This is a genomic window from Micromonospora sp. NPDC007208 (assembly GCF_042869175.1).
GTDB classification, from domain to species: Bacteria; Actinomycetota; Actinomycetes; order Mycobacteriales; family Micromonosporaceae; genus Micromonospora; species Micromonospora foliorum.
In genome coordinates, this window is the sequence record NZ_JBIAFG010000001.1 from 497,309 (window position 1) to 722,159 (window position 224,851).

At 72.3% G+C, this 224,851-nt stretch carries 214 protein-coding genes, 3 pseudogenes and 1 riboswitch (1 of these 218 only partly in view); of the genes and pseudogenes, 104 read left to right on the top strand and 113 right to left on the bottom strand.

Annotated elements, in window-relative coordinates; translation table 11 throughout:
• Positions 1–77: 77 nt before the first annotated feature.
• The 3 genes from ACFYL6_RS02055 to ACFYL6_RS02065 form a co-directional block, all read right to left on the bottom strand.
• A complete protein-coding gene (locus ACFYL6_RS02055; protein WP_387166222.1) occupies positions 78–470 on the bottom strand; it encodes an SCO5389 family protein in 393 nt (130 codons plus the stop codon).
• Between the two features lie 349 nt (positions 471–819).
• Entirely contained in the window at positions 820–1,311 is a 492-nt protein-coding gene (gene smpB, locus ACFYL6_RS02060) for an SsrA-binding protein SmpB (protein ID WP_124856073.1), read from the bottom strand.
• A 147-nt stretch (positions 1,312–1,458) separates the two neighbouring features.
• Positions 1,459–3,687, bottom strand: coding sequence for a hypothetical protein (locus ACFYL6_RS02065; protein ID WP_387166224.1), 2,229 nt, complete (start codon positions 3,685–3,687; stop codon positions 1,459–1,461).
• A gap of 151 nt (positions 3,688–3,838) precedes the next feature.
• Between ACFYL6_RS02065 and ACFYL6_RS02070 the strand changes: the two genes are divergently transcribed.
• Together ACFYL6_RS02070 and ACFYL6_RS02075 are read left to right on the top strand one after the other, a co-directional pair.
• Positions 3,839–5,497, top strand: a complete 1,659-nt coding sequence (locus ACFYL6_RS02070; RefSeq protein WP_238661189.1) for an FAD-dependent oxidoreductase — start codon at positions 3,839–3,841, stop codon at positions 5,495–5,497.
• A gap of 28 nt (positions 5,498–5,525) precedes the next feature.
• The gene (locus tag ACFYL6_RS02075; RefSeq protein WP_387166226.1) at positions 5,526–6,959 is read left to right on the top strand and encodes an ATP-binding protein; all 1,434 of its coding nucleotides are present in this window, start codon (positions 5,526–5,528) and stop codon (positions 6,957–6,959) included.
• 107 nt (positions 6,960–7,066) lie between these two features.
• Here ACFYL6_RS02075 and ACFYL6_RS02080 read toward each other — a convergent pair whose 3' ends face one another.
• The 6 genes from ACFYL6_RS02080 to ACFYL6_RS02105 form a co-directional block, all read right to left on the bottom strand.
• Complete coding sequence (locus ACFYL6_RS02080) at positions 7,067–7,582, bottom strand: NUDIX domain-containing protein (RefSeq protein WP_387166228.1); 516 nt, start codon at positions 7,580–7,582, stop codon at positions 7,067–7,069.
• A 167-nt stretch (positions 7,583–7,749) separates the two neighbouring features.
• Positions 7,750–8,391 carry an SRPBCC family protein gene (locus ACFYL6_RS02085; RefSeq protein WP_387166230.1) on the bottom strand — a complete coding sequence of 214 codons (642 nt, stop codon included), beginning with the start codon at positions 8,389–8,391 and terminating at the stop codon, positions 7,750–7,752.
• A complete protein-coding gene (locus ACFYL6_RS02090) occupies positions 8,391–8,756 on the bottom strand; it encodes a helix-turn-helix transcriptional regulator (protein WP_091398629.1) in 366 nt (121 codons plus the stop codon). The genes ACFYL6_RS02085 and ACFYL6_RS02090 overlap by 1 nt, the downstream gene beginning before the upstream one ends.
• A gap of 28 nt (positions 8,757–8,784) precedes the next feature.
• Positions 8,785–10,875 (bottom strand): xanthine dehydrogenase family protein molybdopterin-binding subunit, encoded by a 2,091-nt coding sequence (locus tag ACFYL6_RS02095; protein ID WP_387166232.1) that lies wholly within the window; start codon positions 10,873–10,875, stop codon positions 8,785–8,787.
• Entirely contained in the window at positions 10,872–11,855 is a 984-nt protein-coding gene (locus ACFYL6_RS02100) for an FAD binding domain-containing protein (protein WP_387166234.1), read from the bottom strand. The genes ACFYL6_RS02095 and ACFYL6_RS02100 overlap by 4 nt, the downstream gene beginning before the upstream one ends.
• A complete protein-coding gene (locus tag ACFYL6_RS02105) occupies positions 11,852–12,349 on the bottom strand; it encodes a 2Fe-2S iron-sulfur cluster-binding protein (RefSeq protein ID WP_387166834.1) in 498 nt (165 codons plus the stop codon). The genes ACFYL6_RS02100 and ACFYL6_RS02105 overlap by 4 nt, the downstream gene beginning before the upstream one ends.
• Before the next feature lie 126 nt (positions 12,350–12,475).
• Here ACFYL6_RS02105 and ACFYL6_RS02110 point away from each other — a divergent pair, with 126 nt between their 5' ends.
• Positions 12,476–13,084, top strand: a complete 609-nt coding sequence (locus ACFYL6_RS02110; protein ID WP_387166236.1) for an NTP transferase domain-containing protein — start codon at positions 12,476–12,478, stop codon at positions 13,082–13,084.
• Here ACFYL6_RS02110 and ACFYL6_RS02115 read toward each other — a convergent pair.
• From ACFYL6_RS02115 to ACFYL6_RS02135, 5 genes are all read right to left on the bottom strand, one after another.
• The gene (locus ACFYL6_RS02115) at positions 13,044–13,712 is read right to left on the bottom strand and encodes a TMEM175 family protein (protein WP_387166238.1); all 669 of its coding nucleotides are present in this window, start codon (positions 13,710–13,712) and stop codon (positions 13,044–13,046) included. The genes ACFYL6_RS02110 and ACFYL6_RS02115 overlap by 41 nt on opposite strands.
• 111 nt (positions 13,713–13,823) lie before the next feature.
• Entirely contained in the window at positions 13,824–15,200 is a 1,377-nt protein-coding gene (locus ACFYL6_RS02120) for a GH1 family beta-glucosidase (RefSeq protein ID WP_387166240.1), read from the bottom strand.
• Between the two features lie 29 nt (positions 15,201–15,229).
• On the bottom strand, positions 15,230–16,069 hold the full coding sequence (locus ACFYL6_RS02125) for a carbohydrate ABC transporter permease (protein ID WP_130401223.1): 840 nt from the start codon (positions 16,067–16,069) through the stop codon (positions 15,230–15,232).
• Positions 16,062–17,054, bottom strand: a complete 993-nt coding sequence (locus tag ACFYL6_RS02130; protein WP_387166243.1) for a carbohydrate ABC transporter permease — start codon at positions 17,052–17,054, stop codon at positions 16,062–16,064. The genes ACFYL6_RS02125 and ACFYL6_RS02130 overlap by 8 nt, the downstream gene beginning before the upstream one ends.
• A gap of 70 nt (positions 17,055–17,124) precedes the next feature.
• Positions 17,125–18,423 carry an ABC transporter substrate-binding protein gene (locus tag ACFYL6_RS02135; protein WP_387166245.1) on the bottom strand — a complete coding sequence of 433 codons (1,299 nt, stop codon included), beginning with the start codon at positions 18,421–18,423 and terminating at the stop codon, positions 17,125–17,127.
• A gap of 238 nt (positions 18,424–18,661) precedes the next feature.
• On the opposite strand from ACFYL6_RS02135, the gene ACFYL6_RS02140 reads away from it, so the two are divergent.
• Positions 18,662–19,861 carry an ROK family protein gene (locus ACFYL6_RS02140; RefSeq protein ID WP_387166247.1) on the top strand — a complete coding sequence of 400 codons (1,200 nt, stop codon included), beginning with the start codon at positions 18,662–18,664 and terminating at the stop codon, positions 19,859–19,861.
• Positions 19,862–20,086: 225 nt separating this feature from the next.
• Positions 20,087–22,312 carry a discoidin domain-containing protein gene (locus ACFYL6_RS02145; protein ID WP_387166249.1) on the top strand — a complete coding sequence of 742 codons (2,226 nt, stop codon included), beginning with the start codon at positions 20,087–20,089 and terminating at the stop codon, positions 22,310–22,312.
• Between the two features lie 232 nt (positions 22,313–22,544).
• Here ACFYL6_RS02145 and ACFYL6_RS02150 read toward each other — a convergent pair whose 3' ends face one another.
• From ACFYL6_RS02150 to ACFYL6_RS02180, 7 genes are all read right to left on the bottom strand, one after another.
• Positions 22,545–23,150, bottom strand: coding sequence for a hypothetical protein (locus ACFYL6_RS02150; protein ID WP_387166251.1), 606 nt, complete (start codon positions 23,148–23,150; stop codon positions 22,545–22,547).
• A gap of 82 nt (positions 23,151–23,232) precedes the next feature.
• Positions 23,233–23,814, bottom strand: coding sequence for a histidine phosphatase family protein (locus tag ACFYL6_RS02155; protein WP_387166253.1), 582 nt, complete (start codon positions 23,812–23,814; stop codon positions 23,233–23,235).
• 54 nt (positions 23,815–23,868) lie between these two features.
• On the bottom strand, positions 23,869–24,414 hold the full coding sequence (gene dcd / locus ACFYL6_RS02160) for a dCTP deaminase (RefSeq protein ID WP_387166255.1): 546 nt from the start codon (positions 24,412–24,414) through the stop codon (positions 23,869–23,871).
• Positions 24,415–24,429: 15 nt separating this feature from the next.
• Positions 24,430–25,227 carry a radical SAM protein gene (locus ACFYL6_RS02165; protein ID WP_387166257.1) on the bottom strand — a complete coding sequence of 266 codons (798 nt, stop codon included), beginning with the start codon at positions 25,225–25,227 and terminating at the stop codon, positions 24,430–24,432.
• A gap of 15 nt (positions 25,228–25,242) precedes the next feature.
• Positions 25,243–26,121, bottom strand: coding sequence for a hypothetical protein (locus ACFYL6_RS02170; RefSeq protein ID WP_387166259.1), 879 nt, complete (start codon positions 26,119–26,121; stop codon positions 25,243–25,245).
• Positions 26,118–26,576, bottom strand: coding sequence for a hypothetical protein (locus ACFYL6_RS02175; protein WP_387166261.1), 459 nt, complete (start codon positions 26,574–26,576; stop codon positions 26,118–26,120). The genes ACFYL6_RS02170 and ACFYL6_RS02175 overlap by 4 nt, the downstream gene beginning before the upstream one ends.
• 140 nt (positions 26,577–26,716) lie before the next feature.
• Positions 26,717–27,475 (bottom strand): endonuclease/exonuclease/phosphatase family protein, encoded by a 759-nt coding sequence (locus tag ACFYL6_RS02180; protein ID WP_387166263.1) that lies wholly within the window; start codon positions 27,473–27,475, stop codon positions 26,717–26,719.
• Positions 27,476–27,952: 477 nt separating this feature from the next.
• On the opposite strand from ACFYL6_RS02180, the gene ACFYL6_RS02185 reads away from it, so the two are divergent.
• On the top strand, positions 27,953–29,086 hold the full coding sequence (locus ACFYL6_RS02185; RefSeq protein WP_387166265.1) for a glutamate--cysteine ligase: 1,134 nt from the start codon (positions 27,953–27,955) through the stop codon (positions 29,084–29,086).
• 22 nt (positions 29,087–29,108) lie between these two features.
• Here the strand turns inward: ACFYL6_RS02185 and ACFYL6_RS02190 are convergent, their stop codons facing one another.
• A complete protein-coding gene (locus ACFYL6_RS02190; RefSeq protein ID WP_387166267.1) occupies positions 29,109–30,893 on the bottom strand; it encodes an N-acetylglutaminylglutamine amidotransferase in 1,785 nt (594 codons plus the stop codon).
• Between the two features lie 98 nt (positions 30,894–30,991).
• Positions 30,992–31,423: a MarR family winged helix-turn-helix transcriptional regulator gene (locus ACFYL6_RS02195; protein ID WP_387166269.1), complete on the bottom strand. Its 432-nt coding sequence runs from the start codon at positions 31,421–31,423 to the stop codon at positions 30,992–30,994.
• Positions 31,424–31,505: 82 nt separating this feature from the next.
• On the opposite strand from ACFYL6_RS02195, the gene ACFYL6_RS02200 reads away from it, so the two are divergent.
• The gene (locus ACFYL6_RS02200; protein WP_387166271.1) at positions 31,506–33,299 is read left to right on the top strand and encodes an ABC transporter ATP-binding protein; all 1,794 of its coding nucleotides are present in this window, start codon (positions 31,506–31,508) and stop codon (positions 33,297–33,299) included.
• Between the two features lie 47 nt (positions 33,300–33,346).
• Here ACFYL6_RS02200 and ACFYL6_RS02205 read toward each other — a convergent pair whose 3' ends face one another.
• Entirely contained in the window at positions 33,347–34,246 is a 900-nt protein-coding gene (locus tag ACFYL6_RS02205; protein WP_387166273.1) for a TetR family transcriptional regulator, read from the bottom strand.
• A gap of 109 nt (positions 34,247–34,355) precedes the next feature.
• Between ACFYL6_RS02205 and ACFYL6_RS02210 the strand changes: the two genes are divergently transcribed.
• From ACFYL6_RS02210 to ACFYL6_RS02230, 5 genes are all read left to right on the top strand, one after another.
• A complete protein-coding gene (locus tag ACFYL6_RS02210) occupies positions 34,356–35,348 on the top strand; it encodes an ATP-binding cassette domain-containing protein (protein WP_387166275.1) in 993 nt (330 codons plus the stop codon).
• Positions 35,345–36,970, top strand: a complete 1,626-nt coding sequence (locus ACFYL6_RS02215; protein WP_387166277.1) for an ABC transporter permease — start codon at positions 35,345–35,347, stop codon at positions 36,968–36,970. The genes ACFYL6_RS02210 and ACFYL6_RS02215 overlap by 4 nt, the downstream gene beginning before the upstream one ends.
• A gap of 416 nt (positions 36,971–37,386) precedes the next feature.
• On the top strand, positions 37,387–37,926 hold the full coding sequence (locus ACFYL6_RS02220) for a restriction endonuclease (RefSeq protein ID WP_387166279.1): 540 nt from the start codon (positions 37,387–37,389) through the stop codon (positions 37,924–37,926).
• Positions 37,927–37,970: 44 nt separating this feature from the next.
• Positions 37,971–38,855, top strand: coding sequence for a S41 family peptidase (locus ACFYL6_RS02225; protein ID WP_387166281.1), 885 nt, complete (start codon positions 37,971–37,973; stop codon positions 38,853–38,855).
• A gap of 191 nt (positions 38,856–39,046) precedes the next feature.
• The gene (locus ACFYL6_RS02230; RefSeq protein ID WP_387166283.1) at positions 39,047–40,000 is read left to right on the top strand and encodes a DUF559 domain-containing protein; all 954 of its coding nucleotides are present in this window, start codon (positions 39,047–39,049) and stop codon (positions 39,998–40,000) included.
• 85 nt (positions 40,001–40,085) lie between these two features.
• On the opposite strand, the gene ACFYL6_RS02235 is transcribed toward ACFYL6_RS02230, so the two are convergent.
• The gene (locus ACFYL6_RS02235) at positions 40,086–40,910 is read right to left on the bottom strand and encodes a hypothetical protein (protein WP_387166285.1); all 825 of its coding nucleotides are present in this window, start codon (positions 40,908–40,910) and stop codon (positions 40,086–40,088) included.
• Positions 40,911–41,113: 203 nt separating this feature from the next.
• Between ACFYL6_RS02235 and mptB the strand changes: the two genes are divergently transcribed.
• The 4 genes from mptB to ACFYL6_RS02255 all read left to right on the top strand — a co-directional run bounded on the left by mptB (position 41,114) and on the right by ACFYL6_RS02255 (position 44,685).
• Complete coding sequence (gene mptB / locus ACFYL6_RS02240) at positions 41,114–42,517, top strand: polyprenol phosphomannose-dependent alpha 1,6 mannosyltransferase MptB (RefSeq protein WP_387166287.1); 1,404 nt, start codon at positions 41,114–41,116, stop codon at positions 42,515–42,517.
• The gene (locus ACFYL6_RS02245; protein ID WP_387166289.1) at positions 42,514–43,737 is read left to right on the top strand and encodes a glycosyltransferase 87 family protein; all 1,224 of its coding nucleotides are present in this window, start codon (positions 42,514–42,516) and stop codon (positions 43,735–43,737) included. Before mptB ends, ACFYL6_RS02245 begins: the two co-directional genes overlap by 4 nt.
• Before the next feature lie 59 nt (positions 43,738–43,796).
• Complete coding sequence (locus ACFYL6_RS02250; protein ID WP_244166133.1) at positions 43,797–44,246, top strand: ribonuclease domain-containing protein; 450 nt, start codon at positions 43,797–43,799, stop codon at positions 44,244–44,246.
• Positions 44,247–44,319: 73 nt separating this feature from the next.
• Positions 44,320–44,685, top strand: coding sequence for a barstar family protein (locus ACFYL6_RS02255; RefSeq protein WP_387166291.1), 366 nt, complete (start codon positions 44,320–44,322; stop codon positions 44,683–44,685).
• Positions 44,686–44,915: 230 nt separating this feature from the next.
• On the opposite strand, the gene ACFYL6_RS02260 is transcribed toward ACFYL6_RS02255, so the two are convergent.
• From ACFYL6_RS02260 to ACFYL6_RS02295, 8 genes are all read right to left on the bottom strand, one after another.
• Positions 44,916–46,409: an FAD-binding oxidoreductase gene (locus ACFYL6_RS02260; protein WP_387166293.1), complete on the bottom strand. Its 1,494-nt coding sequence runs from the start codon at positions 46,407–46,409 to the stop codon at positions 44,916–44,918.
• Positions 46,410–46,560: 151 nt separating this feature from the next.
• Positions 46,561–47,286, bottom strand: a complete 726-nt coding sequence (locus ACFYL6_RS02265) for an HD domain-containing protein (RefSeq protein ID WP_387166295.1) — start codon at positions 47,284–47,286, stop codon at positions 46,561–46,563.
• A gap of 81 nt (positions 47,287–47,367) precedes the next feature.
• Positions 47,368–48,723, bottom strand: coding sequence for a polysaccharide lyase family 1 protein (locus ACFYL6_RS02270; RefSeq protein ID WP_387166297.1), 1,356 nt, complete (start codon positions 48,721–48,723; stop codon positions 47,368–47,370).
• A gap of 52 nt (positions 48,724–48,775) precedes the next feature.
• Entirely contained in the window at positions 48,776–49,927 is a 1,152-nt protein-coding gene (locus ACFYL6_RS02275) for a Gfo/Idh/MocA family protein (protein ID WP_387166299.1), read from the bottom strand.
• Positions 49,928–49,976: 49 nt separating this feature from the next.
• Positions 49,977–51,467, bottom strand: coding sequence for a mannitol dehydrogenase family protein (locus tag ACFYL6_RS02280; protein WP_387166301.1), 1,491 nt, complete (start codon positions 51,465–51,467; stop codon positions 49,977–49,979).
• The gene (locus tag ACFYL6_RS02285) at positions 51,458–52,762 is read right to left on the bottom strand and encodes an enolase C-terminal domain-like protein (RefSeq protein ID WP_387166303.1); all 1,305 of its coding nucleotides are present in this window, start codon (positions 52,760–52,762) and stop codon (positions 51,458–51,460) included. The genes ACFYL6_RS02280 and ACFYL6_RS02285 overlap by 10 nt, the downstream gene beginning before the upstream one ends.
• Complete coding sequence (uxaC, locus tag ACFYL6_RS02290; protein WP_387166305.1) at positions 52,759–54,192, bottom strand: glucuronate isomerase; 1,434 nt, start codon at positions 54,190–54,192, stop codon at positions 52,759–52,761. The genes ACFYL6_RS02285 and uxaC overlap by 4 nt, the downstream gene beginning before the upstream one ends.
• Positions 54,193–54,217: 25 nt before the next feature.
• Complete coding sequence (locus ACFYL6_RS02295) at positions 54,218–55,546, bottom strand: Gfo/Idh/MocA family protein (RefSeq protein ID WP_387166307.1); 1,329 nt, start codon at positions 55,544–55,546, stop codon at positions 54,218–54,220.
• A gap of 236 nt (positions 55,547–55,782) precedes the next feature.
• Here ACFYL6_RS02295 and ACFYL6_RS02300 point away from each other — a divergent pair, with 236 nt between their 5' ends.
• From ACFYL6_RS02300 to ACFYL6_RS02325, 6 genes are read left to right on the top strand one after another with little or no spacing between them, the layout of a single operon-like run.
• The gene (locus ACFYL6_RS02300) at positions 55,783–56,913 is read left to right on the top strand and encodes a LacI family DNA-binding transcriptional regulator (protein ID WP_387166309.1); all 1,131 of its coding nucleotides are present in this window, start codon (positions 55,783–55,785) and stop codon (positions 56,911–56,913) included.
• A 19-nt stretch (positions 56,914–56,932) separates the two neighbouring features.
• Positions 56,933–58,282, top strand: coding sequence for an ABC transporter substrate-binding protein (locus tag ACFYL6_RS02305; protein ID WP_387166311.1), 1,350 nt, complete (start codon positions 56,933–56,935; stop codon positions 58,280–58,282).
• A gap of 31 nt (positions 58,283–58,313) precedes the next feature.
• Complete coding sequence (locus ACFYL6_RS02310; RefSeq protein WP_387166313.1) at positions 58,314–59,297, top strand: carbohydrate ABC transporter permease; 984 nt, start codon at positions 58,314–58,316, stop codon at positions 59,295–59,297.
• Complete coding sequence (locus ACFYL6_RS02315) at positions 59,297–60,196, top strand: carbohydrate ABC transporter permease (RefSeq protein ID WP_387166837.1); 900 nt, start codon at positions 59,297–59,299, stop codon at positions 60,194–60,196. The genes ACFYL6_RS02310 and ACFYL6_RS02315 overlap by 1 nt, the downstream gene beginning before the upstream one ends.
• Positions 60,180–60,860 carry a hypothetical protein gene (locus ACFYL6_RS02320; RefSeq protein WP_387166315.1) on the top strand — a complete coding sequence of 227 codons (681 nt, stop codon included), beginning with the start codon at positions 60,180–60,182 and terminating at the stop codon, positions 60,858–60,860. The genes ACFYL6_RS02315 and ACFYL6_RS02320 overlap by 17 nt, the downstream gene beginning before the upstream one ends.
• Positions 60,857–61,702: a PmoA family protein gene (locus ACFYL6_RS02325; RefSeq protein WP_387166317.1), complete on the top strand. Its 846-nt coding sequence runs from the start codon at positions 60,857–60,859 to the stop codon at positions 61,700–61,702. Before ACFYL6_RS02320 ends, ACFYL6_RS02325 begins: the two co-directional genes overlap by 4 nt.
• A 21-nt stretch (positions 61,703–61,723) precedes the next feature.
• On the opposite strand, the gene ACFYL6_RS02330 is transcribed toward ACFYL6_RS02325, so the two are convergent.
• The 17 genes and pseudogenes from ACFYL6_RS02330 to ACFYL6_RS02410 form a co-directional block, all read right to left on the bottom strand.
• Positions 61,724–63,943, bottom strand: coding sequence for a hypothetical protein (locus tag ACFYL6_RS02330; RefSeq protein WP_387166319.1), 2,220 nt, complete (start codon positions 63,941–63,943; stop codon positions 61,724–61,726).
• Between the two features lie 50 nt (positions 63,944–63,993).
• On the bottom strand, positions 63,994–64,749 hold the full coding sequence (locus ACFYL6_RS02335; protein ID WP_387166321.1) for a hypothetical protein: 756 nt from the start codon (positions 64,747–64,749) through the stop codon (positions 63,994–63,996).
• A gap of 30 nt (positions 64,750–64,779) precedes the next feature.
• Positions 64,780–65,241: a hypothetical protein gene (locus ACFYL6_RS02340; protein ID WP_387166323.1), complete on the bottom strand. Its 462-nt coding sequence runs from the start codon at positions 65,239–65,241 to the stop codon at positions 64,780–64,782.
• The gene (locus ACFYL6_RS02345) at positions 65,238–66,167 is read right to left on the bottom strand and encodes a hypothetical protein (protein ID WP_387166325.1); all 930 of its coding nucleotides are present in this window, start codon (positions 66,165–66,167) and stop codon (positions 65,238–65,240) included. The genes ACFYL6_RS02340 and ACFYL6_RS02345 overlap by 4 nt, the downstream gene beginning before the upstream one ends.
• On the bottom strand, positions 66,164–66,679 hold the full coding sequence (locus ACFYL6_RS02350; RefSeq protein WP_387166327.1) for a phage tail protein: 516 nt from the start codon (positions 66,677–66,679) through the stop codon (positions 66,164–66,166). The genes ACFYL6_RS02345 and ACFYL6_RS02350 overlap by 4 nt, the downstream gene beginning before the upstream one ends.
• Positions 66,660–69,329 carry a putative baseplate assembly protein gene (locus ACFYL6_RS02355; RefSeq protein WP_387166329.1) on the bottom strand — a complete coding sequence of 890 codons (2,670 nt, stop codon included), beginning with the start codon at positions 69,327–69,329 and terminating at the stop codon, positions 66,660–66,662. Before ACFYL6_RS02355 ends, ACFYL6_RS02350 begins: the two co-directional genes overlap by 20 nt.
• Complete coding sequence (locus ACFYL6_RS02360; protein WP_124823053.1) at positions 69,326–69,760, bottom strand: GPW/gp25 family protein; 435 nt, start codon at positions 69,758–69,760, stop codon at positions 69,326–69,328. Before ACFYL6_RS02360 ends, ACFYL6_RS02355 begins: the two co-directional genes overlap by 4 nt.
• Positions 69,757–70,095: a hypothetical protein gene (locus ACFYL6_RS02365; RefSeq protein WP_112623928.1), complete on the bottom strand. Its 339-nt coding sequence runs from the start codon at positions 70,093–70,095 to the stop codon at positions 69,757–69,759. The genes ACFYL6_RS02360 and ACFYL6_RS02365 overlap by 4 nt, the downstream gene beginning before the upstream one ends.
• Entirely contained in the window at positions 70,095–71,687 is a 1,593-nt protein-coding gene (locus tag ACFYL6_RS02370) for a contractile injection system protein, VgrG/Pvc8 family (protein ID WP_387166332.1), read from the bottom strand. Before ACFYL6_RS02370 ends, ACFYL6_RS02365 begins: the two co-directional genes overlap by 1 nt.
• On the bottom strand, positions 71,684–72,556 hold the full coding sequence (locus ACFYL6_RS02375) for a hypothetical protein (RefSeq protein ID WP_387166334.1): 873 nt from the start codon (positions 72,554–72,556) through the stop codon (positions 71,684–71,686). Before ACFYL6_RS02375 ends, ACFYL6_RS02370 begins: the two co-directional genes overlap by 4 nt.
• Positions 72,556–73,995 carry a hypothetical protein gene (locus ACFYL6_RS02380; RefSeq protein WP_387166336.1) on the bottom strand — a complete coding sequence of 480 codons (1,440 nt, stop codon included), beginning with the start codon at positions 73,993–73,995 and terminating at the stop codon, positions 72,556–72,558. The genes ACFYL6_RS02375 and ACFYL6_RS02380 overlap by 1 nt, the downstream gene beginning before the upstream one ends.
• Positions 73,970–74,451: pseudogene (locus ACFYL6_RS02385) on the bottom strand (phage tail protein). Before ACFYL6_RS02385 ends, ACFYL6_RS02380 begins: the two are co-directional and overlap by 26 nt.
• 1 nt (position 74,452) lies before the next feature.
• Positions 74,453–75,703 carry a phage tail sheath family protein gene (locus ACFYL6_RS02390; RefSeq protein ID WP_387166338.1) on the bottom strand — a complete coding sequence of 417 codons (1,251 nt, stop codon included), beginning with the start codon at positions 75,701–75,703 and terminating at the stop codon, positions 74,453–74,455.
• Between the two features lie 23 nt (positions 75,704–75,726).
• A complete protein-coding gene (locus tag ACFYL6_RS02395; RefSeq protein WP_387166340.1) occupies positions 75,727–76,425 on the bottom strand; it encodes a carboxypeptidase-like regulatory domain-containing protein in 699 nt (232 codons plus the stop codon).
• Entirely contained in the window at positions 76,422–77,030 is a 609-nt protein-coding gene (locus ACFYL6_RS02400; protein WP_387166342.1) for a glycine zipper family protein, read from the bottom strand. The genes ACFYL6_RS02395 and ACFYL6_RS02400 overlap by 4 nt, the downstream gene beginning before the upstream one ends.
• A gap of 11 nt (positions 77,031–77,041) precedes the next feature.
• Complete coding sequence (locus ACFYL6_RS02405; protein ID WP_196923244.1) at positions 77,042–77,386, bottom strand: hypothetical protein; 345 nt, start codon at positions 77,384–77,386, stop codon at positions 77,042–77,044.
• 144 nt (positions 77,387–77,530) lie between these two features.
• The gene (locus ACFYL6_RS02410; RefSeq protein ID WP_387166344.1) at positions 77,531–78,313 is read right to left on the bottom strand and encodes an LppM family (lipo)protein; all 783 of its coding nucleotides are present in this window, start codon (positions 78,311–78,313) and stop codon (positions 77,531–77,533) included.
• Between the two features lie 170 nt (positions 78,314–78,483).
• Here ACFYL6_RS02410 and ACFYL6_RS02415 point away from each other — a divergent pair, with 170 nt between their 5' ends.
• The gene (locus tag ACFYL6_RS02415) at positions 78,484–78,951 is read left to right on the top strand and encodes an NUDIX domain-containing protein (protein WP_387166346.1); all 468 of its coding nucleotides are present in this window, start codon (positions 78,484–78,486) and stop codon (positions 78,949–78,951) included.
• Here ACFYL6_RS02415 and ACFYL6_RS02420 read toward each other — a convergent pair.
• Complete coding sequence (locus ACFYL6_RS02420; protein WP_387166348.1) at positions 78,921–80,084, bottom strand: FAD-dependent oxidoreductase; 1,164 nt, start codon at positions 80,082–80,084, stop codon at positions 78,921–78,923. The genes ACFYL6_RS02415 and ACFYL6_RS02420 overlap by 31 nt on opposite strands.
• A gap of 67 nt (positions 80,085–80,151) precedes the next feature.
• On the opposite strand from ACFYL6_RS02420, the gene ACFYL6_RS02425 reads away from it, so the two are divergent.
• Together ACFYL6_RS02425 and ACFYL6_RS02430 are read left to right on the top strand one after the other, a co-directional pair.
• A complete protein-coding gene (locus ACFYL6_RS02425; RefSeq protein WP_387166350.1) occupies positions 80,152–80,775 on the top strand; it encodes a TetR/AcrR family transcriptional regulator in 624 nt (207 codons plus the stop codon).
• Positions 80,776–81,430: 655 nt separating this feature from the next.
• Positions 81,431–82,555 (top strand): aromatic acid exporter family protein, encoded by a 1,125-nt coding sequence (locus ACFYL6_RS02430; RefSeq protein ID WP_387166352.1) that lies wholly within the window; start codon positions 81,431–81,433, stop codon positions 82,553–82,555.
• Between the two features lie 207 nt (positions 82,556–82,762).
• Here the strand turns inward: ACFYL6_RS02430 and ACFYL6_RS02435 are convergent, their stop codons facing one another.
• Both ACFYL6_RS02435 and ACFYL6_RS02440 read right to left on the bottom strand, forming a co-directional pair.
• A complete protein-coding gene (locus ACFYL6_RS02435) occupies positions 82,763–83,464 on the bottom strand; it encodes an alpha/beta hydrolase (RefSeq protein ID WP_387166354.1) in 702 nt (233 codons plus the stop codon).
• Positions 83,465–83,555: 91 nt separating this feature from the next.
• Positions 83,556–84,545 carry a LacI family DNA-binding transcriptional regulator gene (locus ACFYL6_RS02440; protein WP_387166356.1) on the bottom strand — a complete coding sequence of 330 codons (990 nt, stop codon included), beginning with the start codon at positions 84,543–84,545 and terminating at the stop codon, positions 83,556–83,558.
• A 160-nt stretch (positions 84,546–84,705) separates the two neighbouring features.
• Between ACFYL6_RS02440 and ACFYL6_RS02445 the strand changes: the two genes are divergently transcribed.
• On the top strand, positions 84,706–85,968 hold the full coding sequence (locus ACFYL6_RS02445; protein WP_387166358.1) for an MFS transporter: 1,263 nt from the start codon (positions 84,706–84,708) through the stop codon (positions 85,966–85,968).
• Positions 85,969–86,041: 73 nt separating this feature from the next.
• On the top strand, positions 86,042–86,938 hold the full coding sequence (locus ACFYL6_RS02450; protein ID WP_387166360.1) for an aldo/keto reductase: 897 nt from the start codon (positions 86,042–86,044) through the stop codon (positions 86,936–86,938).
• Positions 86,939–87,053: 115 nt separating this feature from the next.
• Here ACFYL6_RS02450 and ACFYL6_RS02455 read toward each other — a convergent pair whose 3' ends face one another.
• Entirely contained in the window at positions 87,054–87,722 is a 669-nt protein-coding gene (locus ACFYL6_RS02455; protein ID WP_387166362.1) for a hypothetical protein, read from the bottom strand.
• A gap of 31 nt (positions 87,723–87,753) precedes the next feature.
• Positions 87,754–88,035 carry a hypothetical protein gene (locus ACFYL6_RS02460; protein WP_387166364.1) on the bottom strand — a complete coding sequence of 94 codons (282 nt, stop codon included), beginning with the start codon at positions 88,033–88,035 and terminating at the stop codon, positions 87,754–87,756.
• A 1-nt stretch (position 88,036) separates the two neighbouring features.
• On the opposite strand from ACFYL6_RS02460, the gene ACFYL6_RS02465 reads away from it, so the two are divergent.
• Complete coding sequence (locus tag ACFYL6_RS02465) at positions 88,037–88,456, top strand: hypothetical protein (protein WP_387166366.1); 420 nt, start codon at positions 88,037–88,039, stop codon at positions 88,454–88,456.
• Here the strand turns inward: ACFYL6_RS02465 and ACFYL6_RS02470 are convergent.
• Together ACFYL6_RS02470 and ACFYL6_RS02475 are read right to left on the bottom strand one after the other, a co-directional pair.
• The gene (locus tag ACFYL6_RS02470; RefSeq protein WP_387166368.1) at positions 88,393–89,103 is read right to left on the bottom strand and encodes a hypothetical protein; all 711 of its coding nucleotides are present in this window, start codon (positions 89,101–89,103) and stop codon (positions 88,393–88,395) included. The two genes, ACFYL6_RS02465 and ACFYL6_RS02470, sit on opposite strands and share 64 nt — an antisense overlap.
• On the bottom strand, positions 89,096–89,677 hold the full coding sequence (locus ACFYL6_RS02475; RefSeq protein WP_387166370.1) for an RNA polymerase sigma factor: 582 nt from the start codon (positions 89,675–89,677) through the stop codon (positions 89,096–89,098). Before ACFYL6_RS02475 ends, ACFYL6_RS02470 begins: the two co-directional genes overlap by 8 nt.
• 127 nt (positions 89,678–89,804) lie before the next feature.
• Between ACFYL6_RS02475 and ACFYL6_RS02480 the strand changes: the two genes are divergently transcribed.
• Positions 89,805–90,140: a hypothetical protein gene (locus ACFYL6_RS02480; RefSeq protein WP_387166372.1), complete on the top strand. Its 336-nt coding sequence runs from the start codon at positions 89,805–89,807 to the stop codon at positions 90,138–90,140.
• A 39-nt stretch (positions 90,141–90,179) separates the two neighbouring features.
• On the opposite strand, the gene ACFYL6_RS02485 is transcribed toward ACFYL6_RS02480, so the two are convergent.
• Together ACFYL6_RS02485 and ACFYL6_RS02490 are read right to left on the bottom strand one after the other, a co-directional pair.
• A complete protein-coding gene (locus ACFYL6_RS02485) occupies positions 90,180–90,989 on the bottom strand; it encodes an inositol monophosphatase family protein (protein ID WP_387166374.1) in 810 nt (269 codons plus the stop codon).
• Positions 90,986–91,819, bottom strand: a complete 834-nt coding sequence (locus tag ACFYL6_RS02490) for a DUF5919 domain-containing protein (protein ID WP_387166376.1) — start codon at positions 91,817–91,819, stop codon at positions 90,986–90,988. The genes ACFYL6_RS02485 and ACFYL6_RS02490 overlap by 4 nt, the downstream gene beginning before the upstream one ends.
• Before the next feature lie 211 nt (positions 91,820–92,030).
• On the opposite strand from ACFYL6_RS02490, the gene ACFYL6_RS02495 reads away from it, so the two are divergent.
• The 13 genes from ACFYL6_RS02495 to cobA all read left to right on the top strand — a co-directional run bounded on the left by ACFYL6_RS02495 (position 92,031) and on the right by cobA (position 109,231).
• A complete protein-coding gene (locus tag ACFYL6_RS02495; RefSeq protein ID WP_387166378.1) occupies positions 92,031–92,306 on the top strand; it encodes a hypothetical protein in 276 nt (91 codons plus the stop codon).
• 262 nt (positions 92,307–92,568) lie between these two features.
• A riboswitch (cobalamin riboswitch) is annotated at positions 92,569–92,698 on the top strand.
• 334 nt (positions 92,699–93,032) lie between these two features.
• On the top strand, positions 93,033–96,701 hold the full coding sequence (gene cobN, locus ACFYL6_RS02500; protein ID WP_387166380.1) for a cobaltochelatase subunit CobN: 3,669 nt from the start codon (positions 93,033–93,035) through the stop codon (positions 96,699–96,701).
• Positions 96,698–98,971 (top strand): VWA domain-containing protein, encoded by a 2,274-nt coding sequence (locus ACFYL6_RS02505; protein WP_387166382.1) that lies wholly within the window; start codon positions 96,698–96,700, stop codon positions 98,969–98,971. Before cobN ends, ACFYL6_RS02505 begins: the two co-directional genes overlap by 4 nt.
• An 87-nt stretch (positions 98,972–99,058) precedes the next feature.
• Complete coding sequence (gene cobO, locus ACFYL6_RS02510) at positions 99,059–99,670, top strand: cob(I)yrinic acid a,c-diamide adenosyltransferase (protein ID WP_112624358.1); 612 nt, start codon at positions 99,059–99,061, stop codon at positions 99,668–99,670.
• Positions 99,664–101,019 carry a cobyrinate a,c-diamide synthase gene (locus ACFYL6_RS02515; RefSeq protein ID WP_387166384.1) on the top strand — a complete coding sequence of 452 codons (1,356 nt, stop codon included), beginning with the start codon at positions 99,664–99,666 and terminating at the stop codon, positions 101,017–101,019. The genes cobO and ACFYL6_RS02515 overlap by 7 nt, the downstream gene beginning before the upstream one ends.
• On the top strand, positions 101,016–101,843 hold the full coding sequence (cobI, locus tag ACFYL6_RS02520; protein ID WP_387166386.1) for a precorrin-2 C(20)-methyltransferase: 828 nt from the start codon (positions 101,016–101,018) through the stop codon (positions 101,841–101,843). The genes ACFYL6_RS02515 and cobI overlap by 4 nt, the downstream gene beginning before the upstream one ends.
• Positions 101,840–102,673, top strand: coding sequence for a precorrin-4 C(11)-methyltransferase (gene cobM / locus ACFYL6_RS02525; protein WP_387166388.1), 834 nt, complete (start codon positions 101,840–101,842; stop codon positions 102,671–102,673). The genes cobI and cobM overlap by 4 nt, the downstream gene beginning before the upstream one ends.
• The gene (locus ACFYL6_RS02530) at positions 102,670–103,821 is read left to right on the top strand and encodes a cobalt-precorrin-5B (C(1))-methyltransferase (RefSeq protein WP_387166390.1); all 1,152 of its coding nucleotides are present in this window, start codon (positions 102,670–102,672) and stop codon (positions 103,819–103,821) included. Before cobM ends, ACFYL6_RS02530 begins: the two co-directional genes overlap by 4 nt.
• Complete coding sequence (cbiE, locus tag ACFYL6_RS02535) at positions 103,809–105,098, top strand: precorrin-6y C5,15-methyltransferase (decarboxylating) subunit CbiE (protein WP_387166392.1); 1,290 nt, start codon at positions 103,809–103,811, stop codon at positions 105,096–105,098. Before ACFYL6_RS02530 ends, cbiE begins: the two co-directional genes overlap by 13 nt.
• Complete coding sequence (cobJ, locus tag ACFYL6_RS02540) at positions 105,095–106,822, top strand: precorrin-3B C(17)-methyltransferase (RefSeq protein WP_387166394.1); 1,728 nt, start codon at positions 105,095–105,097, stop codon at positions 106,820–106,822. Before cbiE ends, cobJ begins: the two co-directional genes overlap by 4 nt.
• Positions 106,810–107,007, top strand: coding sequence for a DUF362 domain-containing protein (locus ACFYL6_RS02545; protein ID WP_387166396.1), 198 nt, complete (start codon positions 106,810–106,812; stop codon positions 107,005–107,007). Before cobJ ends, ACFYL6_RS02545 begins: the two co-directional genes overlap by 13 nt.
• Positions 107,004–107,600 carry a precorrin-8X methylmutase gene (locus ACFYL6_RS02550; protein WP_387166398.1) on the top strand — a complete coding sequence of 199 codons (597 nt, stop codon included), beginning with the start codon at positions 107,004–107,006 and terminating at the stop codon, positions 107,598–107,600. Before ACFYL6_RS02545 ends, ACFYL6_RS02550 begins: the two co-directional genes overlap by 4 nt.
• Positions 107,597–109,231, top strand: coding sequence for a uroporphyrinogen-III C-methyltransferase (cobA, locus tag ACFYL6_RS02555; RefSeq protein ID WP_387166400.1), 1,635 nt, complete (start codon positions 107,597–107,599; stop codon positions 109,229–109,231). Before ACFYL6_RS02550 ends, cobA begins: the two co-directional genes overlap by 4 nt.
• Positions 109,232–109,234: 3 nt before the next feature.
• Here the strand turns inward: cobA and ACFYL6_RS02560 are convergent, their stop codons facing one another.
• The 7 genes from ACFYL6_RS02560 to ACFYL6_RS02590 all read right to left on the bottom strand — a co-directional run bounded on the left by ACFYL6_RS02560 (position 109,235) and on the right by ACFYL6_RS02590 (position 115,690).
• Positions 109,235–111,388 carry an FtsX-like permease family protein gene (locus tag ACFYL6_RS02560; protein ID WP_387166402.1) on the bottom strand — a complete coding sequence of 718 codons (2,154 nt, stop codon included), beginning with the start codon at positions 111,386–111,388 and terminating at the stop codon, positions 109,235–109,237.
• On the bottom strand, positions 111,385–112,065 hold the full coding sequence (locus ACFYL6_RS02565; protein WP_238661700.1) for an ABC transporter ATP-binding protein: 681 nt from the start codon (positions 112,063–112,065) through the stop codon (positions 111,385–111,387). Before ACFYL6_RS02565 ends, ACFYL6_RS02560 begins: the two co-directional genes overlap by 4 nt.
• Positions 112,062–112,586: a PadR family transcriptional regulator gene (locus ACFYL6_RS02570; RefSeq protein WP_145781434.1), complete on the bottom strand. Its 525-nt coding sequence runs from the start codon at positions 112,584–112,586 to the stop codon at positions 112,062–112,064. Before ACFYL6_RS02570 ends, ACFYL6_RS02565 begins: the two co-directional genes overlap by 4 nt.
• Before the next feature lie 116 nt (positions 112,587–112,702).
• Positions 112,703–113,065 (bottom strand): fluoride efflux transporter CrcB, encoded by a 363-nt coding sequence (gene crcB, locus ACFYL6_RS02575; RefSeq protein ID WP_387166405.1) that lies wholly within the window; start codon positions 113,063–113,065, stop codon positions 112,703–112,705.
• The gene (locus ACFYL6_RS02580; protein ID WP_387166407.1) at positions 113,062–113,535 is read right to left on the bottom strand and encodes a fluoride efflux transporter FluC; all 474 of its coding nucleotides are present in this window, start codon (positions 113,533–113,535) and stop codon (positions 113,062–113,064) included. Before ACFYL6_RS02580 ends, crcB begins: the two co-directional genes overlap by 4 nt.
• Positions 113,536–113,567: 32 nt before the next feature.
• Entirely contained in the window at positions 113,568–114,326 is a 759-nt protein-coding gene (locus ACFYL6_RS02585) for a class I SAM-dependent methyltransferase (protein WP_387166409.1), read from the bottom strand.
• A 143-nt stretch (positions 114,327–114,469) separates the two neighbouring features.
• Positions 114,470–115,690, bottom strand: a complete 1,221-nt coding sequence (locus ACFYL6_RS02590) for an MFS transporter (RefSeq protein ID WP_387166411.1) — start codon at positions 115,688–115,690, stop codon at positions 114,470–114,472.
• A 135-nt stretch (positions 115,691–115,825) separates the two neighbouring features.
• Between ACFYL6_RS02590 and ACFYL6_RS02595 the strand changes: the two genes are divergently transcribed.
• The 4 genes from ACFYL6_RS02595 to ACFYL6_RS02610 all read left to right on the top strand — a co-directional run bounded on the left by ACFYL6_RS02595 (position 115,826) and on the right by ACFYL6_RS02610 (position 119,435).
• Positions 115,826–116,275 carry a MarR family winged helix-turn-helix transcriptional regulator gene (locus ACFYL6_RS02595; RefSeq protein WP_279515709.1) on the top strand — a complete coding sequence of 150 codons (450 nt, stop codon included), beginning with the start codon at positions 115,826–115,828 and terminating at the stop codon, positions 116,273–116,275.
• A gap of 77 nt (positions 116,276–116,352) precedes the next feature.
• Complete coding sequence (gene paaK, locus ACFYL6_RS02600; RefSeq protein ID WP_387166413.1) at positions 116,353–117,669, top strand: phenylacetate--CoA ligase PaaK; 1,317 nt, start codon at positions 116,353–116,355, stop codon at positions 117,667–117,669.
• A 37-nt stretch (positions 117,670–117,706) separates the two neighbouring features.
• Positions 117,707–118,813 carry a nucleotide disphospho-sugar-binding domain-containing protein gene (locus tag ACFYL6_RS02605; protein ID WP_387166415.1) on the top strand — a complete coding sequence of 369 codons (1,107 nt, stop codon included), beginning with the start codon at positions 117,707–117,709 and terminating at the stop codon, positions 118,811–118,813.
• A gap of 55 nt (positions 118,814–118,868) precedes the next feature.
• Positions 118,869–119,435, top strand: coding sequence for a dienelactone hydrolase family protein (locus ACFYL6_RS02610; protein WP_387166417.1), 567 nt, complete (start codon positions 118,869–118,871; stop codon positions 119,433–119,435).
• 92 nt (positions 119,436–119,527) lie between these two features.
• Here the strand turns inward: ACFYL6_RS02610 and ACFYL6_RS02615 are convergent, their stop codons facing one another.
• The gene (locus tag ACFYL6_RS02615; RefSeq protein ID WP_387166419.1) at positions 119,528–120,457 is read right to left on the bottom strand and encodes an NADP-dependent oxidoreductase; all 930 of its coding nucleotides are present in this window, start codon (positions 120,455–120,457) and stop codon (positions 119,528–119,530) included.
• A gap of 50 nt (positions 120,458–120,507) precedes the next feature.
• Between ACFYL6_RS02615 and ACFYL6_RS02620 the strand changes: the two genes are divergently transcribed.
• Positions 120,508–121,155 carry a TetR/AcrR family transcriptional regulator gene (locus ACFYL6_RS02620; protein WP_387166421.1) on the top strand — a complete coding sequence of 216 codons (648 nt, stop codon included), beginning with the start codon at positions 120,508–120,510 and terminating at the stop codon, positions 121,153–121,155.
• 135 nt (positions 121,156–121,290) lie between these two features.
• On the opposite strand, the gene ACFYL6_RS02625 is transcribed toward ACFYL6_RS02620, so the two are convergent.
• Both ACFYL6_RS02625 and ACFYL6_RS02630 read right to left on the bottom strand, forming a co-directional pair.
• Complete coding sequence (locus ACFYL6_RS02625; protein WP_387166423.1) at positions 121,291–121,983, bottom strand: hemerythrin domain-containing protein; 693 nt, start codon at positions 121,981–121,983, stop codon at positions 121,291–121,293.
• A gap of 90 nt (positions 121,984–122,073) precedes the next feature.
• Entirely contained in the window at positions 122,074–125,358 is a 3,285-nt protein-coding gene (locus ACFYL6_RS02630) for a BTAD domain-containing putative transcriptional regulator (RefSeq protein WP_387166425.1), read from the bottom strand.
• Between the two features lie 79 nt (positions 125,359–125,437).
• Here ACFYL6_RS02630 and ACFYL6_RS02635 point away from each other — a divergent pair, with 79 nt between their 5' ends.
• The gene (locus tag ACFYL6_RS02635) at positions 125,438–125,983 is read left to right on the top strand and encodes a YciI family protein (protein WP_387166427.1); all 546 of its coding nucleotides are present in this window, start codon (positions 125,438–125,440) and stop codon (positions 125,981–125,983) included.
• An 84-nt stretch (positions 125,984–126,067) separates the two neighbouring features.
• Here ACFYL6_RS02635 and ACFYL6_RS02640 read toward each other — a convergent pair whose 3' ends face one another.
• Positions 126,068–128,362, bottom strand: a complete 2,295-nt coding sequence (locus ACFYL6_RS02640; RefSeq protein ID WP_387166429.1) for an AAA family ATPase — start codon at positions 128,360–128,362, stop codon at positions 126,068–126,070.
• A 194-nt stretch (positions 128,363–128,556) separates the two neighbouring features.
• Between ACFYL6_RS02640 and ACFYL6_RS02645 the strand changes: the two genes are divergently transcribed.
• The 5 genes from ACFYL6_RS02645 (at position 128,557) to ACFYL6_RS02665 (ending at position 136,993) form a co-directional block, all read left to right on the top strand.
• On the top strand, positions 128,557–131,454 hold the full coding sequence (locus tag ACFYL6_RS02645; RefSeq protein ID WP_387166431.1) for an AAA family ATPase: 2,898 nt from the start codon (positions 128,557–128,559) through the stop codon (positions 131,452–131,454).
• Between the two features lie 139 nt (positions 131,455–131,593).
• A complete protein-coding gene (locus tag ACFYL6_RS02650) occupies positions 131,594–132,364 on the top strand; it encodes a DUF5995 family protein (RefSeq protein WP_210785763.1) in 771 nt (256 codons plus the stop codon).
• Positions 132,365–132,739: 375 nt separating this feature from the next.
• On the top strand, positions 132,740–133,141 hold the full coding sequence (locus tag ACFYL6_RS02655) for a hypothetical protein (RefSeq protein WP_387166433.1): 402 nt from the start codon (positions 132,740–132,742) through the stop codon (positions 133,139–133,141).
• Positions 133,142–133,228: 87 nt separating this feature from the next.
• Positions 133,229–135,325, top strand: coding sequence for an amino acid transporter (locus tag ACFYL6_RS02660; RefSeq protein ID WP_387166435.1), 2,097 nt, complete (start codon positions 133,229–133,231; stop codon positions 135,323–135,325).
• 174 nt (positions 135,326–135,499) lie between these two features.
• Entirely contained in the window at positions 135,500–136,993 is a 1,494-nt protein-coding gene (locus tag ACFYL6_RS02665) for a hypothetical protein (RefSeq protein ID WP_387166437.1), read from the top strand.
• Positions 136,994–137,205: 212 nt separating this feature from the next.
• On the opposite strand, the gene ACFYL6_RS02670 is transcribed toward ACFYL6_RS02665, so the two are convergent.
• Positions 137,206–138,165, bottom strand: coding sequence for a TIGR03557 family F420-dependent LLM class oxidoreductase (locus ACFYL6_RS02670; RefSeq protein WP_387166438.1), 960 nt, complete (start codon positions 138,163–138,165; stop codon positions 137,206–137,208).
• A gap of 386 nt (positions 138,166–138,551) precedes the next feature.
• Between ACFYL6_RS02670 and ACFYL6_RS02675 the strand changes: the two genes are divergently transcribed.
• Positions 138,552–139,007: a hypothetical protein gene (locus ACFYL6_RS02675; RefSeq protein ID WP_387166440.1), complete on the top strand. Its 456-nt coding sequence runs from the start codon at positions 138,552–138,554 to the stop codon at positions 139,005–139,007.
• Between the two features lie 66 nt (positions 139,008–139,073).
• On the opposite strand, the gene ACFYL6_RS02680 is transcribed toward ACFYL6_RS02675, so the two are convergent.
• On the bottom strand, positions 139,074–139,280 hold the full coding sequence (locus ACFYL6_RS02680; RefSeq protein ID WP_007460667.1) for a hypothetical protein: 207 nt from the start codon (positions 139,278–139,280) through the stop codon (positions 139,074–139,076).
• A 252-nt stretch (positions 139,281–139,532) separates the two neighbouring features.
• Here ACFYL6_RS02680 and ACFYL6_RS02685 point away from each other — a divergent pair, with 252 nt between their 5' ends.
• Positions 139,533–140,360, top strand: coding sequence for a hypothetical protein (locus tag ACFYL6_RS02685; RefSeq protein ID WP_387166442.1), 828 nt, complete (start codon positions 139,533–139,535; stop codon positions 140,358–140,360).
• Entirely contained in the window at positions 140,357–141,112 is a 756-nt protein-coding gene (locus ACFYL6_RS02690) for an Asp/Glu racemase (protein ID WP_387166444.1), read from the top strand. The genes ACFYL6_RS02685 and ACFYL6_RS02690 overlap by 4 nt, the downstream gene beginning before the upstream one ends.
• A gap of 15 nt (positions 141,113–141,127) precedes the next feature.
• Here ACFYL6_RS02690 and ACFYL6_RS02695 read toward each other — a convergent pair whose 3' ends face one another.
• Both ACFYL6_RS02695 and ACFYL6_RS02700 read right to left on the bottom strand, forming a co-directional pair.
• Complete coding sequence (locus ACFYL6_RS02695; RefSeq protein ID WP_387166447.1) at positions 141,128–142,336, bottom strand: low temperature requirement protein A; 1,209 nt, start codon at positions 142,334–142,336, stop codon at positions 141,128–141,130.
• Positions 142,337–142,464: 128 nt separating this feature from the next.
• Positions 142,465–143,421, bottom strand: a complete 957-nt coding sequence (locus ACFYL6_RS02700) for a 5'-3' exonuclease H3TH domain-containing protein (protein WP_387166450.1) — start codon at positions 143,419–143,421, stop codon at positions 142,465–142,467.
• A 231-nt stretch (positions 143,422–143,652) separates the two neighbouring features.
• Here ACFYL6_RS02700 and ACFYL6_RS02705 point away from each other — a divergent pair, with 231 nt between their 5' ends.
• Complete coding sequence (locus ACFYL6_RS02705; protein ID WP_387166453.1) at positions 143,653–144,540, top strand: winged helix-turn-helix transcriptional regulator; 888 nt, start codon at positions 143,653–143,655, stop codon at positions 144,538–144,540.
• A gap of 62 nt (positions 144,541–144,602) precedes the next feature.
• Here the strand turns inward: ACFYL6_RS02705 and ACFYL6_RS02710 are convergent, their stop codons facing one another.
• Positions 144,603–145,970 (bottom strand): glycosyl hydrolase family 18 protein, encoded by a 1,368-nt coding sequence (locus ACFYL6_RS02710; protein ID WP_387166456.1) that lies wholly within the window; start codon positions 145,968–145,970, stop codon positions 144,603–144,605.
• Between the two features lie 202 nt (positions 145,971–146,172).
• Here ACFYL6_RS02710 and ACFYL6_RS02715 point away from each other — a divergent pair, with 202 nt between their 5' ends.
• The 3 genes from ACFYL6_RS02715 (at position 146,173) to ACFYL6_RS02725 (ending at position 149,040) form a co-directional block, all read left to right on the top strand.
• Complete coding sequence (locus tag ACFYL6_RS02715; protein ID WP_387166459.1) at positions 146,173–147,288, top strand: M24 family metallopeptidase; 1,116 nt, start codon at positions 146,173–146,175, stop codon at positions 147,286–147,288.
• Positions 147,285–148,427, top strand: coding sequence for an acyl-CoA dehydrogenase family protein (locus ACFYL6_RS02720; protein ID WP_387166462.1), 1,143 nt, complete (start codon positions 147,285–147,287; stop codon positions 148,425–148,427). The genes ACFYL6_RS02715 and ACFYL6_RS02720 overlap by 4 nt, the downstream gene beginning before the upstream one ends.
• Before the next feature lie 106 nt (positions 148,428–148,533).
• Positions 148,534–149,040 carry an Lrp/AsnC family transcriptional regulator gene (locus ACFYL6_RS02725; RefSeq protein ID WP_354973887.1) on the top strand — a complete coding sequence of 169 codons (507 nt, stop codon included), beginning with the start codon at positions 148,534–148,536 and terminating at the stop codon, positions 149,038–149,040.
• Here ACFYL6_RS02725 and ACFYL6_RS02730 read toward each other — a convergent pair.
• Positions 148,970–149,581, bottom strand: a complete 612-nt coding sequence (locus ACFYL6_RS02730; protein WP_238660603.1) for a histidine phosphatase family protein — start codon at positions 149,579–149,581, stop codon at positions 148,970–148,972. The two genes, ACFYL6_RS02725 and ACFYL6_RS02730, sit on opposite strands and share 71 nt — an antisense overlap.
• 157 nt (positions 149,582–149,738) lie before the next feature.
• On the opposite strand from ACFYL6_RS02730, the gene ACFYL6_RS02735 reads away from it, so the two are divergent.
• Positions 149,739–149,933, top strand: coding sequence for a CsbD family protein (locus ACFYL6_RS02735; protein WP_387166466.1), 195 nt, complete (start codon positions 149,739–149,741; stop codon positions 149,931–149,933).
• A 476-nt stretch (positions 149,934–150,409) separates the two neighbouring features.
• Entirely contained in the window at positions 150,410–151,240 is an 831-nt protein-coding gene (locus ACFYL6_RS02740; RefSeq protein ID WP_387166469.1) for a polysaccharide deacetylase family protein, read from the top strand.
• A 3-nt stretch (positions 151,241–151,243) separates the two neighbouring features.
• On the opposite strand, the gene ACFYL6_RS02745 is transcribed toward ACFYL6_RS02740, so the two are convergent.
• Positions 151,244–152,188 (bottom strand): NADP-dependent oxidoreductase, encoded by a 945-nt coding sequence (locus ACFYL6_RS02745; RefSeq protein WP_387166472.1) that lies wholly within the window; start codon positions 152,186–152,188, stop codon positions 151,244–151,246.
• A 113-nt stretch (positions 152,189–152,301) separates the two neighbouring features.
• On the opposite strand from ACFYL6_RS02745, the gene ACFYL6_RS02750 reads away from it, so the two are divergent.
• The 3 genes from ACFYL6_RS02750 to ACFYL6_RS02760 are packed head-to-tail and all read left to right on the top strand — an operon-like array spanning position 152,302 to position 154,519.
• Entirely contained in the window at positions 152,302–152,850 is a 549-nt protein-coding gene (locus tag ACFYL6_RS02750; RefSeq protein WP_387166475.1) for a TetR/AcrR family transcriptional regulator, read from the top strand.
• A gap of 47 nt (positions 152,851–152,897) precedes the next feature.
• A complete protein-coding gene (locus ACFYL6_RS02755) occupies positions 152,898–153,461 on the top strand; it encodes an RNA polymerase sigma factor (protein WP_387166478.1) in 564 nt (187 codons plus the stop codon).
• A complete protein-coding gene (locus tag ACFYL6_RS02760) occupies positions 153,461–154,519 on the top strand; it encodes a hypothetical protein (protein ID WP_387166481.1) in 1,059 nt (352 codons plus the stop codon). Before ACFYL6_RS02755 ends, ACFYL6_RS02760 begins: the two co-directional genes overlap by 1 nt.
• A gap of 56 nt (positions 154,520–154,575) precedes the next feature.
• Here ACFYL6_RS02760 and ACFYL6_RS02765 read toward each other — a convergent pair whose 3' ends face one another.
• A complete protein-coding gene (locus ACFYL6_RS02765) occupies positions 154,576–155,967 on the bottom strand; it encodes a KamA family radical SAM protein (protein WP_387166483.1) in 1,392 nt (463 codons plus the stop codon).
• A gap of 153 nt (positions 155,968–156,120) precedes the next feature.
• On the opposite strand from ACFYL6_RS02765, the gene ACFYL6_RS02770 reads away from it, so the two are divergent.
• The 9 genes from ACFYL6_RS02770 to ACFYL6_RS02810 all read left to right on the top strand — a co-directional run bounded on the left by ACFYL6_RS02770 (position 156,121) and on the right by ACFYL6_RS02810 (position 166,528).
• On the top strand, positions 156,121–157,170 hold the full coding sequence (locus ACFYL6_RS02770; protein WP_387166840.1) for a zinc-binding alcohol dehydrogenase: 1,050 nt from the start codon (positions 156,121–156,123) through the stop codon (positions 157,168–157,170).
• A 4-nt stretch (positions 157,171–157,174) separates the two neighbouring features.
• The gene (locus tag ACFYL6_RS02775) at positions 157,175–158,740 is read left to right on the top strand and encodes an amidohydrolase (RefSeq protein ID WP_387166486.1); all 1,566 of its coding nucleotides are present in this window, start codon (positions 157,175–157,177) and stop codon (positions 158,738–158,740) included.
• Between the two features lie 34 nt (positions 158,741–158,774).
• Positions 158,775–160,334, top strand: a complete 1,560-nt coding sequence (locus ACFYL6_RS02780) for a lysine 5,6-aminomutase subunit alpha (RefSeq protein WP_387166489.1) — start codon at positions 158,775–158,777, stop codon at positions 160,332–160,334.
• Entirely contained in the window at positions 160,331–161,086 is a 756-nt protein-coding gene (locus ACFYL6_RS02785; RefSeq protein ID WP_387166491.1) for an OAM dimerization domain-containing protein, read from the top strand. The genes ACFYL6_RS02780 and ACFYL6_RS02785 overlap by 4 nt, the downstream gene beginning before the upstream one ends.
• The gene (locus ACFYL6_RS02790; RefSeq protein WP_387166494.1) at positions 161,083–161,490 is read left to right on the top strand and encodes a hotdog domain-containing protein; all 408 of its coding nucleotides are present in this window, start codon (positions 161,083–161,085) and stop codon (positions 161,488–161,490) included. Before ACFYL6_RS02785 ends, ACFYL6_RS02790 begins: the two co-directional genes overlap by 4 nt.
• Before the next feature lie 40 nt (positions 161,491–161,530).
• Positions 161,531–162,868: a glutamate mutase L gene (locus ACFYL6_RS02795; RefSeq protein ID WP_387166497.1), complete on the top strand. Its 1,338-nt coding sequence runs from the start codon at positions 161,531–161,533 to the stop codon at positions 162,866–162,868.
• Between the two features lie 479 nt (positions 162,869–163,347).
• A complete protein-coding gene (lnt, locus tag ACFYL6_RS02800; RefSeq protein ID WP_387166500.1) occupies positions 163,348–165,039 on the top strand; it encodes an apolipoprotein N-acyltransferase in 1,692 nt (563 codons plus the stop codon).
• A gap of 34 nt (positions 165,040–165,073) precedes the next feature.
• Positions 165,074–165,883 (top strand): polyprenol monophosphomannose synthase, encoded by an 810-nt coding sequence (locus ACFYL6_RS02805; RefSeq protein ID WP_387166503.1) that lies wholly within the window; start codon positions 165,074–165,076, stop codon positions 165,881–165,883.
• A 114-nt stretch (positions 165,884–165,997) separates the two neighbouring features.
• On the top strand, positions 165,998–166,528 hold the full coding sequence (locus tag ACFYL6_RS02810; RefSeq protein WP_238681388.1) for an FxsA family protein: 531 nt from the start codon (positions 165,998–166,000) through the stop codon (positions 166,526–166,528).
• A 79-nt stretch (positions 166,529–166,607) separates the two neighbouring features.
• Here ACFYL6_RS02810 and ACFYL6_RS02815 read toward each other — a convergent pair whose 3' ends face one another.
• The 3 genes from ACFYL6_RS02815 to ACFYL6_RS02825 all read right to left on the bottom strand — a co-directional run bounded on the left by ACFYL6_RS02815 (position 166,608) and on the right by ACFYL6_RS02825 (position 169,720).
• Entirely contained in the window at positions 166,608–166,949 is a 342-nt protein-coding gene (locus ACFYL6_RS02815; protein WP_030327608.1) for an RNA polymerase-binding protein RbpA, read from the bottom strand.
• 231 nt (positions 166,950–167,180) lie between these two features.
• Positions 167,181–168,335: a hypothetical protein gene (locus ACFYL6_RS02820; RefSeq protein WP_387166506.1), complete on the bottom strand. Its 1,155-nt coding sequence runs from the start codon at positions 168,333–168,335 to the stop codon at positions 167,181–167,183.
• A gap of 26 nt (positions 168,336–168,361) precedes the next feature.
• Positions 168,362–169,720 (bottom strand): MFS transporter, encoded by a 1,359-nt coding sequence (locus tag ACFYL6_RS02825; RefSeq protein ID WP_387166509.1) that lies wholly within the window; start codon positions 169,718–169,720, stop codon positions 168,362–168,364.
• 57 nt (positions 169,721–169,777) lie between these two features.
• Between ACFYL6_RS02825 and ACFYL6_RS02830 the strand changes: the two genes are divergently transcribed.
• Genes ACFYL6_RS02830 through ACFYL6_RS02840 form a run of 3 tightly spaced genes read left to right on the top strand, consistent with a single transcriptional unit; the run spans position 169,778 to position 172,643 of the window.
• On the top strand, positions 169,778–170,425 hold the full coding sequence (locus ACFYL6_RS02830) for a TetR/AcrR family transcriptional regulator (protein ID WP_387166512.1): 648 nt from the start codon (positions 169,778–169,780) through the stop codon (positions 170,423–170,425).
• Between the two features lie 56 nt (positions 170,426–170,481).
• The gene (locus tag ACFYL6_RS02835) at positions 170,482–171,822 is read left to right on the top strand and encodes a flavin-containing monooxygenase (RefSeq protein ID WP_387166516.1); all 1,341 of its coding nucleotides are present in this window, start codon (positions 170,482–170,484) and stop codon (positions 171,820–171,822) included.
• On the top strand, positions 171,819–172,643 hold the full coding sequence (locus tag ACFYL6_RS02840; RefSeq protein WP_387166518.1) for an SDR family NAD(P)-dependent oxidoreductase: 825 nt from the start codon (positions 171,819–171,821) through the stop codon (positions 172,641–172,643). The genes ACFYL6_RS02835 and ACFYL6_RS02840 overlap by 4 nt, the downstream gene beginning before the upstream one ends.
• A 9-nt stretch (positions 172,644–172,652) precedes the next feature.
• Here the strand turns inward: ACFYL6_RS02840 and ACFYL6_RS02845 are convergent, their stop codons facing one another.
• Positions 172,653–173,303: a LysE family translocator gene (locus ACFYL6_RS02845; RefSeq protein WP_387166521.1), complete on the bottom strand. Its 651-nt coding sequence runs from the start codon at positions 173,301–173,303 to the stop codon at positions 172,653–172,655.
• A gap of 229 nt (positions 173,304–173,532) precedes the next feature.
• Between ACFYL6_RS02845 and ACFYL6_RS02850 the strand changes: the two genes are divergently transcribed.
• The 3 genes from ACFYL6_RS02850 (at position 173,533) to ACFYL6_RS02860 (ending at position 176,032) form a co-directional block, all read left to right on the top strand.
• Positions 173,533–174,021 carry a DUF1992 domain-containing protein gene (locus tag ACFYL6_RS02850; protein ID WP_387166524.1) on the top strand — a complete coding sequence of 163 codons (489 nt, stop codon included), beginning with the start codon at positions 173,533–173,535 and terminating at the stop codon, positions 174,019–174,021.
• A gap of 32 nt (positions 174,022–174,053) precedes the next feature.
• The gene (locus ACFYL6_RS02855; RefSeq protein ID WP_387166527.1) at positions 174,054–174,596 is read left to right on the top strand and encodes a GNAT family N-acetyltransferase; all 543 of its coding nucleotides are present in this window, start codon (positions 174,054–174,056) and stop codon (positions 174,594–174,596) included.
• Positions 174,597–174,742: 146 nt separating this feature from the next.
• Positions 174,743–176,032 (top strand): MFS transporter, encoded by a 1,290-nt coding sequence (locus ACFYL6_RS02860; RefSeq protein ID WP_387166530.1) that lies wholly within the window; start codon positions 174,743–174,745, stop codon positions 176,030–176,032.
• Between the two features lie 154 nt (positions 176,033–176,186).
• Here the strand turns inward: ACFYL6_RS02860 and ACFYL6_RS02865 are convergent, their stop codons facing one another.
• A complete protein-coding gene (locus tag ACFYL6_RS02865) occupies positions 176,187–176,753 on the bottom strand; it encodes a maleylpyruvate isomerase N-terminal domain-containing protein (RefSeq protein ID WP_387166533.1) in 567 nt (188 codons plus the stop codon).
• Between the two features lie 112 nt (positions 176,754–176,865).
• Here ACFYL6_RS02865 and ACFYL6_RS02870 point away from each other — a divergent pair, with 112 nt between their 5' ends.
• Positions 176,866–177,849 carry a helix-turn-helix domain-containing protein gene (locus tag ACFYL6_RS02870; RefSeq protein ID WP_387166535.1) on the top strand — a complete coding sequence of 328 codons (984 nt, stop codon included), beginning with the start codon at positions 176,866–176,868 and terminating at the stop codon, positions 177,847–177,849.
• An 18-nt stretch (positions 177,850–177,867) separates the two neighbouring features.
• On the opposite strand, the gene ACFYL6_RS02875 is transcribed toward ACFYL6_RS02870, so the two are convergent.
• The 5 genes and pseudogenes from ACFYL6_RS02875 to ACFYL6_RS02895 all read right to left on the bottom strand — a co-directional run bounded on the left by ACFYL6_RS02875 (position 177,868) and on the right by ACFYL6_RS02895 (position 183,321).
• Positions 177,868–178,344 (bottom strand): hypothetical protein, encoded by a 477-nt coding sequence (locus ACFYL6_RS02875; protein WP_387166538.1) that lies wholly within the window; start codon positions 178,342–178,344, stop codon positions 177,868–177,870.
• Positions 178,345–178,394: 50 nt separating this feature from the next.
• A complete protein-coding gene (locus tag ACFYL6_RS02880) occupies positions 178,395–180,194 on the bottom strand; it encodes a serine hydrolase (protein ID WP_387166541.1) in 1,800 nt (599 codons plus the stop codon).
• A gap of 11 nt (positions 180,195–180,205) precedes the next feature.
• Positions 180,206–180,445 carry a hypothetical protein gene (locus ACFYL6_RS02885; protein WP_387166544.1) on the bottom strand — a complete coding sequence of 80 codons (240 nt, stop codon included), beginning with the start codon at positions 180,443–180,445 and terminating at the stop codon, positions 180,206–180,208.
• Positions 180,446–180,570: 125 nt separating this feature from the next.
• Positions 180,571–181,494 (bottom strand): annotated as a pseudogene (locus ACFYL6_RS02890) (exo-beta-N-acetylmuramidase NamZ domain-containing protein); the annotation flags it as partial.
• A gap of 9 nt (positions 181,495–181,503) precedes the next feature.
• Complete coding sequence (locus ACFYL6_RS02895) at positions 181,504–183,321, bottom strand: glycoside hydrolase family 3 protein (protein ID WP_387166546.1); 1,818 nt, start codon at positions 183,319–183,321, stop codon at positions 181,504–181,506.
• Positions 183,322–183,525: 204 nt separating this feature from the next.
• Between ACFYL6_RS02895 and ACFYL6_RS02900 the strand changes: the two genes are divergently transcribed.
• Genes ACFYL6_RS02900 through ACFYL6_RS02910 form a run of 3 tightly spaced genes read left to right on the top strand, consistent with a single transcriptional unit; the run spans position 183,526 to position 186,091 of the window.
• The gene (locus ACFYL6_RS02900) at positions 183,526–184,503 is read left to right on the top strand and encodes an ABC transporter ATP-binding protein (protein WP_387166549.1); all 978 of its coding nucleotides are present in this window, start codon (positions 183,526–183,528) and stop codon (positions 184,501–184,503) included.
• Between the two features lie 15 nt (positions 184,504–184,518).
• Positions 184,519–185,277 carry an ABC transporter permease gene (locus ACFYL6_RS02905; protein ID WP_387166552.1) on the top strand — a complete coding sequence of 253 codons (759 nt, stop codon included), beginning with the start codon at positions 184,519–184,521 and terminating at the stop codon, positions 185,275–185,277.
• A 31-nt stretch (positions 185,278–185,308) separates the two neighbouring features.
• Positions 185,309–186,091: an ABC transporter permease gene (locus ACFYL6_RS02910; RefSeq protein WP_387166555.1), complete on the top strand. Its 783-nt coding sequence runs from the start codon at positions 185,309–185,311 to the stop codon at positions 186,089–186,091.
• 16 nt (positions 186,092–186,107) lie between these two features.
• Here ACFYL6_RS02910 and ACFYL6_RS02915 read toward each other — a convergent pair whose 3' ends face one another.
• The gene (locus ACFYL6_RS02915) at positions 186,108–186,971 is read right to left on the bottom strand and encodes an NAD(P)H-binding protein (protein ID WP_387166557.1); all 864 of its coding nucleotides are present in this window, start codon (positions 186,969–186,971) and stop codon (positions 186,108–186,110) included.
• Positions 186,972–187,057: 86 nt separating this feature from the next.
• Here ACFYL6_RS02915 and ACFYL6_RS02920 point away from each other — a divergent pair, with 86 nt between their 5' ends.
• Both ACFYL6_RS02920 and ACFYL6_RS02925 read left to right on the top strand, forming a co-directional pair.
• Positions 187,058–187,777: a TetR/AcrR family transcriptional regulator gene (locus ACFYL6_RS02920; protein WP_387166560.1), complete on the top strand. Its 720-nt coding sequence runs from the start codon at positions 187,058–187,060 to the stop codon at positions 187,775–187,777.
• 338 nt (positions 187,778–188,115) lie between these two features.
• Positions 188,116–189,498: an FAD-dependent monooxygenase gene (locus tag ACFYL6_RS02925; RefSeq protein ID WP_387166843.1), complete on the top strand. Its 1,383-nt coding sequence runs from the start codon at positions 188,116–188,118 to the stop codon at positions 189,496–189,498.
• A gap of 138 nt (positions 189,499–189,636) precedes the next feature.
• Here the strand turns inward: ACFYL6_RS02925 and ACFYL6_RS02930 are convergent, their stop codons facing one another.
• Positions 189,637–190,032 carry a phosphotransferase gene (locus ACFYL6_RS02930; protein WP_387166564.1) on the bottom strand — a complete coding sequence of 132 codons (396 nt, stop codon included), beginning with the start codon at positions 190,030–190,032 and terminating at the stop codon, positions 189,637–189,639.
• Between the two features lie 236 nt (positions 190,033–190,268).
• A complete protein-coding gene (locus ACFYL6_RS02935; protein ID WP_387166567.1) occupies positions 190,269–191,387 on the bottom strand; it encodes an FAD-dependent oxidoreductase in 1,119 nt (372 codons plus the stop codon).
• Between the two features lie 54 nt (positions 191,388–191,441).
• Here ACFYL6_RS02935 and ACFYL6_RS02940 point away from each other — a divergent pair, with 54 nt between their 5' ends.
• The gene (locus ACFYL6_RS02940; RefSeq protein ID WP_387166846.1) at positions 191,442–192,134 is read left to right on the top strand and encodes a TetR/AcrR family transcriptional regulator; all 693 of its coding nucleotides are present in this window, start codon (positions 191,442–191,444) and stop codon (positions 192,132–192,134) included.
• Between the two features lie 8 nt (positions 192,135–192,142).
• Here the strand turns inward: ACFYL6_RS02940 and ACFYL6_RS02945 are convergent.
• The 7 genes and pseudogenes from ACFYL6_RS02945 to ACFYL6_RS02975 form a co-directional block, all read right to left on the bottom strand.
• Positions 192,143–192,337, bottom strand: a pseudogene (locus ACFYL6_RS02945) (S9 family peptidase); the annotation flags it as partial.
• A 74-nt stretch (positions 192,338–192,411) separates the two neighbouring features.
• Positions 192,412–193,188: a maleylpyruvate isomerase family mycothiol-dependent enzyme gene (locus ACFYL6_RS02950; protein ID WP_387166570.1), complete on the bottom strand. Its 777-nt coding sequence runs from the start codon at positions 193,186–193,188 to the stop codon at positions 192,412–192,414.
• A 274-nt stretch (positions 193,189–193,462) separates the two neighbouring features.
• Entirely contained in the window at positions 193,463–193,924 is a 462-nt protein-coding gene (locus ACFYL6_RS02955; protein ID WP_387166573.1) for an HNH endonuclease, read from the bottom strand.
• Positions 193,925–194,040: 116 nt separating this feature from the next.
• Complete coding sequence (locus tag ACFYL6_RS02960) at positions 194,041–194,601, bottom strand: dihydrofolate reductase family protein (RefSeq protein WP_387166576.1); 561 nt, start codon at positions 194,599–194,601, stop codon at positions 194,041–194,043.
• Between the two features lie 4 nt (positions 194,602–194,605).
• On the bottom strand, positions 194,606–195,094 hold the full coding sequence (locus ACFYL6_RS02965) for an SRPBCC domain-containing protein (RefSeq protein WP_387166578.1): 489 nt from the start codon (positions 195,092–195,094) through the stop codon (positions 194,606–194,608).
• Positions 195,094–195,504 (bottom strand): ArsR/SmtB family transcription factor, encoded by a 411-nt coding sequence (locus tag ACFYL6_RS02970; protein WP_387166581.1) that lies wholly within the window; start codon positions 195,502–195,504, stop codon positions 195,094–195,096. Before ACFYL6_RS02970 ends, ACFYL6_RS02965 begins: the two co-directional genes overlap by 1 nt.
• Positions 195,505–195,602: 98 nt before the next feature.
• Complete coding sequence (locus ACFYL6_RS02975) at positions 195,603–196,532, bottom strand: LysR family transcriptional regulator (RefSeq protein ID WP_387166584.1); 930 nt, start codon at positions 196,530–196,532, stop codon at positions 195,603–195,605.
• Between the two features lie 127 nt (positions 196,533–196,659).
• Between ACFYL6_RS02975 and ACFYL6_RS02980 the strand changes: the two genes are divergently transcribed.
• Positions 196,660–197,916 carry an MFS transporter gene (locus tag ACFYL6_RS02980; protein WP_387166587.1) on the top strand — a complete coding sequence of 419 codons (1,257 nt, stop codon included), beginning with the start codon at positions 196,660–196,662 and terminating at the stop codon, positions 197,914–197,916.
• A complete protein-coding gene (locus tag ACFYL6_RS02985) occupies positions 197,916–198,488 on the top strand; it encodes a GNAT family N-acetyltransferase (RefSeq protein ID WP_387166590.1) in 573 nt (190 codons plus the stop codon). The genes ACFYL6_RS02980 and ACFYL6_RS02985 overlap by 1 nt, the downstream gene beginning before the upstream one ends.
• Before the next feature lie 34 nt (positions 198,489–198,522).
• Here the strand turns inward: ACFYL6_RS02985 and ACFYL6_RS02990 are convergent, their stop codons facing one another.
• The gene (locus tag ACFYL6_RS02990) at positions 198,523–199,263 is read right to left on the bottom strand and encodes an SDR family oxidoreductase (RefSeq protein WP_387166593.1); all 741 of its coding nucleotides are present in this window, start codon (positions 199,261–199,263) and stop codon (positions 198,523–198,525) included.
• A gap of 133 nt (positions 199,264–199,396) precedes the next feature.
• On the opposite strand from ACFYL6_RS02990, the gene ACFYL6_RS02995 reads away from it, so the two are divergent.
• Positions 199,397–199,879: an RrF2 family transcriptional regulator gene (locus tag ACFYL6_RS02995; RefSeq protein WP_387166595.1), complete on the top strand. Its 483-nt coding sequence runs from the start codon at positions 199,397–199,399 to the stop codon at positions 199,877–199,879.
• Positions 199,880–199,886: 7 nt separating this feature from the next.
• On the opposite strand, the gene ACFYL6_RS03000 is transcribed toward ACFYL6_RS02995, so the two are convergent.
• Positions 199,887–201,440 carry an ArnT family glycosyltransferase gene (locus ACFYL6_RS03000; protein WP_387166598.1) on the bottom strand — a complete coding sequence of 518 codons (1,554 nt, stop codon included), beginning with the start codon at positions 201,438–201,440 and terminating at the stop codon, positions 199,887–199,889.
• A 122-nt stretch (positions 201,441–201,562) separates the two neighbouring features.
• On the opposite strand from ACFYL6_RS03000, the gene ACFYL6_RS03005 reads away from it, so the two are divergent.
• The 4 genes from ACFYL6_RS03005 to ACFYL6_RS03020 all read left to right on the top strand — a co-directional run bounded on the left by ACFYL6_RS03005 (position 201,563) and on the right by ACFYL6_RS03020 (position 204,732).
• Entirely contained in the window at positions 201,563–202,594 is a 1,032-nt protein-coding gene (locus ACFYL6_RS03005; protein WP_387166601.1) for an aldo/keto reductase, read from the top strand.
• Positions 202,591–203,097: a DinB family protein gene (locus tag ACFYL6_RS03010; protein ID WP_387166604.1), complete on the top strand. Its 507-nt coding sequence runs from the start codon at positions 202,591–202,593 to the stop codon at positions 203,095–203,097. The genes ACFYL6_RS03005 and ACFYL6_RS03010 overlap by 4 nt, the downstream gene beginning before the upstream one ends.
• Before the next feature lie 167 nt (positions 203,098–203,264).
• Positions 203,265–203,960 carry a Type 1 glutamine amidotransferase-like domain-containing protein gene (locus ACFYL6_RS03015; protein ID WP_387166607.1) on the top strand — a complete coding sequence of 232 codons (696 nt, stop codon included), beginning with the start codon at positions 203,265–203,267 and terminating at the stop codon, positions 203,958–203,960.
• 7 nt (positions 203,961–203,967) lie between these two features.
• Positions 203,968–204,732 carry a GNAT family N-acetyltransferase gene (locus ACFYL6_RS03020; RefSeq protein WP_387166610.1) on the top strand — a complete coding sequence of 255 codons (765 nt, stop codon included), beginning with the start codon at positions 203,968–203,970 and terminating at the stop codon, positions 204,730–204,732.
• Between the two features lie 1,082 nt (positions 204,733–205,814).
• Here ACFYL6_RS03020 and ACFYL6_RS03025 read toward each other — a convergent pair.
• The 5 genes from ACFYL6_RS03025 to ACFYL6_RS03045 form a co-directional block, all read right to left on the bottom strand.
• The gene (locus ACFYL6_RS03025) at positions 205,815–206,336 is read right to left on the bottom strand and encodes a SigE family RNA polymerase sigma factor (RefSeq protein ID WP_387166613.1); all 522 of its coding nucleotides are present in this window, start codon (positions 206,334–206,336) and stop codon (positions 205,815–205,817) included.
• 139 nt (positions 206,337–206,475) lie between these two features.
• Positions 206,476–207,372, bottom strand: coding sequence for a hypothetical protein (locus ACFYL6_RS03030; protein WP_387166616.1), 897 nt, complete (start codon positions 207,370–207,372; stop codon positions 206,476–206,478).
• Positions 207,338–208,612: a hypothetical protein gene (locus tag ACFYL6_RS03035; RefSeq protein ID WP_387166619.1), complete on the bottom strand. Its 1,275-nt coding sequence runs from the start codon at positions 208,610–208,612 to the stop codon at positions 207,338–207,340. Before ACFYL6_RS03035 ends, ACFYL6_RS03030 begins: the two co-directional genes overlap by 35 nt.
• A gap of 94 nt (positions 208,613–208,706) precedes the next feature.
• The gene (locus tag ACFYL6_RS03040; RefSeq protein ID WP_387166622.1) at positions 208,707–208,952 is read right to left on the bottom strand and encodes a flavin reductase; all 246 of its coding nucleotides are present in this window, start codon (positions 208,950–208,952) and stop codon (positions 208,707–208,709) included.
• The gene (locus ACFYL6_RS03045; RefSeq protein WP_387166625.1) at positions 208,952–209,218 is read right to left on the bottom strand and encodes a hypothetical protein; all 267 of its coding nucleotides are present in this window, start codon (positions 209,216–209,218) and stop codon (positions 208,952–208,954) included. Before ACFYL6_RS03045 ends, ACFYL6_RS03040 begins: the two co-directional genes overlap by 1 nt.
• A 116-nt stretch (positions 209,219–209,334) precedes the next feature.
• Between ACFYL6_RS03045 and ACFYL6_RS03050 the strand changes: the two genes are divergently transcribed.
• Both ACFYL6_RS03050 and ACFYL6_RS03055 read left to right on the top strand, forming a co-directional pair.
• Positions 209,335–210,102, top strand: coding sequence for a DUF5753 domain-containing protein (locus ACFYL6_RS03050; RefSeq protein ID WP_387166848.1), 768 nt, complete (start codon positions 209,335–209,337; stop codon positions 210,100–210,102).
• A complete protein-coding gene (locus ACFYL6_RS03055; protein ID WP_387166628.1) occupies positions 210,093–210,284 on the top strand; it encodes a DUF397 domain-containing protein in 192 nt (63 codons plus the stop codon). Before ACFYL6_RS03050 ends, ACFYL6_RS03055 begins: the two co-directional genes overlap by 10 nt.
• Positions 210,285–210,372: 88 nt before the next feature.
• Here the strand turns inward: ACFYL6_RS03055 and ACFYL6_RS03060 are convergent, their stop codons facing one another.
• Complete coding sequence (locus ACFYL6_RS03060) at positions 210,373–211,605, bottom strand: MFS transporter (RefSeq protein ID WP_387166631.1); 1,233 nt, start codon at positions 211,603–211,605, stop codon at positions 210,373–210,375.
• A gap of 68 nt (positions 211,606–211,673) precedes the next feature.
• On the opposite strand from ACFYL6_RS03060, the gene ACFYL6_RS03065 reads away from it, so the two are divergent.
• From ACFYL6_RS03065 to ACFYL6_RS03085, 5 genes are all read left to right on the top strand, one after another.
• Positions 211,674–212,189 carry a MarR family winged helix-turn-helix transcriptional regulator gene (locus tag ACFYL6_RS03065; protein WP_387166634.1) on the top strand — a complete coding sequence of 172 codons (516 nt, stop codon included), beginning with the start codon at positions 211,674–211,676 and terminating at the stop codon, positions 212,187–212,189.
• A 74-nt stretch (positions 212,190–212,263) separates the two neighbouring features.
• Positions 212,264–212,779, top strand: a complete 516-nt coding sequence (locus ACFYL6_RS03070) for a DUF2087 domain-containing protein (protein WP_387166636.1) — start codon at positions 212,264–212,266, stop codon at positions 212,777–212,779.
• A gap of 111 nt (positions 212,780–212,890) precedes the next feature.
• Entirely contained in the window at positions 212,891–213,385 is a 495-nt protein-coding gene (locus tag ACFYL6_RS03075) for a GNAT family N-acetyltransferase (protein ID WP_387166639.1), read from the top strand.
• 102 nt (positions 213,386–213,487) lie between these two features.
• Positions 213,488–213,913 (top strand): Hsp20/alpha crystallin family protein, encoded by a 426-nt coding sequence (locus tag ACFYL6_RS03080; protein ID WP_387166851.1) that lies wholly within the window; start codon positions 213,488–213,490, stop codon positions 213,911–213,913.
• A gap of 71 nt (positions 213,914–213,984) precedes the next feature.
• Positions 213,985–214,983, top strand: coding sequence for a tyrosine-type recombinase/integrase (locus ACFYL6_RS03085; RefSeq protein WP_387166642.1), 999 nt, complete (start codon positions 213,985–213,987; stop codon positions 214,981–214,983).
• A gap of 43 nt (positions 214,984–215,026) precedes the next feature.
• Here the strand turns inward: ACFYL6_RS03085 and ACFYL6_RS03090 are convergent, their stop codons facing one another.
• The 3 genes from ACFYL6_RS03090 to ACFYL6_RS03100 form a co-directional block, all read right to left on the bottom strand.
• Positions 215,027–215,398 carry a VOC family protein gene (locus ACFYL6_RS03090; protein ID WP_238658111.1) on the bottom strand — a complete coding sequence of 124 codons (372 nt, stop codon included), beginning with the start codon at positions 215,396–215,398 and terminating at the stop codon, positions 215,027–215,029.
• A 61-nt stretch (positions 215,399–215,459) separates the two neighbouring features.
• Entirely contained in the window at positions 215,460–216,623 is a 1,164-nt protein-coding gene (locus ACFYL6_RS03095; RefSeq protein WP_387166645.1) for a PQQ-binding-like beta-propeller repeat protein, read from the bottom strand.
• 31 nt (positions 216,624–216,654) lie between these two features.
• Positions 216,655–218,358, bottom strand: coding sequence for an acyl-CoA dehydrogenase family protein (locus ACFYL6_RS03100; RefSeq protein ID WP_387166647.1), 1,704 nt, complete (start codon positions 218,356–218,358; stop codon positions 216,655–216,657).
• 147 nt (positions 218,359–218,505) lie between these two features.
• Here ACFYL6_RS03100 and ACFYL6_RS03105 point away from each other — a divergent pair, with 147 nt between their 5' ends.
• Positions 218,506–218,964 (top strand): hypothetical protein, encoded by a 459-nt coding sequence (locus ACFYL6_RS03105; RefSeq protein WP_387166650.1) that lies wholly within the window; start codon positions 218,506–218,508, stop codon positions 218,962–218,964.
• Positions 218,951–220,171, top strand: coding sequence for a low temperature requirement protein A (locus ACFYL6_RS03110; protein WP_387166653.1), 1,221 nt, complete (start codon positions 218,951–218,953; stop codon positions 220,169–220,171). The genes ACFYL6_RS03105 and ACFYL6_RS03110 overlap by 14 nt, the downstream gene beginning before the upstream one ends.
• On the opposite strand, the gene ACFYL6_RS03115 is transcribed toward ACFYL6_RS03110, so the two are convergent.
• The 4 genes from ACFYL6_RS03115 to ACFYL6_RS03130 form a co-directional block, all read right to left on the bottom strand.
• Positions 220,138–220,854 carry a thymidine kinase gene (locus tag ACFYL6_RS03115; RefSeq protein ID WP_112586966.1) on the bottom strand — a complete coding sequence of 239 codons (717 nt, stop codon included), beginning with the start codon at positions 220,852–220,854 and terminating at the stop codon, positions 220,138–220,140. The two genes, ACFYL6_RS03110 and ACFYL6_RS03115, sit on opposite strands and share 34 nt — an antisense overlap.
• 56 nt (positions 220,855–220,910) lie before the next feature.
• On the bottom strand, positions 220,911–222,305 hold the full coding sequence (locus ACFYL6_RS03120; protein ID WP_387166655.1) for an MFS transporter: 1,395 nt from the start codon (positions 222,303–222,305) through the stop codon (positions 220,911–220,913).
• Between the two features lie 17 nt (positions 222,306–222,322).
• Complete coding sequence (locus ACFYL6_RS03125; RefSeq protein WP_387166658.1) at positions 222,323–223,090, bottom strand: glycerophosphodiester phosphodiesterase; 768 nt, start codon at positions 223,088–223,090, stop codon at positions 222,323–222,325.
• A 347-nt stretch (positions 223,091–223,437) separates the two neighbouring features.
• On the bottom strand, positions 223,438–224,205 hold the full coding sequence (locus tag ACFYL6_RS03130) for a lysophospholipid acyltransferase family protein (RefSeq protein WP_387166660.1): 768 nt from the start codon (positions 224,203–224,205) through the stop codon (positions 223,438–223,440).
• 152 nt (positions 224,206–224,357) lie between these two features.
• Here ACFYL6_RS03130 and ACFYL6_RS03135 point away from each other — a divergent pair, with 152 nt between their 5' ends.
• Positions 224,358–224,851 carry the 5' portion of a cytochrome ubiquinol oxidase subunit I gene (locus ACFYL6_RS03135; protein WP_387166663.1) on the top strand. The gene runs 922 nt beyond the window's last position, so the window shows 494 of its 1,416 coding nt (coding positions 1–494); it begins with the start codon at positions 224,358–224,360; the stop codon falls past the right edge of the window.

Sequence of the window (224,851 nt, forward strand, 5' to 3'; positions counted from 1 at the left end):
GGGGGGGTGGGGGGGGGGGGGGGGGGGGGGGGGGGGGGGGGGGGGGGGGGGGCGCGCCCCCCCCCCCCCCCCGCCGCTCAGCAGTTGCGGAGTTCGGGGGACTGGTTGAGCAGTTGGCCGCGGGTCGACACGAAGCGGCGGTAGCGCTCACCCTCGACGGCTGCCGGGCGGAACGCGGCGACGCGATGGCAGTTCTGGAAGGCCAGGCGTACGCCGAAGTGCCGTTCCAGGCCGGCGCGGATCGCGTCGCTCGCCAGCGCGCGGAGCAACTGACCCCGGTCGGCGTCGGTGGGCGGCGGGACGACGTTGTCGGCCAGTTCGGCGTCGCCGGCCTCCAACTCGGCGACCACCCGGCTGACGGTGGCCCAGGCGTACGGCAGCGAGTCACGGACGCAGGCAATGAACGCCTCGTCGTCGACGGGGCCGCGTTCGGCGGCGTCGAGCAGGGCGGGCGGGACGGTGAGCGACATGGTTCTCCTCCGCTGTAGCTAATGATTACCGTTTTCAACAACGGCTCCGACTGAGCAGACCACGTCCCTCGGACGACGTCAACGATGTCCCGGCGCGCCACGCCGCGACTCACGCACAGCACCTGCGAAGGCGCGCCCGCGAAGAGCGCGTGTGGACATCGGCAACAACGCGCGGAACATCGAAGGCTCCTGCACAAAGCGCATGCGAAAGATCCCGCGCGAAGGCGCCGCGAAGATCCGCGCGAAGGCGCCCGTGACGACCCGCGCGAAGGCGCCCGCGACGACCCGCGCGACAGCGCCCGCGGAGAGCCCGCACGGACGAACCGTGTCGTGGGCGAACGTGAAGGCGTCAGGGCCTGCGGGGGTGGCCCTTGAGGTGCCGGCCCAGCTCGCGGGCGATCTCCCGGTTGGCGTCGCGCTCGGCCAGCGTCTGCCGCTTGTCGTACGAGCGCTTGCCCTTCGCGAGGGCCAGTTCGACCTTGGCGAAGCCGTTCTCGAAGTACATCGACAGCGGGACGAGGGTCACCCCGCCCTCGCGGACCTTGTCCAGGATCCGGTCGATCTCGGCGCGGTGCAGCAGCAGCTTGCGGTTGCGACGCGGGGCGTGGTTGGTCCACGTGCCGTAGGCGTACTCGGCGATGTGCAGGCCGTACAGCACGATTTCGCCGTCGCGTTCGTGCGCGAACGCGTCGACCAGCGAGGCCCGTCCCTCGCGCAGTGACTTCACCTCGGTGCCGACCAGCACGATGCCCGCCTCGTACGTGCGCAGGACGGTGTACTCGTGTCGGGCCTTCTTGTTCGAGGCGATCAACCGGCGTGCGGGCGGCTTTGACGGGGTCACCAGGCGACGATATCCGGCCGCCCGGGCAGCCTGTACCGGCCGCGCCGCCCGGGCAGCCGTACCGGCCGCGCTGCCCGGGCAGCCGTACCGGCCGCGCTGCCCGGGCAGCCGTACCGGCCGCGCCGCGGGGCAGCCGTACCGGCCGGCTCAGCCGCGCGCGGGGCGTAGGCGCGCGGTCAGGTCCCGTACCGCGTCCGCGAACGCCTCCTGCGACTCACACGGCAAGTGTCCCAGGATCGGTGGGGGAACGCTGTCGCTGGGCGCCGGCACCACGTCCTGCGGGTCGGTCAACCGTCGGTCCACGGTCGCCGCCGGCCCGGTCAGCGTCTCGGCCTCCCCTGGTCGGTGGGAGGCGAAGATCCAGCCGCCGATCGGGTCGGTGTCGCGCCACAGGTTGATCCAGCGCCAGCCGATCCGTTCGCCGATCTCCCGCAGCGCCGGTTCGTCGGCGTACGCCGGGAACAGCCGGGAGTACAGCCGGCCCAGCGGCGATCCGTAGGTCAGCAGGGCGACCCGGCCGGTGACCCGGGTGGGCAGTTGCAGGACCGTGGCGGCGAGCAGCACCGAGCCGTGGCTGTGTCCGGCCAGCAGCACACCCTTCCCCTGCTCCACCAGGTAGGTGATCCGCTTGGCCAGCTCCGGCACGGCCCGCTCGGCGTAGCAGGGCGGCGCGAACGGGTGCGCGGCCCGGGGCCAGAAGGTGCCCAGGTCCCAGAGCACCCCCACGTAGCGACGGAACTGCGCTGTCCGGTACGCGAAGATGCCGCCCACCACCAGGCCGAGCAGGATCGCGGCGATCACGTAGCTACCCGACCCGATCAGGAAGTTGACCATGCCTTCCGGCACGCCGACGTAGCGCTGCGCCACGTCGCCCGGCAGGAGCTGGAGCAGGCCGAGCACGCTGGTGGCCAGGCCGAGCGCCGCCAGGCCGGCGTACACCACGGAGAGCGGTTCCAACCGTTCGGTGAAGCGGGCCCGGGCCACCGACTGCTCGACCCGCCGCAGCCGCCCCGCCGCCTGCGGCGGCGCGTGCGGAAAGTCGGCGGCCACGATCGCCCGCGCGGCCCGCCGCCGCCCACGCCGGGTGATCCTGGTGACCAGGCCGGCCACCAGCAGCGCGGTCACCACCGCCAGGAAAAACCCGAAGATCGCCCACTTGTACGCCAGCGGAGGGCTGGTCTCCAGGCTGTCCGCGGTCGTCCCGTCGCGATCGAGCAGGTCCGCCACCCGGTAGACCAGCTCGGCGGAGAACGCCACGGCGAGCCCGGCCGAGATCGTCATGAAGACCGGCGCTCCCAACGCGCGCAGAGGTGACCTGCGCTGCCCGCCGCCGCGCCGCCAGATCACCAGTGTGGCGAGCGCGGCCACCAGTACGGTCTGGCTGACGAACAGCCAGGCCACGATCGCGCTGTAACCGGGCAGCGCACCGCCTTGCGGCCATGGCGCCGGGCTGATGACGACGTGCACGATCACCAGCATCGTCACGCCGCAGGCGATCGTGCGTAGCGCGCGGAAGACGCCGTCCACCCGGGGCGACGGGTCGGTGCGGTCAATGCTCTGCACCACGGTGACCAGGGCCAGGCAGGCCAGCAGCACCGCCCCGGTGGCCGCCAGCAGGATCGCCATCACCGCCGAGCGGTGCTGGCTGGCTCGCGCGGCCAGCAGGCTACCGCTCAGCGTGGCGAACGCCGCCGCGACGTGGACCGAGCGCAGCCGACCCACCAGCGGCTCGCCGTCCCACTGGCCGACGGCGCTCAACTGGTGTTTCGACGTCGGCGTCGACGGCGTCCGGAACGCGTCGAACGAATGGCCCGGGCGAGCGCCCAGCCACCAGACCAACCCGATGGCGCCGACCGGCACGAGCGCCAACACACCCAGACGCAGCCCGATCGGGCGCCCGCCGAGCCAGGACAGCCAGCTCCGGCCGGCCAGGCAGGACGGGGTGTCCATGCAGCGCCACGCGATCAGGTCCAGCGCCACCCCGACGATGGAGAGCACGTAGAGCACGGTGAGGGTGAGGGCGAGCACCCGGCACAGCGCCATGAAGCCGCGCTTCGAATCGGTGTTCGCCGGGCGCATCCAGAGCGCCACGTTGCAGAGCATGAACGGCAACAGGAAGACCAGCGACAGGGTCCGCACGGCCGTGCCGGACGGCAGGTCACCCCAGCGGTACGCCTCCAGCGTCACCCCGTCCGTCCCGGTGGAGTCGGGATAGCCGGGACGTGGTCGGTAGAATCCTCCGCTGCGGTCCCCGGCGACCTGGTGCACATGTGGCCGGTCCAACACCTGGTCCGCCCCCGCGCCGGAGACACCGTGCACCCGCAGCTCCACGATCCCGCCCGACGTGGTCGGTCCGGTCGGTGTCGCGTCCGGCATGGGCCCCCCGAGGTGTGCACGGCAACCGGGCGGGTCGTCGATGTTCGGCCACCCGCGCGGCCCCTCGGCTTACCCGCCTGCGAGGCGGTCAACCGTGCTCCGGGCCCCGGCGATGGTGCGGTCGACCCTCGACAGGTGATTTCATGGCGCCATGGCGAACCCGGTGATCCTGACCGTCGACGACGACCCCGTGGTGTCCCGGGCGGTGGCCCGGGACATCCGGCGCCGCTACGGCGACCGCTACCGGGTGTTGCGGGCATCCTCCGGGCCGGAGGCGCTGGACGCGCTGCGCGAGGTCAAACTGCGCGGTGAACAGGTGGCGCTGCTGCTGGCCGACCACCGGATGCCGGAGATGACCGGCGTCGAGTTTTTGGAGGCGGCGATGGACATCTTCCCGGCCGCCCGCCGGGTGCTGCTCACCGCGTACGCGGACACCGACGCCGCGATCGAGGCCATCAACGTGGTCGACCTGGACCACTACCTGCTCAAGCCCTGGCACCCGCCGGAGGAGAAGCTCTACCCGGTGGTCGACGGGCTGCTGGAGGCCTGGGCGGTCACCCCGGACGCGGCCAGCGCCGAGATCCGGGTCGTCGGGCACCGCTGGTCGGCGCCGTCGTTCAAGGTCCGGGACTTCCTGGCCCGCAACCTGGTGCCGTACCGGTGGTTGTTGTCCGACGACCCGGAGGGCGTCCGGCTGCTCGACGCGGCCGGGGCCACCGAGGCGGACGTACCCCTGGTGGTGACGCCCGAGGGCAAGGCGTTGGTCGCGCCGAGCGAGGCCGAGTTGGCCGCGCTGGCCGGGTTGACGGTGGTGCCGGCGTGTGACTTCTACGACCTGGTGGTGATCGGCGGTGGCCCCGCCGGCCTCGGCTCGGCGGTGTACGGCGCGTCGGAGGGGCTGCGCACCGTGCTCGTGGAGCGACGGGCGACCGGCGGTCAGGCCGGGCAGAGCAGCCGGATCGAGAACTACCTGGGCTTCCCGGACGGTGTGTCCGGCGCGCAGTTGACCGATCGGGCCCGGCGGCAGGCGGTCAAGTTCGGCGCCGAGCTGCTCAGCGCCCGGGAGGTGGTCGGTCTCAGCGAGGCCGGCGGCGCCCGGCTGCTGCGCTTCGGCGACGGCAGCGAGATCGCCGCGCACACCGTGGTGCTGGCCACCGGCGTGTCGTACCGGGTGCTCGACGCCCCGGGGCTGGCCGACTTCACCGGGCGGGGAGTGTTCTACGGTGCCGCCGCCACCGAGGCGCCGAGCTGCGTCGAGCAGGACGTCTACATCGTCGGCGGTGCCAACTCCGCCGGCCAGGCGGCGGTCCACTTCTCCCGGTACGCGTCGCGGGTGCACCTGCTCATCCGTGGTGCGGACCTGACCAACTCGATGTCGCGTTACCTGATCGACCAGCTGGAACGGATCGACCGGATCACCGTGCACCCGCACACCGCCGTGGTCGGCGGGGCGGGGGAGGACCACCTGGAACGGCTCACCCTCTGCGACACCCGCACCGGGGAGGCACGCTCGGTCGACACCTCCTGGCTGTTCATCTTCATCGGCGCGGAGCCCCGCACGGACTGGCTGGACGGGGTGCTGGTCCGCGACGGGCGCGGTTTCATCGTGACCGGCCCGGATCTGCTCGCCGGGGGTCGGCGGCCGGCCGGCTGGTCGCTGTCGCGCGACCCGTACCACCTGGAGACCAGCGTGCCGGGCGTGTTCGCCGCCGGGGACGTGCGGGCCGAGTCGGTCAAGCGGGTCGCCTCGGCCGTCGGCGAGGGTGCGATGGCGGTGTCGCTGGTGCACCGCTACCTGGAAGCCCAATGAGCTGGCTTTTGCGAGCGAAGGAGTCCCAGTGACCACCGAGTCTGACCGGCTGACACCGGCGCAGTTGCGCACCCTGTTCCTGTTCGAGGCGCTCGACGACGGGCAGCTCGACTGGCTGGCCGAGCACGGCCGGGTCGAGCAGCGCGCCGGCGGCACCCTCGTGTACGGCGAGGGCGAGCCCGCTACCTGCTTCTTCGTGCTGGTGCGCGGGGCGGTGGCGTTGAGTCGCCTGGTGCGCGGCGACGACGTCGAGGTCAGCCGGACCGACCAGCGCGGGGTGTACGGCGGGGCCACTCAGGCGTACCTGGGCGACCAGGTGGAGCAGATCTACCGCAACAGCCTGCGGGCGGTGACCGACGCGGAGTTCTTCGTGCTGCCGGCGGAGGACATCGCGTACGCCCTGCGGTCCTGGTTCCCGATGCCCATGCACCTGTTGGAGGGGCTGTTCTTCGGGATGCGGGACAGTCAGGCCATCGTCGGTGAGCGGGAGCGGCTGCTGGCCCTCGGTTCGCTCTCGGCGGGGCTGACCCACGAGCTGAACAACCCGGCCGCGGCGGCGGTGCGGGCCACGTCGGTGCTGCGCGACCGGGTCGCCGGGATGCGGCACAAGCTCGCCATGATCGCCGACGGGCGGCTCGACGGCAGTGCCCTGCACGGCCTGGTCGCGTTGCAGGAGGAGGCGGTCGCCCGGGTGGCCACCGCGCCGAAGTTGACCCCGATGGCAACCGCCGACGCCGAGGACACCCTCACCGACTGGCTGGAGGAGCACGGGGTCGGCGGGGCCTGGGACCTGGCGCCGATCCTGGTCGGTGGTGGGCTCGACGCGGCCTGGTTGGCGCAGGTGAAGGCCGCGGTCGGCGCCGCGGACCTGGAGGCGGCGGTGCGCTGGCTCACCTACACCGTCGACACCGAGCTGCTGATGCGCGAGATCGGCGACGCGGTCACCCGGATCTCCGGGCTGGTGGACGCCGCCAAGCAGTACTCGCAGCTGGACCGCGCGCCGCACCGGGTGGTGGACGTGCACGACCTGCTCGACGCCACGCTGGTGATGTTCAAGGGCAAGATCCCCGCCGAGGTCAAGCTGGTCCGCGAGTACGACCGCGGCCTCCCACCCGTCCCGGCGTACGCGGCCGAGCTGAACCAGGTGTGGACCAACCTCATCGACAACGCGTTGGGCGCGATGGGCGAGAAGGGCGTGCTGACCGTCCGCACCGGACGGGTCGGCGACCTGCTGGCGGTGGAGATCACCGACACCGGGCCGGGCATCCCGCCGGAGGTGCGTCCGCGCATCTTCGAGCCGTTCTTCACCACGAAGCCCGTCGGCGCGGGCACCGGCCTGGGGCTGGACATCTCGTACCGGATCGTGGTGCACAAACACCACGGCGACATCCGGGTGGAGACCGAGCCGGGACGAACCACCTTCCGGGTCCTGCTGCCGATCACCGAGGGCGCACCGGACTGAAGTCCGCGCGCGTCCCCCGCGCCGATCTTGCAGTTTCAGTCGTCGAATTGCGGCGCGACGCCCCTTGTGTCGGGACAGTAAGTGCAAGATCGCGGGGGTGGGGGCGGTCAGGCGGGGGGACCGGGGGTGAGGAAGTCGGCTAGTACCCGGGTGTGGGTGGAGAACGCCAGCTCGACCGGGTCGGTGAGCACCAGCCACTCGGTCGCCTCCTCGGTGGGCGCTGACGGTGGCAGGTCCTCGGCCGCCCGCTCGGGCAGCACTCCGAAGATCATCATCGTGCCACCGGCCGGTGCGCCGTGCACCGCGAAGAGGCGGGCGTCCTCGGCCGCCGCGATCAGGCCGGTCTCCTCCCGCAGCTCACGGACGAGTGCGTCGGACCACTCCTCGCCGTACTCGATGAAGCCGCCGGGCAGCGCGAGCAGGCCGCGGGCCGGCTCGATGTCCCGGCGGACCACCACCACACCCAGGCCCTCGGCCGTACGGACCGGCAGCACCGCGACCGCCACCGGCAGCGGGTTGCGCCAGACGGTCTCCCCGCAGACCGCGCAGACTCGCGGCCATCCGGCGGTCGCCGGGTAGGCGGCGCCGCAGTAGGAGCAGTGCGAGTACGGCGTGCCGGTCATGCCGCAGCACGTTACTCCGACCGCCACGCCGCCGCCTTCGGCGCTCGACCGCTACCCGATGCCTGAAACGCCGCCCGCGATGCCGGGCCGCCGCCTGCAATGCCGGGCCGCCGCCCGCAATGCCGGGCCGCCCAGCCAGGTCGTCGCCCGTAAATACCGGGGCGTGCTCAGGCTGCCGGGTTGCCCGTGTAGAAGGCGGTGGTGCGTTCGGCGGCGGCCTTCGCCTCGTCGGCGTCGGTGCCGGCGGCGATGCTCGCCTCGCCCCACAGGTGGCTGCTCAGCTCCATGGCCCGTCGTCCCTCGTCGGAGGCGGTCCACTCGGCGCTCTGCTCGGGGGTGATCCCGCTGCCGTCGCCGGCCAGGTGCGAGGCGAGGCCGAGCAGGCCGAGGTCCCAGCCGACACCGACCGCGCCCGGCCCGAACTGGGCCCACCGGTCCTGGTCGACGTGCGCGATGTGGTCCAGGTCGAGGCGGGCCCGCTCGTCGCCGACCGGGGTGACCCGCACCTCGATCCAGCTCACCTCGTCGCCGTACTCCCAGGTGGCGGTGAAACGGTGCGGCGGCTCGCAGCTCTCGATGGTGCCGTGGGCGTTGCCCTGGAGCTGGTACGTGCCGCCGAGCCGCAGGTCACCGGAGATCGGCAGGAACCAGCGCGGGATGCGCTCGGCGCTGGTGCAGGCGTCCCACAGATCCTCGACCGTCGCCTGGTAGGTCTGGCTGATCGTGGTGACCCGCGCCTCGCCGGCTTCCAGGGTGCGGCTGCCGACCTTGCGCTGGACGGCGTTGATCTGCTCGGTGGCGTCGAACATCAGGTGTTCCTCTCGTCGGGTGGGTCGGCGGGCCCGCGTAGCCGACGCTCACGTCGGCCCCGGGCCAGCTCGGTGGCGAGTGCCGCCAGGGGTGGGGTCCAAAACCGGCGGAAGTGCTCCAGCCAGCCGTCGACCTCGCGCAGTGGGCGTGGGTCGACCGCGTAGAGCCGCCGGGTGCCCTCTGGCCGCACGGTGGCGAAGCCGTTGTCGCGTAGCACCTTGAGGTGCTGGGACACGGCGGGCTGGGAGATGCCGAACTCCTCGCGGATGACCGCGCTGACCGCACCGGCGGTCTGCTCGCCACCGGCGAGCAGCTCCAGGATGCGGCGCCGGACCGGATCGCCCAGCACGTCGAAGGCGTGCACGTCGACAGTTGTATCACCACCGGCTTATTTAAGCCAAGTCTGATACTCCGATGAGCTTGTCCAGCCGGATCGGCAGCTCCCGGATCCGCACGCCGGTCGCGTGGTGCACCGCGTTGGCGACCGCCGCCGCGGCGCCGACGATGCCGATCTCGCCGAGCCCTTTCACCCCGGCCGGGTTCAGCTCGTCGTCCCGCTCGTCCAGCCAGTACGCCTCGATGGACTCCACGTCCGCGCAGCCGGTGATGTGGTAGGTGGCCAGGTCGTGGTTGACCCAGTCGCCGTACCGCTCGTCGAGGAGGCCCTCCTCGTGCAGCGCCATCGACAGGCCCATCGTCATGCCGCCGATGAGCTGGCTGCGCGCCGTCGTCGGGTTGACCACCCGCCCCGCCGCGAACACCCCGAGCATCCGGTTCAGCCGTACCTCGCCGGTGTCCGCGTCGACCCGCACCTCGACGAACTGCGCCCCGTACGCGTACCGGGGCAGCGCGGGCTGCCCGCCCACCTCCTCGGTGGTGTCCGCCTCGGCGGTCACCTCGCCGGTCGGCGGCCCGCCGTCGCGCAGTTTCTCGCGCAGCGCCTGCGCGGCGCGGATCACCGCCCAGCTCCAGCTGGCGGTTCCCATCGAGCCGCCGGCCAGCGCCGCGGCCGGCAGCGCGGTGTCACCGATCAGAATCTCCACCCGCTCCGGCGGCACCCCGAGCGCGTCGGCGGCCACCTGCCAGATCGCCGTCCGGGCGCCGGTGCCGATGTCGGTGGCGTTGATCTGGACCAGGAAGCTCCCGTCGGGCCGGGCGGTGGCCGTCGCCGAGGATGGCCGGGCCCGGGCCGGGTAGCTCGACCCGGCCACCCCCGTCCCGATCAACCAGCGCCCGTCGCGCCGGGACCGGAGCGACGGATCACGGCCGGCCCAGCCGAAGCGCTCCGCGCCCTCGCGCAGGCAGGCCGCCAGGTTGCGGCTGGTGAACGGGCGTCCCTGGTCCGGGTCGACAGCGGTGTCGTTGCGGACGCGCAGCTCCACCGGGTCGATGCCGACGGCGAGGGCCAGCTCGTCCATCGCGGACTCCAGGGCGTACGCGCCGGGGCACTCGCCCGGCGCGCGCATCCAGAACGGCGTGGGCACGTCGAGGCGGACCAACCGGTGCGTGGTGCGGCGGTGCGGTGCGGCGTACATGCTGCGGGTGTAGACGGCGGTCTGCTCGGCGAACTCTCGGACGGTCGAGGTCTGGCTGACCGCGTCGTGGCAGATGGCGGTGAGCCGACCGTCGGTGTCGGCGGCGAGGCGGACCCGCTGGATGGTGGGGGTGCGGTAACCGACCGGCCCGAACAGTTGCTGGCGGGTCAGCGCCAGCTTGACCGGGCGGTCCACGTGCCGGGCGGCGAGGGCGGCCAGCACCACCGACGCCTTGGCGTAGCCCTTGCTGCCGAAGCCGCCACCGACGTGCTCGGCAACGACCCGGATCGACTCCGGCGGCAGCTCGAACAGCTCGGCGAGGGTGGCGCGCACCGGTGTCGCGCCCTGGGTGGAGTCGTGCACCAGGAGCCGTCCGTCGTGCCACTGCGCGGTGGTGGCGTGCGGCTCCATCGGGTTGTTGTGGTACGCCGGCGTCCGGTAGGTGACGTCCACCCGCACCGGGGCGGCCGCGTACCCGGCGTCGAAGTCGCCCTCGGCGGTGTCCGTCGGATAGCTGGGGTTGACCTGGTCCGGCTTGTACAGGCCGGGGTGGTCCTCGGTGAGCACCGTGCTGTGCGGGCCGGTGTCGTAGTCGATCCGGACCAGTCGGGCGCCCTCACGGGCCGCCTCCAGGGTGGTGGCCACCACCACGGCGACGTACTGCCCCCGGTAGTGCACCGTCGGCTCCTGCAACAGCCGCAGCTCCGGCTGCGGGCCGGGCGCCATTCGGGGCGCGTTGCCGTGGTGCACCACGGCCAGCACACCGTGCGACGCCAGCGCCTCCGTCGTGTCGATCCGGGTGATCCGGCCGCGCACCACCGCCGACGGGACCGCCCAGCCGTAGGTGACCCCGTCCACCGGGTACTCCACCGCGTACCGGGCCGTGCCGGTGACCTTCGCCGGGCCCTCCAAACGGGGGTACGCCCGTCCGACCGCGCCGGTGCTCACGACGACGCCAGTTCGGTGAGCGCCCGTACGGTGATGGCCCGGGTCAGGGGCAGCTTGAACCCGTTGTGCCGCAGCGGGCGCGCCTCGGCCAGCTCCGCGTCGGCGGCCCGTGCCGCCAGCTCCGGGCTGAACGGACGACCGCGTAGCTCCGCTTCGGCCCGGTACGCCCGCCACGGCCGGTGCGCCACCGCCCCGTACGCCAGCCGCACGTCGCGGACCACGTCCCCGTCGAGGTCCAGCACCGCGGCCACCGAGCCGGCGGCGAAGGCGAACGAGGCCCGGTCGCGCACCTTGAGGTACGTCGAGCGGCGCGCGGCCGGTAGTGGCGGTAGCCGGACGGCGGTGATCAGCGTGCCCCGGGTCAGGGTGGTCTCCCGTTCCGGGTGGGTGCCGGGGGAGCGGTAGAGCTCGGCGATCGGGATGTCCCGGGGGCCGTCGGCGTCGTGCACCTCCACCACCGTGTCGAGGGCGGCCAGCGCGACGGCCAGGTCGGACGGGTGGGTGGCGACGCACTGCTCGGACCAGTCCAGCACCGCCAGGTCGCGGTTCTGGCCGTGCAGGGCGGCGCAACCGCTGCCCGGCTCCCGTTTGTTGCACGCCTTGCCGGTGTCCTGGAAGTAGACGCAGCGGGTGCGCTGCAACAGGTTGCCGCCGGTGGTGGCCATGTTGCGCAGCTGTCCGGAGGCGGCGGCGAGCAGGGCGCGGGCCAGCACCGGGTAGTCGCGGCGCACCACCGGGTGGGCCGCGAGGTCGCTGTTGCGGACGGTCGCGCCGATCCGCAGCCCGCCGTCGGGTAGCTCCTCGACGGCGTCGAGCGGGAGCCGGGTGACGTCCACCAGCACGTCGGGGCGCTGCACCCCGAGCTTCATGAGGTCCACCAGGTTGGTTCCGCCGCCCAGGTAGGCGGCCTGCGGTTCGGCCGTCAGCACGGCGACCGCCTCGGCCACGTCGGCGGGTCGGTGGTAGCGGAAGGCCCTCACGAGGACGCCGCCGTCTCGCGCACGGCCGCGACGATGTGCGGGTACGCGGCGCAGCGGCACAGGTTGCCGGCCATCCGCTCGCGGATCTCCGCGTCGGTCAGCTCGCCGGGCGTGTTCAGGTCGCCGGTGACCGCGCTGGGCCAACCCCGGGCGACCTCGTCGAGCATGCCGCGGGCGGAGCAGAGCTGCCCGGGGGTGCAGTAGCCGCACTGGAACGCGTCGTGCGCGATGAAGGCGGCCTGCAACGGGGACAGCTCGTCCGGCCCGGCCAGCCCTTCGACGGTCACCACCGACCGGCCGTCCACGGTGACCGCGAAGACCAGGCAACTCTTCACCCGCCGGCCGTCGAGCAGCACCGTGCAGGAGCCGCACTGGCCGTGGTCGCAGCCCTTCTTCGCCCCGGTCAGGTCGAGGTGCTCGCGCAGCGCGTCGAGCAGGGTGGTGCGGTTGTCCAGGGTCACCTCGCGGGACGCGCCGTTGACCTCGACCGTCACCCGGGACGAGTGGCGCTCGTCGGTCGTCGTCGCGTTCTCCGGTCCGCCCTGCACCGGCCCAGACTAGCTTTGTCGGTATATCTCAGGGCGAATAACGCAAAGCGCTTCGTACGGGAGGTGACGACGGTGACGGCCGGACTGCTGCTGGCCGCCGGCGCCGGGCGGCGCTACGGCCGACCGAAGGCGCTTGTCGAGCTGGACGGCGAGCCGCTGGTGCGGCGCGCGATCCGGCTGCTCGGCGACGGCGGCTGTGCGCCCGTGCACGTGGTGCTCGGCGCGGGCGCCGACGAGGTACCCGACCTGCCCGGCGCGGTGCCGGTGCGGCACGACCGCTGGTCCGACGGACTGGGCTCGTCGCTGTTGCGGGGCCTGGCCTCGCTGCCGGCCGATGTGTCGGCCGTCGTCGTGGTCCTCGTCGACCAGCCGCTGCTCAGCCCGGTCGCGGTGCGCCGGGTGCGGGCGGCGTACGCCGGCGGCGCGGTCATCGCGGTCGCCACCTACGCCGGCCGACCCGGGCACCCGATCCTGCTGACTCGACGAACCTGGCCGCTGCTGAGCGGGTACGCCGTCGGCGACCGGGGCGCCCGCGACCTGCTGCGCGACCGGCCGGACCTGGTGGTCGAGGTGCCCTGCGACGACGTCGGCTCCCCGGCCGACGTGGACATCCCGGCCGATCTGCTCCGACTCCGCCCGGTCAGCGGCGGGTCAGCCAGCGGGGCAGCCCTTCGCTGGTGACCGCGTGATAGGTGATCATGACGATGACGCCGATCAGGCCCAGCAGCGGGCTGACGAACCAGCCGAGCAGACCGCTGAGCCCGTACAGGACCAGGCCGGTGACCGGTCGCAGCCGCTGCGTTCGCACGTACTCGGGGCTGACCCGGCGCTCGAGTAGCGCCGGGTGGCGGTGCAGGTAGCCGAAGAACACCAGCCAGGGTGCCGACATCAGGGCCGCGGCCAGCGCGTACAGGGCGACGGCCGCACGTTGGTCGTCGGTGTCGCCGTGGGTGAACGCCGAGGCCAGCACCGCGGTGGGGAAGGGGATGATCACCGCGCCGAAGAGCACGCCGAGGTTGATCCAGCTCAGTGTGAGCGTGGTGCCGCGGATCAGCCGCAGCAGCGCGTGGTGGTTGAGCCAGAGCACCCCGATGTAGACGAAGGACACCACGAAGGCCAGGTAGGAGGCGCCCTCGTCGAGCAGGCCGGTGAGCAGCTCCCCCTCGTGGTATTCCGGCACCCGCAACTCGATGACCAGCAGCGTGATGACGATGGCGAAGACGCCGTCGCTGAAGGCCGTCATCCGGTCGGTGGCGGACACTCGCCCCTGGGGATCGGGCTGCTCGACCTCGTCGGGTGCTGCGGACATTGCCGCAGGCTAGCCACTCGGTGACACGGTCGGCGGCGGTTTCGTCCGATCGGGACGGGAACGGCCGCCCAGGCTCGACACCCCAGGCGGCCGTTCCCGTCCCGCCCCCGTTCAGGCCACCGGCGTCGCGGTGCCGGTCGTGCGGGCGAGCCGCTGGTGGGCGCGGATCAGCTCGGCGTAGCGCAGACCGCTCGCCTTCACCGTCCGGCGCTGGGTGGCGTAGTCGACGTGCACCAGCCCGAAGCGCTTGTCGTAGCCGTACGCCCACTCGAAGTTGTCCAGCAGCGACCAGACGAAGTAGCCGTCCAGGGGAACCCCTCGGGCCACCGCCGACGCGCACGCGGCCAGGTGCTGCTCCAGGTGGTCGGTGCGCTCCTTGTCCTCCACCGTGCCGTCCGCGGTGACCTCGTCCGGCCACGCCGAGCCGCTCTCGGTGACGATGATCCGGGCCGGCCGGTACTCCTCGTGCACGTCGACGAGCAGCCGCTCCAGGCCGGCAGGGTACATCTCCCAGCCCATCGCGGTCTCCACCGAGCCGGGCACCGGCACCTGCCGGGCGTACGGGGCCGCGCCGGTGGGGTCGTCGACCACCAGCTGACGGAAGTAGTAGTTCACCCCGAGGAAGTCCGTCGGCGTGGCGATCACCGCCAGGTCGTCGCCTCGTACCGGCGGCTCGACACCGTAGGTGGCGATCATGTCGGCGGGGTAGCCGCGCCCGTGGATCGGGTCCAACCACCACCGGTTGACGTGCCCGTCGGCCCGGCGGGCCGCCGCGACGTCCTCGGGCCGGTCGGTCGCCGCCTCGATCGGGCTGAGGTTGAGCACCAGGCCCACCGAGGCCGGCCGGGCGGCGTTGGCGCGGATCGCCTGGGTGGCCAGGCCGTGCCCGAGCAGCACGTGGTGCGAGGCGTGCACCGCGCGGGTGAGGTCGCGCTCACCCGGGGCCATCCGCCCCTCCAGGTGCCCGATCCAGCACACGCAGAGCGGTTCGTTGACGGTGTTCCAGTCGGCGACCCGGTCACCGAGGCGGGCGGCGACCACCGCCGCGTAGTCGGCGAACGCCTCGGCGGTGGCCCGCTCCGGCCAACCGCCCCGGTCCTGGAGAGCCTGCGGCAGATCCCAGTGGTAGAGCGTGACGAACGGCCGGATCCCGTCGGCGAGCAACGTGTCGACGAGCCGGTCGTAGAAGTCCAGCCCGGCGGCGTTGACCCGCCCGACGCCGTCGGGCATGACCCGGGGCCAGGCCACCGAGAACCGGTACGCGTCCACGCCGAGTCGGCGCAGCAGCGCCAGGTCCTCCGGCCACCGGTGGTAGTGGTCGCACGCCACCGCGCCGGTGTCGCCGTTGTCGACGTTGCCGGGGGTCGCCGAGAAGGTGTCCCAGATGGACGGCGCCCGGCCGTCGGCGTCGACGGCCCCCTCGATCTGGTACGCCGCCGTGGCGACACCCCAGAGGAAGTCGGGTGGCAGCTTGGACAGGTCGGGCACGGGTCGGTTCTCCTCTGGGGTTGGATGACTCACTTGACCGCGCCGGCGGTGAGGCCGGCGACGAAGTAGCGCTGCAGGGCCAGGAATCCGACGACGACCGGGATGCTGACCACCAGAGAGGCGGCCATGATCTGGTTCCAGTAGACGTTGAACTGGGTGGAGTAGCCCTGGAGGCCGACGGCCAGGGTGCGGCTGCCCTCGTCGGTCATCACCGACGCGAACAGCACCTCACCCCAGGCGGTCATGAACGCGTACACGGTGACCGCGACCACGCCGGGCACGGCGGCCGGCAGGATGACCTGGAACAGGGTGCGCAGCGGACCGGCGCCGTCGACCTGCGCCGCCTCGTCCAGACCTCGGGGGATCGAGTCGAAGTAGCCGACCAGCATCCAGATCGAGAACGGCAGCGAGAAGGTCAGGTACGTGATGACCAGGCCGGTACGGCTGGCGTACAGCTCGATGCCGGTGGCGTTGCCCAGGTTGACGTAGATGAGGAACAGCGGCAGCAGGAACAGGATGCCGGGGAACATCTGCGTGGACAGCACCGTCACCGAGAAGACACCCCGGCCGCGGAACCGGTACCGGCTCACCGCGAAGGCGGCGAAGATGGCCACCGCCACCGAGCAGACCGCCGCGATGCTGGACACCACCAGGCTGTTCACCAGGTACCGGGCCAGCGGCACGGTGCTCCACATGTCGACGAACGGTTGCAGGGTGGGCCGGCTGGGCCACCAGGTGAAGCCGTTCTGGACGTCCTGCAACGGCTTCGCCGCCGACGTGACCATCACGTAGAGCGGGATGACGACGAAGAGGGCGAGCAGGGTCAGCACGATGCGCCGGCCCCAGCGCTCACCGGCGGTCTCACGCATGGTCGTCCCTCCGACGGTTGGTGATCAGCAGGTACGCGGCCGAGACGACCAGCAGGAACAGCAGCAGCGCCACCGACATCGCCGACCCGGAGCCGAAGTCCCAGGTCTTGAAGGAGCTTCGGTAGATGTGGATGGAGATGAGGTCGGCCTGCGCCGGCGCGGAGCCGCCGAACAGCACGAACGGGGTGTTGAAGTCGTTGAACGTCCACAGGAACAGCACCAGCAGCAGCACCAGGTTGACCGGCCGCAGCATCGGCAGAGTGACCGAGCGCAGCCGGCGCCAGAACCCGGCGCCGTCGATCGCGGCGGCCTCGTACAGCTCGCCGGGAACGTTCTGCAGCCCGGCCATCAGGCACAGGAACGCGAACGGCCAGTTGCGCCAGACCGACACGAGCAGCAGCGACCAGAAGCTGTTGTCGCCGATCAACCAGAACGGCCGCTCGTTCATCAGCCCGAGCTGGTCCACGAGCACGTGGTTGACCAGGCCGGTGTCGCGTTGCAGCAGGAAGCTCCAGGTGATCACGGCGGCGTAGACCGGCAGCGCGTACGGGGTGAGGAACAGCGCCCGCAGGATCGCCCGTCCACGGAACGGCCGTTGCAGGACGACCGCCGCCGAGATGCCGAGCAGCCAGGCGAACCCGACCGAGAGCAGGCTGTAGGCCAGGGTGATCCAGAACGAGTGCAGCAGGTCCTTGCCGGCGGCGCTGTTCAGGTCGAGTGTCGCCCGGTAGTTCTCCAGCCCGATGAAGGGGGCGGTGGACCAGTCGCGGATGTGGAACTGGGTCAGCTCCAGCAGGCTCATCCAGACCCCGACAACCATCGGGATCACGTGGATGGCGAGTTCCAGCACGACGGCCGGTGCGAGCAGCAGGTAGGGCAGGAGCGAGCGGCGGGGGCCGCGGGGCCGGCGGACCGGCCCCCGGGCCGGCGACCCGGCCCGGGGTTCGCGCCGGTCGGCGTCCGGCGCGGTGGTGCTGGTTGCCATCGGGGTCCTCTCGGAGGCGGTGGCCGTGGCCGGGCTCAGCGCCCGACCACGGCCACCGGTGACGCCTCGGTCAGCGCATCTTCTGCTGCGCGTCGGTCAGCTTGGCCTTCACCGACTCCTCGGTGACCGGCTTGCCGCTGGCCGCGTCGGCGAACAACTCCTTCATCGCGGTGCCGACCAGGGTCTCGAAGGTGCTCTCCTCGGGCACCTGCGGCAGCGGGGCCGCGGTGGTGACCAGAGTCTCCTGGATGGTCTTCTGCTCCGGGGCGCTGAACGCCGGGTCGGAGGCCGCGGTCTTCACCGCCGGCAGCGAGCCGTACGTCTTGTTGAGGATCGTCTGCTCCTCGTCGCTGGTCATGAACTTGACGAAGTTCAGCGCGCCGTCCTTGTTCTTGGTGTGCTTGAAGACCGCGATGTTGATTCCGGCGACCATGCTGTTGACCTTCTTGCCGCCGGCCGGCGGGTTGGCCAGGAACGGCACCGGGGCAACCCCGTACGCGTCGGCGGGCATGTTCTGCGTCTTCAGGTTCGAGCCGGCGGACTGCCAGAGCAGCATGGCGGCCTTGCCGTTGGCGAAGTCGGAGACCGACTGGTTCTGCGCGTACTCGGCGTTGCTCGGGTTGGTGATCTTGTCGGCGGCCATGAAGTCGATGTACCGCTTGATCGCCGAGACGTTCTGCGGGGTGTCGAAGGTCGGCTTGCCGGCCGAGTCGAACCACTCACCGCCGTATTGCTGGCTGAAGGCGAACGCGTGGTGGGCGTTCTCCGACGGGTTGGCCCCCTCGATCGCCAGGCCCCACTTGCCGCCGGTGCTCAGCTTCTTGCCGTACTCGGCGACCTGCTCCCAGGTGGTCGGGGGCGCGGTGATGCCGGCGTCGGCGAACGACTTCTTGTTGTAGTACAGGCTGTACGCCATGCTGTAGATCGGCACGGCCGCGGGCGGCTTGCCGGGGGCGCCGGCGGCGGCGAGCGCGGCGGGCACGATCCGGTCCTTGCCGCCGACGGCCTGCAGGGTGGCGTCGTCGAACTCGACGAGCGCGCCGGTGGCCTGCAACGACGCCGACCAGGTGTTGCCGATGTTGACCACGTCCGGGCCCTTGCCGGAGGTCGCGGCGGCCAGCAGTCGGTTGAGCAGGTCGGGCCAGGGGACGACCTCAACGTTGACCTTGATGCCGGTCTGCTTCTCGAACTTGTCCAGCTCCGGCTGGAGGATGGTCTTGTCGGCCTCCAGGCTGGCGCCCTGGTTGCTGGCCCAGTAGGTGAGCGTCTTGGCGCCTGCGGCGGAGTCGTCGCCGGAGCCACCGCAGGCCGTCAACGAGGCGGCGGCCAGTACGGCGGCGGTGAATATCCCGAGGTGTCGTCTCGACACGGTTAGCCCTTCCGGTGCGTGGTGGGGGTCCGCCGGCTTCCGTCGCCGATAGGGGTTGTGAGGCGACGGGCGGCCGGCTGCGGACAGGGGTCGGGGGTGCGCCGTCGGGGTCCGTCGGCGTTTCCCGGGAGTTACATCACGGCTTAATTTATGTCGTCATTAAAGTTGCTGGTCGGTGGGTCGTCAAGCACGAGGCGGTTACAGTCGCCTCGAACGGCCGACGGGAACGAGGTGACGAGTGGAGCTGGCGCGTGCCACCAACCGCAGCGTGCGGCTGCGCAACCGGTCCGCCCTGTTGACCAAGCTCTTCCTGGACGGCCCGCTCACCCGGCAGGACCTGGTGCGCAGCACCGGGCTGAGCCAGCCCGCGGTCAGCAACGTGGTGGCCGACATGATCGACGAAGGGCTGGTCGCCGAGGCCGGTGCCGCCGAGTCCGACGGCGGCCGGCCCAGCATGCTGCTGCGGATCGCGCCCCGCTTCGCCTTCCTGGTCGGCGTGGACGTCGGCGAGACCCGGGTCCGGGTGGAGCTGTTCGACTTCGCGATGACCCTGCTGGCCAGCGTCGAGTACCCGCTCGACCCGGCCCGTACCGAACCCGACCTGGTGGCCGGGCACGTGCTGGCCGGCATCGACGCGGTCACCGGGTCGGCCGGGGTGGCCCCCGACGACGTGCTCGGCGTCGGCATCGGCGTCTCCGGTGTGGTCGAGCAGGGCACCGAGGCCGTCGTGCACGCCCAGGCCCTCGGCTGGGACCGGGTGCCGCTGGAACGGCTCATCGGCGCCGGCACCGGCCTGCCGCTGCACATCGACAACGGCGCCAAGACCCTCGGCCAGGCCGAGATGTGGTTCGGCGCCGGCCGGGGCGCCCGGCACGCCGTCTTCGCGCTGGTCGGTTCCGGGGTGGGCGCGTCGGTGGTGACCAACGGCGCCACCTACCGCGGCGCGTCCAGCAGCGCGGGGGAGTGGGGGCACACCACCCTGGTGTACGGCGGCCGCGCCTGCCGGTGCGGCGCGCGCGGCTGCCTGGAGGCGTACGTCGGGGCGGAGGCGATCATCGACCGCTACCGGGAGGCGCGCCGGGGTCGACCGGTGCCGGGCGAGGACGAGGAGTCCCAGATCGCGGCGCTGGTGGCCGCCGCCGAGACCTCCGCCACCGCCCGACGGGTGCTGGACGACACCGCCGGCTACCTCGGCGCCGGGGTGGCCAACCTGATCAACCTGTTCAACCCGGAGCGCGTGGTGCTCGGCGGCTGGGCGGCGATGGCCCTCGGCGACCTGCTGCCGGCCGTACGGGAGGCGGCCGGCCGGCAGGCGCTGCGCCAGCCGTACGAGCAGGCGTCGATCGAGCTGTGCCGGCTCGGGGTGGACGCGGTGGCGCTGGGCGCGGCCACCCTGCCGATCGCCCGTTTCCTCACCGAGGGCGGCGTCCGCCGCTGAGCGGAGGCGACGGCGCCACCGACGGCAAATTACACAAAAAAGATCCTCGGGATAAATAACGAAGTTATAGATCGATGTCTTGACGCCGTCGCAATCTCGCCGCAACACTCCTACGAGAGCGCTCTCCGGCCCGCGACGCCGCATCGGCGGCACCACCCACGGCGTCACGGGCGACCTGACCCCATCCATGCGGCACCCCGTGACCCCCTATCGACAGGCGATGTCATGACATCTCGCGCTACATCCGTACGCCCGCGTCCTCGGGTTGTGCGGCACCTGCTCGTCGGACTCACCGTGGCCCTGGTCGCGGCGCTCACGCCGACCGGGACCACGACACCCGCGCAGGCCGCCCCCGTCCTGCTGTCCCAGGGCCGCACGGCAACCGCCTCGTCCACCGAGAACGCCGGAACCCCCGCCGCCGCCGCTGTCGACGGCAACACCGGCACCCGCTGGTCCAGCGCGTTCAGCGACCCGCAGTGGCTCCAGGTCGACCTGGGCGCCCGGGCCACCATCAGCCAGGTCAACCTGCTCTGGGAGGGCGCCTACGGACGGGCCTTCCAGCTCCAGACCTCCGACAACGGGTCCACCTGGACCACGATCTACTCCACCACGACCGCCACCGGCGGCACTCAGAACCTCACCGTCTCCGGCGCCGGCCGCTACGTCCGCATGTACGGCACCGCCCGGGGGACCGGCTACGGCTACTCGCTCTGGGAGTTCCAGGTCTACGGCGAGACCGGCGGCGGCACCGGCGAGCCGCCGGTCGGCACGACCGATCCGTACAACCCCAACCTCGGGCCGAACACGTTCGTCTTCGACCCGAGCACGCCGACGTCGACCATCCAGAGTCGACTGAACACGCTCTTCACCCAGCAGGAGACCAACCAGTTCGGCCCGCAGCGGTACGCTGTGCTGTTCAAGCCCGGCACCTACACCGCAGACGTCAACCTCGGCTTCTTCACCCAGGTCGCCGGCCTGGGCATGAGCCCCGACGACGTCAACCTCAACGGCCACGTCCGTACCGAGGCGTTCTGGATGGGCGGCAACGCCACCCAGAACTTCTGGCGGGCCGCCGAGAACCTCTCGGTCACCCTGCCCGCCGGGCAGACCGTGGAGCGGTGGGCGGTCTCCCAGGCCGCGCCGTACCGACGGATGCACCTGCGCGGCGCGCAGAACCAGATCCAGCTCTGGAACGGCGGCGACGGCTGGTCCAGCGGTGGCCTACTCGCCGACACCCGCATCGACGGTCTGGTCGTCTCCGGCTCGCAGCAGCAGTGGTACTCCCGCAACAGCGAGTTCGGCAACGGCTGGACCGGCTCGGTCTGGAACATGGTCTTCCAGGGCGTCAACGGAGCTCCCGCGCCGAGCTTCCCCAACCCGTCGCACACCGTCATCCCGCAGACCCCGCAGGTCCGCGAGAAGCCGTTCCTGTACGTGACCGGCAGCGGTGAGTACCGGGTCTTCGTGCCGGCGCTGCGCACCAACTCCACCGGCACCAGCTGGTACAACAAGACCCCGGCCGGCTCGTCCATCTCGCTGTCGCAGTTCTTCGTGGTCCAGCCCGGCACCAGCGCCGCCACCATCAACGCGGCCCTCGCCCAGGGGCGGCACCTGCTCTTCACCCCGGGCGTGCACCACGTCACCGAGCCGATCCAGGTCAACCGGGCCGACACCGTCGTCCTCGGTCTCGGCCTGGCCACCATCCAGGCCGACAACGGCGCGGTGGGCATGCGGGTGGCCGACGTGGACGGCGTGAAGGTGGCCGGCATCATGTTCGAGGCCGGCACGACGAACTCGCCGGTGCTGATGGAGGTCGGGCCGTCCGGCTCGTCCGCGAGCCACGCCACGAACCCGACCTCGCTGCACGACGTGTTCTTCCGCATCGGCGGGCCGCACGTCGGCAAGGCCACCAACACGCTGACCGTCAACAGCGACAACGTGATCGGCGACCACATGTGGCTGTGGCGGGCCGACCACGCCGCCAGCGGCGTACCGACCGGGTGGACGCTGAACACCGCCGACACCGGGCTCACCGTCAACGGCGACAACGTCACCATGTACGGCCTCTTCGTCGAGCATTACCAGAAGTACCAGACCATCTGGAACGGCAACGGCGGGCGGACGTACTTCTACCAGAACGAGCTGCCGTACGACGTACCGAACCAGGCGGCCTGGATGAACGGGTCGACCCGGGGCTACGCCGCGTACAAGGTGGCCGACTCGGTGACCAGTCACCAGGCGTTCGGGCTGGGTAGCTACAGCTACTTCAACGTCAACCCCGCGGTGGTCGAGGAACGGTCCTTCGAGGTGCCCACCAACCCGAACGTGCGCTTCACGAACATGGTCACCGTCTCGCTCGGTGGCGTCGGCACCATCAATCGGGTGATCAACAACGCCGGTGGCACCGCGAACGCGGCCAACCAGACGGTGTACCTGACCACCTACCCCTGACCGGGGCGCCCGCCGACCCGGACGTCTGACGGACCGGGTCGGCCGGGTCGCACCGTGGGCCGAGGCCGGCCCGGTCCCGCCGAGACCGGGCCGGCTTTGGTCGTGCCGCTCAACCGGCCAGCACCTCGGCCGCCGCCCGCTCACCGGCGCGCACCGCGCCCTCCAGGTAGCCACTCCAGCACGCGCCGACGCCGACGCGCCGGGGATGGGAGGTCGGCCTCGGCTCGGCCGCCTAGCCTCCCGAGGCCTTGAATCTCAGGGCCAGGTAGTAGACGCCGCTTGCCACCAGGTTGAGGGCGTTGATGATGCTGGTACCGAAGTCCTGGAAACTTGTGCCATAACGTCGAGCGTCAGGAGCGAATGCCTCATATGCAACCAGCTCGACTTCCCGGCTCTTGGTGCGTATGAGGTTCAGCCAATGTAGCAGCTCTGCTGATTCACCATTCAGCAGCAGATGGGTGGTTCCCAGAGATCGCGGGTCGTGGGTCGCGGCGTGCAACTCGGCAGCGTCCAGATCATCTAGGATCAGCCTATCGGCCGGTCGCTCGTTGTACTCCGCGGATATCAGTTCACGACAGTAGGCGGCGACCTTGGCTAGTTCGCCCTGAAGCCAGGGTTCTTGCTGTGCGTCCGCGCGGTGTTCCGCCATGCCGACAAGGGCGTGAAGCGAGTCCAGTTGTCCCCGAAGACGAATCCGCGGATGCGACTTCGGCACGAAGAAGTCCGCGTTGAGCTGCGTGACGTACGGGGCCTGTGAACCTACGACTTGGCCACAAGAGATGCAGGCGACGTCGTCACGGGGCGAGATCGTGAAGGGGGGGTCTGCAGGGTGTGTCATGCTCCGTGCTCTTCCATCTCGGCAAAGGGGTTGACGGACTCCCTGCCTTTCGCCCATGGGAGTCTACGCATCAGGGCCGACTCTAGGACGATCCGAGGAGAGGCGCAGCGCAGTTCACGGAGTTGATCGATGCGTGGCCCTCGACATAGTCGGCTCCGATTTGGAGAACCTCGGTAAAAAGTGCCTTGGTGAATTTTCCATGCGTGACGACTGCGACCGTACTGAACCCCGCATCCGACGCCGAGTCGATGACCGCTTGGAATGCGCCACGAACCCGCTCGACGAAGGGGCCGTACTCCTCGCCTCCTGGGACACAGTTGCGCCCTTCGCCCGGTACGAAGTCCAGCCTGTCCAGGAGGTAACCAAACAGCTCTCGGGCCTGCGATCTGGTGTGACCGCTCAACACACCGTATGTGTTTCGTTCTCGAAGGTCGAAGACGACTGTCACAGGTAGGTGTAGTTCGCGACCGATGATTTCCGCGGACTCTCGTGCTCTCGCAAGCGGGCTGCTGTAGACAGCCTGCAGTCCGAACCCTTTGAGGTCACCCACCACCTGGACGATTTGAGCGCGGCCGCGATCCGTCAACCGAAAGTCGGCGGCCCCGCCGTAGCTGTCACTCAAATCGTCCTCAGACTCACCGTGCCGCACAACGTAGACGAGCACTGCAGAGGCCTCCTCGAAGGTCGAGCACAGGTGATGTGATTGCTGGACAGGCCCTCATTCAGGATACCAAGCGTCATGAATCATGCGGGACGGCGTCGGGCCATCCTGATTCTGGTATTTTCCCGAGTACTGCGGCTCGGGCGAGCCATGCAGGGAGAACCAGTAGATCTGACCAAAAAGAATTCCGGCATAGACGCGGGTAGGCCGTTGAACAGTAATCTCCAGCGTGATTTGGCCCTCGAATCCCACATCGATCAGCCCGGCGGTTATGTGGTTGGTGACGAACTTCCGGCCAACCGAGCTTCGTCCTGTGATCAAGGATGCGAAAACCCGGGACCCGAACACCTCTGCCGTATGTCCGAGGTAACACTCTCCGGGCTGAAGTACCAAGCCGTCGCTGGCTATCAACACTTCTTCGAACTCGTCAACCCCCCGAAGGTCGATCTCTTCGGACACAAGGCGAAGCAGGCTGTCCCCCAGCGTGTAGTTGTACGAGTTGGGGTTCAGCTGATCCTCCCTGAATGGGGAGATCAGAATCTCTCCGCTCGCAACGGCGTCCCGTATTCGGGAACCGGTGAGCCAACCTCCGAGTCTTGTCACGGAATTCCCTGGGGATCACGGCGCTGGAACAGTGAGTGTCCACTCCTTGAAGAGACGGAGATCGCTGGAGAGGATGAGTTGCGAAGCGCGGAAGCAGCCCTCTTGGTCTACCTCAATTTCGACGGTGGTGCCGGCCTTGTGAAACTCGGGCATCAGACCCAACCACGTGTCGCCCGAGAGGGGGTCCCGGTTCGTCTTGTCTGGTGTCGCCGGATAGAGCGGCCGGAATACGATGGCGTCAACGATGTCGCCGCAGTAGTCCATGAAGCTCAGGGCGTCCGGCAGGGTCTCGACTCCGCCTCGGATGATCGGAACCGAGAGCCTGATGCGTCGGAAACCGTGGTCTCGCGCTCGCCCGACGACAACTCTGATGTCCTCGCTTCCCTGACGAAGCCGCATGAGCTGCTGGTTCTGTTCAGGGTCGATCGAGCAGCGCGAGATATTGAGCTCGTCCACGTGCGTGCCCACCGGCAGCCTTGCTCCGTTGCTGTAGAGCTTGATCATCGCGCCGGTTCCCTGCAGGCTGGCGAGGATTCCAGCGAGCCGCGGGTGAAGGGTGGGTTCTCCTCCGCCGGTGACCTCGAAGCGCGTCACGCCAGCGCTGACGAGAGTGGACGCGATCGGGGCAAGGTTCGACTCGTCCATCACCTCGATCTCGTTCTTGGGATTGTAGACCTCGGTCGCACAAAACACGCATGCCGCATTGCACACCTTCGCCACGGGGATCACGTAACACTTGCCGAGTGCCGCCTCGACGTACTCGCTGAGACTCGCGTCCTGATCCGGGGCTCTCGAAATGGTCAGGTTGGCCATCGCATCCGCACCTTCCTAAGCCTTTTCCTCAATGCGGGATATGGAGTCGGGCGGCAGGGCGAGGATCAAGTTCCCCCTGTCCGCGATGTGCCTGGTCATATCGAGGTTCCGATTGCGTGTGTTGGGGTCGGCTTCCATCTCGGCCAGAGTCAGCCACGAGAACTCACGCCCATTACGTGCGAAAGACCGCTCGAAGATGTAGCCCGGGATCTCGTCGTCGAGGTTGACGGCGTAGAAGCTGAACCGGTAGACGGTGCCCTGCCTGTAGAACTCGGAGTGCTTCCTGGACCTCAGGTCCGCGCCCGCAATGTAGTTGCTGTGCACGGAACTGGCCGGAACGCCGAGATGTGACGCGACGAAGTCGCAGAGCAAGGGGTCGTCAATCTCCTGGAGCTTGACATCAACTACGTTGTAGTGCGGCAGCAGGTAACAGTCCCAGAGTTGGTCGTGGTACACGAGCACCCGGTAGTCGTGATCCGCTCCTCGAACCTTCAGCACACAGATCGCTCGGAACTCCCTCGCGATCTCGGCGCTCTGCACGATCTCGTTGATCACTGACTCAAGGCGAGGACGTCGGAGGTACCCGACGAAGCCGTATGCCGACCGTGCGGTAGCCCACGAGGCAGCGATGATGTACATGATCTGCCACTGGTAGCCGGTGAGGCCGAGACGTGTCCCCTGGGTCGGGAAATCGGTAACGGCCAAGCTCAGCCACAGTGACGCCGCTGCACCGGCGTAAATCGTCCATGCGCCCGCCTTCTCCGCCCGCATCGTAAAGTTGAAGAGGATGAGTCGAAGCCGGTCGAATGCGATGGAAATTGTTTCTGGCACGCCGTCGCCGCTCTGCGGCTCGGAGGGTTGCTCATTCCGCTTGCGCAGCCACTTGCGGATCATCTCGCCTCCTCGACCCTCATCAGCAACTGTTCGAGTTCGGTGACGAGGCTTGAAAGCCTGCCGGTGTTCGAGACCTCGAAGGTGCAGTCTTCTCGGGCGATCAGGGCGTCGTGCGGATTTGTGGTCCGGCGGGGCGGAGTTACATCGCCGCGTGACGCCAAGCGGTCCCCGTCCACCCAGACGAGCACGAACTTGAGCCGCTCCAGCACCGATAGCATGGCGGCCCGTCCGTCGTCGTTGATTACCGGGCGATCACCGCATGCCTTGACCCTCTGTTCGAAGTCGACCTCCAGAAAGTCCTTACTTCTGGAGGCCAGCAGGTCGCGTACAGCCTGCAGAAACTCCCCATCTTGTCGTCCCGTCAGGCTCGGTGGGGTAAGACCAAGCCTCGTGTAGAGATAGTTCTCGACCTCACGCAAAGGCGCGGCGACCGAGACGATTGCCGCGGATGGCATGAGCCGTTGTAGCAACAATGCGGAAGTCGACTTACCGGCGCCAGGCGGTCCGACCAGAGCGATTCTTGGCGCGGGGCGCTCAGTGTGGTTGGTCAACATATGGCCCTGCCCGCTGAGAGGTGTCGAGATGGGGCTATGCGTTAGAGCTGAAGAACGACTTGGCAGTACGAGTGGTCGGCCTGCGTCGGCAGGACTTCTTGTGCCGCCAGCGCGAAGGCGCTGTCGTAGAGCACATAGTCCTGTTGGATGCCTTTGGGGATGGTCGGTGCTGTGAAAGCGTTGACGTACAGGTCGGGCGCCAGCACTGCGGGCAGGAGTTCGTCGATGGGCTCATGGTTGAGATCGATCGTGGCGACCGTCCGGCGGGTGGACCGGAGTGCCAACAGCCTGTCCGAAAACTCACGCCACATCGGCTCGAAGCGCGCCTCGGTCGGGCTGGCGTTGAAGTAGTGGAGCGGGAAGCAGTGAGCGTTCACCAGGCTGACGTCCTCGCCATCGACGCTCACGGCACATGTAGCGTAGCCTTTGTCGAAAAGAACCCACTCATTACCGCCGGGGCCGGTGGCGGAGAGGTTGGGGTTTGGGAACTGGGTATATGTAACGTCGCTAATTGGGTACTTCGACAGAATCCCGAGTGCCAGGTGTGCGTCTGATCCGAGGTGGGACGGGCTGATCGGGACGCTGTGCGTGAACTCGTACCCTGCCTCGCGCGCGATCTCTGCCGTCTGGCTCTCCTTCGCCCCCAAGTAGTCGTGTGCCTCCTGTAGGCAAAGGATATCGGGATCGTGGCGACGAATCAGGTCGATATGGTACGTGAGTTCTTCCTCGCCGTTCTCCTGATGCGACTCGCCCAGAATTCCGGCGCCAATGTTCCATGTTGCGACTCGGAGCTGTGCCATACGTTGCCGTCCCCATTTGCTGATGCTGCGAGCGATTAACCGAAGTCACTAGAACAATAACGTCTTTGTCCGCACCAGCCTCATCAGTTGCGACAGGGCATGCGGTTCGAAATGAGGTTTCACAAGTCAGACTCGCCGCATTTCCTCCCTGTCCCTTCAGTCACTGCGAGGCTCACCGCACCATATCGGCGGTAGAGAGCCGTCTCGTATCAACTGTCCCATACGGTGTCAATAGAGTGATCATGGCTTGCCGTGCCGTTCGGCCGAATCGCTCTATGCATCCGGGGCGGGCGTGAGGCCAGGCGTCGGAGTGGGCCGTCGAGGCGTACCGGACGGCTGTCGCCCTAACGGACAACGCGGCCGAACGGGCCTTTCTCACCGCACGCGCGACGGCCCTGGCGACGCCCTGAGGGGGCGTTTGCCGCAAGGGCGGCCGGGAACCCGAGCCACCGGCCGCAGCAGGGATGGGGAGGGGCCATGGCGTACCGTCCGACCGTCGTCGACACCGCGCCCGACCTGTCCACTCTCACGCTCGGCGTGGAGGAGGAGTTCCTGCTGCTCGACCCGGAGAGCGGCCGGAACCTGCCGGTGGCCGACCAGGTGCTCGCCGCGCTGCGCGGCCCCGCCCGGGACCAGAGCCGCCAGGAGTTCCGGCACAGCATGGTCGAGATGGTCACCCCGGTCTGCGCCGACCTCACCGAACTGCGCGCGCACCTGGTAGCGCTGCGCCGCTCCGCCGCCGAGGCCGCCACCGCGGCCGGGGCCCGACTGGTGGCCGTCGGCGCCACCCCGCTGGCCGAACCGCACCGGACGGTCCCCGACGAACCGCGCTACCACGCGATGTCGCGCCGGTACGGACCGGTGGCCCACGACCCGGCGGTGTGCGGCTTTCATGTGCACGTCGGGCTGCCCGACCGGGAACTGGCCGTGCAGGTCTGCAACCACCTGCGGGTGTGGCTGCCCCTGGTGCAGGCGATCACCACCAACTCCCCACTGCACGACGGGTACGACACCGGGCACGCCAGCTGGCGCTCGATGCAACTGGAACGCTGGCCCAGCATCGGACCGACGCCGTACTTCGACTCCGCCGCCGACTACGACCAAACGGTCGACCAGCTGATCGCCGCCGGCATCATGCTCGACGCGGCGATGGTCTACTGGTACGCCCGCCCGTCGTCGGCGTACCCGACGGTGGAGGTGCGGGTCGGTGACGTCTGCACCGAGGTGGACGACGCGGTGTTGGTCGCCGCGCTGGTCCGGTCCCTCGTGGCCACCCTCGTCGACGACGTACGCGCCGGAGTGACCGCCCCGAACGTCCGGGACTGCCTGGTCGCGGCGGCGCACTGGCGGGCCGCCCACGACGGTCTCGACGGCGAGCTGATCGACCTGCGTGCCGGTGGCACCCGGCCCGCCTGGGCGCTCGTCGACGAGTTGATGGCGGTGATCGCCCCGGCCCTGCTGCGACACGGCGACCTCGGGTACGTCCTGGCGCAGTTGGCCCGGCTGCGGCGCGACGGCACCGGCGCGGCCCGGCAGCGGCAGGTGTTGGAGCGAACGGACGACCTCAGCGCCGTCATCGACGACCTGGTTGCCCGCACGGCCGCCGGCTGACCGTTGCGACGGGCCCGGCGGGTCAGCGGATGCCGTGGGTCTGCAGCCACAGCTCCAACAGGCCGAGTTGCCACAGCTTGTTGCTGCCGGCCGCAGCCTCCGCCCGGTCCGGCTCGGCGAGCAGGTGTGCCACGTACTCCGGGCGGAACAGCCTCCGCTCGCGCGCGGCCGGCGCCTGCAACGCCTCGGCGACCAACTCGCGCACCGGGCCGTCCACATTGCGCAGCGCCGGCACCGGGAAGTAGCCCTTGGGTCGGTCGATCACCTCGGCGGGCAGCACCTCCCGGGCGACCTCCTTGAGCACGCCCTTGCCGCCCTGGGCGACCTTGTGCTCCGGCGGGCAGTGCGCGGCCAGGGTGACCAGGTCCTGGTCGAGGAAGGGCGTGCGCACCTCCAGACCCCACGCCATGCTCATGCTGTCCACCCGCTTGACCGGGTCGTCGGGAAGCATCAGGTGGGTGTCCAGGCGCAGCACGGCGTCCAGGGCGGTCTGCGCCCCGGGCGCGGCGAGGTGCCCGGCGAGCAGGTCCCGGCTGGCGTCGTGCTCCAGCGCGTACGCCGGATCGACGATGCGGCGCAGCTCCTCGTGGCCGCGGTCGAAGAACGCGGCGGCGAACGTCTCGGCGGCGCCGTGCCGGGGCGCCTCGACCAGTGGCTGGTGGTAGCCGTAGCCGGCGAACACCTCGTCGGCACCCTGCCCCGACTGGGCCACCTTCACGTGCTGCGCCACCTGCTCGGAGAGCAGGTGGAAGGCGACCACGTCGTGGCTGCCCATCGGTTCGGTCATCGCCAGCACGGACCGTCGGACGGCGGGCACCAGGTCGTCGTCGGCCAGTCGGATCCGGTGATGGTCGGTGTCGTACGCGCGGGCCACCAGGTCCGAGTAGTGGAACTCGTCGCCGGACTCGCCGTCGCGGCTGTCGAAGCCGATGCTGAACGTACGCAGGTGTTGCTGGCCGGCCTCGGCGAGCAGGGCCACGATGAGGCTGGAGTCCAGTCCGCCGGAAAGCAGCACCCCCACCGGCACATCGGCGACCAGGCGTCGGCGTACCGCCGCGCGCAACGCGTCGCCGATCGCGGCCCGCCAGTCGGCGGCGTCCATCCCCGCATCGGCGGGCTCCCGCACGTAGTCGGGTCGCCAGTAGACCTCCTCGCGGCTGCGCCCGTCCGCCTCGATCACCCGCAGGGTGGCCGGCGGCAGCTTGCGTACGCCGCGCAGCACGGTGCGCGGCGCGGGCACGATGGAGTGCCAGGACAGGTAGTGGTGTAGCGCCACCGGGTCGATGCCTGTGTCGACGTCGCCGGCCCGCAGCAGCGCGGGCAGGGTGGAGGCGAACCGGAGCCGCCCCGGTGTCTCGGCGAGGTAGAGCGGTTTGATGCCGAGCCGGTCGCGGGCCAGGATCAGCCGCCGCCGGGCCCGGTCGACCAGCCCGATCGCGAACATGCCGACCAGGTGGTCGACGAAACGTTCACCCCAGTGCGCGTACGCCACCAGGATCACCTCGGTGTCGCTGGTGGAGTGGAAGGCGTACCCGGCGCGGCGCAACTCCTCGCGCAGCTCGGGGTAGTTGTAGATGCAGCCGTTGAAGACCAGCCCCAAGCCCAGGTCGTCGCGGACCATCGGCTGCCCGCCCGCGTCGGACAGGTCGATGATGGTCAGCCTGCGGTGCCCGAGGGTCACCCAGCCGGCGGTGAACAGGCCCTCGTCGTCCGGGCCGCGTGAGCGCATCGCCTCGGTCATCCGGGTGACCGCCGCCGCGTCCGGCGAGCGGCCGTCGAATCGCGCCTCCCCGCTGATCCCGCACATCAGCCGGGCCTCCCGTCACCTCGCCTCCGACCGGTGCCGGCCGGCCCCGCCGACCGGACGGGGCCGCTGGCTACCCGTGGGCGCGTCGGGCAAACCGGTCAGCCGCGCAGGGTGCGCAGGATGCGGGCCAGGTCGGCGCGGTCGGTGTCGTCGAGGTGGCCGAAGAACCGGTCGGCCTCGGCCCGGCGCGCGGCCCGGATGGCGGTGCTGACGTGCTCGCCCTCCTCGGTGAGCGCGACCAGGGTCGCCCGACGGTCGGCCGGGTCGGGTCGGCGCTCGACCAGCCCACGGGTCTGGAGGTCGTCGACGACCTCGGTCGCCGAGCGGGGCGCGATGCGCAGGTGCTCGGCGAGGGTGCCGGGGCGTACCTCGCCGTGCCGGGCCAGCACGCCGAGGGCCCGGGACTGGCTGGGGGTGACATCCCAGGGCGCCAGGGAGTCCCGGGTCTGCCGGCGCAGACGGGACGCCACGGCCCAGAACGTTTCCGCCAGGCTCTCGTCGTCGGCGCTGTCGGCGGTGTGCTCGGTCACCGGAATACGGTAGCAGGAGATGTGGTTGCTACCTCATGATGAGGTAACCTCAGCAATAGTGCCGACGAAAGGTAGTGCCCCCTTGGAACCCACCCCCACGGGCCGCGACCGCGGCCACCGCACCCTCACCGCGGAAGAGAAGACGCAGGCCCGTCAGGTGTCGCTGCGCCGCATCGGCCGCCTGTTCACCCCTCACCGGCCCGCGCTGGCCGCCGTCACCGCGATCATCGTGGTCTCGTCGATCATCGCGATGGCCAGTCCGTTCCTGCTGCGCGCCGTGATCGACCGGGCCCTGCCGCAGGGCGACGTGACGCTGCTGGTCTGGCTGGTCCTCGGCATGGTCGCCGTCGCGGCCGTGACCTCCGCCCTCGGCGTCGTACAGACCTGGATCTCCACCCAGGTCGGCCAGCGGGTCATGCACCGCCTGCGTACCGACGTCTTCAGCCACCTCCAGCGCCAGTCGCTCGGCTTCTTCACCCGCACCCGCACCGGCGAGGTGCAGTCCCGGATCACCAACGACATCGGCGGTATGCAGTCGGTGGTCACCTCCACCGCCACCGCCGTCGCGGCCAACCTCACCACAGTGGTCGCCACCGTGGTCGCCATGGTCGCGCTCTCCTGGCAGCTCTCCCTGGTCTCGCTCGTGGTGCTGCCGCCGGCCATCTGGCTGACCCGTCGGGTCGCCCGGATGCGCCGCGAGATCACCGCCCAGCGGCAACGCGAACTCGCCGACCTCAACGTCACAGTCGAGGAAGGGCTCTCGATCAGCGGCGTACAGCTGGCCAAGACCCTCGGCACCGGCCCCGCGCTGATCGACCGGTTCACCGCCTCCTCGGCCCGACTGGTCGACCTGGAGCTGCGCAGTGAGCTGGCCGGCCGCTGGCGGATGGCCTCGATGAGCATCATCTTCGCCGCCGTACCGGCGGTCATCTACCTCGCCGCCGGGCTGCCCGGCACCGCCGGCACGCTGAGCATCGGCACCCTGGTGGCCTTCACCGCCCTGCAGGGCGGCCTGTTCCGACCGCTGATGGGGCTGCTCAACGTGGGTGTCTCGCTCACCGCGTCGCTGGCGCTCTTCGCCCGGATCTTCGAATACCTGGACCTGCCGGTCGACGTGGCCGACCCCGCCGAGCCGGTCCGCCTCGACCCCGCCCGGGTGCGCGGCCACCTGCGCCTGGAGGACGTCACCTTCGGCTACCCGGGCAGCGACACCGCCGCCCTGGCCGGGATCACCCTCGACGTGCCCGCCGGCACCAGCCTCGCCCTGGTCGGCGAGACCGGCTCCGGCAAGAGCACCCTCGCCGGGCTGGTCAGCCGGCTGCACGACCCGACCGCCGGCCGGATCACCATCGACGGCGTCGACCTGCGCGACCTGCGCCTGGCCGACCTGGCCGCGATCGTCGGCGTGGTCAGCCAGGAGACGTACCTGTTGCACACCACCGTCCGGGAGAACCTGCGCTACGCCCGGCCGGAGGCCACCGACACCGAGATCGAGGACGCCGCCCGCGCCGCCCAGATCCACGACCTCATCGCCGGGCTGCCCGACGGGTACGACACCATGGTCGGCTCCCGCGGCCACCGGTTCTCCGGCGGTGAGAAGCAACGCCTCGCCATCGCCCGGACGCTGCTGCGCGACCCGCGCATCCTGGTCCTCGACGAGGCCACCAGCGCGCTGGACACCGAGACCGAACGCGCCGTACAGCGGGCCTTCGACGTGCTCGCCCAGGGGCGCACCACGATCACCATCGCGCACCGGCTCTCCACGGTCCGCGACGCCGACCAGATCGCCGTGCTCGACCACGGTCGGATCGTCGAGGCCGGCACCCACGACAGCCTGCTGGACCGAAACGGCCGCTACGCCACGCTGGCGGCCTGAGCTCCCGGCTCTCACAACCGTCTCGAAATAGTCCCGGAACTGTCTCGTTATGGTGCGGTCAGGTGGCGGTAGACGGTCGCCCGCGAGACACCCAACGAGGCGGCGATGGCGTCCACCGAGTGGGTGCCCGCCGCGTGCATCCGCCGGGCCGCCTCGACCTGCTCCCGACCCAGCGCGGGCGGCCGTCCCGGCCTCCGACGCCGACTCGCCGCCCCGCTAGCCGCTCCCCGTGGCGTCGTCGAGGTCGCGTTAGCCGGGGCCGCGTCCCCCGCGATCGCCCCGGGCGGGGCTTGCCGCGGGGTCGTGCGGGCCCCGGCCGGGGTGTCCGCCTGGGCCCTGGCCGTGGCGTCCATTCGCGATCCGGCCGCGTCGTCCGCGTGCGGCCCCGCCCCGGCGTCCGTGGGCAGCGGGGCCAGCAGTCGGCGTACGCCGTCGAGCATGTCGGCACGCAGCACCTCGTCGGACACGTCGGTGAAGAAGACGATCGGATCGCTGCACGCGCCCACCGCCTGCATCGCGAGGACCCGCTCGCGACGCCCGGCGTCCGGACCGGCGATGAGGTCGTTGGCCCGCATCGCGATCTCCATCAGGCGGTGGTACGTGTCGCCCCGGCCGATAAGCGCGATGTCGTGGAAGAGCATGCCGAGCGGCCGGCGATGGGCGAGCATGATGTCCACCCAGCCCTCCAGCACCGTCCACCGGGCCAACCCGGCGGGCTGTGTCTGGGCCGCGTCGAGCAGCGCCTCCAGGTCCGCCACCAACGGCTCGACCAGGGCGGCGAGCAGGTGCTCTTTCGCCGGGAAGTGGTACAGGATCGCGGTCTTGGTGAGCCGCAGCCGCTCGCCGATCTGGCGCAGCGAGGTGCGCTGGTAGCCGTGTTCGGCGAACAGGTCGAGCGCGGCGCGCAGGATCCGGGTGCGGGTGTCGTCCGCGGGATCGGCGGTCATGCCGGCCAGCCTAGCGACGTCCTGACCGGTGGGCACCATCACCGTTGATTCGACTGACCAACGGTCAGTACAGTGGTGACGGTCGACGCAGCCAACGGCAGGAGGGGCCATGCCCGTCATCTCGATCGGCAACCTGGTCAAGACGTTCGGCGCCATCCGAGCACTCGACGGGCTGGACCTGCACGTCGAGCAGGGGGAGGTGCACGGCTTCCTCGGTCCCAACGGCTCCGGAAAGTCCACCACCATCCGGATCCTGCTCGGGTTGCTCCGCCGCGACTCCGGTGACGCCCAGGTGCTCGGCGCCGACCCGTGGCGTGACGCGGTCCGCCTGCACCGCCGGCTGGCGTACGTGCCGGGCGACGTCAGTCTCTGGCCCAACCTCACCGGCGGGGAAGCCATCGACCTGCTCGGTCAGCTACGCGGCGGCCTCGACCGGCGCCGCCGCGACGAGCTGCTGCACCGCTTCGACCTGGACCCGACCCGCCGCTGTCGCACGTACTCCAAGGGCAACCGGCAGAAGGTCGCCATCGTCGCCGCGTTCTCCTCCCCGGTGGAGCTGTACGTGCTCGACGAGCCGACCTCCGGCCTCGACCCGCTCATGGAGGCGGTGTTCCAGGACGAGGTCCGACGGGTCAAGCAGGCCGGCGCCACCGTGCTGCTCTCCAGCCACGTGCTCGCCGAGGTCGAGGCGCTCTGCGACCGGGTCAGCATCATCCGCGAGGGCCGTACCGTCGAGTCCGGCACCCTCGCCGAGCTGCGCCACCTCACCCGCACGGCGGTGACCGTGGAGACCGCCCGCCCGGTCACCGGGCTGGACGCGCTGCCCGGCGTGCACGACGTACACGAGGTCGACGGCCGTACCCACCTGGAGGTCGAGCCCGCCCACCTCGACGAGCTGCTCGGCCAGCTCATCCGCTTCGGTGTCCGCGCGCTGACCAGCACGCCACCGACCCTGGAGCAGCTCTTCCTGCGCCATTACGGCGACGACCCCGCGGACGCTCCTGCCGCCGGCGCCACGGGCGCTCCTGCCTCGGACGTTCCCCCCGCTGGCGCCGCGGACGCCGGCGCGCACGTTGACGCCCCGCAGGGTGGTGTCCGGTGAGTGCCCTCACCGGCACGACCCGGCTGGCCCGGCTCGTGCTGCGCCGCGACCGGATCCGCCTCGCCATCTGGATCCTCGGCACGCCCCTGCTCGGCTACGCCCTCGCCGGCAGCGTCGCCGGCATCTACCCCGACCAGGAGGCCCGGCTGGGCTACGCCACCACCTCGGCGTCCAGCCTGGTCGCCCGCGCGTTCAACGGCCCCATCCACGGCACCGACCTCGGCGCCGTGGTGGTCGCCGAGACGTACGTGACGCTGGCCCTGATCGTCGCGCTGCTGAGCACCTTCGCGGTGACCCGGCACACCCGCCAGAACGAGGAGACGGGCCGCGCCGAACTGCTCGGCGCCTCCGTGGTCGGCCGGTACGCGCAGCTCACCGCCGCGCTGCTCGTCATCGTCGCGGCGAACACCCTGGCCGCCGTGCTGCTCGCCTTCGCGCTGATCGGTGCCGGTCTGCCGCTCGCCGGCTCCGTCGCGGCAGCGGCCGCGATCGGCGGCGTCGGGGTCGCCTTCACCGCGATCGCCGCGGTCACCGCCCAGCTCTCCGTCACCTCGCGCGGCGCCAACGCGCTCGCCGCCGCCACCGTCGGGCTCTCCTTCGTGCTGCGCGCCGCCGGCGACGTGCTCGGCGAACAGAGCGCCGACGGCACCCGCGTGCGGAGCGCCTGGCCGTCGTGGATCTCCCCGCTCGGCTGGGGCAACCAGGTACGAGCCTTCGACGGTGAACGCTGGTGGGTGCTCGCCCTGCCCGTCGCGCTGCTGCTCGCCGGGGTGGTGCTGGCGTACGCCCTCGCCGAACGACGCGACCAGGGCGCCGGGCTGATCGCACCCCGACGCGGCCCGGCCACCGGCGCGCCACGGCTGCTCAGCCCCACCGGCCTGGCCTGGCGGATGCAGCGCGGAACGCTGCTCGGCTGGGCCGTCGGGGTGGCCGTGCTCGGCCTCTCCATGGGCGTCGCCGCCGACGAGTTCGACGACATGATCGACGCGAACCCGGCCGCCGCCGAAGCGATCAACGCGATGGGTGGCGGAGCCGACCTGATCAACGCGTACCTGGCCGCGATGCTCGGTCTCTTCGCCTTGACCATCGGGGCGTACGTCGTGCAGGCCCTCCTCCGCGTACGCGGCGACGAAGCCGACGGGGTGTTGGAGGCCGCCCTCGCCACGGCGGTCAGCCGCACCCGCTGGCTCGGCACCCAGGTGCTCGCCGCCACGCTCGGCGCGGTCGCCCTGCTGCTCCTCGCCGGCGTGACCACCGGCCTCGGCTACGGCATCGTCACCGGCGACCCGCTCGGCCAAGCCGTCGAGCTGGGCGGTGCCGCGCTGCTACGCCTGCCCGCCCTGCTCGTGGTCGCCGGGGTGGTGACCGCGATCTTCGGGCTGCTGCCCCGCTGGTCGGTGGTGCTGTCCTGGACGGCGCTGCTGGTCTTCCTGCTCCTCGGGCAGCTCGGCGCGGTACTGGAACTGCCCCAGGCCGCGCTCAACGTCTCGCCGTACACCCATGTGCCGGCCGTGCCCGCGGTCGACCCGGCGGCGCTTCCCCTGGTGGTGCTGGCGGCGGTGGCCGCGGCCCTGCTCGCCGTCGGCGTGGCCGCCTTCCGCCACCGCGACGTCCCGTCCTGACCCACGGGGCGGCGTCCTGATGATCGCTGGCAGCTGGGCGACTCGACACGCCGACGCCACCCCCGCTGAACTGCCACCGATCACTCGGGCCGGGGTCGGGCAGTCAGCGGGTGTGGGCCGGGGCGGACGGGGTTGCCCGGGGCTGGCAGCCTCGGCGGCTGACGGGTACCGGACACCATGGACGGCTGGGCAGACGGTTTGTCGGACGCTGCCGCGACACTGGGATTTCCTCGACCGGGAGGTGCCTCGTGCCGTACGTCAGGTCACACACGAGAAAGGGTGGCGCGCGAGTTCGGGCGCACTACCGGAGGCGGCGTGGCGGCAGTGTTCGCCGCAGATCGACGGTCCGCCGCGTGGCCGGTGGCGGCAGATCTGCCAACGGCTGGGCTCTGGTGCTGTGTGCCGTCGTCGGGTTCGTGCTCCTCCGCATCGTCATCGACTTCGTGCAGCGGCACCCATACTGGTCCGCTCTCCTGGTGAGTCTCGTCGTCGTGGGCGCGGCCGCGGTCGGTCTTTTCGTGTCGAAGCAGCGTGCCCGCGAGCGGGCCGACCAAGCCCAGCGGGACAGGCTGATCGCGGTGACCGACACGATGAGCGGACCCGAGTTCGAGCAGTGGTTCGCCCGGATCCTGGCCGCGTCCGGGTTCCGCAACGTGACTGTGTGTGGCGGCCCCGGCGACCGGGGAGCGGACGTCCTGGCGATCGCCCCCGACGGCCGACGCGTCGTGGTGCAGTGCAAGCGGCAGAGCGTCAGCAACCGGGTGGGCAGTGCCGCGATCCAGCGGTTCGCCGGCACCTGCCGGGACATCCACGGTGGCGAGATCTGCATGCTCGTGACGAACAGCTTCTTCACCGCTGGCGACGGCATTCAGATAGCCCGGCAGCTCAACATCACGCTCATCGACCGGCACGCGCTGGAGATGTGGGCGTGGACGGGACAACCCACTCCTGCGTGAAATTCGGTGGTCAGGAGGCTGTTAGCGGTCTACCGTGGCCCGCCGTGCTCTCAAACGAACAGATCATCGGACAGGCCCTGGATCGGATCGACGCCGGGTACGTCTTTCCGGAGAAGGTCGCGGACATCGACGCCGCGATCCGGCGTCGTCTCGCGGCAGGCGAGTACGACGACCTCGACGGGCCGCTGCTCTGCGAGACGGTGACCACTCACCTTCAGCAAGTCTGCCCGGACAAGCATCTGCGGCTGCTGTGGTCGGACCAGCCGCAGTCGCTGGAGCCAGCCGACGAAGACGGAGGACGGGCCGCATTCCTCGCGCTGCTCAAAGCGGAAAACCAGGGGATCCGCCGTGTCGAGCACCTGGACGGGAACGTCGGGCTCCTCGACGTGCGGCGCATCGCGTACGCCGATGAGGGCGCCGCAGCGATCGGCGCGGCCATGCAACTGGTCGCTCTCAGCTCCGCGCTCATCCTGGACCTGCGTGCCTGCTCTGGCGGAGCACCGGAGGGAGCCGCGATGTGGTGCAGCTACTTCTTCCGCGACGACCAGGTCCATCTCAACGACTTCTACGAGCGGTCCACCGGTGCCACCCGCCAGTTCTGGACGACCGCCCACCTTCCCGCGCCGCGCTACGTGGACCGCCCGGTCCACGTGCTCACCAGCGCGATGACGTTCTCCGGGGGAGAGGACGTGGCGTACACCCTTCAAGCGCACGGCCGGGCCGTCGTCGTCGGTGAGACGACACGTGGCGGCGCGCATCCGACGGCCCGCCACCCGGTCACCGAACACATCCTCGTGACCGTGCCGACCGCCCGGACCATCAACAGCGTCACCGGCACCAACTGGGAAGGCGTCGGAGTGGTCCCCGGCGTACCCGTCCCGGCGGACCAGGCACTCGACACGGCCCTCAAGGCCATTTCGGGCGCGTAGGCGCGGCTGCGTCGGCGGCCGTTGGCCCGACCGCGGGACTCAGGTCGACCCGAGCCCCGTATGGCGGCACAGACCGACGAGCTTTGACGGGCGCCTACCACATTCGACGGCGGGCGGAACGGCTGTCCACAGGTGCCTCCGCTGTCCACAGCAGCCCACGCGAGGCCGGCGCTCGACGGCAGGGTGAGCCGGTGGACGCGCGGATACGATCCCTTCTCGTCCGCGGCGATGGGCTGACCACTCGACGGGACATGCTGCGGGCGGCCCCGGCCTGGACGATCCAGACCGCCCGGCGGGCGAACCGGCTGATACGACTGTTGCCCGGGGTCTACGGCGACGCCGTGCTGATCTGTGACGCCAACGCCGACCTGCCGTCGCTGGCCCGCGTCGAGCGGGACGTTGCCCGACGCGCTGCGCTGGCGTACGCCGACGGGCGCGGGGCGCTGAGTCGGCTGACCGCGCTCGACGTGTGGGGCCTGCGCCGCCAGTCACCGGGGGAGCCGGTGTATCTCGACCTGCCGCAGGGGTCAGGCCTGCGTGATCGACCGCATCTCGTCGTCGCCCATCGCGCCGGCTTCGTGGTCGCGCCGCCGCAGGTGGTGACACGGGGAGGACTGCCGGTCACCAGGCTCGACCGAACCCTGGTGGACTGTTGGCCGCTGTTGCCGCCGGTCGACCGATTGAGCCTGCTCATTCGTGCGGTCAACGATCGGCTGACCACACCTCAGCGCCTCGCCGCCGCGTCTGCAGAGGTGCCCCGGCTGCCCGACCGTGGGGCACTGTGCGGCTTGTTGGACCGGCTTGCCGCTGGTTGCCGCAGTCCGTTGGAGGTCTGGGGCCACGACCACGCCTTCACCGGACCGGGAATGCCGACGTTCATTCGGCAGGCGCGGATGCGGGTGGGCGCCCGAACGATCTATCTCGACATGTTCGCCGAGGCGGAACGGGTGAACATCGAGCTGGACGGCGCGACCAGCCACGGCGACTCGGCCGAACGCGAGATCGACCTCCGCCGCGATGCCCTGCTGGCCACCGTCGGCATCCTCGTTGTCCGCTTCAGCCACCGCCGCCTCACCAAGGATCCGGCCCAGGTCCGCCAGGAGACTCTGGCCATTCTCGCCAACCGCGCCCGCTCCACCCCATGATCAAGTGATGAGAAATAGGTCTCAGCGGCCCCCCACACCTACTTTTCATCACTTGATCATGGGATGAGAGGGGCGCAGCGGGGAGTTATTCGGGGGTGGGCGGGGCGGGGGTGGGATGGGTCTGTTGTGGGGGGATTCTGGGGGCTGGTGCGGGGTTGGCGTGGCGGTGGAGGAGTTCGGCGATCCATCGTGCGGCTTCTCTTTGCGTGGCCAGCATGTGGTCGCGCGCGTCGGCCAGGTCGTGGTCGTCGGTGTGGTCATTCAGGATCGTCGCCCACTGGCGGCTCAGCTCCTCGGCGTACCGGGCCCTTCGGATCTGCTCGTCGAACTGGTATTCCAGCTTGACGAGGCGGTCGACGTGTGGCTGGAGCGCCGGCATGATCCGCTCGTCGAGTCGTACGGCGGCGTCGGGGCGGCAGGTGAGCGTGATGTCGCCCCGCTGGTAGTGCCACAGGGGATCCTCGGCAAGTGCCCGCTGCAACGCCACCTCCAGGTCACCGGCCCGGTGCGGGGGCAGGTCCCGGGCGGCGTCCGCGGCGAGCCGGGTCAGCCGCTGGATCGCGTTCGGTTGGAAGTACTGCACGTACCAGCTCAGCACCTCCGACCGCAGGCTGGCCGGTGACGACCAGGCGAACGTGGCGCGGATGTAGAACGAGTACACGTACCCGCGTGCCGGGACGGCGATCAGCCGGGGCGCGTCGCGTTGTTCGACGAGTGGACCGGACGGTGACGGCGCGGCGGCGGAGCCGACGGGCGCCTCGTCCTGGAGCGCGGCGACCAGCCGATCCCAGCTCCGTGCCCACCACCGCCAGCCGCGCACACCGGTGTCGCGGGCGATGGTCAAGCCTCGTACGCCCCGCTGTCGCCACTGGTCCGCGGGCCTCGGCCTCCCGTCGGGGGCGTCCGTCATGGCACCCCTCCACGGTTACGGATCCGCGTTTCACGCTAACAACCGGTGACCGATCTGCCGGCCGCCACGCCGGCACCAGGTAAACCGCATACCGACACGAACCAGACCACGCGCCGACGGCCGAGCCGGTCCGACATCACGCCGTCGCCTGGTGATCGTCCGGGCGTCGTGTGGCGGCCAGCCGTGGGCGACATCCTGCCCGGGTGCGCACACTGCCGACCGTCGTCGCGTACCGGCTGCTCGGGGGAGTCGGTGCCACACTGCTGTCCGGCGCCGGCCTGGCCGCCGGTGCGCTCCCCGTGGGCGCGCACGCCGCCTGGTGGAGCGCGCTGCGGCAGCTCGCCGGGCCGGGTCTGCTCTGCGGGTACGCCGGCCTGACCCTGCTCGTGGCCGCCTGGTGGTGGGCGGGCCGGCACCCGCACGCACCCGAGGAGATGGTCGACCGGCGGTCCGCCGCGCTCACCCTGCTCTGCTGGGCGGGGCCGTTGCTGGTGGCGCCGCCGCTGTTCAGCCGGGACGCGTACAGCTACCTGGCGCAGGGCGCGATGGTCCTCGCCGACATCGACGTGTACCGGCACGGGGTGGCCCAGTTGGGCGGCGCGTTGGCCGGTGAGGTGCCGCAGATGTGGCAGCAGACCCCCGCGCCGTACGGGCCGGTGTTCCTCGCGGTGGCGGCCGTGGTCAGCGAAGTGACCGGCGGCAAGCTAGTGCTCGGCGTGCTCGGTCTGCGTCTGGTGGCGCTGGCCGGGGTGGCGCTGCTGGTGGCGTACCTGCCCAGGGTGGCCCGGCACTGCGGTGTCGACCCGGCCGCCGCGCTCTGGCTGGGCGTGCTCAACCCGCTCGTACCGTTGCACCTCATCGCGGGCGCGCACAACGAGGCGGTGATGCTGGGGCTGCTGGTGGCCGGGCTGAGTCTCGCCTTCGAGCACCGCTACGGCGCGGCCACCGTGCTGGTCACCCTCGCCGCGCTGGTCAAGGTGCCGGCGGTGGTCGGGCTGCTGGTGGTCGCGTCGCTCGCCGCGCGCCACCGCGGGCTGCCGACCTCGGTGGCCCGCACCGCCGGGTTCGCGCTGGGCACCGCGGCCGTGGTCACCTGGGCCACCGGCATCGGGTACGGGTGGGTCGGCGCGCTCGGCACACCGATGTACCGGCACAGCTGGTCGATCTCCAGCGCGCTGGGTCGGTTGGCGGTGCGCGCGGCCGGGCGGTTCGGTCTGCACCTGGGCGACGCGCCGATGCGGCTCTGCCTCGCGTTGGGCGTGGCCGCCGTACTGGTCGTGGCGGTGGGCGTGTGGTGGCATCGGCGGCGGCTCGGCCCGGCGTACGCGCTGGGTCTGGTGTTGGTGGCGGCGGCGCTGCTCGGCCCGGTGACCCGGCCCTGGTACGCGCTCTGGGGTCTGGTGCTGATCGCGGCGGCGGCGCACGGGCGGGCCCGGCCGGCGGCGGCGCTGGGTGCGGTGGTGCTCGCGTTCGTGGCGCTGCCCAGTGGCTTCGGACCGGACGCGGCGCAGGCGGTGCTGGCCGCCGCCGGGGTGCTGGTGGGGCTGCTCGCGGTCGGTTCGCTGCGGCTGCTGGTGCCGCGCGCCCAGGTGGAGGTGGCCCGATGAACACGGGTCGGCGGCAGGTGGTGACCGTACTCGCCGTGGTCACCGTGCTCACGGTGGCGATCGCGGTGCTGCCCGGGCATCGGGGCTGGTTCGACGTCGGCGTCTACCACGGCGCGGTCGGGCACTGGGTGCGCGGCGGCGACCTGTACGAGTGGACGACCGGCAACGGGTACGGGTTCACCTATCCGCCGTTCGCCGCGGTGACCATGCTGCCGATGGCCGCGCTGGCCTGGTACCCGACGATCGTGGCGAACCTGCTGCTCACCGCGCTGGCCGTCGCGTTCCTGCTGCACCTGCTGGTGGACCCGGTGGCCCGGCGGCACGGGTGGACCCGCTGGTACGCGCTCACGCTGGCCTGCTGTCTGCTGGCCGGGCTCAACCCGGTGAGGGACACGGTCAGCTTCGGGCAGGTCAACCTGTTGCTGGTGGCGCTGGTCTACCTGGACCTGTGGTTGCTGGAACGGGGCAGTCGGCTGGCCGGCGTGGGGGTGGGGCTGGCCGCCGCCGTCAAGCTCACCCCGGCGATCTTCATCGGGTATCTGCTGGTCACCGGGCGCTGGCGGGCCGCCGCCACGGCCATCGGCACCGCCGTCGGCGCCACAGTGGTCGCGGCGGCGCTCGCGCCGGAGGCCAGCCGCACGTTCTTCGCCGAGGCGCTGTGGGACACCGACCGGGTCGGTGAGTTGGCGTACGTGTCGAACCAGTCGCTGCTCGGTCTGGTCGCCCGGCTCGATCCGGCGCACCCGGACCGGCGGCTGTGGCTGCTGCTGGTCGTCGCCGCGCTGGCGGTGTGGGCGGTACGGGTACGTCGGGCCGTGCGCGACGGCGACGAACGGGCCGGCTTCGCGCTGACCGGTGTCGCCGCGTGCCTGGTCAGCCCGGTCACCTGGGTGCACCACCTGGTGTGGCTGGTACCGGGGCTGGTGGTGCTCGCCGCGTCCGCGCTGCCGTGGCCGCCGGTGGGCGCGACGGCCCGCCGTCGGGCGGGTGCCGGCGTCGCCGGCTACGTCGTGCTGTGCACTGGGCTGGTCTGGGTCTTCGCCAACGGGTCGGCCGGGCCGTGGGGTTTCGTGGGCGCCAACGCCTACGTCTGGGTCAGCATCGGGATGCTCGCGCTGCTCCCGATCGGGCGCGCCGAGACAGATGATCATCCGGGATTCACCGAGCATTGTGGAGCAGTTGGGGTGCCGAGGGGTGTTGCCGTCGACCGGCAGCGGTGAGACTGGGTCCGGTCCGACAATCACGCGGATCGATCGATCGGATGGTCTGGAGGCAGCCTGTGTCCACCCTCGTGTCCCCGCTGGCCACGCTCGGCGCGATCCGCCGGCGTACCACCACCCTCGCCCTGCTCCTCGCCATGGTCGCCGCCGCGTTGGTCGGCCCGTCCGTGGTCTCTCCCCGGTTGACCGACCCGGCCTCGGCGGCGGTCTACAGCTCCTGCACCATGAGCCGCTGCGCGGACGCCCGCACCGCCCGTTCGGGCTGGTCCGCCAAGGGGTTCCCGACCAGCCGTGGCTGGTACTCCTGGAGCGGGGGGAAGTCCAACTTCGCCGGCGGCCAGTTCTACAACTACGAGGGTCAACTGCCCACCAACGCCACCTACTACGAGTACGACGTCTACCCGCGCACCCAGGGCGCCGCCCGGGACGCGTACCGGATCGTGGTGAACCGCAGCACCGGGGTCACCTGGTTCTCGCCCAACCACTACACCGACTTCTACCGGCTCTGACCGATCGGGGGGCCGGCCGGTCGGCGTCGGCCGGCCCCCGCGTCGTCGCCCCGAAAGGATCAGGAGGAACGTGATGGTCGACGAGGACGCGGGTCGGACACCCGACTGGCTGGTCGTCCGCCGCGACGACGCCCTGGACATGCCCGGCGCGGTGGTGCTGGCCGGGGCGGCGGCCCGGCGCAGGGCCGGGCTGTTCGCTGCGCTCGCCGCCGCGCTGGCCCTGCCGGCGTACCTGGGCGACACCTGGGACGCCCTCGCCGACGTGCTCCGGGACCGGCTCGACGCCGGCCCGCTCACCCTGCTGATCACCGACGCCGGCCAACTGCTCATCGACGAGCCGTCCGATCAGTACGGTCTGCTGCTCGCCGTGCTCGGCGACCTCGCCACCAGCGCCCCGCACCCGTTGCGCGTCGTCCTCGACGAGGCGACGCCCTCCTGAGCGGTGATTCGAGCCGGCCGTCGGCGGCGGTGGGGGCGGCATCTCACCGTGGGTGACGGCCGCCGGGCGCGGTTGCTTCGATGAGCGGTATACCGCAGCGGTATGAATATGACTCTGAGGTATACCGCGCTCTTGAGTGACACGCTCCCGCGCCGGCGCGCGCCTAACTCTCGTTCAGGAGGTTGGTGGCCCGGCGGTGCGGGTGGCACCCGCACCGCCGGTCATCCGGGTCACTGCGTCGCGGGCGGGATGCTCTGCTCGTACTGGAAGACGTTGTGCGGGTCGTACTTCGCCTTGATCTTGCGCAGCCGGGGGAAGTTGTGCCCCCAGTAGGCCTTCTCCCACTCGGCCATGCCGATGTTCGGCACGTTGACGTAGGCGCCGTCCACGTAGGGCCGCAGCGCCTGGCTGAACTCGGCGATCCAGGTCTGCGCGATCGGGGTGATGGCATCGTCGCTGTCGGGCTCGCCGCGGGTGCCCCAGCCCGCGCCGGGCTCCGAGTAGAAGAGCGCGTCGCGGTGCGGGAACGCCGAGCCGCCAAAGGGCTCCTGTCGTTGCGCCCCCCGGCCGAAGGCCTGGGTGAAGAAGTTGCTGTCGGGCGAGGGCGCCTTCTCCATGAACTCACGGACGATGCTGACCGCCTCCTCCGGGAACGGCTCCCGGGTGAACTGGGAGAAGAACTTCCAGTTCGCCGGGTCGTCCTCGTTCGGGGTCTGGAAACCGGCGTAGACGTCGCCCCAGTTGCCGAGCTGCACGGTGACCGTGGGGTTGCCGATCGACAGGATCGGCGCCAGCAGCTTCCTGGCCTCCGCCTCGGACCCGTCCGCCAGCACCGCGAAGAACAGGATCTCCTCCGGGTGGACCTCGAGCTGGCTGCCGAGACGCGGGTCGGTGAAGGGTGCGACGCGCTGCCAGGTGTCGAAGACCTCGTGCAGGTCGCCGAGACCGGGCCAGGTCACCTGCAGGTAGGCGACGCTGGTGAGCGGAGCGACCTTGTAGGTCAGCGAGGTGACGATCCCGAAGTTGCCGTTGCCCGCCCCGCGCAGTGCCCAGAGCAGGTCCGAGTAGTTCCACGGGTCCACCTCGAGCACCTTCGCCCCGTCGGCGCCCGCCGCCACGACGATCTCCGCGCCGATCAGGTTGTCGCAGGCCATCCCGAGGTAGCGGGTGAGGAAACCGAGGCCGCCACCGAGGGTCGCCCCGGACAGGCCCACGGTCCCTTCCGTGCCGGTCGTCACCGCGAAGTCGTGCTCCCCGAGGGCGGTCACCGCCTCCGACTGGGTGAGCCCCGCGCCGACCTTCGCCGTGCGGGCGGCGGTGTCGATCTGGACGTCCTTCAGCTCGCTGACGTCGATCACGATGCCGTTGTCGACGTTCGACCAGCCTTCCAGGTTGTGTCGGCCACTGCGGACCCGCAGCGCGACGTCGTGCTGCCGCGCCCAGGTGAGCGCGTTGACCACGTCCTGGGTCTCCTGGGCGAAGACGATGACCAGCGGATAGTGCACGAACAGCTCGTCCCACCCGAGGCTGGCCTCCGCGTAGTCGGGGCTCTGCGGGCGGACGATGAGGCCGGTCAGCTGTGCCGGCGGGAACTTCGTGTCGGAGGGCCACCCGGGACCGTCGGCCGCGATCGCCGAGCTGCCGGCGATCATGCTCGGGATGGCGACCGCTCCGGCGCCGACGGCCGTCGCCCTGAGCAGATCACGACGGGAAAGGTCGCGCATGGTCAGAATCCTCTCGATTGGTGACACGCCCGAAAGACGAACCGAGAGGGGCATTTCCTCTCATCTGGCGTGAAACCAACCGTAAGGCCCCAGGCTCCCTCGCAGATCTGAGAACTTGTCACGGAACCCGGTCGGGTGATCCGGGGACGGGTCAGTTCGAGGCGGGCTGGTCGAGGATGGCGCTGAACCGCTCCTCGGCAAGGTCCAACTGGCCGAAGATGTGCCGCTTCACCGCCGGTGACAACGGGGTGTCCGGTCGGCCGATCAGGTCCCGGAACAGCGGGACCAGCGGCCGGTACTTCCGGGCCGACGAGACCACCTTCGGCCCGACCGTGTGGATCACGCCCACCCCGTTGTCGGTGAAGTCCGACACCTTGATCACCCGGGCCCAGGGCTCCCGGTCCAGGCTGACCGCCAGGTGCTCCCGGTACTGCTCGTTGCGGTCCCGCTCGGGGTCGTACACCGGGTTGGTGACCGCGGCGACCAGGGTGGCCACCCGGGGCCCGAACCGCGCGGCGAGCGCGGCCAGCGCGGCCCCGGTCGGGTCGCCGCCCGGGTCGCCGTCGGCCAACTCGGCCGGGTGGTCCTCCACCGCGTCGTGCAGCAGACCGGCGACGATCACGTCCACGTCCCGCACCTGGTAGTGGTGCATCAACCGGATCGCCACCCGCAGCAGGTGGTTCAGGTACGGCTCACGGACCCGTCGATCGTCGCGGTGCAGTTCGGCGGCGAGGTCGAGCGCGGCGGTCAACCGCGCCCGGGCGGCGTCGTCGAACTGCTGGACCTCCAACCGGAAACGTTCCAGCAGGCCCGGTTCGCCGTGGATCTCGGTGATCGCGTGCATCGGCATGCTGCCCAGGTGCGGCGGGAAGTCCATGCGTCACTTATAGCCGATCTTCACCATGTCGATGAGCCCGTACGTCGCCGACCCGACCGCGAGTCGCTGGCGCCCGAGCCGTCAGAGCGGCAGTCGGTCGGCACCGGCGAGCGGGCCCACCACGAGGGGGACCAGCGGCGCCGGCAGGACGGGGTCGCGGCGCAGGGTGGGCGTCCAGCCCGCGTCCGCGGCCAGGTCGGGGTCATGGGTCGCGTTGTACGCCGCCAGCAGGTCGACCGGTCGGGCTGCGCCGCCGCCCTGGCGGACCCAGGAGCCTCGCTCGGTCACCGCGGTGCCGCCCCAGTCGTAGAGCAGGTCCGCCGGGTCGACCGCCGCGTCCAGGGTGAAGAAGTTGTTCTGCGCGTAGATCGCCGACTGGACACCCACACCGAGCGCGTACTGGAAGTCGTCCCCACCGAGCCGGTAGTGGTTGTTGTAGACGTCGACCTGACCGAAGCGCACCCGGGGCAGCCGTTGCAGGACGCCGTCGAAGAGGTTGTGGTGCAGGGTGACCCGCAGCCGGCCCACGTCCGGGCCGACGGTGTTGGACGAGCCGATCAACAGCAGCTTGTCCCGACCCGTGAAGCGGTTCCACGAGGCGGTGACCAGGCTGGCGGTGTGCGTGACGTCCAACGACCCGTCGTGCACCTGGTACGGCCGACCGAAGTACACCGGCTGGGCGCTGTCCGGGTTGTCGCCGTCGGTGAAGGTGTTGTGGTCGACCCAGACGTTCTCGCTGCGGCGTACCGAGATCTGGTCGTACTGGCTGTTCCAGTTGCCGGCCTCGCCGTCGGTCGGCGACCAGGCCGGGAAGCAGTCCCGGGCGTCGACGAGAGTCAGATTGCGGACGATGACGTTCGGCGCCCGGTCGATCATGAGGGTGAGCCCGGTCAGTCGAGCGCCGCGCAGCCCGACGATCGTGGTGTTCGGCCCGATGTTGATCTGGGTCTGCCGGGTCTGGGTGGCCACCGAACGCACCCGAGCCTCCTCCAGCGGCCCGCTCGGTGGCACCCGCCCCCACACCGCCGGGTCGTACGCGGCCAGGTAGGCGTCCAACCGGTAGCCCGGGTCGGCCAGGTCGGCGCAGCTCAGCGGCGTACCGTCGGGCCCTTCGAAGCCGTCGATGGCACCGTCGACGTAGATGAGCTTCGGGGTGGCGTCGGTGGCGTTGCCCGCGTTGTCGCCGCCCAGCGCGGCCACCAGCTCCGCCCGATTGTGGACCACCCGGGTCCGCTCGGGGGTGGCCGCCGAGCCGCCGGTGGTGCCGGGCCCGTCGGCAGCCCAACCGTCCCGCTCGGGCAGCGTCTGCCGGCCGAGGTGGCCGGCCAACCAGGAGAGCCGGTCGGCGGACGGCACGTCCGGGCGGGCGGCGGCGGGGGCCGGGGCGGCGCCGAGGAGGAGGGCGACCACTGTGGCGCCGCCGAGGATTCTGCGCATCGACTGTCTCCATTCGTTGGTGGTGGGTGTCCGTCCCAGGTGGCGTCCGTCGCTATCCGGCCAGCTCGGCGCGGTACGCGGCGGACGCCCACGGCACCGCCAGCTCGCTCGGCAGCGCCCCCCGCTCGGCCGCCCGGCGCAACACGTCGACGACGCCCCGCAGGTGGCGGACCCGCTCGCCGCCCTCGCCGAGGGTGGTCACCAGATCGCCGTCGAGCAGCCGGGGCTCCGGCGCGGGGCGCAACGCGTCCAACAGCGCGGTGAACGGCGCCGTACGGGCCAGTGGCGCGATCAGCGGCACGCCCGCCGGGTCGGCCCGGTGGGCCAGCAGGTTCTCCAGCAGCCCCAGCCGCCCCGGCACCCGGCGGGTCACCACGTCCCCGGGCAGGCGCAACCGGTCGGTCGGGTACTCCAGCACCGCCCGCCCCGCCGTACCGGTCACCACCACCTCGCCCGCCACGAACTCCTCGGCGGCCAGGGTCACCGCCACCAGCACCGGCGGCCCGGCGCGGAACAGGACCCGCAGCACGGCGGTGTCCTCCACCTCGATCGGCCGGACCCGGTACCGTTCCACCTCGATCGCGACCGGCCAGGGCGTCGCCCCGGCGAGCGCCTCGGCGATCGCCAGGCACTGCATCACCGCGTGCGCGAGCGGGTTGGCGAGTGCGCCGTCGAGCACCGGCCGGCCCTCCAGACTCCGTCGGCCGGCCCAGGGGGAGCGGGCGTAGTAGGCGTCCGGCCGTTGCCAGGCGGCGATGGTGGAGATGCCGGTGACCGTGCCCAGCCGGCCGGCGGCCAGCGCGTCGGTCAGCGCGGTGAGGGCTGCCGAGCCGAGCGCCTGGAAGCCGACCTGGGCCACCCGGCCGGCGGCGGTGAGGGCCCAGGTCAGCTCCTCGTGCTCGGCCAGCGACAGCACCGGCGGCTTCTCCAGCAGCAGGTCCGCGCCGGTGGCCAGGGCGTCGCGGGCGATCGCCAGGTGGGTGTGCGGCGGCGTGCAGATCACCACCACCTCCGGTCGGGTGGCGGCGAGCATCGCCCGGTGGTCGGTGAAGACCGCCACCCCGGGCGGCACCGGGGCGGCCGGGTCGTCCTCCACCGGTCGGACGTCGACCAGGGCCACCAACCGCAGCCGACCGGCCGCGTGCAGGGGCGCGATGACCCGCCGGTGCCAGCGACCGTGCCCGTTCGCCCCGATCACCGCCACCCGAGGCGGCCCGCCCCCGCTCACCGGTGACCGGCCCGTGCCGACCCGGTCACCGGGCGCCGGCCAGGGTCGCCTCGACGCCGTGCCGTTCCAACGCGGTCAGCCAGGCGATCACGTCGGCGCGGACCTCGTCGTCCTCGGCCACCTCCACCGGGATGACGTCGCGCAGCGCGAAGACCGCGTCGACCGCACCCGCCGGGCTCTGCGCACCGGCGTCCAACGCGGCCCGGATCGGCCCGGCCAGTGGGTCCTGGAACGGCAACGGCCGGCCGTCGTCGGCGTACCCCAGCGCGAAGCGCAACCAGGACGCCACGACCAGCGCGCCCCAGCGCGCGGACCGCCCGGCCGCGCGCAGGTCGGCGATGGTGTGCAGGACGCGCTGTGGCAGCTTCTGGGAGCCGTCGATGGCCACCTGGAGGGTGCGGTGGTGGATCGCCGGGTTACCGAACCGGGCCAGGGCCTGCTCGCCGTAGTCGACCACCCGGACCCCGTCCGGCGGGGTGAAGCTGGCCGCCACGTCCTCGGCGATCAGCTGGCGCAGCACGTCGCGCAGGTGCGGGATCTCCAGCGCGTCGGCGATCGTCTCCCGACCGGCCAACGCGCCGAGGTACGCGATGGCCGAGTGCACGCCGTTGAGGGCGCGCAGCTTCAACCGCTCCCACGGGCCGGCGTCATCGGTGAGCACCGCCCCGGCGAACTCCCAGCCGGGCCGGCCGCCGGGGAAGTCGTCCTCGATCACCCACTGCGCGTACGGCTCGGCGGCCACCGCGGCCAGGTCGGTCACGCCGAGCGCCCGACGGGCCGCCTCGATCGTCTCCGGGGTGCTGGCCGGCACGATCCGATCCACCATGGTGCCCGGGCAGGTGACGTTGGCGGCCACCCACTCGACCAGCCCGGTGGGCACACCGCTGGCCCGGTCGACCGCCTGGTCGAGCATGCCGCGCAGTCGTCGGCCGTTGGCCGGCAGGTTGTCACAGCTCACCAGGGCCACCGGCCCTGCGTCCGCGGCGGCCCGGGCGACCAGCCCGCGCAGCAGCAGCCCCGGCACCGTGCTCGGCGCACCGCCGGCCAGGTCCGCGGCGAGTGCCGAGTCCGGGGACAGCTGGCCGGTCACCGGGTCGAGTTGGTACGCCTTCTCGGTGACGGTCAGGGTCACCACGCGGACCGCCGGGTCGGCGAGCAGCGCCACCACGGCGTCCGGGTCGCTGGGTGCGTGCCGTACGCCACTCAGGGCGCCCACCACCCGGGTGGCGCTGCCGGCGGCGGAGAGGGCGCTGACGCTGAACAGGTTGTCCTGCGCGGCGATCGCCTCGACGACTGCGGAGCTGCGCGGGGCGACGGCCACGATGCCCCAGTCACCGCCGGCGGCGCCGACCGCCGCCTCGGTGAACACGGCCTGGTGAGCCCGGTGGAACGCGCCCAACCCCAGGTGCACGACGCCGGTCGGCACGGTGCCCGGTCGGATCAGCGGGCGGGCCTCGGCGGGCAGCCGGCGCAGCATGCCCAGGCCGAGTCGGGAGGCCCCGACGGTCACCGCCATGCCGGACCGTCCGGGAAGCGGAACTCGGCGATCGACGCGGGCTTCATGGTGGCGCTGTAACCGGGCCGCTCGGGCAGCAGGTAGCGGCCACCGCGGGTCCGCACCGGATCGACGAAGTGCTCGTGCAGGTGGTCGACGTACTCGATCATCCGACCGTCCAGCCCGGTGCCCACCCGCAGGTAGTCGAAGATCGCCAGGTGCTGCACGTACTCGCAGAGGCCCACGCCGCCGGCGTGCGGGCAGACCGGCACGCCGAACTTCGCCGCCAGCAGCAGCTCGGCCAGGACCTCGTTGACGCCACCGACCCGGCAGGCGTCGATCTGCATCACTCCGATCGCCTCGGCCTGGAGTAGCTGTTTGAAGATCACCCGGTTGGCGGCCACCTCACCGGTGGCCACCCGGCAGCGGCCGGCGGTCAACTCGGTCACCGCGCGGGCGATCCGGGCGTGCCCGAGGATGTCGTCGGCGTGGGTGGGCTCCTCGATCCAGTACGGGTCCACCTCGGCCAACGCCGTCATCGCGGCGATCGCCTCGTCGACGTCCCAGACCTGGTTGGCGTCCATCATCAACAGGGCGTCCGGGCCGATCTCCTCCCGGATGATCCGGGCCCGCCGAAGGTCGTCGGCGAGCGGGCCGCCGACCTTCATCTTCATCGCCCGCCAGCCGTCGGCGTACGCCTGCCGGGTCAGCGCCCGCACCTTGTCGTCCGGGTAGCCGAGCCACCCGACCGAGGTGGTGTACGAAGCGAAACCGTCACGTTCGAGGGCGGCCAACCGGTCGGCCAGCCCGTCGCGTCCCTTGTCCAGGATGGCGGCCGCCTCGTCCGGGGTGAGCGCGTCGGTGATGTGCCGGAAGTCGACGCTGGCCACCAGGTCGTCGGTGGGCAGGTCGGCGAGGAAGCGCCACATCGGCTTGCCGGCCAGGGTGGCCCGCAGGTCCCACACAGCGTTGACCAGCGCGCCGGTCGCCATGTGGATGACGCCCTTCTCCGGGCCCAGCCAGCGCAGCTGCACGTCGGCGCTGAGCGAGCGCCAGAACGCCACCGGCTCGGCCGTGATCTCCTCGACGGTGCGGCCCCGCACGTGGTGGGCCAGGGCGCGCACCGCCGCGCAGGTGATTTCGTTGCCCCGGCCGTTGGTGAAGGTGAACCCGGCGCCGGTCGGGCCGGCGTCGGTGCCCAGCTCCACGTACGTCGCCGAGTAGTCACCCCGGTTGATCGCGTCGGAGCCGTCGCCCCGGGCGGCGGTGGGGAATCGCACGTCGTGCACCTCGACGGAGGTGATGGTGACGGTCACTGAGCCTGTCCTCCGAAGTTGAAGACCCGCTTGGGCAGCCGGTACGCCAGGTCGACGATGGTCTCGGCGGCCTCGTCCAGCGGCAGCCGGTGCTCGGCGACGAGCCGGGCCAGGAAGCCGGCGTCCACCCGGCGGGCCACGTCGTGGCGTACCGGGATGGAGCAGAACGCCCGGGTGTCGTCGACGAACCCGGTGGTGTTGTAGAAGCCGGCGCTCTCGGTGACCGTCTCCCGGAACCGGCGCAGCACCTCGGGGGAGTCCAGGAACCACCAGGGCGCGCCGAGCAGCAGCGCGGCGTACCCGCCCGCGAGGGGCGCCAGCTCGCGGGTGAAGGTGTCCTCGTCGAGGGTGTAGAGCACCAGTCGCAGCCGGGGGTCGTTGCCGTAGCGCTCCAGCAGCGGGGCGAGCGCGTGCACGTACTCGGTGGCCTGCGGGATGTCGCCGCCGACGTCGCGGCCGTGCCGGGCGTGCAACCACCGGTTGTGGTTGCGCACCGCGCCGGGGTGCAGCTGCATGACCAGGCCGTCGTCGAGCGACATCCGGGCGAACTCGACGAGCATGTGCGCCCGGAACGCCTCCGCGTCGGCGGCGTCGGCCTCGCCGCGCCGGCCCCGGTCGTAGAGCCGCTCGGCCTCGGCCGGGGTCAGGTCCAGCGTGCGTGCGGTGGGGTGGCCGTGGTCGGAGGAGGTCGCGCCGGCGGCGATGAACGCGGCGCGTCGGGCCCGTAGCGCGGCCAGGTAGCCGGCGTACGTGCCGGTGTCCTCGCCGGCCCGGTCGCCGAGGCGGTCCACATTGCTCGACCAGCCCTCGAACTCCATGTCCACCACGTCGTCCGGGCGGAACGTGGTGACCACCCGGCCGCCCGGCCCGCCCCACCCGTCGGCGGCGAGCTTGGCGTGCTGCGCGAGGTCGTCCAGCGGCGACTCGGTGGTCGCCAGGACCTCGATGTTGAATTTCTCGAACAGCGCCCGGGGCCGGAAGTCCGGCTCGGTGAGCCGGGCCGCGATCTCGTCGTAGACGGCGTCGGCGGTGCTCGGGCCGAGCGGGGTGTGCACCCCGAACACGGTGCGGAGGGTCTGCTCCAGCCAGAGTCGCGACGGCGTGCCCCGGAACAGGTGCCAGTGGGCGGCGAAGCGTCGCCAGATCACCCGGCCGTCGGTCTCCACCGGGCTGCCGTCGCGGGTGGGCACCCCCAGGTCCGACGGGGGTACGCCCTGGCTGAGCAGCATCCGGGTCAGATAGTGGTCGGGAACGATGAGCAGCTGTGCCGGGTCCGGGAAGGGGCGGTCCTCGGCGAGCAGGGCCGGGTCGACGTGCCCGTGCGGCGAGATGATGGGTTGCTCCGCCGCCAGGGCGTACAGCTCCCGGGCCAGCGCGCGCTGGCCCGGTTCGGGTGGCAGGAGCAGGTCGGTGTGGTCGAACGTGGGCACGGGGTGGGGCTCCTCGTCTCCTGTGTCAGCGGGGGGTGAGCAGGTCGGCGACGCGGACGGGTTGACCGGTCTCGAAGGACCGGTTGGCGGCCAGGCCGGTGAGCAGGGCCAACGCGCCGTCGTCGGCGGTCGCGGCGCGGCCCAACGGGTCGGGTTGACCGCCGAGGAGCACCCCGGTCATCCGGGCGTCCGCGCCGCCGTGCCCGTGCCGACTGCGACCCTGCACCGGGATCTGCCGGGGCGGGGCCCAGAACGGGCGCAGGGTCAGCGTCGCACTTCCGCCCTCGGCCGGCGCCTCGGCGCCGTGCAGGGCGGCGCCCTTGACCGCGCCGGCGGTGCCCCGGTCGACGAAGTCGTTCTCGGCAACCTCCAGCTCCAGTCGGCCCCGGCTGCCGTTGACCATCACCCGGTAGCCCTCCCAGGGCGCGTACGCGGTGAGGTGGTAGGTCATCGTGGCGCCGGTGGAGTAGCGGGCGAGCACCGCCATGTCGTCCTCGATGCTCACCCCGGGCGCGAAGACGTTGCGGTCGCGCTGGTAGCCGTCCTCGGCCTCGGCGTCGAGGTACAGCTCACGCAGCCGGGGGTGGGCGTCCAGCCGCAGCGCGAACGGGTCGTCGGCGGCGGCGGGGGAGCCGTGCGCCCGGTCGTAGTCGCGGGCGTAGCCGTGCCGGCGACCGTCCTCGCCGTAGAAGAAGAGTCGGCCGGCCGCGTACACCTCGACGGGGGTGGCGGCCAACCACCAGTTGACCAGGTCGAAGTGGTGGCTGGCCTTGTGCACCATCAGCCCGCCGGAGGTGGCCTTGTCGCGGTGCCAGCGGCGGAAGTAGTCGGCGCCGTGGCGGACGTCGAGCAGCCACTCGAAGTGCACCGAGCCGATCTCGCCGACCGCGCCCTCGGCGAGCAGCCGGCGAACCTGTTCGTGCAGCGGGTTGTAGCGGTAGTTGAAGGCGACCGTGACCCGGCCGCCGGTCTCGGTCACCGTGTCCAGGATTCGTCGGCAGCGGGCCACGTCCACGGTCATCGGCTTCTCGGTGACGACCTCCCGGCCGGCGCGTAGCGCGGCCACCACGTACTCGTCGTGGGTGACGTCCACGCTGGTGACCAGGACGACGTCGACGCGCTCGGCGTCCAGCATGGTCTTGAAGTCACCGGCCGGGTACGTGGGCACCGGGCGGTGACCCAGCTCGCCCAGCCAGCGGTTGTGCGCGTCCATCCGGGCCTGGTTGACGTCGGCGAAGGCGACCAGCTCGGTGGTGTCGGCGTGGTCGAGCACCAGCGCCCGGACGAACATCTCGGCCCGCGCGCCGGTGCCCACGACGGCGTACCGGACCCGTCCGGCGGCTCTCGGTGACATGCGGTCGCCTCCCGTGGTGCTGCAAAGGTTTGCAATGAAGTAATCACGATCGATCCGTTCGCGTCAACGACGCCAGCGGGACCGGCGTCATTTGTCAGTGTTTGAGGGGGCGCAGGTCACCAAGGGGAGTGTGGGTGCAACAAAGCCGTAATCATTGACCGTTGACACTGGCGCAACCGTTTGCATTAATGGGCCACACCTGCGTGACCGCCACCACATCGGACGAAGGGGCCGCCGTGCCAGTCACCATCCGGGACGTCGCCCGGGCGTCCGGTGTGCACATCTCCACCGTGTCGCGCACCTTCTCCGCGCCCCACCTGGTCAACCCGGAGACCCGGGTCCGGGTGCTGGCCTGCGCGGAGGACCTGGGCTATCGACCGAACCGGGCCGCCCGGGCCCTGATCACCGGGCGCACGCACAACATCGGGCTGATCATCGCGGACATCGCGAACCCGTTCTTCCCGCCGCTGATCAAGGCGGCGGAGAGTCAGGCCCGGCACCGCGACTACCACGTCTTCGTGGCCGACACCAACGAGGACCCGACCGCCGAGGAAGAGCTGGTCCACGCGCTGGCCAAGCAGGTGGACGGGGTGCTGCTGTGCAGCCCGCGGATGAGCAACAGCCTGATCGAGCAGCTCAGCCGCGAGGTGCCACTGGTCGTGGTGAACCGCCAGGTGACCGGCCTGCCCTGCGTGCTGATGGACGTCGGGCAGGGTGCCCGCTCGGCCATCGAGCACCTGGTCGGCCTGGGGCACCGCAGCATCGCGCTGCTCGGCGGCCCGCGCAGCTCGTGGACCAACCGGGAGATGCGCCGTGCCGCCGGCGCGGCCGCCCGAGCCGTCGGCGCGGAGCTGACCGTGCTCGGCCCCAACGCGCCCACCGAGGTCGGCGGCTCCGCCGTCGCCGAGCAGGTGCGACGCAGCGGCGTGTCGGCGGTGCTCGCCTACAACGACCTGATGGCGATCGGCCTGATCGAGGGGCTGGACGCGCTCGGGGTCCGGGTGCCGCAGGAGGTGAGCGTCGTCGGGGTCGACGACATCACCCTGAGCCGGCTGACCCGCCCCAAACTGACGACGGTGGCCACACCCACCGGGGCCGCCGGCCGGACGGCCGTCGACATGCTGCTGCAACAGGACATCGAGTCACCGCGCGGTGCGCGGGGGTCCGGTTCCGGCACGGCGCTCGGCGTCCGTCGTACCACCGCACAGGTAATGCTCCAGACCGACCTGGTCATCCGCGACTCGACCGGCCCGGGCCCGTACGCCCGACCGGCACGTCCCCTGGCCGCACCACGTGGCCCGGGCCCGCATTGCCCTGCGGGCCCGGGCATCCCGACTGCGGCCACCGGTGACGCCGTCGCCTCCTAATGCCGAGGAGTGAGCGCACATGCACCCCGCAACGCCCCCCACCACTGACGCGCCCGTCGGGCGCGCCCACCGTACCCCGCTGCCGCGGCGGCGCCTGCTCCGTGGCCTGCTCGCCGTGACGGTCGCCGCACCGCTGATGTTCGGTGCCGCCGCCTGCGGAGACGACGACGGCGGCGCCGCCGATCCGAACGCGCCGGTCAAGCTCTCCATCTTCTGGTGGGGCGGCGACGCCCGGGCCAAGCTGACCGAGGACGCGCTTGCCCTCTACACCAAGAAGCACCCGAACGTGACCTTCGAGAAGACCTGGCAGGCCAACCAGGGCTACTTCGACAAGCTGGCCACGCTCACCGCCGGCGGCAACCCACCGGACCTGTTCCAGATCGACGACAACTACCTCGCCGAGTACGCGGCCCGCAACAGCACTCTCGACCTGACCTCCTACCAGGAGTCCGGAAAGCTGGACACCTCCAAGTTCCCCGAGAGCCTCTGGCAGTACGGCGTGGTCGACGGCAAGCTCGCCGGTCTGGCCGCCGGGGAGAACACCCAGGGCCTGGTCTACAACAAGACGCTGCTGACCAAGCACAACCTGCCCGAGCCGACCACCGGGATGAGCTGGGAGCAGCACATCGCCTGGGCCGAGCAGGTCACCGCCAAGACGAAGGTGCCCGGCACGCAGGACCCGAGCGCCGACTACAAGGCGTTCTGGGTCTGGCTGCGCCAGCAGGGCAAGGACCTCTACAAGGGCAAGGAACTGGGGTTCACCGCCGAGGACGTGACCAAGTGGTTCGACCTGTGGAAGGGCGCCCGGGACCGCAAGGCCACCCCGACCGCCGACGTCATCCACGAGGGCAACTCCAGCGACATCACCAAGCAGTTGGTGGTCACCGGCAAGGCGGCGACCTCCTGGGTCTGGGCCAACCAGATGCCGGACCTGAAGAAGAACACCAAGGACGAGCTGGGCGTGATCGCCTACCCCGGTGACCCGAGCGCGCAGTGGGCCCGGGCCTCGATGTACTGGTCGGTGTTCAAGGGCAGCAAGAACAAGGACGTGGCGGTCGATGTGATCAACTTCCTGAACAACGACCAGGAGGCGGTCAAGCTGCTCGGCACCGACCGCGGTCTGCCGTCCAACCAGGACCTGCGCCGGGTGGTCAGTGACGACACCACCGACCCGGCGATGAAGCAGTCCATCGCCGTCGAGGCGGAGCTGACCCAGAAGTTCGGCAAGTCGCCGCAGGTGCCGATCAAGGGGCACAGCAAGGTGCGTTCCGAGCTGATCAAGGCTGCCGAGAACGCGCAGTACGGCCGGGCCACCACCGCCGAGGCAGCCGCCCAGTTCGTCGAGGCGTGCAAGTCCGCCATCGCCTGACCGCCCCGCGAGGCGAGGAGAGGAGTTGTTCGTGGCGTTGACCACGGCGCCCGACCCGACCCGACGCGGCCCCGGATCCGACCGGGCCCACGCCGAGAGGCGTGGGCCCGGACGCTTCCGGAACAGCGAAGGTCTGGCGGGGTACGTCTTCCTGTCGCCGTGGCTCATCGGCCTGATGGGTATCACGGCAATCCCCATGCTGCTGTCGCTCTACCTGAGCTTCACCAACTACGACATCCTCACCCCCTTCTCCGAGGTGGAGTGGGTGGGCCTGGCCAACTACGAGCGAATGTTCACCGCCGACCCGTCGTACTGGCACGCGGTGCGGGTCACCCTGACCTTCGCGCTGATCGCCGTACCGCTGAAACTGGCCGCGGCGCTCGGCGTGGCGCTGCTGCTCAACCGCGCCTGGCGCGGCGTCGGGCTGTTCCGCGGGCTGTTCTACCTGCCGTCCCTGCTCGGCGGCAGCGTCGCGCTGGCCATCGTCTGGGTCAACATGTTCAACCGCGACGGCGCGTTCAACTCGCTGCTGAGCCTCTTCGGCATCACCGGCAAACCGTGGGTCAACGACCCCGACTGGGCCCTCGAAACGTTGATGGTGCTGGCCATCTGGCAGTTCGGCGCGCCGATGGTGATCTTCCTGGCCGGGCTCAAGCAGGTGCCCACCGAGCTGTACGAGGCCGCGTCGGTCGACGGGGCCAACCGTTTCCGCCAGTTCCGCAACGTCACCCTGCCGATGCTCTCCCCGGTCATCTTCTTCAACCTGGTGCTGGAGACCATCAACGGTTTCCAGGGCTTCACCGCCGCCTTCGTGCTCAGCAACGGCACCGGCGGCCCGGTCGACTCCACCCTGATGTACACGCTGAACCTCTACATCACCGGCTTCACCGACCTCAACATGGGCTACGCCTCGGCGATGGCCTGGGTGTTCCTGCTCGCCATCGCGGTCATCACCGCGATCTTCTTCAGCACCGGACGGTTCTGGGTGCACTACTCCGACGGGGAGGACCGGTGATGGTGACGGTGACCCCGACGACCCCAGCGCCGACCGCAGCGCCGCCGACCGCGCGCCGACGGCCCGGCGGACGGCCCGTGCTGCGGCTGCTGATCCTGGTGGCGATCGTCGCCGTGGTGCTCTACCCACTGATCTGGATGGTGGGCACCTCGCTGAAGTCCCAGGAGGAGATCGTCAACAACGTCGGGCTGCTGCCCGAGCGGTTCACCCCGGGCAACTACACCGCCGGGTGGTCCAACTTCGACGTCAGCTTCGGCCGGTTCTTCCTCAACAGCGCCATGGTCAGCCTGCTCACCGTCATCGGCAACGGGCTCTCCTGCCTGCTGGCCGCGTACGCCTTCGCCCGGCTGCGGTTCCGGCTGCGCGGCATGTGGTTCGCCGTCATGATCGGCACACTGCTGCTGCCCCAGCACGTGCTGATCGTTCCGCAGTACATCCTGTTCCGCACGCTCGGGCTGGTCGGCGGCGAATGGCCGTACCTGCCGCTGCTCATCCCGCAGTTCCTGGCCACCGAGGCGTTCTTCGTCTTCCTCATGGTGCAGTTCATGCGCGGCGTCCCCCGGGAGCTGGACGAGGCGGCCCGTATCGACGGCGCCGGCCCGTTCGGGATCTTCCGGCACATCATCCTGCCGCTGAGCCGCCCGGCGCTGGTCACCACGGCGATCTTCTCGTTCATCTGGACCTGGAACGACTTCTTCCGCCAACTGGTCTTCCTGTCCCAACTGGAGGACTACACCGTTCCGGTCGCGCTGACCCTGTTCATCGACTCGACCAGCCAGAGCGCGGTCGGCCCGATGTTCGCCATGTCGGTGCTGTCGCTGCTGCCGGTCTTCCTGTTCTTCGTCGCGTTCCAGCGGATGCTCGTCGAGGGGATCAACACCAGTGGCATCAAGGGCTGAACCGGCCGACACCGTCGACACCGGCGGGCGGCGGGACTGGCGCGACGTCGCCCGCGACGCCGCCGACCTCGCGCTGCTCGGCATCCTGCTGACCCTCGCGGCGGTGCCCCTGCTCACCGCCGCCGCGGCGGCGGGCACGGCCAGCGCGGCGGTGCACGACTGGACGCGTACCGGCAGCTGGCCGTCGGCGCGTACGACCCTGCGCCGGTTCGGCCGCTCGGTGCTGCCCGGGTTGCCGGTCAGCCTGCTCGCGCTCGCCGGTGCCGTGCTGCTCGCCGCCGACCTGGCCGCGCTGGCCACCGGCCGGGTGCCGGGCGGTCCGGCGGCGCTGCTGGTGACGGCGCTGATCGCAGCCGGCCTGGCCGGGTACGCCGGGCTGGTCGTCGTCGAGGTGGGCGGCAACGGGGGCGGGCGGTGGCGGGCCTCGGCCCGGTCCGCCGCCCGCGCCTGCCTCGACGCGCCCACCCGCTGGGCCGCGCTCACCGGGGTCGTCGCGCTGGCCGGGCTGCTCACCGTCCTGGTCACCCCGGTCGCGGTGCCGATCCTCGCCGGCTACACCGTGGCCGCCCTGCACGCCGTCGCCGCCCGCCGGCCGGTCACGGCCGACCGCACCGCTCGCCGGCCGGTCTCGACCGCCGTCGTCGGCCGCCGGGAGCTGTCGTGAGTGAGGAGCCGGTGCGGCTGACGGTCGGGGCCACGGAGGTGGCCGAGTACCTGCTCGCCCCGGCGCTGGACCCGCGGCACGGGCCCCGACCGTACCTGCACCCGGTCCGCACCCTCGGCGGAACGGTGGTCACCGACGCGCTCCCCGCCGACCACGTGTGGCACCTCGGCGCGTCCCTCGCGGTGCAGGACGTCGACGGCAGCAACCTCTGGGGCGGGCGCACCTACGTCCGCGACGTCGGCTACACCTGGCGGAACGACCACGGCGTCATCGCGCACACCGGCGAGGTCGAACGGTCCCCGGGCCGGTACGCGCACGATCTTGAGTGGCGCGACCGGGCCGGCCGGGTGCTGCTGACCGAGCGGAGGTGGCTCGACGCGTCGGTCGTCGCGCCGGACACCTGGCGGCTCGAGGTGGAGTCCGTCCTCGTCGCCCCGGACGACCGGGAGGTCCGGCTGGGCAGCCCGGCCACCAACGGCCGCCCGGGCGGGGCCGGGTACGGCGGGTTCTTCTGGCGGGCCGCCGCCGACGGCGAACCGGCGGTGTTCACCGCCGACGCGGTCGGTGAGGAGACGGTCAACGGCAGTGCGGCGCCGTGGCTCGCGCTGACCGGCGTCCGGTCGGGCGGCGGGGCGTACACCCTGGTCTTCACGGGCCTCGGCCGAGACGACCGGTGGTTCGTGCGGACCGGGATGTATCCGGGGGTCTGTGTGGCGTTCGCGTTCGACCGTCCAGCGGTGGTGCCGGCCGGTGGGAGCAGGCACGGCCGGTACCGGGTGTGGGTGGCCGACGGGACTCTCGACCGGGGCGGGGTGGCCGCCCTGGTCGCGGCGGTGCCGTGAGGCCGGCGCGGGCCCAGGGGGTCAGCCGGACCGGTCGGTCAGCTCACGGATTGCCATCTGGTACTCGGCCTGGGTGTGGTACGGCCAGTGGCCCTCGATCGGCGGTGGCACGGTGTCTGCCGGGTCGATGGTCAGGCTGCGGGGGTCACGCAGTCGAGTGTCGATGTCGACGCCGGGTGGTGGGCCGTCCGGGCCCGGAGGGAAGATCGGGCCGCCGATCGGGTCGGTGTCGCGCCACAGGTTGCGCCACCGCCACCCGATCCGCCCGCCCAGGTCGCGCAGTGTCCGCGGCCCGAGGTACGCCGGGTAGAGCCGCGCGTAGGTGCGTTGCAGCGGTGAGCCGTAGGTCAACAGCGAGACCCGGGCCAGCACCGACGGCGGTAGTTGCAGGACGGTGGCGGCGGCGAGCACCGACCCGTGGCTGTGTCCGGAGATGACCACCGGTCCCCGCGCGGTCAGCCCGGTGACCCGTTTCGCCAACTCCGGAACGGCGCGGGCGGCGTAGCAGGGCGGTGCGAACGGGTGGACCGTTCGGGGCCAGAACGTGCCGAGGTCCCACAGCACCGCAACCACCCGCCGGGTCTGGGCCGACCGGTACGCGCGGAAACCGAGGACCATGAGGCTGAGCACCAGCAGGCTGATCACCCAGACGCCGGCGTCGGTGACGTAGGCGGCGATCACGCCGGCGCCGCCACCGTGCCCGCCCAGGCGGTCCGCGAGCTGGGTGGGACCGATCCCGATCAGGTCGAAGGCGACGGTGGCCAGCCCGAGCGACGCGATCAACAGGAACGCGATCAGCACCGGGCCCAACTCCTCGACGATCCGGGACCGGGCGATGGTCTCCCGGACCAGGCGTAGCCGGTGCGCGTCCTGCGCCGACACGTCCGGGTAGTCCCGTTCGATGATCCGCGCCGCCAGCCTCCGGCGCCGCCGCCGGCTCAGCAGGAGGGTGACCGAGGTGACCGCCGCGCCGATCAGCAGCGCGGCGAGCCCGGCGAGCGCCGCCCACCAGTAGGCCACCGGCGGTTCCAGTGGGCCGATCATCGGCGGGTTGGGCCGGATCGGATCGGGGATGTCGCCGTGGTCGAGGGTGTCCGCGACTCGGTAGACCAGGGTCGCGGTGAAGGCGGCGCCGATGCTCACCGCCGCCGCCGCCACGATCGGGGTGCCGAGCCCGCGCAGGACGGGGCGCTCGCCGTCGCGGGCGGCACGCTGACGCATGTACGTGACGACGGTGAGCGCGACCAGCAGGACGCCCTGCGTGGCGACCACCCCGGCGGCAGCGCCCTCGTACCCGGGCAGCTTGCCCAGGCCGACCGGTGTCGGGTCCGCGAGCGTGGCCGCGCCGAGGCAGCACACGGTCACCACCACGGTGGCCGCCCAGAGGGGGCGCAGGAGCCGTCGGGCCCTCGCCGGGTTGGCCGGCACGGGCAGGGCGAGCAGGATCACCGCGACGATGAGCAGCCCGGCGGCGATCCCGAACAGCACGTCGTGACCGGGTGCGCCCACGCCGCCCGGTGTGATGCCGGCGAGCAGGGCGACGTTCAGCGTCCCGATGCCGAGCACCACGTGGAGCTCTCGCAGCCAGCCGGTGGTCTGCTCGTCCTGCCAGAAGCCGGCGTCGGCGAGGCTTGCGTTCCGGCCTCGCGGCGGTCGCTTCGACGACGGGCCGAACCCCTCGAAGGCCCGCGCCGACCGGGTGCCGATGGCCCAGACGACCCGCAGCGCCAGCAGGGGTACGAGCGACAGCAGGGCCAGTCGGGGCCCGGTCGGGAGGACATGCAGCCAGGCGAGGTAGGGGCGGCTGGCCCGGCACCCCGGGTACGGCACACACTGCCAGCCGACCAGGTCCAGCGTGACGCCCACCGCCGCCAGCATGAACGTGGCGGTGAGGGTGCCGGCGAGCAACCGGCACAGCACGCCGAGCAGCCCCCACCGGTCGTGCCCGGGCGGCCGGAGCCAGATCGCCAGGTTGCTCAGCATGAAGGGCAGCAGCAGCAACATCGAGGCCGTCCGTACCGCCGCGCCGGCGGTCAGCGAACCCCAGCGGTACGCCTCGACGGCGACTCCGTCGGTGGCCCCGCCGGCGGTGCCGCTGCCCGGCCGGGGGCGGAAGAAGCCCGCGTGGCTGTTCCCGGCGACCCGGGTCACGATCGGGTGGTCGAGGATCCGTTCGGCGGTAACTCCGGAGATGCCGTGCACGCGCAGTTCCACGGCGTCGCGCCCGGGCGTCCTGTCCACGCCGTCAGGGTCACAGACAATCCACCCGGGCGCTGCCGATACCGCAAACGTCAACGGGTCGGTAGCGCGGCGGTGACTCGGATGGCCTTGACGATCGCCGGGATGGAGCCGATCAACAGCACCAGCCCCCAGATGATCGCGATGATCGCGAACACCAGCGCCGCCACGTCGTCGACGATGCTGACCAGGATCACCGGCACCAGGTTGTGCAGGAACTCCAGCACCACCGTGCACAGCAGGGTGGTGAGGATGAGCAGGACGAGGCCCTTGTTCTGCAGGAAGCGCGGTTGGGCCAGCACCAGCATCCCGGCCCACACCAGCTTGAGCAGCAGCACCAGCCCCAGCAGAACGGCCGCCTCGCCGACCGGGAAGAACCCCCACAGCGCCAGGTACGCCAGGGTGCCGAACGGGACGGCCAGGAAGAGCGACACCATGATGGACAGCTCCACGAACGCGACGACAAGCGCGACCAGCCCGATGATGATCAGGATGATCGAGAAGATCAGGCTGGCCACACCCTGCACCCGACCCTGCACGCGCTCGGGCAGCAGTAGACCCAGGCAGAACAGCCCGGTGCTCCAGACCGCCACCGCGTCGATCAACGCCAGGTAGCCGGTGCCCCGACCGGACGGTTCGCTGACCCCGGACACGTCGTCGATCTCCACGTCCAGCGCGCCGGCGCTGTCCGCGAGGGCCGCACCCGCGTCGGCGCCGCCGAGCAGCAGCCCGGCACCGAGCTCCACCCCGACCGCCAGGACGATCGCGAGCATGGCCATCAGCAGGAACGGCTTGCGCAGGTCACCCACGGCGGCACCTTCCTCTCGGTCCGGATCGGGTCAGGACGTGGCCACGACGACGGTGCAGCCGCCCAGGCCGGGGCAGACCAGGCCCACCTCGGTGGCCTGGTCGACGGCGATCTTCGCCACCGCGCCGGTCCCGTCCGTCGCCGGCTCGACCTCGTCGCGGATGGTGAGGTCGGCGTCGCCGGGCGCCGGGGCGACCACCGTGAACCGGGCCGTGCTGCGCAGCACCAGGGTGCGCAGCCCGCCGGGGTCCGCGACCCGCACCGAGCAGCTGCCGGAGAACGCCAACCGGCCCGCCTCGTCGGCGCAGTCGGCGCTGACCGTCGCCGGATCCACCGCGGACCGTTCGCCGCCCAGCGCGCCCAACCGGTCGACGAACCCGTGCCGGGCCCCCGGATCACCCTGGTCGTCGCGGCCCACGCCGACCGCGACCACGAACAGCGCCACCAGCAGGACGGCGAACAGCCCCAGCAGCGCCTTCTGCCGACCACTCATCGCGCCACGGCCTGCGCCACGACCTCGGTGAACCGGAACGTGTCCACCCCGGCGAAGTAGGAGTTGGTGCCCTGCGTCTTGCCGACCACCAGCAGCGTGACCCGGTGCGCCCCCTTGGCCAGCCGGACCGTGCCGACGTCCAGGAGTTCCGTCTTCCGCACGGTCGGGGTGAAGCCGAGGAACGTGCCGCCGATCTGGTTGCCGTCGATGGTGAAGACGGTGTTGGCGTAGTCGGGGGCCGTGGTGCGAACCGTGGCGAACCGCCAGGTGCCGTCGGCCGGGATCTGCACCGTCACGGTGACCTGGTCGCCGATCGCCAGCCCCGTGAAGAACAACTGCTTGTTCTCCGACCAGGTCACCTCACAGCAGTTGGGCTGCGCGCCCACGGCCGCCTTGCTGTTCTGCGGCGACTTGATCACCGCGCCCTCCACCAGGCTCTCCGCCTCGACGGTGACCACCCGCGGCTCGCCGGGGGCCGGCTCGCCGTCGCGGGTCAGCAACACCACCCCCACGGCGACCACCACCAGCACCAACGCCGCGGCGGCGGCGATCCACAACCACGGGGTACGCCGTGGCGGCGCGACCGCCCGCACCTCGTACGTGACCCGGCCGCTGGAGCGGGAACTCTCCTCCGGCGCGGTGTTCGCCGAGTACGCGAACCCGGTCATGTCGTAGCGCCGGGGCGGGGTGCCGGCCGGCACGGCGAGTTTGACCAGGAACGACACCGATCCCTGGCCGGGTACCACCCGCTGGGGCTCGGCGACGGTGAACCACGCCCGCTGCGAGCCGTCACCGGGCGCCACGTCGAACACCACAGTGTCCGGCGCGTTGCCCGGGTTGGAGACGGTGAAGGTCAGCTCGCCGCTGTTGCGCGGGTCGAGGGTGAACTGCTCGGCGGCGGCGACGACCGCCCACTCGGTGGTCATGACGACTCCTCTTCCAGGACGATCTCGACGGTGGCCGAGGCGGGTTTCTCCGCCTCGACGATGCGGGTGATCACGGCGAGCTGACCGGCGGCGGCGGTCGGCACCCGCACCACGACGTGGAAGGCCCGCTCGGCCGGCTCGTCGATGGCGAAGCCCGACATCCCGGTGGCCAGTTCCAGAGCTCTACGCATTCCGTACGGGGTGCCGCGCCAACGGGCCAGCAGTGCGGCGTTGGCCACCAGGTCGCGCAGCCGACCCACCGGCAGCGGCAGCGGGGCGTCCGGCCGCGGCGAGGCCACCACGTGGTCCATCGCCACCCAGCGGGTCAACCGCACGACCAGCCCGTCCGGCGCCCGGTACGGGTCGAACAGCGCGTCCACCTCGGCGAGGATCGCCTCGTCCGGGGCGTGCAGCCCCTCCATCACGTCCAGCAGCGCCCAGAGCACGCTGCCCGGCACGCAGGCCCGCTGGTAGGCGGCGGGCAGCAGCCGTTCAATCGCCGAGCGTCGCATCCTGGCGCACCACCTCGATGTCGTGCTCGCCGGAGCAGAGCAGCCAGGTATCCGGAACGGTCACCACGTCGGCGGTGGCCTGGTTGGCGCTGGGCGTCCAGGTGACGGCGTCGGCGCTGCGGTGCACGCCACGTTCGCCGCTGGCCAGGATCAGCCGCTCCGCCGCGCCGGTGCCGCCGGGTGCCGCGCCCCCCGCCGTCGCGCTGCCGGCCGTCGGGCCGCTCACCGCGATGGCGTCGACCGGCACGAACCGGGTCCGGTCCCGCAACGGCAACCCGCAGTTGACGGACACCGTCTGCCACTGCGGCTGGGCGGCCAGGGTGTCCAACCGCAGCACCCCGCCGCTCTGCGTGGCCGCCACCGCCTGCTGACCGGCGAACGCGAGGTCCCGGCAGGTGCCGCCGATCCACCCGGCCTGCATCGACTGCCACTTCACGTCGGACTCGAACAGCCGCGTGCGGTGGCAGCCCTGACCGGGCTTCCTCGGGTCCGGTTCGCCGGCGCCGCTCCACAGCAGGGTGGCCGGGCCGTCGTACTGCACGGCGAGCACCCGGTTGTCCACGTTCGCCAGACCGACGTGGGTGAAGCTGCCCGGTCGGCCACCGCTGGTCGACAAATACACCCCGAAGCTGGCCTGCGCGGCCACCGCGACGCCCGGCGCGCCCCGTTCCGAGACGAACGTGCGCACCGCGTAGAAGCCCCGGTCGGCGTCGGACGGGTCGACCAGGATCTGCAACGGCACCGCCCCGGGCAGCAGCGACACCTCGTACAGGCCGGTGTCGGTGGCCACCAGCAGCGCGCCCGCGCCGTCGCGGTCCAGCCAGGCCACGTCGGAGATCCGCGCGTCCAGGTCGGTGAGCAGTGACCACGTCTCACCCAGGTCGGTGCTCAGGTGCACCCGGGAGCCGCCCGAGGCCCGCAGCGTCACCACGGCCACCGAGCCGGGACGCGCGACGATGCCGGGCCGTACCGGCGCGGGCGCGGGCGCCACCCGCAGCACCGTCTCGTCGTCGAAGCGACCGGCCGGTTCCCAACCCGCGCCGCCGTTGCTGGAACGGAACAGCACCGGGCCGCGTCCGGCGTACCAGGTGCGCGGCTGGTACTGGTCGACGGCGAGGGCGCGGACGTCGGCGTCGGGGGCCTCGTCGACCACGAACCGCACCGACTCGACGTAGCGCACCCCCGGCTCCGCGTGCTCCAGCAGCCGGTACACGTTGGAGGCCCGCAGTGGCTCGCCGAACGGCCAGCCGGTCGGGTTGAGCGCGGTGGGCAGCGGGCTCAGCGTCTGGTGCAGCCGGTCGTGGATGCGGCGCCGGACCGCGTCCACGTCCTCCTCGCGGCGGACCACCACCCGGGCCCGCACCGACACCGCCTTGAACCGCGCCCAGGTGGCCCGGGAGCGGATGCCGACCATCCGGCGTTCCTCCAGGTCCGCCTCGACCCGGTGGCGCGCCTCGGGCACCTCGTGCTCGCGCAGCACCGCCACCGGCAGCCGACCGCCCGGACGGGCCGCCTCCGGTACGTACGGCACCAGCACCACCTCGACCTCGCCCGGCCGGGCGAAGCTGTACACCGCCGCGCGGGTGAACGCCCGCGCCCGCGCCACCGCGCCGGAGCTGGTCGCGAGGACCTCGAAGTCGCGGGCGGTGACCGCCCGCTGCTGGGCGAAGAACTCGTACGGGCCGCGCAGCAGCACCGACTCCAGCGCCTCCATCTCCCGGCCGCCGGCGGCCGGGGCGGGGTTGTCCACGCGTACCCCGGGTAGGGGGTCGCGCAGGCTGGTCAGCGTGCCCGCCGCCACGTTGCCGGTGGGCCCGCCACCGGCGCGGTACCAGAGCCGGATCTGCCGTCCGGCCGGCGGCACGGCCGCGACGGTCACCGGGGTTGACCCGACCGGCGCGGGCTCACCGGGCGGGGTCGCCCCGGCGGGGGGCCGCAGGTCGAGGGCCGGGGCGAAGGTGACAGTGCCCGAGCAGCGGTCGACCAGGTACGCCTTGGCCTGCGGGCCGAGTCCGGCGAAGCTGTCCACCGGCTGCCAGATCTCGAACGTGCGACCGTCGTACTCACGGGCGGCCGCGCCCAACTCGACCGTGCCGGCCGGCACCTCCACCCCGAGCAGCAGGTCCAGCGCCTCGGCGGTGTGCGTCAGCGGGGCGTGCGCCGCGCGCAGCACCTGCCCCGGCTGGCCGGTGCCCACCCCGAGCAACTCCGCCTCGACCGGTTCGCAGTGGTGCATCCGTACCGTCACCGACGTCTCGTCGGCGGGCAGCAGCGTCGGCTCGGTGGTGACGAACACGACCGGCCGGGGGTCCGCGCCCCGGGCTGCCGCGACCCGCAGCCCGGCCGGGATCCGGACCGCGACGCGGTCGGTGCCGGTTCGGGTGAACCGGACGTCCGCCCAGGCCGCGGTCGGCGCGTGCCGGGTGACCCCGAGCAGGTTCAGGAACGAGACGTACGCCTTCTCCGGCAATTGGTTCAACCGGTAGATCATCACCTCGGTGAGGTGCGCGAACGTCTCCACCAGCGCCATGCCGGGGTCGTGCGCCGACAGGTCGGTCCACGCCGGGCAGGACTGTCGGATCCGTTCCCGGGCCTCGGTGACCAGGTCGAGGAAGCCGCGATCGTCCAGGTGCGGCACGGGCAGCGTCATGAGGGGCCTCCCTGGGCGGGCTCGTCGGCCGGGAGCAGGTCCACGGAGAAGACCAGTTGCCCAGGTGTCAGGCTGGCCCGCACCCGGTAGTCCAACCGGATCACCAACCGCCACGCGTCGTCCGGGTCCGGCCCGGCGTCCACGTCGATCACCTCGACCCGGGGCTCCCACCGGGCGATGGCCTGCCGGACGTAGTGGATGGCCAGACCGGCAGTGGTGTCGTCGTTGGGCGCGAAGACCAACCGGTGCAGCCGGGAGCCGTACCCGGGTCGCATCAGACGCTCGCCCGGAGTGGTCGACAGGAGCAGGAACAGCGCCTGCCGTACGCTCTCGTCGCCCTCGGTCATCGCCAGCCCGCCGGCCGCGGTGAGCGCCAACCCGCCGGTACGGCCGGCGTCGAAGCCGGCGCCGACGAAGCGGAAGGCCCTCATCGGTCCGCCCCCAGGAACTGCTGGCGGGGGTCGCGCACCGTGTGCTTGACCAGCCCCGGCGGTGTGCCGTTGGTGAACCCCTCCAGGTGCGACAGCACCACCCGGTGCCCGTCGACGCGGACCCAGTCGCTGTAGCCGACCCGGACGGTCAGCGTCGTCGTGCACGGCTTGATGGTCGGGCCGTAGTTCGGGCAGGCCACGATTGTGCGTCCCTCCGGGTCGTCGTCGACGAGCACGGGCACCCCGGTGACGGTCACCCACTGCCGCGAGGGTCGGTTCTCGACCCGGCCGTCGTGATCGCAGGTGATCACGGAGTCACGGTGGATCCAGCGCATCAGCCGCCTCCTTGGTGGTGGGCGCGGGCGAGCGAACGGGCCTGCTCCGCCGCGGTGGTCGGGTCCTCGGTCGAGTCGGCGTGCAGGAAGTCCACGCTGCGGGCGCGCACCACCATGGCCCGGCCGGGTGCGGAGATCACCAGGTCGGACGCGGCGTGCAGGGTGGCCAGGTCGGGGGTCAACTCCAGGAAGCTGCCGCCCTCGGTGCCCAGCCGCAGGCTGCGCCGTACGTCGTCGACGACGATCGACTGCCCGCCGGCCGTGCGCATCGTCCAGCGGCGGGCCTTTCCGTCGTCGATGCCCGCGTCGTACGGCTCGACGGCGCCGAACAGCGAACCCAGCACGATGCCCGAGGCCGGCTCGCCGCCGGGCAGCACCACCAGCACGGTGTCGCCCGGATCGGGGAGCGCCACCAGACCCTTGCCCGGCCCGGCACCGGGGCAGAGCACGGCGAGCCAGCCGGCGTCCAGGTCCCCGTACGCCGGCAGGGTCAACCGGACCCGTCCCAGCCCGTCCGGGTCGGCGACGTCGGTGACGGTGCCGAGGGTGACCACCGCGCCGCCGGTCGGGGTGGTCGGGGTGGCCGGTGGCACGGTGGAGAAGCGGGTCAGGTGCCCATCGCCGTCCACTGTGTGCACCACCTCGGTCAGCACGTACGCCCCGGCGACCGGGTCGGGCACACCGTTCAGGGCGATCCGCCGGCCCGGCCGTAGCGCCGGATCGCCCTCGGCCACCCCCTCGGCCGTGACCAGCGCCGCCGCCCGGGTGTCTAGGCGGGCCTGGGCCAGCGCGGTCAACTCGTCGTCGCTGCGGCCGGGCTGGTCCACGGCGGTGCGAACGCCGTCGGCACCCACGTCGGCCGGGTCCGGGCGGTCGGCGGCGGGCCGGCCGCAGCGCGCCTCGTCGACCTGTTGGCTGATCGCCTCGGCCCGCTGCGGGTGCCAGCCCAGGGCCGCGCTGGCACCGCTGGCCTGGTCGGTGTTGGTGGACAGCCGCAGGGTGTGCACGCCCGCGCCGAGCGTCAACGCGACCGGCTCCCCGTAGCCGGCGAGGGTGACCAGCCGGACCCCTTCACCGTCGGCGGCCAGGTGCAGCCCGGCCCGGCCGGCCACCTCGCGCAGCAGCTCCAGATCGCTGTGCCGGTGCTGGAGCAGCCGCTCTAACCGAGGACCGTCGACCTCGGCGGTCACCGCCAACCCCACCGCGCCGCACAGCTCCCGGGCCAGCTCGACGGCGGTCACCGAGGTGAAGACCCGCAACCCCTGCCGCTTGCGCAGCCGGTGCAGCGGGTCGTACGCCCGCAGCCGCAGCACCGCCGCCCCGTCGGCGGCGTACTCCACCTCCACGCAGGTGACCTCCCCGCTGAACAGGGCGTCCGCGTGGTCGGTGAGCCGTACGTCGAGCGCCGTGCCGGGGCGTACCGCCGGGTCGAAAGCGCCGGTCCCGGCGGTGGTGGCCAGCACCAGCTCGGCCTGGGTGGGCTGGTCGAGCCGGGCCGCCACCCGCAGCGAGCGGACCCGCTGCCGGGCCGCGCCGACCAGCTCGACGCCGTCGAGCAGGACGACCAACGCCCGGGGCGCGATGCTGGTCACGGCGTACCTCCGGGGTTGCCGGACCCGCTCGGAGCCGCGCCGGTCGGGCCGGTCGCCGCGTCCCACGACGTGCCGGCGATCGAGCCGCCCACGTACGACGCTCCCGCGCCCACCGCGCCGGCCACCGCCCGCGCCAGCCCGGTCACCGAGCCGGTACCGACGGTCGGTGGGACGGCCAGGGTGGTGCCGGCCGGCACGGCGAGGGGATCGGTGATCCGGTTGTGTTCGGCCAGCAGCCGCCAGCGCAGCGGTGAGCCGAGCGCGTCGTTGGCCAGCAGGTCGAAGCGCACACCGGAGCGACCCGGCTCGGCCGCGCCGTCACCGGCGGCGATCACCGCGCTGCCCGGCGCGGCGGTCGGGGTGCTCGCGGCGGCCAACTCCTCGGCGAAGCCGGCCTCGGCCTGATCGGCCGTCTCGGCGGCGCGGACCAGCTTCAGCCGCAGCCAGGACCGTCGCGGCGACCCGGTGCCGGTGAACGCGTCGAACCGTTCCGCCACCGCGATGATCACACCGGGCACGTTCCAGGTCTTGCCCCAGACCAACCGGACCAGCGGCGGTCGCAGCCAACCGTGCTCGGCGGTGGAGTTCTCCGCCAGCATCCACAACGGCCGGGTGAGCACCCGGACGTCGGCCGGACGCAGTTGCGCCTCCACGAAGTCGACGTCGAAGAGCAGGTCGAGCACCAGCTCGGTACGGCCGCCGCCGGTGAAGACCAGCGGGTCGTCGGCCAGGCCGGACCCGGTGAGCTGCCCACCGCCGGCACCCCGTTGGCGTACGCCGGCGAGCCGGGTCACCTGCACGGTCTCCGGGTTGAGCAGGCAGTCCACCCGAACGCCTGAAGAGTCGATGAGGAAGGCGACGCGCTCCATCAGTCGCCCGCCTGTTCCCGGTCCAGCCGGGTCAGCTGGACGGTGTCCAGCGCCGCGCCGGCGACCGACCACAGTGCGGTGTCGTCGGGCAGCGCCGGCCACGGGTCGACGACCCTCACGGCCACGTCGGGTGGCCCGTCGAGGCCCGGCACTCGTCCGCCGCCGGCCGCTCCCGTTCCGGTGCCGCGAAGCGCGTTCGGATGTCCGGGTTGTGCGGGCTCGCCGGGCAGGGCCAGCCAGGGCCCACCGTCCGCGACGCGAGCCAGGTCCCCACGCGCAGAAGTCGACGGGTTCCGGGCGCTCGTCGCCGTCGTGCCGGTCCAGGATGCGTCGAACTCACCCACTGTCGGCCCGGCCGGACGCCCGTACGACGCCGCGTCCACCTGCGACGCCCGTGCCGTGCTGTCGCTCCGGCCGGCCGGGTACCCGCGCTGGTCCGCTCCAGGCGGGGGCGAATCGTCAGCCGAGCCGTCCGGGAACCCGTCGCGGCCACCGGAGAGCCGGCCGGCGGTGGGTCGTACGGGGGACGAGCCCGGGGGACGCCCGGGGCCGTGGTCGACCTCGCCGAGCGACTGTGCGTCCCGGGGTGGGTGCGGCGTGGTTCGGATGGCTTCGGCCTCCGACCGGTGCGCGCGACCGCTCGGCGATGTGTGCGGCCCGAAGACCATGGAGCGGACCGGCTGCCGGGAGCCATCCGACCGGGGCAACCCGCTCGCGTCGAGGGCCGCGGTGTCGCGTCGGGCCACGGTGTCGCCTCGGGCCGCGGTGTCGCCTCGGGTCGCCCGCCGTACCGGAGGCGTGGCCGCGCCCGGTCCCGCCGGCCAGGTCGGACCGGCTGGCGGGGTCGACGTGTCCGGCCAGGTGGATCCGGACGACGGGGTCGTCCCGTCCGAACCGGACGAAGGCACCCCGCCGCCGGGTGGGCCGGCGGCACCGGTCCCGGTACCGTCGGGCCGCTCACCGGCCCGCGACGGGCGGCCCGACCTGCCGGTCCGGCTCTCGGCACGCGACCTCGTCGGCCCCCGGTCCCCGCTCGCGCCGGGACCGCGCCCGTCCGCGCCGCTCACCCGGACGGAACGGCCCACGTCGACCGCGTTGTCGAACCTGCCGAGCCTGGCGCTTGCGCCGGGGTTCGCGCCATCGGCGTCGACCCGACCCGTTGGCTGGTCCCGTCCGCCGTCCCGGGCTCCGGCCTCGGCGGTGCCGGTCGGGGACGGGTCCAGGTCGAGGTCGTGGAGCAGGCCGGGCGCGTGGGCGGCGACCAGGTCCAGCCAGTGCTGTGGAGGTTCCCCGAAACGGCGTGGTGTCGCCGTGGGCGTCTCCGACGGCGGCGGAAGGTGGCCGGCGGGCTCGACCCGCCCGGCGAGGCGCTGCACCGCCCCGGCCGCCGAGCGCAGCCGGACGGCCAGCCAGCTACGCGGGTGTCGGCGCGGTGGCACCGCCGGTCTCCAGCTCCAGGCCCTCGTAGCGCAGGGTCAGCGAGGCGATGGCGATCTCGTGGCTGAGGGTGTTGAGGTGCATCCCGCGCCACCGGGTGGGCCAGCAGTCGATCAGGTTCCAGCGCAGCACCTCGGCCGTCCCGACCGAGTCGAGCAGCACCAGGAGACGTTGCGCCGGTTGAGGGTGCCCTGGGCGGTGGCGTTCACCCAGTCCCACAGCTCGCGGGAGGCGGTGAGGCCGAAGTGCAGCGTCACCGGCTCGTACTCGGCCTGACCGGGCACCATCCGCATCCGACCCAGGCCGTGCTCGCGGTACGGCTGCCCGGGGATGTTGACCTCCAGCCCGGTCATCTCGGTGAAGTGGCCGTTGGTGACGCCGTTGATGAGCAGTCGGAAGTTGTACGCCCGGTACGGGTCGACCGGGGCGCCGGGTTGCGGGGTGGCGGTGGTGGGCATGTCAGCCTCCGATCGTCTCGGTCTCGGTGCCGCCGGCCCACTGGCTCAGCTTGAACACCACGAATTCGGCGGGCTTGACGACCGCGATGCCGATGTGGGCGATCACCATGCCGGCGTCGCGGACGTCCGGCGGGTTGGTCTCCTCGTCGCACTTGACGAAGAACGCCTCCTCGGGGCTGCGCCCCAGCAGCGCGCCGTCGCGCCACACCCGGGTGAGGAACGCCCCGATGTCGCGCCGGATCGAGCGCCAGAGGGTGAAGTCGTTGGGCTCGAACACCATCCACCGGGTGCCGTTGGCGATGGCCTGCTCGATGGCGATGCTGAGGCGCCGGACGTTGAGGTAGCGCCACTCGCTGGCCTCGGCGGCGAGCGTACGGGCGCCCCAGACGCGGATGCCCTCGCCGGCGAAGTAGCGGATCACGTTGACGCCCTTGGGGTTGAGCACGTCGTGTTCCGGTCGGGTGACCAGGTAGCCCAGGTCGACGGCGCCGCGCACGGGTTCATTGGCCGGGGCCTTGTGCACGCCGCGCAGGGCGTCGGTGCGGGCCCAGATGCCAGCCAGGTGCCCGCTCGGCGGGGTGAGTTCCAACTCGCCGCTGATCGGGTCGCGGACCCGCAGCCAGGGGTAGTAGAACGCCCCGAACTCGGACTGTCGCGGCCGGTAGGCGGCACCCTCGTGGCCGCCGGAGCCGCCCGGTTGGGCCGGGCCGCCGCCGGGACCGCCGCCCGTACCCTCGGCGGGCTTGGGGGGTTTGCCGGAGGACGGCGTGGCGACCCGGGTCAACGCGGAGATGTCGTCGATGTCCGGCGCCGGGTCGCAGATCGCGACCATGGTGCGGGTGCGTTCGGCCATGCTGAGCAGCGCCTCGTGGGACACCACGTCGTGGAAACCGGGCGCGGCGATGATGGAGATCTCGTCGACGGCCTCCAGCAGTTGCAGGCCGCCGCGCCGCTGCCCGGAGCCGGTGATCGCGCCACCCTCGCCGACGTTTACCACCCAGCAGCGGGCGCCACCGTTGTCCAGGAAGCCGAAGACCGCCCGGGCCAGCGGGGTGCTCTCCACCCGCTCCCCACCGGCGAAGAGCCGCAGGAACTCCGTCCAGTTGTTGACCGGCACCGCCTTGCCCAGGTGGGCGGAGCGGTCCGGGGCGACGCCGACGAAGGCGGCGATGCTGGTGCTCGCCGGCCCGATCGGTCGGGCGCCGCTGGGGACCTCCTCGACATAGATGCCGGGGGAGAAGTAACTGGGCATCGATCCTCCTGTGCCTGTGGGTGTCAGTGGGTCGGTGGCGCGCAGACGATGACGATGTCGTCCTCGGCGGGGTCGACGTCGGCGGTGAGGACGAGCCCGCGTCCGGTCAGCCGCAGCCGGACCGGGCTCGGGTGCTCGGGGTCGTGCGGGACGCCGACGATCAGGAACCGGCCCTGCGGGTCGGTGCGGGTGGCGGACCCGGTGCCGGGCAGTTCGACCCGCATCGCGGCCAGTGGCTGGTCCTGAGGGCCGACCACCCGTCCACTGAGGCTGCGCACGTCGAGTTGCCGCAGCCGCAGTGGTTGCAGCACCGGCGGCGCGGCCGGAGTCGGGTGGTCCACCTGCGCCGCCACGTCGATCAGCAGCGCCGGCCGGGGCGCCGTCCCGAACGCCGTCCACAGTGGCGCGTCGCCGGCCTCCAGCACGACCGGGTAACTACCGTCGCTGGTCGCGGCGGTGAGCACCCGGTCCAGCCGGGGCAACCCGGCCGGACCGGTCACGCAGAGCAGGTGGCGGACCGTGAACCGGTACGGTTCGCGGACCGCGCCGCTGGAGCGGGTCTGCCGGGCCGGGCGTAGCTCCATCGGCCAGAGGGTGAGCCCGTCGGCGTCGTCGCAGGCACGGGGCGGCCCGACCGGGACGGGTTCCCCCGCGGCGCTGGTCACCCACGCGACCAGCTCGGCGGTGGCGGTCTCGATCGGTCCGCGCCCGTGGGTGCTCATCGCGGCGGCGTCCCCTGGATCCGGTACGCGATGGCCTCGTTCCAGACGTGCGGATAGACGCCGATCTCGAAGTACCGGGTGAAGCGGTTGATCGGGGCGTTGGTGTGGTCGTGGTAGAGCAGCCACACCGGCGCGATGGTGAACAGGACGTAGTTGGCCAGGACGAGGGGAATGTAGAGCGGCCCGAGCAGGCGACCCTGGAAGATGTGCACGTCCTCGTGCCGTTGGATGCCCGAGCTGGACCCGGCGCAGACGGTGCCGATGGTGGTGGCGTACCGGGGTGAGACCCCCTCCACCACACTGACCCGACCGCTGCCCAGCGACGTGGGCCGGTCCAGTGAGTGCCCGAAGACCAGGTGCACGGTCAGGTAGATGGCGCCGACGAGCGTGTTGAGCAGACTCCAGGTGTGGTCGACGACGAAGAGGAAGATGCCGCGGGCGTCCGAGGCGTACACCCCGGCGGAGGCCACCGACCAGCCGAAGACCGCGCCGACCACCAGGCCCACGACGGCGCCGATCAGCAGCCCGATCGGGCCACCGGCGAGGAAGCCGAGCAGGGCGCCGAAGCCGACCTGGATGGCCGCGCTGAGAATTCCGAAGACCATGACGACACCCCTCAGACCCAGGAACGGAAGACTCGGGGCTCACGACCCTGCGCAACCTGGGTCGGCGACGGCTGGGTCGCCTGCCGGTTGCCGGGCGGGAACTGGTTGACGCCGAGCGCGGCGGAGAAGATGACAAGCGCGTTGAAGAACGCGATGACCCACTTCTCGCCGCCGGCGTCGTCGGCGAACGCCGCTGTCAGGTAGGACAGCAGCAGCGCGATGGCGATGGCGATCCACTTGCGGAGTTTGTCGCCGCTCGGGCCGATCAGCCCGCCGATGACGTTGGTGGCCAGCAGGGTGGCGGCGCTCGCGCCGGCGATCGTCCCCAGGGCTGCCCAGGTGAAGAGATCGTTCATGACGATCCCCCTTTTCTGCGATGGTGCGACCGGGATGTGGTGGTGGTGAGGTCCGGTGCCCCGCGGGGGGCACCGGGGCCGGTCGCCGTCGTGTCGGGGGCGGCCGGGGCCGGGCGTGGCCGGCTGAGCCGGCCACCAGATGGATCAGCCGGGCCCCGGGGCGCCGGCGGGCGGGCCCGGCGGCGGGGTCGGACCGGGCGCAGCCGGCGCCGCGGGATGACGGCGGCGCACCAGGAGTACGCCCACCGCGGCGAGCACCAGCAGCAGGAGGACACCGCCGACGACCAGCAGCCAGGGGAACCCGCCGTCGTCCTCCTCGCCGGCGGCGGCCGGCGAGGAGGACGGTCGAGGTGGCGCCTCGGCCACGGCCCGCAGTTCGGCCGGCTTCTCCTGGTTGGGATCGACCTTCCAACTGACCGAACGGCCGTTGACGGTCCCATTACTGTCGATCACCCGGCCGGGAAATGTCACCGAGATCTCGAACGACATGAGCTTGAGGAACGCCTGTTGGTTTTGCGGATTCTGCTCCGCAACCTTTCCGCCATATTTCTTGGGATCGAGCGGCAGAGTGAAGCGGTACAGGTCGCCGTCCCTGACCAGTTTCACGCTCTCGGTGTCGAAACCGGCCAGCGGCGCCTTGCGGTAACTGATCTGCGAGCCGTAGAAAGTGGCGTCCTGGTAAAGGGTCTCCTCGCCCGCCGGTAGGGCGGGGATGTTCTGCCGCAACTCCGCGAAGGCCAGCGGGATGTTCTTGTTCCGGGCGGTCAGCACCGACTTCTGGGCCGTCAGCAGGAGCTGCCCGTCGACCGTGTCGTCGGCGTTGACGGTCAGACCCATGTTGAGTTGCATGCAGCCGCTCAGCGCGGCGAGAAGGAGGAGGCACACCGCGACGCGGAGTGCCCTACCGCGGTTGACTCTCCTGTTCATGGGCTCAGTGTGTGTGATCGCTTTCATCATCAGCAGTCAGCGATCGGTCACAACGAAGTCGCCGATTGTACCGGCGCACTGTCGCCTTTGATTAGCTCCGACGACGACCCGAATGACTATTCTGGAGCTTTGGGGCCACGACGGTTTGTCGTCGGCCGTAGGCTGGTCGGATGAGAATTGTCGCGTGCGTCCTGCTGGTGGATCCCGATGGGCAGCTGCTGTTGCAACTGCGCGACGGCGACGCGCCGCACCACCCGAACGTGTGGGGGTTGCCCGGCGGCCACGGCGAGCCGGGGGAGACGCCGGAGCAGACCGCCGAGCGGGAGCTGTGGGAGGAGACCGGGCTGCGGGCCGACGGGCCACTGCACCCGGTCGCCGTGCAGACGCTGCCCGAGCTGGCCCGGGTGAAGCACTACTTCCTCGGCAGCACCCGGGCCCGACAGGAGGACGTGGTGCTCGGCGAGGGTGCGGCGATGCTCTTCGTCCCCGGTGCCGAGGTGCTCGACGGTCGTCCCTGGACGCCGGGCACCGTGGAGGTGTTGACCGAGTTCCTCGCCTCACCGGAGTACACCGCCCTGGCCACCGGTCGGATGCCCGCGGAGCCGGCTCAGCCCGCTGGGGGTCGCCAGTCCGCGTAGCGGGCCATGCTGCGCAGGGCCAGCCGGCCCGGAGTGAGCCGCAACGCGATGGTCCGCATCGCGAAGGCGACCGGGTTCTGCAGCTGCTGTCCGAACCGCCCAGCGACGTAGGAGGCCCGGGCAACGGACTGACTGCGTGGTCGACGCTGCGCGTCGTACGCGGCCAGGGCGGCCGGCACCTCCTCCGCGCCGCCGGCGCAGACCGCGCCGAGCACCACCGCGTCCTCGATGGCCTGCCCCGCGCCCTGCCCGAGGTTGGGTGTCATCGGGTGGGCGGCGTCGCCGAGCAACGCCACCCGTCCGTGCACGTACGAGGGCAGCGGCTCGGCCAGGTAGTGGATGTCGTTGCGCAGCACGACGTCGGGTGGGGTCGCCGCGAGAAGCGCCGGGATGGGGTCGTGCCAGTCGCCGAAGCGCTCCCGCACGGCCGCCAACTCGTCGGGGGCGTGGCCGCCGGGCGGGGCGTTCAGCGCCCCGTACCAGTAGAGCTGGCCGTCCCCGATCGGCACCATGCCGAACTCGGCTCCCGGCCCCCAGGTGATGGCGGCCGGGATCGGATCGGGAAACGCGATGGCCGCCCGCCACGTCGTCGATCCCGCGTACACCGGGCCGGGGTGTTGCGGCCAGAGCTGGGCGCGGACCCGGCTGCGCAGGCCGTCGGCGCCGACCACCAGATCGGCGGCGATGGTGTGCACGCCGTCGGGCCCCTGATAGCGCACCTCGGCGTGGTCCGGGCCGGACTCGACGTGCTCCACCGTGGCGTTGGTGTGCAGGGACGAGGCGGGCAGGGCCTCGCGCAGGGTGCGGTGCAGCGTGGCCCGGTGCACGCCGAGCGCCGTGGTGCCCAGCTGGCGGATCATCTCCGAGGCGTCCACCCGGGACAGCCACCGCCCGTGCCGGTTGCGGATCCCGCCGGGTGCCTCACCGTGTCCACCCTGGCGCAGGGCCGGGCCGAGGCCGAGGGCGTCCACCCCGCGCACCGCGTTGGCCATCAGGCTCAGGCCGGCACCGACCTCGCGCATCTCGGGGGCGCGCTCCAGCACGGTGACCCGCCACCCGTGCCGGTGCAGGGCGAGCGCCGCACTCAAACCGCCGATGCCGGCGCCCACCACCACCGCGTGTGAGTCGTCCATGTCGACCCTCCTTCTACATCTGTAGAAGAGTGATACTACCTCCGGACCACCACGAGGGAGGACTGCCATGACGGCGCGGGCGAACCGGATCGCGACGCTGACCGACGCGGCCATCGAACTGATCGCCGACGGTGGCATGCGAGCCCTGACCCACCGGGCGGTCGACGGCCGCGCCGGACTGCCGCCGGGCACCACCTCCGCGTACCTGCGGACCCGTCAGGCGCTGATCGAGGCCGTGGTGGGACGGCTCGCCGAGAGGGACCGGGCCGACCTGGCCGCGTACGACCTGCCGACCGGCCCGCCGACCCCCGCCCCCCGGCTCGACAGCGACGACCTCGACGCGCTCGCCGCCGGCGTCGCCGAGGTGCTCGACCGGTGGTTGAGCGTCGGACGCAGCCGGAGCCTCACCCGCTACGCCTGCCTGCTGGAGGCGGTGCACCGGCCCGAGCTGCGTGGCATCCTGCAGCACGGCACCGGCCTGCGGGTGCAGGCCCGGGACCTGCTGACCCGGGCCGGGGCCACCGACCCCGACCGGCAGGGCGACCAGTTCGTCGCGTTCGTGGACGGGCTGCTCTTCGACCGACTGGCCGGCGCGGGCGCGCTCAGCGCCCCACAGCCCGGCACCCCCGCCAGCCGCGCCGACCTGAGCGCCGCCGTCCGTACGCTGCTGCGCGCCCTCACCGGAACCTGACCCGACCGCCGCGCGAACCTGGCCTTGTGCGGGCCTGGCCGTGTCCGGGCCTGGTGGCGTGCGGGCCCTGCCTGGCCGTGTGCGGGCCTTGCCGTGTGCGGGCCTTGCCGTGTGCGGGCCTTGCCGTGTGCGGGCCTGGCGGCGTGCGGGCTTCGCGCTGGCCTGACGGCCTGCGGGCCTGGCCCTGGGCGGGCCTGATGGCGTGCGGGTCTGGCGGGTACGTCGGGCGCGCGGGCCCGTCGGCACGGTGGCACCCGGGTGGGGCGCGGAGCAGCCCGGTGATCAGGTCCGACGCGTGATGAGAGACGATCGCCTCGGGGTGCCGTGCGCCCGCCGGCGTGGTGCCGTGGGCCGGCCCTTTGAAGCTGAACCGTTTACGACATCGAGCCTGATTCGTCTACGGCATCAGCTCGAAAGGGGGAGTGGACGGCGTGCTGCGGTGAGCCAGCGGCGTGGTGTCGGGCGTTGGTGGTCTGCCGCCGTGAGCCGGCGGCGGTTCGGTGTGGTGCCGTGCAGTGATGGTGCGGTGGGATGCCGTGCAGTGGTGGCGGTGTGGCGTGGTGTGGTGTCGTGCGGCGGCGGCGTGGTGCGGTGAGCTGGTGGTGTGGTGTCGGACCGGGGCGGGGCTGCCGGCGTGGGTGGGAGAGGTTGGGCGATGGTGGGGTTCAGCGGCCTGCGGACGGCCGGCGGGCGGTTGCGGCGCGGCTGGCGGCCGGTGCTGGAGGCGACCGTCGCGGCAACCGTGGCCTGGCTGCTGGCCACCCGGTTGCTCGGACACCCGCAGCCCTTCTTCGCGCCGGCCGCCGCGCTGATCGTTCTCGGTCAGGCCCGGGGGCAGCGCATCCGCCGAGCCGTCGAGGTCGTCCTCGGGGTCGCCGCCGGGGTGCTCGTCGCGGATCTGGTGGTGCAGGCGCTCGGCCCGGGCAGCACCTGGACGGTCTTCACCGTCATCCTGCTCACCGTCCTCCTCGCGGTGGCCTTCGGTGCCACCGGCGTGACGTTGGTGCAGGCGGCGGTCTCCGCGCTCTACCTGGTGGTGGTCGCACCGCCGGACGGGTCGTTGGTGCCGTTCCGCTTCGTCGACGCGCTGGTCGGCGGCGTGGTCGCGCTCGCGGCCAGCCTGCTGGTCGACGCCCGGCACCCGCTGGCCCCGCTGGTCGCCGAGGTGCGGCGGACCTTCGACGAGTTGGCCGGGCTGCTGGGCGGCATCGCCGACGCGTTGGACCACCGCGACGAGCCGGCGGCGGTCGCCGCGCTGAAACAGGCCCGGGGGATGGACGCCCGGGTGGACGGGCTGCGCGACGGGGTGCTGGCCGCCGGTGAGGCGTTGCGGCTCAATGTCCGTCGACGTCAGCACATCGGTCGGCTGCGATCGGTGGACGAGTCGATCCGGCAGATCGACTACGCCGTCCGTAACGTCCGGGTGCTGGCCCGTGCGGGCGTGACCCTCAGCCGACTGCACGCGCCGGCCCCGGCCGAGCTGGGTGCCGCCCTGCGGTCGCTGGCCGAGGCGGTCCGGCAGGCCGGTGCCGCTCTGGCCGCCGACCTGGACGGGCAGGAGGAGACCGCCGACCGGCACGCCACCGGGGCCGACGAGTCGGCGTTGGCCGCGGTGCACGCCGCCGGGCAGCTCTTCGGCTCCACACAGACCCTCCCCCTGGCGATGATTATCGGTCAGGTCCGGGCCACGGCCATCGATCTACTGCGGGGCGTCAACCCGGAGGACGACGCCGCCGTCCTCGCCCGCGTCGACGACGCCCTCGGCCTCCCCCCGGTCTGACGCCCGGCCGGTCAGAGCCGCCATTCACCGACGCTCCGGGTCGATCAAGGACTGGTGGTGCCTCTCGTAAGCCACTCTTCGGCATCAATTGCCCACCACAACTCCATGATCGACCGGGCGAGGCGAGGCGAGGCGAGGCGAGGCGAGGCGAGGCGAGGCGAGGCGAGGCGAGGCGAGGCGAGGCGGGGCGGGGCGGGGCGGGGCGGGTTAGGTGGTTAGCCAGGTGGTGGCGGAATCGCGGATCGGGGCCGGGATGTCGTGGCCGCCGGGGAACTCCTCGTAGGTCACGTCGTAGCCGAGGTCGTGCAGGCGGGGGACGAGGCGGCGGCTGCACATGTCGATGGGCAGCACCCGGTCGTCGACGCCGTGCGAGATGAAGATCCGTGGTCGGCCGTGGGTGACCGGTGGCGCGGCGAAACCGGGGGAGAAGGCCAGCACCGCGTCGATCAGGTCCCCGTTCGCCAGGCCCAGTGACAGCGCGTACGAGGCGCCGTCGGAGAAGCCGCCGACCGTCACGTCGGACACCGGGTAGGTGTCGAAGACGGTCGCCAACAGTCCATCGATGCGTCCCACGTCCGCCCCGAAGCCGCCGGCGATCAGGTCCCAACTGGCCGCCGACGAGTCCGGGGCGACCAGCAGCAGGTGCTGCGCGTCCGCGACCGGCAACAGCAGGTCCAGGCCCTGTCGGGCCGAGCCGCCCGCACCGTGCAGGAGCAGCACCAACCGGTACGCCGAACCGTCGGCCGCCGGCTCCGGGGCGTACCCGAGGGCCACCCGGTCACCGTCGGGGCCGGCCATCGGCACGAGCCCGGTGCGGCCCGGCGCCACCGGCGGGTGGCGGCGGGCGGTCAACCGGCCGTCCCGAGGGCTCGGCGGCGAGTCCCAGTGCGACGGCGCGGAGTCGGACACGGGTCGGCGCTCCTCGTGGTGGACGAAAGGTCCGACGCGGTTACCCGGCCCGTGCGGGGTTAACCGTCACCGTTCTCAGCCGAGCGTCGACTCAGGCGCTGGCCCGCGCCACCAGGGCGGACGGGAAGAGGGTCACCGGAGCCGCCGGGCGTCCGTCCAGCAGAGCGGTGGCCGCGGCGCCGGCGATCCGCCCCACCGGATGACTCGCGGTGGTCAGCGCCGGGGCGGTCATCCCGGCCAACGGAATGTCGTCGAAGCCGGCCACCGCGACGTCGCCGGGCACCCGCGCGCCGGCGTCCCGCAGGCCCGCGATCACCCCGAGCGCGGTGTCGTCGCTGATCGCGTAGATCGCGTCGATGTCCGGCCAGCGGCGCAGCGCCTCGCCCGCCGCCGTTCGGCCGCGCGCCGCCCTGAAGTCCCCGGGCAGTATCCGCTCCGGTAGGCCGGCCTCGGCCATGAGTCGGCGGTACGTCTGCACCGGGCGTTGCGCGCAGGGCAGCCACCGGGGGCCGGTCACCATGGCGATCCGGCGGCGACCCGAGGCGTACAGGTGGCGCAGCACCGCTTCTGAGCCGGCGGCGTTGTCGACGTCGAACGAGGGCACGGTCGGTGAGCCGACGCCGATCGAGACCACCCGACCGCGGAGCGACCGGGGCACCGCCTCCAGCAGCTCCTCGGTGGTGTTGACCAGGATCACCCCGCACACGCTGCGGTCCCCGTCGAGTTGGTCGAGGCTGCGGGGGTCGCCGAACGGCAGCCAGTACAGCGCCACCCCGACACCGGCGGGCGTGCACACCCGGGCGGCCGCGCCGACCACCTGGTGCACGTACGGGTCGTCCAGCACCGCGGCGCTGGTGCCCAGAACGGCCACGACCAGGCGTACGCCGCCGCCGCGGACCAGCGCCCGTGCGGCCGGGTTGGGCACGTAGCCGAGCTGGTCGACTGCTGCCGTGACCTGTTTCCGGGCGGCAGGCGAGGCGAAGCCCGTGCCGGCGATCACCCGCGACGCCGTGGACCGGGACACCCCGGCGATCCGGGCCACGTCCTCGAGGGTGGCCGGTCGGTGTGCCGCTGTCGTCATCGTCGCCTCCTGCGGCGGCCCGTCTGGTCGGACCAACGCCTGCTCACATCATGCCCCGGCCGGACCAGCAGCGGTAAGGGGCGGTTGCCGGTTGTGGTGGTAGCGCTCTCAGGTGTGCGATCGTGCCAGGAGATCACCCCGAGAAAGAGGACCTACCCTCGTGAGCGCCCCCACCAGTCGACCCGTAGCCCCGGATTTCGCATCGCCGACTCTGCGGACGGTGCGGCTCGCCCGCAACGGCGTCGCTGTCACCTTCACCCTCAACGGGCTGGCCGTCGGCAGCTGGTTCTCCCGCGTCCCGGCGGTCCGTGAGGCGTTGGACCTCTCCGCCGGCCGACTCGGGTTGCTGCTGCTGGCGATGAGCGTCGGCGCGCTGCTCGCCATGCCCACCTCCGGCCTGCTCGCCCAGCGATTCGGCGCGGCCCGCACCGTCACGATGGCCACCGTGCTGGTCGCGGTCGGCCTGACCGTGGCCGGGCTCGGCGCCACGATGAGCGGGTCGTTCGCCATCGTCGCCCTGGGCCTGGTCGCCCTCGGCTACGGCTCCGGCGCCTGCGACGTCGCGATGAACGTCGAGGGCGCGGCGGTGGAACGGCGGCTGGGTCGTACGATCATGCCCCGTTTCCACGCCGGGTGGAGCCTCGGTTCGGTGGCCGGAGCGGCGCTCGGCGCCGGGGCGGCCCGGTTCGACGTGTCGGTCGGCGCGCACCTAGTCGCGGTGGCGGTGGTCGTGTTGACCGGCACCGCACTCGCCGCCCGCACGTTCCTGCCCGTGGGCAGCGATCACACCGGCGACCCGGCGGACGCCACCCCGGCCGCCCGTCGCCGGGCGCAACTCGCCGCCTGGCGGGAGCCGCGCACCCTGCTGATCGGGCTGTTCGTGCTGGTGGCGGCGTTCACCGAGGGTGCCGCCAACGACTGGTTGGCCGTTGCGTTCATCGACGGACGGGACCTGAGCGAGGCGGCCGGCGCGGCGGTCTTCGCCGTCTTCGTGGTGGGCATGACCGTCGGGCGCACCGCCGGCACCATCGCGCTGGACCGGTGGGGTCGGGTGCCGGTGCTCAGCGGCACCATCGGGCTCGCCGTGGTCGGCGCCGGCCTGGCCGTGCTGGCGGGCTCCGGGCCGGTGGCCATCATCGGCGTCGCGCTGTGGGGCCTCGGTGCGTCGCTGGGCTTCCCGGTCGGGATGAGCGCGGCGGCCGACGACGAGGCGCACGCGGCGGTGCGGGTGAGCGTGGTCGCGGTCATCGGCTACACCGCGTTCCTCGGCGGCCCGCCGTTGCTGGGGCTGATCGGCGACGAGGTCGGCACCCTACGCGCGTTGCTGGCGGTGCCGTTACTGCTGCTGCCGACCCTGCTGCTGGTGCCGGTGCTGCGTCCGCCGCACCCGGCAGGGACGGCTCCATCGGTAGTTAAAAACTAACCCACCTCGCCGTCGGGCGGTATCGGGTGCGTGGCCGACTGCGCCGCGCACCCGTGCTGGTTACGGTCGCCCGATGCCAACCGACAAGATCAGCGCCGCCGCGGCGGGCACCTGGACCCTGGGCGACCGCACCGTGCACCGGATGGGCTTCGGCTCCATGCGGATCACCGCGAACCCCGACCCCGACCAGGCCGTCGCCCTGCTGCGCCGCGCCGTGGAGCTGGGCGTCAACCACATCGACACGGCCGCGTTCTACGTCTCGCCCGGCGGCACCCTACGCGTCGGCACCGGCCCGGCCCGCTACGCCACCGAGTTGATCCGCGCGGCGCTCGCCCCGTACCCGGAGGATCTGGTGATCGCCACCAAGGTCGGTTTCGGGTACGACCCGGAGGAGGGCTTCACCGAGGCGTACACCCCCGAGCAGTTGCGGGCCCAGGTGGAGGAGAACCTCCGCCGGCTCGGCCGCGACCAGCTCGACGTGGTCAACCTGCGCCTCGGCCGGGGGCCGGGCCCGGTGCCGCTGGCCGATCGGTTCGGCGCGCTCGCCGAGCTACGGGCCGCCGGGCTGATCCGGCACCTCGGGCTCTCCAACGTCCGGCCCGAGCAGCTGGACGAGGTGGCGGGCATCGCGCCGGTGGTCTGTGTGCAGAACAACTACGGGGTGGACGCCTACCGGGAGCAGGACGCGTTCGTGCGGCTCTGCGGTGAGCGGGGCATCGCCTACGTGCCGTTCTTCGCGGTGGCCGGCACCGGGCGGGAGGCGGGCGCGAACGCCGCGCAGGGCGAGGCCGTCGAGGCGGTCGCCCGCGCGCACGGCGTCACCCCGCAGCAGGTACGCCTCGCCTGGACCCTGCACCAGGGCCCCCACGTGCTGGCCATCCCCGGCACCGCAAACCCCACCCACCTGGAGCAGAACATCGCCGCCGCAGCCCTGCGCCTAACCCCCGAAGACCTAACCCGCCTGCCCTGACCCGCCCCGCCCTCCGCCCTCCCCGCCGTCCGGTCGTCCCCGCCGTTGATCATGAAGTTATCGCCACCGCTGTCGGCGTGTCGTGGCGCTAACTTCATGATCAACGGAGGTGGGGTCAGTCGTGGAGCCAGACTCGGAGGGGGCCGGTGGGGAGGAAGCCGGCGTCCAGGGCCGGGGGTAGGTCGGGGTTGGGCTCGTAGCCGAGCAGCGACGCGGTGGGGACGGTGGCGCGCACCCCGTTCCAGATGGTCCGGGGGTCGGCGGTGCGGGTGAACAGGTTGGAGACGCCGTACCGGCCGTCGCCGCCGTTGAGCACCGCACCGCCGGTGACCGCGCCCCGGTCGTCGTGGCGGGCGAGAATCCGGACCCGCGGGTCGGTCAGCAACGCCGGGCGGAACAGCTCGCCGCCGCCGTGTGCCGCCGCCCAGGCCGCCAACCCCTCGGGTGTACGGATCGGGGTGAGCGGCGCGTCGACGGGTGCTGCCGTCGGTGGGCGGTGGATCCACTGGGCGTCGAAGAGCACCCGGAACCCGTACCCGGACAGGTCGAGGTCGGCGAAGCTGTCCTTCACCGACGCGCCGGGCCCCGCGTCGATACGCGCCAGCAGAACCTCGGCGTCGACGCCGGGTCGCAGGGTGACCGCGTCCGGGTACCACTGTGGCGACCGGCGGGGGACCGACCAGGCCTCGTCGTCGGTACGCCCGACCAGCCCGTGGCTGCCGCAGACGATGTCACACCATTCGGCGTTGTTGCGGGCCGCCGCCGCCCGAGCGTCCGTGGGCACGTCGGGAAGCCTAGGCGGCCCGAGCGCCGGCTCAGGGGGCGTACACCAGGTCCATGGTGTCGGTGTGCCCGGACCAGCGCAGGTCGAGGTGCCAGCACCCGGCCTGCGGCAGGTCGATGATCGATGGGCCCGGACCGCCGGCGACCTCCCGGCTCACCCGGGTGTCGGCGCCGTCCAGGGTCGCGGTGATGACCAGGGTTGCCGGTGCCGTCGGGTCGGGCGAGGTCGTGGCGGCGCGGGCCACCCAGAGAATCTTGTTGTTCGACCCGTCCGTGCGGGCCTGCCGCAGCGGATTGCCGAACAACACGGCCACGATGTCGCCCTTCGCGCCGAAGACGTGCGGTATCCGCGCGTCCCCGCTGAAGCCGGCGTCCGCCCAGTCGGGCAGCGAACCCGTCTCGACCCGCGAACCGCAGCCCGTCGCGGCGCTCGACCCGGTGGTGGTTGACGTCGCCGCGCTCGACGTGGTTGCGCTCGACGTCGCCGCGCTCGATGCGGTGGTGCGTCCGCTCGTCGGCGCGGCCGAACCACCGCTGGTCGTGGTCGTGCAGCCCGCCAGCAGAACCGATGCCGCCAGCAGCAACCTGCCCCGTGAAACCATCTCGCCCCTTCCGGTACCCGTCGACGACTCGTCGCATCGTCATGACACCGGCCGGACCGGCCGGGTTCCCTACGGCAGTGATTCGGCGATCCCGACCGCCTCCGCCCGGCTGAGGGCGCCCTCGATCCGGTAGGTCACGTCGCCCTCCTCCCAGATGAGCGTCGAGGCGGCGAGTCGGGCGGTCTCCTCGCGGACCTGTCCGGCGCGATCGACGTACGACAGGACGTGTGGCCCGTCCACCCAGATGGCGAAGTCGCCGTTGACGTGGGCCCAGGCCACTCCCGGCGAGCTGACCTCCTTGTGGAAGGCCAGATTGAGACGACCGTCGAACGCGTCGACGCGCAGCGCGCCCCCGGCGTAGAGCAGGGTCGCCACACGGTACCGGCCCGTCTCGTCCGGGTCGGCGACCAGCACCCGCTCGGGCGGGCCCAGCGTCGCCGGTTGGCGGATCGGGAACCGCACCAACCGTTGCGCCTCGTCCGGGGCGACGGCCCGCTGCGCCGGCAACGGGGACGGAGTTGCGCTGGGCAGCGTCGGCGCGGGCGAGGTGGCGATGCTGACACCGGCGAAGCGCAGCAGCCCCGTGACGGCGTCGGCGATGGCGGCGCGGGTCGGTGGCACCACCGCCACGATCAGGGCGACGAGCGCGACCACGGCGAGCGAGCGCCACCGGCGGGTGGGCCGGTCGACCCGCGCGCGGACGCGAGCGGTCACGTCGGGCGGCTCGGGGGTCTCCAGCCAGGCGGAGAGATCACGCAGTTCCCGTTCGAGGTCACCCATGCCGGACCTCCTCACGGTCGAGCAGGCTGCGAAGCTTCGCCAGCGCCCTGGACGTACGCGACTTCACCGTTCCCCGGGGCCAGCCCAGAGCCGCCACCGTCTCCTCCTCGGTGAGATCGAGGAAGTACCGGCAGACGATCACCTCGCGGTCCCGTACCGGCAGTTGCCGCAGGGCCTCCACCAGGGCGGCCCGGCGCTCCCCGGCGAGGACCGCGCCGACGGCCCCGTCCTCGGCGATCTCGGACGCCGGGTTCGCGGTCGCCGCCCGCAGGACGAGCCCGTCGCGCCGGCCCCGCGACCGGTGCAGGTTGCGGGTCTCGTTGGCGACGATCGCGAGCAGCCATGATCGGAAGGACGACTCACCCCGATAACGGGACAGCTTGCGGTACGCCTTCACGAACGCCTCCTGGATGACGTCCTCGGAGTCCGAGCCCGCGCCGAGCAGCACCGCCGTCCGGTACGCGGACGCGGTGTGCCGGGCGACCAGGAGGTTGTACGCCTCCAGGTCACCTGCCCGAGCGCGGGTGACGAGCGCCTCGTCGTCCAGGGGAGCCTCCGTTCGGATCACAGTCATGACACCGCCCACCCGCCGCGGGTTCCACACGGATTTACCGGCGCAGGTCAGCCCTCTCCCACCCGGCGTGCAGCGTATTGCCAGGAATCGGTGCTGCACTGGAGGGGCGTCGAGGAGAGGGGCGGGCATGAACTGGTTCAATCGTCGTTCGCGGGGTGCCGGGGCGACCCCGACGAAGCTGGACCGGGAGGCGACCCGCGACGACCTCGCGGCGCTGGAGGCGTTCGTGGCCACCCGGCAGGGGGTGGAGTTCTACCTCGAGCCGGAGACGACCGCGACGGACACCACAGTGGTGGCGATCGCCCACGACGGCGAGTGGATCCGTCGCCGTACCGGGACACCCCGCGCGGCCGGGACCATCGCCCGCAAGCACGCCGTGCCGCTCTACGAGGCGGCGCGCACCGGTTATCCGGAGCGGATGCGGACCTGGAGCCGCGCCCACCCGGAACGCCACGCCCGCTGAGACACGAGTCAGCGGATCATGACCGGGGCGTCGGGTGATTCAGCAGTCGGGTTCCACGCGCGCGAGTGATCGCTGAACGAGCGTGAGAATGGGCGGCAGCAGCAGGTCGTTGCCGCCGACCGTGGCGACAGCGTCCACGCTGTGCGGCGTGCCGTCGATGTCGACGACAAGGGCGCCAGCCTCCCGGGCGACGATGACGCCAGCGGCGGTGTCCCACGGCTTGTTGTTGAGCATGATGAACGCGTCGATCCTGCCGTGAGCCAACCAGGCGAGGTCGATTGCGGCGGAACCGTGCATGCGTATTCGTTGAACGTGCCGGGTGAGCTGCTCGGTGATGGTAAGTCGTTCGGTGTTCTTCCGGCTGGCTTCACTACCGACCGCGTAGTCGCCGATGGCCACCACGGCGTCCTTGAGGTCGGTGACCCCGCTGGCGTGGATGAGTCGGTTGTTGGCGTAGGCGCCGTGTCCTCTGGTGGCGTGGTAGCGGGTGTCGAGGAAGGGAAGGTCGATGACGCCTAGGACGGCCTCGGCGCGGTGGATGAGGCCGAGGGAGATCGCGCACAGCGGTGAGCCGTGGATGAAGTTGACCGTGCCGTCGACCGGGTCAAGTGCCCAGGTGAGACCGCTGTTGTCGCCGCTGCTGCCGTACTCCTCGCCGAGGAAACCGATGCCGGGCGCCCTGGCGGCCAGATGCTCGCGAACCCGCCGCTCGATGGCGTAGTCCAACTCGGAAGCCATGTCGCGGTCACCCTTGAAGGTCAGCGCACCGGGCTGAAGGGTCCGCATCAGCTCGTGCGCCAGGTCGACGGCCTCCTGTGCGAGGGGAAGGAGGCGGGCGTAGTCGGTCATAGCTGGCGGCTGCGATCCCAGAGCGAGTTGAACATCTCGTCGAAAATCGGGTAGAGGCCGGCCGGGCCGGCGCTGCGCTCGATGACCATCGTCGGGCAGTCGACGCCCCGCATCTGAGGCAGGTAGTGCTGGACGACGCAGAGCCGGTCATCGATCAGAAGCACGTTGGCGCGAACGGACTCGTCGTAGACGCCGATGGCGAGGTGGTCTCGGGCGCCTGCGGGGAGCCGGTCGCGAATGCGGCCGGCCAGGTTCTGGATGTTGAGTTCGGTGAGAGCGCTCAGGTGTCCCTGCGGATAGTTGTCCTCACGCTCGTGTCGTCTGATCGCCTCACCGGCCGGATCGAGGAACAAACAACGGAGGTGGGTGCCAGCGGCGAGGAGCTTCAGGAGGCGGTTGTCGGCGTACTGCTGGCAAATGAGGTTGAGCGACAGGCCGGACGCCCGGATGTCCGTGGCACGGCCGAAGAGGACGTGCGGAGGCAGTTCCGCCACGAAATCTGACCGGCTGGAATAGATCGCGGTGACATCGGCGCACTGGTTCTGCGCAGTCTTCGCGGCCGGCGGGCCACTGACGTCCCGTTCGGCCGGCATCTGGTCGAGTTCCCCGAGCAGGAGCGTCATCCGTGCATGGCGCGGCATCGACAGACCGGTGCAGATGCGGGTGAGAACGTCGATGCTGCTGACCCGGCGGGCACCGCTGGTGATCTCGCTGACCTGAGCCTGGCTGAGACCCGTGGCGACACCGAGGGTGGTTTGGCTGGCGTGGGTGGCTCGCTGGACAAGGCGAAATATCTGAGCGACGTCGCGGGCGGCCAGGGCATCGAGCATGTCGGTGCTGCGCCACAACAGGTCGGGGATGGTGAGCGCAGCGGTTGTCCGGACGCTCACGAATGGCTCCCTTCCCGCCGAGGGTGATGGCCAGCCTATCCAGTGGTCGGATCGCAGCACCGGAGGACATCCGGAGGACGGAAGAAAGTTATCCGCCAAGGAATCACGCGCTGTGATGGATGGCGGCGGTTGCGGTGAGCAGGCTCGTGGTGTGAGTTTCCGGTCCCGTCCCCACCTACCCATGCGTCCCGCCTGGTTGTGCCGCAACTGCGCCGCCGCGTGGCCGTGCTCCCGCGCGCAACTCGACCTCGTCGCCGAGTTCTACGGCCACTCGCTGGCGCTGGCCCTCTACCTGACGTCCTGTCTGAACGAGGCCATCCACGACTTGTACAGCCTCGGCGGTCGCCCCGACCTCGCCGTGCTGCACGCGCGCTTTCTCGGCTGGCTGTCGTTGACCCGTCGGCCGCACCGCTCCGAGCACGAGTAACCCACGGCTGACCGCGTCGTCGACGATGCCCCCGGGGCTGAATCGTCTACGACATCAGCTCCAAAGGACGTTGCCCACACACTGCCCCGCCATGGGAGCACGTCGCCACCGACCAGCCAGATCAACAGCCCGCCGTCGGCGAGAGGCAACCCGTACGGCGATATTTCCGCAGGTCAATGTGGTGAGCGTGGGCGGGCGACGTCGGGGTCCGCGTTGACCGGCGGCGCGGCGGTGTGGCAGCATTCGCGGCCTGACGGCAGTGAAGGAAGTCGGTGCAATTCCGACGCGGTCCCGCCACTGTCACCGGGGAGCGATCCCCCCTCGTGAGTCACGGCCGTGTGTCTGCGGTTGGAAGGCCGGGGGAGAGCGTCGATCCGGAAGCCAGGATACTTCGGCCGTCGGGACGTACCCCAGGGCGTGGACACCCGAGGAGGACCCGATGACGCACGGCGTCTCATTCATCGACGAGCATCGTCATAACCTGTGCGCAGGGCGCCGCAGTGCGCCCGGAACCGGCCGCGCCCGCGCGCCTCGGGCCGGCCGCGGGGGCGTGCGCCAGGTCGCTGGCTTCCGGTACCGCTGAGCCGAGCGCCCGCCGCTGACCGGCCCCGACGCCCGCGTCGGTGCGTCGTTCACCCGGGCCGTCGTACCGGCTGACGCCGTACCCACCCGCATCGTCCCGGTCGCCCCCGTTGGGGCCCAGGACGTCACTTTCCGGAGCCAACCGTGCGCATCCTGCTGCTGTCCACCGCCGACACCGACCTGCTGGCCGCCCGCGCCAGCGGTGCCGACTACCGGTTGGCCAACCCCGCCCGAGTCACCGTCGAGGAGGTGCCCGCCCTGCTCGACGGGGTCGCCCTCGTCGTCGTACGCCTGCTCGGCGGTCGGCAGGCGTGGCCGGACGGCCTCGCCGCGGTGCTCGGCACCGGCGTGCCGACGGTCGTCCTCGGCGGCGAGGCACTGCCCGACGCGGAGCTGATGGCCATCTCCACCGTGCCGTCCGGGGTCGTCACCCAGGCGCTGGCGTACCTGGTCGAGGGCGGCCCGGACAACCTGGGGCAGTTGGCCAGGTTCCTCTCCGACACGGTGCTGCTCACCGGTGAGGGGTTCGCCCCGCCAGCGCCCACCCCGGCGTACGGCGTGCACGGCGAACACCCCGCCGACCCGGACCGGCCCACCGTGGGAATCGTCTTCTACCGGGCGCACGCCCTCGCCGGCAACACCGGCTTCGTCGACGTGCTCGCGGACGCGGTCCGCAACGCCGGAGGCAACCCGCTGCCGATCTTCTGCGGCTCGCTGCGGGGGCTGACCGCGGGCGCCGGCCCACTCGGGCTCTTCGCCCGCTGTGACGCGCTGCTCGTCACGGTGCTCGCCGCCGGCGGTGCGGTCGCCGCGGACGCCTCCGGTGGCGGCGACGAGGACGCCTGGGACGTCGGCGCCCTGGCCGCCCTGGACGTGCCGGTCATCCAGGCGCTCTGCCTCACCAGCACCCGCGCGCAGTGGGCCGACAGCGACGCCGGACTGTCCCCGTTGGACGCCGCCATGCAGGTCGCCATCCCCGAGTTCGACGGCCGGATCGTCACCGTGCCGTTCTCGTTCAAGCAGATCGACGCCGACGGGCTCTCGGTCTACGCCGCCGACGCCGAGCGGGCCGCCCGGGTCGCCGGGATCGCCGTGCGTCACGCCCGGCTGCGGTACGTGCCGCACGCCGACAAGCGGGTCGCCGTGGTGCTCAGCTCGTACCCCACCAAGCACTCCCGGGTCGGTAACGCCGTCGGGTTGGACACCCCGGCCTCGGCGGTCCGGCTGTTCGCCGCGCTGGCCGAGGCCGGCTACGACCTGGGTGACGCGCCACCGCCCGACGACGGCGACGCGCTGATCCACGCGCTGATCGCGGCCGGTGGCCACGACGTGGAGTGGCTCACCCCGGAGCAGTTGGCCGCCGCCGAGGCCCGGATACCGGGGCAGACGTACCGGCGCTGGTTCGACCAGGTCCCCGCCGAGCTGCGCGAGCGGATGCGGGAGCACTGGGGTGAGCCGCCGGGCGAGCTGTACACCGAGGGCGGCGACATCGTGCTCGCCGGGCTGCGCTTCGGCAACGTGGTGCTGCTGATCCAGCCGCCCCGCGGTTTCGGGGAGAACCCGATCGCCATCTACCACGACCCGGACCTGCCGCCCAGCCACCACTACCTGGCCGCGTACCGCTGGTTGACCGCGCCCGTCGCGGACGGCGGCTTCGGCGCGGACGCCGTGGTGCACCTGGGCAAGCACGGCACCCTGGAGTGGCTGCCCGGCAAGGGCCTCGGCCTGGCCGCCGACTGCGCGCCCGACGCCGTCCTCGGCGACCTGCCGCTGGTGTACCCGTTCATCGTCAACGACCCCGGCGAGGGCACCCAGGCCAAGCGGCGGGCGCACGCCGTGGTCGTCGACCACCTCGTCCCGCCGATGGCCCGCGCCGAGACCTACGGCGACCTGGCCAAACTGGAGCAACTGCTCGACGAGTACGCGACCGTGCAGGCCCTCGACCCGGCCAAGGTGCCCACCGTGCGGGCCCAGATCTGGGACCTGGTACGCGCCGCCGAACTGCACCACGACCTGCACGCCGAGGCGATGCCCGACGCGGACGACTTCGACGACTTCGTGCTGCACCTCGACGGGTACCTGTGCGAGGTCAAGGACGTGCAGATCCGCGACGGGCTGCACATCCTCGCCGACGCGCCCACCGGCGAGCCACGGGTCAACCTCGTCCTCGCGGTGCTGCGCGCCCCGCAGATCTGGGGCGGCGCCCGGGCCCTGCCCGGCCTGCGGCAGGCCCTCGCCGTCGCGTACTCCCTCGACGAGCAGGAACTGCTCGCGGCGCCGGGACAGCGACTGGCGCTGCCTGCGGCGCTGACCGACGTGGTGGACGGGCCGGCCGGCACCGCCGCCGACGCGATCGACCTCATCGAGGCCCTCGCGCGGCGGCTGGTTGTCGGCATGGAGACCCTGGACTGGGCCGTGGACGCGGTCGACGCCGTGGTGACCGAGGTGACCGGCCAGTCGATCCCGGACGTCGCCGCGGTGCTGCACTTCGCCGCCACCGAGCTGGTACCCCGACTGGACCGGACCACCGACGAGCTGACCCACACCCTCGGGGCGCTGGACGGGAGGTTCGTGCCGCCCGGCCCGTCCGGCTCACCCACCCGGGGTCTGGTCAACGTGCTGCCCACCGGCCGCAACTTCTACTCCGTCGACCCGAAGGCCATCCCCAGCCGCAACGCCTGGGACGTCGGGGTGGCACTCGCCGACTCGCTGTTGGCCCGGCACCTCGCCGACACCGGCGCGTACCCCCGCTCGGTGGGGTTGACCGTGTGGGGCACCAGCGCCATGCGGACGCAGGGCGACGACATCGCCGAGGTGCTCGCGCTGCTGGGCTGCCGGCCGGTGTGGGACGACCGGTCCCGGCGGGTCACCGGCATCGAGGTGGTGTCGACCGCCGAGCTGGGCCGGCCGCGTGTCGACGTCACCGTGCGCATCTCCGGCTTCTTCCGGGACGCGTTCCCGCACGTCGTGGCGCTGCTCGACGATGCCGTCCGGCGGGTGGCCGCCCTGGACGAGCCGGACGAGGAGAACTACCTGCGGGCGCACGTCGCCGCCGACCTCGCCGAGCACGGCGACGAGCGGCGGGCCACCGCCCGGATCTTCGGCTCCAAGCCCGGCGCGTACGGCGCGGGGCTGCTGCCCCTGATCGACGCCCGGACCTGGCGCAGCGACGCCGACCTGGCCGAGGTGTACGCGGTGTGGGGCGGCTACGCGTACGGCCGGGGCCTGGACGGGCGGGAGGCGCGCGCCGACATGGAGCGCTCGTTCTCCCGGATCGCGGTGGCGGTGAAGAACCAGGACACCCGTGAGCACGACATCGTCGACTCCGACGACTACTTCCAGTACCACGGCGGGATGGTGGCGATGGTCCGCCACCTCACCGGCACGTCACCGCAGGCGTACGTGGGTGACTCGGCGATGCCGCACGACGTGCGCACCCGCACCCTGGGTGAGGAGACCCGGCGGGTGTTCCGGGCCCGGGTGGTCAACCCGAAGTGGATCGCCGCGATGCGCCGGCACGGCTACAAGGGTGCCTTCGAGTTGGCGGCCACAGTGGACTACCTGTTCGGCTACGACGCCACCGCCGGCGTGGTCGACGACTGGATGTACGAGCACCTGGCCGCCGCGTACCTCTTCGACGAGACCACCCGGGAGTTCCTGGAGCAGTCCAACCCGTGGGCGTTGCGCGGCATCACCGAGCGGCTGTTGGAGGCCGCCGACCGGGGGCTGTGGGCCAAGCCGGAGCCGGCCACCCTCGACCGGCTGCGCGACACGTACCTGGCCAGCGAGGGCGACCTGGAGGACCGGGTGTGAGCGCGAGGAGTGAGCCGGTTTTGCGAGCCCCGCAGTCGCGAACGAAAGAAGGCGCAGTGACGATTTACCCGTTCAGTGCGGTGCTCGGCATGGCCGACATGCGACTGGCGTTGCTGCTCAACGCGGTCTCTCCGGCGATCGGCGGGGTGCTGGTCCGGGGCGAGAAGGGCACCGCCAAGTCCACCGCCGTGCGGGCGCTCGCCGCGCTGCTGCCCCCGGTGCGCCGGGTGGCCGGCTGCCGGTTCGGCTGCGACCCGGCCGAGCCCGACCCGGCCTGCCCGGACGGCCCGCACCCGGCCGACTCGGCCGCCGAGACCCGTCCGGCCCGTCTCGTCGAGCTGCCGGTGGGCGCCGCCGAGGACCGGGTGGTCGGCGCACTGGACCTGGAGAAGGCGATCGGCGAGGGGGTACGCGCCTTCGAGCCGGGTCTGCTCGCCGCCGCGCACCGGGGTGTGCTCTACGTCGACGAGGTCAACCTGCTGCACGACCACCTCGTCGACCTGCTGCTCGACGCGGCGGCGATGGGTCGTAGCCACGTCGAGCGGGAGGGCGTCTCGGTCAGCCACGCGGCCCGGTTCCTGCTGGTCGGCACGATGAACCCGGAGGAGGGTGAGCTGCGGCCGCAGCTTCTCGACCGGTTCGGGCTCACCGTGGAGGTGGGTGCCAGCCGGGACCCGGAGGTCCGGGTCGAGGTGGTCCGCCGCCGGCTGGCCGCCGACGCCGACCCGGTCGGCTTCGCGGCCCGCTGGGCCGACGCCGACGCGGAGATCGCCGGCCAGGTGGCCGCCGCTCGCCGCCGACTTCCCGGGGTACGACTCCCGGACGCCGCGTTGCGGCAGATCGCCGAGGTGTGCGCGGCGTTCGACGTGGACGGGATGCGGGCAGACATCGTCACCGCCCGGACCGCCCTCGCGCACGCCGCCTGGCACGGCCGGGACCGGGTCACCATCGACGACGTCCGGGTGGCCGCCCGCCTGGCCCTGCCGCACCGCCGCCGCCGCGATCCGTTCGACACCCCGGGGCTGGACGAGAAGCGCCTCGACGAGGCGTTGCAACGCGCCCAGGACGCCCACCCCGACGACCCGGACGACGCCGGCCCCGACGACCGTGGCCCCGACGGCGGTGGCCCGGCCGGTGACGGCGGCCCGAACGGCGGCGGCCCGACTGGCGGTGGCCCGACTGGCGGCGGCCGGCAGGGCGGCGGCGACGGCGTCGAGCAGGACGAACCCGGGTCGGCCGGGGACTCGGCGGCGCGTGACGGCGCTGACCCGGACGGACGCGCCGACGGCCCGGTCGGTGCCGACGGCTGGCCGCAGCGCCAGACCGGCGCCCGGGACGACGACGGGTGGCCGCAGCGCTCGGCGGACGACCGGGGCGGCGACGGCCCGAACGCGCGCCCGCGCGGCGGCCAGGAATCGGCGACAGGTGACGACGACCCGACCCGCAGTGGAGAGTCGCAGCCGGTGGCCGTACCCCGGGGTGGGTTGAAGGCGCGGGTACTCACCGCGCCCGGCCTGGGTGACGGGGTGCCGGGCCGACGGTCGCGGGCCCGCACCGGGCGGGGCCGCACCACCGGCGCCCGGGTGCCGGCGGGCCGGGTCGGCGCGCTGCACCTGCCGGCCACGATCCGCGCCGCCGCGCCACACCAGGCGGCGCGGGGCCGGCTCACCGGTCCGCTGCGACTGCGCCGGGACGACCTGCGCGAGGCGGTTCGCGAGGGGCGCGAGGGCAACCTGGTGCTGTTCGTGGTGGACGCGAGCGGCTCGATGGGCGCCCGGCAGCGGATGACCACCGTGAAGGACGCGGTGCTCGCCCTGCTCACCGACGCGTACCAGCGGCGGGACAAGGTCGCGGTCATCGCGTTCCGGGGTGCCGGCGCCCGGACCCTGCTGCCGGCGACCTCGTCGGTACTGGCCGCCTCGACCCGCCTGGCCGAGTTGCCCACCGGCGGGCGTACGCCGCTGGCCGAAGGGCTGCTCGCCGCCGCGGACCTGTTGCGGGTGGAACGCCTGCGCGACCCGAAGCGCCGCCCGCTGGTCCTCATCGTCACCGACGGCCGGGCCACCGCCGGCACCCGTCCGCTCGACCGGGCGGCCGCAGCGGCAGCGGTCCTGGCGGCGACCGGCGCCCCGTGCGTGGTCGTCGACTGCGAGTCCGGCCCCGTCCGCCTGCACCTGGCCGCCCGCCTGGCCACCCAGCTGAACGCCCCCCGAACCCCCCTGGAAGCCCTCACCCACCCCCGCGATCATGCACTTTCGGTCGCGGCATAAAGGGCGAAGTACGCAGATGACCAACAGAAACCGCAAGATCGCGGAAGAGATGGGCGCGGGAGTGCTCGCGGGACGGGGGACGGGCTGATGCCGCAGGGACAACCGAGCAACGTGCCCGCTGACGGGTTGACGACCCGGCAGCGGCGCCACCGGCCACTGCTGATCGTCCATACCGGACAGATGAAGGGGAAGTCGACGGCGGCCTTCGGGTTGGCGTTGCGGGCCTGGACGGCCGGTCTGCCGGTCGGGGTGTTCCAGTTCGTCAAGAGCGCCAAGTGGCGGGTGGGGGAGGAGAACGCGTTCCGGGCGCTCGGCGAGGTGCACGAGCGCACCGGCCAGGGCGCGCCGGTGGCCTGGCACAAGATGGGCGAGGGCTGGTCCTGGATCCAGCGCGGCGGCGACGCCGACCACGCCGCCGACGCCCTGGAGGGCTGGCGGCAGATCCAGCGTGACCTGGCCGCCGAGCGCTACGGGCTGTACGTGCTGGACGAGTTCACCTACCCGATGAAGTGGGGCTGGGTGGACGTCGACGAGGTGGTCGCCACGCTGGCCGACCGGCCCGGCTTCCAACACGTCGTGATCACCGGCCGGGACGCCGACCCGCGGCTGGTCGCCGCCGCTGATCTGGTCGCCGAGCTGACCAAGGTCAAGCACCCGATGGACGCCGGCCAGAAGGGCCAGAAGGGCATCGAGTGGTGAGCGCGCACTTGGCACTGCCCCGGGTGGTGGTCGCCGCCCCGGCCAGCGGCCACGGCAAGACGACTGTGGCCACCGGGCTGCTCGCCGCGCTGCGTCGTCGGGGCCTGACGGTCAGCCCGCACAAGGTCGGCCCCGACTACATCGACCCCGGCTACCACGCCCTCGCCGCCGGGCGACCCGGGCGCAACCTCGACCCGTTCCTGGTCGGGGCCGACCGGATCGCCGCCCTGCTGCGACACGGCGCGAGCGTCCCCACGCCCGCCGACATCGCCGTGGTCGAGGGCGTCATGGGCCTGCACGACGGCGCGGTGGGCCGCCGCGACTACGCCTCCACCGCGCACGTCGCCCGGCTGATCGAGGCGCCCGTGCTGCTGGTGTTGGACACCACCGCGCAGGGCCGGTCGGCCGCCGCGCTCACCCTCGGCATGGCCGCGTTCGACCCGGCGGTACGGATCGGCGGGGTGATCCTCAACCGGGTCGGCTCACCCCGGCACGAGGCGCTGCTGCGCGACGCCCTCGCCGAGGTGGGCGTACCGGTGCTCGGGGCGGTCACCCGCGCCGCCGAGGTGGCCGCGCCCGCCCGGCACCTCGGGTTGGTGCCGGTCGCCGAGCGGGCACCCGAATCCGTCGCGATCGTCACCGCGCTCGCCGAGCTGGTCGAGGCCACCGTGGACCTCGACGCCGTGCTCGACCTGGCCCGCACCGCCCCGCCGCTGACCACCCCGGCGTGGGACCCGGTCGCCGCCGTCGGCGGGCCGGCCGGTGTCGAGCGACCACGGGTCGCGCTCGCCGGTGGTCCGGCTTTCACCTTCTCGTACGCGGAGACCGCCGAACTGCTCGCCGCGGCCGGCGCGGACGTCGTCACCGTCGACCCGCTGCGCGACCCGGCGCTGCCCACCGGCACCCGGGCGGTGGTGATCGGCGGCGGCTTCCCCGAGGCGTACGCCCAGACGCTTGCCGACAACACCGCGCTCCGCGCCGAGCTGGCCGACTTCGACGGGCCGATCGTGGCCGAGTGCGCCGGGCTGCTCTACCTCGGGCGGTCCCTGGACGGCGTACCGATGTGCGGTCGGCTGGACCTGACCGCCCGGATGACCGACCGGCTCACCCTCGGCTACCGGGAGGCCCGGGCCGTCACCGGCTCCCCGGTGGCGCGTGCCGGCGAGGCGGTACGCGGCCACGAGTTCCACCGCACCACCACCGACCCCGGGCACGGCGAGGCGCCGGCGTGGCGCTGGAACGACGCCGAGCACGGCTTCGTCGCCGGGCGGGTGCACGCGTCCTACCTGCACACCCACTGGGCCGGTCACCCGGACGCGGCCCGCCGGCTGGTCGAGGCGTGCCGATGAGCGCCGACACGCAGCGCGCCCACGCGCGGCCGACCGCCGACGTGTCTCCCGCCGACGCCACGCTGACCGGCGTCGGTGTCGGGCCGGGTGACCCGGAACTGCTCACCGTCAAGGCCGTGCGGATCCTGCGCGAGGCCGACGTGGTCTTCGTACCCGTGATGGCGGACCGGGTCGCGCCCACCGCGACGGCCGGTGCGACGCCGCCGGGCGCGGAGGCCGGGCGGGCCGAGGCGACCGTCCGGGAGTACGTGCCGGCGGACCGGCTGCGCCGGCTGCCGTTCGCTCTCGACGACCGGGGTGGGGTGACCGCGCGCCGGGCGGCGGCCTGGGACGACGCCGCCCGGGTGGTGGTCGAGGCGATCGACGCGGGCGCGCGGTCGCTGACGTTCGCCACCATCGGCGACCCCAACGTCTACTCCACCTTCGGGTACCTGGCCCAGAGCGTCCGCGCGCTGCGCCCGGCGGTGCGGGTGGCGACCGTGCCCGGCGTCACCGCCATGCAGGAGCTGGCGGCCCGCAGCGGCACCCCGCTCTGCGAGGGACGCGAACCGCTCACCCTGCTGCCGGCCACCGCCGGCCTGGCGCTCTTCGCCGACGCCCTCGCCGGGCCGGGCACCGTGGTCGCCTACAAGGGCTGGCGGCGGCACCCGGAACTGCTCGCCGAGCTACGCCGGCAGGGTCGCCTCGCCGACGCCGTGCTCGGCCGCAGCCTGGGGTTACCCGGTGAACGGATCGGGCCGGTCGACGACACCGAGCACGACCTGCCGTATTTGTCGACGCTGCTGGTTCCGGCCCGCCGCGAGCACCGAGGAGGAAAGCTGTGACCAGCGACGGCAAGGTGTGGTTCGTCGGCGCCGGCCCGGGGGCGGCGGACCTGCTGACCCTGCGGGCCGCCCGGGTCATCGCCGAGGCGGACATCGTGATCTGGGCGGCCAGCCTGGTGCACGCCGACGTGCTCGACCACGCCCGCCCCGGCGCGGAGATCGTCGACTCGTCGCAGCTGCCCATCGAGGGTGTGCTGCCGCTCTACCGGCGCGCCGCCGAGCAGGGGCTGACCGTGGCCCGGATCCACTCCGGAGACCCGGCGCTGTGGGGCGCGGTGCAGGAACAGCTGGACCTGTGCCGGGCGCTCGACCTGGCCGTCGAGATCGTGCCCGGGGTGTCCTCGTTCACCGCCGTCGCGGCGATCGTCGGACGGGAGCTGACCGTGCCCGAGGTGGCCCAGTCGGTGATCCTCACCCGCCTCGAAGGCGGCAAGACCCCGATGCCGCCCGGTGAGCGGGTCCGCGACTTCGCCCGACACGGCACCACAATGGCGCTGTTCCTATCCGCCGCCCGCTCCGGGCAGGTCCAGGCCGAGCTACTGGCCGGCGGCTACCCGGAGGACACCCCGGCCGTGGTGGCGTACCAGGCCACCTGGCCCGACGAACTGGTGGTGCGCTGCACGGTCGGCACCCTGGAGGCGACGGTCAAGCAGCACAAGCTGTGGAAGCACACCCTGTTCCTGGTCGGGCCGGCCCTCGCCGCCGAGGGCACCCGCTCGCACCTCTACCACCCCGGGCACTTCCACACCTTCCGTCGGGCCGAGCCGGCCGCCCGCGCCGAGCTGCGCCGCCAGGCCAGCGCCCGCACCGGGGGGACAGCCACACCATGACGTACGCCGAGCCGCCGCTGCGCGAGCCGGACCTGCCGCGTACCGCGAAGGTCCGGCCCACCGCGCTGCGCACCGGCTGGACCACCGGCGCGTGCGCGACGGCGGCGGCCAAGGCCGCGGTCACCGCGCTGGTCACCGGCAGCACACAGCAGGAGGTGGAGATCGGCCTGCCCGCCGGACGCCGGGTGCGCTTCCCGGTGGAACGCTGCGAGGTGACAGGCAGCCCGCCGGTGCGCGCCGAGGCGGTGGTGGTCAAGGACGCCGGGGACGACCCGGACGTCACCCACGGCGCCGAGCTGACCGCCACCGTGGACTGGACCGACGCCCCCGGCCTGCGGCTCGCCGGCGGTGCCGGCGTCGGCACGGTCACCAAGCCGGGCCTCGGGCTCGCGGTCGGCGGCCCGGCGATCAACGACACCCCCCGCCGGATGATCGGCGAGGCGGTCGCGGAGGTGGTCGACCTCAGCGAGGTCGGAGTCCGGGTGGTGATCAGCGTGCCCAGGGGCGAGATCATGGCCCGCAAGACCACCAACCGTCGACTCGGCATCCTCGGCGGGATCTCGATCCTCGGCACCACCGGGATCGTCCGCCCCTTCTCCACCGCGTCGTGGCGGGCCAGCGTCGTGCAGGCCGTGCACGTGATGGCCGCCCAGGGCGAGCGGACCGTGGTGCTCTGCACCGGCGGGCGTACCGAGCGGGCCGCCCGCGCGCTCCTGCCCGACCTGCCCGAGGTCTGCTTCGTCGAGGTCGGCGACTTCACCGGAGCGGCCGTGACCGCCGCCGTGGGTGACGCGATGACCGGGGTGGTCTTCGTCGGCATGGCCGGCAAGCTCGCCAAACTCGCGGCCGGCATCCTGATGACCCACTACACCCGCTCCAAGGTGGACCTCTCCCTGCTCGGCGCCGTGACCGCCGAGGCCGGCGGTGACCCGTCGCTGGTCGCCGCCGTGACCGAGGCGAACACCGGACGGCACGCGTACGAGCTGTGGGAGGCCGCCGGGCTGCTGGCACCGGCCGGGGACCTGCTCTGTCAGCGGGTCCGTCAGGTGCTGCGGCGATTCGCCGGGCCGACGGTCACCGTGGACGTGGCGATGGTCGACTTCGCCGGAGCACACGTCGTCGCCTCGTCCGGCCGGTGGCCCCGGTGACGCCGGTGGAGTCGGGTGCCTCGGTGACGCCGATGAGCCCCGTGACCGTGGTCGGCCTGGACGCGGCGGGCGCGCCGCCGCACCCCGCGCTCGCACCGGTGCTGGCCACCGCCGGGCTGGTGGTCGGGGCCGCCCGGCACCTGGCCGCGGTGCCCGTACCGGCCGGCGCGGACACCATCACCCTCGGGCCGCTCGCCCCCGCCCTGCACCGCCTCGCCGAGGCCGTTGACGCCGGGGTGCCGGCCGTGGTGCTGGCCAGCGGTGATCCCGGCCTGTTCGGCATCGTCCGGCGGCTGCGCGCGGCCGGGCTGCCGCTGCGGGTGGTGCCGGCGGTGTCCAGTGTGGCCGCCGCGTTCGCCCGCGCCGGGCTGCCCTGGGACGGCGCCGCCGTGGTCACCGCGCACGGGCGCGACCCAAGAGCAGCCCTGAACGCCTGCCGGGCGCTGCCGCTGGTCGCGGTGCTCACCGCGCCCGGCGCCGGCGCGGCCGAGCTGGGCGCCGGCCTGATCGGCTGGTCCCGCCGCCTGCTGGTCGCCGAGCACCTGGGCACCGCCGACGAACGGGTTCGCGCGGTGACCCCCGAACAGGCCGCCGCCGAGACCTGGGCCGACCCGCACGTCCTGCTCAGCCTCGCCGACGCCGCGCCCGCCGGGCCCGCGGACGCCGCGACCGGTCTGGGCAGGGCCGGCGGCATGCGCGCCGACAACCAGCCCGCCGCCGCGCCGGCCGGCGGCTGGGCGCTGCCGGAGGACCGGTACGCCCACCGCGACTCCATGATCACGAAGTCGGAGGTGCGCGCCCTCGTCGTCGCCCGGCTGCGTCCCCGACTGGGCCGGCTGGTCTGGGACGTCGGCGCGGGCAGCGGCTCGGTCGGCATCGAGTGCGCGCTGCTCGGCGCGGCAGTCCTCGCCGTCGAACAGGACCCCGAGGCCGGCGCGACCATCCGGGCCAACGCCGCCGCGCACGCCGTGCACGTCCGGCTGGTCACCGGCCGGGCCCCGGCGGCGCTGGCCGACCTCCCCGAGCCCGACGCGGTGTTCGTCGGCGGTGGCGGCGTCGACGTCCTCACCGCCGTGGTGGCCCGCCGACCCGAGCGGGTGGTGCTCACCCTGGCCGCACTGGACCGGGTCGCACCGGCCGTGGGTCTGCTGCGCGCCGCCGGCTACACGGTCGAGGGCAGCCAGCTCTCCGCCGCCCGCCTCGCCGACCTGCCCGGCGGGTCGATCCGCCTCGCGGCCACCAACCCGGTGGTCGTCCTCACCGGGGAGCGCCAGTGACCGACCAGAACCCGCCCGCCCGGATCGGCCTGGTGGCGGCCACCGCCGCCGGCCGCCGGCACGCCGACACCCTGGCCGCCGCATGGCCGCACGCCCGGCTGGTCGAGGGGGAGACCGTCGCCGACGCGCTGCGGACCGCCTGGGCCGGGTGTGACGCGGTGATCGCGTTCCTGGCCGCCGGGGCGGTGGTGCGGATCGTCGCGCCGCTGCTCGACGACAAGCGCACCGACCCGGCGGTGGTGGTCGTCGACGAGGCGGCCCGGCACGCCGTGGCACTGCTCGGTGGGCACGCCGGTGGGGGCAACGCCCTCGCCGAGCGGGTCGCCGCCCTGCTGGACGCCCGACCGGTGATCACCACCGCCACCGACGCGGTCGACCTGCCAGGGCTGGACACCCTCGGCTGGCCGGTCCAGGGCGCGGTTGCCGCAGTGTCCCGGGCCATCCTGGACGGCGAGCCGGTCCGGCTGATCGCCGACGCCGACTGGCCACTGCCCGCCCTGCCCCCGAACGTGCGCGCCGCCGCCGAGGACTCGACGGACGACGGGTACCGACTGCTGGTGACCGACCGGGTCGTGTCACCCGACGAGCGGACCGCCGTGCTGCGGCCGCCGTCGCTTGTCGCCGGCGTCGGGGCGAGTCGGGGCGTACCCGCCGCCGAGGTGGCGGAGCTGCTGCACCGGGTGCTGGCCGAGGCCGGCCTCGACCCGGCGAGCCTGCGCTGCCTGGCCACCGCCGACATCAAGGCCGACGAGGCGGGCATCCGCAGCACCGTCGACGCGCTCGGCGTACCCCTGGTGACCTGGCCGGCGGCGCGGCTGGCGGCGGTCGACGTGCCGCACCCCAGCGAGGTGGTCCGCGCCGCGGTCGGCACGCCGAGCGTGGCGGAGGCCGCGGCCCTGCTCGGCCCGGACGGCCGGGCCGACGACGCGACGCTGCTGGTGGGGAAGACCGCGACGGCGATGGCCACGGTGGCGGTGGCCCGGCACGCGCCACGCGGCCGGCTGGCCGTCGTCGGCCTCGGGCCGGGCGCCGCCGACCTGCGCACCCCCCGCGCGGTGGCCGAGCTGCGTCGCGCCGCCGTGGTGGTCGGCCTGGACCAGTACCTGGAGCAGGTCCGCGACGTGCTCCGCCCGGGAACGCGGGTGCTCTCCAGCGGGCTGGGCGCGGAGGAGGCGCGGGCACGCGCCGCCGTCGCCGAGGCCGCCGCCGGCCGGGCGGTCGCGCTGATCGGTTCCGGCGACGCCGGGGTGTACGCGATGGCCAGCCCCGCCCTGGAGTACGCCGACGAGCGGATCGACGTGGTGGGCGTGCCCGGCGTCACCGCCGCCCTCGCTGCCGGGGCGCTGCTCGGCGCGCCGCTCGGCCACGACCACGCCTACCTGAGCCTGTCCGATCTGCACACCCCGTGGGACGTCATCGAACGGCGGGTGACCGCCGCCGCCGAGGGTGACTTCGTGACGCTCTTCTACAACCCGCGCAGCCGGGCCCGCGACTGGCAGCTCGGCAAGGCGCTCGGCATCCTCGCCGCGCACCGACCACCGGACACCCCGGTGGGCGTGGTGCGCAACGCCAGCCGCCCCGGCGAACGGGTGCACCTCGCGACCCTGGCCACGCTCGACCCGGCCATCGTCGACATGTACAGCGTCGTGGTCGTCGGCAGCAGCGACACCCGGCTGGTCGCCGGCCGGATGGTCACACCCCGGGGGTATCGGTGGCGCTCGTGACGATCGACGCGTGCCAGGGCTGCGGCGCCTGCCTGCTCACCTGCCCCACGCACGCGATCCGCCCGGTCGCCGGTGGCCTCACGGTCCGCGCCGACCGGTGCACCGGCTGCCTGGAGTGCCTGGAGATCTGCCCGGTCGACGCGATCCGCGTCGTCGAGCCCGACGCGGTTGGAGGAACCCGATGAGCCGGGTGGTGCACCCCATCGAGGTCGAGTCGTACCGCATCCTGCGCGAGCGCGTCGACCTGTCGTACCTGCCGCCGCTGAGCCGAGCGGTGACCGAGCGGGTGGTGCACGCCAGCGCCGACCTCGCGTACGTTGACGAGCTGGTGTGCGACGAGGCGGCCCTGGAGTCGGGGCTGGCCGCGTTGTGCGCCGGGGCGCCGGTGGTCACCGACGTGGCGATGGTCGCCGCCGGCATCACCCGGGCCGGCCTGGAACTGGTCTGCCCGGTCGCCGAGCCGGCCGCCGCCGTCCTGGCCCGCTCGGCCGGCATCACCCGCTCGGCGGCGGCCGTCCGGATCGCCCTTGAACGGGTCGGGCCCGGGGCGGTCTGGGTGGTCGGCTGCGCGCCCACCGCGCTCGTCGAACTGCTCACCCTGGACGCCGCACCGGCGCTCGTCGTCGGCCTGCCGGTCGGCTTCGTGGGCGCCGCCGAGTCGAAGGCGGCGCTGCGGGCCAGCGGCCTGCCCGCCGTGTCCAACGTGGGGGAGAAGGGTGGCTCGGCGGTCGCCGCCGCCGCCCTCAACGCCCTGCTCTACGTCGAGGAGAAGTCATGACCGGGTTGGTCATCGTCGGGCACGGTACGCGCAGCGCGGCCGGGGTCGAGCAGTTCGCCGCTCTCGTCGAGCGGGTCCGCGGTCGCGGTGCCATCGGGGACGTCGAGGGCGGCTTCATCGAGCTGTCCCGCCCACCGCTGACCGACGCGGTCGGCGCGCTCGTCGCCCGCGGGCACCGGGCACTGGTGGCGCTGCCGCTGGTGCTCACCGGCGCCGGCCACGGCAAGGGCGACATCCCGGCCGCGATGGCCCGGGAACAGCAGCGCCACCCCGGGCTGGGCTACCGCTACGGCCGCCCGCTCGGCCCGCACCCGCTGCTGCACGAAGCCCTCGAACAACGCATCGACGCGGCCCTGGCCGGTGCCGACCGGGCCGACACGTGGGTGGCGTTGATCGGGCGGGGGTCCACCGACCCGGACGCCAACGCCGAGGTCGCCAAGGTCGCCCGGCTGCTCTGGGAGGGGCGCGGCTACGCGGGCGTGGAGCCGGGGTTCATCTCCCTGGCGCAACCGTCGGTGCCGGCCGTGCTGGAGCGGTTGCGCCGCCTCGGCGCGCGGCGGATCGTGGTGGCACCGTACTTCCTGTTCGCCGGGGTGCTGCCCGATCGGATCGTCGCCCAGTCGGCGGAGTTCGCCGCCGCCCACCCCGACCTGGACGTCCGCGTCGCCGAGGTGATCGGCGACTGTGACGCCCTCGCCGACCTCGTTCTCGAGCGGTACGCGGAGGCGCTGGGCGGGGACATCCGGATGAACTGCGACACCTGCGCGTACCGGGTGTTGATGCCCGGGTTCGCCGACAAGGTGGGTCGTCCGCAACGCCCGCACGACCACCCCGACGACCCGGTCGGCCACCACCACGGGCACGACCACGCACACCACGACCACGACCACGACCACGGTTCGGTCGCCGTGGTCGGCGGCGGGCCGGGGCCCGACGACCTGATCACGGTACGCGGAAAGGCGCTGCTCGACGCGGCGGACGTCGTGGTGGTCGACCGACTCGCCCCGCAGGGGCTGCTCGCCGGGCTGCGCCCCGACGTGCTGGTGGTCGACGCCGCGAAGGTGCCCCGTGGCCCGTCGATGGCCCAGGAGGCGATCAACGAGGCCCTCGTGTCACACGCCCGCGCCGGTCGCCGGGTGGTCCGGCTCAAGGGCGGCGACCCGTACGTCTTCGGGCGCGGCCACGAGGAGGTACAGGCGTGTGCGGCGGCCGGCGTGCCGGTGACGGTGGTCCCCGGGGTGAGCAGCGCGCTCGCCGCACCGGCGCTCGCCGGCGTGCCGGTGACGCACCGGGGCGTGGCGCACGACGTCACCGTGGTGTCCGGGCACCTGCCGCCCGGGCACCCCGACTCGCTCGTCGACTGGGCGGCGTTGGCCCGGGCCCGGGGCACCGTCGTGCTGCTGATGGCCGTCGACACCATCGCCAAGATCGCGTCCGTGCTGATCGAGCACGGTCGCGCCCCGGAGACCCCGGTGCTGGCGGTGCAGGACGCCGGGCTGCCCGACCAGCGGTCGGTGCCAGCCCGGCTGGACGAGATCGGCGCCGTCGCCGCCCGGGAGGGCGTCGCCCCACCCGCTGTCTTCGTCCTCGGCCCGGTGGTGGCCCTCACCACCACCGGACCGACGGGATGACGACTACTCGCTGCGGGCGGTCTCCGGCCCGGTGATGCGTTCCAGCAGCGGCAGGGTGGAGGCGATGACGCCGAGGCAGGCCGCCAACCCGACGACCACGATCACGTAGAAGCCGGGATGCGGCGCGACGAGCGTGTAGTCCATCTGCGCCCGCAGGAACAGGTGGGCGGCGAGCAGGCCCATGCCGATGGCGACGGCGGCGACGGCGAGCATCGGTACGGCGCTCTCCAGCGCCACCACCCGGCGCAGGACCCGCACCGGCGCGCCGCTGAGACGCAGCAGGCTGAACGGACGTCGGCGTTCGGTGAGACCACCGATGACGCTGACCGCGAGGCTGCACCCGCCGAGCGCGAGGCTGGCCACGATGATGACGTTGGCCAGTTGTTCCCAGCCGCGCAGCGTGTCGGCGAAGTCCGACTCGAAGTCGCCGGGCACGTTCGGCCCGACCCAGAAGGTCGGGAAGGCGACCTCCAGTACGGTGCGGGTGCGCTCGATGGCCGTGGCGGAGCCGTCCGTGCCGACGACCATCGACACCACCGGCAGCCGCTGGAGTTCGTCGAGGGTGAGCGACGCGGCGGGCCAGACCGTCGCGGGCGACGCCGACTCCCGCCAGCGGCTGAGGCCCAACGGCACCTCGGCGACGCTCGCGCCGTCGGCGCACCGGCCGTACGCGCTCGGGAGGTCGGTACACGCGATCACCCCGGCTTCGCCGCCGGTCATCATGTCGGGGTTCTCCCGGATGGCGGTCGCGGAGCGCACCCCCGTGATCGCACGAAGCTCGGCGAAGAGGCTGTCGGGCACCGACGGGGCCTTCTCGTCGAAGACGGTGGTCACCGTGCCCGCGTCGGTCGAGCCGATCGGCGACGGGCCGCGGTTGGCGACGATCGTGGTGATCACGCCGACGGCCACGCTCGTGACGAAGAGCGCGAGCATGATGCCGCTGATCGCCCGGAAGCCGGCCTTCGGGTTGTCGGCGAGGCGTCGCGCGGCGATGAGCGTGGCCGGGCGGTTGGCGTGTCGGGCCATCACCCGCGCGCCGACCATCGTCAACCAGGGGCCGGCGAAGACCAGGCCAGCCATGACGAGCAGAAGGGTCGGTAGGAACAACGCGGTCTGACCGTCGGACGTCTCGGGTCGGTAGCCGAGGGCGAAGAACAGCACGGCGACGCCGAGCACCATCGGGATCAGCCGGTACGCGCGCGGTGCGCGAGGGGTGACCCGCCGGGTGACGCCCAGCGGCGAGATCCGTACCCGGCGCAGCGAGACCTGGGCCGCCAGCGCCGCGCCGGCCGGGACGCCGAGTGCCACCAGCAGGACGTCCAGCACGCCGAGGGACATGTCGGTGGGGAAGAACGGCATGCCGGTGAACGGGATGCCCGCGAGCGGGTCGCGGAAGGCGTAGAACAGGCCGAAGCCGACGGCGGTGCCGGCGACGGCGGCGGCGGCCGCCTCCACCGCGGCGACCAGCGAGATCTGCCGTGGTGTCGCGCCGACCAGGCGCATCGCGGCGAAGCGCTGCTCCCGACGGGCGGCGCTGAGCCGGGTGGCGGTGCCGATGAAGATCAGCACCGGGAAGAGCAGCCCACCGGCGATCACGCCCAGGATGAGGTTCACCGTCGTCTCGGGCAGCGCGGGGGCGTCGCCGACCCTGGTGACCTGCTGCGCGTTGGGCAGTTTCGCGACCTCCTCGGGGGTGCCGCCGGCGATCACGAGCAGGGTGTCCGGCGAGGTCAGCGCTGCCGGGCCAACGGTGCCGAGGTCACGTCCCGGGTAGCGGTCGCCCAGCTGGTCGGCCGGGTGGGCGGCCAGCAGTTGGCGGAACGCGGGCGAGGCGTAGTACTCACCGGGACCCGGGGTGGTCGGGATGCCGACCGGGGTGGGCGCGGTCGAGCCCGTCGCGGCGACGTCGATCCGGATGATCTGCTCACCGTGGAAGTAGTCCTGCCGGTTCGACCACCACAGCGGGTCGGCGTCGGCGGTCGACGGGTTGGGATACATCGACGCGTACCGGGTGAGCTGGGCGTTGACCGCGTTGACCCCGGCGAGGGTGGTCAGCAGCAGCCCGCTGCCGACCGCGACGGCGGCGGCGATGACGACCAGGCGGGTGAGCGCCTCACGGCCGCCGGCCACGGCGAGGCGGAGCGCGAAGCGGATCACGAGGCGATCCGGTCCGGCGCGTTCACGCGCCCGTCGCGGACCATGACCTCGCGGTCGGCGTACGCCGCGATCCTCGGCTCGTGGGTCACCAGGATGACAGTGGTGCCCTGCTCGCGGGCGGCGCCGACCAGCAGGTCCATGACCTGCTCGCCGGTGAGCGAGTCGAGCGCGCCGGTCGGCTCGTCGGCGAAGAGCACCTGCGGCTCGGCGACCAGGCCGCGGGCCAGGGCCACGCGTTGCGCCTGCCCGCCGGAGAGCTCACCCGAGCGCCGCTGCTCCAGGCCGTCCAGGCCGAGGCGCGCGAACCAGTCGTACGCCTTCGGCAGCGCCTGCTTTCGGCGTACGCCGCTGAGCAGCAGTGGCAGCGCGACGTTCTCCACCGCGGTCAGCTCGGGGACGAGTTGACCGAACTGGAACACGAAACCGAACCGGTCCCGGCGCAGGCTGCTGCGCTCGGTCTCGGCCATGGCGTGCACTCCGGCCCCGTCGAAGAGGATCTCGCCGGAGTCGGGCACCAGGATGCCGGCCAGGCAGTGCAACAGGGTGGACTTGCCCGAGCCGCTGGGGCCCATGACGGCGAGGATCTCGCCCGCCTCGACGGCGACGCTGGCGCCGCGCAGGGCGGGGGTCTGACCGAAGGAGAACTCCACGTCGCGCGCTTCGATCACGACGCTCACGGCCGCACCTCTTTCCGCAGGGCGTCCAGTCGGGCGCCGGTCATCTCGATCCACCGGAGGTCCGCCTCCAGGTGGTAGAGGCCGTGGTCGGCCAGCAGCGCGTCGACCAGGCTGCCGGCGCGCTTGATCTCGGTGAGCTCCCGCATCCGGTGCAGGTGCGCGCTGCGCTGGGTGTCGAGGTATTCGGCGGCCGGCCGGTCCAGCATCAGCGCGAGCACGACCTTGGCGAAGAGCACCGTCTGCAGGTGCGGCTCCGGGTCGACCGGTTGGGTCAGCCACTGCTCGACCTCGGTCGCGCCGACGTCGGTGATGATGTAGCGCTTGCGGTCGGGGCCGGCGCCGGGGGCGACGTCGCTGATCACCACCTTGCCGTCGCGGGCCAGTCGGCTGAGGGTGGAGTAGACCTGGCCGAACGGCAGTGGCTTGCCTCGGCCGAAGAAGGCGTCGTAGTCGCGCTTCAGGTCGTAACCGTGGCTGGGCTCCCGTTCGAGGAGGCCGAGAAGGGTCAGTGGCACGCTCATGCCAGCAGACTACACTGAGGGTATACCTCGCGTATATACCTTCGGTGTATTGCTGACTGGCGCCTGGTCCGGGCGCTGGTGTCGATGGAAATGGGTGCGGCCTGGCGGGTGCGCGCTCAGCCGGTCAGGGCTCGGGCCAGGGCGTAGCCGGCGCTGGCCGCGACGAGCCCGGCGGCCACGCTGCCCACCACGTTGGCCAGCGCGAGGAGCCGCCGGCCACCCCGGGCCAGCCGCAGCGTCTCGTAGCTGAAGGTGGAGTAGGTGGTCAGCGCCCCGCAGAACCCGGTGCCGACCAACGCGCTTGCCGCCGGGCCGGCCGGCCACCCGATCAGGACGCCGAGCAGCAGCGATCCGGCCACGTTGACGAGCAAGGTGCCCCAGGGGAACGGTGAGCCGTGCCGGGACTGCACGGCCCGGTCGGTGAGGTAGCGCAGCGGCGCGCCGACGGCCGCGCCCAGGGCGATGAGCAGGACGGTCATCGGGTCGCCCGCCGCAGTAGCCCGGCGGTGACGGCGTCGCCCAGGGCGACCGCGACGAGCGCCCCGAGCACCGTCGCGGCGAGGTACGCCAGTGCGGTGCCCGGTGCGCCCACGACGAACGCCTGCTGGACGTCGACCGCGTAGGTGGAGAAGGTGGTGAACCCGCCGAGCACCCCGACCCCGAGGAACGGGCGAGCCAGCGGATGCCCGCCGTCGAGGTGCCCGAGCACCGCCATCAGCACGCCGATCAGCAGGCAACCGGACGTGTTGATGGCGAACGTGGCCCACGGAAAGCCGGTCGGTGGGTGCGGCACGGCATGTTGCAGGCTGGCCCGGGCCAGCGCGCCGAGCACCCCGCCGGCCGCGATCGCGGCGAGAACCGTCGCGGGGCGCGCGGTCAGCTCGCGGCGGTCGGTGGGGACGCGCAGGTCGACGTCGGGGTCGGTACGCGGCTCGAACGGCTCTGGCACGGCTCCTCAGCGTAGTGCCGGCGCCAGCGGCGTCACCGCACTGCCGCGACGGCGGCGTCCGGGCCGCCTCGCCAGACCGTGCCGACCTCGCTGAACCCGGCCGCGGTCAGTGCGGCCAGGTGCCAGGAGACCGGCGGGTTCCACTCGGGGCTGTGCCCGGTCGGGTAGATCGCGTGTCGCTGGGCGACCAGCGGGGCGAGGGCCGGGTCGGCGCCGGCCCGCTCCCACCAGTCCGACCAGGACAGCACCGAGCCGGCGGTGTATCGGGCGTTGCGCCGGTCCCGGGCCCGGTCCATCAGCCGTTTGGTCAGCTCCGGCAGGGTGTCGTCGATCATGTGGTCGGCGTTGACGAAGACGCCGCCCGGTCGCAGCACGTCGCGCAGTTCGGCGTAGAGCTGCCCGAGCCGGTCGGCCGACAGCCAGTGCAGGGCGGTGGCGGTGAGCACGGCGTCGTACTCCTGGTGGGGGAGCGTGGAGCGCCACTCGGGGGTGCCGAGGTCGGCCGTGATGATGGTGGCCCGGTCGGCCAGCGAGGCGTCGGCGATGGCGAGCAGCGCCGGGTCGAGGTCGATCAGTGTCGTCTCCGCGGCGGGGAAGCGCGCCAGCGTTCGCAGCGAGATGGTGCCGGTGCCGCCGGCCAGGTCGAGCACGCGCGGTGGCCGGCCGTCGAGGACCGCGTCGACGGTGTCGAGCATGGCGGTGAACCGGTGTTCCCGGTCCGGGAGGTAGGCCTCCTGCTGACGGTCCCAGCTCTCCTGCCAGGCCCAGGGATCCACGATGTAAGGACTCATGGCGATCAGGCTAGTTACGGTACGAGGGCGCTGGCCAGACCTTGTTGCACATCTTTTGCAATTGCGGGAGGATGGCAGGGCGATGATCAGAGCGACGCCGGGCCGGGCATCCGCCCGGCCCGGCGCCCCTCCTGCGGGCCGGGTCAGACCGTGGTGTCCACCAGGCTCGTGTCGGCCCGGGCCGGTTCGTCGCGCCGGGCCAGCCGCAGCGCGCCGAGGAGTACGCCCAGACCGATGAGGGTGAGTGCGGCGCCGGCCCAGATCGGCGAGGTGTAGCCGAGCCCGGCGGCGATTGTCACCCCGCCGATCCACGCGCCCAACGCGTTGCCGAGGTTGAACGCGGCGATGTTCGCGCCGGACGCCAGGGTCGGCGCCTGGTGGGCGTACCGCATGATCCGCATCTGCAGGGGCGGCACGGTGGCAAAGCCGAACCCGCCCATCAGCACCAGCGCGACGATGGTCAGCACCGGGTTGGTGGCGGTCAGCGCGAAGCCGACGAGCACCACGGTGAGCACCGCCAAGACGGTGACCAGGGTGCGCGACAGCGACCTGTCCGCCGCCCGACCGCCGAGCAGATTGCCCGCGAAGAGCCCGACCCCGAAGAGGACGAGCAGCCACGGCACGGTGCTGGTGGCGAAGCCGCTGACCTCGGTGAGCGTGTAGGCGATGTAGGTGAACGCGCCGAACATCCCGCCGAAGCCCAGGACGGTGATCACCAGGGAGAGCCAGACCTGCGGGTGGGTGAAGGCCCGCAACTCGCCGCGCAGCCCACCGGCTGGACGGTCGGCGTTGGCGGTGTCGCCCGCCGGGATAAGCAGGGCCAACCCGACCAGGGCGACCACCCCGATGGCGGTGATCGCCCAGAACGTCGACCGCCAGCCGAAGTGCTGCCCGAGGAAGGTCCCGAACGGCACCCCGAGCACGTTCGCGATGGTCAGGCCGGCGAACATCATGGCGATGGCGCCCGCCCGGCGGGCCGGTGCGACCAGGCCGGCGGCGACCACGGCGCCGATGCCGAAGAACGCGCCGTGGCAGAGCGCGGCGACGATCCGGCCGACCATCATCACGGCGTAGTCGCCGGCGACGGCGGAGAGCAGGTTGCCGATGATGAAGAGCACCATCAGGCCGAGCAGTACCGGCTTGCGCGGCAGTCGGGTGACCGCCGCGGTGAGGGCGACGCCGCCGACGGCCACGCTGAGCGCGTAGCCGGAGATCAACCAGCCGGCCACCGGCTCGGTGACCGCGAAGTCGGCGGCCACCTCGGGCAACAACCCCATGATCACGAATTCGGTGAGCCCGATGCCGAAGGCGCCGATGGCCAGCGCGATCAGGCCGGGCGGGAGGGACGTGTGGCGTACGGACATGGTCTTCCCATCCGGAGGAGGCAGATATGCGGCGCATGCAACTACACGCGGAAGCAACGAAATACTTGCACGCGCTTTATATCGGCGCAAGCGTGGTAGCCTGGGGACCGTTCAGATCACACCCAGGAGGCCGGCATGGGCATCGCCGACGACGCGGTCGAGATCCGCGCGCAGGGCTGGCGCACCCTCGCCGCCCTGCACGGGCTGATCGAGACGTCCCTGGAGCGGGCCCTGCAGGCCGGCCACGACCTCTCCGTCGTCGAATACACGGTGCTCGACGCGCTCTCCCGGCAGGACGGCTGGCACATGCGGATGAGCCAGCTCGCCCGCGCCGCCGCGCTCTCCGGCAGCGCCACCACCCGGCTGGTCACCCGCCTCGAACAGCGGGGGCTGCTCACCCGCATCCTCTGCGCCGACGACCGGCGCGGCATCTACACCGAGCTGACCCCGGCCGGCTCCGAGCTGCTCGCCCAGACCCGACCGACCCACGACCGGGTGCTCACCGACGCGCTCGCCCAGGCCGAGGCCACCCCCGAGCTGGCACCGCTGGTCGACGCCCTGCACCGGCTGCCGGCCGCCCGCTGACCACCCGCCGGCCCGGGCGACGGCGGGCGTACGGTACCCGCAGCCCCACCGGGACCGCCGCGCCAAGGAGGCAGCCGATGCAGGACCGCACCCCTCGTCCGGAGGAGCTGGAGCCGATCGAGCGCGCCGGCATCGACGAGCTGCGCGCCCTGCAACGTGACCGACTGCGCTGGTCGTTGCGGCACGCGTACGACAACGTGCCGCACTACCGGCGGGCGTTCGACGCCGCCGGCGTGCACCCCGACGACTGCCGGGACCTCGACGACCTGGCGCGTTTCCCGTTCACCGGCAAGGCGGAGCTGCGGGAGAACTACCCGTTCGGCATGTTCGCCGTACCCCGGGAGCGGGTCGCCCGCCTGCACGCCTCCTCCGGCACCACCGGCCGGCCGACGGTGGTCGGCTACACCCGCGACGACCTGCGTACCTGGGCGCGGCTGATGGCCCGGTCGATCCGTGCCTCCGGCGGTCGTCCCGGCGACCGGGTGCACGTCGCGTACGGCTACGGGCTCTTCACCGGCGGCCTGGGCGCGCACTACGGGGCCGAGGAGCTGGGCTGCACGGTCATCCCGGTCTCCGGTGGCATGACCGAGCGCCAGGTCATGCTGATCCGCGACTTCGAGCCCGAGGTCATCATGGTCACGCCCAGCTACCTGCTGGCCATCGTGGACGAGATGCGCCGCCAGGGCATCGACCCGCGCGCCACCTCACTGCAGGTGGGCATCTTCGGCGCCGAGCCGTGGACCGAGGACATGCGCCGGGAGATCGAGCAGCAACTGGACATCCACGCCCTCGACATCTACGGGCTCTCCGAGGTGATGGGTCCCGGCGTGGCGACCGAGTGCGTCGAGACCAAGGACGGGCTGCACCTCTGGGAGGACCACTTCTACCCGGAGATCATCGACCCGGTCACCGGGGCGGTGCTGCCCGACGGCGAGCGGGGTGAGCTGGTGTTGACCTCCCTGACCAAGGAAGCGATGCCGGTCGTGCGCTACCGCACCCGCGACCTGACCCGGCTGCTGCCCGGCACCGCCCGGCCGATGCGCCGGATCGAGAAGATCACCGGCCGGACCGACGACATGATGATCCTGCGCGGGGTGAACATCTTCCCCACCCAGATCGAGGAGCTGATCCTGCGCACCCCGCAGCTGTCGCCGCACTTCCAGTGCGTCCTCGATCGGCACGGCCGGCTGGACACCCTGACGGTGCGGGTGGAGCGGCGGGCCGACGTCGACGTGGACGCCGCCGAGCGGGCCGGAGGCACGCTGGTTGCGCTGGTGAAGAACACCATAGGCGTCAGCGTGGCGGTCGACGTCCTCGCCCCGGACACGGTGGAACGGTCAATGGGCAAGATGCGCCGCATCGTCGACCAGCGACCGTCCGGCCCCACCGCCTAGCGTTGTCCGCTCGCGTTGTCGACATAGGATCCTGCCCATGCGCGTGCTGGTGGTCTCCGCCCCGCTCGTCGGGCACGTCTTCCCGCTGGTGCCGCTCGCGGTCGCGTTACGCGACGCCGGCCACGACGTGTTGGTGGCCACCGGCGGTGGTGGTCTCGCCGCCGCCGACGCCGGTCTGGCGGTGCACGACGTCGCGCCGAATTTCGACTTCGGGCGGATCGCGCTGCGGGTCTTTCCCCGCCATCCGCTGATCGCGCGGGCCGAGCTGGCCGGCACCGCCGGCACCCGGGGCGCCGGCCTGCTGTTCGGCGCGCTCAACGACCAGCTCACCGACCCGGTGGTCGCGCTGGCCACCCGGTGGCGGCCGGATCTGGTGCTCCACGAGCCGTTCGCGGTCGCCGGCGCGGTGGCCGCCGCGCGGCTCGACGTGCCGGCCGTACGCCAGGAGAACGCCCTCTTCGACGGTAGGGACCTGGTCCGCGCCACCGTGGCCCGACTCGGCGCGGCACTGCGCCGGCACGGCCTCACCGAGCTGCCCGCGCCGGTCGCGGCCCTCGCCGTGGCCCCGCCCAGCGTCGCCACCCAGGGCGGTTGGCCGATGCGCTACACGTCCTACGTGGGCGGCGGCGAGTTGCCGGCCTGGCTGCGCGAGCCGGGTGAGCGCCCCCGGATCCTGGTCACCCGCAGCACCCTCACCGGCCCCGGCGACCAAGGGCCGATGCCCGCCGTGGTGGCCGCCGCCGCCGAGGTGGACGCCGAGATCGTGCTGGTCCGCCCCGACGAGCGGTCGGCCCGTTCGGTGCCCGGCAACGTGCGGGTGGTCGACTGGATCCCGCTCGACGAGGCGTTGCCGGCGAGCGCGGCGCTGGTGCACCACGGCGGGGCGGGTAGCGCCCTCGGCGCCCTCGCCGCCGGCCTGCCCCAGCTGGCCACCACGGGCCCGGGGGACCGGCGGCACAACGCCGAGCTGGTGGCCCGCCGGGGCGCCGGTCTGGCGCTGCGACCCCGGGACATCACCGCGCGGGCACTGACCCAGCTGCTCACCGACGAGCGGCTGCGTACCGCTGCGGCGCAGGTCAGTCGCGAGATCGCCGCGATGCCGCCACCCGCCGACCTCGTCGCGCGGCTGACGGCACTGGTCTGACACCCACCCCGCGTGGCCACACCGGACGGACCGCCGACTGCGGCAGGATGACCGGATGCGACACGTCGTGCTGTTCCACTCCGTGTACGGGCTGCGGCCCGCCGTGCGCGCCGCCGCCGACCGGCTGCGCGCCGCCGGGCACCAGGTCAGCACCCCCGACCTGTACGGCGTCCCGGCCACCGACACCGTCGAGGAGGGCTTCGCGCTGCTCGACAAGGTCGGCCAGGACGTGGTGCTGGACCGGGCCCGCGACGCGCTGCGTGACCTGCCACCGGAGGCGGTGCTCGCCGGCTTCTCGATGGGCGCCGGCGTGGCCGGGGCGCTGCTGGCCGAACGCCCCGACGCCGCCGGTCTGCTCCTGCTGCACGGCACCGGCGGCGCCCCGGACGCGGTCCGACCCGGGTTGCCGGTGCAGCTGCACCTCGCCGACCCCGATCCGTACGACGCGCCGGACGAGGTCGACGAGTGGCAGCAGGCGCTGACCGACGCCGGCGCCGACCTGACGGTCTTCCGCTATCCCGGCGTGGGTCACCTGTTCACCGACCCGGACGTGGCCGAGTACTCCCCGGACGCCACCGCGGCGGCCTGGCCGCGCGTGCTGGCCTTCCTGGCCGCCCGCTGAGCACCCGTCCCCGTGTCCTGGCCCCGGCGGACGTTCGGCGGCAACCCCCGGGCCGCGGGTGCTCCGGGCGGGTGGAAACAGAGCGGGGCACGCTACGGCTTCAGCACGATCTTGCCTCGCGCATGGCGGGACTCACTCAGCTCGTGAGCGGCGGCCGCCTCTTCCAGAGCGAACACGGCAGCGACCGGCACTGTGAAACGACCCCGCTCGGCGAGTTCGCCGGCGGCGGCGATGCCTTCGAGAGCCGGTGTGTCCGCGCCGGGGCCAGAGCCGCGCGACAGGTGCACGCCGTAGGCCGTGGCGTTGGCGTCGGCGATGCTCACCACCCGGTCCGGGCTCGCGACCAGGCCGACCAGGTTTGGCAGAGAACCAGAGCCGGCACAGTCGAGTACGACATCCACCCCGCCGGGCACCAGCGTGTGGACCCGCTCGGCCAGCCCGGCGCCGTAGGTGGTCGGGATCGCCCCGAGCGAGGCGACGAACTCATGGTTGCGGTCGCTGGCCGTGCCGACGACTGTCGCACCGCGAGCGACAGCGAGCTGGATCGCGGTCGTACCGACCCCGCCGGCCGCGCCCTCGATCAACAGCGTAGTGCCGTCCTTGACGCCCAACCGGTCGAGCACTCGGGTGGCCGTCTCGATGTTGCCCGCCGCGCCGCCGGCCTGCTCCCAGGTCAGGGCGGCGGGCTTCGGTGCCCACGCGGCCAGGACGGCGTATTCGGCGTTCGCTCCGCCCATCTGGGCGTAGTCCGTGATCCCGAAAACCTCATCGCCCACCTGAGCCGTGGTCACCCCGTCGCCGACCTCATCCACCACGCCGGCAGCGTCGACACCGGGCACGTGCGGCAGACGAAGCGGAATCCACTCCTGGAATCGGCCGGCGCGAACGTAGGTGTCGGCCGGATTGACACCCGAGGCCCGAACCGCCACCCGTATCTGGCCGGGTCCGGCGTGCGGTTCCGGTGCCTCCGACACCTCAAGGACACTCGCGGGACCGTACTTCGAAAATTGCAAAGCCCTCATGCGTACGGACGCTAACGCAGGCCGCTGTCCGCCTCGCTAAAGTGAGAGCCGTGACCGATCGTTTGCCTCACGCTCTTCGCTCCGACGCCCTGGACAACCGCGAGCGCATCCTCGAGGCCGCCCGCGCGGTCTTCGCCGTTGACGGCCTGGACGTGCCGATGCGGGAGGTCGCCCGGCGCGCCGGGGTCGCACCCGCGACCCTGTACCGCCGGTTTCCGACAAAGGAGATGCTGGTCACCGAGGCATTCGCAGAACAGATGTACGCGTGTCGCGGCGTTGTCGACGAGGGCCTTGCCGATTCGGATCCATGGCACGGTTTCTGTCTCGTGATCGAGAAGATGTGTGAACTGCACGCACGCGACCGAGGCTTTACCGCAGCTCTTGTGTCGACCTTTCCCAATGCGGTCGATTTCGAAGCGCGCCGTGAATACGCGCTCAGAGCGATCGACGAACTGGCCCGCCGCGCGATGGAAGCCGGTCGCCTGCGTTCCGACTTCGTCCTGGACGACGTCATCCTCGTGCTCATGGCCAACAGCGGTATCCACGCGACCTCGCCGACTATCCAGGTCAGCGCCTCCCGGCGCTTCGCCGCGCTCGCCATCTCGGCATTCCAGGCCTCCCCGGATGTCTCGCCGCTCCCGCCCGTGGCGCGGTTGGCGTCCCCGGCATCGGTATCCCGACGCAGTCAAGTGGGCTAGTACTCCAGTTCGGGGTCGTCGCTGGTGGTGGGGTTGCCGTGCGCGGGCCCGGTGGGTGCGCCGCCAGGCAGACCAGTGCAGGGGGTCCCCGACGTCGGGCGAGCCGCCCGAAGCAGCCGGCTCGCCCGACGTCGCTCAGCGGACGGTGGCGCCGATGCGCGGGGGCGTGGCGGTGCCGTGCACCCGCTTGGCGTGGCTGGCGAAGAGCCGCGGCGCGATGATCGGCATGAGCAGCCGGGCCGGCAGCGGGGCGTGCGCCAGCACCGCCTTGACCACCTCCGGGTCGCCCTCGTACATGGCCAGGCCGAAGGCCAACGGGAGCCGCTTCTTCGGGGACTTGCTCATCCCGTGTTCGCCGAGCTGCATCCACTCCCGGGCGGTGACGTGCCGTTGCGCCAGCGGCAGGATCTCGCTCTCCTCCAGGGCCATGTGCTCGATCAGCGCGGCGCGTAGCTGCTCCAGGGCGTCCGACAGGTGCTCACCGCCGCCTCCGGTGCGGCGCCACCCGGGGAGGAGGGCGACCACCGCCGCGTGGGCGTCCTCGATGGCGTGGTGCTGCGCCTCCATGGTGGGGACGATCGCCGCGGCCTCCGCGCCGCCGCGCTCCAGCAGCCGGGGCCACAGCAGCAGGTCCTCGCCCTCGTGGTGCACGTGCAGGATGTGGCAGAGCATCTCGGCGTGGGCGCCGACGACCTCCGCGCGCGTGGCGTCGCCGGGTGTGACGTCGCGGACGAGCTGCGGCAGCAGGCTGAACTCGCGACGGAGCGCCGAGTGCGCCATGTACATGTCGCGTACGTCGGCCATGGCTTCGCGGTGGTTCTGGTTCACGGTGACCTTTCCGAGGGATCAACTGGCACAGATCTGTTGATCATGCTCGGTGTCACTTGGAACCGGCTTGGAGTCCACCAACCGCGCCGGTCAGTCGGCCAGGGCCGCCGTCGCCTCGGCCAGCCAGTGCGGCGACCCCCACCGACGGGCCACCCGGGCGGCGAGGGTGAAGTGCCGGGTCGCCTCCTCGCTGCGCCCTACCAGCCGGAACAGCTCCCCGAGCGTCAGCGCGACCGGCCGCACCACGGCCGCGGTGGTGGAGAATCCGGCCAGTTGGTCGGATACCGGGAGCAGCGCGTCGATCACGGGCTGGGCCAGGTCCCGTCGACTCAGCGCCACGACGACCATCCCGCGTACTGTGAGCAGGGCCGACTCGAAGTAGTCCGGGCGGTAGGTGTGCCGCCCGATCGGCATGGCCCGCGCCTCGTCGAGGCGTCCGTTCCCGATCAGCGCCAGGGCCAGCAGGTCGTCCACGATCGGGCCCAACGACCCCCGTATCCGCCGGGTCGCCTCCAGGTGCTCACCGAACCGCCCCTGGCTGATCAGCAGGGTCCCGGTGGAGAAGTAGTGGAAGGCCTCGGCGTGCAGCGAACCCTGCCGCCGCATCTGCACGGCGACCTGGTCGTAGTGTCGCCGCGCGGCGACGAAGTCACCGGCGATGTGGGCGAGGGCGCCCAGCGAGCACCTGTTGATCGTCTGCGCCTCGTTCAGCTGGTACGTCTCGGCCAGCCATCCCTGCCGGGCGACGCTGAGGCGCAGTTCGTCCGGCTCGTTGAGCGCGGCGGCGGAGTGGCCCAGCGCCTGCTCGGCGACGGAACGGTAGGTCACCAGCCCGTGCTCGTCGGCGAGGTCGCGCAGCTCAAGGGCGAAGGTCCGGCGGTCCGGCGCCTCCCGCTCGTAGCTCATGGTGCGCAACTGTGCGGCCAGGCCGAGGGCGCGCAGCTCGGGGTCGTCCAGCCGGCGCGAGAGGGCCAGCGCCTCCCGTCCGGCCGCCGCGCCTCGCGGGTCGGACTCCCCGTCCAACTCCGTGGCCAGTGCCTCCAGCAGCCGGCAGCGGGCGACCGGGTCCAGGTCGTCGGCGCGCAGCAGCCGGGTGAGCAGTTCGACGACCCGGTGGTCCACCACGCCGTACTCGTGGGTCAGCCACGGGGTGGGCACGGTCCACGCGGTGAAGGCCGCGACCAGCAGGTCGTCGCGGCCGGACTCCGCGGCGACGTCGATCGCCCGGGCCCGGGTCTGCCGGGCGGCGGCCACCGCCCCGGCCCGCGCCTGGGCGCGCAACAGCCGTCCGAGCAGGTCGACCCGGAGCGTGTCGCGGTCCCCGGCGACCGTGGCGGCGGCCTCGACAGCATTGCTGAGCAGCTCGATCGCGGCGTCGTAGGCGTATCGCCGCTCGGCCAGTTCGGCGGCCCGGATGGCGTAGTCGACGGCGAGCGGCGCGGTGTCGGCCGACGCGGCGCGGGCGTACTGGTGGGCCAGAGCCGGATAGTCGTCGGGCCGCAGCCGGCGGGTGGCGGCGGCGATCCGGGCGTGCAGGCGGGTGCGGCGCAGCTGCGGCAGGTCGGTGTAGATCGTGTCGCAGACCAGGCCGTGCACGAACCGCACCCGCCCGGGCGCCGGTTCGGTGAGCAGCCCGGCGGTGAGCCCGGCTTCCAGTGCCCCCAGGACGGTGGCCTCGTCGGTGCCGGCGGCGTCGACGAGCGTGCGGACGTCGGCCTCCCGCCCGACCGCCGCGGTGAGGCGCAGCACCGAGAGGGCCGTCGTCGGCAGGCGGGAGAGTCGTCGGCGCAGCACGTCGCGTACGCCCTCGGGCACGTCGGAGGTGGCCACGAGCGTGCCCTCGGCGGCGAGCAGCCGCGCCGACTCCCGGACGTAGAACGGGTTGCCGCCGGTCCGCTCGGCCAGCGCGGCGACCGTGTCCGGGTCGACGGTGGTCCGGGCCAGCGCGCCGAGCAGCCGTTCGACCTCGGACGTGCTCAGACCGCCCAACGGGATCCGGTGGGGCGACCGACGGGCCAGGACGGCCATCGTGTCGGCCAGCCGCTCGGCGTTGTCGGCGGGCCGCAGCGCCGCGACGAACAGGACGGTGCCGGCGGTCATCTCGGTGACGCTCTGCAACAGGAGCAACGTCTCGGCGTCGGCGGCGTGCAGGTCGTCGAGGATCACGGCGACCGGTCTGCGGGCCGCGGCGGCGTCCAACCAGGCGCCGACCGCGCGGTGCAGCCGGAACCGGCCGGCGGTGACGTCGCCACCGGGCTCGCCGTCTTCCCCGCCGAGCAGCGGGGCGAGCGCGGGTGCGAGATCGCCCGGCGGTACCTGCTCGGTGAGTTGCCGCAACGCCTCCACCCAGGCCCAGGCCGGCGGGGCGCCCTCGACCTCGGGGCAGCGGCCCACGGTGACCAGCCAGCCGTGGGCGGTGAGCCCCTCCCGGAAGCGGGTGAGCAGGCTCGTCTTGCCGGCCCCGGCCTCACCGCTGAGCAGCGCGACGCGCGGCCCGCCCGCCACCGCGTCGGCGGCTGCCTGCCGCAGTGCCTCCAGCTCGGCCTCCCGGCCGACGAAGACCTCCTCGGACACCTGCCGGCGGGCGCGTACCGCTGTCGCCGCCACGGGTGGCAGCAGGTCGAGCCGCTGGCCCAGGATGGCGGCCTCCACCTCGACCAGCGCCGGACCCGGGTCCAGTCCGAGCTGGTCCGCCAGGGTCGCCCGCGCCCGGCGCAACGCGGCGAGCGCGTCGCCCTGCCGACCGGTACGCCACAACGCCAGCGCCAGCAGCCGCCAACTCTCCTCCCGCAGCGGCGCCTGCCGGGTCAACAGCTCCGCCTCCGGCACCGCCTCGGCCGCGTCGCCGCAGCGCACCGTCACGTCGAGCAGCAGCTCCCGGGCGCCGAGCCGCAGTTCCTCCAGCCGCAGCACCTCCGGCTGGGCCCACGGCTCACCGGCGAACTCGGCGTACGCCCGACCGCGCCACAGCTCGAGCCCTCCGCTCAGCAGCCGACGTGCCCGGCCCGGGTCGGCGGGGCCGACCGCCCGTGCCTCGGCGAGCAGCGCCTCGAACCGGCCGGCGTCGACGGCGTCGGCGGGCAGCCGCAGCGCGTAGCCCGGTGGCGCGGTGACCAGGACCCGGGCCGGCGCCCGGCGCTCGCGGGACGGCTCCAGCAGGCGGCGCAGATGCGAGACGTACGCCTGGAGGGACGCGATCGCCCGGGGCGGCGGGTCACCCCGCCACAGATCCTCGATCATCTGACCGACGGAGACGACCTCGCCACGGGCCGCGAGCAGGAGCGCGAGCACGGCGCGTTGACGGGGGCCGCCGAGCTCGACCGGCCCGCCTGTGTCGACCTCGACCTCAAGCGGCCCGAGCACCCGTAGCAGCATGACGGGACCAATCCTAGTCAGGCTCGTTGGCGGCTCACCCGCTCCCGCCGGACCCAGGGGCACCCGGCGAGAATGCGGCGTGGAGTTTCTCTGTTACCACCGTGACCGCCCCGGTTCGGCGGCATTGCGCGACGAGCTGTTGCCCGAGCACTGGTCGTACATGGACCGGTACGCGGCGGAAATGATCGCCCGGGGTCCGACCTTCGTCGGTGACACGCCCACCGGCAGCGTGCACATCGTCGACGTGCCCGACCCGGCCGCCGCGCGGGCATTCGCCTTCGAGGAGCCGAACTTCCAGGCCGGCGTGTACCGGGACGTGCTGCTGCGTCGGTGGCGCAACACGCTGGGCCGCACCATGTGGGACTTCCCCGGCGGCCGGACCGGCGGCAACCGGTATCTGGTGCTCGGTCTCGGCGCCGGGCAGGCCGCCGACCTGGCCGTGCCACCCGACCCGGACGAGCTGATCGCGTACGGGCCCCTGCTGGCCGACGACGGCGTTGCCTGGCTCGGCACCGCCGCGCTGATCCGGGCGCCGAACCCGGACGCGGCGCGCGCGATCCTGACGGCGGACCGGTACGCCGACATTGAGGTGCACAACTGGCAGTTCGGCGGCCGACCGTCCTGAGCTGCCCTGATCGCCTCGATCAATTGTTGTCCAGTAGTCGTCGAGGGGTCAGCTCGACTGCTGGGCATCAAGTGATCATCGGAGTCAGGCGGAGGCGGGCAGGCCGTCCGGTCGGCGGATCAACGGCGGGCGGGGTATTGCGCGCACCGTGCCGGCCGGGGCGCCGACGCCAGCGGGCGCCCGGTTTGCGGCTGACCTCACAGCCACCGTGCGGATCGACGTTGGGGGGCGGGAATTGTCCCGGGGCGGGTGACCGCCCGTACTGCTCGGAGACAGGGACGCCGTGGCCTGGGTCGGCGCTACGTCGCCCGCCGAGGCGACGGCTCGGAGCCGGCGAGGGCCCGCCAAACGGTTGGTGTCGGCACTCGAAACGGCTGGCCGGGCGGCCATCATCGGGGTGGGGTTACGTCCCCGCAGCGCTGCCGGCCTGGTGACACCGCCCGGCCCCACCGGGGCCAGCGCCGCGAAGACGGCGTCGAGGCGGCCCGCCCGAGCGCCAACGGTGTCGAGGCGCACGATCTCGGCGCTCCGCGCCGCCGAGCCGTTGACCGCCGCAGCGCGAACGGCAGCAGCGCGAACCGCTCCAGCGCCGACGGCACCAGCTCGGGGGGCGGGTGGGCCGGCGTCCCGGTGCACGGTGTCGAGGTGCGCGACGCCGACGGCCCGGCGCTGGAAGAGGGCCCGCAGGGCGCGGGGCAACCGCTCGGCGGCGACCTGGCGCAACGCGGGCGCGGCGAACGCGTACCCGTCGACGTGGTGGGGGAGCAGCAACCCGGCGGCGACCAGCCCGTGCAGTGTGGGTGCGGACCGGCCGGGCGTCCAGCCGAGTGCCCGGTCCACGGTCGCCCCGGAGATCAGACCGCCGAGGGTGCCGGCGGCCATCAGCACCGCCCGCCGCTCACCGTCGAGGTGGTCCAGTTCCGCGCCGACTGCCCGGCGTACCGCCTCGGGCAGCGGGAGCGCCGCCGGGTCGGCACCGTCCACGACCGACGTGACGTACGCCGCCGCGTGCCCGGGGCGGCCTCCCACCAGTGGCAGCAGCCGGTCGACCAGGGTCACCGGCTGCCCGGCCCGGGTGAGTAGGTGGCGCAGCAGCCGCCCGGACTGCACGGTGGCCAGTGGTCCGATCGTCACCCGTCGGGCCGGACCGGGCCGGGTGTCGGCCCACTGCGGCTGGTGCACGGTGAGCAGGGCCAACGGCAGCCCGCGCTCCGTCGCCGCGCTGAACAGCGCGTGCAGGAACCGGCTCACCGCCGGTGCGGCCCGGTCCAGGTCGTCGACGGCCACGACCAGCGGCCGGTGGGCGGCCAGGCGCAGCAGGACCTCCCGGCAGATCGCCGCGCCGGCGAGGGCGGCGGCCGAGCCGTCCGGGGTGGTCAGCATCCGCTGGAGCGCCGGGACCGCGGTGGCCACCCTGGTCGGCGGGTACAGCGGGGTCAGGGCGGCGACGAGCCGGTCGTGGACCGCCGAGGGGCCGTCGCTGTGTCGGATCCCGGCGACGACGCGGAGCAGGTGCGCGACCGGCGCCAACACCTGATCGGGGTACGGCTGGCAGGCCGCCACGCACCAGCGGACCGACAGTCCGTCCACCGTGGTCAACCCGCGGGTCAGCTCGTGCAGCAGCCGGCTGCGGCCACTGCCGGTGGGGCCGACCAGGGAGATCCAGCGTGGTGTCCGATCCCGGATGGCCGAGACCAGCTGGTCGCGGATGGTGGCCAGTTCGCGGCGTCGACCGATCAACGGGCCGTCGTGCCGGTCCGCGCCGGGGCGTACCGGCCCGACGGCGTGCCAGACCGGCATCGGCGGCACCCGGCCGGCGACCGGCACCGGCGTCAGCTGGCGCTGGGTGATCAGGCCGGCGGTGGCGCGGGCGGTAGCCGCGCAGAGCGCGACGGCACCGGGTGCGGCGTACTCCTGCAGGCGGGCCGCGGTGGTGATCACCGCGCCGCTGGCCAGGCCGTGCCCGCCGGTGACGACGTCGCCCAGGTCGACCACGACCTCGCCGGTGGCGACCCCGACCCGGACGCGCAGCCTGGTGCCGCCGACCATGGGCCGCCGGTCCAGTGCGGCCTGGATCTCCAGCCCGGCGCGAACCGCCCGGTACGCGTCGAAGCCGTCGGAGTGCCGAGCGCCGAAGAGCGCCATCACGGCGTCGCCGATGTACTTCTCCACCACCCCCTGCCAGCGGTGCAGCACACCGGCGACGGTGTCGAAGTAGGCCCGCTGCAACGCTCGGACGTCCTCCGGGTCGAGCCGGTCCACCAGAGCCGTGGAGCCGACGATGTCCGCGAAGAGGACGGTGACGATGCGCCGCTCCTGGGGTACCGGCCAGAGCGGGGTGACGGTCCGTTGCGTGTCGACGATGATGCTGGTGGTCATGGGTGTCGCACCGGCCTTTCTCCCCGCTGTTGCCTGATCACCTCCGGAGATTGGCATTCCTGGGCCGACGGGGGATCTGCAGAACGACGTATGTCGGCCACCTGCAACCTTTAGTCGCAAAGTCGACGCGAGGAGTACCACAAGCGGCCGGCGGCCGTAGAACGGTGTGGGGCCCTGTGATTAGGCTGCGTGACATGGCCAGCGATGTGGACACCGCACCGCTCGTGGGCCGGGCCGAGCTGGTGCAGACGGTTCGGTCCGCGTTGCTCGGTGACGCCGCGCACGGACAGACCGCAGCGGTCTTCCTGACCGGCGAGAGCGGTGTGGGAAAGACCCGGCTGTTGGGCGAGATCGGTGACCGCCTGCGGGAGCGGGGTGCCGTGGTGCTCACCGGCAGCTGCCTGGACATCGGTGACGCGTCCCCGCTGCACCCGCTGTTGCAGGCGCTGCGCCGGTTCGACACCGAGGTGTCCACCTCGCCTGCCCGCACCTCCTCGGCGGTGCGGGGGCTGTTGCAGATGTTCGCCGACGAGACCGCCGGCCCGGACGGCGCGGGCGCGCTGCTGGAGCGGGTCTCCCGCGGCCTGCACCTGATCGCCGAGGGTCGCCCGCTGGTGCTGATCCTGGACGACCTCCAGTGGGTCGACCGCAGCACCCGGCAGCTCCTGCTCTACCTGCTCGCCGGCCTGGGCGACCTCCAACTGTCGGTGCTGGCCGCGGTGCGTGCCGAGTCGTTGCAGGGCGCGCACCCGCTGCGCCGGGTGCTCACCGAGCTGCGTCGGCTCCGCACGGTGCGGGTGCTCGACCTGGCGCCGCTGGGCCGAGCCGACACCGAGACGCTCGCCGCCGCGGTGGTCGGCCGGACGCTGACCGCCGACGCGGCCGAGCAGGTGTGGCAGCGCAGCGGTGGCAACCCGTTCGTCATCGAGGAGCTGGCCCGGGATCTGCGTGACGGTCGCGACGGCCTGTCCGAGACGCTGCGGGAGATCTTCCTCGACCGGGTCGACGCGCTGCCGCAGCACGCGCACGCCGTGGTGCACGCGGTGGCCGCCGGCGTCGAGCCGGTGCAGCACTGGCTGCTGGCCGAGGTGCTGCGGATGCCGGAGGAGGAGCTGATCGCCGCGGCCCGGGCCGCGGTGGCGCACCGCCTGCTGGTCGGCGCCGACGAGGGCTATCGGCTGCGGCACCGCCTGGTGGCCGAGGTGCTGGCGCACGAGCTGCTGCCGGCCGAGCGCTCCGGGCTGCACCGCCGCTACGCCGAGGCGCTGACCACGGCGCCGGGTGAGCTGCACCAGGCCCGGCTGGCGCACCACTGGCGGCTGGCCGGCGAGCCGGCGCGCGCCCTGCCGGCGGCGGTGGCCGCCGCCCAGGAGGCCGAACGGCTGCACGGTTACGCCGAGGCGCACCGGCACTGGTCGGCGGCGTTGCAGTTGGCCGCCGAGCCGGGCCCACTGACGGTGGACCGGGTCGAGTTGCTGGAGAACGCCGCCGAGGCGGCCCACCACTGTGGGGAGCACGCCCGCGCGTTGGCCCTGCTGGAGGAGCTGGTCGCGCTGCGCGGTGGCGAGCCGAGCTGCGCGCTGCACATCCGCCGCGCCCGCTACCTGGCCGCCGCCGGCCGCTCCGCGCTGGCCGAGGAGGAGTACCAGCGGGCGCTGAAGGCGGAGGATTGCTCCCCTCGGGACCGGGCCAGCGCCGCCGCCCGCCTGGCCGAGCTGCTGCTGCACCTGGGTCGGTACGCCGACGCCGGCGAGCGGGCCCGCGAGGCGCTGGCGTTGGCCGAGAACGTGGAGGGCTCGGCCACCGAGGTGGTGCTGGCCAGCTCGGCGCTGGGCTTCAGCGACGCCTGCCTGGAAGACCCGGACGCCGGGCTGGCGGTCATGCGCGACGCCCTCGACACCGCCGAGCGTGCCGGCCAGCCCGAGGACGTGGCCTGCGCGTACCTGCACCTGGCGGAGCTGCTGACCGGGCCACTGAACATCCTCGAAGAGGGTGTGGTGGTGGCCCGGCGGGGCGCCGAACGGGTGGCCGAGCTGGGCCTGGGCCGCACCTGGGGCACCCGGCTGCTGGCCATCGCCATCAACGGGCTGTTCCGGGTGGGCCAGTGGGCCGAGGCGGAGAAGGTGGTGGCCGCGGCCCTGCGGCACCGACCGTCCGGTGCGGACGCCGTGGAGCTGCTGCTGGCCCGGTGCCGGCTGTCGGTGGGCTACGGCGACATCGAGGCCGCCGGTCGGGACCTCGACGCGGTGGCGACCCTGCTCGCCGGCGGCGGGGCGCGACACGTCATTCCGCTGCTCACCCTGCGCTCCGGGCTGGCCATGTGGGAGGGCCGCCACGACGTGGCGCGGCAGGCGGTGCAGCGCGGGCTCACCGAGAGCCGCTCCGACGACGTGATGATCCTCTCCGCGTTGGTCTGGCACGGTTTGCGCGCCGAGGCCGAGGCGCACGCGAGCCGTACCGTGGAGGTGGACCCGACGGCGGTGCGCCGGCTGCGCGACGTGGCCGATCGGGTGGCCCGCAAGAGCGCCGGGGCCGCCCGGCCGGTGCGCTCGGTGGTGGAGGGCTTCCTGGCCCTGTGCGCCGCCGAGGTGAGCCGCCTCGACGGCAGCGACCCGGAGCTGTGGGCCGTGTCGGCCGCCGAGTGGGACCGACGTCATCACCCCTACCCGGCGGCCTACTCGCGGCTGCGGCAGGCCGAGGCGCTGCTGGCTCGGCGCAGCCGGGTGGCCACCGCGGGCAAGCTCCTGCGCGAGGCGTACCGGGTGGCGCAGGGGTTGGGCGCGGTGCCGTTGACCTCGGAGATCCGCGAGCTGGCCGGGCGGGCCCGGGTGTCGCTGGACGAGCGCGACACCACCACCGGCACCCGCGGCGTCCCGGTCGACGCGTCCGACGACGAGTTGGCGGCGCTCACCGCCCGGGAGCGGGAAGTGCTCGCCCTGGTCGCGGAGGGGTTGACCAACAAGGAGATCGGGCAGCGGCTGTTCATCAGCGAACGGACCATCGGGGTGCACGTGTCGCACATCTTCGACAAGCTCCAGGTCCGTACCCGCGTGCAGGCCAGCGCGATCCAGTTGCGCAACCAACGGGCCTGACCCACCACTGCGTACGTATCCCGGCGCGTGTGCGCGCCGGGATACGTCGTTTTACTGATCCGACGGACGGGTGTCGGCTGAGAGGCTGGGCCGCGTCGACGACGGCACGGGGGATGCCGCCGACCACGATGGAGGAGAAATGATCGAACCGGTCTGGGGGCCCGTGCACCGGGACATCGTCGACCTGCTTGCCGACCACCCCGCGGACGTGCCGGCCGTGGTCGATCACCTGACCAAGCTCCAGGACATGCTGGTCCGGCTGCCTCCGTTGGAGGCCAGTTGCCCCCTCGCTGACTTCAACAAGCTCTACCTGACCATCACCAGCAGCGTGCTGGACGGGCTGTACGACGACCGCTTCGTCGACCCGGTCTTCCTCTCCCGGCTCGACGTCGAGTTCGCCGCCCGGTACTTCGACGCGATGCGGCTGTGGACCGACTCCAGCCCCGGCACCCCGAAGGCGTGGTCGTGCCTCTTCGAGCGGATGCGGGGGCCGGACGCCCGTCCGCTGCCCTCGGCGGCGGCCGGGGTGAACGCCCACATCAACTTCGACCTGCCGTTCGCCCTGGTCACCACGTTCGACCACCTGGAGTCGGAGCCGGTCGACGGCAGCGACCAGCACCACGACTACCTCGAGATCAACAACATCTTCGCGGACAAGATCCCCGGCCTGCGCCGTGGCTATCTGGAGCGGTGGCAGCTGCTCATCGACATGCTCAACGGCGACATCGACGACTGGTACCAGGGGGAACTGGTCGAGTACACGCGCGATGTCGCCTGGCGTAACGCACAGAAGATCTGGCGGTGCCGGCACGATCCGGACGCCCGCGAGTGTGAGCGCACACGGTTGGACGACAACGCCGCAGCGCTCGGCCGGCTGCTGCTCTCGCCCCTCGGGGCGTTCCTGCAGTAGCCGGGACGGGGGGTCCCCGCGCTCCGCCCCGTGGGGGGCGGCGGAGCGCGGGGGCGCGTCCCACCAGTTCCACCCCGCATGGCCGCCCGAGGTCGGGTCGGCCACGTCGGGGGACAGCCGGTCGGCCCGGGGGGTGTCGACCGTCTGCCACCGTCGGCCGGCCCGGGGGGTGTCGGCCGGCGGTGGGGGAGCGCCGGGCGGGGGTCGCGTCGACGGCGCGCGGCTCCGGGGGTGTCGGCGGGCCCGGATCGGGTACGCCCGCGCCATGACCGTCCTGGCCCGGCGTCGGCCCGCCGCCCGCCCCCGACCCGCGCGGCCCGGCCCCCTGCGGCCGGGTGGACCGGTGTCCCGACCCACCGCTCGGCCCGGCGCCCGATGACCGGCGCCGCGACGCGGTTTCCGTTCCGCTTCGATCCGCTCTTCCGCCCGGTGCTGGCGCTGCTGGGGGTCCGCCCGGCGACGGCCTGGGTCGCCGTCACCGAGCGGGACCTGATGATCCGGTACGGGCCGTGGCGGCTGCGGACCCACCGGGCCAACGTCACGGCCGTCGAGCTGAGCGGACCGTACCGCTGGTGGCGGGCGATCGGCCCGCACCTGTCGCTGGCCGACGGCGGTGCGACCTTCGGCAGCAGTGCGGCCGGCGGGATCTGCCTGCGCTTCGGCGTTCCGGTGTCGGCGCTGGTGCCCGGGGGACGGCCCCGGCACCCGGCGGCCACGGTGACCGTCGCCGACCCACCCGCGCTGGCCCGGCTGCTCGCCGACGCGGACCTGTCCTGAGCAGGCCGAACAGGTGCCCGGTTCCGGCAACCCGGCGCCGGGGCACCGCCTACCGTCGGATCAGGACCTGTGAGGGTGGGACTGGCGATGGGTGACGAGCACCGGGCGAAACCACGACGCTGGAGCGGACGCCGCCACGCGCCGACCGGGCCGGACCCGGCACTGCGGGCGGCCCGCGATCCGGCCCGCCCGCACCCGGGCGGCCGGCAGGGGGTCGTGGTGCCCGAACACGTGCCCACCCCGGCCCGCTCGGCGCCGCCGACCAGCCCGCTGCGCCGGTGGCTCTTCCAACACCAGGTGCAGCCGCCCGGCCCGGAGGCCACCGAGGGGCAGAACCGTCGGCACGCCTGGTGGCAGGTGATGTGCCTGACCGGGGTGGACTACTTCTCCACGCTGTCGTACCTGCCGGGCATCGCGGTGGTGGCGGCCGGTGCGCTCTCCCCGCTGGCGACCCTGTTGATCGTCGTGCTCACCCTGTTCGGGATGCTGCCGATGTACCGGCGGGTGGCCCACGAGAGCCCGCACGGTCAGGGTTCGGTGGCGATGTTGGAACGGTTGTTGCCGTTCTGGCGGGGCAAGATCTTCGTCCTCGTGCTGCTCGGCTTCGTGGCCACCTCCTGGATCATCACGATCACCCTCTCCTCGGCCGACGCCACCGTGCACCTGTTGGAGAACCCGTACCTGCCGGACGCCCTGCACGGGTCCCTGGTGCCGGTCGTGGTGACGGTGGTGCTGCTGCTCATCCTCGGCGGGGTGTTCCTGCTCGGGTTCCGCGAGGCGGTGGTGGTGGCCATCCCGCTGGTCGCGGTCTTCCTGGTACTCAACACGGTGATCGTCGTGGTCGCGGTGGCCCGGATCGTCGAGGACCCGGGCATCGTGTCGAACTGGACGGCCGCCGTGACCTCGACCGGCGGCGGGCCGGGCCACGTGCTGCTCACCGCCGTGTTGGCGTTCCCGCTGCTGGTGCTGGGGTTGTCCGGGTTCGAGACCGGGGTCAGCATGATGCCCCTGGTCGCGGCCGAGGGCCCGGACAAGCAGGCCCGGCTCGCCGCCCGGATCCGCAACACGCGGCGGCTGCTCACCACCGCCGCGCTGATCATGTCGGTGTACCTGATCTTGACGACCTTCGTGACCACGGCGCTCATCCCGAAGGAGGAGTTCCGACCGGGCGGCGGGGCCAACGGGCGGGCCCTGGCGTTCCTGGCACACACCTATTTGGGTGAGGTGTTCGGCAGCGTCTACGACGTGAGCAGCGTGCTCATCCTCTGGTTCGCCGGCGCCTCGGCGATGGCCGGTTTGATCAACATCGTGCCGCGCTACCTGCCGTCGTACGGGATGGCACCGGAGTGGGCACGGGCGGTACGCCCCGTGGTGATCGTCTACACCGTGGTCAGCGTCGCCATCACGATCGCCTTCCGCGCCGACGTCAACGCCCAGGCCGGGGCGTACGCCACCGGCATCCTGGCGATGATGGTCTCCGGGGCGGTGGCGGTGACGATCTCCGCGGCCCGTCACCACAGGCGTGGCTCCGCGATCGGCTTCACCGTGCTGACCCTGGTGCTGCTGTACGCGCTGCTGGAGAACGTCATCGAGCAGCCGGACGGGATCACCATCTCCGCCCTGTTCATCCTCGGCATCATCGTGGTCTCGTTGGTCTCCCGGGTCACCCGGACCACCGAGCTGCGCGCCGAGCGGATCGAGTTCGACGAGGCTGCCCGTCGGTTCGTCACCGAGTCGCTGGCGCACGACGGGCAGCTGCACCTGATCGCGAACAAGCGGCAGAAGGGGTCGGTGAAGGAGTACACGCTCAAGGAGCGGGCGCAGCGCGGCATGAATCCGGTGCCCGGGGCCGCGGACGTGTTGTTCCTGGAGATCGAGGTGGTCGATCCGTCTGAGTTCAGTCAGGTGCTGCGGGTGCACGGGATCGAGGTGGGCGGCTTCCGGGTGCTGCGGGCCAACAGCCCGGCAGCGCCCAACGCGATCGCCGCGATCCTGCTGGCCCTGCGGGACGCCACCGGGGTCCGGCCGCACGCGCACTTCGAGTGGTCGGAGGGGAGCCCGATCGCGCACCTGGCGCGCTACCTCATCCTGGGTCGGGGGGACACGCCGCCGGTGGTGCGGGAGATCATTCGCCGGACCGAACCGGACCCGCTGCGTCGGCCCGGCATCCACGTCGGCGGGTGACGTCGATGTCGGTCTGGCAGCTTTGAAGATGAAAGAGGGCACTATTCACGTTCACACCTTCCTGTCCGTATTACGGACTTATCGTGACGTTTGGTAGTCGGCGAACACGTCGAGCGCCCCGCGCCCGAATCGACGCGCGGTCACGTCACGTACGCAGGAAGGTAGGCACCGTTGATGTCCACGTACCGAGAGGGAGACCGCGCGACCCGACCCAGACGGCGGTCCCGATGGTTCTTAGCCAGCGGCTTGCTGGCGGGGAGCCTGGTCGTGGGAGCGGCCGGAGCCGCCGCGGCCGCCGACCGCGCCCTCGCCCTCCCCGGTCTGGCCCGGCTGACCCCGGCGGCCGACGACGACCGACGCGACGGCGACCGGGCGCCGCAGCAGGGCGAGGACGGTGCCGAGCGCCCGACCACGCCGGGCACCGGCAAGCGGGGGGTGGTGTCGGTGCCGTGCGACGCCGCGAAGCTGGTGGCGGCGCTGGTCACGGCCAACGCCGAGGGTGGCGGCGAACTGCGGCTGGCACCCAAGTGCCGTTACACCCTGACCGAGGCGTTCCACGAGACCGACCAGTACGACGGCGGAATCCGGGACGCCCGGGAGACCGCCGACGCGGCGGAGACCCCCGGCGACGCCGACGCGCCTCCGCACAACCCGGCCGACGACACCGCCGGCCTGCCGGTGATCTACCAGGCCATCACGATCGACGGCGCGGGCGCCACCATCGCCCGGGACGCGCAGGCCGCCCCGTTCCGCTTCTTCACCGTTCGCGACGGCGGCGAGCTGACCCTGCGCGACATGGAACTGCACAACGGCCGCTCGGCCATCGAGGGCGGCAGTGTGCACGTGGTGCACGGCGCCACCGCGGTGGTGGAACGGGTCACCGTCACCCAGAGCACGTCGCTGTCGCCCGAGGGTGGCGGCGGCGGCATCTTCAACGACGGCAACATGGTGGTCACCGACTCCACGTTCGTCGGCAACAGCGCCTCCGGCGCCGCGGGCAAGGGCGGGGGCCTGCTCAACGGTGGCGTACTGACGCTGAAGCGCTCCGAGTTCCACCGCAACAGCGCCAACGGGTACGGCGGCGGACTCGGCAACTACCGTGGTGCGGCAGACGTGGAGAGCGTCTCCTTCACCCAGAACAGCGCCGCTCAGGGTGGTGGGCTGGCCAGCTTCTCGGCTCGGACGAAGGTCTCCGACACCGAGCTGCTCAACAACACCGCGCAGGTCGGCGGCGGTGCCGCCAACTCCGATGCGGTGCTGGTGATGCGCACGATGACCATCCGGGGCAACACGTCCACCGTCAACGGCGGCGGCGTCTCGACCGTGAAGGGCCTGACGCCGATCGACGACAGCGTGGTCGAGGGCAACACCACCCACGGTCTCGGGGCCGGCATCTACGCCGAGAAGGCGAACCTGCTGGTCCGCGGCAGCGACGTGACCCGTAACGAGGCGGTCGGCGCCGCGTCCCAGGGCGGCGGCATCTACGCCAACGCGGGCTCGGTGGCGATCTACACCAGCAAGGTCACCCACAACGCGTCGACGGTGAAGCCCGGCGGCATCTTCGGCATCCACGCCCAGGTCAAGATCGACGATGAGAGCGTGGTGGTCGAGAACGAGCCGACCAACTGCGAGGGCAGCCAGGTGCCGATCGCGCACTGCTTCCGCTGAGCGTCGACCCGCGCACCCATCCCGAGCGCACCGCCCGTCCGGACGATCGTCCGGACGGGCGGTGCTGTCATCCCGTGACCTTCTGCGGTCGATCATGGAGTTGTGGTGCCGGAAAGATGATGGATGCCGGCTTTTGTCACCCACCACAAGTCCATGATCGGCGATGCGGCGCCCGTTCGACCACTTCCCATCACCTGATCGCGGGGCCGGCGTCAACCCACCGCGCGCAGCCGGTCGGCGAGGTCGCTGGCGAAGAAGTCGAGGAAGCCGTCCGGGTCGGGGCCGGCGTTCTGCAGGACGATGTGGTCGAAGCCGGCCTCGACGTACGACCGGACCTTGGCGACGTGCGGTTCCGGGTCCGGGCCGATGGCGAAGAGTTGCCGGATGTGCTTCTCCTCGACGTGCGCGCTGGCCGCGTCGAAGTTGACCGGGTTGGGCAGCTCGCTCATCACCTTCCAACCGGTGACCAACCACCGGCTCGTCTGCAACACCGCCTGCACCGCCTGCTGCTCGTCGGTGGCCCAGGCCAGTGGCACCTCGGCGTAGCGCGGGCCCGAACCCTGGGCGCGGCGGTAGTGCTCGACGATTGACGCCTCCGGCTCGGTGGCGAACAGGCCGTCGCCCAACTCGGCGGCGAGCCGCGCCGACGCCTCACCGCTGGCCGCCACCGCGATCACGGGCAGGGTCTCCGGCAGGTCGAAGACCCGGGCGTCCTCCAGTTGCAGGTGCCGGCCCTCGTACGACTGGTAGCCGCCCTGCCAGAGCAGCCGGATGATCTCCAGCGCCTCGCGTAGTCGCTCGTGTCGGCCCCGCACGCTGGGAAAGCCCTGCCCGACCACGTGTTCGTTGAGCCGCTCGCCAGCGCCCACCCCGAGGGTGAACCGGCCGTCGGAGATCAGCGCCATGGTCGCTGCGGCCTGCGCGATGATCGCCGGGTGGTAGCGGACGGTCGGGCAGGTGACACCGGTGGCCAGGCGCAGGGTGCTGGTCTTGGCCGCGATGGCGCCGAGCACGCTCCAGGTGAAGGACGAGTGCCCCTGTACGTCCAGCCACGGGTGGAAGTGGTCGCTCATCTCGACGAAGTCGAAGCCGGCCCGCTCGGCCAGGACGGCCTGTCGGATGATCTCCTGCGGGCCGTACCCCTCGGAGGCCAACTTGTAGCCGATCTGCATGCCACGCTCCCGACTTCGTCCGCCGACTGACGCCCGAGCGGTTCCCGGCTGCGGCACCGACAAACGCCGCCACCGCCTGCAAACCAGCCTCCTAGGACGCCCTAGGGGGTGTGGCGGTGTCCACGCGCAACCGCCTCGAACAGGTCCGAACAGACCGCTGACCAGGCCGACAACCCAGGGGTCCGTTCGGAACAGGGTTCAGCCCTTCCCCGGCCCGGCGTGGGGCCACGACACTTCGTGGCATCCGGAACGTCCAGACGACGGCCGGGCGGAGGCCCCGGACCGGCGTCCACCTCGCGCTGGCCGACGAGTGGCGGGGCCCGACGGATACCGATCAGTGCCGGCGCCCGGACAGGTCGCGGCAGAGCCGACAGGGAGTTGAACCGATGACCAACAGACTGTTCCGCCGTGCCGCCGCAGTGGTCGTGGCAGCCGTGCTCGGGGGAGGCGTGGCCCTCGCCGCCGCGTCACCGGCGCAGGCGGCGACCACCTGCAAGCACGGCGAAAACACCGTCGCCAGCCCGACCGGCGGAGCGGGAGCCAGCGCGGCGGCAGGCATCTGTATCGACAGCACCGGCCACGCCTGGATCGACTGGTACGACTACAGCTACGTCAAGGACCGGAAGGCCGACGGTTACGCCGCCCGCGTGTACGTCTACTGGGCGACCCGGTACACCGGTGCGATCGCCGTCGACGACACCTCCACCTCCCAGGCCACCCTGCTGAGCTGGGAGTCCAGCGGCGGCACCCAGTACCGCTGGACGGAGGTCTGGGTCTGTCTGGGCTTCGCCCAACCCGAGGACGGCAGCGGTCGCTGCTCCCTGGTCGTCTACCACACCTGATCAGCCCTACCGAAGCGCACCGGCCCGTGCCCCTGACTCAGGGGCGCGGGCCGGTGGGCGTCTGTCCTACTTGGAGGGCTCGGGCAGCTTGCAGTCGACCTTCGGGTTGGCGCCGATGTAGTTCAACGGCCCGGCCACGATCGTGACCAGGATGGTGCCGGCCTCGGCGCAGTTGGTGTCGTCGCCGCTGTAATAACCGCGCTGGCCACCGGCGATGGCGCCGATCACCAACCAGATCACGACGATGACTCCGAGAATCGAGGTGCCGCGCATCGCTGCCTCCTGAGGTATGTGGTGGATCTGAGGTGCAGGCGTTGTACCCAATCGGGTCGCGCGGCTAACGGTGGCGCGCCGCGACCCCGGCGGGATCCTCCGTCCGGCCGATGCCGTCCGCCGTTGCGTACCCCCGGGGCATCCGCCGCCCGCACGGGGTAGTCCCTGTCGGCTATCGGATCGGCGACCGATCTCGCCGTCACACGGGTGGGTGGACGTAGAACTGCCTCACGGCCCCGCCGAGGAGGACTCATGGACGCCCCGACACCGCCCCTCTACATCGACCGCCCCGAAGACGTCGCGGTCGCGGCCCGCGCGCTGGCTGGCGGCGCGATCGTCGCGGCGGCGTTCGCCAACTTCTACGTCATCGTCACGCGTCCGGACGCGGCCACCGTACGCCGGGTCAACCTGGCCAAGGGCCGACCCGTCCACCAGGTCGGCAGCATCACCACCGCGATCGGCCGGATCCCCGGGATGTTCGACTGGACGCGGATCTCGCCGCGCCTGCCGGTCGGTCGGGTGCGGGCGCTGATGGACGCCCTCTACGGGGCCGGGCCGTTCGGCTTCCGTGGGCCGGCGGCCGACCGGCTCCCCGACCATCTCACCCAGGTCGACCAGGGGATGCGCACCACCCAGGTGATCGCGCCGGGCCTGACCTGCCCGTCCAATGCCCTCTTCGAGCGGGCTCTCGCCGAGACCGGAGGCGATCACCTCTACATCACCTCGGCGAACCGGTCCCGGCATCTCACCGGCGCTGCGGAGGAACCGGCGCACTGGAAGGCGGGAGGACTCGCCGCCGACTTCGCCCACCTCGACGATCTGGTGGTGCTCGCCCACCGGGACGAGGCGGCGGCCCGTGCCGCGTACCCGGGCTACCTCACCACGTCGGTCACCCTGCTCTCGTTCCACGCACCGGAGGGTGACCTCGAAGAACCGCCGGTGCTCACCGTGGACCGGCACGGCTCGCTGCACCTGGACGACGTCCGCCGCGCGGCCGCGCCGCTCGGCCTCCAGGTGCGCCTGGCCGGCAGCGCCCAGCAACGGTTGCAGGTCCGGGGGTACGCCGGGGCACTGGTGTGAGCGGCTACCGCGTCGGCCTGGTCGTACCCAGTTCCAACACCACCATGGAAACCGAGATCCCGGCGATGTTGCGCCGACGCGAGACCGTCGACCCGACGGTCCGCTTCACCACCCACGCCAGCCGGGTACGGCTTCGCCAGGTGACCCCCGACGAGTTGGCCCGGATGAACCGCTCCGCCCTGCGGTGTGCCGCCGAGTTGGCCGACGCCCGCTGCGACGTGCTCGCGTACGCCTGCCTGGTGGCGGTGATGTGCGAGGGCGCGGGCGCGCACGAGCGGGCCGAGCGGCGGTTGGGCCGCGCGGCCGGTCGCGCCGGGCACGACATGCCGGTGGTGACCAGTGCCGGGGCGTTGGTCGCCGGGCTGCGGGCGTTGGGTGCCCGCCGGGTGGCCCTGATCGCGCCGTACCTGCCGCCGTTGACCGCGACCGTCGCCGCCTACCTCGCCGCGTACGGGGTGCAGGTGACCGATGCGGTGAGCCTCGGTGAGCCGGACAACGTGGCGGTGGGGCGCATCCCCGCGACGCGCCTGGTCGAGCTGGCCGATCGGCTGGACGTGACCGACGTGGACGCGGTGGTCCTCTCCGCCTGCGTGCAGCTGCCGTCGTTGGCGGCGGTGCCGCAGGTGGAGGCTCGTCTCGGTCGCCCGGTGCTCACCGCGGCGACCGCGACCGTGCATCAACTGCTCACCGGTCTGGGTGTCGAGCCGTACGTGCCGGACGCCGGCCGGCTGTTGGCCGGGACGGCCCCCTGACCCGCCGGCGCCGGTTCAGTGCGGTGGGCGGGGGACCTCCGGCGGCTTGCCGTAGCTGCGCCGAAAGTCCGCGTACGCCACGCCGGCCAGCACCAGGAGGGCACCGAGGGAGGCGAACACCGGCGGTAGGTACAGCGCGGCGGGCGCGATGGTGAGCAGTGCCAGCACCCCGCCGGGGCGGGACCACGACACCCGGCTGAACACCTCGTACTCGAAGGAGGCCCGCCCGGCCAGGAAGAGTGCCGGGCCGCCGAGGATCACCGCCGCCCAGGCCGGTGGCGTCCGTCCGCTCGGTTCGTGCAGCACGAGGTCGAACCCGGAGGCCGTGGTCACGACCCCGGCGACCATCAGCAGATGGGTGTACGGCGCGGTGAACAGGAACTTGGCTGGCGACCCCGACCCCTTGATGGCCATCGGTAGTAGCTGACCGGACTTGTGCACGTAGATCCGCCAGAGCAGCAGCGTGGTCAGGAACGCCACCGCGAACGCGCCGATGTTCTCCGTCTCGCTGTGCTGCGAACTGAACATGGTGCCGATGGTCAGGATCGCGTCGCCGAGGGCGATGATGAAGAACTGCTGGTAACGCTCGGAGAGGTGCTCCGCCGTCACGTTGCGCTGGGGCTCGGGCACCACCCCGAGCCCGGGCACCGGGTACGCGAGCCGGAACCCGACGTAGTCGGTGGCGAGCGCGATGGTCCAGCACAGCAGCCGGACGTCGTCGCTGACGAATGCGCCGATGAGCCACGGGATCGCCGATACCGCGAACCAGACGAAGATGCGTGCCGCGCGACGCTGGGTCTGCGGCTCGCGGCGTACCGCCGGCATCAGGAACAACCCGCGCCCCAGGTGGATCGCCACGTAGGTGCCGGCGAAGACGAGCCCACGGTCGTCGAACGCCTCCGGGATCGCCGTGGTCATCAGCAGCGCGCCGAACATCACGGCGCTGATCAGCAGCTTGATCTCGGCGCGTTCCGGGTTGTACAGGTCGGTGACCAGCGTGGTGATCACCCACGTCCACCAGACGGCCGCCAGCATGATCAGTGCCTGACCGGCCCGGTGCCAGTCGAGCTGCTGGACCATTTCCCGTGAGATGAGCGCCAGCGCGACCACGTACACCAGGTCGAAGAAGAGTTCGAGGAGGGTGACCCGGCGCGGCCCCTCCGGGTCGCGCACCGGCGGACCGCTGGCTCGCGGCGATCCGGGCTCCGGCGCGGCGAGGTGCACGGGTTACTCCTGCGGAACCGCTCGACTCGACGGACCTGTCCGGTCCACCTCAACGGACGGTAACGAGCGGGCGAGCCCAGGAGCGCGTGTTCGCCCGCTCATCCCCCGACCGGGGTGTGTCGGGGTGGTTAGCCCGTTTGCGGGGATGTCGAGGGAATCTCGCCGCCGCGGGGGGCGGCGAGGGCGTCGACCAGGCGTCGGGCCGAGCCGGCCAGGTTCCATCGTTGGGCGAGCTCCAGCAGCCGGTCCGGGTCGGCCGGCGCGCTCGGCAGCGCGGTGGGCAGCTCCGGCAGGGGTACGTCCAGGGCGACCCGGACCACCGTCGGCGCGACGTCCAGGTAGTCGCGTGCCGCGGCCAGCTTGGCGCGCAGGCCCGGTGCGAAGGACGAGTCGGAGTCGTCGAGCGCGGCCAGGATGCCGGCGATGCTGCCGTACCGCTCGATCAGTCGGGCGGCGGTCTTCTCGCCGACGCCGGCCACCCCGGGCAACCCGTCACTCGGGTCGCCGCGCAGCGCGGCGAAGTCGGCGTACCGGTCGGCCGGCACGCCGTAGCGGGCCCGCACGGCGGCATCGTCGCAGTCGTCGAGCTTGGCGACACCGCGCCCGACGTAGAGCAGCCGGACCGGTCGGGAGTCGTCGACGAGTTGGAACAGGTCCCGGTCGCCGGAGACCACCTCGACCGGGCCCGGTTGGGTCACCGAGAGGGTGCCGAGCACGTCGTCTGCCTCGTAGCCGGTCGCGCCGACCGCGGTGATGCCCACCGCGGTCAGCACCTCCAGGATCATCGGCACCTGTGGGGAGAGGGTGTCCGGGACGATCTCGCCGCCCTGCGGGGCAACCCGGTGCGCCTTGTACGACGGCAGCAGGTCGACCCGCCACGCCGGGCGCCAGTCGTAGTCCAGTGCGCAGATCATCCGGTCGGCGCCCCGCACCCGGATCAGGGTGGCGAGCATGTCGAGGAAGCCGCGCACCGCGTTGACCGGGGTGCCGTCCTCGGCCTTGGCGGCGGACTCCGGAATGCCGAAGTAGGCGCGGAAGTAGAGGCTGGCTGCGTCGATCAGCAGGATCGGGGGTCGGTGTGCCACGCCGGACAGCCTGGCACAACCGTCCGACGATCTGGCGTACGCCCGGCCGCCGGTGGTGTCAGCGTCGCTCGTCGGGCCGGTAGGCGGCCTCCCGGCGGGCCAGGTGCTGCACGACGTAGCTGGTCACCAGCAGCAGGATCGCGACCACCACCTCGACCCAGGCCACGTCGATCTTAAGCGTTCCAATCCGGAACGGACTATAGTCGGGGGCGGGACCAATGGAGGTAGCTGGTGCGGCGAGAGGATCTCGCCGATGCGGACTGCGGCATCGCGCAGGCGCTCGGCGTGCTGGGGGACTGGTGGACGTTCCTCATCGTCCGCGACGTCGCCGGCGGGACGACCCGCTTCGACGCGCTGCAACGCGAGTTGGGCGTCAGCCGGCGGGCGCTGACCGAACGGCTCGCCGCGCTGGTCGAGCACGGTGTGCTGGAGCGCCGAGCGTACTCACGACACCCACCCCGGTACGACTACCTGCTCACCACCAGGGGCGAGGGGCTGTTGCCGGTGCTGATCGCTCTGCAGGACTGGGGAACGAGGCATCTCATGGGGGACGGTGACGTGACCGCGACGGCCGACGCCGGCTCGGCCGAGGCGCGCCGTGCGCACGACCTGGTCGGCCGGCGGTTGCCCGAGGTCGTCCTGCCCGCCGCCGACGGGCAACCGGTCGCGGTGGCCGCGACGGGGGCGTGGACGGTCCTCTACCTGTTCCCCGGGGCGTACGCGCCGGGGACGCACGGCTACCCGCCTGGCTGGGCGGAGATTCCCGGCGCCCGGGGGTGCACCCTCGAGTCGACCACCTACGCCAAGCGTCATCCGGACTTCCTGGCCGCCGGTGTCCGGGTGTACGGCATCAGCACCCAGCGGCCCGACCAACTCGCCGACTTCGCCGCGTACGCCGACCTGCCGTTTCCGCTGCTGTCCGATGAGGACGGTCGGCTGGGGGCGGGGCTGTTGCTGCCGGTGTTCCGCGCGGGTGGGGTGAGCCGGTTCAAGCGACTGACGCTGTTGGTCGACCCGACGGCGGTGGTGCGGGCCGTGCAGTTCCCGGTCACCGACCCGGCCGCCTCGGTGCAGGAGATGCTCACCCTGGTCGTTGAGCACGCCGGGGCCCCCGGCTGACGCCTTCGCGTCGACCGGGGACCCTGCGAGCCGGCTGGTTCGGCGACCGTGCGGACGCGGCGTCAGGCCGGGAGCGTCCAGCGCTGGTTGGCGCCGGCGAAGCAGTCCCAGATCTGCAACCGGGTGCCGTCGGCGGAGCTGTTGTCGCTGGCGTCGAGGCACTTGTTCGACTGCGGGTTGCGCAGCGTGCCGTTGGACTGCGCCTGCCAGACCTGCGCGCCGCTGCCGTTGCAGTCCCAGAGTTGGACCTTCGCGCCGTTGGCGGTGGAGCCGCTGGTGATGTCGGCGCACTTGCCGAGGGCGCGCAGCGTGCTGTCGCTGGCCACGGTCCAGGTTTGCGCGTTGCTGCCGTTGCAGCCCCAGAGCTGGATGGCGGTGCCGTTGGCGGTGCTGGCCGAGGCCACGTCGACGCACTTGCCGGCGATCCCGGTGATCTGGCCGGTACGGCCGGTCGGCGGCGGGGTGGTGCCGCCCATGATGGTGTCGTACATGGCGCTGAGCAGTGAGGTCGAGCCGCTGGTGTCCTGCGACAGCTCCCAGTTCATCACGCCGCCGGCGTTGGCCAGCGCCCACTGCGTCTTGCGCTTGACCGTCGGGATGCCGTTCCAGCACTGCTGGCTGCCGCCGATGGTGGCGCAGTCCCGGTTGGCGTTCGCCGGGTCCAGTCCGACGATGTACGAGTAGTTGTAGTAGACGGGGCGGCTGTAGAACGGGATGCCGAGGACGGCCTTGCTGGCCGGCAGCCCGCGGGCCTTCCACAGGTTGATGCTGTTGATCGACCAGTCGTAGTTGGCGTGTGGGCTGCCGCCGTCGTACGCCATGATGTTGAGCCAGTCGACCTGGTTGAACACGGCCGTCTGGACGCCCTGGACGCTGCCGCCCTCGGAGACCACGGCGGCGGTGAGCAGTTTGCCGCGACTGTGCAGGGCGCTGCTGAGCTGCGTCATGAGCGCCGTGTAGTTGGTGGCCGAGGCGCCCGGGTCGGGGTACTCCCAGTCCATGTCGACGCCGTCGAGGTTGTACTGGTTGACGAAGTTGACCAGGTTGTTGACGAAGTTGGTGCGGCTGGTGGCGTTGGCGGCGAGCGCCTCGAAGGCCGAGTCGTTGCCGTCGTTCCAGCCGCCGACGGCGATGGAGACCTTGACGTTGTTGGCGTGCCCCTGCGAGACCAGCGAGGACAGCCGGGCCCCGTCCACCCCCTGCAGGGTGCCGTTGCTGTTGGGCAGGATGAAGGCGTAGTTGATGTGGGTGAGCTTGTTGTACTGGATGGTGTTGATGTTGCCGGCCCAGGAGGGCATGTAGCCGACGCTCTTGAAGTTGTTCGGCAGCACCACGGCCTGCGCGGCGGTGGGAATGACGGTGAGGGTGGCGCCGGCCGTGGCCAGCGCGAGCAGGCCGGCGGCGAGGGCGCGGCGCAGTGGTGAGGACATCGGGGGCCTTCCCGTGGGCGGGGGACGACACCCGCCCGCGCAGGGTTGTCGCGGGCGGGGGGTGCGGGGACGCAGGGACGGGTGGGCCTCGAGGCAGCCAAATCTTAAAGAGTGTTAACTGTCCGAGTCAATCAACATCGATGGATTTCCGGCCAGCCGGCGTCAATAGGGGGTTTGCCCAAACGACCGTTAAGCTGACGGGGTGGGAATCGACGAGCTGTACCCGCCGGATCGGCTGATCGCCGCGCAGCGCGCCACGGCCGCCGCCGGCCTGGACGCCCTGCTGCTCACCCCCGGCTCCGACCTGCGGTACCTGACCGGGTACGACGCCCACGCGGGGGAGCGGCTGACCTGCCTGGTGCTGCCCGCCGAGGGTGAACCGACCCTCGTCGTGCCCCGCCTCGAACGCCCGGCCGCCGAGGCGTCCCCCGCGCCGGCGACCGGCGTACGCATCGTCGACCACGTCGACGGCACCGACCCGTACCCCCTGGTGGTCGCTGCCCTCGACGGCCCGGTCGCGGCGGTCGGGCTCGCCGACCGGATGTGGGCCGAGCAGGTCCTCGGCCTGCGCGCGGCGCTGCCCGACGCCGCGCAACGGCTCGCCGGGGAGGTGCTGCGCGAGCTGCGGATCCGCAAGTCCCCGGCGGAGGTCGCGGCGCTCGCCGAGGCCGGCGCGGCGATCGACGAGGTGCACCTGCGGATGGGCGAGTGGCTGCGCCCCGGTCGCACCGAGGCCGAGGTCGGCGCCGACATCGCCGCGGCGATCCGCGCCGCCGGGCACGTCACCGTCGACTTCGTCATCGTGGCAGCCGGGCCCAACGCGGCCAGCCCGCACCACGGCACCTCCGACCGTCCGATCGGCGTCGGCGAGCCGGTGGTGGTCGACATCGGCGGCACGATGGCGTCGGGCTACCGCTCGGACTGCACCCGCACCTACCTGGCGGGCGGCCCGGCGCCGGCCGACTTCCTGGACTACTACGCGGTGCTGCGCGACGCCCAGCGCGACGCCGTCGAGGCGGTGCGGCCCGGGATCACCGGCGCGGCGGCCGACGCCGCGGCCCGGGCGCCGATCGCCGCCGCCGGCTACGGTCCCGCGTTCCTGCACCGCACCGGCCACGGCATCGGTCTGGACGGGCACGAGGAGCCGTACCTGGTGGCCGGTAACGACCGACCCCTCGAAGCCGGCATGGCGTTCTCCATCGAACCGGGCATCTACCTGGCGGGCCGGCACGGCGCCCGCATCGAGGACATCGTCGTCTGCACAACGGACGGCGTGCAACGGCTCAACACCACCCCCACGGAGCTCATCGCGCTATGACTGTCGACCGGATCCTCCCCACCGACGAGGCCCACGACCTGCTGGGTCTCGCCACCGAGCTCGCCGACCGCGAGCTCGCGCCGAAGGCCGCGGCCTTCGAGGAACGCGCCGAGTTCCCCCGCGAGGTGCTGCGGACGCTGGGCCGGGCCGGCCTGCTCGGCCTGCCCTACCCCGAGGAGTACGGCGGCGCGGCGCAGCCGTACGAGGTGTACCTGCAGGTGCTGGAGATCCTGGCCAGCCGGTGGCTCGCGGTGGCCGAGGCGGTCAGCGTGCACACGCTGTCCTGCTACCCGGTGGCGGCGTTCGGCAGCGACGAGCAGCGCAAGCTGCTGCCCGACATGCTCGGCGGCGAGTTGCTGGGCGCGTACTGCCTCTCCGAGCCGCAGGGTGGCTCGGACGCGGCGGCGCTGACCACCCGGGCGGACCGGGACGGCGACGCGTACCTGGTCTCCGGCACCAAGGCGTGGATCACCCACGCTCGGGCGGCCGACTTCTACAACGTCTTCTGCCGCACCGGAGGGCCCGGTCCCAAGGGCATCTCCTGCCTGCTCGTCGACGCGGGCACGGCCGGTATCACCCCGCAGGCGGCCGAGCGGACGATGGGGCTGCGCGCCTCGCCGGTGGCGCAGATCGCCTTCGACGAGGCGCGGGTGCCGGCCGACCGGTTGATCGGCGGCGAGGGGATGGGCTTCACCATCGCGATGTCCGCGCTGGACTCCGGCCGGCTGGGCATCGCGGCCTGCGCGGTCGGGCTGGCCCAGGCCGCCCTGGACTACGCGGTCTCCTACGCCCGGGAACGGCAGCAGTTCGGGCGCTCCATCATCGACTTCCAGGGGCTGGGGTTCCTCCTCGCCGACGCGGCCACCCAGGTCTCCGCCGCCCGCGCGCTGACCCTGGCGGCGGCCCGGCTGCGCGACGCCGGCCGCCCGTACGCGATCGAGGCGGCCAAGGCGAAGCTCTTCGCCACCGACATGGCGATGCGGGTGACCACCGACGCGGTGCAGGTGCTCGGCGGCGCGGGTTACGTGGCCGACCACCCGGTGGAGCGGTACATGCGTGAGGCGAAGGTGTTGCAGATCGTGGAGGGCACCAACCAGATCCAGCGGATGGTGATCTCCCGGGCGCTGGCCAGGGACTGACAAGGTGCGTGGTGGTGGGGCTGCGGTGGGCGCGTCAAGGTCCACCGCGGCCCGCCACTCGGGTACCTCGTCGCCGTGCGGCGGTTTTCCCGGTAGGTTGCACGCCGTGGAGGAGATCGACCGCGCTATCGTCGCCGCGCTGACCGCCGACGGCCGTCTGTCGTACACCGACCTGGCCGAGCGGGTGGGGCTGTCGGTGTCCGCCGTGCACCAGCGGGTCCGTCGGCTGGAGCAGCGTGGGGTGATCAAGGGGTACGCCGCCCGGGTGTCGTTCGAGGCGCTGGACCTGCCGCTGACCGCGTTCGTGGCGATCCGGCCGTTCGATCCGTCGCAGCCGGACGACGCCCCGGAGCGGCTGGCCCACCTGCCGGAGATCGACTCTTGCTACTCGGTGGCGGGGGAGGACTTCTACCTGCTGCTGGTGCGGGTGGCCAGCCCCACCGACCTGGAGCGGGTGCTCCAGGAGATCCGCACCTCGGCGAACGTCACGACCCGGACGACAGTGGTGTTGTCCACGCCGTACGAGAACCGGCCACCGAAGATCAGCGCTGCGGCACCGAGTCGGTCGCGGTCCCGGGTGCCGGAGGAGCCGGCTGGTTCCACCGCAGGATGACCTGCCGGCCGTGTTCGTGACCGAGCGCGCTGACCGTGGCGGTTTCGAGGCGTAGCCGCCCACCTGCGGACGGCGGCAGGCCGATCCAGCGGGCACCGAGCACCCGCAGGCTGTGCGCGTGCCCGACCAGCGCGACGGTGCCCCGGTCGAGCAGCGGGGTGACGCGGGCCAGCACCCGGTCGACCCGTTCGCCCACCTGCGCGGGGGACTCCCCGCCGGGGCAGCCGTCGGTCCAGATGTTCCAGTGCGGATCGTCGTCGTGGATGTCGACGGTGGTGCGGCCCTCGTACTCGCCGTAGTTCCACTCGCTGAGGTCCTCGTCGACGCCGTCCACGGTGAGCCCGGCCAGCTGCGCGGTGCGCAGCGCTCGGGAGCGGGGGCTGGCCAGCACGGTGACGAAGCGCCGGCCGGCCAGGAACGCGGCCAGGGTGCGGGCCTGTCGCTCGCCGTCGGGGGTCAGCTCCAGGTCGGTGTACGAGGTGTGCCGCAGGCTGGCGCTCCAGGTGGTCTCGCCGTGCCGGATCAGCAGGAGCTCTCCCATGCGGTCAGTTAACCATCGTGGGGCAGGCCGGATAGCCGACCCTTCCACAACCTATCGTCCTAGGATGCCCTAGCGGCGGTGCCGACCGGCACCGCCGGTTTCGGCACCTGGAGACCGGGCAAGCGAGCCCAGACAACCGCCAGACCGAGGAGGCGCGATGAGCTTCACCGAGAAGGCACGGAACAAGGTCGAGCAGATGGCCGGCGCCGCGAGGGAGCGCGTCGGCGACATGACCGACAACGAGCAGATGCGCGGCGAGGGCGCCAGTCAGCAGAGCGACGCGCGCGCCAAGCAGGCCGGTGAGAACGTCAAGGACGCCGGTCGCAACGTGAAGGACTCCTTCACGAAGTGACCTGAGCGGTCCACGGGTCCCCGGGAGGCATTGCCTGCCGGGGACTCGGCGCGTGTGCCACTGCCGTCCGGTGACCGTGCTGCGTCGCGTACGGCGGGGTGTTCGTGGCGGTCGTGATGTGCGCCCCTCGCGGCGGGCCCGCGTAACCCGACTGTGGGAGGCGGCCTCGGCGCCCTCGCGGGCGGGAGTGTCGCTGGTGAGCCATATACCAGGGAGTCATTTTTATACCTCTGAGGTATAGCGCTTACCGGAGCGGCACCGCCCGACGGACGTAACGCGCGCCGCCGCCTGCGTCGCGCGGCGGGACGTTCGCACGGGTGTGGTGGGCGGAGTTCGAGACGGTACGCGCGGGGCAGTGAGGCGGTTTCGCGTCTGCGATGATCTGCCGCGTGATCCGACCCCGGCTTCGCCCATTGGGGTGTGGCGTACTGGTTGCGGCGGCCGTTGTCGGCAGTGTCGCGTGCACGGCGTCCCGGGTGCCACCGCCGGAGCGGCCGGTCTTCGTCGGCTCGTCCGCCTCCGCGGCCGTGCCGTCGGCCAGCGCCGTGCCGTCGGCCAGCGCATCGCCTGTGGTTCCGACGTCGACGCCTCCCGCCACCCCGCCGGCTGTGCCGGGGGCGACGGTGGTGGGGACCAGGGCACCGGTGGTGGATCACGGCCCGCGTACCGGCGCCAAGGTCGCGTTGACCTTCGACGCGGACATGACCGACGGGATGCTGGCCAGCCTGCGGGCCGGCCGGGTGACGTCGTACGCGAACCTGCGCATCCTCGACCTGCTGGAGCGCGAGCAGGTGCCGGCGACGTTCTTCCTGACCGGCAAGTGGGTGCAGCGGTACCCGGACGTGACCCGGCGGATCGCGAAGAATCCGCGCTTCGAGTTGGCCAACCACACCTACGGGCACGCGGCGTTCACCGCCGACTGTTACGACCTGCCGCGGCTGCCCGTCAAGGAGTTGGCCGGCGATGTGGCGAAGACGTTCGAGGTGATCGCGCCGTACGGCGGTCGGCAGACCCGGTACTTCCGGTTTCCGGGGTTGTGCCACGACGCGGCGGCGCTGGACGCGTTGGCGCCGCTGGGGGTGACGGTGGTCGACGGGGACGTGGTCAGCGGTGACCCGTTCGCGACGGCGTGGAAGCCGTTGGTGCGGGCGGTGGTGGACCACGTCCGCCCCGGGTCGGTGGTCATCATGCATGTGACCGAGGCGAACGCGGCGATGACCGATGAGGCGTTGCCGCACATCCTGGCCGGGTTGCGGGAGCGAGGGTTGGTGCCGGCGCCATTGTCCGAGGTGCTGGCGGCCGGCTGAGACTCAGCTCTCCCGCACGTCGTCGACGGTCAGGACGATCTTTCCGCGGCGGGATCCGTGCTCGGCCGTGTGGTGCGCGTCGGGTGCCTTCTCCAGCGGGAAGGTCGCTTCGATTGGCACCCTGAACCGGCCCTCGGTGAACAGGTCGGCTGCTGCGGGCAGGCCGTGGCGGCCGTCGGGTTCGCCGGCCAGTTGTCCCATGGACAGGCGGACGCCGTGGGTGGGGGCGGTGAAGTCGGCCAGGGTGAGCACCGCTGTCGGGTCGCCGGTGAGGTGGAGCAGTTCGGTCAGCGACCCGGCGCCGGCGACGTCGAGGGCGCGGTCGATCCGGGTCACGCCCAGGGCGTCGAGGCGGTTGGTGAGGTCGGGGCCGTAGGTGACCGGTGTCGTCCCGAGCTGACGGAGGAGGTCGTGGTTGTCGGCGCGGGCGGTGCCGATGACGTGGACGCCGCGGGCTGCGGCGAGTTGGACGGCGGTGCTGCCGACGCCACCAGCGGCGCCGTCGACGAGGAGTGTCATGCCGGGCCGTAGTTCCAACAGGTCGAGAGCCCGCGTGGCGGTCTCGATGCTGGTGCCCGCCGCGCCCGCCTGGGCCCACGGCATGGTGGTGGGCTTGTGCGTCCAGAGCTGTAGTACCGCGAACTGTGCGCTCGCGCCGCCGAGTCTGGCCAGTTCGACGATACCGAAGACGTGGTCGCCGAGGGTCACGCCCTCGACCTCGTCGCCGATCTCGTCGACGATGCCGGCCGCGTCGACCCCGGGAATGTGGGGCAGCGGTAGTTGGGCGCTCATCGGGGTACGGCCGGAGCGGAGGCCGACGTCGACGGGGGAGACGCCGGCGGCCTGGACGCGGATGCGGATCTGGCCGGCTCGGGGCTGTGGCGCGTCGGTGGTGCCGAGGTGGAGTACCTCGGGGCCGCCGAACCGGTCGTACTGCACGGCGAACATCAGGGGCTCCTCTGCCTGGGGTGACGTGGTGATGGTCGTACCGTAGGCGGGAAACGGAGCAGCTGTTCCGCTGTGGGGTGAAGTGAGAGGGAGGCCGGGCGGAGATGTCTCAGATGCAGCGTGCCGATGCCCGGTTCAACCGTGACCGGGTGGTGGCGGCGGCACGGGAGGCGTTCGCGTCGGAAGGGCTTGAGGTGCCCATGCGGGAGGTGGCGCGACGGGCGGGGGTGGGTGTGGCGACCCTGTACCGGCACTTCCCGACGCGTACGGAGTTGGTGGCGACGGTCCTGGCTGAGCGGGTGGACGATTGCGGTGTGCAGGTGCGCCGGGCGCTCGATGACCCGGACCCGTGGCGGGCTTTGTCCGGCGTGGTGCGCGAGTTCGCCGAGCGGCAGATCCATGACCGGGCGCTCAACGAGGCGTTGTTGGGGCCGGGTGAGGTGAGTGCGGCGTTTCAGCGGGAGCGGCGGGAGCACGCGCAGGCGTTGACCGTGCTGGTCGGGCGGGCGCGGGCGGCGGGTGTGCTGCGCGACGGCGTCGACGTGAACGACGTGCGGGCCGGTCTGTTGGCCATCGCGTCGCTTCGGCGGTTGCCTGCAGCGACGAGCGCCCGGGTGATCGGTCGGGTCGCCGATCTGGTGCTCGCCGGTATCCGCGCCTGACCGGTGCGGGCTGTCACGGTTGTCGTCGCACCGGACATGGACTGGATGTGAGCTCAGGGACAGAGCAGGACGAGGACCGCTTCCGGCGGGTCTACGCCGAGGACTTCGAGGCGCTGTTGGCGTACGCGTTGCGCCGTGTCGCGCATCCGGAGGATGCGGCCGACGTCGTCGCGGAGACCTTCCTGGTGGCGTGGCGTCGCCGGCGGGACATTCCGGACGGCGGTGAGGCTCGGCTGTGGCTGTACGGGGTGGCCCGGCGGGTGTTGGCCAACCAGCACCGCGGTGGCGTTCGCCGGGAGCGCCTCGGTGAGCGGTTACGCCAGCAGATCATCGGTTCGGTCGCCGATCCGGGGAGTGAGGTGCCGGAGCGGCTTGCGGTTCGGGCGGCGTTGGCGGGTCTGGCTGAGGGGGACCGGGAGGTGCTGATGCTCACCGTCTGGGAGGGTCTGCGGCCGCATGAGGTGGCTGCCGTGCTGGGGGTGGGTTCCGCCGTGGTTCGGACCCGGTTGTCGCGGGCGCGGGCGAGGTTGCGGGGGCTGGTCGGTGACGATCCGGGGCCGCCCGGACATGTGCTCGACGTGTTGACCGCATCCACCGGGAAGGAGGACTGATGAGCGCCGAGGAGCAGTTTGACCGGCTGGTTCGGGATGCCGACCCGGGTCGGCTCGGTGTGCTGGGAGAACTCGGCGGGGTGAAACAGGACCTGCTGGAGGAGATCCTGTCCGAGTCGAAGCTCGATCGTGTCGTCGAGGTGCCGCGGCGGCGGTTGCGGGTGCGTGGTTTCGCAGGCGTCGTCGCGGCGGCAGCCGTCCTCGTCAGTGTCGTGCCGGTGTCCATCGTGGTGCGTGGGCAGTCCGAGGACCGAGGGGTCTCGCCGATAGCCACTGTCGACCCGGGTGTGGTCTTTTCGCCGTTGGCGCTGGCGGCGGCGGAGCGGAACCCGCGGCTGCTGATCGATCGGTCTGGCTGGAAGGTGACTGATCTGTCGGGGTTCGCCGAGGAGCAGGGCATGATCCGTTTTCGCCGGGGTGAGCGGGAGTTGGAGATGAACTGGTATTCGGCGTGGGTGTACACGTATCGCTATTCCGATCGGCTGGCCGACGGTCCTCCGAAGTCGGTGCGGGTCGCTGGTTGGCCGGGTGATCTGTTCCAGAACCTCAACGGTGATTTCACGGTGCTGTTGCGTCCCCACGACAACGTGTTGGTGGAGATGAGCACCTCCGGGAACTGGTCGCGCGAGGACCTAGACAGGGTTCTCGCGGACATCGTCCGGGTGGACGCGCGGACGTGGTTGGCCGCGCTTCCGGCGGAGATGGTCATGCCGGTGGGGGAGAGGGCGGCGAAGGTGCTCGTCGATGTGCCGCTGCCGCCCGGGTTCGACGTCGCGGCGCTGGAGGACATTGGCGTGAGTGACTCGTACCATTTCGGTGTGGGTGTGACGTCCCGGGTCGGCTGCGGGTGGATCGCGGAGTGGCAGCGGGCGAGGGCGAGCGGGGACGAGGCCGGGGTGCGGCGGGCCGTCGACGTGTTGCGGGGCAGTCACGGGTGGCGGGTGCTGCGGGACCTGGACCGGGTCGGTGACTGGCCGGAGGTGTTCTGGGAGTACGCCGACGAGATTTCGGCCGGGACCCTGCGGCCTTCCTACGTCCAGGGCTTGGGCTGCCAGTGACGGAAGACAGCGGCGCCCCCGGCGTGGTCTTCCCGGGGGCGCCGCTGTCGGTGGGGTCAGTCGTCGCGGTGGTCGTTCCACCACTGCTGGCCGTTGGCGGGCAGGGTGTCGATCGGGTCGTAGTAGGCGTAGCGCTTGTTGAGCGCCTCCAGGTCGGCCGATTCGATGGAGGTGCGGTAGTTCTTCGTCCAGTAGGAGATGCCGCGCTCACGGTCGTAGTCGGTGAGCATGTGCACCCAGCGCTTCCCGACGAACGGGACGTCGCAGACGATGCGGGGGGTGGCGTAGCCGGGCAGGTAGCCCATGATGTCGTGCTGGAGTTGCTGGGCGTGCCAGACCGGGACCCGCCAGTGTTCGGCGTTGGGGATCATGTCGCACATGTAGAAGTAGTACGGCAGGATCCCGGCTTCGCCTTGGAGGGCGAAACAGAGGTCGAGCAGTTCCGGGGTGGTGGCGTTGACGCCGCGCATGAGCACGCCCTGGTTGCGGACGTCGCGGACGCCGACGTCGAGGGCGGTCTGGGCGGCCTTGGCGACCAGTGGGGTGAGCGACTGGGCGTGGTTGACGTGGGTGTGGATGGCGAGGTTGACGCCGCGGCGGGCGGCGGTGCGGGCGACGCGCTCCAGGCCCTCGACGACGTCGGGTTGCAGCCAGTGTTGGGGTAGGCCCATGAGGGCTTTGGTGGCGAGCCGGATGTCGCGGACCGTCTCCAGTTCCAGCAGGCGCATGAGGTACGACTCGAGGTTGCGCCAGGGGACGTTGGCCACGTCGCCGCCGGAGACGACCACGTCGCGGACGCCGGCGTGGGCCTTGAGGTAGGCGATGTGGGCGTCGTAGCGGTCGACGGGCTTGAGGGTGAGTTTGAGTTTGTCGACGGCGGGGGTGGAGTTGCCGACGAGGTCCATGCGGGTGCAGTGCCCGCAGTACTGGGGGCAGGTGGAGAGCAGTTCGGCGAGGACCTTGGTGGGGTAGCGGTGGGTGAGCCCTTCGGCGACCCACATGTCGTGCTCGTGGAGGCTGTCGCGGCTGGCGTAGGGGTGTGAGGGCCAGTCGGTGCGTCGGTCGGAGGCGACCGGGATCATGTAGCGGCGGATGGGGTCGGCGAGCAGCGCCTCGGTGGTGAGGGTCGCGAACGGCACCATCGTGTTGATCATTTGTGGTGGCACCAGCATGGACATGGTGGCCAGGGCCTTCTGGTCGGCCTCGAGGTCGGCGTAGAAGGTGTCGTCGATCAGGTCACCGAAGACGGCGCGGAGCTGCTTGGTGTTCTTGACGCAGTTGACGCGCTGCCACTGGGCGGATTCCCACTGGTCGCGGGTGACGTGGCGCCAGCCGGGGAAGCGGGTCCAGTCGGGCTCGACCAGGGGGCGGCGGTGGTACTCGTACGGCTGCCCGGCGGTCGGTGTGGCGGCCGGGACGTGACGGGGGTGCGGGATGGTCTGGGTCACGGCCCCTCCTCGGTGTTACGGCTGATCATCGAAGCCCGAAGGCTACTGGAAAATATTCGGTACAGAAACTAGTCTGCCGTAAGTTTTCCCGTTACGCGAGCCTTGACCGGGGCTTCGAACGGCTGGCAGGGGGAGGTTGGCGTGACGTCACCGGTGGGACTGCACCGCGTCGTGCAGCCGACAGGGGTGCTGCCGCAGGCGGCCTGGCGCCTGGACACGTCGGCGGCGATCGCGCCGAACGAGGTGCGGATCCGGGTGCAGCGGCTCAACCTGGACGCGGCGAGCTTCCGGCAGTTGTCGGAGAAGCACGGCGGGAACGGTGACGCGGTCCGCGCCGAGGTGCTGGAGATCATCGCAACCCGGGGGAAAATGCAGAACCCGGTGACCGGGTCCGGTGGGATGCTGATCGGCACGGTCGAGGAGGCCGGTCGGCGGTCCCCGCTGGGGCTCAGGGCGGGGGAGCGGGTCGCCACCCTGGTGTCGTTGACGCTGACGCCGCTGGTGATCACCGATGGGTTGGCCCGCTGGGACGGGCGCAGCGAGCAGGTGCCCTGTGACGGGTGGGCGATCCTGTTCGCGCGGTCCATCGCCGCGGTGCTGCCCGACGACGAGGACCCGCAGTTGTCCCTCGCCGTGCTGGACGTGTGCGGGGCGCCCGCGCTGACCGCCCGGGTGGTGTCGCGCTACGTCGAGGAGCGCCAGCGAAGCGGTGATCCGACGCCGGTGCGGGTCGCGGTGATCGGCGGGGCCGGCAAGAGTGGGTCGCTGTCCCTCGCCGCGGCGCGACGGGCGGGCGCCGCGCGTACCGTCGGGGTGGTGCCGGTGGCGGCGGAGCGCGACGCGCTGACGGCCGCCGGCCTGGCGTCGGTGGTGGCGTTGGCCGACGCGCGTGACCCGGTGGGGTTGTCCACGGCGGTGACCACGGCGCTGGGTGCGCCGGCGGACGTGACGGTGGTCTGCGTGGACGTGCCGGGGTGTGAGCACGGGGCGGTGCTGGCCACCGCGGACGGCGGCACAGTGATCTTCTTCTCGATGGCGACGAGCTTCTCCGCGGCAGCGTTGGGCGCGGAGGGGCTGGCGGCGGACGTGACGATGCTGGTGGGCAACGGGTACGTGCCGGGGCACGCGGAGTTGGCGTTGGGGCTGCTGCGGGCCGAGCCGGGGGTGCGTCAGCTCTTCGCGGCGCGGGTCGCGGCAGACTGAGGTCATGACGAACCCCTCGACGTTGTACCGCGGCGGCGTGCTGCACTGCCCCGCCGACCCGAGCGCCACCGCGCTGCTGGTGTCCGGTGGGCGGATCGCCTGGTTGGGGACCGACGGTGACGCGCCGCCGGCCGACCGGGTGGTGGACCTGGGTGGGGCGTTGGTGACGCCGGCGTTCGTTGACGCGCACGTGCACGCCACCGACACCGGGTTGGCGTTGTCCGGGCTGGAGTTGTCCGGGGTGCGCTCGGCGGGTCAGCTGCTCGACGCGGTGGCGGCCTTCGCGGCGGGCCTGCCGGCGGACGCGGTGGTGCTGGGTCACGGCTGGGACGAGTCGGGCTGGTCGGATCCGACGTTGCCGGACGCGGCGGCGCTGGACCGGGCCGCCGCTGGTCGGCGGGTGTACCTGTCGCAGGCGTCGATCCACTCGGCGCTGGTGTCGTCGGCGTTGCTGGCGGCGTGCCCGCAGGCGGCGCAGGCGGCCGGGTACGACGCGTCGGGGTGGTTGCGGCGCGACGCGCACCACGTGGTGCGGGCGGCCGCGCAGGGGTCGGTGAGTCGGGCGCAGCGGGTCGCGGCGCAGCGGGTGGCCCTGGCCCACGCGGCGTCGTTGGGGATCGCGGCGGTGCACGAGTGCGGTGGCCCGGAGATCTCCGACGAGGAGGACTTCACCGGTCTGCTGGGCATCTCCGGCGCGGGGTTGCCGGAGGTGTACGGGTACTGGGGTGAGTTGGGTGGCGCGGCGCGGGCCCGGGAGTTGGGCGCGGTCGGCGCCGGTGGGGACCTGTTCGCCGACGGGGCGTTGGGCTCGCGCACGGCGCACGTGTCGCAGCCGTACGGCGACGGTGCCGGCTGCGGGCACGGGTACCTGACGGCCGAGCAGGTGCGTGACCACCTGTTGGACTGCGCGGCGCACGGCATGCAGGGCGGGTTCCACGCCATCGGTGACGCGGCGATCGGCACCGTCCTGGACGGGTTCGCGGCGGCGGCCCGGACGGTGGGGCTGGAGCGGTTGCGGGCGGCCCGGCACCGCATCGAGCACGCGGAGATCATGAACAAGCAGTTGATCGCGCGGTTCGTCGAGTACGGGGTGGTGGCGAGCATGCAGCCGGCGTTCGACCGGTTGTGGGGTGGCGCGGGCCGGATGTACGAGGCGCGGTTGGGGTTGGACCGGTCGTTGGAGTCGAACCCGATGGGTGCGATGCACTCGGTGGGGGTGGCGTTGGCGTTCGGGTCGGACTCGCCGGTGACGCCGCTGGACCCGTGGGGGTCGGTGCGGGCGGCGGTGGCGCACCACAACCCGGCGCAGCGGATGGGTGTGCGCTCGGCGTTCGCGGCGCACACCCGTGGTGGGTGGCGGGCGGTGCACCTGGACGTCGAGGGGGTCCTGGCGCTGGGTGCGCCGGCGACGTTCGCGGTGTGGTCGACGCCGGCGGGGGTGGAGCGGGGTCTGCCGGTGTTGCAGGCCGAGGACCCGGAGCAGCGGGGTCCGGGCGACCCGACGCCGCTGCCGGTGTGCCGGCGCCTGGTGCTGCGCGGTGAGGTCATCTACGAGGAAGGGTCGTCGTGAGCGAGCGGTTGATCGATGTGGCGGGGGCGACGGCGTGACCGGGAAGCTTGATCTTGATCCGGTGCTGGTGGCGCGGGCGCGGGAGTTGGCGCGTCGGGCCGGGCAGCCGGTGGTGGACCTGGCCCGCAGCCACACCACGGTGTCGGTGGAGCGGGCGGTGCTGCGGTTGGCCGGGGTGAGCGGCGCCGACCCGGACGGCATCCCGTGGGTGAACCGGCTCGTCGACGCGGTCGCCGCGGACGTGGGGTTGGGTCACGGGGTGGCGGTGCCGGTGTTCGACGCCCTGGTCCGCGACGGCAGCACCGACGTGACGTTGCTGGCGCAGAAGGCCGCCGCCGGGTCGGTGCGGTTCACCCAGCCCACCGGGCGGGCCGCGACGGCCGCCCGGTCGGCGGCGCGCAAGGCGGTCGGCGCGGGCATCCGGCGCATCGACCGGCGGCGCGCCGAGCGGGACCGTCTGGTGAAACGCCACGGCGACCCGGCGCAGCGGCCGTGGATCTACCTGATCGTCGCCACCGGTGACATCTACGAGGACATTCCGCAGGCGCAGGCGGCGGCGCGGGCCGGTGCGGACGTGATCGCGGTGATCCGCTCCACCGGGCAGTCGTTGCTGGACTACGTGCCCGAGGGCGCGACCCGGGAGGGGTTCGCCGGCACGTACGCCACGCAGGAGAACTTCCGGTTGATGCGCGCGGCGTTGGACGAGTCGTCGAAGGAGGTGGGCCGCTACGTGCGGTTGACCAACTACGCGTCGGGGCTGTGCATGCCGGAGATGGCCACGCTGGCCGGGCTGGAACGCCTCGACATGATGTTGAACGACTCGATGTACGGGATCCTGTTCCGCGACATCAACCCGGTGCGCACGTTCGTCGACCAGCGGTTCTCCCGGCAGGTGCACGCCCGCGCCGGGATCATCATCAACACCGGTGAGGACAACTACCTGACCACCGCGGACGCGGTCGACGAGGCGCACACGGTGACGGTGTCGCAGCTGCTCAACGAGTTCTTCGCGCACGAGGCGGGGTTGGCGGACTGGCAGTTGGGGTTGGGGCACGCGTTCGAGATCAACCCGGAGGTGCCGGAGTCGTTCCGGTTGGAGTTGGCGCACGCGTTGCTGGCCCGGGAGTTGTTCCCCGACGCGCCGTTGAAGTGGATGCCGCCGACGAAGCACATGACCGGTGACGTGTTCCGGGGCAACCTGCTCGACGGGTTCTTCAACCTGGCCGGGGCGCTGACCGGTCAGGGCATCCTGCTGGTGGGGATGATGACCGAGGCGGTGGTGACGCCGTGGTTGTCCGACCGGGACATCGCCCTGCAGAACGTGCGCTACGTCCTCGGCGCGGCCGGTGGGCTGCACGAGGACTTCGTGCCCGCGCCGGGCGGGTTCATCCGCCGCCGCGCCAACCAGGTCCTCGGTGAGGCGCTGGACCTGCTGGAACGCATCGGGGAGCAGACGCTGCTCACGGCGATCGCCGAGGGCACCTTCGGGATCATGAAGCGGCCCGCGGACCGCGGCAAGGGCCTGTCCGGGGTCGCCGCGCACGAGGCCGACTACTGCAACCCGGCCACCGACATCCTGGAGGCCGCCGCGTGAGCGGGGAGAAGCAGATCGTGCGCCCGTACGGGGACACCACCGGTGACGGGATGGTGCAGGTGTCGTTCACCCTGCCGGTGACCCACGACAAGCGCGCCGAGGGCGCGGCGGTGCAGTTGGCCAACAAGATGGGCATCGACCCGGCGATGGTGGTGCACGCCAAACCGATGGGCGACGGGTTCACGTTCTTCGTCGTCTACGGGCGGGTCAACCACCTGGTCGACCTCAACGCCGTGCAGGTGGTGGAACGGGACTTCGCGCTGCTGTCGGCGAAGGACGTCAACACGGTCATCAAGCAGCGGTTGCGGCGCAAGCTGTCGGTGGTCGGGGCGTGCATCGGCACCGACGCGCACACCGTCGGCATCGACGCGATCCTCAACGTCAAGGGCATCGCGGGGGAGAAGGGCCTGGAGTACTACCGGGAGTTGAAGGTCACCAACATGGGCGCGCAGGTCAGCGTGCCGGAGCTGGTGGAGACCGCCCGGGCGGAGAAGGCCGACGCGGTGCTCGTGTCTCAGGTGGTCACCCAACGCGACGCGCACCTGCACAACACCCGGGAGATGTCGGCGGCGTTCCGGGAGGCGATGCCGGCGGGGCGGCGGCCGCTGCTGATCGTCGGTGGCCCCCGCTTCGACGAGACGATGACCGACGAGTTGGGCGTGGACCGGATCTTCGGTCGGGGCACCACGCCCGGCGAGGTGGCCAGCTACCTCGTGCACGCCCTGATCACGCAACGGAAGGCGATGGCATGACCGACGCACGGCTCGGGTTGACGGTGACGCACCGGCGGTATGTGCCGTACTCGCACGCCCACTACGCCGGCAACCTCGTCGACGGGGCGTACGCCCTCGGGTTGTTCGGCGACGTCGCCACGGAGGTGTGCATCCGCACCGACGGCGACGAGGGCCTGTTCGCCGGGTACGCCGACGTGCGGTTCCACGCGCCCGTGCACGCCGGGGACGTGGTGGAGGTGACCGCGCGGGTGGCGCGGGTGGGCACCCGTAGCCGCACCTTGGAGTTGAGCTGCGCGGTGGTGTGCCGGGGCCGCCCGGACCGTTCCGCGTCCGCCGCCGAGGTCCTCGACCCGCCGGTCGTGGCGGTCACCGCGACCGGCACCGTGGTCGTCCCCGCCGCCAGCGTGAGTCGCGAGGAGTGAGCCGGGTTTGCGAGCCCCGCAGTCGCGAACAGGGAAACTCGTGACCCTGGCGGTCTGCGCGGACGTCGGTTCCACGTACACGAAGGTGGCGGTGGTGGACCTGGCCGCCGGTGTCCTGGCCGGCGCGGCGTCGGCGCCCACCACGGTGGGCACGGACGTGTTGCACGGCCTGGACGCCGCGGTCGCGGCGGCCACCGCCGGGCTCGGGGTCCGCGACGTGCCGTGGTACGTGTGCTCGTCGGCCGGCGGTGGGTTGCGGCTGGCCGTGGTCGGCTACGAGCCGCTGGTCACCGCGCAGGCCGGGCGGCGGGTCGGGTTGTCCGCCGGCGCGCACGTGGTGCACGTCGCGGCCGGGCGGCTCGGCGCCGCCGACCTGACGGCGTTGCGGGCGGCCCGCCCGGACGTGGTGCTGCTCGTGGGCGGCACCGACGGCGGCGACGCCGACACCATCAGCCACAACGCCACCCGCCTGGCCCGCGTCCGGTGGCGCCGACCCGTGGTGTACGCGGGCAACGCCGACGTGCGCGCGCAGCTGACCGGGCTGCTGCGCGACGCCGGGGTGCCGGTCACCGACGCCGACAACGTCCTGCCGCGCATCGGGGTGCTCGCCCCGGCGTCGGCGCGCGCGGCGATCCGCGCGGTGTTCCTGCGCCACGTCATCGGCGGTAAGCGACTGTCCAGGGGCGCCCGGTTCGCGCGGCTGGTGCGGGCGGCCACCCCCGACGCGGTGCTCACCGGTGTGGAGGTGCTCGCCGACACCCTCGGCGGCGACCTCGCCGTGGTCGACGTGGGTGGGGCCACCACCGACGTGTACTCGGTGCTCACGCCGGACGAGCGGGCCACCGGGCCGGGCCGGGAGGTCGCCGGCAGTCTGTGGCGGGCCCGCACCGTGGAGGGCGATCTGGGCATGCGGTGGAGCGCCCCCGGGGTCGTCCGGGCCGCCGTCGAGGAGCGGCTGCTGAGCGCGGACGAGTCCGACGACCTTGCGGCCGCCGCGGCGCGCCGGGCGGCCGACCCGGCGTTCCTGGCCGTCGACGACGTCGAGCGGGGGATGGACCGGCGTATCGCCACCCTCGCCGCGACGGTGGCGTTGCGCCGGCACGCCCGGGGCGCCGCCACCGGTGAACGCTCCGGGCGGGATTTGCGCGACGTGCGGCTGCTGGTGGGCTCCGGTGGGGTGCTGCGGCACGCGCCGGCGGACGCGTCCGGGCAGGTCCTGGCGGCGGTCCTGGCCGACCACGCCGGCGGGTGGGCGCTGCCGCGTGCCGCCGCCGCGGTGGTCGACGCCGACTACGTGTTGGCCGCCGGAGGGCTGCTCGCCGAGGAGCACCGGGCGGCCGCGCAGGCGCTGCTGCGTCACCATCTGCGTACGCATTGAGACTCGCCGACCCGACACGCCGTGTTACAACACACGACAGGCCGGCTGCGGGTTGACAACCGACGGGGGTCGGCACGTACCGTCTTTGAGTCCTACCACGGGAAGCGGCTGTTGTTCGCTTCGTCCCTTCGTCCGCTGGCCGAGCGACATGTTTCAGCGTCATCGTCGCGGCGGCCAGGTCCAGCGGGCGGGGGTCGGCGGGGCGGCGCGAACCGGCCGCGGTTACCGGTGTACGGGCAGGGTGAGGTGCACGGCCAGTAGACAACGGCCCGGCGGGGGCAGCCAGTCCACGTCCGGTCGGTCCGAAGGTCGTCGTGCCCCATCCTCGCCACACCGGCCGGGAAGGGCCTGGGAGCATCGGGGCGCGGCGCGAGCCGCGCCCCGATTTCATGTCCCCCGGGCGGTTCGTGCCCGACGGCCCGACGCGGCCGGTTCACCCGCCAGCCAGGTAACCTTCGCCCCGTGATCGAGGTGAAGCGGTGACGACCCTGGACCGGGATGAGACCCACACCCCGGCGGCGCTGCCCCAGCCGGTCGTTGCCGGTCGGCCGCTGCCGCTGCGGGTCGCCGTACCCCTGGCCGTGGCCGCCGGGCTGGCCCTGCTGGTGGCGTTCCCCCCGTACGGGGTGTGGCCGCTCGCGCCCGTCGGGGTGGCGTTGCTGGCCGCCGCCGCGCACCGGCGGCGGTTGCGCGCCGGCGCCGGCCTGGGCTTCCTGACCGGGGTGGCGTTCTTCGCCCCGCTGCTGGCCTGGACGAACCTGCACACCGGCTACCTGCCGTGGGTGCTGCTGTCGCTGCTGCAGGCCGGCTACCTGGCGCTGCTGGGCGCGGCCACCGCCTGGGTGTCGCCGCTGGCCGACCGCGCCCGCTGGGCGTGGCCGGCGCTGACCGGGCTGCTCTGGGTCGGGCAGGAGGCGCTGCGTGACCGCACCCCGTTCGGCGGGTTCCCGTGGGGGCGGTTGGCGTTCAGCCAGGACACCTCACCGCTGCTGCGCCTGGCCGCGCTGGGCGGCGCCCCACTGGTCACCTTCGCCGTGGCCCTCGTCGGCGGGTTGCTGGTCACCGCCGCCTGGGGGGCCTGGGTCACCGCCCGGCGCCCCGCACCCCCGCCCAGTGACGCCGTGCCGGGCGCTGACGGCCCGCTGGACGGCCGGTCACCCGCCGGGGCGACGGCGGCACGGCGGTGGGCGCCGGTGGTCGTACCGGCCGTCGTGGCCGTCGCGCTGACCGCCGGGGCTCTGCTGGTGCCGGTGGCCACCGCCGGGTCCGGCACCAGCGTCACCGTGGCGATCGTGCAGGGCAACGTGCCGCGGCTGGGCCTGGACTTCAACGCCCAACGGCAGGCGGTGCTCAACAACCACGTCGACGCCACCATCGAGCTGGCCGCGCGGGTGGCCGCCGGGCAGCAGCGGCGACCCGACCTGGTGGTGTGGCCGGAGAACTCCAGCGACATCGACCCGCTGCGCAACCCCACCGCCGGTGCGCGGATCTCCCAGGCCGCCGACACCATCGGCGCGCCGATCCTGGTCGGCGCGGTGCTGCTGGGCCCCGACGCCGGGCAGGTCCGCAACGCGGGCATCCTGTGGCGTCCCGGCACCGGCCCGGACCTCGACCAGCTGTACACGAAACGCCACCCCGTGCCGTTCGCCGAGTACGTGCCGCTGCGCGACGTGGCCCGGATGGTCAGCAAGCAGGTCGACCTGATCCGCAACGACTTCGTGCCGGGAAGCACCCCGGGCGTGGTACGCGCCGGCCCCGCCGTGCTCGGTGACGTGATCTGCTTCGAGGTCGCCTACGACGAGGTGGTCCGCGACACCGTCACCGGCGGCGCGCAACTGCTGGTGGTGCAGACCAACAACGCCACCTTCGACGTGGCGGAGGCCCGCCAGCAGATGGCCATGGTGCGGCTGCGGGCGGTGGAGCACGGACGGCCGGCGTTGATGGCCTCCACGGTCGGAGTGTCCGGGTTCGTCGCACCCGACGGGCGGGTAAGCGATGCCACCGGGTTCAACACCCGGGAGGTCATGGTGCGGCAGTTGCGGCTCGACGACGGGCGCACCCTCGCCACCCGCCTCGGCTGGTGGCCCGAGGTGGCGCTCGCCGCGCTGGCCGCGGCGGCCCTGGTCGGCGCGGCGGTGCTGCGCCGACGGCAGCGGGTCAGGCCCGGATAGCAACAGCCGGTACGCCGGCGGGAGCGGAGGAACCGTGATCCAGGCGACCGATACGATCCGACGCGCGGACGAGGTGCCCGGGGTGGGCCGGGTGCTGGTGGTGATCCCCACCTACAACGAGGCCGACAACATCGCCGTGATCGTGGGCCGGGTCCGGCGCGCCGCCCCGGCGGTGCAGATCCTCATCGCCGACGACAACAGCCCCGACGGCACCGGCGCGATCGCCGACGCCCTCGCCGACGGCGACGCGCACGTGCAGGTGCTGCACCGCCACGGCAAGGAGGGCCTGGGCGCGGCGTACCTGGCGGGGTTCGGGTGGGCGCGCGAGCGTGGCTACCAGGCGGTCGTGGAGATGGACGCCGACGGCTCGCACGCCCCGGAGGACCTGCCGGCGCTGCTGGCCGCCGCCCGCGACGCCGACGTGGTGATCGGCTCCCGGTGGACCCGCGGCGCGCGGGTGCTCAACTGGCCGCTGCGGCGGCTGCTGCTGTCACGTGGTGGGAACCTGTACGCGCGCCTGGCGCTGGGCATGCCCGTATCCGACGCCACCGGCGGCTACCGGGTGTACCGGATCAGCGCGTTGGACGCCATCGACCTGGGGTCGGTGACCTCGCAGGGCTACTCGTTCCAGGTGGAGCTGTCGCGGCTGGCGCACCGGGCCGGGGTGCGGATCGTGGAGGTGCCGATCACCTTCGCCGAGCGGGAACGCGGCGACAGCAAGATGAGCCCGAAGATCGTGGCCGAGGCGCTGTGGCGGATCACCGCCTGGGGTGTGCGCGACCGGCGCCAGGCGGTACGCCGGGGCCTGCACGGCACCGCCACCGGTCAGGCACGGTGGCCGTGAGCGGTCAGGCACGGTGGCCGTGAGCGGTCAGGCACGGTGGCCGTGAGCGCGGCCGTGTCATGCTGGATGAGCGGACCACGTCCGTGGTGTCCGCAGGAATGGCGATGAGGTGAGATGCGCCGAGGACTGAGGTTCGTACCGTTGGCCCTGCTGCTGGCGGTGGTGCTAGAGCTGGCGGTGTTCGTCGGCGTGGGACGGGCGCTGGGGTTCGGGGCGGCGGTGTTGCTGGTGTTCGCCGCGTCCTTGCTGGGGCTGGTGCTGCTGCGCCGCGAGGGCATGCGCGCCTGGCGCGGGTTCCGGGCCGCGGCGGCGGCCGGGCAGCCCCCGGGCGGGCAGGTGACCGACGGGCTCGTCGGGTTGGCGGGCGCGCTGCTGCTGGCGGTGCCCGGCCTGGTCAGCGGGCTGGTCGGGTTGCTGCTGCTGGTGCCGCCGGTGCGTCGACTGGCCCGCGCCGGGGTGCGACGCGCCACCGAGCGGCGGGTGTCGTCGATGGTCGCCGGTGACCTGTTCGGGCCCCGCACGGTGCGGGTGCGCCAGGGTGCGCCACAACCGACCCCGCAACCGACTCCGCAGCCGGAACAGCCGGTGGTGGTCGACGGCGGCCGGGCCATCGAGGGCGAGATCGTCGAGCCCGGTCGGCACTGAGACCAGCCACTGACCGCGCACAGACACGACGACGCCCCCGGGGATTCCCCGGGGGCGTCGTCGTTGTGCGTCGTGCGGCTCAGGCGCGGCCGCGGCGGGTCCGAACCTCCTGCAGCCGCTCCTCGAGGATGTCCTCCAGCTCGGCGATCGAGCGCCGCTCCAGAAGCATGTCCCAGTGGGTACGCGGCGGCTTGGCCTTCTTCTGCTCCGGCTCGCTGCCGTCGACGAGTCGGGCGACGCTGCCGTCGAACTTGCATTCCCAGGTCGTCGGGACCTCGGCGTCGACGGCGAACGGCACCTCGAACTGGTGGCCCTTGGCGCAGAGGTACTCGCGGGTCTGACGCGGCGCGAGCTCCGTGTTGCGGTCGGATTCGTAGCTCACCGCGCCAAGGCGGCTTCCGCGCAGCATACGCTCGCCCATGATCGACTTCCCCTCGTTCGTGGTGCTGGTCTTCTGGGTGTAACGGTGCGTCCCCGTCGAGCCATTCCCGCCCGAGGGCGTGAGGCGTCGACGGGTGGGCCGGGACCAAGGGTAGCCGGCCGGGACGCTCACCCGGTGAGGTGATCCCCAGGCGGGTCGGGACAACGGTGTGTGTCCGCTGCCACCGGGGAGGTTAACCGCCCGAGCCTACCGAAGGTTGCGCCACGATCATCAGGTGGCGTCGCCGGGAGTGGCGGCGCCGAGGCGGGCCAGCGCCAACGCCAGGTCACTGACCTGGTCGCCGAGTTGCGCCACCCGCCGCTGGGCCAGGTCCCGGTCGGTCTCGGCGGCGTCGAGTCGTACCGTCAGGGCGGTGCGGTGACCCTCGGCGGTCGCCGTGGCCTGCCGGGCCGCGGTCAACTCCGCGGTGAGCGTGTCGCGCTGGGCGGCCAGGGCGGCCACCTCCGCGCGCAGCCGCGCGGTCACCTCGGCGGCCTCCTGCCGGGCGTCGTCGGCCTGCCGGGCGGCGACCTCGGCGCGGTCACGGGCCCGGTCGGCCTGCTCGCGCGCCCGGGCGGCGTCGGCGGCCTCGGCGCGGGTCCGTGCGGCGTCGGCGCGGGACTGCTCGATCTGGCGCCGGACGTCCTGCACCTCGGCCTGCCACCGCCCGGCCCGCTCGGTCGCCTCGGCGGCGGCCCGGGTGGCCCGTTCGGCCTCGGCGCGCAGCGCGTCGCGTTCCACGCTCAGGTCGGCCACCCGCTGCCGTTCGGCGTCGCGTTCGGTGCGCAGGTCCCGCACCTCGGCGCGGGCCTGGTCCCGGTCGCGCTCGGCCTGGGCGCGCAGCGCCTCGGCGGCGCTGGCCTCGTGGCGGGCCTGGTCGCGGGCGGCCTCGGCGTGCTGGGCCCGCTCGTCGGCGGCGACAGCCTGCCGCTGCGCCTGCTCGGCGCGCTGGCGGGCGTCGTCGGCCTCGGCGCGGGCGTCACGGGCCTGCTCGCGGGCCCGCGCCGCGTCGGCCGCCGCGGCCTCGGCGTCGTCGCGGGCCTCGTCGCGTTCGGTCTGCGCCGCCGCGATCTCGGTGGCGGCCTCCGCGCGGGCCTGGGCGAGCTGCCGCTGCACCCCCACCGGGGACAACTCGGCGTGCAGCGACTCGGTCAACGTCTCGACGATCTGGTCGAGGCGGTCCACCGCCTCCCAGGTGCGGGCCACCTGCCCGGGCAGGCCGGGGGCGTTGCGGTGCCGCATCCGGCTGTTGCGGGAGGCGCGCTGGCAGGCGCCGTCGTTGTCGCGGCAGTAGCGAAACGGTCGACCCGCGCCGACACGCTGCGGCACCGGCCGTCCACAGTGGGCGCAGGGGCGGGTCTCGGTGGTGCTGGGCTGGGCGTCCATCGAGGGCGAAGTCTAGTGCCGGCCGATCAGCTCGTCGCCCGGGCCGTCGCGTCCAGGGTGTAACGGCGTTGCAGCAGCAGCGCCGCCAACATCGCCACGGCCGGCAGCAACCCGAAGCCGTAGCGGACCGCCGCGAGCGCGGCGTCCGGTTGCACCGGCGACTCACCGGCCGTCGAGGCCACGAAACCACCCACGGTCAGGCACAGCGCGTACGCGTACGGGCCCAGGGCCGCGCCGGTGGCCTCGGTGGCCGTCCACACCCCGGTGTAGGTGCCGGCCCCGATGGCGCTGGTGGTGCTGGCGGCGCGGATCACGTCGGGCAGCATCGAGAACGGCAGCAGCTGCATGCCGGCGAACGCCACCCCGAGCACCGCCACTGCGGCGACCAGCACCGGCAGGCCGGCCGGGCGGCCCACCGCCAGCACCAGCGAGCCGAGGGCGAACGCGCCCTGCGCGCCGAGCAGCGCCCGCTGCTTGCCGACGCGTCGGGCCACCACCAGCCAGGCCGGGGTGACCAGCAGCGCCGGCGCCACGAACGCGGCCACCAGCACCGTGGTCAGGCCGGGGGCGCGCAGCTCGTACTCGGCGTAGTAGGGCACCCCGGCGAGCACCAGGTGGGTGGTGGTGGACATCGCCAGATACGCGGCGACCAGCCACCGGAACTGCCTGTCGCGCAGCGCGGTGCGCAGGGCCCGCCACCCGCCGTGCCCGGACGAGGTGCTGGCCGGCGCGGACCCGCGCAGCCGGGCGATGCCGGCGACACCGACCAGCATGGCCAGCAGCATCCCCACGGCGAGGACCACGCCCATGCGCTGGTAGCCGCCCCGCGTCGCGGCGTCGCCGCCGGTCAGCAGTGGGGCCAGCAGCCCGGAGACCAGGATGCCCAGGGTCAGCACGACCATCCGGAACGCCATCAGCCGGGTGCGTTCGTGGTAGCCGATGCGCAGGTCGGCCGGGGTGGCCAGGTAGGGGACCTGGTAGGCGGCGAAGAGCAGGTTGCCGGCGATGAAGAACACAGCCACCCACGCGGCGGCCGGCGTGCCGGTCAGGCCGCCGGGCACCGCGAAGAGCGCGGCGAACGCGACCGGCAGGGCGCAGCCGAGCAGCAGCAGGCGACGCCGGTCGCCGCGGCGGGTCTGCTCGACGTCGGCGCGGTGCCCCACCCAGGGGTGCAGCAGCACGTCGGCGACCTTCGGCAGCAGCAGCGCCAGGCCGGCCAGCCACGGCCCGACGGCCAGCACGTCGGTGAGGAAGTAGAGCAGCAACAGGCCGGGCACGGTCACCCAGACACCCATGCCGAGGGAGCCGGCCGCGAAGCCCGCCAGGGGGCCGCGCGGCAGCGTCGTGTCGGTGGCGGCCGCGGGCCGCCGGTCCAGCCCGGTCATCGCCGCATCCTCTCCGCAATCCAACGGTTGCTGGATTCTAGGGGCAGAATGGCGACCATGACCATGCCCCGCCGCCGCCCGGGTCGGCCCCGCCGCGACGAGACCCGGCCGACCCGCGAGGTGGTGCTCACCGCGGCGACCGCGCTCTTCGCCGAGCGGGGCTTCGACGCCGTCGGGCTGCGGGAGGTCGCCGCCGCCGCCGGGGTCGACGTCGCCACTGTCGCGCACCACACGGGTACGAAGGCAGCCCTCTACGACGCGTGCTTCGCCCGGGTGTTCGCCGCCGAGCGGGAGGTGCTCACCGAGGCCGCCGAGCAGGCCCGTACCGCTCTCGACGCGGGTCCGCACGCGGCGCGGCGCGCCCTGCACGAGCTGGTCGACGTCTTCGTGGACTTCCTGGAGGATCGCCCCGAGACCACCGCGCTGTGGCTGCGCCGCTGGCTGGAACCGCAGCGGCACGCCGAGCTCGACCAGCGCTACGCCGACCCGTTGTACCGGCTGGTCGCGGAGCTGCTCACCGCCGCCGCGGCGACCGGCGCGCTGGCCGAGCCGACCCCGCACATCACCGTACGGAGTCTGGTGTGGGCGACGCACGGGCACGTGGTGGCGTTGGCCGCCGGCGCGCCCGGCGCTCGGGAGCGGCGCGAGTTCCGGGCGTTCGTGCACCGCCTGCTCGACGGGCTGTACGGATCACCGACCCCTTGACGGGCCGCCGCCGCGCGACGATTATCCATCGGACGTTGGATTAATGGGGGGCGGCAATGGGCGTACCACCTCGGGTGGCGGTGATCGGGGCCGGCGCCGCCGGGCTCGCCGCGGTCAAGGCACTCCGCGACGCCGACGTGCCGACGGTCGGCTTCGAGGCCGCCGAGCAGGTCGGTGGCCTCTGGGTGTACGGGGCGCCCGACTCGCCCGCGTACCGCACGCTGCACCTCAACACCAGCCGTGGTCGCACCCAGTTCGCCGACCACCCGATGCCCACGGACTGGCCCGACTACCCCGACCACCGTCGCGTCGCCGGTTACCTCGCCGACTACGCCGCGCGTTTCGGGCTGGCCGACACCATCCGGCTGCGCCACACCGTCGAACGGGTCACCCAGCATCCCGACGGCACCTGGACGGTGGCCGCCAGCGGCCCGACCGGCCCGGTCGAGGTCACCGTCGACGCCGTGGTCGTCGCCAACGGGCACAACCGGGTGCCCCGGCTGCCCGATCCCGGGTACCCCGGCGAGTGCACCGCCGAGCAGATCCACAGCCACGACTACCGGGGCCCGGAGCAGTTGGCCGGCAGACGGGTCCTGGTCGTCGGCGGAGGCAACTCCGCGATGGACATCGCCGTGGACGCGTCGTACGCCGCCACCCGTACCCTGCTGTCGCTGCGCCGGGGCGTCTGGGTGGTGCCGAAGTACCTGCTGGGGTGCCCCTCGGACACCCTCAACGGGGCGTTGGCCCGTCGACTGCCGTGGCGCCTGCGCCAACGCATCAGCCAGACGATGCTGAGCGCCACCGTCGGCAACCCCGCCCGCTACGGGCTGCCCGCGCCGACGCACGGCTTCCTGCAGGACCATCCGACGCTCTCCGACGGGTTGCTGTCGCGGCTGACCCACGGCGACGTCGAGGCCCGGCCCGGCGTCGCCGCCCTCGACGGCGACCGGGTGGAGTTCACCGACGGCCGCAGCGACAGCGTCGACCTGATCATCTGGTGCACCGGTTACCGGGTGGACGTCCCGTTCCTCGACCCGGCGCTGCTCGCCGGGGGCGCCGACACCCTTCCGCTGTACCGGCACGTGTTCCACCCCGACGCCCCCGGGCTGAGCTTCGTCGGGTTGATGCAGTCCACCGGGTCCGCGTTCCCCCTGGTCGAGGCGCAGGCCAAGCTGATCGCGGCGCACCTCGCCGGCCGGTACGCGCTGCCGGACGCGGAGCGGCAGCGCGCCGCCTGCCGGGCCGAACTGCGGGCCGCGACCGCCCGCTGGGGTCAGCGCCGCCCGGCGATGCGGGTGGACTTCGACGTCTACCTGGCCGAGCTGGCCCGGGAGTTGACCGCCGGGACGCGCCGCGCCCGCTCCGGCGCGGCGTCCCCGGCGGGGGCACCCCGGTGAGCGGTCGATCCCTGACCGGTCGGCGGGTGCTGGTCACCGGGGCGAGCGGGACCTTCGGCCGCCACCTCGGCGCGGCGCTGAGCGCGGCCGGCGCCCGGGTGGTGGGGCTCGACCTGCACGCCCGCCCCGACGACGACGTTCCGGTGCTGGGCTGCGACCTGACCGACCCGGACGCCGTGCCACCGGCGGTGCGGGCCGCCGTCGACCGGCTCGGCGGGCTCGACCTGCTGATCAACAACGCCGGGGTCGGTGGTCCCGCGCCGGCCGAGTTGCCGCCCGACGAGGTGGTCCGCCAGCAACTGGAGGTGAACCTGCTCGCCGCCTGGCGCACCACCGCCGCCGCGCTGCCCCCGCTGCTCACCGCCCGCGGGCGGGTGATCTTCGTGGCCAGCCGGATGGCCGTGTTGCCCCTGCCGCTCGCCGCCGCGTACGGGGTGAGCAAGCGGGCCCTGGTCGCCTACGCCGACGCGCTGCGCCACGAGGTGGGCACCCACGTCGGGGTGAGCGTCGTCTACCCGAGCATGGTCGCCTCACCGATCCACGACAGCACCGCCGCGGCCGGGCTGTCCCTGCGGGGGGTGTCCCGCCCCGAGCCCGTCGAAGGGGTGGTCGCGGCGATCCTGCGCACCGCCACCGCCCGGCGGGCGCCCCGTGACGTGGCGACCACCGCACGCGGTCGGCTGGAGATGGCCGTCGGCCGGCACGCGCCCGCGCTCGCCGACCGGCTGGTACGGCGTACCCTCGCCGCCCGGCTCGCCGCCGGTGACCTTCACGCCGCGCCGCTGGCCGCCGGCATGGTCAACCGCTACCGGGGGCGGTGACCGCCCAGGTCAGGGCGTGGCGACGGCCGCGCGCGAGCGGTCGGCGGCGATGCGGACGGCCAGCGCCGCGAGCGCCGTACCGGTCACCCACCGCTGCACCCGCAGCCACACCGGCCGACGGGCGAAGAACCCGGCCAGCGAGCCGGCGCTGAGCACGATCAGCGCGTTCACGATCAGCGCGACGGCGATCTGGGTCAGACCGAGCAGCAGGCTCTGCGCGGCCAGGTGCCCACGCGTCGGGTCGATGAACTGCGGTAGCAGCGACACGTAGAGGATCGCGATCTTCGGGTTCAGCAAATTGGTGACCAGGCCCATGGTGAACAGTCGCCGGGGCGGGTCCGGCGGCAGCGGCGCCGGCGTGAACGGCGAGTGCCCACCCGGTCGCAGCGTCCGCCAGGCCAGCCAGAGCAGGTAGCCGGCACCGGCCAGCTTCACCACCGCGTACAGCGTCGGCACCAGGACGAAGACGGTGGCCAAACCGGCGACCGCCGCCGCCAGGTAGACGCCGAAGCCGGCGGCCACCCCGAGCAGCGAGATCAGCCCGGCCCTGCGGCCCTGCGCCACCGAGCGGGACACCAGGTAGACCATGTTCGGGCCGGGGGTGAGTACCAGCCCCAACGCCACCAACGCGATACCCAGCAGTGCACCCGTACCCACCATGACGTGCCCCCCGTTCGGTAGTTCCCACACCGACCGTAATCGGGATGAACGTCCCAACCCAGGGCCACCTCGCAGGCCGTGGCCTGCGATCCCGGGTGATCCACTCGCGTTCGGTGCCGCCGGCCGCGCCGCGGCGGGAATGCGCACCGTGGCGGGCGCGCTGACCCCTGACAAGTGCGCGTCGCCGGCCGGAGGGGGCGCGTTACGGTGGCCAGGGAGGTGCCGCACGGTGACCGAGGCGTGGGAAGCGTCCGTGGAGGCGAAGATCCAGGATGCCGTTCAGCGCGGCGAGTTCGACAACCTGCCCGGCATGGGCAAGCCGATCCCCGGCCGTGGGGCGCCGTACGACGAGTCGTGGTGGATCAAGAGCTTCCTGGAGCGCGAGGCACTCCCCAGTGACCTGCTCCTGCCCACGTCGCTGCAACTACGCCGGCGCATCGAGCAGGTCCCCGACGAGGTCCGTGACCTGCCCACCGAGGAGTCCGTCCGCGACTTCGTGGCGCAGTTGAACGCGCAGATCGTGGCGTGGCTGCGCAACCCCGACGGCCCCCGGGTCGTGGTGCGGCCGGTCAACGCCGATGACGTGGTCCGCCGTTGGCGCGCCGAGCGGGCCCGGCCCGAGGTCACGACGACCGCCACCGAACCGGCGACCGTCGTGACGCCGGCGCGCCGGCCCCGCCGCAGTTGGTGGCGGCGGTGGCGTAGCCGTCGGGGCTGACCCCCGGGCCACGGCCACGGCAGACTGTGCCGATGCTCATCGAATCGCAGACACCCGGCACGCCCTCGACGCCGGGTGTCGCCCTGCGCCCCTGGTGCGCCGACGACCTGGATGAGCTGGTGCAGGCGTACCGGGATCCGGTGCTGCGCCGCTGGACCAGATTCCCGGTGACCACCGCCGCCGAGGCCCGGCGGTGGCTGGACGGCGCCCTGCGGGACTGGGCCGAGGGCCGGCGGTACAGCTTCGCCGTCCTCGAAGAGCAGGCCGACGGCGCTCGGCTGGTGGGCAACGCGGTGCTCAAGGGGGTCACGCCGGAGCGCCCGGCGCCGGAGGTGGGCTACTGGACGGCGTCGTGGGCACGCGGTCGCGGCGTCGCCCCGCGCGCGGTCACCGCGCTGAGCCGCTGGGCGTTCGACCGGTTTCCCGGGCTGGCCCGTCTCGACCTGCTGCACCAGGTGGACAACGTGGCGTCCTGCCGGGTGGCGCAGAAGTGCGGGTTCGTGTTCCAGGAGGTGGTGCCGGCCCGGCCGCCCTTCCCGCTCGACGGTCACCGGCACTCGCTCGACGCCGGCTAGCCGGGCGGCACACCTCCGCGCCCGAACCTGGTGCGAACGGATCCGAACAGGTCCGAACGCCTGCTCCCGGCCCCGACGGCGCGAACGCGGATACGGTCTGGCCCGAGCGCCGCAGACGTCCGGCGGCGCGGGAGGGACGGGGCGAAGTGACCGAGCGCGCCGCGACGTACGCCGAGGTGTTCGCGGTGCGCGAATACCGCCACCTGTTCGGTGCGTACCTGTTGTCCCTGGCCGGCGACCAGCTCACGGCCGTGACCGTGGCGTACCTCGTCTTCAGCGAGACCGGCTCGGCCGCGCTGGCCGCCGCCGCCTACGCCAGTTCCTACCTGGCCTGGCTCACCGGCGGACCGCTGCTGTCCGGTCTCGCCGACCGGTTTCCCCGGCGAAGCGTGATGATCGCGTGTGATCTTGGCCGGGCGGCGCTCATCCCGCTGGCGGCGCTGCCGGACCTTCCCGCGCCGGCTCTGGTGGTGCTCCTCTTCGTGGTCAACCTGATGCGGCCACCGTTCGTGGCGGCGCGGGCGGCGTTGATGCCTGAAGTGCTCGACGGCGACCGCTACGCGCTGGCCAACGGCGTGGACAACATCTGCGCCCAGGTCGTGCAGGTGGTCGGCTTCGCCGTCGGGGGGAGTCTGGTGGCGCTGCTGTCGCTGCGCGGTGCCCTGCTGGTGGATGCCGGCACGTTTCTGGTGTCGGCTCTTCTGATCAGGATCGGCGTGCGGTCCCGCCCCGCGCCTCGACCGCGGTCGAACCCGACCGGTCAGGGCCGGGCTGCCGGTCTGCGGGTGATCTTCGCGGATTCCCGGCTGCGGTCCTACGTTCTCGTCCTGTGGATCGCCAGCGCCTTCACCTACGCAGCCGAAGGGCTGATGGCACCGCTGGCCCGACAGTACGGCGGCGGCGCCGGCACCGTCGGACTGTTGCTGGCGGCGGCGCCGTTGGGGATGTCCCTCGGCGGGGTCGCGCTGACCCGCTTCTGTCCACCGGCGGCCCGGCCACGGCTCATCCTGCCGCTGGCCGCGATGTCGGCCGGGGTGCTGACGGTGGCGTGGCTCGTCCCTCCGCTGTGGATGATGCTCCTGCTGTTGGTGCTGGCCGGCGCCGCGAGCGCCTTCGCCATCCCCCTGAACGCGTTGTTCGGCCGGGCGGTGCCGACGCAGTACCGGGGACGCGCGTTCGGGGTGGCCATCACCGGTCTCAGTGTGCTGCAGGGGACGGCGATGGTCCTCGCGGGTCTGGCCGCCGACCGGTGGCCGGCCACCACCGTGATCGGGTTCAGCGGATTGTCGGGCGCGGTGGCGGTCCTGGCCGTCGTGCCGCTGTGGCCGCGGCGACCTGCCTCCACACCAGCGACGTTCGAGTCTGCGGTCGAACAAGCTCGAACGACTCCGAACGCCGACATCCCTACCGCCGAAGCGGGCCGTGGCCGACTCTGAGGTCACCTGGCGGGTACGGGGGCCGTCACCGAGGTGAGAGGAGAAGGGCATGCGCAGCGTTCGCAACCGTGGCATCAGCTGGACCTGACCCTGACGCTCCAACCGGGGTGGTCGCCCGACAGGCGACCACCCACCCCCTCGACGCGGCTGCGCGTCAGTCGACCGCGGCCCGCCAACTCCAGGACGTGCGCCTCGCCCGGCCGGGCAGCTCACCGCGGCCGGTCATCCAGAGCAGCACCTCGGGTGCCGCCCCGGCCGGGGCGTCCGGGAAGAGTCGGCGCAGCACCAGCGCGCTCAGCCGGTGCGGCGGCTGCCACGGCACAGCGAGGCCGAGGGTGATGTCGTGGGTGTGCAGCAGGGTCTCGGCCACGCCCATGGCGGCGAAGCCGGCCGGATCGCACGGACCGAAGTGCCAGGCCCGCGTGTCCGGCGGGGCGGCGTCGACGGCGGCGGCGAGCAGCCCGGCGCAGGCCCGCACCACGGTGAGCACCTGCGTCGGGCTCGCGTCGGGGGAGACCCGCAGGTCGTACGGCAGATAGCCGTCATCCGGGCGGCCGGTGACCTGGCCCGCGTACCCGAGGAGGTCGTGCGCGACGTGCGCCGCGGTGGTCCAGCAGCTCCACCGCAGCGAGCCGGCCGGCACCGACCAGTCGCGGTCCCGGTGTGGCAGCAGCACCCGGGTCATCTCCTCGGCTGCCTCCCGCAGGTCGGCGCCGCTCACCGCCGACACTCGCCGACCCGCCGGGCAGCAGCGGGCGTGGAAATCCCGTCATGGGTAAAGAAAGTTGAGGCATGCAAGAATCCATCCTTGCACATGGGGGGAGGCGAGCAGAGTGTTGCCGAACCTTGTGGTGGACACGACGGCGTTGCCCCCGGCGGACCGGTTCGCGTTCTGGTATGCCCTGGTCGCTCAGGAGACGGCGCCGGCGCACATCAGCAGCGGCCACCTGGACAACTTCGTGGCCTACGCGCAGGCCATCGATCTCGGCCGCATTCGGATGACCTCGCTGCGGTACCCGTCGCTGGACGCGATCCGGCCCAGGAAACTGGTCCGCAGCGCCGAAGGGGACGTGTACCAGCTCACGCTGCCACTGACGGGTCACAGCACCCTGATCCAGGACCGCACCGAGTCCACGCTGGAACCCGGTAAGCACTTCACGCTCCTGGACCCCGCGCGGCGGCACGTCGCCCGGCACCGCGCCGGCGGCCCCGGTCCCGCCACGACGATCACCGTGCAGATACCCCACGCGGCGCTGCCTCTGGCACCGGACCGGCTCCGCCGCCTGCTGGCCACGCCGATGCCGTCGCACGTCGGGGTCGGCGGGCTGTTGGCCCACCACCTGCGCAGCATCGCGGCGCACCCGGAGCAGTTCGAGCCGGCCCAGGCCGAGATCCTGGGCAGTGTGGCGCTGGACCTGCTCACCGCCGCTCTCGCCGAGTACCTCGACGTCGAGGACGCGCTGTCCCCGGAGGCCCGGCACACCGCGCTGCGCGCCCGCGTCGTCGACTTCATCGACCGCCACCTCGACAGTGACGAGCTCACCCCTCGTAGCGTCGCCGCCGCCCACCACATCTCGCTGCGGTCGCTGCACCGCCTGTTCGAGGCGGAGGCGACGACGGTCGCCGAACTCATCCGCGCCAAGCGCCTGGAGCAGTGCCGGCGTGACCTCGGCAACCCGCTGTCGCGGCAGCCGGTCCAGGTCATCGCCGCCCGTTGGGGATTCCCGGACAAGGCCCACTTCAGCCGCCTCTTCCGTGCCCACTACGGACGTTCGCCGCAGGAGTACCGCAGGGCCGTCGCGCACCAGGACCGGTGACCCGCCGGACCGACCGCGCTACCTCCGGCGGTCGGTGGGATCGTCCGCGACGAAGTCACGGACCGCGGCGCGGATGCTGTCGCCGTACGGGTCGTCCGGCAGCCGCACGAGGTGTTCGCGCACCCGGGCGAGGTGCTCCTGGGCCTGGCCGACGTTGCCCAGGCGCCGGTGGCAGTCGGCCAGGTTGAGGTGCAGCGACGGCAGGAACGCCTGGACCTGGAGCGAGGGCAGGTGTCGCTGGGCACGTTCGTCGGTCAGGTCGGACACGGCGGCCAGGGCCCGTTCGTCCCAGGCCAGCTCCGCCTCGGTGCTGTCCTGCAGGTCGGCGAGGTGGTGCGCCAGGGTGCAGCGGTGCAGGGCGTCGCCGGTGGGGCCGAGTTCGTCCCACAACGCGGTGAGCAGCTCACGGGCCTGGGCAGGCGCGCCGCTGTGGCCGAGCTGTACGGCCTCGATGATGCGGGTCATTGTCGGGTCGGCGGTCGCTTGGTCGGTCATGTCGCCGATGGTCGGGCCTCGACCCGGTCGAGGGTCAAACTCGACTCCTCTCAGCTCCGCGCCGGTGACCACCCGTCGGCGACGAACCGGGAGGCGTCGGCACCCTCGCCGGCGAACAGCATGCCGTGCCGGTCCGCCGCTACGACCCGGTCGACGTAGACGCCACGCCCCTGGCCGGAGCCGTCGGTGCTGCTGCTGAACCGCAGGTGGGTGGCCTGATCGGGCAGCGCCACCGTGACCTGCCACCACACCCGACCCCCGTAGCCGGTGACCGTGCCGTCGGCGCTCCACCGGCGGGCGGCGTCGCGAAGCTGCATCGTCGCCGGCGCCCAGGTCCGACCACCGTCGGCGGAGACCTCGAATCGCGCGCTGTCGAAGCGGGGCTCGGTGTCGTACCAGAGCAGGAAGCTCGCCGCCCCGCCACGGCCGGGCCGACGCAGCGGCGCCGTGAGCGTGCTCGTCGCGGAGTCGCGTGGGTCGGCCCGCCAGGCGCTGGCCGAGCGCGGACGTACCGGCATCGCCTCCGCGAGGTCACGCGCCACGGCCCGTCGGGCGACGTTGTTGCTGCCCCAACCCCGGTCCGGGTGCACCCGGTTGCTGAGCATGACGACGAACGAGTGGGAGAGCGGGTCGATGACGATGGACGTTCCGGTGAAGCCGGTGTGCCCGAAGGCCACCGGAGAGGAGAGCCCCATCATGTACCAGTGCTTGTTCAGCTCGAAGCCGAGCCCGCGGTCGCTCTCCGGGTAGGCCGGCTCGAGCGGCGCGTTGTGATTGACCAGCATCGCGCGCACCGTTTCCGAGCGCAGGATCCGCCGGCCGCGGTATTCGCCGCCGTTGAGCAGTGACTGGCAGAGCACGGCCAGGTCCGCGGCCGTGGAGAAGACGCCGGCGTGCCCGGCCACCCCGCCGAGCGACCACGCGTTCTCGTCGTGCACCTCACCCCACACCATGCCGCGTCCGGCGTACGGCTGGTATTCCGTCGCGGCGATCCGCGACCGTCGCTCCGGGCCCGGGTTGTAGCCGGTGTCGGTCATGCCCAGCGGCCCGGTCACGCCGTCGCGGACCAGGTCGGCCAACGGCCGACCGGTCACCCGCTCCAGCAGGACGCCCAGCGCGATCAGCCCCAGGTCGGAGTAGACATACTGGCTACCGGGCGTTGCCCCGGTGGTGAGCGGCGTGGCGAGCGCGGCGGCGAATCGCTCGGCCGGTGTCGGGTACCTGCTCCACAGCGGTGTGAACGCGGGCAGGCCCGATGTGTGGGTGAGCAGCATCCGCACGGTGACCGCCGCCTTGCCGCCGGCGGCGAACTCCGGGACGTACCGGACGACCGGCGCGTCCAGTTCCACCCGCCCCCGCTCCACCTGCTGCATGGCGGCGATCGTGGTGAACAGTTTCGACACCGACGCCAGGTCGAAGATGGTGTCGCGCCGGGTCGGGATCTGCTGGTCGGCGGGGAGTTCCACGCCGACCAGGTCGGGCGGTGGCCCAACCGCGGAGTACTTCACCGCGCTGCCCACGGCGGCGTGCTCAACGATCACACCGTCCTTGGCGGCCAGGACCACCGCGCCGGCGTACGCCGGGTAGCCGGGGTGCTCCGGGGTCGGCTGGAGATACGCCGCCAGGTCGGTGGGCAGGCGATCCACCTGGTCGGGGAGCAGTCCGACCTGGCGGGCGCTGCCGCGCCGCAACGTGTCGTGACGGAACTGGATGTCCGCGGGGGTGACGGTCGGCGGACCGGACGTGGGTGTCGCGGCGACCGCCCCGGTGCTGGGCAGCACCGTGCCCAGGATCACCAGAGCCAGGCCGAGCGCGAGTGAGCGGAGCGGACGAGGGGTCGACCTGGTCATCACCGCACTCCTCAGTAGAGCAGGTAGGGCCGGCGACGCCGGTTGAAGGTGGCCAACTCCTCGGCCCAGGCGCCGACGACGTCGTCCACGTCAGCTCCGGCGTCGATCTGGGTCCGCAGTCGCGGCGACCCGGTGAGCTTGTCGATCCAGTACGGGCGCACGGTGTCCCACGAGTCGCGTCGCCAGGCGAACGCCGGGTACCTGTGCGCCTCCACGAGCATGGCCACGCCGGTGCGGATCGGGTCGTACACCGCCGGGTCGACGACCTTGACCTCGACGCCGGCGCAGAGCTTGTTGAGCAGGTCCGGCTTCTGCCCGCCGCGGTCGGTGAGAAGTACGCCTCGCGGAACTCGACCCCGGGCAGGTTCCGGGCGTTGAGCCGGTCACCCCAGTGGTGGTCGAAGTCCGTCGCCAGCCCGCCGATCAGCTCGAACGGGCGGCACGTGCCGCGCCCCTCGGTGATCGAGGCGACACCCTCGAACAGCCCGGTGCCCGGGTAGACCAGAGCGGTGTCCGGGGTGGGCATGTTCGGGCTGGGCATCACCCAGGGCACGCCGGTGTCGGCGGCGAGGGCGTCGCGCTTCCAGTGCCGGCACCGCACCACGTGCAGGTCGACCGGTCGTCCCGCCTCGGCCGGCAGGAACGTGGCGTTGAAGAACCCGGCCAGCTCTCCGACGGTCATCCCGTGCTGCTGAATGATCTCCTTGAGACCCACGCCCGAGGTGTACGGGTTGGTCATCATCGGCCCGTAGGCCCGCCCGCCGATCGGGTTGGGCCGGTCCAGCACGACGTAGCGTCTGCCGACCCGGGCCGCGGCGACCATCGAGGTGTACATCGTCCAGATGTAGGTGTAGAAGCGGACTCCGACGTCCTGGATGTCGAAGACCACGGTGTCCACCCCGGCCTCGGTGAACATCGCTTCCCATCGGGCCTGCGAGGCGCCGTACGCGTCGTACACCGGGATGCCGGTGCGTGCGTCGACGCCGGTTCCCTCGCTGCCACCGGCCTGGGCGGAGCCGCGGAAGCCGTGCTCCGGGCCGAACGCCGCGACCAGGTGCACCCGACCGGAGCCGTGCATCAGGTCGACGAGATGCCGGTAGGACGCGTCGACGCCGGTCGGGTTGGAGATGACGCCCACGCGCTGACCGGCGATTTCGGCGAACCCGGACGACACCAGCTCGTCGAGGCCGGTGCGGACCCGACGGTCACGGGAGTTGGCCGCCGCCGGTCCGCCACCGAGCGTCCCCGCCCCCAGCGCGCCCGCACCGACCGCGCCGACCAGGAAATTCCTCCGCTGCATGCTTGCCTCCTACCAGCTCAGGCCGTGGCCGTAGGGGTAGAGCACGGAGCCCGCCCCCTCGGCTGTGGGGATCGTGACGGGCAGCCGTCCGCTCGGGGACAGTTCGCCGTGCAGCGCGCGGACGAGGGCGTCCATCGCCGCGCGGGTGTACGAGTACGTCGCCAGGTAGGTGGTGACACCCGGCAGGTACGCGATGTCGTACGGGTCGCGGACGGCCACGACGACAACGGGTTTCCCGGCGCCGAGCAGCGCCGCGACGAGGCGCTGCTGGGTGGCTCGCGGGTCGGTGACGGCGGTGTCCCACGCCTTGTTCACGAGCACGACGGTGAGGTCGTGCTCGGCTGCCTGGCTCGCCGTGGCGGTGATCGTCGCGTCGGAGGGCAGGGTCGCCGGTCGGGCGGTGACGCGGGCACCACGCGTGGTGAATCCGGCGGCGACCGTCGCGACCGGGGCGAAGGCGGCGCTGTCCCAGCCGGTGATCAGGACGGACCGGTCGGCGTGGGGCAGGGGCAGCACTCCGGCGTCGTTGCGGACGGCGGTGAGCGTCGGGTCGGTGACCTGGGTGACGGCGGCGAGGTGCTCCGGGGCGCCGACGGTCCGGACGGCCGTCTCGACGTCGACCAGCGGCGAGCGGGCGAGTCCCTGGCGATACTTCACGCCGAGGATGCGTCGGACCGACTCGTCGATCCGACGCTCGGTGAGCTCGCCGGTGGCGACGGCCCGCAGCACCGCGTCCCGCGCCAGCGCGAGATTCGGCGGCATCAGGAGCTGGTCGGCGCCGGCCTTGAGCGCCAGTACGGGCACCCGCTCGTCGCCGTACTTCGCCCGCACGCCAGCCATGTTCAGCGCGTCGGTGACGATGACGCCCCGGAAACCGAGCTCACCGCGCAGCACGCCGGTGAGGATCGTCGGCGACAACGTCGCGGGGTCGCCGGACGGGTCGAGCGCCGGAACCACGATGTGCGCCGTCATGATCGTGTCGACACCGGCGCGGATGGCACGCTTGAACGGCGGCGCGTCGATCCGATCCCACTCGGCGCGGCTGTGGTTGATCACCGGGAGACCGGTGTGGCTGTCGGTGGCCGTGTCGCCGTGCCCGGGGAAGTGCTTCGCCACGGCGGTCACCCCGGCCCGGTCCTGGAAACCGGTGACCTGGGCGGCGGTGAGGTCGGCCACGAGGGTGGGGTCGGCACCGAAGGACCGCACGCCGATCACCGGGTTGCCCGGGTTGACGTTGACGTCGGCGATCGGCGCGTACGGCTGGTGGATGCCGACGGCGCGCAGCTCGCGTCCGGTGACCTCCGCCGCCGTCCGGGCGGCCTGGGGCGACCGCCCCGCGCCCAGCGCCATCGACCCGGGGAACTGGGCGGCGGGGGAGGGCATTCGCACCACCGCGCCCTGCTCCTGGTCGGTGGAGATGAGCAGTGGGACCCTGCCCTTTGCCCCGTCGCCACGGGCAGCCCTCTGCAGTCCGTTGGAGAGGGTCGCGATCTGCCGGGGGCTGTCCAGGTTGTGCGACCAGGAGAAGTAGCAGACGCCGCCCAGGTGGTACCGCTCGATCACCTCGGCGGGTGTCTCCACACCGAAGGCGGCGAGGTTCGCGGTCCGGTCCGCGGCGCTGGGGTCGGTGGCGTCACCGCCGTAGACGTAGGTGGCGAAGAGTTGTCCGACCTTCTGCTCCAGGCTCATGTGTCGCAGCGTCGACGTGACCCAGCCGTGCTCGGCGGTCGATGGGCGCACCGGCGTGGCGGCCTGGGCAGGCAGGGAAGCGAGGGTGGCCGCCAGTGTGGCCGCCAGGGCGGTCGCGGTAACGAGTCGGGTCTGCATAGACGCCTCTCAGTCCGGGTGGCTGAAACTTAGCTACACGTCAGCCGCCCGTCAAGAAGACAACCTACAGATTGCCGTCGGTTGAAATGGGAGGCCCCTAGGGAGAGTGCTCGAACCGTTGCGAAAGGACACCCGATGCAGAGTCAGGAAATTACAAAGCTTTGCTCGAATCTTGCAGAGTACTGTTCGTGTTCGTAAACTGCCGTGGTGAGCGAGCACCCTTTGGTCCAGGCGAGCAACCTGACCAAGATCTACCCAGCACGCGGGTCCACAGCGGAGTTCCGCGCGGTCGACGGCATCGACTTCGCGCTCGATCGGGGGGAGTCCTTCGGGCTGCTCGGCCCCAACGGCGCCGGCAAGTCCACCACCATGCGGATGATCGCCGCGACGTCACCGATCAGCGGCGGCAGCCTGCGCGTGCTGGGCATGGACCCGATGAAGCAGGGGCCGGAGATCCGCGCCCGGCTGGGCGTCGTGACGCAGGACGACCACCTGGACAACGAGCTCACCGTGCGGGAGAACCTGCACATCTACGGGCGGTACTTCGGTCTGCCGCGGGCCGTCATCCGGGACCGCGCGACCCGGCTGCTCGACTTCGCCCAGCTTCAGGAGAAGGCCGGCGACCAGGTCGAGACGCTCTCCGGCGGCATGCGTCGGCGGCTGACCATCGCCCGCTCACTGATCAACGAACCGGACATCCTGCTGCTCGACGAGCCGACCACCGGCCTCGACCCGCAGGCCCGACACATCCTGTGGGACCGGCTCTTCCAGCTCAAACAGCAGGGCGTCACGCTCATCCTCACCACCCACTACATGGACGAGGCCGAGCAGCTCTGCGACCGGCTCATCGTGGTCGACCACGGCCGCATCGTCGCGCAGGGCTCGCCCCGGGAACTGATCACCAGGTACGCCACCCGCGAGGTTCTCGAACTCCGCTTCCGCCTCGACGAACGCGACACCGCGGCGGAGAAACTGCGCACGTCGGTGCTGGCCACCGGCGGCAACGACACCGAGGGCCGCGTCGAACTGCTCCCCGACCGGGTGCTCGTCTACACCGCCGACGGCGAGTCCGCCCTCGCCACGGTGCACGCCATGTCGCTCACGCCGCTCACCGCGCTGGTCCGCCGCGCGACGTTGGAGGACGTGTTCCTCAAGCTCACCGGCCGATCGCTGATCGAGTAGCAGGGGAGCTCACTGGTGTTTCGTGTATTCCGGTACTGGTTGACGCGCTACCGGCGCACCTGGCGCGGCTCGATCGTGATCAACGTGCTGAACCCGTTGCTGTTCCTCATCGGCATCGGCGCCGGGCTGGGCGCCCTCGTCGACGACAACGCGCCGGCCCAGATCGCCGGCGTCTCCTACGCGGCGTTCTTCGCCCCCGGCATGCTGGCCGCCGCCGCGATGCAGAACGCGTTCCTGGAAGGAGCCGGGGGCGTCGCCCGGGCCGCCGGCTTCGGGGCGTACCGCAGCGCCACACCGACACCGCTGAGGCCGGAGCAGCTCGCCGCCGGGCACCTGCTCTTCATCACCTTCCGGGTACTCATCGCCAGCGGCGCCTTCATCGTGGTGATGGCCGCGTTCGGGTTGATCGGGGGGTGGTGGGCCCTCGGCGCCCTGCTCGGCGCGACGCTGACCGGGGTCGCGTTCGCGGCACCCGCCGCCGCGTGGGCGGTCGGCGTCCGCAAGCTGCGCCACATCGACACGGTTTTCCGCTTCGTCATCATGCCGCTCTACATGTTCTCCGGTACGTTCTTCGCGGTCTCGCAGCTACCCGAGTGGATCCGACCGGTGTCCTACCTGCTGCCGCTGTGGCACGGGGTGGAGTTGTGCCGCACGCTCAGCCTCGGCACGGCGACGATCACCGGCAGTTCCGTCCACATCGCCTACCTGCTGGCGCTCGCCATCGGCGGCTTCCTGGTCGCCCGAGTCACCTACCGCCGACGGTTGCACCCGTGACGGCCCACGCCCAGAGCCTCGTGGAGACACCATGACCACCGTCGCCGTACCCGCCTGGACCAGACGCCGGGCCCTGGCGCTCATCGAGCGCAACTTCATGATCTACCGCCGGTCGGTCACGCCGCTGCTCAACGCGCTCGTGGAACCGATCCTGTACCTGCTGTCGATCGGCGTCGGCGTCGGGATGCTCGTCGGCACGGTCCCCGGCGTCGATGTGCCGTACGCCTCCTACGTGGCCCCGGCGATCCTGGCGACCACGGCGATGAACACGGCGTTCAACCAGACGAGCTTCGGTGTGTTCATCCGGATGAGGGTCGAGAAGACCTACGAGGCGATCCTGCCGACACCGCTCTCCGTCACCGACATCGCCGTCGGGGAGGTGACCAGCGCGATGATCAACGCGCTGCTGACGTCGATCGGATTTCTCACCCTCATGGCCGTCGGTGGGCTGGTCACGTCGGCCTGGGTGCTGCTGGCCCTACCGGCGTCGCTGCTGATCTCGTACGCGTTCGCCGCCGGCGGACTGGCCGTCACGACGTACCTGCGAGACTTCCCCGACTTCCAGTACATCCAGCTGTTCATGCTGCCGATGTACCTGTTCGCGACGACCTTCTATCCCCTGTCGGTCTATCCGGAGGCGGTGCGGCCCCTGATCCAGGCGCTGCCGCTCTACCACAGCATCGAGTTGGTCCGGGAACCCGCGTTGGGCCGCCTCAGCTGGGACCTGCTGATCCCGGTGGCCTACCTCCTCGCGTTCGGCTCGATCGCGATGTACGTCGCCACCCGCCGAATGACCCGGGCGATGCTGCGCTGACCGGCGTTCGAGCGTGTCACCGCTGGGCGACGATGGCCTCGAGCACCGAGCGCACGGAGGTCGGGCGGTGACCGATCAGCGTCTGCAACGTCGGGTCGGTGACGGCGAACTCTCCGCGTCGCGCCGCGCGGTACAGGCCAAGGGTGAATTCGGCCGCTGCCGCCGGCGTACCCCGCTCGATGGCTGCCGCCCGCCACTGGTCGTCGGTGACGACGACGCGGGTGACGGCGCGGCCCGTGATGTCGCTCAGGATGCCGGCCACCGCTTCGAGGTCGAGCGCCTCTGCTGCGGTCAGCGCCGGCGTGATGCCGTCGAGCAGGCCCTCCTCGGTCAGGGCAATCGCCGCGGCCTCGGCAAGGTCGGCGTGCGCGGTCCAGGACACCGGGCCGTCCGCCGGCGCCACGAGTTGACCGGTCTGAAGCGCCGTACCGATGGAGAAGCTGAGCGTGCTCGCGTAGAACCCGTTGCGCAGGGCGGTGAAGGGAACCCCCAGCCCGGCCAGGTGCTCCTCGGCCGCGGCGTGCGTGGGTTGGGCGGCGAACAGCGAGTCCCGGGAGGCGGCCTGGTGGCTGGTGTACAGGATTCGCTTGGCTCCCGCTGCGTGCGCGGCGTCGATGGCGGCGCGGTTCGCGACGACCGCGTCGGCGCCGCGGATGGCGGCGGACACGACGAGGACCTTGTCGGCACCCTCGAAGGCGTGTTCCAGCGTGGTCGGGTCGGTGAAGTCTCCGGCGCGTACCCGCACGCCACGCTCGGCGAGGCCCGCGGCCTTGTCGACGTCGCGCACGCTCACGCCGACGGCGTCGGGTGGGAGCCGGTCGAGCAGCCGGTCGACGATCTGGGACCCGAGGTGACCAGTGGCACCGGTGACGACGAACATGATGAGAGCTCCCTTGTTATCGACGTTACGCTGCCGACGTTAGCACTGATATTCCGAGGTTAACAAGGCGCTGTTAGCATCGATTCATGGTGACGACGCAGGACACGACATCCCGCGACGACGTCCGTGCGGGCATCGTCACGGCAGCGACCCAACTGCTGCGGGAGAAGGGCGCGAACGCGGTGACGACGCGCGCCGTCGCCCAGGCCGCGGGCGTACAGGCGCCGACCATCTATCGGTTGTTCGGCGACAAGGACGGCCTCATCGACGCCGTCGCCGAGCACGTCATGGCCACCTACGTCAGCGGCAAATCGGTCGCAGCGGACACCGCGACGGGCGACCCGGTCGCGGACCTGCGCTCCGGGTGGCGCGCGCACGTGGAGTTCGGCCTGACAAACCCCGAGTTGTACGCGCTGATCGCCACGCGGGGGAGCGGCGCACCCTCGCCGGCAACGGTCGCGGGCCTCGACGTGCTCCGCCGCCGCGTCCGGCGACTCGCCGCAGCCGGCCTCCTCCGGGTCGACGAAGAACGCGCGCTCATGATGATCCACTCCGCGGGCAACGGAACCATCCTCACCCTCTTGGGAATGCCCACCGACCAGCGCGACCCCGGTCTGGGCGAGGCCATGCTCGATGCCGTGCTCGCCAGCATCCTGGTGACAACTCCGGCGACACCCGACACGACGACGAACGCGGTCGCGGTGACCTTCGCGACGGTGCTGCCCGACCTCCCGGGGCTCACCGACGCCGAGCGCGCGCTGATGGCCGAGTGGCTCCAGCGTTCGCTGACTCGCCGGAAGCCATGATCACGTGCCCGGGAAAGAACTCGACGGGATCGTGCTCGGGGATATAGCTTGCAGTTGACCGCGACACCACCCGAGGAGGTGAGACCCATGAACGTTGTAGCGATGTGGGTGCTCCCCCTTGCCGTCACGGTCGGGCGATTGACGTAGGTGTCGCCGGGAGCGCCCTGCCAACACGGCACTCCCGAGAGGCAACACCTATGCACCCTCCGCAATTCACCGCCGAGCCGGCCTCCACTACGGGCGACGTCCGCGGCCTCCCCACACCGTCGGCGCCCAGCACCGACCTCGCGCCCCGCACGTTCGACGTGATCATCGCCGGGTGCGGGCCGACCGGCGCGATGCTCGCCGCCGAGCTGCGGCTCCACGAGGTACGCGTACTCGTCCTGGAGAAGGAGACCGAGCCGACGTCTGCCGTACGCATCGTCGGCCTGCACATCCGCAGTCTCGAGCTGATGGCGATGCGCGGACTGCTGGATCGCATCCTCCCGCATGGGCGGCGGCGTCCGGCCAGCGCCTTCTTCGCCGCCATCCCCAAGCCCGCGCCCAAGGGCCTGGATTCCCGGTACGGCTACCTGCTGGGCATCCCGCAACCGGTGATCGAACGTCTCCTCGAAGAACACGCCGTCGAACTGGGAGCGCAGGTCCGACGCGGTTGCGCGGTCGCCGGTCTCGAACAGGACGACCACGGTGTGACCGTCGAGCTGACCGACGGGGAGCAGTTGCGTACCCGTTATCTCGTCGGCTGTGACGGTGGGCGCAGCACCGTGCGCAAACTGCTCGGCGTCGGCTTTCCCGGCGAGGCCGCACGGACCGAGAGCCTGATGGGCGAGATGGAAGTGGGCGTGCCGCAGGAGGAGATCGCCGTCAGGGTGGCCGAGATCCGCGAGACCCACCAGCGATTCTGGCTCCGGCCCGCGGGCGCCGGGGCCTACAGCGTCCTGGTCCCCGCCGCCGGGGTCACCGACCGCGCCGCACCGCCCACCCTCGAGGACTTCAAGCAACATTTGCGCGCCATCGCCGGCACCGACTTCGGCGTGCACTCCCCACGCTGGTTGTCCCGCTTCGGAGATGCCACCCGGCTGGCCGAACGGTATCGGGTCGGGCGGGTGCTGCTGGCCGGCGACGCCGCGCACATCCATCCCCCCATCGGCGGACAGGGCCTCAACCTGGGCGTTCAGGACGCACTCAACCTCGGCTGGAAACTGGCCGCGCGGATCCGCGGCTGGGCGCCGGAGACACTGCTGGACACCTACCAGGCCGAACGCCGTCCGGTCGCCGAGGAGGTGCTGGACAACACCCGAGCCCAGACGGAGCTGCTGTCCACCGAGCCGGGCCCGCAGGCCGTACGGAGGCTACTCACCGAGCTGATGGACTTCGACGAGGTGAACCTCCACCTGCTCGAGAAGATCACCGCCATCGGCATCCGCTACGACTTCGGTGCGGGCCCCGACCTGCTCGGTCGCCGCCTGCCCGACATCGACGTGAAACCGGGCCACCTCTACGGACTGCTGCACCGCGGCCGCGGCCTACTGCTGGACCGCACCGAACGCCTCACCGTTGGTGGCTGGTCAGACCGGGTCGACCACCTCGCGGACCCCACGGCGGCACTGGACGTTCCGTGCGTCCTGCTCCGCCCCGACGGCCACGTCGCCTGGATCGGCGACGACCAGCAGGATCTGGACGACCACCTCTCCCGCTGGTTCGGCGAGCCCGCCCACTGATCTCGGGCCGCCGGTCGCACCGTCGAGGTGCAGCAGTTCGGCGCGGAGATGGGTGCGGGGTGACGCTCGTGGTTGCCCCGCACCCACGCACGCCACTGGAAACACAAGGGGGCGGGCCGTCCGGTCCGGCGTCGTTGATCAGGTGGCGTCTCGGCTCAGCCGATCGGCATGCCCGGTGATCCACACCGCGTCGCGTTGGTAGAGCTCGACGTGACTTCGAATGTTCTCCTGTCCCTGATCAGCCCGGGCCTTGGCGAAGGCGGCGAGGTCGTGTAGTCGACGGACTGCGACCTGGAGGATGCGAGCCGGTTGTTGCTCCGAGCCGTAGGCGTTGCAGAGGATGCGCAGCCGACCTGCCCGCTCGCTCAGGTCACTGCCGATAGCGTCGCCGTTGTCGGGATGGGCCAGCGGCACCAGCCGATAGGCAAGGTAGGCCAGGTCCCACGACCGGGGACCGGGCGAGGCCGTGTCCCAATCGATGACCCCGGTGAGCCGCCGGTCGGTGAAGACCATGTTCACCATTCGACTGCTCACACCATCCTCATTACTTACGCACAAGAACTGTCATTATGGTGCACGTACGTTTCGTACCTTTTGTGGCGGGCGATTAACGGATTATCGATAACGATAATCCGGTAATCGCATTATGGAGCGGGCTGAACTCTTGGCCGGGGAGGTGCAGCGCCATGGACCGCATGCGCTCGTCGGTGACGCTGGTGTTGCCGCATACCGGTGGGACCGGTATGCGGCAGCAGAACGGCTCGGTTACGTCAGGATGGCTGGACTTGGTCGAAGAGGGCGAGGGCTTCGGCAGGGTCCGGGCTCACGAGGCGTTCCAGACCGGCCGTCGTGATCTCCGACCACCTGGCGGCCCGCGCCCAGATCTGTTCCTCGAAGGCGCGGACGGCCGAGTCCAGATCTTCCGGGTCGGCAGCGATGAACTCCGCGAGTTCGGCACCGTCCAGCATCGCGAGGTTCGCGCCTGCCCCCAAGGGTGGCATCAGGTGGGCGGCGTCGCCCAGGAGCGTCACCCCTCGGATGTGGGCCCAGGTGTGGGATCCGGGCAGGACATAGAAGGGACGGTGGACGAAAGCGGTGCCATGGCCGAGCAGGTCGAGGACCGCAGCGGCCCAGCCGTCGAACAGAGCCAAGATGCCCGATCGCGCGGCCTCGACGTCGGTCAGGTCCAGGTCCGCGTGCCAGTCCAGCGGCGCGCGGAGCTTGGCGTACACCTTGACGTGACCGCCGCTGTTGCGCTGGGCGACGAGAGATCTGTTCACGCCGTACACGGCCACCGAACCGTCGCCGATCAACTGGGCAAGCTCAGGGTGGCGGGTGTCGACGTCGTCGATGGAGGTCTCGACCGAGGTGACGCCGGTGTACTGCGGCGTCACCGGCGAGACTGCCGGGCGGACCCGGGACCAGGCGCCGTCCGCGCCCACCACGAGATCGAACGTCTCCTGCCGCCCGTCCGCGAAACGAACCAGTACGCCCTCCTCGGTCCCCGGCACCACCTGTGCCACCTCTCGCCCCCACTGCACGTCGAGAGAGCCGAGCAGCAGGTCACGGAGTTGCCCGCGGTCGATCTCCGGGTTGGCCCGCTCATCCGGGCCGGGTCGCCAGTCCCGCAGAACGGTCCCGGCGGCGTCCAGGATGCGCATGGCCTGCCCCTCGGGACGAGACAGCGCCTGGAACTCCGCCCGGAGCCCCGCCTTGTCCAGTGCCAGCTGGCCCAGCCCTTCGTGCAGGTCCAGCGTGCCGCCCGGAGGACGGGAGTCGCGCGCGGGATCGCGTTCGAGGACGGTGACGGGGTAGCCGTGGCGGTGCAGGACACGGGCAAAGGTAAGGCCGGCGGGGCCGCCCCCAACCACAGCGATACGGTGTCTCATAGCGATACACCGTATCGCTACTTTAGAATGCGTCGCAACAGTCAGGAGGTGACCATGACCGTGTGGGACCGGCCGGAGCCGCCGAATCCCCCCGTGCCGCTCGACCGGGAGCAGATCATCGCCGCCGCCATCGCGCTGGCCGACGAGGGCGGGCTGGAAGCGGCGTCGTTGCGCAAGGTCGCCGCCCGGCTGAACGCCGGCCCGATGCGGCTGTACGGATACATCTCCACCAAGGACGAGCTGTTCGACCTCATGGTGGACGCCGTGGACGCCGAGATTCTCCCCCGGGAGCAGTCCGGTGACTGGCGGGAGGCGCTGCGCATCCTCGCCCACCGCACCAGGCAGGCCGCTCTGCGTCACGAATGGCTGGCCGACCTGCTCGGCGGCCGCCCGACTCTGGGTCCGAACGGCCTCGCCGTGACCGAGGCCAAGCTGGCAGCCCTCGACGGCCTCGCCGACATCGAAACCGCCATCCGTGCCGTGGAAACTGTCAGCGCCTACGTCACCGGCGCCATCAGGCGCGAGATCGCGAACCTGCGCGCCGAGCGCGCCACGGGCCTGTCCAAGCGTGACTGGCAGCGCGCCTCCGGCCCGCACGTGACGAAGATGTTGGCCACGGGCCGGTTCCCGGCGCTGACCAAGGCCGTGCACAGCGGCACAGAGATGGACGCCGAGAAATCCTTCGCGATCGGCCTGGACTGGGTTCTCGACGCCGTGGCCGCCAAACTCTCCCGACCGCCGGCGTAACGCTCAACGGTTGCGGTGTCGGCGGTCGCCCGGCACGGCGCGACGGCGCCATCGGTGTCGACGAGCCAGAGTTCGGTGTCGAGGTGGTCGCCGGTCCGGCTGCTGGGAGCGAGGACGTAGCAGAGCAGGCGCCCGTTCGGGCCGAGCGCCGGGGTCCGCGGGTCACGACCGTCGACCACGAGCTCGGCGGTCAGAGCTGTCATGCGGTAAGTATGCGGACCCACCGCCGTGCGTGGAGGCCGAGGTCGGCGCAGGGCGGTGGGTCCCTCGTCGGGTCCTATTCCGACGGATCCCAGGCGATCAGCTGGTCGAAGACGCGCCGGTCGCCGGCGAGCTGCAGCGAGTCCATGGTGATGCGGCCGTAGAAGAACATGACCAGCTCATTGGCCGTGCCCCGAGCGGAGACATAGGCCACCTCCAGGCCCTCGCGGTCGGCCGGCGCGGCGAGCCGGGCACTCCGTGCGCCGTCGGCGGAGAACCAGAGCCGCCAGGAACGGCCCTCGGTGGCGTGGTAGTCGATGATCGCGGGCTGGTGCGGCCACGCGCTCGTCGTCGCGACGCAGGTGGTCACGAACTCGTCGACACCGTCGAGGGCCACCTCGTCCGGCAACGGCTGCGGGGCGCCCACGGCGACCTGGGCGTCATAGGTGTGCACGGCGACCTGCTGAAGCTGGTGCCGGGCAACGGCACCGGCCGTCTGTGGCGACTGCGAATCGCCCCACCACGTCCAGCAGCCACGATCCGGGCCGGCCTCCCGCAACGCGGCCAGCAGCTCCTCCGTCGACGCGGCGAACCAGGCCAGTAGGGCCTCGCGCTCCCGGGGCACCGTCGGGGTGGACATCGTCGGAGGAGCGTCGGCGGGCCCCGCGGCCACGATGGCGGCCCACCTGCGGCGCCCCTCGCCCAGGTGCTGCACCAGGTCGAACAACGTCCACTCGGGGCAGGTCGGCACCTGGACGTCGAGGCTGGGTGCCGCGGCGACCGCCGCCCGGAAAGCGGTCGATCGTTCGTCCATCAGCCGCAGCAGGTCAGCGAACTCCAGAGTCTTTTCCACCGCGGCTTTGTACCACCCCACTCCGGACAACCGGCAGCGGATTTCCCCACGTGATCTGCGACGTGGCGGCAACCGCGCTGCTTTTGATGCTTCAGACCGGGTTGCCGTGCCCGTCGGGTAGGACGCCGCAGTTCCGGCAGGCAATTGCCGGGCGGTGGTCCTCGTCGCCGCAGGCTAGGCAACGTCCGGCCGGGTCGACCCCCCGCGGTGTACGCATCGAGCACCCGTTCCACCACGATGGGAGAAGTTGCTCAGTGTCACCCCAGGACGATCACTACGAACGGCCGTACGCGGCGCGGGCCTGGGCCACCTCGGCGGCCTCGCGTTCACGCCAGCGGCGCTGGGCCTCCCGGTTGCACGTCCGACAGGCCCGACGGTACCGGCCGGTCGCCGGGTCGAGCTCACGGTCGTGGCCGTTGCGGCACTGTGCCGGCTGGTTCCGGCTGCGGCAGGCCTCGGCCCGGCTGAGCTGGCGCAGATGTGTCGGCTCGATACAGTCGGCGGCGCCGCAGGTCTGGTCGACGTCGAGGGCGGGGTCGTACCCGCCAACAAGGACGACGTACGCGACGATGTGCGCCCACGCGCGGCCGGCGACCTTCTGGTGCACCCCGCGTCGCCGCCCGTAGCCTTCGATGACCAGGCAGCCGTTCTCGGTGCGGTGTGAACGCTCCAGCAGGTAGGCGCGCAGCGACTCCTCGGTGTGGTACCGGGACAGACCCTTCACGGCCGAGAGCACGATGTCACCGTACCCACGTCCCGCAGCGTCGTCGAACGACGCCGGACACGCGGGCGTGCCTGGTCGCCGGTCGGCGTCACCGACACACGTGCGGGTCGGTGACGCCGACGACCGTCTCAGGTACGGATGCCGTAGTGCACGTAGACCACACCGTTGCTGAGTCGGCGATTGCCCCGTAGCTCCAGACCGAGGCGGTTGCCGCTGGGCAGCCCGGGCTTGCCTCCGCCGGCGAGGATGGGGTGGATCAACAGGTGGCACTCGTCGACCAGCCCGGCCCGGAATGCCTGCGCCGCGAGGTGCGCACCCCCGATGGTGAGGTCACTGGTGGCCGAGGCTTTCATGTCGCGTACCGAGGCGGGGTCGAAGCTCGTTTCGAGCCGGGTCCTGGCGGTCGAGGTCGCGTCCAGCGTGGTGGAGTAGACGACCTTGTCGGCTGCCTGCCAGACGTCGGCGAAGTCGGCCGTGAGTTTCGACTGTGCGGCCAGGGCGGGTTCGGTCTCCCAGAGGGCCATCGACTCGTACAGGCGCCGCCCGTAGAGGTAGGTGCCGACGGGCCGGATCAGGTCGGTGATGAACGCAAGGTACTCGTCGTCGGGTGGGGTCCAGTCGAATCTGCCGTCCTCGTCCTCGATGTAACCGTCGAGGGACACGTTGGTCAGGTAGATCAGCTTGGCCATGGCGCTACACCTCGACGTCGACTGCGACGGGGTGGGCATTCCTCAGTGTGGCGTCCAGTTTGGAGAAGGCCTCGTTCCAACCCTGGCCGGCGGGAGCGGCAAGCTGCTCGGGGAGCCACTGACGGATCTCGAGCCGCGTCCGTCCATCGGTCTCGTCGTGGAACTCGACCCGCATCCTTGTCTCGTGCGGCTGAATTCCCTCCGGCAACTGCCCGGTGACGTGCGCGACGCCGTCGAGCAGTTCGCCGTCGACGACGTCGGTGAGGTCGATGTGGACCTCGACCCGAAGGCCGGGTTGGGTCGGGAAGACCTCGGTCCACCGCTGGTAGCCGCCAGGACGGACGTCGAATTCCATCTCCTCGCGGGGCAGTGAGTTGCCGATCGGCCCCCACCATGCCGCCAGGTGGTCCGGGTCGGTGAAAGCTCGGTAGACCAGTTCCCGTGGCGCGTCCACCACGCGTGAGATGACGATTGGCGGCTTGTCGCTGTCCATCAATTCTCCTTCTCGTGAGTCCTGCTGGGGGATTCCCTGTCGGGGATCGCCGGGTCGTGGGTCGTTCGGTCCGTTGCACGCCCGGCTGCCTGCACGGCCGCGAGGTGGGCGTCGAGGCGGGTGAGGGAGGTGTCCCAGAACCGCCGGTAGCGCTCGATCCACTCGGCCGCTTCGCGCAGCGGGGCGGCCTCGATGCGACTCATCCGCAACTTCCCCGACCGGGTGCGGGAGATGAGCCCGGCGCGCTCAAGCGCCTTCAGGTGCCGCGACACCGCCGGCATCGAGATCGGCAGGGGCGCGGTGAGCTCGGTGACCGTGGCGTCGCGGTCGGCCAGCTCGGCGAGGATCGCCCGTCGAGTCGGGTCGGCGAGCGCCGAGAACACCGCACTGAGTTGATCGCTGCCAGCCACCGAGGCCTCCCATCACTTAACCAACACGTTAAATGTAGTGCCGAATGAACGCGTGTCAACACGCCGAGACATCGCGCCGCGCCGCCGGAGACCGCGCGCTAACCCCAGGGCGGTAGCCAGATTTCGATGTCGGGCGTCTGCGCCCGCCGAGAGTCGAGGTAGTCGCGCAGTGCGCGCAGCGCGGGGTGCGGGTTGTCGTCACGCCAGATGAGTGACATGGGGTAGATGGGCGCCGGGTCGCGTACCGGGACGCGCCGCAGGTCGTAGCTGTCCGGCCACAGGTACCGGGTGCGTTCGCCCGCGAGGGTCGCCAGCTCGGCGGAGTCGGCGATCTCGGCCAGCAGCGCCTCGTTGCCGAAGACCGGCCCGACCAGGTCGATGGTGAGGCCGAACGCGGCGGCGAGTTCGTCGTAGTAGTCGGCCCACTCGGTGCCGGGGGCCATCCCGGGCATCCAGATGCGGTGCTCGGCGAGTTGCGCGGGCGTGACGGTGCGGGCGTTGGCGAGCGCGTGGCGGGGGCCGACGAGCAGTTCGTGGTGCTCGTCGATCACGCGCATGGTTCTGATCGCGGCGGGCAGGTGGCGCGCGGCGACGGTGACGGCGTGGAAGGTGGCGTCGACCGTCCCCGCCTCGACGGCGGCCATCGCGGCGTGCATGTCGGCGTCGAGGGTGACGACGTCCAACTCGATGCGGGGATGCGCGCGGTGGAAGTCCTGCAGCAGCACCGCCGGTGCGATCCGTCGGCTGTGCACGTCGACGCGCAGTGCCCGTCGGCCGGGGCGTACGGAGGCGTCGGCCCGCGCCTCGGCCCGGAGCAGCTCACGGGCGTGGGGCAGGAAGGTCTGACCGTCGACGGTGAGCTGGGTGCCGCGCGCGGTCCGGGTGAACAGCCGTACCCCGAGGTCCTTCTCCAGTGCGGCGATGCGCTTGGAGACAGCCTGCTGGGTGATCGACAGCGCGGCGGCGGCGTCCTGGAACTGGCCGGCGTCGGCGGCGGCGACGAAGGTGCGGACGGCGTCGAGATTCACCGGGCACACCCTACGGACACAACGTCTGGTTGTGACTCGCCCCGGAGTCGGTTGTTTGATCCCGGGTCATCGGCGTTGCTTTGATCCTCGCGGTCAACGGTGGGTTGTTGCAGCGGGAGGTACGGGCGTGTCCGGGAGGCGATCTCTGGGTCGGCGGTTCGGGTGGTTGTGGGCGTCGTACGCGGTCAGCGCCTACGGCTCGGGGCTGGGTTTCGGGGCGTTGCCGTTGATCGCCGTGCTGGTGTTGCGGGCCAGCCCCGCTCAGGTGTCCGTGTTGGCCGCGCTGGGGCCGGCGGTGGGCGCGCTGCTCGCGTTGCCGCTCGGTCCGTGGGTGGAGTTCCACCGCAAGCGGCGGGTGATGATCGCGATGGACCTGGCCCGGTTCGCGGTCCTGCTGACGATCCCCGTCGCGTACGCGTTGGGCCGGCTCAGCTTCGGGCAGTTGCTTGTCGTCTCGGCCGTGGTCGCCACCGCCAAGATCGCCTTCAACGCGGCCAGCGGCGCCTTTGTCAAATCTCTCGTCCGGCCGGATGACCTGCTGGTGGCGAACGCCCGGTTCGAATCGACGACCTGGAGCGCGATCGCGCTCGGGCCGCCGCTGGGCGGCGCGGCGGTCGGCCTGTTCGGGCCGGTCGTCACCATCGTGGCCGACGCGCTCAGCTACCTGCTCTCCGCGCTGGGCCTCACGGCCATCCGCGGGCACGAAGACCACCCCCGGCGCACCGGCGCAGGTCGGGTCCGGGCCGGTGAGCTGCTGGACGGCTGGCGGCACCTGCTCACCCACCCCGTCCTGCGGGCGCTCTACCTCAACCAGTTGCTCGTCGGCGGACTGATCATGGCCACCGAGCCGCTGCTGGCCGTGCTCCTGCTCGGTGAGCTGGGTTTTCCGCCCTGGCAGTACGGCCTCGCCTTCGCTGTGCCCTGCGTCGGCGGCCTCATCGGGTCACGTCTGGCCCGTCGGGTCGTGGCGCGCTACGGCCAACACCGCATCATCCGCACGGTGGGCACGCTGCGGGCGATCTGGCTGATCGGCCTCGCCGTCGTCCATCCCGGCGTCGTCGGTCTCGCCACGGTGATCGCCGTGGAGTTCGCGATCATCATCAGCATGAGCCTGTACAATCCGGTGCTCGCCACCTACCGCCTCGAACAGACGCCGAAGGATCGCGTCGTCCGTACCCTCTCGGCCTGGTCGATCGGCAGCAGCGCCACCATCGCCACCCTCAGTGCGCTCGGTGGGCTGCTCGCGCAGGCCACCAGCCCTCGCACGGCGGTCACGGTCGCCGGGCTGGTGATCCTCGCGAGCCCGCTGCTGCTGCCCCGACGTCCGGTCGTCGATCGCGACCGGGCACCGGAGCGCTCCGCGCGGGTCTCTACGATCGCGTGATGCTCCAGCCGACCTACCCGATCCGGACCGCGCGGCTCGTCCTGCGCCCGGTCACGATCGACGACCTCGACGACGTGTACGCGTATCAGCGCCGTCCCGACGTCGTGCGCTGGATGCTCGGCGCGGAGCCGCGTACCCGTGAGCAGTCTCGGGTGTCGGTGCTCGCCATGGCGGGCGAGGACGCGTGGCGCGCGGAGGGTGACTGCCTGACGGTGGCCGCGGTCACCGACGCCGGGCTGATCGGGATCGTGGAGTTGGTGTGGCGCAGCCAGACCGACCGTACCGCCGAACTCGGGTTCGTCTTCCACCCCGACCACGGCGGTCGCGGGTTGGCCACGGAGGCCGCCACCGCCGTGCTGGACTGGGGCTTCACCGAGGCCGGGCTGCACCGGGTCTACGGCCGGTGTCACTGTCGCAACGATGCGTCGGCCCGGCTGATGACGCGACTCGGCATGCGCCAGGAGGCCCGCCATGTCGAGAGTTACCTGTTCAGGGGGGAGTGGGCCGACCAGCTCGTCTTCGCGATCCTGGCGAACGAGTGGCGGGCCGGGACCCGCACGCCGCCGTCGTGATCGTCTGCTACGGCGACGTGCGGGCGTCGACACCTCAGGCCTGACGGCCGAGCCACTCCCGGTAGGCGGTGGGCGCGACGACGGCGTCGTCGGGGCCGGTGAGGACATCGCCGGACACGGCGGCGAACATGCCGGCGGTGTTGTCGGTGGTGACGGTGCGCTGGTCACCGCGGGCGGCGAGGGTGATCCGCCCCAGCTCGTCGAGGGCGAAGACGTCGGGCCCGGCGACGTTGCGGATGCCCTGCAAGGGCGCGCCCATGCTGACCTCGGCGACGGCCTGTGCCACGTCGGCGGCGGCCATCGGCTGCACCGGCGTGCTGGGCAGGCGGACGGTGGTGTCGTCGGCCGTCCAGGACAGGATCGCCTCGACGAACTCGAAGAACTGGGTGGCGCGGACGATCGAGTACGGAACGGGTCCGGCCGTGAGGATGTCCTCCTGGAGCACCTTGGCGCGGTAGTAGTCCAGGTCGGGCACCTGGTCGACGCCGACGATGGAGAGGATCACCGCGTGGCCGACGCCCGCGCGGGCGGCTGCGGCCAGCAGGTTGTCCATGGTCGTCTGGAAGAAGGCGGGCGAGGCCTCGTCGAAGGTCGGCGAGTTGGTCAGGTTGACGACGACCTCGGCGCCGGCGAGCCCGTCGGCCAGGCCCTGCCCGGTGAGTAGGTCCACCCCGGTGGACGGCGAGAGCGGCACCGCCTCGTGACCCGCGGCCTGCAAGATCTTGACGACCTGCGACCCGATGAGCCCGGTCCCGCCCAGTACGGCGATCTTCATAACCATGCACCTTCCCGTGACTATGTGGTCGTTTGTCCGGCTGGCGAAACGCCCGCCAAACTCGGACCTCTCTTATCCGGGAACTATACTCGGACATGATGAGTCCGAGTAACGGGGTGACTAGGGTGACGTCATGAAGATGTCCGGCGGGGTCGAGTGGGCGCTGCACTGCTGCGTGGTGCTCACCGCCAGCCACACGCCCGTTGCGGCGGCCAAGCTGGCGGAACTGCACGACGTCTCCAGCAGCTACCTCGCCAAGCAGCTCCAGTCGCTGGCCCGCGCCGGCCTGATCCACTCCGTGCAGGGCAAGTCGGGCGGCTACGTGCTGACCCGCGCACCGGAGAGCATCACCCTGCTCGACGTGGTCCGCGCCGTCGACGGGCCCGGCCCGAGCTTCGTCTGCACCGAGATCCGCCAGCGCGGCCCGTTCGCGACGCCGGCCGACGCCTGCACCACGCCATGCCCGGTCGCCCGCGCCATGTGGGCGGCCGAGGACGCGTGGCGCCAAGCGCTCGCCGCGGTCACGATCGCCGATCTCGCCCGGGACGTCGACGCCACCTCCGGCCCCGAGGCCCTGGTCGGCATCCAGGCCTGGCTGACCAGCGGAGCTGGCTGAACCACGGTCAGCCGGTGTGGCGTACCTCGGTGTCCCAGATCTGCGCCCACGGACGCCGCAGCCCCCGGCACACGAAGATCGGGCCGCCGTTCTCGTCGTTGTCCACCTCGACCCGCTGGTCCACCCGCCCGGAGAGGGTGCACTGCTCGAACCAGGTGTTCAGCTGGTCGGGGCGCTCCCAGCCGACGGCGATGACCACGTCCGCGTCGGCGGGCGGCCGACCGAAGTCGACCATGCTGTTGTGCCCGGAGTACGCGTGGGGGAGGTCACGGGCCGGACCGTAACGCGCCAGTGCGCCGGCCTCGCCGTAGTTGGCGGTCAGGACGACCGCCCGTGACCGCTCCTCGGGCGGCAGGCCACGATGGACCCTCGCGACCGAGTCGGCGAACTCCGGCCAACCGATCGTCTCGCCGGCGTCGTAGTTGACGTCGACCACGAAACCGGGCAACCGGTCGGCCGGCAGCACCGGCAGCAGGAGCACGACGTTGGGCAGCAGGAACGGCACCACGCCCAGCGCGAGCAACCCCCGACGCCACCAGAGCGACCCGCGCGACGCCCACGCCACGGTGACCAGCGCACCGGCGGCGGTGAGGACCAGCAACAGCGGCGCGTCGTAGTAACCCTTGCCTCCGGCGACCAGCACGATGCCGACCACCACCAGCCACGCCCAACCCACCGCCCGGTAGGCCCGCCACGCCGGTCGGCGCAGCAACGCGACGAGGCCGGCGATCCAAATGGGTACGGCGTACGGGCTGATGATGACGAACTGGAGGGTGAACGCGTCGAGCCGGCCACTGTAGGAGCTGTCGCCGTCGGAGATGGACGCGGCCACGCCGAGCTGCGGAAAGCCGTTGGCCGCCTGCCAGATCAGATTCGGGGCGGCCAGCAGCACGGTGATCCCGGCGGCGGCGAGCACCCACCGGTCGCGCAGCAGCCGACGCGGCCCGGCGATGAGCACCCCGGCGACCAGGCCGACGGCCAGCAGCGCCGGCAGCAGCTTGCTGAGCATGCCCACACCGAGCGCCAGCCCGATGCCCAGCGCCCACCGGCTGTCACCGGTGCGCAGCAACCGCACCGCACACCACGCCGCGACCAACCAGACCAGCAGGTCGACGGTGGTGGTGCTGAGCAGGTGACCGCTGGCGAGCACGATGCCGGACAGCGCGGCGAGCACCGCCGCGACGAACTGCGCGCCCCGGCCGGCGCCCACCTCCCGGGCGATGGCGGCGACCAACAGCACCGCGCCGCCGGCCAGCACCGCCGACGGGGTACGCAGCACCACCAGGTTGCCCGGGGCGATCGTGTCGAGCAGCCGCGCCAGCGCCGGGACCAGCGGACCCTGATCGACGTAACCCCAGTCGAGGTGCCGACCGGCGAGCAGGAAGTACAACTCGTCACGGTGATAGCCGTAGCGGCCGGCGAGCAGCAGCAGCGTCACGGTGGTGGCGGCGGCCACCAGCCACGGGCCACGGGTGCGGGCTCCCGGCTCCGGCGGACGCCCCGGCGGTGGCGACTGGTCCGGCCGGTGAGGCCGGTCGATCTCGATCGCGGGCTCGCTCACCCGCTCATGATGACCGGCGAGGTCGCCTCGCGGGTGCCCGTGCCGGGGCCCGGCGGCCTCCATGTGCAGGTGGCCCAACCGGGTGCGAAGATCGGCTTTGTCACTCGGACCGAAAGGACGATATGCGCTATCGCACTCTGGGCAACACCGGCACCGTGGTGTCGACCCTGTGTCTGGGCACGATGACCTTCGGCGCGGAGACCGACGAGGCCGGCAGCTTCGCCCAACTCGACCGGTTCGTCGAGGCCGGCGGCACGTTCATCGACACCGCTGACGTCTACTCCGCCGGCATCTCCGAGGACATCGTCGGGCGTTGGCTGCGCAGCCGACCCGACCTGCGTGACCGCCTGGTGATCGCCACCAAGGGGCGGTTCCCGATGGGTCCGGGGGCGAACGACGCCGGCCTGTCCCGGGTGCACCTCACCCGCGCCCTGGACGCCAGCCTGCGGCGGCTCGGCGTCGAGGCCGTCGACCTGTACCAGGCGCACGCCTGGGATCCGCTGACCCCACTGCCGGAGACGCTGCGGTTCTTCGACGACGCGGTCAGCGCCGGCAAGATCCGCTACGCGGGGGTCAGCAACTTCACCGGCTGGCAGTTGCAGAAGGCCGCCCTGCTCACCCAGCACCTCAACCTCACCCCGATCGTGACCCTACAACCGCAGTACAACCTGCTGGCCCGGGAGATCGAGTTCGAGTTGGTGCCGGTCTGCGAGAACGAGGGCATCGGCATCCTGCCGTGGTCGCCGCTGGGCGGCGGTTGGCTGACCGGCAAGTACCAGCGCGACAGCACGCCCACCGGTGCGACGCGGCTCGGCGAGAACCCGCAGCGCGGCGTCGAGGCGTACGCGGGTCGCAACGCCGAGGAGCGGACCTGGCGGGTGCTCGACGCGGTCCGCAAGGTCGCCGGGGACCGGGGCGTGTCCATGTCGGCGGTGTCGCTGGCCTGGCTGGCGGCTCGACCGGCGGTCACCTCGGTGATCCTGGGCGCGCGGACCACCGAGCAGCTCGACGACAACCTGACCGCCGCCGACCTGGTCCTCGACGCCGAGCAGATGCGGCTGCTGGACGAGGCGAGCGCCCCGCTGGTGGGCGACTACCCGTACGGCGGCGCGGGTGTGCGCCAGCGCGCCCGTGACCTGCCGACCGGGTCATGACGTCGTTTCCCGAGCCCACCACCCCGGCCGGCAGCCGCACCGAGGTCTTCCTGCGCTACCTGGACTACTTCCGGGAGTCGGTGGTGGCCAAGGTGTCGGCGCTGGCCGAGCCGGAGCTGCGGCGCAGTCGGCTGCCGTCCGGCTGGACGCCACTGGAACTGCTCACCCACCTGCGCCACGTCGAGCTGCGCTGGATCGAGTGGGGCTTCCAGGGTCGGGACGTCGCCGAGCCGTGGGGTGACCGCCGCGACGACCGCTGGTACGTCGCCCCCGACGAGACCCGCGCGGATCTGGTGGCGGCGCTGCGGGCGCAGGGCGCGCACACCAGCGCCGTGGTGACGGCACACGACCTGGCCGAGATCGGGGCGCCGGGCCCGCGCTGGAGAGGCGCGGACCCGGCGTCGCTGGAGCGGGTGTTGTTCCACCTGGTCCAGGAGTACGCCCGCCACCTGGGTCACCTCGACGTGGTCACCGAACTCGCCGGCGGCCCGACCGGAGAGTGAGACCGTCGGCTCGACTGGTGGGGTGGGGTCCAGCGCGGGGCCCGGTGGGTACGCGCGACCGGGCCGGCGGTGATCCAGTCGCAATTGGTCCGGACGGTGATTTAGGCTGTAGCGGTCAACGCGCGACATGATCGCCGTCATGCGGTGGCTTCAGGAGAGCGGATTCCATGAAGTTCCTTCTCACGTCGTCAGGCATCCGTAACCCGAGCATCTCCGACGCGCTCGTCGACCTGCTGGGCAAGCCGATCGCCGAGTCCACGGCCCTGTTCATCCCCACCGGTGTCTATCCCTTCCCCGGCGGAGCCGAGAGGGCGTGGAAGGCGGTTCACGGCCCGGCTCACATCCCGCTGTGCCAGCTGGGTTGGAAATCCCTGGGGATATTGGAGCTCACCGCGCTGCCGAGCATTCGAGAAGAGAACTGGGTGCCGGCGGTCCGGGAGGCCGATGCCCTCCTCGTCTGGGGCGGCGATGTGCTGTACCTGACCTACTGGCTGCGCCAGTCAGGCCTGGCTGACCTTTTGCCGTCACTGAGTGACACGGTTTATGTGGGGGTCAGCGTCGGAAGCATCGCGGTCACCCCGTACAACTGCGACGCCGAATTCGACCTTGGGTTCGTCCCTGACGGCAGCGACATGGCGCAGGGCGCTGACCGGGCGCTGGGGCTGGTGGACTTCACGCTGTACCCCCACCTCGATCATCCGGACATGGAGGACGTCGCGCTGTCCGACATCCAGAAGTGGGCGTCCGGAATCCCGGTCCCGACGTACGCCATCGACGACAACACCGCGATCAAGGTGGTCGATGGCACCGTCGAGGTCATCTCCGAAGGCGACTGGAGACTGATGAGACCGTCGGCTCGATAATGGGCTGATGCCGCTGCTCGTCGCACCCGCCCTGCCCGCCGGTAGCCTCGCCGCCCAGGAGCAACCCCACCTTCCGGTACGCCCCGGGCTGGCGCTGCGGCCGTGGCGTGACGACGACGCCCCGGCCGTCCGGGCTGCCTTCGACTGTCCGGTGATCCAGCGGTGGCACGTCCGGCGCATCGACGGCGACGACGAGGCACGGTCGTGGACAGCGCAGTGGGCCGGCCGTTGGCGCGACGAGAGCGCCGCCAGTTGGGCTGTCGTCGACGCCGACGACCGGCCCGTCGGTCAGGTGGGGTTGCGCGACGTGCTGCTGGACGAGGCGTCGGCGCAGGTGTCGTACTGGGTGGTGCCCGGCGCGCGCGGTCGGGGGATCGCCACCGAGGCGCTGCTCGCCCTGACCCGGTGGAGCTTCACCCTGGGCGGGTTGCACCGGCTGGCGCTGGAGCACTCGACCGGCAACGCGGCGTCCTGCCGGGTGGCCGAGCGGGCCGGTTTCACCGAGGAGGGCGTGGCCCGCGGGTCGGTGCGTCACGCCGACGGCTGGCACGACATGCACCGGCACGCACGGCTGGCGACCTCGATGGCATCAGGAGCCGACCGGGACGGTGGTGGTGCTTCCGTTGGCGTCGGTGACCCGTACGTCGGTCGCTGTCGGGGGCAGGAGTGCCGCGTTGCGGCCGGCGTCCTGCCACTGGCCGTCGCCAATTCGGTAGCTCAACGCCGACCCCTCGGCGGCGACGAGAACGCCCTGGTCGTCGGGCAGCCGTAGCCGCACAGGCAGGGGTGCCGACCAGTCCGCGGTCGTGCTGGCCACCGCCTCGAACGGAAGATACTTGCGGGCGAGCAGTGCGATGACGCGGGACGGGTTGTCGTCGTACTGGACGGTTTCCACGAGGAGCCGCCGCCCGTCGGGGGTTGCCCCGTAGACCCACAACAGTGGAGAGCCGTTGTGCGTGTGCACTCCGACAGGGTCGATGTATTCGGCGAGGGCTTCGGTTGGCGCGTTCACCTCTTTGGCGGCGGGATCGGTGTCCCAGACCTGCTCCGTGCCGGGCAACGTGTGGCGAAGAAGCGGTGGTGCCGGCCGATCCTTGTTGTCGGGGAAGTAGATCTCGCTCGTGCCGTCGATGTGAATCATGTTCTGCCGTTCAACGGGAAGCCTGGAGAGCGCGACGGTGAGCTTGGTGCGCTGTGGCGGCACCGACAGCACCGCCGCACCGTCTTGGAATGCCACCGGCTCGAAGGTCCGCTTAACCTTGCCATCGGGCATGGACCGCAGTTGCGCGCTGAACTGCACCGGTTGCCCGAAGTCCAGCACGAGGAGCACGTCGCGCTGCGGTCCGAGTAGTGCCGCCTGCTCGAGGCCGTCTGTTTCGGTATCGGTGGCCTGCGTCAGGGTGCGGACGCGCGGGCCGCCGGCGGTGGGTTCGACGAACCCCACGGTCGTGCCGTGCGCGGTGGCCTGGACGACGTAGGCGGCCGGGCCAGCAGGCGTACCGCCTGCCCACACGACGTGCGGCTCGCCGCGCGTCCGATCTCCGACGTCCTCGATCCGGCGCTGCCACACCTGGCGGACCTGCCGCAGATATCCCTCGTCGGCGGCCAGATCACCGCGAGTGGGCTGGTCGAGCAGCGGTGACGCGACAGGTGTATCTCCGGCGGTGCCGGGCAGGTCGAGGACGCCAGCCACGGGCACGGCCACCACGGCCGCGCAGACCGCCGCCAACAGGGCCCGCCGACGGATCACCCGCCGCCGCCCACCCCGACGCACCTCGGCGAGCAGGCCCGGTGGGCTGACCAGGTCGTCCGTCACGCGATGCAGGATGCCGCGCACGTCACTGTCGTTCATGGTCATCGCGAACTCCCGGTTCCAGTGATGGGCATGACGAGGCTCGATCCGGCCAGCACCTCTCGCAGCCGAGCCAACCCACGCGAGGCGTGACTCTTCACCGCACCCTCGGAGCAGCCCATCGCCGCCGCGACGTCGACGACCGGCAGGTCTTCCAGGTAACGGAGCACGACAGCGGCCCGTTGCCGCGCCGGCAACGCCCGCAGCGCCCCGACGACCAGCTCGCGAACCGCCACCGCGTCGGCGTGGTCCCGGGCAACCCCGTCGTGGTCGCCCAGCGACTGCTCCGGACGTCGGGCGCGCCAACGCCACCGGTTGATCGACCGATTGACCAGCGCACGTCGCGCGTACGCCTCCGGGCTGCTCTGCACCCGACGCCAGCGCACGTACATCTGCTCCAGCACCTCCTGAAGCAGGTCCTCGGCGGCGTGCCGGTCCCCGGTCAGCAGGAAGGCAACTCGCAACAGCACCGCCGACCGTGTGCGAACGAAGTCGTCGAACTCCGCCCCGCGCGAATCCCTCATCTGACCTCCCGGCCTCGTCAACCAGCAAGACACCGCGTCGGCTCGCGAGGTTTACCGGTCCGGAAACTTGGCCCGGGGTCGGACCCGTGGAGGGCGTGGGCCGGTGATCCGGGTGGCGCGGCTGGTGGACGGCCGGCTGTCAGTAGGGGCAGGGGCGCCCGTCGCGCACCATCTGCGCGTACTCGGCGCCGGTGATGCGGAGCCGGTCGGTCTTGGTGCCGTCCTTGGCTCGACAGCCGTTGAACGAGCTGAGGTAGACCCAGGTGTAGGCCGAGTCGTCCGCGCGTCCGGTCACCTCGAACGGCTTGTCGCCGGGTGCCGAGATCACCATCGTCTGGCGTCGTCCGTCGGCGAGGTAGTCCAACTCCAGTCGCCATCGGCAGTGCTGCTTGGCGCTGAGCGCTCGTACCTGAATGACGTTCTTCTCGCCCTTGGGCAAGGTGATCTTGTGGGTGGCGAAGAACGGGGCGCCGGCATCCTCGCCACCGGGGTCCTCGACGAGCATCCGGGGATTCGGCCGGTCCACGTGTGTCACGAGGACGACCTTCGCGGAGTCGCCCTGGGATTCGTTGGGCTCCTGGATCCCGGTGAGCGGGGGGCGGCAGGGCTCGACGAGGACGGGCCGGAGGTCGACGGCCTCGGCGGCCTCGTCCCGGGTGCCGACGAGGGTGATCTCCCAGGTGCTCCGTTCGATGTCGACCGCGCTGGCCTCGACGGTCGGATCGTTCGGCCGCTTGGCGTCCAGGCGAGCCAGGTCGGCGCCGGCGGGGTAGACGTAGTCCAGCGCACCCTCCTGCGGGTAAGGAACGTGCTTCAGGTCCAGGACGACGACTGGCCCCCGGCCGGCCAACTGCTCGGCCAGCTCGTTCGCCGGCTTCCACTGGTTGATCATGCCGAGAACGACGGCACCGAGCCAGGCGGCGACGGCACCGACCACGATCGTCAGCAGCCAGGTGACGGGCCGTTTCCACCAGGCGACGGTTGCCGGCGCGGGGGCCGCCTTACGGCGACGCGGGCGTTTGTTGCGTGGACTCATGGACCGGCGTCTCCTGCGTATCGATAGGCGTGTCGGTGGACGTGTCGGTGTCGAGGATCCGACGGGCCAGCAGCACGGGTAGCGCGACGAGCCAACCCCAGGCCGCGCCGAAGCGCAGCGCGGAGGTCAATTGCAGGCCCAGGGACTCCCAGGGCGCGCAGCCGGTCGGGGAGTCCGAGATGGCGCAGTCGACCAGGACGTCGGACGTCGCGGTCAGCCCGGCCGCCGCGATCGTGGCGCCCCAGCAGACGACGACGAGCCCGAGGCGGTGCCCGGAGTTCGACAGGCCGGCGAGCAGCGCCCACAGCAGGAGCCACAGCACCACCAGCAGGGCGAGGGCGAGCACCGACCTGTGCACCCACACGTCCATCGACAGGGGGTTCGGCTCGATCTCGTGAGTCAGCCGGTATCCCACGTCGTCGCGTACGCGTGGCGGCGGCGACAGGGCGGGGCGGTACAGGAACTCCCTGAGCAGTCCCAGGAAACCTCTCCCGGCGTAGCTCTCCCACACCGCCTGGGTGCCGTTGACCAGCAGGAGCACCAGCACCGGAAGGACACCGGCCAGGGCAAGGTTCGCGCTGCGTCCTCGCACGTCGCCGACCAGCGCAACGCGAGGCTCAATCTCGACGGCCGCGTCCGGGGCCTCGTCGTCACCGTCGTCGGTGCCTTTGCTGAGCCGGCCGAGCAGCAGTATCGCCAGGCTGGTGCCACCGACCAGGGATGCGTTCACGCCTGCCAGCAGGCAGCCGAGAAAGAGTGCGTCGGACGTCCAAGCCGTCAGCGTCAGGTGAGCGCTGGCGAGGAGCGTGGAGTGGTCCAGTGCCTCGTTGGCGTACCAGCCGGTGGGGGCGGTGTGGACGCGGACCACGAAGGTCGCCCACCAGAGCAGGTCTCCGATCGCCGTGGCGGTGAGGGCGGCGACCGCGCCGGTCACCGCCGCGGTGAACGGGTGCGTCCGCCGGGTGACCAGGCCGCAGGCCAGGTACGTCGACACCCCGATCAGCAGGATCACGACCCAACGGATCAGCGGCGTCACCGCGTCCATCATGGGGGCGGTCGTGGGGTCGAGGGGGGCGAAGAAGACCACGCCCTTCGCGACGAGGGTCCGGAAGTCAACGGCCGTCCGGGTGACGGTGAACGGCTCCGACATGGAGTTCACCTGGGCGGTGACGCCCGCGTACACCAGGATGGCGCCCACCGCCGCGAGCGCGGCGACGACGATCCTGAATGGTCGGCTCATCGGGCCGGCCGCAGCCCGGGGCGGGTCGTCACGCCGTCAGTCTCCCGCATCGTGCTGCTCGGTAGGAGCCCCGTGGCAGCGGGTCGACGACATCTCAGCGGGCTTCCGCCCAGCCGACGAAACGCGGGGTCAGGTCGGGCAGCGCGACGTCCGGGTTGAGCTTGGCGAGATCGGCGTTGGCTTCCTCCTGGACCTTGGCCAGGTGGATCAACAGGCCCGGCCGGTCCCCGCGGTACTCGGCGAGGAGGCGCAGCTTCGCGGCCGAGCACGGCCACAGGATGCCGCAGACCGGGCAGCGCCACGACGGCCGCAACGGGGAGTGCTTCGGACGCTCGGGCATCAGCCCACCCCCACGGTTGCGCAACGGGACTGGCGGGCCTCGACCTGCACCCCGGCGCGCATCACGAACAACTCGCGCCGGGCGACCGCTACGCCCTTCCTGCCCAGCTCGTACGCGTCGAGCCAGAGCCAACCGTCGTAGGTGTACCGGTCGGGCAACTCACGGATGACCCGGGCGACGATCGGTTTGCGGAATTGCACGCTCGCGGCGGTGGTTAGGAGGACCACGTCCCCGGCCCGGAGAGCATCCGGTACCTCGTTCTGCACAGCTTCCTCCTCGTTGCGGTGGCGTCTACACCGCACTTTGCCGGGGGTTGCTGGACAAACACACAGCGTTAACTAATCTCTTCAGGGCAGTGGATTTGTTCCAGGGGAGGGACGGCATGAACCACGCCTTTGTCGCGGCGCTGGCGGCGGCGGGTCACACCGCCGAGAGCCTCGCAGGTCAGCTCGGCGTGCACCCGAAGACCGTCGCCAGGTGGGCAAACCCGGGGCACATTCCCCAGAGTCGACACCGGGCGACGGTGGCAGGGCTGCTGGCGAAGGACGCCGACGCGCTGTGGCCGGACGTGGTTCGTCGCCGCGAGCCGGTGTGGTTCCGGCCGTGGGTCGACCTCGAACGCGAGGCCGTGACGCTGCGGTCGTTCCAACTCGCGTGGGTGCCCGGGCTGCTGCAGACCGAGGCGTACGCGCGGGCGACCCTGGCCGGTGGGGTGCTGACACCGGAGGCGGTCGCCGAGTTCGCCGAGGCGCGGATCAATCGGCAGGCGATTCTCGGCCGGGGTGGCGGACCACTGCTGATCGCCGTGCTGGACGAGGGGGTGCTGAGGCGGCGCGTCGGCGACGACCGCGCGTTGATGGCGGTGCAACTCGCGCGTCTGCTCGGGCACGCCGAGGCGGGCACCGTGCAGCTGCACATCGTCCCGGCGGACGCGCCCAGCTACCCCGGGCTCGACGGACCGTTCACCATCGCCGACATGCCGGACGGGTCGCGGGTCGCGCACGTCGACAGCGCGGCACAAGCGCAGATCCTCGATCAAACGTCGGATCTTGTTAGCCTGGAGCGGCGGTGGGAGCGTATTCGCGGCGAGGCCCTGCCCCGAGGGCGTTCGTTGGACCTTCTCAGAGAAGCGGCAGCATCATGGACATGACCGGTGCGCGGTGGCGGAAGAGCACGAAGAGCGGCGGCAACGGTGGTGACTGTGTCGAGGTTGCCGACAACCTTCGGGGCGTGGTCCTGGTCCGTGACACGAAGGACCGTGACGGCGGCACGCTGACCTTCAGCCCGCAGTCGTGGCGTGACTTCGTCGCGATGACCCGCGACGCCGGCTGACCGACCACATCGCACAGAGGCTCCCGGCGCTGATCGGGGGCCTCTGTCGTGGGCGGGCCCGGCCGCCGCGCACCGACGATCGATCCGATCAACGGATGGCGGCGGGTTCGGCCGGTTGCGGTTGCGGGGTCGCCGGCCAGGTGAGTCGGCGTACGCCGGGAACGAGGGCGGTGCCCGCGCAGGAGGCGAGGACCAGCAGGCCCGCGACGGCCAGTGGGACGGGCGCGCCGAACGCGTCGGCGGCCAACGGCGCCAGCGCGTAGCCCAGCGGCATGGCGCCCAGCGACACCAGCCAGTCGTACGAGGTGACCCGGGCCAGAACCTCCGGCGGGAAGTGGTGCTGCACGACGGTCTCCCACACCGGGTTGAGGTAGCCGAGGGCGGTCAGCGCCACCGCGTACGCGGCGATCACCGCTGGCGCGGGCGCGGCGACGGCGAGCAGGAACAGCGGCGCGGCGTAGCAGGCCAGGCCGAGGTTGGCCAGCAACACCGGCCGGTGCAGCCGAACCCGCCCGGCCAGCAGCGATCCGGTGAGCATGCCGATCGCGCCGGCCTGCAACAGCAGCACCCAGGTCGTCTCGCCGCCCAGACGGTCGATGGCGACGGCCGGCCCGAGGGTCATCAGCACGGCGGCGGCGCCGTTCCACACGCCGTGGCCGAGCAGGCTGGTCCAGAACCAGTCGCGGGCGCGTACCTCGCCGAAGCCGTGCCGCAGGTCGGCGAGGACGGAACGGCGGGGCACCGGCACATGGCGGACCCGCACCAACGCGAGCAGCGCGGCGCTGAGTGCGAACGACGCACCGTCCAGGATGAACGCCCAGCCGGGACCGGCGGCCCAGATCAGCGCGCCGGCCAGCGCCGGCCCGGCGAGGCGGCTGGTGTTGGCGGTGACCCCCATCAGGGCGTTGGCCCGCTGCCGCTCGGCCGGTTCGACGGTGCCGGCGACCAGCGGAGACGCGGTCGGAATGGCGAACGCCGACGCGATGCCGCCCAGCGCGGACGCCACCACCACTGTGGTCAGTGACGGGTCACCGCCGAGCAGCTCCACGCCGACCGCGACCTGGGTCGCACAGCGGACCAGGTCGGCTAGGAGGGCGACCCGGCGGGCGTCGAACCGGTCGGCCACCACCCCACCGAACGGCAGCAGGAGCAGCCGGGGGACGACCGCCGCGGCGAGGACCACGGCCAGCGCGCCGGTGGAGCCGGTGGCCCGCAGCACGGCCAGCGCCAGCGCGGCGGGGACCACCGCGTCGCCGAGGGCGGAGATGGTGCGACCCAGGAACAGCAGCCGGAAGGAGTGGTTGCGCAGCGGGTGAGCCATGACTACAACATACTTAGACGTCGAATATTTCGGCAACGAATATTTCGGTGCTGAGATAAGCTGGTGCGGTGACCACCACCCCGGACGCCGTCGACCGGCACATCGAGCGCTGGCTGCCCGTGCTGCCCGACCTCGACGCGGACGTCGAGGGGGCGGTGACCAGGATGATCCGGCTGACCCGGCATCTGCGGGCCGTCAAGGAGCGGGTCCTGGTCGACCTCGACCTACCGGCCCACGAGTACGACACCCTGCACGCCCTGGCCGGCCGCGGTGGCCGGGCGGCCCCCTCGGACCTCGCCGCGGACCTCACGATGGCCCCCGCCTCGATCACCGCGCGGGTGGACGCGCTGCTGCGGCGGAACTTCGTACGCCGGATTCCGTCGACAGTCGACCGTCGCCGCGTCGACGTGGAACTCACCGAGGCGGGTCAGGCCGCGTGGCGCGGGGCGATGGAGGTCCAGGGCGCCGAGGAGCACCGCCTGCTCGGCGCGCTCACCGCGACCGAGCGGCGACACCTCTCCGACCTGCTGCGCCGGGTGCTGCTCGTCGCCGAGCAGCCGCAGAGCTCGCCGGCGACCGACTGAGCTGGCCGCGGATCGACTGAGCGCGCCGAAAATCGCCTGGCGGCCCGCGTACCGCTGATGCGAGGGTGACCGGCGTGACTGCGCATGTGCTGGCCGGGGCCCTGGCCGACGACGGACGGCGACGGATCTTCGCGGCGATCGTGCTGGGTGCGACAGGCGCGACCGAGGTCGCCGAGCGGACCGGCCTGTCGGCGCGGGTGGTGCTCACCGGGGTCCGTCGGCTCACCGACGCTGGCCTCGTCACCGACGCGGACGGCGCGCTCGCGGCCGACGAGGCGTCGCTGCGGGCCACCGCGCGCGACAGTCGCCCGGCCGACGACGCCGAACCCGGCGTCGACCCGGTGCTGCGGACCTTCCTGCGCGCCGGCGTCCTGGTGGGTCTGCCGGCGCAGCGAGGTCGGCGAAGAATCCTGCTCGCGCACATCGTCGAGCAGTCGTTCGAGCCGGGCACGCGCTACCCGGAGCGGGCCGTCGACGACGCGCTCAAGCCGTGGTGCGTCGGGGGAGGCTCGGATCACGCGACGCTGCGCCGGTATCTGGTCGACGAGCAGTTGCTCACCCGTGAGCACGGCATCTACCAGCGGCTCTGATCGTCCGCTGCGCCATCCACGCGACGAGTGCCGCCGCCGTCGTCGTCGACACCGGGTCCGCGAACCCGGACGAGCGGGTAAAGCCGTTGACCGGACGGCGATGATCAACAGGTGACCACTACCGCCCGGCCCACCTGGACGACCAGCACCAGCCGGCCCGACCACCCCGACGCGGTGCTGCTGCTGCGCGAGTACATGAGCGAGATGGTGGTTCGCTATCACCGTCGCCCGGCCCTGCCCGGCGAGGTCGACGCGGCCCTGGCCGAGATGCCCAGCGACGACCTGGCCGCGCCCACCGGGCTGCTCCTGCTCAGCCACCACGGCCCCGACCTGGCCGGCTGCGCCGGACTGCGCTGGCAACCCGGCTGGGCCGAGCTGACCAGGGTGTTCATCCGCACCGAGCATCGCGGTGCCGGTGGGGGTGCCGTGCTGCTGGCCGCCGTCGAGGAGCGGGCCCGCGCGGCCGGGGCGGACCGGATCCGGCTCGACACCCGGCACGACCTGGTCGAGGCCCGCGCCCTGTACGCCCGGCACGGCTACGCCGAGATCCCGGCGTACTCGCACGGCCCCTACGCCGACCACTGGTTTGAGAAGCGGCTGTCCTGAGCGGTTGACGTCGGCACGCGGACGCGCTAAATAAGAAGAGGAAGTTGAGTCACTCCGACTCAACTCATCACCTTCGGCCAGGAGAACCGAGGAGGCATGACGATGTTGATGCGTACCGACCCGTTCCGCGAGATCGACCGGCTCGCCGAGCAGTTCTTCGGTACGGCGGCCCGTCCCGCGACGATGCACCTGGACGCCTACCGCGACGGCGACCACTTCTACGCCGCGTTCGACCTGCCCGGCGTCGATCCGGACAGCATCGACTGCACCGTCGAGCGCAACGTGCTCACCGTCCGCGCCGAGCGTCGCCGACCCGCCGGCGACGGCGTCGAACTGGTCGCCGCCGAACGCCCGATGGGCACCTTCACCCGGCGACTGTTCCTCGGCGACACGCTGGACACCGACAAGCTGGAGGCCGGCTACGAGAACGGGGTGCTGACGCTGCGCATCCCGGTCGCCGAGCGCGCCAAGCCCCGCCGGGTGACCATCCAGTCCAACGGCGCCTCCCGCCGAGAGATCAACGCCTGATCCGACACGGTGACGGGTGGGACCGGCGCGCCTGCACGCCGATCCCACCCGAGGCTGAGAGCCTTTTTCACATGGTGTTCTCCGACGCTCCGGTGCTCGTCCGCCCGTCCACGCCACCGGCGTTGCCGAGCGGGCCGGTCGAGGTCACCGAGGCGTGGCTGCGCAACCGGCGGCTGTCCGAGCACACCCGCGACGCCTACCGACGCGACGTCACCGGCTGGCTCCGCTGGTGCGCCGGCCGCGACCTGGACCCGCTGAAGGCCACGTTCCTGCACGTCAACGAGTACGCCCGCGCGTTGGAGAGCAGCGTCGGCGCCCGCAGCGGCCGCCCACTGACCCCGGCGACCGTCGCGCGCCGGCTCTCGGCGCTGTCCAGTTGGTACGACTTCCTGGTCAAACTGGGCGCTGTGCCGGCCAACCCGGTCTCCGGCGCCGACCGCCCCCGCGTCGACCGGGACCACTCCGCCACCGTCGGGCTCACCCCCGAGGAGGTGGACGCCCTACTCAGCGCCGCCGACGCGGACACCGGCGCGACAGCCGTACGCAACCGGGCGGCGCTCGCGCTGCTCGCCGACCTGGGTCTGCGGGTCGGGGAGCTGATCTCGCTGGACCTGACCGACCTCGGCACCGAACGCGGCCACCGCAGCGTGCGCTTCGTCGGCAAGGGCGGCAAACAACGTCGCCGCGCCCTCACCCCCGGCACCGGGCACGCCCTGGACGCCTACCTGGCCCAGCGGGCCGCCACCACCGGGGTGCCGGTGCCGCAGCTCACCGGCCCGCTGCTGGTCACCGCCAGCGGCGCCCGACTGGACCGGCACTCGGTGTTCCGGATGGTCCGTCGGCTCGCCCGCGCCGCCGGCATCCCGGCCTGGGCGAAGCTGTCCCCGCACTCGCTGCGGCACGCCTTCGCCACCACGGCCCGCTCGGAGGGCGTGCCGTTGGAGGACGTGCAGGACGCCATGGGGCATGCCGACCCGCGCACCACCCGCCGCTACGACCGGGACCGGCACAACCTCGACCGCGACCCGGCCTACGCGGTGTGGGCGGCCCGGTCGCGTCGTCGCGGCTGAGCAGCCCAGGCGGCGTCGTCGTGGCTGACCAGCGTGGGCAGCGTCAACCCTGCGGACGCGGGCAGATGCAGAACGGCTGCCCGATCGGGTCGAGAAGCACCACCCACCGCTCACCACCGGGCTGGAAGGCCGGCTTCGACGCGCCCGCGGCGACGAACTTCTCCTCCGCCGCCGCCAGGTCGTCGACGTAAAGATCCAGGTGGTAGCGCTTGTCGCCGCTCTGGTCCGGCCAGGAGGGCGGCCGATAACCCTCGACCAGGCCGAAGCCGATCGAGACGCCACCGGAGCTGATCATCGCGTACTCCGGTTGGCTGTGGGTGACCTCCCAGCCCAGCGCCTCGTGGTAGAACGCGGCGTGGCCGGCGGGATCGGAACTGTCGAGGTTGACCATCGCGAGGTCGGCAGAAGCTGTCACGCCGGCAGTATGCCGCCGAGGCCCGACAACTCCGGCCCGTGACACTCGCCCCGAGTGGAGGTCAGGAAGCGTCTAGGGGCCAGAACGTCACGCGGGCCGTGCCGTCGCGGCAGATCAGCCCGGCGCCGACCCGTCGGCAGTCGGTCAGACCCGCCGGAAGCACCCCGGACACCCGACGACCGTCACGTCCCACCGTCGCGACCAGGGAGCGCTTGCCGTCCGCCGCCATCCCCAGCACCACCAGGGGTTCCGTGGCGACCCGAGGGCCAGCCACGGTGCGCCAGCGCGCTCCGGCCGGCCACGTCCACACCCGTGCCCCGGTGCCCGCGTCGATCGCCCAGCGTCCCTGCTCGTCCTGGCCGCAGATCAGGCCCTGGCAGGGCCGCAGCGTCAACTCACCCGGCGGCGCGGGCGCCCGCCAGCGCGGTGCCAGCCCGGGCAGGTCGTACCCGGTCAGCGCCACCGCGCCGCCGCTCGGGTGACGCAGCACCAGGTGCGCGCCGACGACCTGCGGGTTGTCCGGGCCGTAGTCCGCCGGCGGAAGCTGTCCCCGCCCGCGCTCGGTGCCGTCGCGGGCGTCGAGCAGCCGGGCCAGCCCGTCGTCCTGCACCAGCAGCACCCGCCCGGGCAGCGCCCGCAGCACCGCCGTGGAGGGCAGCGGAACCGACCACCGGGTCGCGCCGGTGGCCGGGTCGACGCCGTGCACCGTGCCCTCGACCCGCCGTCCCGGTTCGGAGGCGCTGCGCACCTCGCTCACCGCGACCGCCGCGTTCCCGGCCGCGTACACCCGCTCGGGTCGCCGCCACACCGGCTGGCCGGTACGCACCGACCGCGCGGTGGTCACCCGCGCCCCGCGCGCCTGGTCGCGTTCGACCAACAGCAACAGGTCGCCGGCTACCTCGGCGGACCAGCCGGAGGCGGGCGGCACCGGCACCCGCCACCTTGGCGGCCCGGCCGGCGCGGCCGAGTCGTACGCGCTCAGCGTCGGCGGGTTCGCGTCGGGGTCGACGACCAGTAGCAGCGGCCCCGCGCCGAGCACTGTCGCCCGGGCGGGTACCGCCGGCCCGACCTGGGGCGTCAGGCGCGCGGCCGGGGCGGCACCGCCGAGCAGCGCACAGACCGCCACCAGCACCGCCACCCGCCAGCGGCGGGACACCTGCGGCGGTGGCCGGCGCTCGTCCAGGGGCGCGCCCCGGTCGTCACCCAGCTCGATCAGCACCGACATGGGCGCCCACCCGTCCGCTCGCGTCGGCCGGTCAGCAGAGCAGGTCGAGGTGGTGGTGGGCGTCCTCGGCGATCTCCTCGTGCCGCAGCCAGCGGCGCGCCCACAGCCGGGCGGCCAACTCCGCCTGCTCGTCACCCCACGCGGCGTGCTCGACGAGCAACGCGGTGGTCAGCGCGTACGCCAGGCGCAACGCCAGACCACGGGCGCCCGCGAGCACCGTCGACGCACCCGGGTCGAGGGTCACCGCGCTGATGGTCTCCGCCAACTGCGCGGCGGCGGTGGCCAGGGTGTCGGCCAGCACCGGCGACAGCGGCCGAGCCAGGTCGACGGCGGCGGCGAGCCGGCTCAGCAGCGGCGCCCCGGCGTCCTCCCGGGTCAGCGCGCGCAGCACATCCAGGGCCAGCACATTGGTGGTGCCCTCCCAGATCGGCAGCACCTGGGCGTCGCGCAACAGCCGGGGCACGCCGGTGTCCTCCACGTAGCCGGCCCCACCGAAGCTCTCCAGGTACTCGCTGGCGGAGCTGACGGCGAGCCGACCGGTGGCCAGCTTCGCCAACGGCGCCACGATGCGCAGCTCCGCCGCGGCCTCCGGGTCGGCGCCGACCTCCACCCGACCGAGCAGGGCGAAGGCGTGCCCGGCAAGGGCGAACGCGCCCGCCGCGTCGACCGCGAGGGTGCCCAGGGTGGCCCGGTGCAGCGGCGAGGACACCAGCGGGCCGCCGGCGACGTGCCGCACCTCGGCGTACGCGCGGGCGTAGGCCAGGCCCCGTCGCATCCCGCCGGCCGCCGCCGCCGCGTTGTGCACCCGGGTCACCACGACCAGGGTCATCGCCCGGACCAGACCGGGCACCGTCGGGTCACCCAGCGGAAGGGCGTACGCGTCGCGCAGGCCGATCTCGGCGGTGGGCAGCGCCCGGGTGCCGAGCTTGTCCTTGAGGCGGTGCACGGTGACACCCGGTGCGGGTGCGCCCGGCGCCGCGCCGTCGGCCAGCGGTGAGTCGACCGCGTACCGGGGAACGAGGAACGGCGCGAGGACCCGGCTGCCCCGCCCGGCGCCCTCCGGCCGGGCCAGCGCCACCGCCATCGCCGCGTCGGCGGCGGAGCAGAACCACTTCTCCCCGGTCAGCCGCCACGAACCGTCCGCCGCGGGTCGGCCGAGCGTGCTGGAGCGGCCCAGGTCGGAACCGCCCTGCGACTCGGTCATCCACTGCCCGCTGGTGATCGCCGTGGCCGGGTCCGTGGAGATCAGCCGGGGCAACCACGCGTCGCGGACCGCTGCGTCGACCTCGGGCATGCTGAGCAGCGCCGCCGCCCCGTCGGCCATCGCCACCGGGCAGGAGAACGTCCCCGACTCCGGCCCGTACAGGTGCAGCAGGGCGTGTTGCACGACCCGCGCGGCGGCGCCCCAGGTGCCCCGGGCGTCCGGCAGGTAGGGCAGCGCTACCACGGCGTGTCGGGCGGCGGCGGCGCGCTGGGCCTGCCAGCCGGCGGAGGTGTCGATGCGGTCGATCCGGGCACCCCACGGGTCGTAGCGGACCAGCGTCGGCGGGTGCGCCTCCGCGTCGGCGTGCGCCGCACGCAGCGGCCCGGTGACATCGGCGGCCAGGTCGGCGAGGCGGCCCTTCGCGGCGGCGTGCCCGCCCGGGCCGAGGTGACGCTCCAGCCAGGACCGCAGCAGGCCATCGCCGGCGTACGGGTCGACGGGGGGTGGTACCGGCTGCACGAAGCGGCTCATCGATCGACTCCTGGCACTGCTCGGGGGGTGTGCGCCGACGGTAGACGATGCGGGGCCACCGCGAACAGGGCACACCCGCCCATCGGGCGCACCGAGTTTCCGGCTTGTCGCCCGTCGGAGCGAGCGTGTTCTCTACGGTCGGTAGTCGTGGGTGCGGGCCAGCCGTGGAGCCGACCGGCCCGACGGCACCGCCCGATGCGCACCGGGTTGGCGTTCGCCGGGTTCGGCGTGGCGCTGTGCTGCGTGGGGGTGGCCGGGTTGGGCGCCTGGAACCTGCAGACCGTTCGGCAGGCCGCCGGCCCGATCCGGGAGACCGCCGACGGTTTCCTCAACGAGGTGACCCTGGGCGACAGCGACCGGGCGTACGAGCGGCTCTGCGAGGACGCGCGCAGCCGGTGGAGCGCGATCGGCTTCACCAGTTGGGTGCGGACGCCGCCGATGGTCACCGACTACGAGATCACCGACGTGTCGGTTGCCACCCGCAGCGGACGACCGCACGGCACGGTGACCGTGAAGGTGACCCGCGACGGCGGGCTCAGCGAGGAACGTCGCCTGCCGGTGGTCCGCGAGGACGGGAACTGGCGGGTGTGCGGTGACCCCTTCTGAGGCCCCGGCCGTCCGCCCGAAGCGGCCCTGGTTGCTGCGCGAGCGTCGGGGGGTGGAGCCCACCACGTCGATGGAGCTCTTCTTCGACCTGGTCTTCATCTTCACCACCACCCAGTTGGCGCACTATCTGATCGCGCACCCGGACTGGCGTGGCGCTGCACGCACCGCGCTCCTGCTGGCCCTGGTCTGGTTCGTGTGGATCTACACCGCCTGGGGGACGAACTGGCTGCGACCCGACCAGGCACCGGTGCGGGCCCTGCTGATAGCGCTGATGCTGGGCAGTCTGCTGCTCTCGGCGGCGATCCCCGAGGCGTTCGCCGGCGCCGGGCTGGTCTTCGCGCTGGTCTACGCGACGTTGCAGGTGGGCCGCACCGGGTTCGCGATCTGGGCGGTGCAGGGCCAGCCGTGGCTGGTCGACGGGTTCCAGAAGACGCTGCCGTGGTTCGTCGGAACGTCGCTGCTCGTGGTGCTCGGCGCCGTGGTCGGTGGCGCCTTCCAGGAGACGCTGTGGGCGGCGGCGATCGTGATCGAGGTGGTCGGCCTGTCGGCCGGGTTCCCGGTGCCCGGTCTGGGCCGTAGCCCCGCCGAGCGGTGGATGGTGGAGGGCGGGCACCTGGCGGAGCGGTGCCAGGCGTTCATCCTCATCGCCCTGGGCGAGTCGATCCTCGTCACCGGGAGCACACTCGCGCAGCACCTGGACCCGAGGATGGTCGGTGCGTTCGTACTGGCGTTCGCCGGTTCGGTGGCGCTGTGGTGGGTGTACTTCGCCCGGTCGGCCCCGGCGGCAGCGGAGGTCATCGCGCGCGCCGGTGAGCGCACCGGCGCGTTGGGTCGGCTGGCGTTCAACTACCTGCACCCCGTGATGGTGGCCGGGATCATCGTCACCTCGGCGGGCGATGAGCTGCTCCTGCGCCAACCCGGTGCCCCCGCCAGCACAGTCGCCGCGCTGTTCACCCTGGGCGGCCCGGCGCTGTTCCTGGCCGGGCACGCCGGCTACAAGGCGGTGCTGTGGCGGACCCTGCCGACCAGCCGGATCGCGGCGGTGCTGCTGTTGCTGGCCTTGATCCCGTTGTGTGTCGGGCTGGGAGTGCCGGTCGCGGCGTGCGCCACGGTGGCGGTGGCGGTGACGGTCGCCGTGATCCTGGCCGACCGGGTGACCCGGGAACGGGCGTCTCAGTCGCGGGGGCCGAGGTCGCCGCTGCGGTAGTGCCGGCGGCAGAGCACCTGGTAGCGCACCTCGGCGGTGTCGACGGTGTCGCCGATGACGACCTGGGCGCCCTCACGGACGACCCGCCCGTCGACGACCCGGGCGTTGAGCAGCCCTTCGCGGCCGCACCAGCAGAGCACCTCGACCTGGATGCGGGCCACCTCGTCGGCCAGCTCGAACAGGCGTTGCGCGGCGGGGAACAGCCGCGACCGGAAGTCGGTGGCCAGGCCGAACGCGAACACGTCGACGTCGTAGCTGTCCACCAACTCGGCCATCTGCTCGACGTGCTCGACGGTGTAGAAGCACGCCTCGTCGCAGATCAGGTAGTCGACGCGTACCCCGTCGGCCCACCGGCCGCGCACCAGGGCCCGCAGGTCCAGGTCGTCGGTGACCTCGATGGCCTCGTGGGCCAGGCCGATACGGGTGGTGACCTGCGGTCCCAGCGACCGGTCGATACGGGTGGTGACCAGCCCGCGCCGGCCCTGCCGGGCGTGGTTGTAGTTCATCTGCAACGCCATCGTGGACTTGCCGCAGTCCATCGGCCCCCAGAAGAACTTCAACGCCGCCGCGTGCACCGGACGCCCGTCGAGCCCGCGCGCGGCCGCGCACCCGGCCGGGGCGTGTGGCTGGCCGGGGAACGGGTGGGCCAGGCAGGTCGGGGCGGTGGCGGCGTCGTCGGTCACGGTCGGGCAGCCTAGCCCATTGACCGGCGCGGATCGGTCGGGCGCGGGACGCGTGCTCAGAGCACCCGGGGTGGCGTGTTACCCGCGGCCACGATGGCACGGCGGATCGGTACGGCGGCCAGGAGCAGGAACCCGACCACGAAGAAGATCAGCAGTGAGACCAGGCCCACCCGGTACGAGGCGGTGAGTTGGAACACCAGGCCGAAGGCGAGCGGGCCGAGCCAGCTGGTGCCCTTGTCGCTGATCTCGTAGAAGCCGTAGTACTCGCCCTCTTTGCCGGCCGGGATGAGCTGGCTGAACAGCGACCGGCTCAGCGCCTGGCTGCCGCCGAGGACCAGGCCGATGGCCGCGCCGAGGACCATGAACGGCACCGGTGCCTCGGCCGGCAGCCGGAACGCGCCGATGATCACACCGGTCCAGAGCACCAGGCTCAGCAGCACGGTCTTCCAGGCGCCGATGCGCCGGGCCAACGCGCCGAGGCTCAACGCGCCCCCGAAGGCGAGGAACTGCACCAGCAGGATGGTGATGATCAGGGTGCTCTGTTCCAGACGCAGTTCCTCGGTGCCGTACTGGCTGGCCAGGGTGATGACGGTCTGGATGCCGTCGTTGTAGACCAGGAACGCCAGCAGGAAGAACAGCGTCAACGGGTACGCCTTGATCTCCCGCAGGGTGCGGCCCAGCTGCCGGAACCCGTCGGTGAGCACGTTGCCCCGCCGGGCCAGCGCCACCGCCGCGCTGGGGCGTTCCCGCAGCCAACGCAGTGGCACCAGGGTGAACACCGCCCACCACACCCCGGCGGAGACGATCGACCAGCGGGCCAGGTCCAGGGTGCGCTGCGGGTTGTCGTCCTCGCTGAACAGGGTGACCGCGACCAGGTTGAACGCCAGCAGGAGACCGCCGCCCAGGTAGCCCAGCGCCCAGCCGCGGCTGGAGATGCCGTCGCGTTCGTCCGGGCCGCCGAGCTGCGGCAGGAACGAGTTGTAGACCACGACGGCCGCGCCGAAGGAGATGTTGGCGACCAGGAAGAGCGCCCCACCGAGCAGGTAACGGTCGCCGGTGACGAAGATCATCGCGATGGTCGCGCCGGCGCCGGTGAACGCGGCACCGCCGAGCAGACGCTTCTTGTGCGCCGACCGGTCGGCGATCGCCCCGATCACCGGCAGCACGAACACGGTGAGGAACACCGACAGCGAGATCAGGTACGGGTAGTAGGAACCGGCCGCCACCCGGATGCCCAGCGGGTGCACGTACCCGTCGCAGGTGTCCGCGCCCAACTCACAACCGGCGGCCAGCTCGGCGACGGTGGTGATGAACGGGCCCAGGAACACCGTGATGACCGTGGTCTGGAACGCCGAGTTGGCCCAGTCGTAGATGTACCAGCCGCGCCGCTCCCGGCGAGTGCTCGCCGGAGGCGGGGTGTCGTCCACCGTGGGGGTCACGGTCTCGGCCATCGGGGGTCCTTCGACGCTCAGGCGGCCCAGTGGCCGCGGCTGCGGTAGACGTCGCGCAGCACGCCGACGTGATCGGTCATGATGCCATCCACCCCACGATCCAGTAACTCGTGCATCTGGGCTGGTTCGTCGATCGTCCAGACGTGCACCTGCAGGCCGATGCGGTGGCAGTAGTCGAGGAACCGACGGTCCACCACCGGTACCCGCCCGTAGCGCGGCGGCACCTGCGCGGCGACCACCGACGGCGGCAGCCGCAGCGGACGCCCGTGCAGGGACGCCAGCCGCAGCCGGGCGACGCCGCGCATACCCAGGCTGGTGGCGACCCGTCCCTCGGTGAGCGCCCGCAGCCGGGTCAGCCGGGCATCGCTGAACGAGGCGAGCAGCACCCGGTCGGCGGCGCCGACCCGGGTCACGGTCGCGACCGTCGGCTCCACGCCGCCGTCGGCCTTCACGTCGATGTTGAAGCGGACCTGCGGCCACGCCCCCAACACCTCGTCGAGCCGGGGTACGACCGCAGCGCCGCCGACGCGTACCGAGGCGAGGTCGGCCCAGCTCATCTCGGCGATGCGCCCCGCCTCACCGGTAACCCGGTGCAGCGTCGGGTCGTGGAAGATCACTGCCACGCCGTCCGCGGTGGCGTGCACGTCGGTCTCCACGTACCGGTAACCCAGCCCGATGGCCCGGGCGAACGCCTCGGTGGTGTTCTCGTCGCCCTCGGCGGCGCCGCCACGGTGGGCGAACGCCAGCGGCGCGGGTGCGTCGAGGTAGCCGAATCGGGTCAACACGCGACGCAGTATGCCCGCGGTTGGTGGCCGGCGGGTGGCCGGCGGGGAGATTCCCTTGATCACCGGCTGCCCGTGCGGTGGCCTGCCGGCGTGAAGGGGTGCACAGGCCACAGGCTGCCCCCTTTGCTCTGCACCCCAATACGCCCCGGTCGCAGACCGTAGCCGTCGCACCCGCGGGTGCAGAGCAAAGGACAACCCGGCCGTCCCTCGCCCCCAGCCGCCCCTCAGACACAGCAGCAAAGACGGTGAGTGATCACATGACGGCCAGCAGGTCAGATAGGGCCCTGGCAACTGCTCACCATCACATGATCACACTGGAATCAGCGGACCGGACGCGCCGCGGTGGCTCAGTTCGACCGGCGGCGGTGAGTTCGGCTGGGGTCGGTGGGGCGGCCGGGGTCGACGTGGCGGGGCAGGTCCGGCTCGTCGGGGCGCAGCGGGGCCAGGTTGTCGGTGAGCGCGTCGATGATCCGGTCGGTGGCCCGGCGGGGGGCGCCGGGGCTGGCGGCGGTCGTCTCACCCAGGTCGACGGGCGTGCCGAAGTGCACCCGGATCACCGGCCGGCGCCACAGTGAGCGCGCGATGCCGCGCAGCATTCCGCGGGGCGCCTGGTAGGGCAGCACCTCGTGCGAGCCCCACTGGGCGACCGGGACGACCGGGGCGCCACAGGCCAGGGCGAGTCGGGCGGCCCCGGTCTTGCCGCGTTCGGGCCACAGGCCGGGGTCCAGGCCGATGCGGCCCTCGGGGTAGATGAGGATCACCGAGCCGAGGGCGACGGCCGTGGCGGCGTCGTCGAGGGCCCGGTGCACGGCGCTGGTGCCCCGGTCGACCCGGATGTGCCCGGCGTGGCGCATGGCGGCGCCGAACACCGGGACGCGGAACAGTCCGGCGGTCGCCATGATCCGCGGGGCGATGCCGCGGGTCTGGCAGGCGGCGGCCATGACCACCGGGTCGAACGGGCTGATGTGGTTGGCGGCCAGCACCAGCGGGCCGCGACGCAGGTGCGCCGGGACGTCGCCGGTGACCACGAGGCGGGCGAGCAAGCCGACCAGGCCCCGGGCCAGCAGGAGGGCCGCGCGCCAGAGCAGCGGCGGCTGCCAGGTGGAGGTGTTCATCAGCGCGCCATCGTCGCACGCGCCAGCGGTGCCGCGAGGGCGGGTCGGGTGATCAGGGTCATTGGTCCCGGGAGAGTGCGGGACGGCCAACCTTCTACGACGAGCAGTAGTATTTACTACGTCTCGTAGTACGAATGGCTGGGGGTTTTCAGGTGGACGCGTTGGACGTTGCCCGCTGGCAGTTCGGTGTCACCACCGTCTACCACTTCCTCTTCGTGCCGCTGACCATCGGCCTCTCCGTGCTGGTGGCCATCCTGCAGACGATGTGGCACCGCACCGGCAACGAGCGCTATCTCAAGCTCACCAAGTTCTACGGCAAGCTGTTCCTGATCAACTTTGCCATGGGTGTGGTCACCGGCATCGTGCAGGAGTTCCAGTTCGGCATGAACTGGAGCGACTACTCCCGCTTCGTCGGCGACGTCTTCGGCGCACCCCTGGCCATCGAGGCGCTTGTCGCGTTCTTCCTCGAATCCACCTTCATCGGCCTGTGGATCTTCGGCTGGGACCGGCTACCCGAGCGGGCGCACCTGGCCAGCATCTGGGCCGCCGCGATCGGCACCAACCTCAGCGCGTACTTCATCCTCGCGGCGAACTCGTTCATGCAGAACCCGGTCGGCTACCGGATCAACCCGGACAGCGGACGCGC

Excerpts from the sequence above, each read along its gene's own strand:
- ACFYL6_RS02735 (WP_387166466.1), top strand. The coding sequence starts at position 149,739 with ATGAGCTTCACCGAGAAGGCACGGAACAAGGTCGAGCAGATGGCCGGC.
- ACFYL6_RS02305 (WP_387166311.1), top strand. The coding sequence starts at position 56,933 with ATGCACCCCGCAACGCCCCCCACCACTGACGCGCCCGTCGGGCGCGCC.
- ACFYL6_RS02820 (WP_387166506.1), bottom strand. The coding sequence starts at position 168,335 with ATGGACGCCCAGCCCAGCACCACCGAGACCCGCCCCTGCGCCCACTGT.
- ACFYL6_RS02825 (WP_387166509.1), bottom strand. The coding sequence starts at position 169,720 with ATGACCGGGCTGGACCGGCGGCCCGCGGCCGCCACCGACACGACGCTG.
- ACFYL6_RS02205 (WP_387166273.1), bottom strand. The coding sequence starts at position 34,246 with ATGACCGCCGATCCCGCGGACGACACCCGCACCCGGATCCTGCGCGCC.
- ACFYL6_RS02490 (WP_387166376.1), bottom strand. The coding sequence starts at position 91,819 with ATGCTCGATGCCCTGGCCGCCCGCGACGTCGCTCAGATATTTCGCCTT.
- ACFYL6_RS02530 (WP_387166390.1), top strand. The coding sequence starts at position 102,670 with ATGACGTACGCCGAGCCGCCGCTGCGCGAGCCGGACCTGCCGCGTACC.
- ACFYL6_RS02405 (WP_196923244.1), bottom strand. The coding sequence starts at position 77,386 with ATGAACGATCTCTTCACCTGGGCAGCCCTGGGGACGATCGCCGGCGCG.
- ACFYL6_RS02145 (WP_387166249.1), top strand. The coding sequence starts at position 20,087 with ATGACATCTCGCGCTACATCCGTACGCCCGCGTCCTCGGGTTGTGCGG.
- ACFYL6_RS02480 (WP_387166372.1), top strand. The coding sequence starts at position 89,805 with ATGAACTGGTTCAATCGTCGTTCGCGGGGTGCCGGGGCGACCCCGACG.
- ACFYL6_RS02835 (WP_387166516.1), top strand. The coding sequence starts at position 170,482 with ATGGGCGTACCACCTCGGGTGGCGGTGATCGGGGCCGGCGCCGCCGGG.
- ACFYL6_RS02745 (WP_387166472.1), bottom strand. The coding sequence starts at position 152,188 with ATGTTCGCCGTGCAGTACGACCGGTTCGGCGGCCCCGAGGTACTCCAC.
- cobA (WP_387166400.1), top strand. The coding sequence starts at position 107,597 with ATGACCGGGTTGGTCATCGTCGGGCACGGTACGCGCAGCGCGGCCGGG.
- ACFYL6_RS02125 (WP_130401223.1), bottom strand. The coding sequence starts at position 16,069 with ATGCGTGAGACCGCCGGTGAGCGCTGGGGCCGGCGCATCGTGCTGACC.
- ACFYL6_RS02080 (WP_387166228.1), bottom strand. The coding sequence starts at position 7,582 with ATGACCGGCACGCCGTACTCGCACTGCTCCTACTGCGGCGCCGCCTAC.
- ACFYL6_RS02830 (WP_387166512.1), top strand. The coding sequence starts at position 169,778 with ATGACCATGCCCCGCCGCCGCCCGGGTCGGCCCCGCCGCGACGAGACC.
- ACFYL6_RS02670 (WP_387166438.1), bottom strand. The coding sequence starts at position 138,165 with ATGCAGATCGGCTACAAGTTGGCCTCCGAGGGGTACGGCCCGCAGGAG.
- ACFYL6_RS02070 (WP_238661189.1), top strand. The coding sequence starts at position 3,839 with ATGGCGAACCCGGTGATCCTGACCGTCGACGACGACCCCGTGGTGTCC.
- ACFYL6_RS02055 (WP_387166222.1), bottom strand. The coding sequence starts at position 470 with ATGTCGCTCACCGTCCCGCCCGCCCTGCTCGACGCCGCCGAACGCGGC.
- ACFYL6_RS02655 (WP_387166433.1), top strand. The coding sequence starts at position 132,740 with ATGACCGGCGCCGCGACGCGGTTTCCGTTCCGCTTCGATCCGCTCTTC.
- ACFYL6_RS02920 (WP_387166560.1), top strand. The coding sequence starts at position 187,058 with ATGGTGACGACGCAGGACACGACATCCCGCGACGACGTCCGTGCGGGC.
- ACFYL6_RS02270 (WP_387166297.1), bottom strand. The coding sequence starts at position 48,723 with ATGCGCAGAATCCTCGGCGGCGCCACAGTGGTCGCCCTCCTCCTCGGC.
- ACFYL6_RS02235 (WP_387166285.1), bottom strand. The coding sequence starts at position 40,910 with ATGACGGACGCCCCCGACGGGAGGCCGAGGCCCGCGGACCAGTGGCGA.
- ACFYL6_RS02390 (WP_387166338.1), bottom strand. The coding sequence starts at position 75,703 with ATGCCCAGTTACTTCTCCCCCGGCATCTATGTCGAGGAGGTCCCCAGC.
- ACFYL6_RS02485 (WP_387166374.1), bottom strand. The coding sequence starts at position 90,989 with ATGACCGACTACGCCCGCCTCCTTCCCCTCGCACAGGAGGCCGTCGAC.
- ACFYL6_RS03025 (WP_387166613.1), bottom strand. The coding sequence starts at position 206,336 with ATGAGGGATTCGCGCGGGGCGGAGTTCGACGACTTCGTTCGCACACGG.
- ACFYL6_RS02395 (WP_387166340.1), bottom strand. The coding sequence starts at position 76,425 with ATGAGCACCCACGGGCGCGGACCGATCGAGACCGCCACCGCCGAGCTG.
- ACFYL6_RS02340 (WP_387166323.1), bottom strand. The coding sequence starts at position 65,241 with ATGAGTGGTCGGCAGAAGGCGCTGCTGGGGCTGTTCGCCGTCCTGCTG.
- ACFYL6_RS02645 (WP_387166431.1), top strand. The coding sequence starts at position 128,557 with ATGGCCAGCGATGTGGACACCGCACCGCTCGTGGGCCGGGCCGAGCTG.
- ACFYL6_RS02410 (WP_387166344.1), bottom strand. The coding sequence starts at position 78,313 with ATGAACAGGAGAGTCAACCGCGGTAGGGCACTCCGCGTCGCGGTGTGC.
- ACFYL6_RS02720 (WP_387166462.1), top strand. The coding sequence starts at position 147,285 with ATGACTGTCGACCGGATCCTCCCCACCGACGAGGCCCACGACCTGCTG.
- ACFYL6_RS02475 (WP_387166370.1), bottom strand. The coding sequence starts at position 89,677 with ATGACTGTGATCCGAACGGAGGCTCCCCTGGACGACGAGGCGCTCGTC.
- ACFYL6_RS02280 (WP_387166301.1), bottom strand. The coding sequence starts at position 51,467 with ATGGCGGTGACCGTCGGGGCCTCCCGACTCGGCCTGGGCATGCTGCGC.
- ACFYL6_RS02605 (WP_387166415.1), top strand. The coding sequence starts at position 117,707 with ATGCGCGTGCTGGTGGTCTCCGCCCCGCTCGTCGGGCACGTCTTCCCG.
- ACFYL6_RS02165 (WP_387166257.1), bottom strand. The coding sequence starts at position 25,227 with ATGGCCAACCTGACCATTTCGAGAGCCCCGGATCAGGACGCGAGTCTC.
- ACFYL6_RS02650 (WP_210785763.1), top strand. The coding sequence starts at position 131,594 with ATGATCGAACCGGTCTGGGGGCCCGTGCACCGGGACATCGTCGACCTG.
- ACFYL6_RS02630 (WP_387166425.1), bottom strand. The coding sequence starts at position 125,358 with ATGCTGCTACGGGTGCTCGGGCCGCTTGAGGTCGAGGTCGACACAGGC.
- ACFYL6_RS02750 (WP_387166475.1), top strand. The coding sequence starts at position 152,302 with ATGCAGCGTGCCGATGCCCGGTTCAACCGTGACCGGGTGGTGGCGGCG.
- ACFYL6_RS03095 (WP_387166645.1), bottom strand. The coding sequence starts at position 216,623 with ATGTCGGTGCTGATCGAGCTGGGTGACGACCGGGGCGCGCCCCTGGAC.
- ACFYL6_RS03010 (WP_387166604.1), top strand. The coding sequence starts at position 202,591 with ATGACGTCGTTTCCCGAGCCCACCACCCCGGCCGGCAGCCGCACCGAG.
- ACFYL6_RS02855 (WP_387166527.1), top strand. The coding sequence starts at position 174,054 with ATGCTCATCGAATCGCAGACACCCGGCACGCCCTCGACGCCGGGTGTC.
- ACFYL6_RS02570 (WP_145781434.1), bottom strand. The coding sequence starts at position 112,586 with ATGAGCGTGCCACTGACCCTTCTCGGCCTCCTCGAACGGGAGCCCAGC.
- ACFYL6_RS02685 (WP_387166442.1), top strand. The coding sequence starts at position 139,533 with ATGGACGCCCCGACACCGCCCCTCTACATCGACCGCCCCGAAGACGTC.
- ACFYL6_RS02355 (WP_387166329.1), bottom strand. The coding sequence starts at position 69,329 with ATGACGCTGCCCGTGCCGCACCTGGACGATCGCGGCTTCCTCGACCTG.
- ACFYL6_RS02260 (WP_387166293.1), bottom strand. The coding sequence starts at position 46,409 with ATGCGCGACCTTTCCCGTCGTGATCTGCTCAGGGCGACGGCCGTCGGC.
- ACFYL6_RS02170 (WP_387166259.1), bottom strand. The coding sequence starts at position 26,121 with ATGATCCGCAAGTGGCTGCGCAAGCGGAATGAGCAACCCTCCGAGCCG.
- ACFYL6_RS02550 (WP_387166398.1), top strand. The coding sequence starts at position 107,004 with ATGAGCCGGGTGGTGCACCCCATCGAGGTCGAGTCGTACCGCATCCTG.
- ACFYL6_RS02790 (WP_387166494.1), top strand. The coding sequence starts at position 161,083 with ATGACCGACGCACGGCTCGGGTTGACGGTGACGCACCGGCGGTATGTG.
- ACFYL6_RS03060 (WP_387166631.1), bottom strand. The coding sequence starts at position 211,605 with ATGGCTCACCCGCTGCGCAACCACTCCTTCCGGCTGCTGTTCCTGGGT.
- ACFYL6_RS03055 (WP_387166628.1), top strand. The coding sequence starts at position 210,093 with ATGGACATGACCGGTGCGCGGTGGCGGAAGAGCACGAAGAGCGGCGGC.
- ACFYL6_RS03040 (WP_387166622.1), bottom strand. The coding sequence starts at position 208,952 with ATGCCCGAGCGTCCGAAGCACTCCCCGTTGCGGCCGTCGTGGCGCTGC.
- ACFYL6_RS02400 (WP_387166342.1), bottom strand. The coding sequence starts at position 77,030 with ATGGTCTTCGGAATTCTCAGCGCGGCCATCCAGGTCGGCTTCGGCGCC.
- ACFYL6_RS02760 (WP_387166481.1), top strand. The coding sequence starts at position 153,461 with ATGAGCGCCGAGGAGCAGTTTGACCGGCTGGTTCGGGATGCCGACCCG.
- ACFYL6_RS02315 (WP_387166837.1), top strand. The coding sequence starts at position 59,297 with ATGGTGACGGTGACCCCGACGACCCCAGCGCCGACCGCAGCGCCGCCG.
- ACFYL6_RS02295 (WP_387166307.1), bottom strand. The coding sequence starts at position 55,546 with ATGTCACCGAGAGCCGCCGGACGGGTCCGGTACGCCGTCGTGGGCACC.
- ACFYL6_RS02440 (WP_387166356.1), bottom strand. The coding sequence starts at position 84,545 with ATGACGACAGCGGCACACCGACCGGCCACCCTCGAGGACGTGGCCCGG.
- ACFYL6_RS02180 (WP_387166263.1), bottom strand. The coding sequence starts at position 27,475 with ATGGCACAGCTCCGAGTCGCAACATGGAACATTGGCGCCGGAATTCTG.
- ACFYL6_RS03005 (WP_387166601.1), top strand. The coding sequence starts at position 201,563 with ATGCGCTATCGCACTCTGGGCAACACCGGCACCGTGGTGTCGACCCTG.
- ACFYL6_RS02115 (WP_387166238.1), bottom strand. The coding sequence starts at position 13,712 with ATGTCCGCAGCACCCGACGAGGTCGAGCAGCCCGATCCCCAGGGGCGA.
- ACFYL6_RS02360 (WP_124823053.1), bottom strand. The coding sequence starts at position 69,760 with ATGAGGGCCTTCCGCTTCGTCGGCGCCGGCTTCGACGCCGGCCGTACC.
- ACFYL6_RS02960 (WP_387166576.1), bottom strand. The coding sequence starts at position 194,601 with ATGGCCAAGCTGATCTACCTGACCAACGTGTCCCTCGACGGTTACATC.
- ACFYL6_RS02365 (WP_112623928.1), bottom strand. The coding sequence starts at position 70,095 with ATGCGCTGGATCCACCGTGACTCCGTGATCACCTGCGATCACGACGGC.
- ACFYL6_RS02430 (WP_387166352.1), top strand. The coding sequence starts at position 81,431 with ATGGTGGGGTTCAGCGGCCTGCGGACGGCCGGCGGGCGGTTGCGGCGC.
- ACFYL6_RS02660 (WP_387166435.1), top strand. The coding sequence starts at position 133,229 with ATGGGTGACGAGCACCGGGCGAAACCACGACGCTGGAGCGGACGCCGC.
- ACFYL6_RS02470 (WP_387166368.1), bottom strand. The coding sequence starts at position 89,103 with ATGGGTGACCTCGAACGGGAACTGCGTGATCTCTCCGCCTGGCTGGAG.
- ACFYL6_RS02415 (WP_387166346.1), top strand. The coding sequence starts at position 78,484 with ATGAGAATTGTCGCGTGCGTCCTGCTGGTGGATCCCGATGGGCAGCTG.
- ACFYL6_RS02990 (WP_387166593.1), bottom strand. The coding sequence starts at position 199,263 with ATGAAGATCGCCGTACTGGGCGGGACCGGGCTCATCGGGTCGCAGGTC.
- ACFYL6_RS03085 (WP_387166642.1), top strand. The coding sequence starts at position 213,985 with ATGGTGTTCTCCGACGCTCCGGTGCTCGTCCGCCCGTCCACGCCACCG.
- ACFYL6_RS02675 (WP_387166440.1), top strand. The coding sequence starts at position 138,552 with ATGACCAACAGACTGTTCCGCCGTGCCGCCGCAGTGGTCGTGGCAGCC.
- cobI (WP_387166386.1), top strand. The coding sequence starts at position 101,016 with ATGAGCGCCGACACGCAGCGCGCCCACGCGCGGCCGACCGCCGACGTG.
- ACFYL6_RS02615 (WP_387166419.1), bottom strand. The coding sequence starts at position 120,457 with ATGAGGGCTTTGCAATTTTCGAAGTACGGTCCCGCGAGTGTCCTTGAG.
- cobO (WP_112624358.1), top strand. The coding sequence starts at position 99,059 with ATGCCGCAGGGACAACCGAGCAACGTGCCCGCTGACGGGTTGACGACC.
- ACFYL6_RS02595 (WP_279515709.1), top strand. The coding sequence starts at position 115,826 with ATGGGCATCGCCGACGACGCGGTCGAGATCCGCGCGCAGGGCTGGCGC.
- ACFYL6_RS02465 (WP_387166366.1), top strand. The coding sequence starts at position 88,037 with ATGTCGCCCTTCGCGCCGAAGACGTGCGGTATCCGCGCGTCCCCGCTG.
- ACFYL6_RS02665 (WP_387166437.1), top strand. The coding sequence starts at position 135,500 with ATGTCCACGTACCGAGAGGGAGACCGCGCGACCCGACCCAGACGGCGG.
- ACFYL6_RS02425 (WP_387166350.1), top strand. The coding sequence starts at position 80,152 with ATGACGGCGCGGGCGAACCGGATCGCGACGCTGACCGACGCGGCCATC.
- ACFYL6_RS02590 (WP_387166411.1), bottom strand. The coding sequence starts at position 115,690 with ATGTCCGTACGCCACACGTCCCTCCCGCCCGGCCTGATCGCGCTGGCC.
- ACFYL6_RS02175 (WP_387166261.1), bottom strand. The coding sequence starts at position 26,576 with ATGCCATCCGCGGCAATCGTCTCGGTCGCCGCGCCTTTGCGTGAGGTC.
- ACFYL6_RS02640 (WP_387166429.1), bottom strand. The coding sequence starts at position 128,362 with ATGACCACCAGCATCATCGTCGACACGCAACGGACCGTCACCCCGCTC.
- ACFYL6_RS03080 (WP_387166851.1), top strand. The coding sequence starts at position 213,488 with ATGTTGATGCGTACCGACCCGTTCCGCGAGATCGACCGGCTCGCCGAG.
- ACFYL6_RS02680 (WP_007460667.1), bottom strand. The coding sequence starts at position 139,280 with ATGCGCGGCACCTCGATTCTCGGAGTCATCGTCGTGATCTGGTTGGTG.
- ACFYL6_RS02450 (WP_387166360.1), top strand. The coding sequence starts at position 86,042 with ATGCCAACCGACAAGATCAGCGCCGCCGCGGCGGGCACCTGGACCCTG.
- ACFYL6_RS02210 (WP_387166275.1), top strand. The coding sequence starts at position 34,356 with ATGCCCGTCATCTCGATCGGCAACCTGGTCAAGACGTTCGGCGCCATC.
- ACFYL6_RS02610 (WP_387166417.1), top strand. The coding sequence starts at position 118,869 with ATGCGACACGTCGTGCTGTTCCACTCCGTGTACGGGCTGCGGCCCGCC.
- ACFYL6_RS03030 (WP_387166616.1), bottom strand. The coding sequence starts at position 207,372 with ATGAGTCCACGCAACAAACGCCCGCGTCGCCGTAAGGCGGCCCCCGCG.
- crcB (WP_387166405.1), bottom strand. The coding sequence starts at position 113,065 with ATGACCGTCCTGCTCATCGCCCTGGGCGCGGCCGTCGGCGCGCCGCTG.
- ACFYL6_RS02845 (WP_387166521.1), bottom strand. The coding sequence starts at position 173,303 with ATGGTGGGTACGGGTGCACTGCTGGGTATCGCGTTGGTGGCGTTGGGG.
- ACFYL6_RS02350 (WP_387166327.1), bottom strand. The coding sequence starts at position 66,679 with ATGCGACGCTCGGCGATTGAACGGCTGCTGCCCGCCGCCTACCAGCGG.
- ACFYL6_RS02085 (WP_387166230.1), bottom strand. The coding sequence starts at position 8,391 with ATGTTCGACGCCACCGAGCAGATCAACGCCGTCCAGCGCAAGGTCGGC.
- ACFYL6_RS02810 (WP_238681388.1), top strand. The coding sequence starts at position 165,998 with ATGCGCCGAGGACTGAGGTTCGTACCGTTGGCCCTGCTGCTGGCGGTG.
- ACFYL6_RS02730 (WP_238660603.1), bottom strand. The coding sequence starts at position 149,581 with ATGGGAGAGCTCCTGCTGATCCGGCACGGCGAGACCACCTGGAGCGCC.
- ACFYL6_RS02925 (WP_387166843.1), top strand. The coding sequence starts at position 188,116 with ATGCTCGCCGCCGAGCTGCGGCTCCACGAGGTACGCGTACTCGTCCTG.
- ACFYL6_RS02985 (WP_387166590.1), top strand. The coding sequence starts at position 197,916 with ATGCTCCAGCCGACCTACCCGATCCGGACCGCGCGGCTCGTCCTGCGC.
- ACFYL6_RS02875 (WP_387166538.1), bottom strand. The coding sequence starts at position 178,344 with ATGACCGACCAAGCGACCGCCGACCCGACAATGACCCGCATCATCGAG.
- ACFYL6_RS02065 (WP_387166224.1), bottom strand. The coding sequence starts at position 3,687 with ATGCCGGACGCGACACCGACCGGACCGACCACGTCGGGCGGGATCGTG.
- ACFYL6_RS02815 (WP_030327608.1), bottom strand. The coding sequence starts at position 166,949 with ATGGGCGAGCGTATGCTGCGCGGAAGCCGCCTTGGCGCGGTGAGCTAC.
- ACFYL6_RS02995 (WP_387166595.1), top strand. The coding sequence starts at position 199,397 with ATGAAGATGTCCGGCGGGGTCGAGTGGGCGCTGCACTGCTGCGTGGTG.
- ACFYL6_RS02375 (WP_387166334.1), bottom strand. The coding sequence starts at position 72,556 with ATGGAGCGCGTCGCCTTCCTCATCGACTCTTCAGGCGTTCGGGTGGAC.
- ACFYL6_RS02420 (WP_387166348.1), bottom strand. The coding sequence starts at position 80,084 with ATGGACGACTCACACGCGGTGGTGGTGGGCGCCGGCATCGGCGGTTTG.
- ACFYL6_RS02265 (WP_387166295.1), bottom strand. The coding sequence starts at position 47,286 with ATGGACTTCCCGCCGCACCTGGGCAGCATGCCGATGCACGCGATCACC.
- ACFYL6_RS02150 (WP_387166251.1), bottom strand. The coding sequence starts at position 23,150 with ATGACACACCCTGCAGACCCCCCCTTCACGATCTCGCCCCGTGACGAC.
- ACFYL6_RS02910 (WP_387166555.1), top strand. The coding sequence starts at position 185,309 with ATGACCACCGTCGCCGTACCCGCCTGGACCAGACGCCGGGCCCTGGCG.
- ACFYL6_RS02940 (WP_387166846.1), top strand. The coding sequence starts at position 191,442 with ATGACCGTGTGGGACCGGCCGGAGCCGCCGAATCCCCCCGTGCCGCTC.
- ACFYL6_RS02915 (WP_387166557.1), bottom strand. The coding sequence starts at position 186,971 with ATGTTCGTCGTCACCGGTGCCACTGGTCACCTCGGGTCCCAGATCGTC.
- ACFYL6_RS03015 (WP_387166607.1), top strand. The coding sequence starts at position 203,265 with ATGAAGTTCCTTCTCACGTCGTCAGGCATCCGTAACCCGAGCATCTCC.
- ACFYL6_RS03100 (WP_387166647.1), bottom strand. The coding sequence starts at position 218,358 with ATGAGCCGCTTCGTGCAGCCGGTACCACCCCCCGTCGACCCGTACGCC.
- ACFYL6_RS03130 (WP_387166660.1), bottom strand. The coding sequence starts at position 224,205 with ATGAACACCTCCACCTGGCAGCCGCCGCTGCTCTGGCGCGCGGCCCTC.
- ACFYL6_RS02255 (WP_387166291.1), top strand. The coding sequence starts at position 44,320 with ATGGTCGACGAGGACGCGGGTCGGACACCCGACTGGCTGGTCGTCCGC.
- ACFYL6_RS03050 (WP_387166848.1), top strand. The coding sequence starts at position 209,335 with ATGAACCACGCCTTTGTCGCGGCGCTGGCGGCGGCGGGTCACACCGCC.
- ACFYL6_RS02130 (WP_387166243.1), bottom strand. The coding sequence starts at position 17,054 with ATGGCAACCAGCACCACCGCGCCGGACGCCGACCGGCGCGAACCCCGG.
- ACFYL6_RS02710 (WP_387166456.1), bottom strand. The coding sequence starts at position 145,970 with ATGTCCTCACCACTGCGCCGCGCCCTCGCCGCCGGCCTGCTCGCGCTG.
- ACFYL6_RS03120 (WP_387166655.1), bottom strand. The coding sequence starts at position 222,305 with ATGGCCGAGACCGTGACCCCCACGGTGGACGACACCCCGCCTCCGGCG.
- ACFYL6_RS03035 (WP_387166619.1), bottom strand. The coding sequence starts at position 208,612 with ATGAGCCGACCATTCAGGATCGTCGTCGCCGCGCTCGCGGCGGTGGGC.
- ACFYL6_RS02245 (WP_387166289.1), top strand. The coding sequence starts at position 42,514 with ATGAACACGGGTCGGCGGCAGGTGGTGACCGTACTCGCCGTGGTCACC.
- ACFYL6_RS02775 (WP_387166486.1), top strand. The coding sequence starts at position 157,175 with ATGACGAACCCCTCGACGTTGTACCGCGGCGGCGTGCTGCACTGCCCC.
- ACFYL6_RS03020 (WP_387166610.1), top strand. The coding sequence starts at position 203,968 with ATGCCGCTGCTCGTCGCACCCGCCCTGCCCGCCGGTAGCCTCGCCGCC.
- ACFYL6_RS02190 (WP_387166267.1), bottom strand. The coding sequence starts at position 30,893 with ATGTGCGGGATCAGCGGGGAGGCGCGATTCGACGGCCGCTCGCCGGAC.
- ACFYL6_RS02965 (WP_387166578.1), bottom strand. The coding sequence starts at position 195,094 with ATGGACAGCGACAAGCCGCCAATCGTCATCTCACGCGTGGTGGACGCG.
- ACFYL6_RS02345 (WP_387166325.1), bottom strand. The coding sequence starts at position 66,167 with ATGACCACCGAGTGGGCGGTCGTCGCCGCCGCCGAGCAGTTCACCCTC.
- ACFYL6_RS02935 (WP_387166567.1), bottom strand. The coding sequence starts at position 191,387 with ATGAGACACCGTATCGCTGTGGTTGGGGGCGGCCCCGCCGGCCTTACC.
- ACFYL6_RS02585 (WP_387166409.1), bottom strand. The coding sequence starts at position 114,326 with ATGAGTCCTTACATCGTGGATCCCTGGGCCTGGCAGGAGAGCTGGGAC.
- ACFYL6_RS02185 (WP_387166265.1), top strand. The coding sequence starts at position 27,953 with ATGGCGTACCGTCCGACCGTCGTCGACACCGCGCCCGACCTGTCCACT.
- ACFYL6_RS02895 (WP_387166546.1), bottom strand. The coding sequence starts at position 183,321 with ATGCAGACCCGACTCGTTACCGCGACCGCCCTGGCGGCCACACTGGCG.
- paaK (WP_387166413.1), top strand. The coding sequence starts at position 116,353 with ATGCAGGACCGCACCCCTCGTCCGGAGGAGCTGGAGCCGATCGAGCGC.
- ACFYL6_RS02880 (WP_387166541.1), bottom strand. The coding sequence starts at position 180,194 with ATGACCAGGTCGACCCCTCGTCCGCTCCGCTCACTCGCGCTCGGCCTG.